This window comes from Parabacteroides timonensis, assembly GCF_900128505.1.
In the GTDB taxonomy this organism is placed as follows: Bacteria; Bacteroidota; Bacteroidia; order Bacteroidales; family Tannerellaceae; genus Parabacteroides; species Parabacteroides timonensis.
On the sequence record NZ_LT669941.1, the window covers coordinates 3,151,244 to 3,381,929 of the forward strand.

Below are 230,686 nucleotides of genomic sequence, written 5' to 3' on the forward strand. Positions count from 1 at the left end.
CCCAATGGGCTACGGTCTTAGCCGACCTGCAAAGTCGTTATCCGAAATATAACTCCATCACCATCCAGAACGGTTCTGCCACCGTATCTGCCGCTCAATACGGCAATACCCGGGGAAGCGACCGTTATACTTTCGATCCGACAAACGGAGAAATCACGGATGTGCAACTATACAAAGACCTTCCTAAGTCCGGAAAGATCAGAGGATGGATCTATTCCGTACACGTTGGTTCATGGGGCGGCATGACGACTCGTATACTGTCTTGCCTCATCTCCTTCCTCGGAGCGGTATTCGCCCTGACCGGTTATTATTTCTGGATCAAGAAGAAGCTCCGGAGGAAAAAGTAACCTGTTGCAGGACGATTATTCGCGAATCAATCCTACATTTGTATATTAATACATTGATTTGATGAAAGTTTATCCGCTGATTGTCCTGTGTTGTTTATTACCCATGCATCTGTTTGCCCAATTATTGACAGGCAAGATAACAGATGTGTCGGGAGAAGCGATCCCCAATGCCACTTTATACATTCGTGAAGTAGCATTGGGGATTACTGCCGATGACAACGGTGAATTCCAGGCTTCCCTGAAGAAAGGTTCCTACACCTGCGACTTCAGTTCTTTAGGATATGAGCGAAAGACTCTTCCTCTGACAATCGACAAAGCTGAAACACACCTCTCCGTAGCCATGGAAAAGAAAGTCTACGCCCTGAAAGAGGTCATTATCTCCGCCAACCGCGAAGACCCGGCCTATGCCATCATGCGGAAAGCAATCGGCATGGCTCCTTTTTATCTCCACCAAATAGAGAAATACGAATCGTCCATCTATGTAAAAGGAAGTGTAAAGGTTGAAAAGATTCCCCGGCTCATGACTTTCGGATCAAACGGCAAAAAGTTGAAGAACCTCACCAACAAGCTCTTCTTAATAGAGTCGCAGAACGAAGTCAGCTTCACTTCCCCCAACCGGTATGAACAGAAAGTGCTTGCCTTCTCTTCCACCCTTCCCGCCGATATCGATGCCGGACAGGTTATGTCTGTCATGACTGCCAACATATACGATCCGAACGCTTTCGGCAGGATCTCCCCTTTAGCCCCGGGAGCCTTCTCATACTACAAATTCGCATTGGAAGGTATCAGCATGGAAGGAGAACACATGATTAACAAAATACGTGTACAACCTAAAAAGAATAACCCTAAGCTGGTCAGCGGTTGGTTATATATCATCGAAAACAGTTGGAACGTACAGAGTGCCGATTTAAGTGCTACCGAACTGGGGGTTACCATCCGTTTCACTGCCACCTACAACGAAGTGAAACCTTCCGCCTTTCTCCCCACCGCCTACGACATCGATATGAAAGTAGATGCCATGGGAGTAAAAGCTACCGGCAAATATTATTCCTCCGTCCAATACAAAACCGTCGAACTCAGCGGAGCAGCCCAAGCCGCCAGTCCCAAATTACAGAAACAACTGAATACTTTAGCCACCAAAGAAGAACTCAGTAACCGGGAAGCCTACAAAATGGCGAAGCTGATGAAAGAGACGACCGAACCGGAAGAAACAAAGAAAGAACGGGAGTCGCTCGAAATCAATCCGGGCAATGCGAACATCAAAGTGACAGTCGACACCCTGGCGGGAACCCGCGATTCCACCTATTGGGAAACGATCCGCAAGCAACCGCTGAAGAAAGATGAAATCGTAAGCTATCAGGTCAGAGACAGCCTGAAAACAAAAATGGAAACCCTACGGAGCAAGGACTCTTTACAGAACCGCACTCCCGCCTATTGGATCGGCAAACTGATCACCGGCGAAAGTTTCCCATTGAACAAGAAGGTACAGTTCGGATATAGCGGATTGCTCAGGGCATGCCCGCAATATGACTTTGTAGATGGTTTCTGGTTGGGACAGCAATTCACATTGCGCACCAGCTTTACGGAAAGCCGCTCATTAACCGTCTCCCCCTCCCTCTATTACACCACAACGGGAAAGAGCGTAAACTGGCAGATCGACGGAAGTTACCAGTATGCTCCCATGCGTCGGGGCAACGTATCCCTCTCCGGAGGACAAACTACAGCCGATTACAACGGGGAAAGCGGAACACTCCTGGCGATCAATTCCATTGCATCCCTATTCTTCGGTGAGAATCCGGTGAAGTTCTACAAAAAGAAATTCGTCGCCCTTTCCAATACTGTCGAGTTGGCTAACGGCCTGCCATTGACCACCGGTATCAGTTATGAAAAACGCAACGCATTACACAACCGTCAATCCTATAACTTCTTCGGGAATACCCCTTCCTCCAATTTACCCAACGGCCAATTAATGCCTATGCCGGATAATTCAGCGATGAAAGTAAAGATCCGGCTGGCTTATACGCCTCAATACCACTATTGGAAACACCGAGGGAAGAAGATGTATATCTATTCCGACTATCCGACTTTCTCCATACAATATGAAGCCGGAATATCCACAGGCTCCAAAGAGTCCGCCTCCTTCAACAAACTGGAAGGCAATATCAGCCAGACAATAAAGATAAGTGAGTTCGACAGGATCGGTTATACTGTTAACGGTGGAAAGTTCCTTTCCAACAAACGGGTCTATTTCCCGGACTTCAAACATTTCGACACCAACGAACTGTTCATTACCGGAAGCTCACTGGATAACAGTTTCTGTTTGTTCGATAATTATATTTACTCTACCGACAAGCAATGGTTACAGGCTCATTTGAACTACACGTCCGATTATTTGCTGTTCAAGCGATTACCTTTCCTGCAAAAGTATATGTTCAATGAAGCACTCCATGCCCGTACGCTTTGGATACCCGGTAAAAGTTATTCCGAGTTCGGGTATTCTGTCGGATTCAGCAATATTGCACGGATCGGTGTCTTTGTCGGCCTGGAGAAAGGAAAGTACGATGCCGTCGGCTTCACGATCAGCCTGCCGGTACTAAAATCGATGGGCATAAAATAAAGTCCTATGCCTTTAACCGGTATTCCGAAGGAGCAATATTATACTTCCGTTTAAACGCCGTACAGAAATGTCCCTGGTAGTCATACCCGACCAGGCTGGCTACCTCGGCTATCGTCTTATTGGTATCCAACAGATAATGAACCGCCATATTCATGCGGTAATCGAACAAATAATTAAATACAGTCGTCCGGAACGCCTGCTTGAAACCGGCTTTCAACGTACACTCGTTCGTCCCGACACGCAAAGCCAGATCACGCAACGACGGAGGGTTCAGATACTCGGTGCAGATAATATCCCGCGCCTGGTAAATCTTATCCCGGTCAGATACAGATACCGGTTTCTCTCTCGTCTCTTCCTTCCCTTCCGTCTCCCGTATAAAGAGCGACAGGCATTCAACCACCTTTGCCTCCAGGTACATCGGCGAAGCATTTCCCATCATCCGCGACAACTCGATATCGTTCAATGCCGTATCCAGCGTTATAGGGATCGGGATATTCTCGGGAGCCATAAAGAAAGTCTCCCCGCTGTCGAGCCGCAGGTATGCCTTCTCGAAATATTCAGGATAACGCTCCGACAGATGGCGGAAGAAATCGGGCGACACCAATACATTCGTCATACCGAAAGTCTCCCCTTTGCTGAATTGATTATGCTCTTCTTTGATACCCGAACTGACCATGATATTCGTATGTCCTTCCGCCCAGACTCGCCTGTCTCGCGTATCCGACATAAAGCATTCGACCTGCCCCTGATGGACAAAAGAAAGCCCCATAAAAGAACAATCCGTATTCCGGGAGCGCAGGCAACAATCTTCCTTACAGTATATCTGGTACTTCGCGACATTGAAATCCCTGCATTTAAACTCGGAGATCGTATAGGTAAGTAACTCGTTCCCCATATTCCAGCTACTCTCTTCCAGCCTGCCGGAGCCATTGGTGGAGAAGTAACTTATATCCGGCATTTCCAGGGCGATCGTGTCTCTTCCGCGAGATGAAAGTTCGATGTGTATCATTTTTTCCGTCAGATTAAAATGCAATTCCTTCTTGCGTAAATAATTCGATAGCAAATATCCCACCTTTGTATCAGATAATCAATCCCTAAAAGTAGGTATATTATGAATAAAATAAAACCCGGGATAAAGGACAACGTTGCAGAAACCTTATTCATCCCCTTACTTTCACGCGCCTATGAAAGCCGCCGGAAAGATGCGATATTAAAAGATCCGATGGCTTGCGAACTGGTTGAGAAAATAGACTACGACTTCGCCAAATTCGGAAAGATTTCAATGAGTACAGCCGGTACTGCCATCCGCTTGCGCCGTTACGACCGGTTGGTTAGCTGGTTTATCGACCGGACGGTAGATGAAGCCCCGATAGTGGTGCAGATTGGCTGCGGACTCGACAGCCGTTTCCAACGCGTCCCTAACCGCGACCAGGCAACCTTCTACGAACTCGACCTCCCCGAAGTGATCGAACTGCGTGAGAAGCTATTCCCCGCCTCGACAAATGATATCAACATCAAAGGCTCCATGCTCGAAGCAGACTGGATGGATGCATTGAAGCAAAAGCATCCCCATAGCCGCTTCCTCTTCCTAGCCGAAGGCGTGATGATGTATTTCACCGAAGAGCAGGTCAGGTCGGTTATCCAAAACCTGGCTGGACGTTTCCCCGGTTGCGAGATCTATTTCGACTTCGTCAGCAAATGGGCGGCACGCAACTCCGATAAACACGAGTCAGTGAAACGTACGAAAGCCCGTTTCCATTTCGGGCTGAACGATCCGCACACTGTCGAACAATGGGTACCGAAACTGAAACTGATCGAGCAATTTTATTTCGTTAGCGAAGAGAAAAAACGCTGGGGGCTGCCCGGACTGATTATGTGGCTGATCCCCGCCCTGCACAAATCGTTCGGGATCGTAGGCTATAAAGCCGAATAAAGAACAAACAATATGAAAGAGCAAAAGAAAAAAGGGTTATCGCGCCTGTTTGAGATCGCGGGCGAAAAGAAAGGACTATTGATCCTGGCTGGTTTCCTGTCGGCGTTAAGTGCCTGCTGTATGCTGGTTCCTTATCTGTCGGTTTACCAGGTACTGGATGAGTTATTGAAAAATGCCGGTAACGTAACGGCTTCGGATAGCGGATATATGATCCGCTGGGCATGGATCGCCTTTATCGGACTGGCAGCCGCCCTGCTATTACTCTACGGCGGACTGATGGCTTCGCATGTGGCAGCGTTCCGCATCCTCTATGGCTTGCGTGTCAGGCTATCGGAACATATCGGACGGCTGCCGCTGGGTTATCTGAACAGCACATCGACCGGAGCGATTAAGAAAGCACTGGAGCAGAATGTGGAAAAGATCGAGAACTTCGTGGCGCATACCATCCCCGACCTGGTGAATGCGGCAACGACCGTTATCATTATGTTTGTCATTTTCTTCAGCCTGAACGGTTGGATGGCGGCAGTCTGCCTGCTGGCGATCGTGATCGGTATATCCGTCCAGTTCTCCATGATGTTCGGCAAGAAAGCGCAGGAGTTCTTCAAAATGTATTTCGATACATCGGAGCAGATGAGTGCCTCAGCCGTCCAGTATGTCAGGGGGATGCCTGTTGTGAAGATATTCGGGCAGACGGTGGAGTCGTTCCGCCAGTTCAGTAAATCGATCTACCGGTTTAAAGAATATGCACTGAATGTCTGCGATGCTTATCAACCGGGGATGGTGACATTCATCGTACTATTGAACTCGATCGTTACCTTTATTATTCCCGTCGGCTTGTTACTATTGGACGGCCAGCCGGGAAATATCGCACTGGCAGCCGTCTATCTCTTCTTTATTGTATTAGGGCCGGGCGTTGCCTCCCCTTTTTATAGACTGACATTCCTGGCTTCGAACACGCGGGAGATAGACGAAGGTGTCAGCCGTATCGACGCTATCTTTGCCGAGAAGCCCGTACCGGAACCCGCCAACCCTCAACAACCAAAGGGACATGACATCTGTTTCGAAAACGTCAGCTTCTCCTACGAAAACACACGGGAGAAGACCCGCACCGAAGCACTGAAACATATCAACTTCACCGCCCGTGCCGGTGAGATAACCGCCCTGGTCGGCCCTTCCGGCTCCGGCAAATCCACCATAGCCAACCTGATCCCCCGTTTCTGGGACGTTACCGAAGGGAGAATCAGTATCGGTGGCGCAGATATCCGGAATATTACTTCCGAACAGTTGATGGATCAGGTCTCTTTCGTTTTCCAGGATACCTTCCTCTTCTTCGATACCTTGTACGAGAATATCCGTGTCGGTAAACCCGATGCCACCGAGGAACAGGTGATCGCTGCCGCCCGTGCCGCCCAGTGCGACGATTTCATCCGCCGGCTGCCGCAAGGGTATCAGACACTGATCGGTGAAGGCGGTGTTTATCTCTCCGGGGGAGAAGCGCAGCGGGTAGCCGTGGCGCGTGCCATCCTGAAAAACTCCCCAATCCTGGTACTGGATGAAGCGACCGCATTCGCCGATCCGGAAAATGAATACAAGATGCAGCTCGCCATCCAGGAACTGATCAGGGAAAAGACAGTCATCATCATCGCTCACCGCCTGTCGTCGATCATTTCGGCGAACCAGATCATTGTTTTAAAAGAGGGAGAGATTGCCCAGCAAGGCATCCACAGCGAACTTTCGGTAAACGACGGACTCTATAAACAGATGTGGGATGCCTATACCGACGCTTTTCAATGGACATTAAAGAAATAAGGAGACAACAAGAATGAATGCACTTCAAAATATAACGATCGGCCATACCGAACGTCTCAGGAAACCGGTCGGATTCACTATCCTCGCCAACCTGGTCAATATCGTTCCTTTCATGCTTTCGATAGAGGCAGTGAACATCATCTTTAAAGCCTTCGACGGCAGTGGCAGCGGACTCGACACAACTCGCCTGTGGGTTATCTTCGGCATCCTCGTAGCTTATATGCTGGTGATGGCCGTTGCCGAACGCCAGTCGTACCGGCACAATTTCCGCGGTGCTTACGAAATGAGTGCCGACGGCCGGATACGGCTGGCAGAACATCTGCGCCGCTTGCCCTTAGGCTCCCTCTTCCGGCACGATCCGGGCGACCTTGCCAGCATGATGATCAGTGACTTTACATTGGCGGAGACCGGTATCTCCCACCATCTTCCCCAATTGATGGGTGCGTTGGTAATGCCCATACTCGCTTTCTTCGGGCTGTTGTGGATCGACTGGCGGATGTCGGTAGCCATGTTCATCGCCCTTCCGTTGGCGATCCTGGTTCTGACGGGAAGTACCCGGATACAATATAGCCTGAGCCGGAAACAGATCGAAGCCAAAGTGAATGCGGGCAGCCGCCTGGAAGAATACCTGCAAGGTATCCGCGTCATAAAAGCGTATAATCTGCTGGGCGGTAAATTCGAACGTCTGCAAAAAGCGTTTGCCGACCTGCGCCGGGCAAGCCTGCGCCTAGAAGCCCTGATGGGGCCGTTCATCCTGCTGTCTATCACCCTGGTGCGTGCCGGACTGACCCTGATGATCCTTTGCGGTGCCTATCTGTTGGTAGGCGGGCAACTCGACCTACTTACTTTCGTCATGTTCCTGATCGTCGGTTCCCGCGTCTTCGACCCGCTAACCTCAGCATTGACCAACTTCGCAGAGTTCCGCTATTTCTCCATCGCCGGAGGCCGTATCCTCAACCTGATGCGCGAACCGGAAATGACAGGAAAAAAGGAAAGCCCGGAACATGGGGATATCACTTTCGAAAAGGTATCGTTCGGTTACGGTGAGAAAGAGATATTGCATGATGTATCGCTCACGTTGAAACAAGGTTCGCTGACCGCACTGGTCGGTCCATCGGGAAGTGGTAAAAGCACGCTGATGAAGTTATGCGCCCGTTTCTACGATCCGCAGAAAGGGAAAGTCCTGTTGAACGGACAGGATATGAAAGAGTTGGAACCCGAGTCGCTGATGAAGCATATATCGATGGTCTTCCAGGATGTCTATCTGTTCCAGGACACGATCAAGAACAATATCCGTTTCGGTAAAAGCAATGCAACCGATGCCGAGATAGAAGCCGCTGCCCGCAAAGCCTGCTGCCACGATTTCATCATGCGTCTGCCGGGTGGTTACGACACGATGGTTGGCGAAGGTGGTTGTACATTGTCTGGTGGCGAAAAGCAACGCCTCTCCATCGCCCGCGCCATGCTGAAAGAGGCTCCGGTCGTCCTGTTGGATGAAGCCACCGCCTCCCTCGATCCCGAAAACGAAGTGGAAGTACAAAAAGCCATCAACACCCTGATCGAAGGCCGCACAGTCATCGTCATCGCCCACCGCCTAAAGACAATCCGCAACGCCGACAAGATCATTGTGCTGGAAGACGGCCATATCGCCGAACAAGGGACACACGACGAACTGCTTCGCAATCAGGGATTATATCATAAACTATGGTCGATACAGGAAAAGACAATTGGATGGAAATTATAACTGTCTTATAATTGGGGATTTATTCAACATAGTCCATAGTGAACTACGTTAATAATGGCTACAAATGTAGCAAAACCTTACAAACAGACATAACGTTATATACTATTTTTCATGGCTTGTTGCAAAATAGCATCAAGTCATGACTCTTTTCGGTCTAAATACAAAACTTCATTTGGTACCACCAAGGGATTTCTTCAATTCTCTTTCTAAGGGAGATATTGGTGATTTACGACTAAAAACAGGGGTATCCGTAGAAATAAAAGCTTTGATTTTTATAGGTATGACATAGTTCACTATGAACTAATTAAATCTGTATTAATCATGGCAACAACTGATCCCAAGATGCGTAGCATCACTGGCAATTTGGTAGCAAACATGCTGACAGAACGTGAAGATGACTTCACATTCAATGTCACATACGTCGCCAACCGCACAATCGATGATTTGTGCAACATCGCTGCAAAAGGCAAAAGTAAGTTCTCCGCTTCCGAATTAAGAAGCGCTTACAACGATCTGATGGAAGTTGCGAAGGAAGAATTATACTCTGCTTCTACCGTAGAGTTCGGCTTCGCAAATAACTCCCTGGGAGTGGATGGTCCCTTCATCGGTCCCAAGGCGAAATTCGATCCGGAAAAGAACAATGTGACCCTTCGCTGTTCTCCCCGTGTCGAATTCAGGAAAGACCTTAAAGCCATCAGCGTGATCGTCGGTGAAGTGACAGAAGGTCTCCCTACCATCACCAAAGTAACCGACGTATTCACAGGCGAAGTAAACACAAAACTCACTCCGGGCAATACACTCAATGGCGAAGGCAAACGTGTAAAGATCGTCGGAGCCGAAGGCAGTCCCGTCGGTTTCTTCTTCATCAAAGCAGCAGACGACACCGAAACAGCCGTCCCAATGACTTCCGTTTCACGCAACGATCCTTCTTTCTTCTCTTTTATCATTCCGGCATTGGCTGACGGTACCTATTATCTGGAAGTCGCCACCCAATACGGAGGTAATCGCACGGTACTATTAAAAGAGGTTCGCCGCAATCGTTTCCCTTACCTGCTGACGGTAGGCGCCGGAAGCGATGATGATGACGATCGCCCCGTAATTGAATAAACTTTCTTGCGCAGTCATTGCGCATTACCGTGCGCGATAGCTGCGCAAGGGTATGCGCAACCGATGCGCACCCTCGTGCGCAAGGCCTGCGCATATACATATTCAATAAATAAAACATAAAACAACATGAAAACAAAAATTACTTTGATCACAAGCAGGTTACTATACCTGCTTGCTTTTTTAACCATTTCCCATATGACGATAGCACAAGTAGACGTATGGGATGGACACACCGTTACAGAACCTGCCGGATGGGCAACAGGAAATGCTACTGTCAATATCAGTTCGGCAGCAGAACTGGCTTGGGTGGCCCAAATGGTCAACAACAGCGAACAAACCGGAGCTACACCCAGCGATAAATGGTTTAAAGGCTGTACACTGACTCTTACGACCGATATTGATTTGGCAGGACACGAATGGACTCCGATCGGAATTGGTTTTGTGAGTGGTTATACTAGTTATATGGAAAAAAACTTTTTTGGTTCCTTCGATGGACAAAACCACATTGTATCGAATTTGAAAATAACGGGCGAATATCGATTTGCCGGTTTATTTGGCATTATAGGAGATCCGGGGTTTCCTTCCGGAAAAGAAACTGTCAAAGATTTACATGTCCGGAACGCCGATCTACAGATAACAAAACCCGAGGTATCAGATGAATATTATGAGTGGGGCGCCGGAACACTGGCAGGTTTGCAGTGTGGAACAATAGAAAGATGCAGTGCCACCGGAAAAATTGTAGGAGGAGATGATGGCTATTTCGGAGGATTAGTCGGAATGAATTTGGGGGGGTATAGTACCTGTTCCATTATTTCAAACAGTTATGCATCTGTAGATGTGACAGGGGGAAATGGGAGTATTATTCCTCGTACTTATCCCTGCTACATAGGAGGATTTGTAGGAAATAACGGAACTACCTCAGGCGGTAATCCTATCATTTATAACTGTTATTCAACCGGTAATGTAAAAGGGGGAGATTATGCCTATATCGGAGGATTTATCGGACGTTGCGGTGGTTCAGACGATATTGAAGCAAACGATGTACATTCCTGCTATTCACTAGGGACTGTGGAAGGTGGTTCTAATTCCCACATAGGAGGATTTGCCGGTAATGCCGTTCCACGCTCTCCGTTGCTTAATTGTTATTGGAATGAAGATGCCCATGCGAATGGAACCGGTAACGATGCCGAAAGAACAAGTGAAAATCTTTTAGCTCTCCCTCTCTCTTCCATGAAAAGCGGATTCCTAACCCAGATCATGAATGAAGGAGCTTTCAACTATTCGGGAAAAGCTGCTTCAAAAGTGACAAGATATGCCTGGGAACTGGTTCCCGGCAACAATTATCCGACATTGACTTCAACCCCGCTTGCCGCCGCACCGGGTACATCAGAAAGCGATCCCTTCCTAATAGCCAATTCAAGTGAATTGGAGTTTTTCGCAACCTGGGTAAATGCCGGAAACGATTTTGCCGGCAAATTTGTCAAACTGACTGCCGACATCGACCTGGAAAGTAAACAATGGGTACCGATCGGAACCGAGTATGGAATATTTTTCAAGGGAACATTCGATGGGAATGGCTATCAGGTTCAAAACCTGTATTTTAATAAAACAGTCGGAGACAGAGAACAGATTCACGCCGGTTTATTTGATTACGTAAGAGACGGAGTTATCCGGAATCTGGGAGTCGTAATTTCAGAAAAGGGATTAACAGGAAAAATCACCAATGCAGACTACGCCCCAGCAGATTGCTATTTAGGAGGTATTGCCGCTTCCTGTCTCAATTCCACCATAGAAAACTGTTACACTACAGGAGGATGTATATATGCAGCTGGAACAGAAAACGTAACTGCCAATGCCGGAGGTTTGATCGGGAATGCAGATGGCGTTACCATCAGTAATTGTTATTCGACAGTGGATATATATAGTGGAGAAGAAGATGGAGGAAATCGTATCGGTGCAGGCGGAATAGTTGGAGATACTCAAGACGGAACTTCTTCCACAACCATTAGTAACTGTTTTTCATCCGGCATAATCAGTGCTAAAAATCCTATTTATTCAGGAGGTACCGGAGGTATTGTCGGACTTATCTATCAGGAGTCAAATGCAACTTCAATATCTAACTGTCTTTCATTGAATTATAAGCTGGTAACAAAGGATGGTACTGTAACCACTCAGACCGGAAGAATATTAGGCGAAATATATTCAAGCGGTACAGCTCCCGTTCTTTCCAGCAATCATGCTTATGATAATATCATTTGGGAAGATATCACAAGCAGTGCATCAATCCCCATCACCGGAACTGATGCAACGGATAAGAATGGTGCTGGTTGGGATTGGAGGAACAGTGATCCGATACCTAATGGCATTCTGGATAATACAAGCGATTGGGAAAACGGTACATTACCCATAATGCCCAAACTAAAAACAACCGACGGCAACCTGATGGCTAACCAGCCGGATGTGTCGATCCCTTATCCGCTGGAGTTTACAACACCCGCAAATGGTTCTGTATATGAAAAGTACCATAAGACGTATGCGGGCAAAGCCACACGGGTAGAACTGACTATCACCCCGAAACCTAACTTTATATTAAATGGTCTGACTTATCAACCGGAAGGAGAAGAAGCCGTTCCTATAATAGAAAGTGCCGGACACTATTACTTTACGATGCCAGGAAAAAAGGTTACAATCGCTGCCGTCTTTATTGCTAAATCTCCCATTACGATAGCGAATGGAACAAATGGCGCCATCAGTATAGAAGGAGATAAAACAGAGGCAATAGAGAATGAGAAAGTCATCTTCACAGTTACACCGGACAACGGTTACAAACTTGATGGAGAACCGACCGTTACGAAAACCGGAAGTGGAAATGTAACGGTCAACAGCGAAGGCAACAACAAGTATTCTTTTGACATGCCAGCCGAAGCGGTTACAATTGCTGCCACATTCAGCAAAAACAACCCCGATCCGCAGCCACCTGTCGATCCCGATCCTGTACCGCCGGTTTACTACACAGTCACTTTGCCACTCGTAGAAGGTGCCATCACCGATCCTGTTGCCGGAGAATACGATGTGGAAGCATGGAGTAACTTCCGTTTCTATCTCACGCTAGATAAGGAATACGATCAATCGGAACCCGTCATAACTACCGACCGCGGTGAGACCATCACGCCGCGCAGTAGCGACGGAGCTTATATCGTCAAATATGTCCGCAACGATATGGAGATATTTATCGACGGCATCGTAAAGAACCCCGATCCGGTAGCTAACGAAACAATAGCTACAGATGTCATCAAGGTATGGGCAGCTAAAGGTTACCTGCATATCAGCAGCCCGACAGCACAAACAGTACAGGTCTACAACCTGACAGGCTCACTGGTTAAACAGGCAGACATCCCGGCAGGCGATACCCGATGGACATTACCGGCAGGTATCTATATCGTACAGGTCGGTTCCGCACGATACAAAGTAATCTTATAAGAAAACCGATATGACGAAAACAGAATTGGTACAAAGAATTGCCGAAGATACCGGACAAAAAGCGACACAGGTAAAAAGAACTGTCGAAGCATTACTCCGTATCGTTTCCGATACGCTGAACGAAGGCTCTGAAATTCGTTTTCATAACTTCGGGGCATTACACCCCTGGATACAGATTGAACGTATGGCACGCAACCCCAAGACAGGTGTTGCAGTCAAGATCCCTCGTCGCGTATCAGTGAAATTCCGGCCTGGAACAAAACTGTTGAAGGTTCTGAACAAATAGGATACCGACAATCACGGCCCCGGTCAGAAACCGAACCCGCCGTGATCGTCTTCCTCTTTTTCCTGTTCTTTACCCGTTAAATAGATGAAATCGTTCCCGCTCTGAATAATATCGGAGGCGGGAACTTTTTCTTTTAGCTTCTCCACCTCTTTTACATCCTTCACACAGACCCAGGCACGATAGCTTTTCGAGGGCTTATCGGCTATAAACCAGACACCCGTATAGGAAATGCCTTCCAGATAATGCATCAGCGAAGTACTGACACCGGATATGCCTATCGGTCCGCGCAGGAATTTCAGTTTGCCGGAATAAGGGGATATCTCTTTCAACAGCGCCGGTATCGCCGGGTTATCTTTCCCGTCCATCGGAAGATACTGCCGGATCAACTCATCCACCTTACTCTTTGCTGCAGCCGAGCCGGAAGGGAACACCACCGATACGTATTTATCGCCAGCCACAGCCTGCAACTGGTAAGGCGACAGGCAATCGATGCAACCCAGCGTATCCGCCCGCTGACAGCGGAACACATGGAGCGAATAGATACCGAAAGCATCCTCAGGTGTCGGCATCTCATAGATCTCGATCGTATATTCCTGCCCCTCGTAAACGACATCGCGGGCTGTCAGCTTACTGACACCGTATTCGAGGAACTGCTCCGCTCCTCCATTCATAAAACCGTAGAGTCCCGAGCCTGTAAACACCCGTTCCCTTTTCACTTCAACCTCCTGTGCAACCAAAAAGGCGGGGATCAACAATAGGAAACCTGCCCATCGTATAAAATGTTTCATGCCTGCAACGTTGTTTCTATCAGTTCGATTTTATCCTTATCGGCCACGCCGAGTTGAAACTCCTGCGCCATATCCATAAAGGTACGTGCTCCCGCTTTCTCTTCTTCCTGCAACCCCTCTTCGATACGTTTGGCAATCACTATATCGTAACTGATACGGTCGACTGCCACCGCGTCGCTTCCCGCCAGGATGGTATTATAATGGCAGATAAATTGCGGATTGGCAGCCGGTCCGCCGTCGAAGCAACCGATCATTCCATCGACAATATTCAACACCACCTTATCCCGCAACGGAGGGAAAGCACAAACCGAAGCACAGGTATCATGCCACATCGGACCGTGAAGCCGGGCGGTATTCGTAATCGAACCGAAAGCCAGGTTCTTCATGCAGCAGGTGATCGTCGTTCCGGCATTCTTCAATACAGGGACGTTGATAATCTTCGTCACCATCTCCGTACATATCTTCGTGAAATAAGAGTTCTTTCCGCCATTGATCATAAAAGGCATGGTGTAAGCGTCATATTCTCCTTCGATGTCGACGGAAAAGTACTGCTCCTTATCGATCCGTTCTTCGCCGTAGAACTTACCTTCGGCATTGATGTAACTGCCGTTCTCATCGGGGTATTCCGTACCGATGATCTTTATATCCGGATAGTTCTCAGCGGTAAAGCCCGACTCCTTCAAATCCGCTTCACGCCGGTCCCAGATAACGATATTCTTTCGGGGGATGCCGGCTTCTTCCAGCTGGTTGATAATGGATTGCGTCAAAGCATGCGAGGTAGATAACAGCTTTCCGGCAATCGGATTTACTTTCAGCCCGATCACATCGTCGGGACCGACAAACTGCAGCCACGCCTCTTTCAGGTTACTTTTCCCTGTCAGATTCAACATACTGTTCCGAAGCATTTCATAGGCGATCCCTTCCGAAGGCTGTCCGTCGACAATACAGCCGGGATGGGTTGTACAGGCTACTTTACCGGGATATTTACCCGGCATGGAATGTTCGTTCCGGGGGATGGCCAGGGTATCCTTTATATTGGTTGCCGGCTTCTCTTTATCTGCGTGTACCGCTGGAGCAGCCTTTACGATAGGAGAAAAAGCAACGCTTGCCCCACCGAGGGCCAGCGAACGGAAAAAGTTTCTTCTTTTCATGGTATTACTGATTAAGTCTTCAGGCTGCTAAGATATTAAAATCCTGTGGGGCTTCCGCCTTTTTTTCCGGTTATTTCCTGTACTTTTGCGACACAATTCGAGAACTCAATAAATATGCTGGAAAAAGGATTACAACACACAAGCAGTACCGTAGTCAGTGCTGCTAACTCAGCCCGTACCATGGGATCGGGCGACCTGGATGTATTCGCCACACCGTCGATGGTGGCTTTAATGGAAAACGCAGCCATGCTGGCTGTTGCCTCCGGACTGCCGGAAGGCTCGACAACCGTAGGTGCACAGATGAACACGTCACATATCAAACCGTCCCCGCTGGGAGAAACAATTTCCGCCACGGCAACCTTACAGGAAGCGGATGGCCGCAAACTCACTTTCAGCGTTGTGGCACAAGACTCAAAGGGGACGATCGGCGAAGGGACGCATATCCGTTTCATCGTAGACAAAGAGAAGTTCCTATCGAAGATCTACCCTACCAACAAATAGGTATTTCACGGGCACAGAATGCCCATTTATGGTGATTTCACGTTCTCCGATCTCTTTCTATATTTGTTCCGTCTTAAAAATGAACAAACAATGAAAATAGAAAAGATTACAGGACGTGAAATCCTCGACTCAAGAGGTAACCCTACCGTAGAAGTAGATGTATTATTGGAATCAGGTGTAACAGGCAGAGCTTCTGTCCCCTCCGGCGCATCGACCGGCGAACACGAAGCACTGGAACTGCGCGACGGTGACAAGAAGCGCTATTGCGGTAAAGGTGTACTGAAAGCTGTTGAAAACGTAAACAAGATAATCGCTCCGGCCCTGAAAGGCATGTCAGCATTGGATCAGGTAGGTATCGACCAGGCCATGCTCGAACTGGACGGAACGAAGACCAAATCAAACCTCGGTGCAAACGCCATCCTCGGTGTTTCCCTTGCAGTTGCCAAGGCTGCTGCCAACTATCTGGATATTCCTTTATATAGATATATCGGCGGAACAAACACATACGTGATGCCGGTTCCGATGATGAACATCATCAACGGCGGTTCACACAGTGACGCTCCGATCGCTTTCCAGGAATTTATGATCCGTCCGGTAGGTGCTTCTTCTTTCAAGGAAGGTCTGCGTATGGGTGCCGAAGTGTTCCACGCATTGAAGAAAGTATTGCACGACCGTGGCCTGAGCACTGCCGTAGGCGACGAAGGTGGTTTCGCTCCAGCTCTGGAAGGAACGGAAGATGCTTTGAACTCAATCCTTGCCGCTATCAAGGCTGCCGGATACGAACCGGGCAAAGACATCATGATCGGTATGGACTGTGCTTCTTCCGAATTCTACAAAGACGGTATCTACGACTATACGAAGTTCGAAGGTGACAAAGGTGTAAAACGTACTTCCGACGAACAAGTAGACTACCTGGAAAAACTGATCAACGAATACCCGATCGACTCTATCGAAGACGGTATGAACGAAAACGACTGGGAAGGCTGGAAGAAGCTGACCGACCGTATCGGTAACCGTTGCCAGCTGGTGGGTGACGACTTGTTCGTTACAAACGTCGACTTCCTGTCGAAAGGTATTCAGGAAGGTTGCGCCAACTCGATCCTGATCAAAGTAAACCAGATCGGTTCATTGACTGAAACACTGAATGCTATCGAGATGGCTCACCGTCACGGCTACACGACCGTCACTTCTCACCGCTCCGGCGAAACAGAAGATGCAACGATCGCCGACATCGCCGTTGCTACCAACAGCGGACAGATCAAGACCGGTTCACTGAGCCGTTCAGACCGTATGGCTAAATACAACCAGTTGCTCCGTATCGAAGAAGAGTTGGGTAACAAAGCAGTATACGGTTACAAACGCTTAAAATAATCTCATTTTAAATAAATCATAATCGCTAATTTGCAAGCTAAAAGCTAATTTTTAGATAAAAGCTTCCCCGTGAGGAGAGGCTTTTACCTTTTTATAGGTAACGGAAGCCTTCAATTTACCCTCTTATGGCGATTGCACATATTCCAGAGAATAATGACCTTTGACAACAGTAAAACAGAACATCTCATTTATCCATTATGACAATAATAAATAAGACATTCAACGGTCAACTCTCCTTCTGCAAGTGTTGTAACACCTATAGCCTGGAGTTCGGTAACTTCTTCTTTTGCTTTACGGAAGCAGGCTTCCAGGGCTTCCGCAAGTACATAAACAGCATCGACGGTGACCTGTCGGAACAACGTAACCAACATTTCGCCTCCAACCGCAAAATATGTATCAAAGTACAATCCGAAAGCATTTACTTTTGCCTCAACAAAATGGAATTGGAAGAACTGAAAGAACTTCTCTCCGCCAAAAGAAACGGAAAGAAGTCCCCTTATCTGGCACAGAACTATTCGTTGAATTGAAATCTTCATTCAAACAAAAGCATAGTACCCATCAATAGGTATTTAATATAGATTTCATATCATACCTATCTGACAATACAATAAAATGCCCTATATTTGCAAAAGGTGATGGAGAAGTATAGGAAATATTTGCGAATTGCACTCCCGGCATTATTCATTGCATATCTGGGATGTTTGATAGCCTTTACCCACGTTCATATCGTGAATGGGGTCACGATCGTCCATTCGCACCCTTACCACAAGACAGACGACGGACGTCCGGACCATGAACATGGTTATGCGGAGTTCCAGTTACTTCATCAACTATCGACTATTCAGATTAGCGGTGCTGCATTTGTATCTTTATTGCTTGCCGCTTTCCTCACCGTATTATTCAAATTATCCTGCAATCCGGTCTACCCGGATTATCTGGTTCCTATACAAGGAGAACCGTCTCTTCGCGCCCCTCCTGTAGTCTGATAAATATGCACCCATGCTATTTGCCAACTTTTTTCATCACGTTGGCAAAGTTGTGCCACGCCTATGGCAAAGTTATGCCATGCCTGTGACAGAGTTGTGCCATGCCTGTGGCAGAACTATGCCATGCTTGTGGCAAATTCTTCAATTGGGAAGAAGAATCCCGGAAAGTACCGGGCATTCAATTATTGTATTACCTATTTATCAGATTAAATTAATATGAATAAGATTATAACACTTATACTATGCCTTTGCTGTACCCTTACGGTTGCATGGGCCACAGAAGAAGAGAAAATGAACGCATCGGATGCAAACGTATTCGGGCATGTATTGGATAAAGAAACCGGTGAGCATCTGCCATTTATCACCGTTATACTAAAGGGAACAACCATCGGAACGACAACCGACAACTCCGGCCATTATTTCCTGAAGAACCTGCCGGAAGGTAAGTTCACCCTCGAATTTAAATATCTCGGTTACAAGACTGTCACCCGGGAAGTGAAACTGGAGAAAGGGAAAACACAGGAAGTCAATGTAGAGATGGAAGAAGATCGCATCGCTCTGGACGGTGTAGTCGTTTCGGCCAACCGGAGTGAAACATCGCGCCGCCTGGCTCCTACACTGGTAAATGTGATCGACTCGAAAGTCTTTAATACGACCAGTGCGGTAAACCTGGCGCAAGGACTGAACTTCCAGCCGGGTGTACGTGTGGAAACGAATTGCCAGAATTGCGGTTTCCAGCAGGTACGTATCAATGGGTTGGACGGACCTTATACGCAGATACTGATCGACTCGCGTCCCATATTCAGTGCACTATCGGGTGTTTACGGGCTGGAACAGATTCCGGCAAATATGATCGACCGTGTGGAAGTGATGCGTGGCGGTGGTTCGGCATTGTTCGGTTCTTCTGCCATTGCCGGGACGATCAATATCATTACCAAGGAGCCGCTGCGCAACTCGGGCGAACTGACACATACCCTGTCTTCTATCGGAGGAAGTTCTTCCTTTGACAATAATACGACGCTGAATGCTTCATTGGTAACGGAAAACGGGAAGGCCGGTATGTATATCTTCGGACAGAACCGCCACCGTTCCGGCTACGATTATGATAATGACGGCTACACCGAACTACCCAAGCTGAAAAATCAGACGGTAGGTTTCCGCTCCTATCTGAAAACAAGTACGTACAGCAAGCTGACGTTCGAATATCATCACATGAACGAATACCGTCGTGGCGGTAACCTGTTGGACCGTCCGCCTCATGAAGCGGATATAGCCGAACAGTTGGAGCACTCCATTGACGGTGGAGGATTGAAGTTCGATCTTTTCTCATCCGATTACAAGCATAAATTCAGCGTCTTCACCTCGGCTCAGAACACCGACCGTGACAGCTATTACGGCACCGGACAAGACCCGAATGCATACGGTAAGACAACCGACCTGACCTTTATGACCGGGACACAATATTCGTACAGCTTCGACCAGTTCCTCTTTATGCCATCAGACCTGACCGCCGGACTGGAATACAACTACGACCATTTGAAAGACGAAATGATCGGTTATAACCGCTACACCAACCAAAAGGTCCATATCGAAAGCCTTTTCCTGCAGAACGAATGGAAAAATAAACGGTGGAGCTTCCTGGTCGGAGCGCGTATGGACAAGCACAACATGATAGACAATGTAGTATTCAGTCCCCGTGCCAACGTTCGTTTCAACCCGACGGAGGATATCAATATACGTGCCAGCTATTCCAGTGGCTTCCGTGCTCCGCAGGCTTTCGACGAAGACATGCACATCTCTGCCGTCGGAGGTGAGATAGCGATGATACGACGGGCGAAAGACCTAAAGGAAGAGAAATCGCAAAGCCTCAGTACATCGGTCGACTTTTATCATCGTTTTAAGAACGGTATCCAGGTCAACTTCCTGGTAGAAGGTTTTTATACAAGTCTGAACGATGTATTCGTATTGGAAGAAATCGGAAAAGACGAACAGGGCAATATCATCAAAGAACGCCGCAACGGTTCGGGAGCAAAAGTGATGGGACTGACCCTGGAAGGGAAAAGCGTCCTTTCTTCCTGGTTATCGTTACAGGCAGGAGCCACCTTACAGCGTAGCCGTTATAACGAACCGGAGAAATGGAGTGAAAACGAGAACGTGCCGACCGAAAAGAAGATGTTCCGTACACCCAATACATACGGTTACTTTACCGCGACACTCACTCCGTTGAAACATTTCACAGCGTCCTTGTCCGGAACTTACACCGGCAGCATGTTGGTGCAGCATCTGGCGGGTTATATCCCTATGGATAAAGCAGTCAATACACCGGACTTCTTCGACATGAACATCAAACTGGCGTATGATTTCCATATCTACAAAGATATCACTTTGGAAGTAAATGCCGGCGTACAGAATATCTTCGAAGCCTACCAGTCCGACTTCGACCAGGGTCCGAACCGTGACTCTGCCTACATCTACGGACCGGCAACGCCGAGAAGCTATTTCGCCGGTATCAAGATATCTTACTAAGATACTTTTTACGACAAAGGGTCTTTGCCTTACCACGCAAAGACCCTTTGCACGTTCAGACAACGACCTCTTGCGTGGTAAGAAAAACCCCGCTATCCAAACAGGATAACGGGGAAAATAAACAACTTTAGGGAAAACTTTAAACAACCATATCGATCAGGCAGACGTTAGCCGCTGCTTTTTCCTTGTGCAGAAACGTTCGCATTGCATACAGATATCATACCCAAGCAAAGCTCCAAGAATAAAATCCTCCTCCGGCGTAAGTAAGTTCAACGGACGGGTCACCAATAAACGAATAGCTTCTATGCATTCAGGCCTTCCAAAATAAATATTGACACTTCTCTCTCCTGCATCCTGCTTTACATAACAAATCTGTTGACTTTCCAAGCGGTCCGTAACGACTTGCTCATACGATTTATTGATCGTACATAAAACCATACTCCGTATCCCTTTCTTATATTCATAGATATGATTAAGAAAGACTTTCACTTCTCCGGGTATCCTGTTCCTGGTTGTTACCATCTTGCCTGCTGATATTATCTTAAAAACTACAATTCGAAAATGCTTATTCCAGACCTTCCTGTTTTAACGTTTCGATCCACTGGTCGATACGCGGGTTGGTCTGATCGTCTTCATTCAATTCATCCAAAGGAAGTCCGACGAATTTACCGTCAACAACAGCTGTCGAGTCATCATACGAATAACCATCTGTCGGTACTGATCCGATAAACGTACATCCTGTACCTTGAAGATCCGTATAGATTGTTCCGATCGCGTCACAGAACGTGTCGCTGAAAGAGGAAGAGTCGCCGCAACCGAAAATAGCAACGAGCTTACCGGATAAATCCAGCTTCTTTACTTTGGCAAGAAAATCGTACCAGTCATCCTGCAAATCGCCTGCTCCCCAGGTAGAGCTACCCAGAATCAATGCTTCATAATTACCCAGATCCGAAGGAGAAGCCTTCGCCACATCATACAGGTTAGAAGCATCCACACCTAACTTGGCTGCTATACGTTTTGCAATATCCTCTGTCGTTCCGGTTGACGAACCGTAAAAAATACCTATTGTCTTCATCTGTTTTATTATTTAATTGATGAAGACAAAGGTCAGATATCCCGGTTACAAAGGCAATACCTATAAATATGTATTTTGCAGGCTGAAAATACCTACTGACTAATCGGCAACACGTCCTACCGACTTAATATTCTTGATTTTGGAGAGTGTCACGCACATCTTCTGAATGTCTTCCACATCATGCACTTTCATCTTGATCCGGCCTTCGAACACACCGTCTTTCGCTTCGATCAACAAGCGCATAATGTTCACATTGAAATCATCGGCAATCGTCTTAGTGATCGTATTCAACACTCCGATCGAGTCGATACCTTTCACTTCCAGCGTAGCTTCGAAAGAGGCATTCTTATGACTGCTCCACTCGGTATTCAGGATACGTTCGCCGAAACTACTCTTCAAACGCATGGCAATCGGGCAGGAACGTTTATGAACCACCACATTTCCATCGTCGTTGATGAAGCCTAACGCATCATCGCCCGGAATCGGTTTACAGCATTCGGCAATCACATAATTGCGTTCGAATGCTTCTTCACGAAGGATATAAGGTTTCGATTTATCGTATTTTGTCTTAGGTTTCTCTTCCGGCTTCTCCTCTTCCGTCTTTTTAGAGCCGACACCTAACGCTTGTTTTACGTATTTAAACAAGAGGTTATCCGTCTTTTCTTTCAGCAACTTCTTGATATTCTCAGGAAGTACCACATCTCCTTTTTCCACGGCATAATAGAACTCTTCACGCTTGGAGAAACCGAAATACATACATAGCTTATCCAGATTGGACGTACTTGCTTCCATCTCCGAACGTTTGAATGCAGAGATCACTTTCTCTTCTCCCAGCTTAGCCGCATCTTTGCGGGCACGTTTCAATACGGCATCGATCTTGGCTCTCGCCTTTGCCGTCGTGACAAAGTTAAGCCACTCCGCCTGCGGTTCCTGCGAACGGGAAGTCAGGATCTCAACCTGGTCACCACTTGCCAACGGATGACTGAGAGGAACCAGGCGATGATTAACCTTCGCTCCGATACATTTATTTCCGATATTGGTATGCAGGGCATAAGCAAAGTCAAGCGCTGTGGCTCCCTGCGGAAGTGTCTTGATATCTCCTTTCGGAGTAAATACAAATATTTCGGAAGTGAACAGATTCAGTTTGATCGTATCCAGGAAGTCGAGTGCATTCGGATCCGGACTTTCCAGGATTTCCGTAATAGTCTGAAGCCATTTATCCAGCTCCGTATCTTCTTCTACGCTATGTTCCTTATATTTCCAGTGAGCAGCAAACCCTTTCTCGGCAATATCGTCCATACGACGGCTACGGATTTGTATTTCCACCCATTGCCCATCGGGTCCCATGACGGTAAGATGCAATGCCTGATAACCGTTTGCTTTCGGACGGCTCACCCAGTCACGGATACGGTCCGGACGGATACGGTAGATATCCGTAATAGCAGAATAGATATCCCAGCACATATTCTTTTCATCCACCCCCGGCAGCGGATCGAAGATGATACGGACAGCATACAGGTCATAGATATCTTCAAAAGTAATCCCTTTGCTTTCCATCTTGTTCCAGATGGAATAAGCGGACTTTACGCGGGCTTTCATTTCATAATGCAGCCCCATTTCTTTCAGCTTCTCATCGACAGGAACGGCGAAATGTTCGAAAAGCTTATTACGGCTTTCTTCCGTCGCCTGCAACTTCTTCTCGATGAAATCATATTCCTGCGGATGTTCATATTTGAAGCTCAAGTCTTCCAGCTCCGTCTTAATGGTGAAAAGGCCCAGACGATGTGCCAAAGGAGCGTAGAGGTAAAGCGTTTCTCCCGCAATCTTGAACTGTTTGGCGGGAAGCATCGAACCCAGGGTTCGCATATTATGCAGACGGTCGGCAATCTTGATCAGGATCACCCGGATATCATCACTCATGGTGAGCAATAGCTTACGGAAGTTCTCCGCCTGCGCCGAGGCTTGTTCCCCGAATATTCCTCCGGATATCTTGGTAAGACCGTCCACGATCTGTGCAATCTTCGGACCGAACATATCACTAATATCCTGTACGGTGTATTCAGTATCTTCCACTACATCATGGAGGAGAGCGGAACAGATAGAGGTTGAACCCAATCCCATTTCACGGCAAACAATACGCGCCACAGCAATAGGGTGCATAATATAGGGTTCGCCGGAACGACGTTTTACCCCTGCATGTGCCTGGTTAGCAAAGTTGAACGCCTTAGTGATACGCTCGACTTTTCGTCTATGATTTGAATTCAGGTAGTCCTGCAGCAGTTCATTAAACCCATCCTGGATCATCTTCTCATCTGCCGACATGGCCGGTAACATGTCACCGGCTTCCTTTGTGTCTTTTGTGTCTATCGTATCACTCATGGTTACAACCTCTTCTTTTTATATAACGTCTGTAACCACAAATATACAAATATTCGTCAAAAATCAACAAGGAAGCCAGGAAAATAGCGAGTTTATCCCACAGGAATCTTTAAGACCTGTCCGGGACGGATATTTGCATTCGGTAATCCATTGGCCTTCTGGATCAATGTGGCCGACACTCCGGGATACTTTTTGGATATAGTATACAGAGAATCACCCGACTTAACACGGTAAGAAACAAAGCCATTGCTTTGCTTTTCAACGATTTCTGAAGAAGAAGTCGTCTTAGTTGTCGTCTTTGCTTTTGAAGCAGAAGCAAATGCCACACCTCCATTGTCCACATATAACGTTAAACGCCGTCCATTGGCCAGCCTGTTAGATTTCAAGCCGTTCCAGGAACGTACTTCTTTCGGAGTTACTCCGTAACGATCGGATATCGTATAAATATTCTCGCCGGAAGCTACACGATGTGTGATCTTCTCACGATTTGAAGTACTTCCTTTGTCTGTTTCGGATGTATTATAAGCCAGGCAACCGGCTAACAGGTCTTCTGCCCGATGGGTATATATCGTGTCCTCCTTGTCTATAAAAGCATAGGTCTGATTGACCGGAAGCTTCAAAACGGATGGTTCTGCATTTCCGGGAATAATATCACGCTTGTATTGCGGGTTCAGGGCACGGATCTGCTCTATCTCCATCTGCAACACATCAGCCACCTGTTCCAAATGCAAGGCTTTCGTTACTACCACTGTATCCGTTGCCAACGGCATACTGGTCTGCATCGGACAAATATTGTGATCGCAATAGTAATTCATAATATAATTGGCCGCGATAAAGAGCGGCACATACGAACGGGTTTCTTTGGGCAGATAAGGGAAGATATCCCAGAAATCCGTTTTACCTCCCGAGCGGCGTATTGCTTTATTTACATTTCCCGGTCCGCAGTTGTAAGAAGCCAATACCAGGTTCCAGTCGCCATAAATGGCATACATATCTTTAAAGTAACGGCAGGCGGCATGAGTGGCCTTCACCGGATCACGACGTTCGTCTACCAGACTGTTGATCTCCAAACCGTAGATCTTTCCGGTCGGAAGCATGAACTGCCACAGACCGCAAGCTCCCACACGGGATAGGGCCACAGGGTTAAGGGCACTTTCCACAATAGCCAGATACTTCAGTTCGATAGGCAGGTCGTGTTCATCAAGAACCTGTTCGATGATGGGAAAATAAAAATCCGCCATCCCCAGCATATATCGTACAAGGTTACGGCGGCGGTCAGCATATAAATCGATACAATCGCGTACTACCTTATTATAAGGTAAAGAAATAACGCGTGGCAATCTTTCCAGACGTTCCCGATAGACAGAGTCAGGGAAGTATACATTAGCATCATCGTCATGGCAATATTCATCTCTCTTGGAGAAATATTGGACGTGCCACGAGCGAAGAAGGCTGTCTACATCAGCATCCAGACTTTCCGGGATCAGACCGACATCTACAGATAACGAGTCGGCAGAAAGGTTCGAATACTGAGGTTCTTCGTTGTCGGTTATTGCTTCCTGTGCACGGGCAACAGTAAAAAGACAACAGAGACAGAGTAATGTTAGTAAATATTTCATGTGTTATTAGAATTTTATACTGCAATTCAGGCCATACGACCGGTCACTGAAACTGGTTTTCGGTGTTACCGCAGGCTCTATCCGCATGCTCAGGTCCGGAGAAATATCGAAGTCGAACAACTGTGCATCCACATACGCATCGATCATACAGAGTGCATATACTCCAGCCGTAATGATAAGACTCAAATCCCTGTAACGACGGAAATAGTCCTTACGACTCTTTATATTATCCTGCAACCTCGTATTTGTTATGAAGTCTGCCGGATCACGCCCATTCTTCTTGGCAATATCCACCCAGGATTTACTCCAGGCTGTCGGATCATTCGGATGATCCCTCACATCGTTCATCAAATCCAGATAAGCTGTCGAATAATCCTTATAGTTACGGTTATTCCACGTAACAGCATAGATACATCCCATAAAACCACCATATACGATCGGCAACTTCCAGTATGCCCTGTTATATATCTGCCCCAACCCCGGCACGAACGAATAAAGAACAGCCCTTGTCGGATTCGGCTTAAACGGTTTCATGTTTATTTCCTTAAACTTGGGTTGCGGCACAGAATCGGCAGCATGAAGCACAGCCTGCACTGTCGAATCGGGTGGTGCCACCACTACCGTATCAGCATCAAGTATTACTGCTTGTCCCTGTGCTTTCGCATACATGGAAATACCGGCAAGAACTACCAGCAAGCATAGTATCCTGCTTATTTTTAATTTCATCCTCACGAATCTAGCGTCAACTTATTTCAACTTATCCAACAGGCCGATCAGCCTTTCCAGTTCTTCTTCCGAGGTAAAAGGAATCGTGATGCGTCCTTTTCCCTTGTCGTTGCATGCCAGTTGTACCTTCGTATTAAAGAAACGGGACAAATGATCCTTCAGCAGATTAAATTCCTGAGGAAGCATCGGTTTACGTCCGGCTGTATTCTCTTTCTTTTCCGGCGCAACCGCTTCCGCCCCGTTTCGTACGATCTCTTCTACATTACGTACGGAGAGGCCTTCTGCCAGTATCTGTTCATACAAGGCCAGCTGTACTTCTGGATCTTCCACCGGCAGCAAGGCACGTGCATGTCCCATATCTATTTTCTTATCTTTCAGCCCCATCTGTATCTCTGCCGGGAGTTTCAACAGGCGGAGATAATTGGCGATGGTAGCTCGCTTCTTCCCTACCCGTTCGCTAAGTTTCTCCTGGGTAAGGCCGTAGCTGTCTATCAGTTTCTGATAAGCCAATGCAATTTCTATCGAGTTAAGGTCTTCGCGCTGGATATTTTCAATCAGCGCCATTTCGACTACATTCTCGTCGGCTGCCGTCTTAATATAGGCAGGAATCTGCTCCAGGCCGGCCATCAACGATGCCCGGTAACGGCGTTCACCGGAAATAATCATGTACTTCTCCGTACCGATCTCCTTCAAGGTTATCGGCTGGATAACACCCAGTGAACGGATAGAAGTAGCCAGTTCTTCCAGTGCTTCTTCCTCAAATATAGAACGGGGTTGATCAGGATTGGGCTGGATCTTACTCAGTGCTATTTCACTGATAGAAGACGAACCTCCGGTTTTAAGGTCGTCCATCGTGATTAAAGCATCTAATCCACGGCCAAGTGCCGATCTTTTCATTACTGCCATAATTTGTCCTTATTTATTTTTGTCTATCAGCTCTTGCGCAAGCTGCATGTGATTAAGCGCTCCCTTCGACTCGGCATCGTAAAGTATTACGGGTTTACCATAACTAGAGGCTTCACTCAGTTTCACATTACGCTGAATAACGGTTGTGAAAACAAGATCGCGGAACGGTCGTTTCACCTCTTCGTAAATCTGGTTGGCCAGACGAAGACGCGAATCGTACATCGTCAACAGGAATCCTTCAATTTCCAAAGCCGGGTTCAGCTTCGATTTAATAATCTTTATCGTATTCAACAGTTTACTGATACCTTCCAGTGCAAAATACTCGCATTGAACGGGGATCATTACCGAATCGGCTGCAGTCAGTGCATTCACTGTGATCAGCCCTAAAGAGGGAGAACAGTCAATCAGGATAAAATCGTACATATCCTTAAGGGGGACGAGTATCTGTTTCAGGATCTGCTCCCGGTTCTCCATGTTCAGCATTTCAATTTCCGCTCCTACCAGGTCGATGTGAGACGGGATAATATCCAGTCCTTCCACCTCGGTTGGGATAATGGCTCCTTTCGGGTCGTCTCCATTCACCAGACATTCGTAGATGGACAGTTCGACACTCCGAATATCCACACCCAGTCCGGAAGAGGCATTTGCCTGCGGATCTGCATCAACAACCAGCACTTTCTTCTCAAGGGCAGCGAGGGATGCAGCCAGATTTATCGTGGTCGTTGTTTTACCAACCCCACCTTTCTGATTTGCTAAAGCGATAATCTTTCCCATACTTTGTCTTTTAATTCAGAGGCAAAACTAAACATTAAAAATCTAACGATATTAGGTTTTTGCAAAACAATGCTCGTTTTGTTGAAAAGTCGCCCTAACTGTTGATAACTTGCAAATATAAACAGAATATTTAATAACTTGTTTCAAATGAGGCGTATGTGACCGTTTTTTTGGAAATGATAACGTAGTTTTAAAAAAACGAAACCTCTCCGGTCGTAACCGGAGAGGTTTGTTTTTTATCTGCTTTCCTCCTTCGCAGGAGTACTTAACAGATGAACTTTATTTTATTACTTAATATTTCGTCATTCACCTGTTCACCAATCGCAGGTTACTTAATGGTTCCCCCGAAGGAGAACCATCACATGAAAGACAATTTTTGATTATAAATTTCCTTTATAAATAAGTCATTTCTTATTTAACGATTGCTTTAACAGCAGCTTCGCCTTCAACAGCTACAACAACTACACCAGCAGGAGCAGCGATTTCAGCCTTATCAGAAGCGATTACTGTATTAGCAACTGTCTGACCAAGAACGTTACTGATAGTAACTTTCTTACCCTGAGCACCAGAGATGATAACACCACCGTCTGTTGCGATTACAGAGATTGTAGATAACGAAGGTTCTTTTTCGTTAGCAACCGGATTCAGTTTAACGTTTTCGTTCATATTGAATACGTCACCATTTGTATAACCGTTTGTAACAACAACTGTACCGTTAACCCATCTCAGGTAACCTTCCTGGCTTCTTGCAAGATCTTTTTCTTTTTCAATGCTAGGATTGTATTCTTTCCACTGAGTCTGGATCTTAAATGTACCAGCTTCGTTATCTACATAACGGAATGCGAACTTAGCCACATTGAATGCCGGAGAGCTCATATCTAACACCAAAGTGTCAGTATTATTATGACGCGGAATATACAGTTTATCACCAGTATGGTAACCATCAACGAATGACAATTTAGCCAAGTTTTCGTCTGCTTCAATCTTATTGATATAAGGATTGTTATGCAGATGAGTCTTACCATATATGTTAGCTGTATCAATCAAGTTAACCAAGAAGCGACCATACACTGTATCAATAGCTCCAATAGTCTGTGGGTGGCCCGGTACGTTACAACCTTCTTTGTGATAACCGAAACTAGGTTCAACAACCAACAGATACTGATAGCAAGTATTAGCATCGTCACCTGTACCACGGTTGATATAAGCAGTATCAGCAAAGATAGCCGGATTCATTTTGAACTGATAATCGTTATCTATATTCAGGAAGCTCAATGTATCTTTTTCAACAACAGATTTAGCATCCAGTTTTTCATACAATTTCTGAGCGTCGTTTTCCTGACGATAAATGCTGATAGTATCACCCCACTCAACTTTGATCTTACGGTATTCAGGATCTTCTGTTTTTTCAACGACCATTAAAGCGTTGTCGTCACCGGCGTAAGCAAGCATGTTAGCCCATGTACCTTTGCTTGTACTGTTTGCTTGATATACTTTATTTGCACCAACTTCAGCTACTGCATCAATATTAGGAGATGCAGTATAAGCATTTGCAGCCAGAGTTACATAGTTATAAGTACCATTAGGTTTCATTTTCAGAGCGAAACGTTGAGCGGGACGAGTAATAGCAGGACTTGCATTTTCGTTATCTAAGTTTTTATCATCACAGATATAGAATTTCAAATTTGCTTCATCATTCAATTTTACAAATTCTCTGTTTTCTCTATTCTGGAATGCATACGGAAGAACAACTAAAGTATCTTTCTTTGTAGTCAATTCTTTCTTTGTTTCATTCCAAACATTCATTGTACTTACGACAAGAACAGAATCTATTTCTGTAATATTCTTAGCGTCGTTTACACCATCAGCTTTTTTCACCAAATGCAAATTCCACTTAGTTGCAACTTCTTTATCTACAGTAGCTCCAATCTGATGAGTTCCATGATTTTCTGCCCAATAAGCATTAATATCACCATCAGCACTCAAACGAGATTGCCCTAAGTAATAAGTAGTATTACGCAATACGTTATCAGCCTCTACCATGTAGCCATCAGTCTTAGTATGGTTTTCTACAAAAGATATTGTAATCAGATCATTTGCAAACTTAGGAGCGTTAGCATCTGCATCTCCTGTAATAGACGCTTTATAAACACCAACCTTATCTGTAGCACGCAATTGAGTCAAAGTCAATTCCACATTTGTATTTTCACGGTTTTTCAGAGTCACAGTCTTACCACCATCAGCAGTAGTCAATGCCCACTGAGCTTCCGGAGCTTCTGCTATTACACTTGATTTAGCAACATAATCTGCAAAATTCGCATAAGTACCATCTGCCTTTTCGATGTTTCTTACAGATAAAATTCCACCAACTTTATACTTATTATCAGTATCTGTCGTATTCTCCTTGCCATTAGCGACATAGCTGATCTTTATAAATTGGCCTTTCAACAGTGTCTTAAGATCCACAGTATTTTCACCTGCTAATTTAACATATGCCCAAGAATCAGTAACAGTAGCAACCTTGGCTGCACTCAAAACATTAGAATTCTTCAAAGAAGAAACATAAAGACGATTGGCACCTGCCGTAGCATCAGCATCATCAGATACTTTTACAACAACACCTTCTTCACCATTATCAGCTTTTGAAACATGGAAGAAAGAAAGATACTCAGGCTTAACAACATCTGTAGCACTAACTAAAGTAAATTCACCTTCAGCATTTACATCAGTTGCAATTGTTCCTTTTTTCAATGCTACAAACTTATCACCATTCTTCAATTGATAATACTTAGTTGCATCATTTGTGGTACCACCAACCTCTACTGCTTTCAATACACCTTTAAATGCATCTGCTCCAGTAATAGCAACCGTGCTACCTGCAGCCTTTGCTATTGTCAATTCAAAACCATCACCTAATATTTGGTTGATATCATCACCAGCAACACCAACATTGTATTCAGCTTCTACAGAAGCGAAAAGAGCTGCCTTTTTAACATCAGCATCTAAAGTAAAGGTACTAGCATCTGTAGTTACGACATACTTAGTTGTAGCACCATCAGTTACAGCCAAAACAAAATAAGGAGTTGCAGTAGTTGCTGCAGTTGCATCAACGACAGGTACAACAGCAAAAATTTGTTTATCTGCTAAAGTTAAAGCTTGTCCTTCTTTATTTAAGATGCGACCATCAGTCTGAAGCGTCCAATAATAAACATCAGGAGTTCCACTTACATACGCTCCTGCCTCTGATTTTGCATCACCTGTTCCCTTTAGATATGCATTAGCACCTGTTCCAATAGCACCAGAACCATCATTGGTAAAAACAACTAAACGAGCATTATTTGTAAAAGCAGATAATTGACCAGCCACGGCGCTTGCAGGAAGATCATCAACCTCCTTTGCATTAGAAGCAGCTGCTGCTTTTGTTTCAATTGCAGCGGGAGCTGCAAACATGGCTGTACTTGCGATTGTGCTCATGGAGAATGAGCCTGTCATCAAAGCAACAGCCATCAAAGTAGAAAACTTTTTGTTCATAATTCTAAAATTTAATATTAATACTAAAGTGTAATAAGTTCTTATTCAATACGATCGCTACATTTATATACTTCTTTATCCTATGACTAGCGAAAACGATCGTTTTTTCTCGTCAACAAAAGTAAGCATTTGTTTCATTTCCGCAATTCTTTTAGGACGTTTTTTTTCAATGTTATGTGCTTTCTTATCAATTGAATAGCATAGTTTGTATGAAAACGCATATTTGGAGGACGAACACAAAACCAGTGACGAGAAAAAACGATCGTTTTTTCTCGTCACTCCTACGCTTTCTGCAACCCATATTACATAAGTCAGCCTTCAAACAAAACAGTTCCCATATATTATATGTACACGCGTACATTATTATACCATCTCATATACACCTCGAATTTCAGATTCTCATACTCTGACCTCAACCCTCCATAACTACGATTTATCTCCCCTAAACAACTAAGTTCTTTCATTAGGATAACTAATCCGGAAGTACCTAATGATTTATCCCTTTCCTCCCTACTTTTATAAAAGAAAGGCCTTAATTGCAAATATGTAAGGCAAGCCTTACTTTTTTGCAAGGTATACCTTACATATTTGTACTCTATGCCTTTCTTATTTAATATTACTGACCTTTCCCCTTAATTATGCTATACTTCGGCCTTAGAGATGCTGATGAAAAGCCTTACTGTACGCAAGCATCACCAGAGGGCCATACAACAAGAGCAGAACACCCACACCGAACGTTAGAATAAATTAAAAGCATCCGCCATCAAAAGATTATCGTTACATTTGTAGAAGTAATTATAAAAATAAGTACGCGATGAACGATAGACCGCTTATCCTGATTACAAACGATGACGGCGTAAACGCCAAAGGAATTAAAGAGTTAATAGAATGCCTGCTCGACCTGGGAGAAGTGATTGTTATGGCTCCCGATGGTCCCCGTTCGGGAATGAGTAGCGCTATCACGGCAGAGAATCCTCTCCGCTATTCATTGGTGAAGAAAGAAAAAGGACTGACAGTATATAAATGTACCGGCACTCCGGTTGATTGCGTGAAACTGGCCATCAACGAAGTACTCGACCGTAAGCCCGACCTATTGGTTTCGGGTATCAACCACGGAGGAAATATGGCGATCAGCGTCCTTTATTCGGGAACAATGGGAGCAGCAGCCGAAGGTTGCGTATTCGGTGTCCCTTCCCTGGGAGTATCCCTACTCGATCATCATGAGGATGCCGACTTTACGGAATGTTGCCGGCTGGGACGTATGGTGGCCCGTCGTGTATTGAAAGAAGGACTGCCCGCAGGTACTTACCTGAACCTGAACGTACCAAAGACTGATGCAGTAAAGGGGATGAAAATCTGTCGCCAGGCTGCCGGGAAATGGGTAAAAGAATTTAAACGTTCGGAAAACGGAAGCGGGAAACCTGTGTTCTGGCTGACCGGCTCTTTCGAGAATGCCAAACCGATCCACCCGGACAACGATACACTGGCACTCGACAGCGGATATGCCTCCCTGGTCCCCTGCAAACTTGACGTGACGGATTACGATTGGATGAACAAATATAACGATTGGGGATTATGAAATATTTTCTGATCGCAGGCGAAGCCTCCGGCGATTTACATGCGTCGAACCTGATGGCTGCATTGAAAGAGAAAGACCCGGAAGCAGATTTCCGCTTCTTCGGGGGAGACCTGATGCAGGCCGTAGGCGGCACTTTAGTAAAGCATTACAGGGAAATGGCCTTTATGGGCTTTATCCCGGTGTTGCTCAACCTGCGTACAATCCTGAATAATATGAAGACTTGCGAGAAAGATATCAGCAGATATCAGCCGGACGTAGTCATACTGATCGATTATCCGGGATTTAATCTGAAAATAGCCAAATTCGTAAAGACAGTATTACACCTGCCTGTCTACTATTATATATCACCGAAAATATGGGCGTGGAAGCAGTACCGCATCAAGGACTTCCGCCGTTACGTAGACCGTATGTTCTGCATCCTGCCCTTCGAAACGGAATTCTTCCACAAGCTAAACTACTCGGTGGACTATGTAGGAAATCCTTCGGTAGACTCAGTTGCACAATATAAAGAGAAGCAAGCTGCCGGGCCCGATACATTCATAATAGACGAAGGGCTACCTGACAAACCAATCCTCGCCCTCCTTGCCGGAAGCCGCCGGCAGGAGATCAAAGACAATCTCCCGACCATGCTCGAAGTAGCCGCTTCCTATCAGGATTATCAACCGGTTATCGCCGGAGCTCCCGGACTGGAACCGGAATACTACAAACAATATATCGGTAACCATCAGGCGCGGATCGTCTTCGGCAAGACCTACGACCTGCTGCAACACAGCCACGCCGCACTGGTCACTTCCGGAACGGCCACGCTTGAAACATCTCTGTTCCGTGTACCGCAGGTAGTCTGCTACTACGTGGTAGCCGGACGGTTGGCAAGTTTTATCTTCCGCAATTTCTTCCACACCAAATATATCTCACTGGTCAACCTGATTGCCGGCCGCGAGGTGGTACAAGAGCTGTTCGGTGCCCGCTTCTCTACCCGCCAGATCCATGAAGAGCTGGATAGAATACTGAACGATCCGGCTTATCGCAATCAGATGCTTGAAGGCTACGACGAAGTGATCCACCTGCTCGGAAAACCGGGGGCTTCCCGTCGCACGGCCGAACTTATCTACCAGTCACTGAGAGATTAACATCTTTTATCATACGTCTTTGCAGCATTTCGTAAATATCTCCCATCTAGCTTAATATAGAATGGGAAATAACAATGTGATATGAAAGCTATGAAGACGTTGAAGACTTTTTTATTGGTATTAGGTACTGTTTTGGTATCTTCTACATTATACTCTTGCCTGGATGATGACGGCTATTCTCTCGATAAATATAGTGTCGGTGTAGCAACAGTCAAACCGCTTGGCAACAACTTATATTATCTCCAGTGGGACGATTCTACTTCATTTTGGCCGGCAGCCGGTGTTACCACTCCGAACTTCGATGTAAGTAAAGAAAGAAGAGCATTCATCAACTTTACATTACTCGGACCGGGTAAAGATATGAACATCGAACAGGATTATGTGATCCGCCTGAACAGGATAGATACAGTTCTGACCAAATCGATCGCACCAGACCTGGGAGATAAAAACGATGAATATTACGGTAAAGATCCGGTAACGATGAAGTCTGTATGGATTGAAGACGGATATATAAACTTCCAGTTTGCCACTTACTTTGAGTACGGAAGCAAACATTTTATGAATCTCGTAAAAATGGAAAACTCCGATACATACGAACTGGAATTCCGCCATAATGCAAACGGTAGCCTGTCAGGCGCCGAAGGCTGGGGATTAGCTTCATTCAGACTGAACAGTCTGCCGGAAACAGGAGGTGAGACAGTGACGATGAAAATCAAGTACAAATCGTATGATGGAGATAAGACGATTGAACTTAAATACAAATCCGGTTCGACAACGGGGAGAGCTCCGGTGATGGGAACTGAGGATTTTCAAACGACAAATTAAACCTTCCCACATAACTTTTATTTTTATCATTTAGTTCAGGGAGAAAGACATCGTGATGATGTCTTTCTTTTTTTTGTATAAATTCGTAGCCGGAGATGCAACGTTTGCAACTTGCCCTCCGTTTATATAAACAAATGAACGAAACTACAGAACAACTGATAGAAGGTTGCCGGAGCGGAAAGCGAAGCGCGCAACTGGCCCTGTACAAACTATTCGCACAGCGATTGTACATTGCCTGCCTGCGTATCGTCGGCAACACCTCAGAAGCGGAAGAAGCCATGCAGGACGCGTTCCTGAAAATCTTCACTCGCATCGATCAGTATAAAGACAATCTGTGTTTCGAAGCCTGGATGCACCGGATAGCAGTTCATACGGCCATCGACTACGTACGCCGCCAGACTCCGGAATGGGACGAGTTGTCTGACAACTATGCCGATCCCGAATCCGATGGACCAAGCGAGGAAGATATACAGTATTCGGTAAAGCAGATAAAGGAAGCGACTGCCAAGCTGCCGGCCGGTTACCGTGTGATCCTCTCTCTTTACCTCTTCGAGGGGTATGATATGGAAGAGATTGCCTCTATCCTGAATATTCAGCCGCCAAGCGTACGCAGTCAGTATCTGCGGGCAAAGCGCAAATTGTTGGACATTATATCAGTCAATTGACATGGACAAGTTAAAGAATTTCATAGACACCAATAGAGAAGCTTTTGAAGATGACCTTCTGCCGGAAGGTCACTTCGATCGCTTCGAAAAGAAACTGGCTCCTGCGCGTAAGAACCGTTTCAAACTTTACAGCTTGTGCGCTTTTGCCGCTGCAGCTTCTATTGCCCTGTTGTTTTTGTTCCGGATGCCGGGCGGTACGCCTGCTCCCATCCATCAGAAGGCAGCCATTCAGAAAACCTGCAAGGCACAAGAGGAGATCAACGAGCTACGTGTCTATTACAATATGCAGATAGATGATATCCTGGCACAAATGGAGACATTGTATAAAAAAGAACAAGCTCCGGGCGCAGCCGGCCTGTTACAGGAAAGCAGGAAGATACTCAAAGACAATTATATGTTTGAAAAGACAATCCTTCCTACACTGCCCTGTTCAAACGATGCACTGTTTGCCATGAACCAGCATTACAGCACAAGTATCGAGACACTTAACTTCATGCTGGAACAGATGGAGCGGGTGACAACAGAGAATGAAAATGACAACAAATAAATAAGATACATCATGAATACAAGACAAACAAAAAGCCGTTCGCTATTACTTCTGGCGATGTTGCTTATCGTAAGTACCGTTTGCGGCTGGGCCGGAAAACCGGAGAGGATCAAGAAGAAAGAGATCAGTCAATCATTCAGTATCAGCTTGAGCGACCTGCTGCTTGCCGATAACCGCTACGGCAACATCACCGTAACGCACTGGAATAAGAATGAAGCACTTATCCGCGTCGAAATAGAGGCGAAAGCGGAGACCGAAGAGGCTGCACAAGCTACTCTGGATCGTGTCCAGATCGAGTTGAAAAAGAGCGGAAATACTATTTCTGCCATTACATCGCTCAAAGAACAGCGGTCGAGCAATAACAACAACGAACGTTTCACAATCAATTATTACATCAGTATTCCTTCCAAGCTGGCAATCAATCTGTCACAGAAATACGGAAATATCAACCTGCCGGATAAGAATGAAGGCAAAAGCACCATACAGGTGAAATATGGCAACCTGAATGCAGGTAGCTTCACAGAACTTCTTAACCTGGAAGTGAAATATGGAAATGTGGATATTAATAATGTAACGAAGGCTAATCTGGATTTTGGTTATTGCGGTAAGGTATCAGTCGGTAATGCCGATCTACTGAATGCGGATAACAAGTATTCCAATATGGAAATCAGGAATTGCTCACAACTCAACCTGGAAAACAAATATGGGAATGTGAAGATAGAGAGTCTCGACAGGGGAAATCTGGAGATCAAATACAGTGAAGCGACGATTGGTTCTGTTAAGGAGTCACTGGATGTCAGCGAACTGGCTTACAGCTCACTAAACATAAAAGAGCTTTCTGCTAATTTCAAAAGCCTGACAGTAGATGCCCGCTACGGTAACCTGAATGTGAATATCCCCTCGAAAGCATCTTTCAAAGTGGCTGCCGAAAGTATGAAATATGGCAACCACAATGTCAGCGGTTTCAATGTCACCAATAAATCGACAGAAGATAAAGTAAACCATTATTACGAAATCAATGGCGGAAACAAAGGACGCATTTATTTCGATGGGAATAATTATAGTAATATAAGTGTAAAGGCGTTATAATAGCCTGTAGGGGCGGTTCGCGAACCGCCCCTACCAACGACACTACATTCCATCAATACCGTAACGCCAAGACCTTGTCCAGAGCCGAATAAAATATCAACGACCCGGCAATAGCCACCATCGTCAGGATAAACGGCAGCTTCTCTTTTAAACCAGTCAACAGATGGTTAACGTTTCCTTCGGGTTGCTGACCGACAAGCATCAATAATCCGGCAAATGCCACGAGATACACAATAATTATACCAATTATCATAAAAGGCGACATCCCGGAATGCCACTTTACCTTCTTTACTTCCGGCACTTTCAGAGGCTCTTCCTGCATAATCAGATCCATGATCTTCAGGCTCAGATCCGGAGATGGTTCGACCATTCCTTCTTTCAGGATTTTCCTGGTCAAACGGTTTATATCTTTATCCGACTTGTTCATAACACATATGCTGTTTCATTCTTCATCATCAACTGCAAGGTTTCGTAGAAGTGTTTACGTCCCCGAAACAATTTTATTTTAATATTGGAAGGAGTCATTTCTGTGATCTGACCGATGTCAGCAATAGAACACTCCTCCAGGTAAAAGAGAGTAAGCACCAGGCTTTCGTCAGCCGGTAACTTTTTTAGTACGCGGGCAATTATTTCTTTCCGGTCTTCCCGTTCCAGGATAGCAGTCGCACTATCCACTTCACTGGTTGTCAGATCGGTTGCAACGGCATCATCGTAACTCTCAAAAAGAGATTGCTTTCTTTGTGCCGTTATTGCAGTATTGTAAACTATTTTATAGAACCAGGTAGAGAACTTACTGCCAAACTGGAAAGACGGAAGCGCACGATACATCTTCACAAAAGCATCCTGCACGACTTCTTCTGCCTCCTCACGATTCTCCAGTATACGGAAAGCAATATTGAATGCCATCTGCTGGTACTTCGCGACGAGGCAGGAGAAACTTTTGGTATCCCCTGCCAGAATGCTTTTTATCCACTTTTGTTCGTCCATCAATCCGGTTTTATTGTTCTTTTTCCTTTTCCATCATCTTCAAAACGATGAAGAAATAAATGAGATAGGCAAGACCTCCACCCAAAACAGTAAAGATAACAACTGAAAAACCTTGCCAGTCACTCGGCATCGTATCATCCAAACAAATACCAGCCATAGCGCCCAATGCTAGTCCAACCATCAGTAAACCATTGCGTAGAGCATTGTATTTATTTACCTTCCGCTCAGGCTCTTCCAGTACGATACCCTTTTCGATCATAGCCATACGCTCTTCATGCTTTGTCCGGGTTGTTCTGATGACAAGTATCATAAGCAACAGTACAGGCAGACCAACCGCACAAATAATCGCAACCAAAGGAATTAACCATTCTTCCATAATTTCAATATTTAAAATGTTTCTAATTGTTTCGTTTACAGATAAGACTAACACTCCGGAGGAAAGGTTACAAGATAAAGAAACTTTTTTGGAAAAAAATACCCGGAGTCGGGCATATTGCCGATTCCGGGTATTAATAAGTTAGTTATCCGTAAATTACGAAATTAGTCTAATACTTTGATCTTGATGTTACGATACCAAACGTCGTCGCCATGATCCTGCAAACCGATGAAACCTTCTTTGTTAGGTCCACCACAGTTCAACAGCAGTTCGTAAGCCAACGGCCATTTGTCTTTGCTGAACTTACTTGCATCCAGCATTTCTTTCCACTGCTGAGTCCACAAGTGATATTCAACAACCGGTTCGTCGTTCTGATAATGAACAACTGTACCTTTGTAACACATGATCTTTGATTTGTTCCATTCGCCGAACGGTTTAGAGTTCTGCGGTTTAGCAGGAATCATATCATACAGGGAAGCAGACATACGGTTACCATCTTTTCCTAACTTAGCATCCGGATGGTTTGCATTGTCCAGGATCTGATATTCAGGAGAAGAGATATAAGAAGGCTGGCCTTCTACTTCCTGGATCAGGATAAATACACCTGAGTTGGCGCCTTTAGCCACTTTCCATTCCCATTCCAATTCGAAGTTTTTGAACTTATGAGCAAAAACCAAGTCACCACCGTCTTTTGCACCGGCTTCACCGGCACCGGAACCTTTAATATGGATTGCGCCGTCGTTTACTTCCCAGGCATTAGGAACATCTTCGCGATCATATCCTCTCCAGCCATTCAATGTCTTACCATCAAACATAGTAATCCAACCGTCGGCATCTTTCGGGAATGTAGATAAATCTACAGTCGGTAAATCTAATAATGTGTATTCAGGCACGGCTGCTTCTGTTTTTGTTTCGGCTGTTGCATCGGCAGCAGCGTCTTCTGTTTTCTTTCCACCGCCACAAGATGTGAAATAACACATCATCAGCGCGGCACTTGCAAATAATACTGACTTCTTCATTTTTATGTAAGTTTAAAACTGTTATCTAGGCATATCAGGCAATTTCCAACCATTACGATAATTGTGCTTGATCAGTTCGTTTGCAAACTGTTTAGCATTGATAGGATCAGTCCAGATCTTGTTGAATTTCGGGTCACCATCAACAATCTTAAAGTCGTCCTTAATCAAAATCTTGATCATTTCATCATCTTTGATGTTTGTGAACTGCATATTAGGACCATCCCACAGCAACTCTTTGTTCAAGTTCTGCAAACGAACAGCCAATACACCCATCACAACCATTTCGTTGAACGGACCTGCTTCTGAGAAATCAGATTTAGTCTTCACACGGCTGGAAGCACTTTCTTTACAAGCACGAACCCAATCCATTTCATGACCACCGCTCATTGCATTCGGAACACGACGGCAAACTTTAGGAGCAGCAGGAACACGTCCTGACAACAACCAAGGTTGCTGACCGTAGCAACCGCAAATCAACGTATCTTTTGTACCGTGGAAAATACACAGACCTCCACCAGGGCCCATCAATTGTTTTCCTTCAGGGAAGCCAGCAGGACGATCCGGCATCATACCACCATCATACCAGTGAATTTCAACTTCCGGTAAAGCCAGTTTAGGCATATTATCGCGAGCCGGGAATGTCAACTTAACATGCTGCGCATTAGGAGCACAATCCTGCAATAACAGCGTGGAAGATCCCTGAACCTTTGTAGGATAACCCAGTTTCAAGGCTTTAAACGGCTGATGCATAATATGGCAAGCCATATCACCTAATGCTCCTGTACCATAAGCCCACCATCCGCGCCAGTTCCATGGGTGATAGATTTTATTGTAAGCACGAACCTGTGCTGGGCCAGAGAACAAATCCCAATTCAATGTAGAAGGAATTTTATCCACTTTTTCAGGAGCATTCAGTCCCTGTGGCCAGATAGGACGGTCGGTAGCACATTCCACCTTTGTCACTTCGCCGATCTCACCATTCCAGATCCATTCGCAAACCAAATCGGTACCTTCATCTGAAGAACCCTGGTTACCCATCTGTGTTGCTACATTATATTCTTTAGCCAGATTAGTAAGCAGACGAGATTCATAAACAGAGTGAGTCAACGGTTTCTGGCAATATACGTGTTTACCCAACGTAATTGCATCGGCAGTAACGATAGCATGCGTATGGTCGGCTGTTGCACAGATAACAGCATCGATCGACTTACCCATTTCATCATACATCTTACGGAAATCCCAATATTTCTTGGCATTCGGATGACGATCGAAAACCGGTTTAGCATACTTCCAATCCACGTCACACAGAGCTACGATATTCTCTGTTTTTTCAACATTCTTCAAATTAGCATTACCCATACCGCCGATACCAACGCCAGCAATATTCAATTTATCTGTTGGAGCGATATGTCCATGACTTTTTCCAAGAACGGAACCGGGGACAATGGTCAAAGCAGCAGCTGCTGCTGCGCCTCTTTGAAGAAATGATCTTCTAGTGATGTTTGACATAGTAATAATTTTTTATAGATTAGCACTTAATAATAATATTTCGATTAAAATGTCACGTCTTAAAAACACAAACTGTCGCAAATATAACCAATGCGAAAAGAACAACAAGCCTGTACATCCGGCTTTCTTTTTTAAAATAGTTTTTTTTAACAGAGCTTATAGACAATGTCTATTTTTTCATAAATATTATCTATAAAGTTAGGGGGTGGAAGAGTCGCCCTTTCTGTTATATTTGTCTAACAGAAAACATATTTACCTTATATCTGTTATATAAATGAAGACGTAAACATGAAAAAGGAACCAATACTCATTCGAATTTACCATTTTTACCTGGAAGGATTTCGATCAATGAAACTGGGTAAGACACTATGGCTGATTATTTTGGTCAAACTATTCATCATGTTTTTTATATTAAAACTGTTTTTCTTTCCTAATTACCTCGGAAAATTTGACAGCGATTCCGAGAAAGAGGAACACGTATCAGGTGAATTGATCCAACGGGCAATAACTCCTTAATTAATATAGTTATGATCGCAAGCATTGACACTTCTTTGATTGACTGGTCGAGGGCTCAGTTTGCTCTCACGGCCATGTATCACTGGCTTTTTGTACCCCTTACTTTAGGGCTTGGCGTAATCCAGGCAATACTGGAAACCATTTATTACAAAACAGGTGACGAATTCTGGAAAAAAACAGCTCAGTTCTGGATGAAGCTGTTCGGTATTAACTTCGCGATCGGTGTTGCCACCGGTCTTATCCTTGAATTTGAGTTTGGGACAAACTGGTCGAATTACAGCTGGTTTGTCGGTGATATTTTCGGAGCGCCACTGGCTATCGAAGGTATCCTTGCTTTCTTTATGGAAGCTACGTTTATCGCAGTCATGTTCTTCGGCTGGGATAAAGTGAGCAAACGCTTCCACCTCGCTTCCACCTGGCTGACCATTATCGGCGCCACTTTGTCTGCCCTCTGGATCCTGATTGCCAATGCATGGATGCAACATCCGGTAGGCATGGAGTTCAACCCCGACACGGTTCGTAACGAGATGTTCGACTTTTGGGCGGTTGCCTTATCGCCGGTTGCCATCAATAAATTCTTCCACACGGTTTTATCCGGCTGGATCGTAGGCGCTTTGTTTGTGATAGGAATCAGCAGCTGGTATCTGTTGAAAAAGCGGGAAACCCGTTTCGCATTGGAAAGTATCAAAATCGGAGCTATATTCGGTCTGGTCGCTTCCTTATTGATCCTCTGGACCGGTGACGGTTCGGCTTACCAGGTAGCTCAGAAGCAGCCGATGAAGCTTGCCGCCATGGAAGGCCTTTATGAAGGAGGAAACGGCGTCGGCTTGGTCGGTATCGGGATGTTGAACCCGGAAAAGAACAGCTATAATGATAATGTAGAACCATTCATCTTCAATATACAGATCCCGAAGATGCTGTCGTTGCTGGCAGAACGCAAAATGGACGGCTACGTACCGGGCATCACCAACCTGATCGACGGAGGTTATCCTACTGCCGACGGCACTCCGGCTCTTTCAGCAGCCGAGAAGATTGCCAAAGGCCAACTGGCTATCCAGTCACTGGCCAATTACCGTAAAGCGATCAAAGAGAAAGACGAGGTTGCCGCCAAACAATACCGCGCAACGCTCGATGAAAACTTCCCCTATTTCGGTTACGGATATATCAAAGATCCGGGCGAACTGGTCCCTCATGTAGGAATGACCTTCTACTCGTTCCGTATCATGGTTATTCTGGGCGGATACTTTATCCTTCTCTTTATCGTCGCCCTTATCTGGAGCAAAAAAGATAAGTTCAAAGACACCCGCTGGCTTCAATGGGTTTGCCTCTGGTCGATACCACTCGGATATATAGCCGGACAAGCCGGATGGGTGGTTGCCGAAGTGGGACGCCAACCCTGGGCGATACAGGACATATTGCCGACCAGCGCCTCTATCTCGAAACTGGCTACCTCGTCGGTTCAGACAACATTCTTCCTCTTCCTGATCCTCTTTACGATCTTACTGATCGCAGAAGTCGGGATCATGGTGAAAGCGATCAAGAAAGGCCCTGCCGTATCTACTAACAATGATAACTAAAAATATACACCATGGATAGTACATATATATTATTACAGCATTACTGGTGGTTCCTCGTTTCCCTGCTGGGAGCACTGTTAGTATTCCTGCTTTTCGTTCAGGGAGGACAGTCGTTGCTTTTCTCGATTGGAAAAACGGAACTGGAACAAAAGATGTTACTTAACTCGACCGGACGTAAATGGGAGTTCACCTTTACGACACTGGTTACTTTCGGTGGTGCGTTTTTTGCCTCTTTCCCCTTGTTTTATTCTACCAGTTTCGGCGGTGCCTATTGGGTATGGATGCTGATCCTGCTTTGTTTCGTTATTCAGGCCGTATCGTATGAATACCAAGCAAAGAAAGGGAATTTACTGGGAAAGAAAACATATCAGATATTCCTGATCATCAATGGTGTAGTCGGGCCCATCCTGCTGGGTACTGCTGTCGGGACTTTCTTCAACGGAGCAGAATTTTCCGTTAATAAAGGACAGATGACCGATATCGCCATGCCGGTTATTTCCACTTGGAACAACTCACTGCATGGATTGGAAGCAGCCTTTGTATTCTGGAATGTTTGCCTCGGACTGGCTGTATTCTTCCTGGCACGCGTACAGGCTTTACTTTATTTCATCAACAATATTGATAATAAAGATATAGTGACTCGTTGCCGGAAACGCCTGATCCCGGAAACTGCTTTATTCCTTGTATTCTTCCTGATATTCCTTGTACGTTTATTGCTGGCAGATGGCTTCGCGGTAGATCCTCAAACACAGGAAGTTTTTATGCAGCCTTATAAATATTTCATTAACCTGGTTCAGATGCCGGCTGTACTGGTGGTTCTGCTGGCAGGTGTTGTACTTGTTTTGTTCGGTATTATCAAAACAATTCTGTCGACAACCTGGCGGAAAGGGATCTGGTTTGCGGGAACAGGAACAGTCCTTACCGTATTGGCGTTGCTACTTTGTGCCGGATGGAACAACACGGCTTATTATCCGTCCATCACCGACCTGCAAAGTTCGCTGACAATCCAGAACAGTTCGTCAAGCCCGTTCACGCTGAAAGTGATGAGTTATGTATCAATCCTGGTACCTTTCGTTCTGGCTTACATCTTCTATGCATGGCGTTCGCTCGACCTTCACAAGATCGACGCACAAGAAATGGAAGACAAAGATGCACATACTTATTAATGTACGGGCGGTTCGCGAACCGCCCCTGCAAGATACATACCCTATAAAACAAAGGAAACGGCGAAGCTCACGCTTGGCCGTTTCTACATTTAACCGTTTTAAACAAAAAGAAAAAGTTAGTTAAGGCTTAGAATAAAATATCTTAAGTCTTTTCGCTTACAATATTTTGCTTCCATTAGGACAGCAAACAAATATATGTAATCCAACTCATCCTACGAACAATCAAGCTGCATTTTTTGCTATTTTTCACAGAACACAGATGCTTTTGTATTATCTTTGCAAACAAATATCCAAGGTATTCCTCTATGGCTGATTTTAACTTAAACATTTTAGGATGCGGTTCAGCGTTACCGACCACGCGGCATCTGGCAACTTCACAGGTGGTAGATCTAAGGGATAAATTATATATGATAGACTGTGGCGAAGGCACTCAGGTGCAGATGCGTAATATGCGTATCAAATTCAGCCGCCTGAACCATATATTTATCTCCCATCTGCATGGCGACCACTGTTTCGGTCTGCCCGGCCTGCTCTCTACGCTCGGTATGCTGGGACGTACCGGCGACCTGGTTATCCATGCCCCGAAGGAGATCGAAAACTATATGCGTCCTGTGCTCGATACCTTTTGCAAAGGAATGCCTTATGAAGTCCGCTTCAATCATATAGACACTTACAGCCATTCGCTGATCATGGAAGACCGTTCCCTCTCGGTCTACTCCATTCCGCTGAAACACCGGATACCGACTTGTGGATTTCTGTTTGCCGAAAAACCGAAAGAAGCACATATCATCCGCGAGATGATTGACTTTTACCAAGTGCCCGTCAAATGGATGAAAGACATCAAGCAAGGGAAAGATTATATCACTCCGGAAGGCGAAATCATTCCCAACTCACGGTTGACACGTCCTTCGGTAGCTCCTAAACGATATGCCTATTGCTCAGATACAGCCTATTCACCTTCCATTATCCCGATTATCGAAGGAGTAGACCTTCTTTACCACGAAGCGACATTCATGGAAAGCGACAAGGCCCGTGCCAAAGAAACATTCCATTCCACCGCCCGCCAGGCAGCGAAGATTGCTCTCAAGGCCGGTGTTAAGCGGTTAGTTATCGGACATTATTCCGCGCGTTACGAAGATCTTGCCGCACTTCATAAGGAAGCCCGGGAGATATATCCCGACACTATTCTGGGAAACGAAGGTATGGTCCTTTCCATCTAATGAAGCGGCTTTTCTCAAATAATAACGACTAAATATCACCCATATTCAAAATTATTCATACATTTGTAGGAATTTAGGGTTTCGAATATGAGAATATTATTTTCCATCATTCTATTGATCAGCGTTTACGTTGGTAACTCGCTCACTGTGAATGCACAGCAGGCGGCCGACTCGACACGCGTAGCCAAACAGCAAGCGAAACCCGATTCCGTTGAAATCAGTGCCTACGACAACAAGATCGTTGTAAAGAATGCTCCCATCGGAAGCAAACTCGAAATCTACAGTGTTGTCGGCATCCGCGTAAAAGAATTCGAAATGAAACAACCTGACGGCGAATATACTGTAAATATTGCCAAAGGTTACTATATCATCCGCATCGGCGACACCGTTCGCAAAGTGGCTATCCGCTAAGACTTCCTTTCATTTTACAGGACTTCCCCACAATAATATTCCCACTATAATGGGTATTTTTTCCCACTGCAATGGGTATTTTTCCCCATGTATACGGGGCTTTTTCCCCACACCTGTCAAAATAGTGGGGAATTAACAGTAAACTTTCGATCAGGACAAGAAAAAAGGACTCGCCATCAAGACGAGTCCTCTCTTTTGATAATTATATATATGTATAGGTTAAAAAGCGTAATCCAGACTTAAACCGAATACTTTATTGGTACGGCTATATACGTTAGTTCCGGGAAGACCCGTGCCACTGTAATCGTTCGATTTTTTTGTATAATCATGGTAGGTTGTCCACATATAACCCACGTTCAAAGCCATCTTCTCGCTCAACATCACTTTGGCTCCGAAGCCCAATGAGTAAGAGTCGCAAGAGAAGCTGGTATCGCTCTGAAATTCGTCAGCCAAACCGTAATCTGTAATCTGAGCGCCACCACTAATAGTCAATCGCTTGATCACATCCCATTCGATACCCAGCAGGTATTCGTTCGTGCCCCGCTCCAGCGCTTTCTGCTTTCCGCCAGCCATTCCGGCTTTCTTGTCGTCGAAGAAGTGATACTCAACAGAGGCTTTCAACATGGGTAAAAACTGATAAGAGGCAGCCACAGAAAGCATGGAAGGAATATCATTCGGCGTATTTACACCATGCTTGTAAGCACCAACCAAATCTTCCGCACTTTCGGGATAATCCAACTTCTTTGTATCGTTTTCAATGTTCAAGTTGGTTTTGAACTCATACTTGGCACCGAAATTAAACTTGCCGTATTTCACATCAACACCCAAAACCGGCGTCAATCCCCAACCAGTCTGATCGCAATTCAAGGCCAGTGCCATCAATTCGTCACCACCCAAATTCTGCTTCAGTTTTGCATTCAGATAACCGTCATAATTTCCTGAAAAATAATTCATTCGTCCACCGGCAAAGGCAGAAAGCCAATCCGTGATTTTGTATCCCAAACCAAGTTGTAGAGAATAAATAAATTGTTTACCGTCCATTGCACTATTAATAGTATACATGTCCGGAGTGACGATAGGACTTTTACCGCCTGTCTTCATATAGTTCGTCAAACTTTCCTTGAATATACCAGCCATAGCAGCCGATTCGAACATGGGCAAACCATCGTTAAACGAGGCCTTACCTCCTCCTCCCGTGATGGCGAAGAATCCGGAAATAGTCCAGTCACCTTTTTTATAAGCCGCAAAAACACTCGGAATGACGGGAGCAGCAGCCTTTCCTTTGTAATACTTTTTATAGGGAACATCACTTACTGTCGGAACCTTATTTACCGGATCAAAGCCATTATATGTGCCAAAAGAGGCATCGATATCTCTAGTCTGGAAAGCACTCTGTATACTCACGCCTACACGAAAACCATCTGTCGGCAAGAAAGAAAGGCCCGCCGGGTTAGACAAAGCACCATCTATATCAATTGCAGCACCTCGCGAAAGTGATCTTAAAAAGGCTGCATGCTGATTAGTATTTGTCAAATATCCACCAGCGAAAGAAAGCAGAGGCATCATCATCAATGCCGCACCTAATAATACTTTTTTCATATTTTACTTTTCTTTATTACAAAAACGGCAGCAAAGATAAATACTTTTCTTCAACATTGCACACTTTTAAAGAAAATGTGCCGCACAATTACATCATTTCTGTGCAACAACTCCAATTATCCCCCTCAATTTTCAATTCTCAATTCTCCATTTTCAATTAAAAAAGTATCTTTGCAGCGTAAAGGAATGCTTTCTTTACCGTGTGCTTGCTAAACCACGTATTAAAAACAAGAAAAATATGAAACATCAAGAAGCCGCTTTGGTATGCTTCTCCGGTGGACAAGACTCCACGACCTGCCTTTTCTGGGCGAAGAAGCATTTTACACGTGTAGAAGCCGTATGTTTTACTTACGGTCAGAAACACTCTCTAGAAATTGATATTGCACGTAAGATTGTTGCAGACGCCAATGTCCCGTTCCAGTTACTAGACGTTTCCCTGATCAGCCAACTGGCTCCCAACTCGCTGACAGACACTTCTATCACGATGGATGAAGACAAACCCGCCGACAGTTATCCGAACACATTCGTCCCCGGCAGAAACATGGTATTCCTCACCTTCGCCGCCATTATGGCACGAAGCAAAGGTATCTTTCACCTCGTTACGGGTGTTTCGGAAGCTGACTTCAGTGGATACCCGGATTGCCGTGACACCTTTGTCCGATCGTTGAATGTGACGCTCAATCTTGCCATGGACGAACAGTTCGTGATCCACACACCGCTGATGGACCGCGATAAGAGCGAAGTATGGCAACTCTCCGACGAACTGGGGGTATTCGACCTGGTTCGCACACAGACACTGACCTGCTACAACGGAGTCCCTGCCGATGGTTGCGGCCATTGCCCCGCTTGCAAGTTGCGCAAAGAAGGACTGGAGAAATACCTTAAAAAGAAGAAGAAATAAAATTATGGATACAAGAAAAGAAGAAAACGAACTGCACCTGCTGGGCGGTTCTACCGAATATAAACAGGATTATGCCCCTGAAGTGCTCGAAGCATTCACCAACAAACATCCCGGCAACGATTACTGGGTACGTTTCAACTGCCCTGAATTTACGAGCCTTTGCCCGATCACTGGACAGCCGGACTTTGCCACGATACACATCGACTATATCCCCGATGTAAAGATGGTTGAAAGCAAAAGTTTGAAATTATACCTGTTCAGCTTCCGCAGCCACGGCGCTTTCCATGAAGACTGTGTAAACATTATCATGAAAGACCTGATCCAATTAATGGACCCGAAGTATATCGAAGTGACAGGAATCTTCACCCCGCGGGGCGGCATCAGCATTTATCCGTACTGCAACTACGGACGACCGGGAACAAAATACGAAGCTTTGGCCGAAAAACGCCTTTTCTGTCATAATCAATAAGTCAGTTTTTTAGACAAACTGATTACAACGTGGCAAATAATTACGTAGCTTTGCAATTACTTAATTGTAAACCTAAAATTATTTAGACCATGAGGAAGAAAGACATTACTATCAAGACTGTACTGGCCGCAATGGCTTGTACAGCTTGTGTTAATCTAAGTGCACAACAGAAAGAGTATCCGCAACCCGAAAAGATGACTCCGGGCATGTCGGAATACTGGATTCCCCAACCCAAGATCGTAACGCCGGGAGATATCAAGACTAATTCGGCTCCATCGGATGCAATCGTCCTGTTCGACGGCAAAGACCTCTCTGCCTGGGAAAACACGAAAGGCGAACCGGCACAATGGACTGTTCACGACGGTGTATTTACTGTAAACAAGAAAACAGGCGATATCCAGACCAAGCAAAAATTCAACAATTACCAGTTACATATCGAATGGTGCGTCCCTGAAAATATCACCGGAAAAAGCCAGGCACGCGGTAACAGCGGTATCTTTATGCAAGGAATGTATGAAGTACAGGTGCTCGACTGCTATAACAATGAAACATACGTGAACGGACAGACCGGAAGTATCTACAAACAGACACCGCCGTTGGCAAACGCCATGCGTAAGCCGGGAGAATGGAATGTATACGATATTATCTACACTGCTCCGATATTCAAGGAAGACGGTACTTATCGCGTACCTCCGCGTATCACTGTTATCCAGAACGGCATCGTTTTGCAGAACAACACGACGATCCTCGGAACAACCGAATATATCGGCTTCCCGAAAGTGATTCCTCACGGAGCCGGCCCGATCATCCTGCAGAGTCACGGTGATCCCAGCGAACCGATCAGCTTCCGGAATATCTGGTTGAGAGAATTATAAGAGTCAAGAAGTAAAGTGTTTACATACGATGAAAACGAATAGTTTATTTAACATATGGTTGTTATTCTTTTGTGCAATCATCTTTTCTGGCTGCAATGATCATTTATTGAACGGTAAAGACAGCGAAGAGGAAGAAGACAATGAAGAAGTATGGTATGACAGTATACCAGATGGAAACCGCTTTTCAAGAGGAAACACTTTACGATTCTATTATATAGATGGAAAGGGAAATGACCTCATTAACCCCACCGACTTGAAAACTTATCCTGTCTCATGGAGTGAAGAGTTGGACAATCCGCTCGAACGTACTTACGACAATCTCCGCGATACCGAAAGCAACATCATTCGGTACAACGGCAATCACAACTGGATATATTACGATTCGGAAGAAAAGCTTCACTACTGTACGGTAGGCGCATACGGAGATTCAAGATACAGTACCTATACGTTCCCTATCTATGTGAACGGTGATACCGATAAAATGGAAATCACCTATAAATACACAGACCAAGACGTTATCGGAGGAAAATACTGGGGGAAGATTGTCTCCTGGAAATATAACGGCACACATATCTATTCGGACGACGATGAACACGATAAAAAAATATTCATCCAAAAATCCGAAGGAAAAACAACCGTTTCTTTCAAACGATAAATGATCAGATACAGTTCTTAATTAAGGAACGCAGACGACGCAGAATACGCAGATAAACGCAGATATTTTTTATTTAAAGAAATCTGCGAGTTTTTGCGTATTCTGCGTCGTCTGCGTTCCTTACTATGATATGATCCTATTTCAATGCCCCCTTGTTTCGTTTATCGGCAAAATCCCCGCTTTCGTCTATGAACCAACCTTCTATTTCTATTCTAATTGTATAGGATTTTAATGCAAAGTAGTTTTGCTTCATAAAATAAAGGTAAAAAGATTGTTTAGGTCGCAAAACGAAAGCATTATGAAACAAGTATCTCTAATCATCCTCTCCTGCCTGCTTCTTCTGCCTGCCGGAATGAAAGCAGAAGACGACATGCCGAAGCAGTGGAAGCTTCGCGACTGTATTGATTATGCATTGGAGCATAACATCACCATCCGTCGTAATCGTATCAATGTCGAAAGCACGCAGGAAGACGTAAAGACAGCGAAAGCGGATTTTCTCCCCTCTTTGAGCGGAAACATCAGCCAGCGCGTCGTAAACCGTCCGAACAGTGCCAGCGGAACCATCATCAGTGGTGATAACATCACGACCAGTGAAAGCAAAACCTCGTACAACGGTAGCTACGGTATCGATGCCAACTGGACTGTCTACAACGGAAGCAAGCGCGTGAACACTGTCAAACAACAACAGTTGAACACCCGCATGGCCGAACTTACCGTCGACCAGAGTGAAAACTCCATCGAGGAAAGTATCACCCAGCTATACGTACAAATACTGTATTCTGCCGAAGCAGTAAAAGTGAACGAATCGACCCTGGAAGTAAGTCGGAAAGAGTTCGAACGTGGACAGGCATTATTCGACGCCGGAAGTATCGCGTCGAGCGACCTTGCCCAACTGGAAGCACAGGTGAGCAACGACAACTATCAGCTGGTGACTTCACAGACCACCCTGCAGAACTACAAACTGCAACTGAAGCAACTCCTCGAATTGGACGGTGATTTCGAAATGAACCTTTACCTGCCACAACTGGACGACAGCAGCGTACTGATCCCGCTTCCCACCAAAGACGATGTTTATCAGACCGCTCTTAACCTGCGTCCCGAAATAGAGTCCGGAAAGCTGAATATAGAAGCCTCGGATATGAATATCAAGATTGCACGTGCCGGATACACCCCGACCCTCAGCCTCAGCGCAGGAATCGGAACAACCAATGCCAACGGTAGTGATTTCAGTTTCAGCGAGCAAGTAAAACAAAACTGGAATAACTCACTTGGATTGACTTTAAGCATCCCTATTTTCGACAAGCGACAGACCAAAAGTGCGATCAATAAGGCTAAATTACAACGGCAGACGAGCCAACTGGACCTGATGGATGAACAGAAAACGCTTTACAAGACGATCGAAAGTCTTTGGCTCAGTGCCAACAGCGCACAACAGCAATATGTAGCGGCCACCCAAAAGCTGAAAAGCACACAGGCCAGCTACACCCTCGTCAGCGAACAGTTCAACCTGGGCATGAAGAACACTGTTGAGCTACTCACCGAAAAGAACAACCTGCTGAGTGCACAACAGGAAACGCTCCAGGCCAAATACACAGCCATACTCAATGCCGGATTGCTGCGCTTCTACCAGGGAGAAGAGATCAATCTGCTCTAAGTAAATATCCAGGAACGAATAAAAAAAGATAAAGATATGAACAAGAAACTTATTATCGGTATAATAGCCGTGGTGGTCGTAGCCGGAGGCATCTGGTTCTTCACTGGCAAATCGACGAAAGGCGGCATCAGGCTCGAAACATCCAAAGTGGGCCGCAGCTCCATCTCAAACACAGTGACGGCAACCGGAACAGTTGAGCCGGTTACAGAAGTCGAAGTCGGTACACAGGTGTCCGGTATCATCGACAAACTGTACGCTGACTACAACGACGTAGTGAAAGCCGGACAACTGATCGCAGAAATGGATAAAGTCAACCTGAAGGCAGAACTCGCTTCCGCCCAGGCACAGTTGGCCAGCAGCAAGAGCGAATATGAATACCAACAGAAAAATTATGCACGTAGCAAAGTTCTTTTCGACAAGAAACTGATTAGTGATTCTGATTACGAAACAGCCACTTACAACTACGAGAAATCGAAAGCTGCCTACGAGCAAAGCCAGGCTTCTATGGTGAAAGTGAATCGTAACCTCGAATACGCGACCATCACCAGCCCGATCGACGGGGTTGTCATCAACCGTGCAGTAGAAGAAGGACAGACGGTGGCTGCCGGCTTCGAAACCCCGACGCTGTTCACCATCGCAGCCGACCTGACGAAGATGCAGGTGATTGCCGACGTGGATGAAGCCGATATAGGCAATGTAGAAAACGGACAGCGCGTCAGCTTTACCGTCGACGCTTACCCGAACGACGTATTCGAAGGAACAGTATGGCAGATCCGCCTGGGCGACAGCAGCAGTAGCAGCAGTTCGTCGACTTCCACTTCAACTGTCGTGACTTACGAAGTGGTTATCACCGCCGATAATCCCGACCTGAAACTGAAACCGCGCCTGACGGCCAATATCACCATCTACACGCTCGAACGTGAAAATGTGCTGACAATCCCGACTAAATCGTTGCGTTTCGTTCCCGAAGAAGAACTCTTAATGGGCACCGGCCTGACCGCCGACAACAGTGCACAGGAAGCACCAACCGGCAAACGTATCGTCTGGGCTAAAGAAGGGCAACAACTCCATCCGAAAGTGATCACCGTAGGTTCAACCAGCGGTAATATGATCGAAGTAACCGAAGGATTGACCGAAGGTGAAGAGATAGCTGTAGATCTGACTTCCGATGCTCCTGCTCAGGCAGCAGCTACAGCAGAGAAGAGCCCGTTCATGCCAGGCCCTCCGGGAAGCAAGAAGAAGTAATTGAAAATGGAGAATTGAAAATTGAAAATTACCAGACAGTAATGAAAGAGATCATCAAACTAGATAATATCAAGCGCGATTTCCAGGTCGGCGACGAAACCGTCCATGCTTTGCGAGGCGTCAGCTTCACAATTTATGAAGGCGAGTTCGTCACCATCATGGGAACCTCCGGCTCGGGGAAAAGTACGCTGCTGAATACGTTGGGATGTCTCGACACACCGACCAAAGGCGAATACTACCTCGATGGCGTTTCAGTCCGTACGATGGGAAAGAACGCCCGCGCTACACTACGAAACCGCAAGATCGGCTTTGTATTCCAGAGCTACAACCTGTTGCCCAAAACAACTGCTGTTGAAAATGTGGAACTTCCGCTGATGTATAATCCCTCATACAGTGCCTCCGCCCGCCACCAGAAAGCCGTCGAAGCCCTGATGGCAGTCGGACTGGGTGACCGTCTGATGCACAAGAGTAATCAGATGTCCGGCGGACAGATGCAACGTGTAGCCATCGCCCGTGCCCTGGTGAACGATCCGGCCGTGATCCTGGCCGACGAAGCAACCGGAAACCTCGATACACGCACGTCATTCGAGATACTGGTACTTTTCCAGAAGCTGCACGCCGAGGGACGTACCATCATCTTCGTAACGCATAACCCGGAGATCGCCCAATACAGCAGCCGCAACATCCAGTTGAGAGACGGCCATGTCACGGCAGATACGGTCAACACGAATATCCTGAATGCGGCAGAGGCCCTGGCCAAACTGCCTAAAAACGACGATTAACAATGAACGGAACAAACCTCATAAAAATAGCCCTCCGTGCCCTTGCAAACAACAAGTTGCGCGGCTTCCTGACCATGCTCGGCATCATCATCGGCGTAGCTTCCGTGATCACGATGCTGGCCATCGGGCAAGGCTCCAAGCGGAGCATACAAGCCCAGATCAGCGAGATGGGTTCCAACATGATCATGATACATCCGGGAGCCGACATGCGCGGCGGTGTACGCCAGGATGCATCGGCCATGGAAACGCTGAAGCTGGAGGATTACCAGAACATTGTCGATGAAACCCGTTACATATCGGCGGTTTCCCCATCGGTCAACAGCAGCGGACAAGCCATTTACGGAGCCAATAATGCTCCCACAACGGTTTACGGTATCAGCCCGGATTACCTGGAAATACGACGTTACAAAGTAGGCGACGGAGAAATGTTCACCGAACAGGACATCCAGACAGCTGCCAAGGTATGCGTGGTCGGCAAAACCGTAGTCGACAATCTTTTCACCAATGGCGAAAGCCCCGTAGGCAAAGTCATTCGTTTTCAAAAATTACCTTTCCGCATCGTAGGTGTATTGGAAAGTAAAGGATACAACAGCATGGGAATGGACCAGGACGACCTAATCTTAGCTCCATACACAACTATTCAGAAAAAAGTCCTGGCCATCACCCATCTGCAAGGCATCACCTGTTCGGCCCTCAAAGAGGAATACACCGACCAGGCCATCGATGAGATTACCGAAATACTGCGCCGCAACCATAAGTTGAAGGAAAGTGACGATGATGATTTTACCATCCGTAGTCAGCAGGAGTTGAGCACGATGTTGACAAGTACTACGGACATGATGACCGTGTTGTTGGCGGCTGTGGCCGGTATTTCGCTACTCGTTGGTGGTATTGGAATTATGAACATCATGTATGTCAGCGTCACGGAACGTACCCGTGAGATCGGCCTCCGCATGAGTATCGGTGCCAAAGGAATCGACATCCTGGCACAGTTCCTCATCGAGTCTATCCTGATCAGCGTAACAGGCGGACTGATAGGCGTGGTATTGGGCGTTGGGGCGGCCCTGGTCGTCAATGCGGCAGCTCACTTCCCTATCTATATACAACCGTGGAGCGTGATGCTGTCGTTTGCTGTCTGTACCGTCACCGGAGTATTCTTCGGATGGTACCCGGCTAAAAAAGCAGCCCAGCTCGACCCGATCGAAGCAATACGCTACGAATAATATATCAGCTGTCAATTATTTAATATCTTTGTGATTATGAAAGCAGAAGGAACAATACAGACACATCCCACTCCCCCTTTTCGGGGGATGGGTAGCCTCATACACATCGTTGCCTGGGGTATCCTGATCGGCCTGCCTTTTTTCTTTACGGGCAGAGAAACACAAGAAATAACCGTAGAAAGTTATATACGGTCCGTTATTGTTCCGCTCTCTTTCATGTTGGTATTTTATGTGAACTACTTCTTCCTGGTGAAGCACTTCCTGTTCTCCAAACACGGCTGGAAGTTCTTTCTCAGCAACGTAATCCTGATCGCGACAGCCATGGTCCTGGTGCACCTCCTGATGCACCTGTTGCCACCACCGGAATTTCACCGGCCGCGTCCGGCCAGGGAATTACAGGAAGTGATCGGTTTCTTCTTCGTCAACGCACTGCTTTACGGGCTGGTAGCCGGCCTGAGCGTAGCTATCAAGATGACGAACGGCTGGTATGCAGTCGAGTCGGCACGCCGCGAACTGGAGAAGAGTCGTGCCGAAGCTGAACTACAGAACCTGAAAAGCCAGCTTAACCCGCATTTTCTGTTCAACACGCTCAACAATATCTACAGTCTGATCGCTTTCAGTCCCGAACGGGCACAGGAAGCCGTGCACGACCTGAGCCGCCTGCTCCGTTACGTACTCTACGAAAGCAGCCAACCGCTCGTCCTATTGGAAAAGGAGCTCGACTTCATCCGCAATTATGTGGAACTGATGCGTATCCGCCTGCCGGAAAATGTGGAACTGAAAACAGAAATATCCACCGTCCGCCCGGATGCCGAAATAGCCCCGCTCCTATTCATTTCGCTGATCGAAAATGCCTTTAAGCATGGCGTAAGCAATAACAAACCGTCGTACATCCATCTGGATATCCACCAGACCGGCGACCTTGTTGTCTGCTGCCTGCGTAATAGCTATTTCCCCAAAGATGCAGAACAGGATAAAAGCGGTTCGGGCATAGGCATCAGCAACCTGCGAAAACGGTTGGCCCTGCTCTATCCCAACCGGCATATCTTCTCGTGCGGGATAGACGGCGACAGCTATTACAGCATGTTGGAACTGCAACTCGGAAGAGAACCTAAAAATGAAAGCGAATGAAACTGACTTGTGCTATCATCGACGACGAACCTCTGGCAATCAGTCTGCTGGAAAGTTATGTAAACAAGACCCCTTTCCTCTGCCTGGCGGGAAAATACAACAGTGCCGTCAACGCCCTCCCGATCCTAAGCAAGGAGCCGGTCGACCTGCTTCTCCTCGACATCCAGATGCCAGAGTTGAACGGCATGGAGTTTTCGCGCATCCTGGAAGCAGATACGCGGATCATCTTCACCACCGCTTTCAGTCAATACGCACTCGACAGCTATAAAGTAAACGCACTCGACTACCTATTGAAGCCGATCAGCTATCCCGATTTCCTGAAGTCGGCAAACAAGGCACTCCAATGGTACGAATTACTGCGAAATAGCACGGCGGAACCGTCGGTCGCCCCACCCGCACAAGAGAAGAACGAAATCGAAAGTATCTTCGTCAAAACGGAATACAAACTGATGCAGATTGAATTGCGTAAAATCCAGTATATCGAAGGATTGAAAGATTACGTCAAGATATTTGTAGAAGGTGAACCGCATCCCATCCTCTCCCTCGTAAGCATGAAAACAATGGAAGACATGTTGCCTGCGAACCGCTTTATCCGCGTGCATCGCTCCTTCATCGTACAGCCGGAAAAGATCAAAGTGATCGAACGCAACCGCATTGTATTCGGTAAAGAATACATCCCGATCTCCGACAACTACAAGCAGAAATTCATGGAATTCCTCGCACAGAGGTCGCTACTGCCTTAAGAATTGAAAAGTTGTAACAGCAACTTTTCCAACGCCTTCGTCATTTCCCCCATACTACAGGAATAGTTGTTGGAGAAAACGGCAACAGCATACGTCTTGCCATCCTTGGTAATATATCCGGCATAACTTCTCACACCAGTGATACCGCCACTTTTCAAGCGGGCCTTTCCTTGTAATTTAGTTCCTTTCAGCAGGTTCCGCACCGAACCTTCCACACCGGCTTCCGGCAACGATGCGATAAAAGCCTCCGACGCATCTGATTTCGTGGCCATATACACCAGCATATCGGCAATAAAGCCGGCTGAAACCTTATCAGCCGGAGCCAGTCCGCTGCCATCGTTCATCCGCAACGGGAAAACATCCAGCCCTTTCTTCCGCCAATGACCGGCAACTACCTGCACACCTCGTCCGAAGGAAGAGATCACCTCGTTTCGTCGTGGTTGATATTGTAACCCGACCGTTTTAAGCAGCGCATCGGCAAACAGATTATGACTGACATGGTTGGTGACACTCGCAATCTCCTTCAAGGCCGGCGAATAAGTAGTAACGATCGTTTTCCTTTCACTCTCCTTCCATCTTCCGGCTTCCGACTCGATGCGGAAACAGGTCGGTTCACCTGCCACCTCGATGCCTTCCCGCTCAAGTCCGGCAGTCAGGTAGCGCGCCAGGAAAAGGGCCGGATCGGGAATATCTCCTTTCAGTATATAATTTTCACGGTTGGAAGGGAGAACGCCATACAAATAACGTTCGTCAGACAGCGGCGCACCGATAATATAGGCACTGTCTGAAGCCACCGGAGCTGCTTTCAGGTAATTGACAAAATGAACGGTCGGCAAAGCCGGATCAGTTCCCCTCACCACCGGACGAGTACCGGGAGCACCGGTTTTCAGTGCTAACTTATACATATTGTCGAATACAGAAAGGCCATAGCTTCCCGGTGCATAATAATTACCCATATCCTCACGCAGCCATTTAATAGACGAACCTTCGGTATCGAAAATGCTCTCGTCGGACACTACAGCCCCGTTTATCTTCTGTATGCCGACCTTTCTTAATGCTGCTATCCATTCAGGCATAAAGGTATTCTGCGCAGGTCGATACGTACTTCTGTCGGGTGCAAAATGCGACGAACCCAGCGACGGATCGCCACCTCCTTTTATATAGAGGTTTCCGTTGAGTACACCATCTTTTATCGTCCCGTCATACTCCAGGGAAGTTTCATAGCAAAAATCCTCCCCCAGTATCTCCAGGGCCGTTGCGGTTGCAACCGTCTTCAATACCGAGGCAGGCGACATCAGCCGGTCTGTATCATAACTATACAAGGTCTTCCCATCCTGCAGGTCTTTCACCACGATCGAAAAGGTAGCTCCTTTCATATAAGGTGCATTCAATAATTGCTTTACCGGCTGGGGAGTTTGTGCCTGGGACTGCCAGGAGCAGCATAGTATCAGGGCGGCACATAATATTTTCTTTATCATCTTGTTGTCCTATTCTACTTTATTCTATCTTTGTTGCAGGCAAAGATAAAAATTAAAATATGAACTCATTGTTTGAAAGACCATTTACATTCGACCGGGTAACCCGTATTGTTTTCAGCATCGTTATCATCGGAGCCTTGCTCTATCTGATCGCAGTCTTGCGAAATGCGTTGCTTCCTTTCCTGATCGCGTGGTTGCTAGCCTATCTGATGCAGCCTTTCGTCAAGTTTTTTCAGTACAAGCTCAAACTGAAAAGTCGTATTCTGGCTATCGTTGCGGTTATTCTTTCCGCTTCGCTGATCATCGGTCTGGCGGCTTCGCTGGTTGTTCCATCCGTGGCCCAGGAGGCAGACAAGACACTCAGCCTGATGCGCACGCATAACCCGGGTGAAGGGCATGTCCCGCTCATTCCCGAATCATGGATTGAATATCTGGAAAACAACGTCGATATCAACCAACTGATGGAACTCCTCAGCCGCGAAAACATACAGAATGCAATCAAACAGTTGGCTCCCAAAGTCTGGAACATCCTGTCGAACACGTTCTCCATCCTGTTCAGCATAACGATCGTCTTTGTGATACTTTTATACTTTATATTTATCCTACTCGATTACGAGAAGATAGCGAACGGCTGGATCAACCTGATCCCCGCCCGCCAGCGAACCTTCGTAAAAGGGCTGGCCGATGATGTGGAGCAGAGCATGAACCGCTATTTCCGAGGGCAGTCACTGATCGCCTTATGCGTAGGTGTCTTACTGGCTATCGGCTTCAAGATCGTAGGTTTCCCGCTGGCCGTCACATTGGGACTATTTATCGGCGTTCTCAACCTGATCCCGTACCTGCAAGCCATCGGCTTGATACCAATGGTAATCCTCAGTCTACTCAAATCAGCGGAAACGGGACAAAACTTCTGGCTCATTTTCGGATCGGGTTTGTTGATACTCGGAATCGTACAGTGCATTCAAGATTTATATCTCACCCCCCGCATCATGGGAAAAGCGATGGGACTAAATCCGGCCATCATCCTTCTTTCTCTCTCCATCTGGGGAACTTTACTGGGATTTATCGGATTGATCATCGCACTGCCGCTCACAACCCTCTGTCTGTCTTATTATAAGCGTTTTATCTTAATGGAAGAGGACACTACCCCACCTCCTCCTACCGATAATCAACCTTCAGAAGAAAAATAAATGCACTTTTTTTCAAAAAAAGTTAGCCCTACTATTGCAAATTCAAAAATAAACCCTACCTTTGCACCCGCAATACAGAAGTAAAGCATACCGCGATACAGAGTATTCAAATGATGATTCGCTAGCTCAGCAGGTAGAGCACATCCCTTTTAAGGATGGGGTCCTGGGTTCGAACCCCAGGCGGATCACCCAAAAACAGCTTCAGATTTATTCTGAGGCTGTTTTTCTTTTTATAAGTTACAAAAGTTATTCACCACAAGTTATATCCACCTGTTCATATTCCACCCACAAAATTGCTAATATATATAGTACCAGCAAATTAACCTGTTGATAACTTTGTTGAAAAGTCAAACTATTTACATGCGCCTTATGTATTCTATATTTCAACCTTCACTTCCATCTCGTCCTTCAAACAGACTCTGTTTAACAACGGGAATACCTATTAAATTTCGATAAACTATTTTTATGGACAAATGTTCCTTCCGGGAGAAAAAATAATTTCTCTCGGAAGAAATCCAAATTACATTCGGAAGAATTTGAAATTACTTTTTCTCATTCTCTTCCCGCCATTTCTCACGCATCTTCATCCGCTTGATCTGCAGAAAACGCAACAGGAGGATAACGAATACAGATACTCCCATCACAGAGAAATACTGTACCCAATCTGGATCAGGCTGCTTTCCGGGCCAACCCCATACACTCATCACAATCAGGTAGACCAGCAAGACGCCGGTTGTAATATTAATCTTCTTCATAAGGATATTTCTTTTTTATTATTTTCAACAGGCAAAGATACAAGATAGTTTTTGCTTTCATTGGGTCAGAACACACTTGTGTTGGGCGCGATAACCACCCGCATCAATAAGCAGGATATATAAGCCGGGCCGTAAAGGTAATGATTGAACAGAGGAACCATACGGCACCGGGCAAGAATAAACGAGACGTCCGGCAACATCGATCACCTCCAGCTTTCCCGCAGATGGCAGATCGTTCAAATGAAGCGTATTACCCTTCAAAACACTCCCTCCGGTCTTCTTATTTACCTGAGCCAGCTGAGTTTTAACATCTATCGGCTCCAATAATTCGGAATATAAAGGAAAACCGGATTTCAGTAATATCGCATTTGTCGCAGACGATTCACCCGCAATAATCAGTTCTGTAGCGGAGGTCGCTTTAACGAAGAAAGCCGCAAGAGGAGGAAGTGCATAATCACTCCCTATTGCATAAGGTTCATAATTCTTTCCATCATATACATAAATGTTTCCATCGAGAGAAGAGTTGAATTCTAGCAGAGAGAGTTTCAATGGAGTAAGTAGCGGATTGCCGCAAAGATACCAACCGCTATTATCGTTGTTTACATCTGCGGATGAGACTATATTAATAGGAATAGAAGCAATCTTCCCGAAATCGACAGGAAGTTTTTTAGCCTCGATAGAAAAAGTCAATGCGTTATTAGAGGCAGTTACATCCAATGCGACCAGATAGCCTTTCCCTTTTTCAAAAATAAGAGGATTACCCGAAGAAGCAGAAAGAGAGAAGACTTCCCAATTTCCGGTTGGCTTTTGAGTGGAGGCTCGTTTGTCGCCATTATAAGTTTGTACATATAAATAGTTGCCACTACCGACAAAGTGCTCATCCTTTAATTGAAAACGGTTATCAATATCTTTCTGGTAAATATCAAAGGGAAAAGAGAGGAAATACCATTTCCCTTTTTCAGGGAACGTATACTGAAGGGTTATATTCTCTTTCACGGATAGTTCGCCTTGTACTGCCAGTGAAAAGTCAGAGGCTGTAAGTGGAATATCAGTAGCTGTCTGTCGATCACCTGCGCTATGCAAGAAGAGAGTATCTACAATGAAATGGCCGTTTTTTGTAATCCTTAGACTACCACCATCACCTAGGGATGCTGTTTGGCATTTTACAGCAGAGTTAATTGTTGTCATCCCGGAAATCAATGCACTCCGATGGCGTAAAGGCGGAAGATGCGACCAACAAGTTTTGTCATTCCAGTCTCCTTGACCGGAGAAATAAGAATATTGGGGAATCGTATCCCTAGCAAAAACACTGTCAATAAGGAAATAGCCATTCTTAGTTTTAACAGCAGGTGCAGATGCAGAGAAATCCAGACGATAAGGATTACTCCCAAATCGAACGGACAATGCCGGTGTTTCTCCATTAGGATATACAGTCCCTTCCCTTTTCCCATTTTTATTGTCAAGTTCCACTAATAGTTTTTCACCGGAAACAATATCCTTAACAGTAAACGTAATAAAAGCAGATACTCTCTGGAAGCTTTCTAATGAATAAGGCTCAAAAGAGACACTTCCTTTCAAGGGGATCTTTAACTTATTATTTACCACAGCGGTTCCACTACCAACCGTATAATTCCAGTTATCGATATCCGATCCCGAAAACGTTTGCATACGAAACGTATCCAAAACCAGCGTATTCCCGCTTCCTTTCACAAAATCGGACCATGTAGACGGATTAGACACTTGTGCCCGGACAGGCACTAAAATTGCAAGAATTGCAGTTCCGGCAAAGATGTGCCGAAACATACGTAAATGTTTCTCTTTCATAGCTAAACTATTTTGATCGTTATTCTGTTCGCAAATATAAAGAAATAATTGAAATGATTATCTTTGTCGCATGAAAGAATTTATTATATCAGAAGCGCTCACAGAAAAAGCGGTACTCGTTGGTTTGATTACCCCTGAGCAAAACGAACAGAAAGTAAAAGAATATCTGGACGAATTGGCATTTCTTGCCGATACGGCCGGAGCCGAAGCCGTGAAGCAGTTTTATCAAAGACTGGATTATGCAAACCCCGTCACTTTCGTCGGTACCGGAAAGCTACAGGAAATAAAAGAGTACGTCATCGAAAACGAAATCGGATTGGTTATCTTCGATGATGAGCTTACTCCCAAGCAGCTTCGTAACATAGAAAAAGAACTTCAGGTGAAGATCCTCGATCGTACCAGCCTGATCCTCGATATATTCGCCCATCGTGCCCAGACCGCCAATGCAAAGACACAGGTGGAACTGGCTCAGTATAAATATATGTTACCCCGCCTGACCCGTTTGTGGACTCACCTCGAACGTCAGCGTGGTGGTGTCGGCATGCGCGGACCGGGTGAAACCCAGCTCGAAACCGACAAACGTATCATCCTGGATAAAATATCCAAGTTGAAGCGCGACCTGGTAGAGATCGACAAACAGAAAAGTGTTCAACGGAAGAACCGCGGCAAGATGGTCCGCGTGGCATTGGTCGGATATACCAACGTAGGCAAATCTACATTGATGAATCAACTGAGTAAGAGCGATGTATTTGCTGAGAACAAATTGTTCGCAACACTCGATACAACCGTCAGAAAGGTGATTGTAGAAAACCTTCCGTTTCTGTTGTCAGACACGGTCGGATTCATCCGTAAACTACCAACCGAACTAGTCGAGTCATTCAAATCGACCCTCGACGAAGTGCGTGAGGCCGACTTGCTCATACATGTAGTAGATATCTCCCATCCGACTTTCGAAGAACAGATCGAAGTGGTAAACAAGACCCTGGCCGAAATCGACAAGACGGAGAAGCCGATGATCATGGTATTCAACAAAGTAGACGCTTTCAATTTTGTACCGAAAGAAGAAGACGACCTCACCCCTCGGACACGTGAAAACATCGACCTGGACGAGTTAAAACGTACCTGGATGAACAAGCTACAGGACAACTGTATCTTTATCTCCGCAAAGGAACGCACCAATATAGATGCTTTAAAAGCATTGTTATACGAACGGGTTAAACAAATACATATCACCCGTTTTCCTTACAACGACTTCCTCTTCCAGCAATACGACGAAGAAGAGTAAAGGCATAAAACGAATAGAATCACAAACCAGTTGACCAATGGATAAAATAAGAAACCTGCGGCCGGAAGAGATTGCGATCCTGCAATCTCAGAATTGCCATGCAGAAAGCTGGGATCAGGTGTTTGTCCCGCCCACTTTTGATACGAAATACCTTTCCAACGTACGCTTTTCGGGAAGTGTTATATTGGGCCTCTTCGAAAAGGAATTTATATTGCCCGGTGGAGTCAGGAAGCATAGTGGGATTAGGAATGCAAGTTTGCATAACTGCTTTTTAGGCGACAATATCCTGATCGAAAATATACATAATTATATTGCCAACTACCGTATCAACGACGATTGCTTTATCGAAAACGTAAATGTAATGGTCGTAGACGGAGCAACTTCTTTTGGTAACAATGTTGCCGTATCGGTTCTGAACGAAACCGGAGGTCGGGAAGTCCCGATCCACGACAGCCTTTCCGCTTCAATGGCTTATGTTATTGCCCTCTACCGCCATCGACCGGAACTGATCCGACACTTACAGGAGCTGATAGCCGATTATGCCGAAAGCATTACATCCGATTATGGTACGATCGGCAAACAAGTCAGGATTATCAATACGGGAACCATCCGCAATGTACGGATCGGAGATCATACGACGATTGAAAACTGTACCCGCCTGGAAAACGGTTCGATCAACAGTAACAAACAAGCCCCGGTATATATCGGCGACAGCGTGATCGCCCAGGATTTCATCCTCTCGTCAGGAGCAGTAATTGCCGACGCAGCCAAGATCATCCGCTGCTTTATCGGGCAAGCCTGCCATGTGACTCATAACTTCTCGGCTCACGACTCATTATTATTCAGTAACTGTGCTTTCGAAAATGGGGAAGCTTGCGCCATCTTTGCCGGTCCATTCACCGTCTCCATGCACAAAAGCAGCCTATTGATAGCAGGGATGTATTCGTTCCTGAATGCCGGAAGCGGTTCGAACCAGAGCAATCATATGTACAAATTGGGACCTATCCACCAAGGGATTGTAGAAAGGGGATCGAAGACGACCAGCGACTCGTACATCCTTTGGCCGGCACGTATCGGTGCATTCTCCCTGGTCATGGGCCGTCATCACCATCATAGCGACACATCAGACATGCCTTTCTCTTACCTGATAGAAAAAGATGATGAGACTTATCTCGTTCCGGGTGTCAACCTAAGAAGCGTAGGTACGATCCGCGATGCCCAGAAATGGCCGAAGCGCGATAAACGAACCGATCCGGAACGCCTGGATATGATCAACTACAATCTATTGAGTCCCTATACGATCCATAAAATGATAAAGGCGGTCGGTATCCTGAAAAACCTGCAACAACTGGTAGGGGAAACATCCGAAATATATTATTTCCAAAATACCCGCATTAAAGGTTCGTCTCTACGAAATGCCCTGAATTTATATGGAATGGCAATCAACAAGTTCCTGGGCAACTCCTTGATTAAAAAACTGGAGGGCACACAATTCCGTTCTATCGAAGAGGTGCGCCGGCAGTTACAACCGACATCGGAGAAAGGTGCTGGTGAATGGATCGACTTGTCAGGACTAATCCTTCCCAAAGAGGAACTGGATAACCTGATCGGCGAGATTGAAACGGGGCAGACTCATTCATTATCCACGATAGAAGCTTTTTTCCATTCGATGCACAGTCATTATTACGATATGGAATGGACGTGGGCTTACAAGAAAATTGAAGCGTATTACAACATCGACCTAAAAACGATCACCGCTGCTGAAATCATCCGGTTGGTGGAGTTGTGGAAATCATCCGTAATCAGCTTGGACGAGTTATTATATAAAGATGCACAAAAAGAATTCTCCCTCACCTCGATGACCGGTTTCGGCGTAGACGGCACCCGGAAAGAGAAAGAAGAAGACTTCGAAATCGTACGCGGCGCATTCGAACAGAATCCATTCGTTACAGCAGTCAAAGAACACATCAGCACGAAACGGGCATTGGGCGATGAACTGATCGGTAGAATAAACCGTATCGCAGATTTTGAAAAATAACACTGGACAGCATTATTCCCGGTGACGACTCCGGGGATGATGCTCCAATATTTCTTTACGCAGGAATTCCCGGTCGATATGTGTATATATCTCCGTCGTTGTGATATTTTCATGTCCCAGCATATCCTGTATAGCACGAAGATTGGCTCCTCCTTCCAATAAATGAGTCGCAAAAGAATGGCGGAAAGTATGAGGACTCACATTTTTTTGTATACCTGCCATCTCCGCCTGCTGTTTGATCACATGGAACACCATGATACGTGAAAGTCCCGTTCCACGACGGCTCAGGAACAAAATGTCCTCATATCCCTTTTTAACAGCAACTAGATTACGATCCAATAAATAATTCTTTATTTCACGAATAGCCGTATCCGAAATCGGAACGAGGCGCTGCTTGCTTCCCTTCCCTTCCACTTTAATAAAGCCTTCATCAAAATACACATCCGAATAACGCAGGGAAGTAAGCTCGGAAACACGTAGCCCGCAACTATACAACACCTCCAGCATAGCCCGGTTACGCTGGCCTTCCGGCAAAGAAAGGTCGATAGAATCGAGTATATCATTTATCTCATTGACGGTCAGAACTTCCGGCAATTTTAATCCGATCTTGGGAGACTCCAACAATTCAGTCGGATCAACTGTTATATACTCGTCCAGTAACATGAAGCGGTAGAACGATTTAATACCCGAAATGATACGAGCCTGCGAACGGGGATGAATTCCAATATCACGTAACTGGGCAACAAACTGCTGTAAATCCTGATAGGTAATGTCGGTATACCCTTTTCCTTCCGATTCGATGAAGCGGGTAAGTTTATCAAGGTCGGTCAGGTAAGCCTCTATCGAATTGGCAGATAATGACTTCTCCAACCGGAGCCAGGTCTTATATTTGCTGATTATATCTTTTCCTTGCTGCATTGTAGACAGGTAATTATGTATGTGTCAAATAAAATCACTACCTTTGCCGGATATTTTCAGCCCGTACAAGGTGGTACAAAGGTAATAAAGTTACAGCAAAATGAAGAAGATTCAGATTATTAACGGTCCTAATCTTAACCTGTTGGGCAAACGAGAGCCGACAGTGTATGGTAGTGCTTCCTTCGAGAGTTACCTGGACGAACTACGCGCCCGATATCCTCAATGTGAAATAGCCTACTATCAAAGTAATGTGGAAGGCGAAATGATAAACAAAATCCACGAAGTGGGTTTCGAATACGATGGTATTATAATGAATGCGGGAGCATATACACATACATCCATCGCATTGCATGACGCCATAAAAGCAGTAAATACTCCGGTAGTAGAAGTACACATTTCAAATGTACATGCACGCGAATCGTTCCGCCATGTTTCGATGATCTCTGCGGCCTGCAAAGGAGTGATCCTTGGATTCGGCCTGGATTCATATCGGCTGGCACTTGAAGCACTTATTCAGTTGACAGTTGACAAGTAACAGTTGACAGTTAACGGAGAACTAAGACGAAACACAAAGAAAAGGTTATTAGAGCCTGACGCCCGACGAGAAGCAGTTCAGATAGTTTTTAACAATCGACTGCCACTTGCCAACTGTCAACTCTTAAAGAAATAATAGGTTATAATATTTATAAGGTTATATGTTAAAGCATACTAAGATTGTTGCTACGATTTCTGATCAGCGTTGTGATGTGGAATTTATCCGCTCACTGTACAATGCAGGAATGAATGTTGTGCGCCTGAATACGGCCCACATGATGGAAGAAGGTTTGAACCGTGTTGTTACAAATGTCCGTTCCGTATCCGACCGCATCGGGATCCTGATGGATACGAAAGGCCCTGAGGTACGCACTACTATCTCACAGGAGCCAATATCTTTCACAACCGGCGACCATGTAAAGATCGTAGGCGACCCGAACGGTGAAACCTCACGTGATTGCATCTATGTATCATACAAGAATTTTGTCGGAGACCTGGAAGTTGGAAGTGATGTTCTGATCGACGATGGCGACCTGGAATTAAAAGTGATCGAGAAACATGAAGACTATCTGGTCTGTGAAGTAGAAAACGATGCCGTATTGGGTAGTCGCAAAAGCGTAAACGTACCGGGTGTACGCATCAACTTGCCTTCACTGACAGAGAAAGACCGTAAAAATATCGTTTGGGCTATCGAAAACGATCTCGATTTCATCGCCCATTCTTTTGTAAGAAATAAACAGGACGTACTGGATATCCAACATATCCTCGACGAACATAAAAGCCCGATCAAAATCATTGCCAAGATCGAAAACCAAGAAGGTGTAGACAACATCGACGAGATCCTGGAAGTGGCTTATGGTATCATGATTGCCCGCGGCGACCTGGGTATCGAAGTCCCTGCAGAAAAGATTCCGGGAATCCAACGCGTACTGATCCGCAAGTGCGTAGAAGTGAAGAAACCGGTAATCGTGGCGACCCAGATGCTTCATTCCATGATAAAGAACCCGCGTCCTACCCGTGCGGAGGTAACCGATATTGCCAATGCAATCTACTACCGTACGGACGCATTAATGTTGAGTGGCGAAACGGCTTACGGTAAATATCCGCTCGAGGCCGTCCAGACAATGACAAAGGTTGCCCGCGAAGCCGAAAAAACAAAACTTGCAGCAAACGACATCCGCGTACCTATCGAAGGTAATGACCTGGACGTGACTTCATACCTGGCAAAACAGGCCGTAAAGTCGTCCAACAAATTGCATGTGAAAGCGATTATCACCGACAGTTATACCGGACGTACTGCCCGTTATCTGGCTGCTTTCCGTGGCACATCTACGGTATTCGCCATCTGCTATAACCAACGTGTAACACGCATGCTTTCCCTGTCGTATGGTGTATGGGCTGTATACCAGCCGTGGGATGACAGCCGTCGTAACTACTTTTACAGTGCACTGAACGAACTGATCAAAAGCGGACGTATCACACGCAACGACATGGTTGCCTATCTGAGCGGAAGTTTCGGTGAAGGTGGAGGAACAACGTTCCTCGAAATCAACAATGTTGGCAAAGTGTTGGATTCAGGAAACAATTATTCTCTCCCGACCTTTAAAGAATAATTAAAATAAAACCGAAAGTTCGCTTTTGCCTTTGTGTAAGAGCGAACTTTTGTATATTTGACGTACAAACATTCTTTATTTAAATGACATTAGACGAATACATTCTCTCTCACAGTGACGAAGAAGGAGACTTGCTATCCACATTGAACCGGGATGCCAACGTAAACCTACTGCGTCCGCGTATGCTGTCCGGGCATTTGCAGGGACGTATACTGAAAATGTTTTGTCGCATGCTACGCCCAAGGTGTGTACTGGAAATCGGAACTTATACCGGTTATGCCACACTCTGTCTGGCTGAAGGGACTGATGAAGATGCACTTATCCACACCCTTGAGATAAATGATGAGATGGAAGATTTTATCATGAAGTATCTTTCCCGCTCCTCTTATAAAGAGAAAATAAAACTGCACTTCGGAGATGCGATGGAGATCATCCCTCAACTCGACGAAGTATTTGACCTCGTGTTTATCGATGCAGACAAACGATTATACTCAGAATACTTCGATCTGGTATTTCCGAAGGTCCGCCCCGGCGGCTTGATCCTGGCCGATAATACGCTTTGGGATGGTAAAGTATTGGAAAAACCCCACCCGGCAGATAAACAAACCATCGGTATTCTTAGTTTTAATGATAAAATAAAAGCAGACCCACGGGTGGAGAAAGTGATCCTTCCACTTCGCGACGGCCTGACAATGATTTGGAAAAAATAAAATTATAACGATATGGAAAGTACAAGACTGAATAAGATTGGTCGTCTGATCCAGAAAGAATTAGGCGATATTTTCCAGAAACAGACCCAGGGAATGCCGGGTATACTGATTTCTGTAAGTGCAGTGCGCGTTAGCCCCGACCTGGGTGTAGCCAAAACATACTTAAGTATCTTCCCTTCCGAAAAAGGTGAAGAATTGCTGGAGTCCATCCGTGCCAATACCAAAGCAATCCGTTTCGACTTAGGTAAGCGCATCGGCAAACAGGTACGTATTATTCCGGAACTGAGCTTCTTTATCGACGACTCACTGGATTATATCGAGAAGATTGATAAATTACTTCAAAAATAAGAGAACAGAACTTTGAATCTTCCGTTTTATATAGCCCGGCGGTACCTCTTTTCGAAGAAATCCCACAATGCGATCAATATCATATCCATGATATGTGTTTGCGGAGTGGTGGTTGCTACCATTGCATTGGTTTGTGCACTGTCGGTCTATAACGGATTCAATGATCTGGTGGCAGGTATGTTCAGTAGTTTCGATCCGGAACTAAAGATCACTCCCCGGACTGGAAAAGTATTCGATCCAACAACATCCGAAATACAGAAAGTAAGAGAGTTGAAGGATATCGCCTTTTTCAGTGAGACATTGCAGGACAATGCCCTGATTCGTTATCACGACCGCCAGGATGTAGCTATCATAAAAGGAGTGGACGATGCATACCAGCATCTAACCTTAATAGATAGCGTACTGATAGACGGTAAATTCACATTGAAAGATGAGGTGGCAGATTATGCGGTATTAGGAGTTGGCCTGGCGTCGAAACTCGGAGCAAGACCTGGATTTGCTGCACCGTTGGAACTGTATGCTCCTAAACGGAATGAGAAGGTTAACACATCAAATCCTGCATCTTCCTTTAACACCGGATACCCTTATATCAATGGGGTATTCATGATCAATCAACAAGTCTACGACGAAGGATATATGATCGTCCCTCTCTCTCTTGCCCGCGAACTGTTTCATTATGATAAAGAAGTCAGTGCCATAGAACTGAAATTAGTTGAAAAAGCAGATGTATCTTCCGTAAAAAAACAGATTAAAACCATTTTAGGAGATGACTTTATTGTTCAGGACCGCTTCGAACAGCAGGAAGCATCTTTCAAGATGATGCAGATTGAGAAATGGATGACTTTTCTGATCCTTTGTTTTATTCTGGCAATCGCCTTATTCAATGTGGTAGGTTCGCTATCGATGCTGATGATCGAAAAGCAGGACGATGTCCGCACACTTCGCAATATGGGGGCAAGCGACAGTCTTATCCGACGCATATTTCTTTTTGAAGGCTGGATGATCTCCGGATTCGGAGCATTAATAGGGATTGTGATAGGTTTGGTTCTTTGTCTTCTACAGCAATCGTTCGGTCTGATTAAACTGGGACAAACCGCAGGTGCCTTTATTATTGATGCTTACCCGGTACGTGTAATATTCACCGATATCCTGGTAGCGTTTATAACGGTAGCGGCCATTGGATTCATGGCCGCTTGGTATCCCGTACATTATCTGGGGAAGAAATGGTTTAATTAAATTCCGCCCCGTATTTTATCTGTGCATCGGCAACAAACTGTTTGATGCGTTGTTCATCGTCCTTCTTGCAAATAAGGAGAACATTTCCCGATTCAGCAACAATACAATCATCCAATCCTTGTACGACAGTCAGCCTTTTAGGATTTCCTACCGCAATGACATTTCCCGAGCTTTCATACAATAATGCATTGCTATTCTTTAACACAGCATTATTATTCTCGTCTTTCGGAGCCAGATCGAATAATGAGCCCCATGTTCCCAGGTCGGCCCAACCGAAATCGGCACACAGCATATATACATTATCTGCTTTCTCCATAATACCGTAATCGATAGAGATCTTCAGGCAATAAGGGAAGTTTTCACGTATAAACTCATGTTCATGTTCTGTATTGAATTTATCTTTACCCAAGTCAAAACGCAAGGCGATATCCGGCAGGTATTTACTGAACGCATCCAAAATAGTATCCACATTCCAGAGAAACAATCCGGAGTTCCAGAAAAATTCACCACTCTCATAAAAGACCTTTGCCAGTTCCAGGTTCGGTTTTTCCGTAAAAGTCTTTACTTTGGTAAATTCTCCCAACATAGAGTCACTGCTTTGAATATAACCGTAACCGGTTTCCGGACGGCTGGGTTTGATGCCTAACGTCACCAATGCCTTATTCTCTTTCACAAAATCCAATCCACGCTGAACGTCTTTCAGGAATACATCTTCTTTCAGTATCAGATGATCGGAAGGAGCAACAACAATATTGGCATTCGGATTACAAGCTTTGATATGATAAGCTGCGTATGCGATACAAGGGGCTGTATTCCTACGTGCAGGCTCCAGGAGGATCTGGTTTTCTTTTAATTCCGGTAATTGTTCTTTAATCAGATCAGCGTAAGCCTCATTCGTTACAATAAAAATATTCTCTGTTGGAATGATTTTGGAAAAGCGATCAAAAGTCATCTGCAGCAAAGAGCGTCCGGTTCCGAAAAAGTCCAGAAATTGTTTTGGATAACTCTCTCTGCTAAAAGGCCAGAAGCGACTACCAATCCCCCCTCCCATGATAACGCAATAATTATCTTTCATGATACACAGGTTGTTTTATATTATACTCTTACAAAGTTAACGAAATAATCCGGTATTTAGTCTCCCGATATAGTATTATTAGCCTTTCGTAATATATTATTTGAAAAAAAAGCGCCGAAAGCTTGCGCAAATAAAAAATATGCGTACCTTTGCAACGCATTAGAAAAATAAATGCCCAGATGGCGGAATTGGTAGACGCGCTGGTCTCAAACACCAGTGGATTCACTTCCATGCCGGTTCGATCCCGGCTCTGGGTACACTAATCAAAATTAAGCACCTGATTATCAGCAGATAGTCAGGGCTTTTTCTTTTAGTGCGGAACGTATTGCGGAACGTTTGAAAGATATTACCAACCAATTTCTTTTGGAATATCTAAACCCAAATATTTGTAGGTAGCAAGTACCCTTTCTTTACGAAATTTAGGTTCACTAGAATAGCTATTCTCTTTTTCATCATTAATTATGGATTCTAAATATTCATCCAAAACTTTTTTTGCTACTCCTGGGTTTCCACTTAGATATGCAAGTTCAGCATCCCTTATCCGGTCATTATTCGGAATTTTATTCTTAATTTCCTTGATGTCGTTTGTCATACCCCAAATTTTGAAAAATAGTATTATTTGAAGTAGAGCAAACGCTATTATCAGTAATACACCGAAAAAACTTATTCCATCATCCATACTGTGTTTATTATAGTTTATCTATTAACTGCTTTATAATCCCCCAATCTTCAAGTATAATCTTTGAATAGTTGAGGTTAGCTATAGAATTATTTTTATCTGCTTCTGCCCTCAATTTATCCGCCTCATCCCTAAGCTTGCCGGATTCTGCCTTTGTTAGTTCAGCTTGTGCAATTTTCCCTATTGCTTCTGCCATAATCTTTTGAGTTTCCGTCATATCGACGATTTTTTTTTCTTCTTCTTTATCATCCGTAATCAACTTTTTATAAAGATCAATAAAATAAAGTTCTAAATTGATGATTGTGCTATTTGCAATACAATCACCTTGAATAACCCCGGTGTTTGAAACGTTTTTATCACCTACTATTTTTAGATAGGACATGGTATTTGTTTTTAGTTAACGAAAAGATTCTGTTAACTAAATAAATGTCATATCCTACTTTTTGTTTTGAAGCATAGTTACAAATTCCTTCAATATAGCCTTATCATTTTTGAGTTCCTTTACTTCTGCTTCCAATTCTTTTATCCGTTTTTTCAGAATCATAACTTCTTGATCCGTTCCCATAGCAACATCACCACCCGTTATGCCTGTATTGGAAATATTGCCATCACCAACAACATGAATGCTGCCAGTTCTTAACATCTCACCTTTACCAGTAAGAAGCCAATTATAATTCACATCAGGATAAGCATCCGTAATATCTTTAGCAACTTCTTTACTTACCCCATTGCGTAAACGAAGAATATAATAAATCCGATTTGGACTATCATAACCAATAGACTTAGCAAATGCAGATGCACTAAGCTTTAAATAATCCAATAATTCGTTTAAATAATGTTTTTGCGCATCTTTCATGTTCTATGTTGTTCTATATTTGTAGCACATTATTATTTAATTATAAAAGTAAACTATCATGAAAGGATTTATAAAAGACTATTGCAATTGGCTTATCAGCAACCGTTTTCGTATGATTTTTATCATATCCCTTTGGATAATCTCTTTCTTAACAGGTTGTTTTATAAAGATTTTATAAAAATTTCCCTGCTAAAAAAGATAATGCCATCAACAAAAAAGTAAGAATCCAGTATCTGATTTCCTTATTTGCCATACGCTTCCTATCCTCTATTCCCTTTTCATCTAAGCTATTTCTAAGATTCTGAAGAGATTCTACATTATTTGCTTCTTTAGAAAAGTCAGTGATATTAAAATCTGGTATTACCGGCTTATTCTCTATTTTGATATTAGACTTCTCTTTACCATCCATACATGTTAATTACAGTTAATTAATAGATCATTAAAGAACATTATGTTTGCTTATGTTCTTTTTTGTTCTATCTTCGTGCCATGCTTTTAGATAAAAACTAAAAGTAAACGCAAAGTAAACGTACAAATGTAAGAAAAAAAATCCCCAAAAAGGGGGAGTAACTATAAAATATTATGGCAACATCAATAACATCTACAGTCAATAAAAAAGTTGTAATCAATGGAATACAACAAATAATAGCTTTCAACTGGCATCAAGTTGGTGAAAAGTATAATGAAAAATCTTACACTAAAAAAACAAAATATGGTACTTACAGACAATCCGAATATATGCGGGATTGTGTATTCCAAATAAACAAAAAAGAATATAACCTTCAAACGCTTTTTGTCGAACTGGCTGGTGGTGGATATGCAAGATACTTTATTGTTGATGGAATCAAATTCAATGATTCGCATATAAAAGTAATAGAATACTTACTAAACAATAATAATCAACATGAAAGCGAAATTAATCATAGCCATGTGGCTGATTTCATTGATGTTTATGGCTACGGATAATCCTATGCAAGAAATATCTTCTTGGTTGCTAAAGAAGTGTGATGTTGAAGCTATCAAGAGAGTTATAAGAACATCCCGATCTCTGGGAAATTTTTAGCGACAACATAAAAAACAGTAGAGATAAAAAACAAAAATAATACGATACATGCAATCACTCCTATCCATAATAAAAAAGTTGGCGGCTTGGTGGAAGCACAAAAATCAACCGACACTATATTTTCATTCTTTTGTGAATATACGTGAGTACCTTGGCGAAAAAGCCGATATGTTTCCTTCCGAATCCTTTTTGCCCGAAGAGTTTCATAAAATAATGCAACGGTTAGAAGAAGGACACCCAGTATTCCTAACAAAATCGATAGAACATATGCCAAACGTATATGAAGAGCCGCCTCAGCGTTATCGGGTAGTGCTATCAAAACACCAAGAAACCCACAAGCCGAAATTAATATATTACCGAACCAGCTTGATAGAGATCGGTAATATTCTGTATCTCGAGTCTCTAAATCTTTGATCCAAGCTTTCAATTCATTGGTGAAATTCATAGAGAAATAATTATAGAACAATATTGATACAAATATAAATAAATAAAAATGAAAGCAAAACTAATTATAGCCATGTGGCTAATCTCATTGATATTTTTGGCTTCTGACAATCTTCTGCAAGTCATAATATCCCTGTGTTGCTTTGCTTTTTTTTCTTGGTTGCTAAAGAGACATGAAGTTGAGGCGATAAAAGAGGTAAAGAAATTAGAAAACAGAATAGATAAATTAATAAACAGGTAAAAGCTATGAATGTAGAAAAAGATGTTCTGGACATCTGGAAAGAACGGATTAAGAACGAAGCAAAGCATGGTGATAAGAAAAAAGCATGTGACGTTGCCGGAACGACACCACCCACATACTTGTCTGCCATGAAACGTGAAAAATTTATTGATCTAAAAGATGGTGAATTAAAAACTCTTCAAAGACTTATTGAAAGGCTAGATGCCCGGAAAGAACGATTTGAAAAAATCCAATCACAGTATGCAGGCTAATTGTATTGTTGAAATGGATGTGCTTACATCTACCGAAAAGAAAGTGTATTGCCTCAATGGTGTTGGTAAGCAGACAAAGGAAATAGCTGATATCTTAAAATCCAGTTATGAAACTGCAAAAAGCCACATGAAAAATATCAAGGCAAAACTTGGATTGCAGAAGGACAAGGAAGTTACTGCACATTTTTGGTGTAGCCTGATTGGAAAAGATTTAGATGAGGTGAAACGGCAAATAATGGCAACCTGCCTATTGATTGTTTTCCTTCTGTCTATTCCATTCGATCAACACCAGACGAGAGAAACCCGGAACTTCAACAATAGAGCAAGAAGAACAATTGTTGCCAGAAGAAACGAATACACAGCTTAATAATTCACACTATGGGTACAAGTCAAACAGAAATAAACTACAAGCTAAACGAAAATGATTTTCGTGAAGCGATAAAGAAAGAACTATCCGGTTTAGCATTGCAGTTATTCCTAAATCGTTTTGATAATGTATTGATTGGAGTTAGTGATATAGCCAACATGCATAGTGTAAATCCCCGAACTGTATTAAACTACATCAAAGATGGCTTGATAATGCCGGAAGTAAAACTTGGTGAAAACGATCATCCAAAATTCAGGTTAAGTTATGCACTTATGCTTGATTTCAAGGAATTGCAAAAAAAGCTGAGGGCAAAGAATCGGGGCTGGTAAAAATAAGGCAAATAAAGCCGTTTTCACGTGCTGTTCTGCCTGGATAATAGGAAGTAAGGAAACATGGAGAAAGTGCCGTAAATCGAAAATTCGAAAAAAATAAGGAATATGGAAACTGGATATCAAGGAAGCATTTACGAAAACATAGTTTTCAGCACGAAAGAGATAAACAGAAACTTCAAAATCAAGGTAATGGGGGTAAACAATGGAAAGCCTGTAGAACGGCTGGTTGGTGTTTCCGGCTTGATTGATGAGGTAGGTAATTATGAACTTGTGAATTCACTTTTAACAAGGGCATTCAAGAGTGGTACAGATAAAATTGTGTGCAAGTTGAGGCGCGGACTTAAAATCATCTTCTTCCGGCACTGAAAAGAATATTCATTATAAATATAACAAATATGAGAACTTGGTTTGAATCGAAAGTAACGCATGAAAAGACGTTAGAAAACGGAATGCAGAAAAAGGTAACAGAATCTTATTTACTGGATGCATTATCATGGACAGAAACAGAAGCACGTACCATTGAAGAATTGAAGCCGTACATATCAGGTGAATTTACCATTACCGATATAAAACGCTACAAGATTTCAGAATTATTCTTTTCGGAAGATGGTGATCGGTATTTTAAAGCAAAAATTCAATTCATCACTTTGGATGAAAAGAATGGAACGGAAAAGAAAATAAGTACATACATGCTTGCACAGGCAAATAATATAGATCAGGCACAGGAAGTAATCAAAAAAGGTATGAAAGGAACACAAGCCGATTATGTGATTGCCGAAGTAAAGGAAACAAAGATCATGGATATATTTCCATACAATTCTACCAGTGATGAAAAATCTGATAATTGAACGGATCAAAGCTTTACAAGCCGAAAAGCAGGAATTGAAAAAAGTTCCTTCCGATCCAAACGAACTGGAACTAAGCAAAGATATTTTCGATCTATTCAGAAAGGAACTTGATTCTTTGATAGATGAAGGAAATATTATTGTTATCGGACATACGATCAATAAGCTTAGAATTTTATCAATATCGTAAACAATTCCAAGGTTTAAATAATAAGTTATGATAGTTAACTCAACTGAAATACAATTTTTAACAGGCTGTTCCAGAAGGGAAGCGGAGTTTATTATAATTGATACCCTTGAAATAACAGAAAAACAGGGTTTCAGAGTAAAGCCAAGTACCTGTATTGAATCGGATGACATAAAGAAAAAGCTCCTATCCGTAAATGAATGTATGGATGGTAAGAATCCCGTTCAAAATGCAATAGACTTAATTAAAGAACATGGTTTATCTGATTCTATGAAGCGCGGAATTTTAAATGATATAAAATGTTGGCACAGTAGAGACTTAGTTTCACCATATAAGATTTTAAAAAGAATATTACCTGAAAGTGAAATCAGCAATCTTAAAAATATCCTATTGAAAAGATGTTACACATACATGGTTTCTGGCGGTCAATTTCCAAAAAGTTTTAAAAGCTTAAGCTTTAAGGCAATTAAAAATGAATTTGAAGCCTCTTTAAAATCTCAAAATATAATTGCGTAAGGATTATGGATAATATTGAATTGATAAAAGATAAGCTATTGAAGCTTAAAAATCTTGCAGAAAGGGGATGCCAGGGTGAAGCCATTGCAGCACAAAGGGCATTGGCAAACATGCTAAATAAGTATGGTTTAACCTTGGATGATATTTGTGATGATAAACTTGATTGGTACTGGATCAAGATAGGAAAAAGCAAAGATGTAAAAGACATCTTGTTTCAGTGTTATTTTCAAGTAGTTGATAAATGCAATGGCAAATATAAAGAAGTCAAGCAATATAGTGAAATTGGCTTTGAATTAACTTCCGCACAATATGCTGATCTGATGTCTCTTTTTGACTTTCATTCCAAGCAGTTCAAAAAGGAGCGTAGGAAACTCCTGAAAAACTTATGTCGAGCTTACATATCCAAACATGAAATCTGGAATAAAACAGACGAACCGGATGATGAAGAAAAGCCAAAGAAAGAAAAGCCTGTTGATTTAGATGAACTTCTTTCTATCCTACTGCTGGTGAATAGCTTTGAAGATGTTACCTATCATAAACAACTAACTGAATAAGTAATGAACATAACAGAAAAAGATTGGAATGAACTGAAAAGTATGATTTTAGAAATTCGGGGAAGTCTTTCAATACTGGTCGATGAGGCAGGTAAAGAACTACTAACCCCGAATGAAATCTGCAAGATGTTAAAGATAAGCCGGAACACTTTTCAAAACTATATTAATAGGAATGTTTTCAAGCATTCAAAAGTGGAAGGTAGAGTATATGTGAAGCGTTCCGAGATAGAACGTTTGATTGATGAAGGTATAATATAATGATAGACTTAATCACTTTGGTAAAGCCGGATTTGTCGGATAGAGAAATTGCAACCATCATTGAAAGGAATAGCTTACAAACAAATTCTAAGGATGGTGTAGTGTATTATGATAACATGAGCACTAAGAATCTTACCCAGCAAAAGGGCGTTTTTATCCGAATTGAAACAAGTCAAAAACTAAAGGTGGAATGTAGCCTTCATAAATATTTCAATGAAATATCAAGCTATGAACGGAACAATTACAATCTGTTTTCCATGTCGGACGCAAAGAAATCTATAGATCATCTTCTTATCGAAAAAGATATGAGCATTAGAAACATGAGGGTATATAATTACGAAATAGGGCTAAATCTGAACGTTTCCAAAGATTGCCGGGCTTACCTTGATAAGATGAAAAGTATCGGCACTATAGGAAATGAAAAGCGGCTATATGTAAATCCTAGGTATAAAGATGAACGTGTGAAAACAACGGTATTTCACAACCATACACGAAAATATTTTAAAGCTTATGATAAGGTATTTGAATCTATGGATAAGAAACGAAAGGTGATCCCAGAAGGGAACATATTAAGAATAGAAACTGTAAACAGGCGGCTGGATAAATGCTATCTGGTTGATTTTTTCGATCCATACAATTTAATGAAAATGATTGATGCTTTCTTTCGTGATTGGCGAACCATCCAGTTTGAAAAAGACATCATCACTCCTAAAGGCACAGGACGGGCAAAACAGCATCTTTGTTTAGACATAATGAATAAAGGCAAAGAAGCCGTATTAATACAGGCAAAAGAACGGCACACAAACGGTTCTTTGTCTGATTGGGAATACAGAAACATCCGGGTATTCATCGCCAACGAATGGGATATAATAAAGAAGTCTATCACATTCATTCCGAGCGATGAAGAAAAGGAATTCAGGCAGTTGATAAAGGTAAATCACACTATTTTAAAGAATGATGAATTTATCAGTTGAGTAAAAACGAGTAAAACACTATACATCAAAATGTTAGAGAAATACTTATATATAGTTTGGTATAGATTGGTAAACAAAACGGTTTACTTGGTAACTTATTAAGTTCCGTAAAAGGTTATGGTTACTTGTCTTATACTTCCCGGAAAGGAAGTCCGGCAGGACTTAAAAAGGGAAGTCAAGAAATAGAGTAGAAATTATTAATACAAAAACAAATGAAAATTTATTCAAGTAATCATTGTGCTTGGCATACCTGCCAAAAGTGTGGATATAAGTTTTGTGTAAGATGTGAAGTTTTCAGATGTCCCAAATGTGGTGAAACAGTAAAATGATAATATAATGATACGGATCAACATAAAACCTTTATCAGTAAATGAAGCCTGGCAAGGCAAACGGTACAAAACTGATAAATACAGAACGTACCAAAATACATTGCTCTGGCTTCTTCCAAAAATAAAAGTTCCTGAACCGCCCTACGAAATTTATTTCAGGTTCGGTTTTAGCAATTCACTATCCGATTGGGATAATCCGGTAAAACTTACCCAAGATATATTAAGTAAGAAATACGGATTCAATGATAAGCTGATAAGAAGGGCTATAGTAGAAACAGAAATAGTAAAGAAAGGTCAAGAATATATTGAATTTGAAATAATAACAGTAAAAATGATATGAACAAAATAACAATATCAGAAAACGCACAGCAATTTATTGCAGAACGTACAGATGTAGCAGGTGGCTACTACGAATATATTGGTGTTATACCTCAAAAACAGGCTTTAGAGGCAGCAGAGTTAGTAAAGCAGGAAACTAAAGAAAAGTGTTGTACTGCTTTTCGTAACTTCATGTTAAAAGCAACCCTTGCAAGTGTATCAGGCGAACAGATTGATTTTGAAAAAGAATTTGAAGATACAATGTCACAAATCTAAAAATATCAGAATATGAAAAGAAGTGGAACAATATTTAAAACCGTATCCGGCAAAACTGGTATAGTATGGCATGGTCAAGAACCTGTGAACATAAACGGAATGATGAAACACTGCATGTATTTAGTTGATGAGAATTACAATGAAACAGGTTCGCATGTGTTTGTTGACATCAGTCAGTGTAAAAAAATAGGAAATGTAAATTAAAAATGAATGATATGAATATTAAAGAAGTAGCAAAAGAATACGCGGACAAACTGTATGAACCTGAAGATAGAGGTCTTCTGTATGAAGAAACACAGAATGATTTTATAGCAGGTTCAAATTGGCAAAGACAAAAATCAATAGTTGTTTATCGTGACCTATGCCCCTTGTATAAAATCTCGTCCAGATATGAATGCGGAAACGTTTCACATCGCAAAGAATGGAACACTAAAAAATGTGACATGAATTGCCTGTATATGAAGAATTTATTAGAAAAAATCTAATCAAAATAAATCCATTATATGAAAAGAAAAAATGGTAAAATAGTTGAAGCTACAGACAAAGAGTTGCTAGAATTGTATAAAGGGGCTGTGCGTCGTGCTTATAGGTCATTTACAGAGTTTGAACTTGCCTTTATGATGGATGGGGGAACAATTATAGAAACAAAAAAAGATAACTAGAAAGATGAAACAAATAACTGCATTCATGTATTTAGCTGCCGCAATTACGGTTATGGCTTTCTTGTTTTTAATGACCTTTTACAATCCTACGGATATGCAGGTCAAAGTAAATCAGGTCGATAAGATCGAAAAGACATCGGGAGATCAAAACGGTTTCAATACTGAGATATACTATCTAGTATATTCAGATAAAGGAACTTTCCGTATCAGTATCAGTGGGCTATTGGCTCACCCTGAATTTGCCGGAAAAATAAAAAAGGATTCAACCTACACGATCAGGGTGTGTGGAATTGAACTTTCATATTTAGGAATATACAGAAACGTAATAGAAGTAAAATGATAGAATTAAAGCAAATCACAAGAACGTTTGGTGATGGAAGAGCAGGATATGAAGTAACCATCGACAGGAAATATACTGTAAAAGAATTTATCAACGAGGTAATTTCTAACAAAAATGAATGGGGATACATTGGCATCAAAAGAGATCGTGCATTCACTATTTTAGGTGATCCTAGTTGTGAATATAAACTGGGTGAATTATTATCAAATCTTCCAGAAGATTATCTTGATAAAGAAATATCCTTTGTTTATGCAAGTGGCGGGTGGAGTAGAATGGATTATTTAATAACGACAATATAAATTTACCAATATGATATACTACTTTACTCCTTTTGATTGCAATAAGAACATTGGCAGATCACATAACCGACATTGTGAGATAGTGCCAAATGCAGAAGATTGGATTTGTATCACTGATTCAGATGTGCTTTTTCTTCTGCCGGACACCAAAAAGCAGATAGAAGATATTATTTGTAAACATGGGAAAGATTATCAAGTGTTTGGATGTCTAACCAACAGGATAGCATCACCTCATCAATTATGGAATAACTTCACTGATGAGACAGATATTATGTACCATAAGCTTCAAGCAAAAATTGCTTATATTCTTAAATATGATGAGGTGAAAGAAACAACTATCAATGTTGCCGGATTCTTGATGATCTTCCAAAAGAAAACATGGGAAAAACACCAATTTTCAGATAATAGCATCCGATTTGATTCGGAATTCACCGACAAAGTAAAAGCCGATGGTGGAAAATTAGCTATCATGCAAGGGGTGTATGTGTTCCATGATTATCGTTTAGGGCATGAAAACCCGATGTATTATATTGACCACTTAAAGTAATAGAAATGAAAAAGAAAGCAGTGGACTATAAGAAATATAAGAAGCAAAAAATAGACACCTATGTTTCAGTTGAAGATGTTTCCCGGTTGAGGTTGATATGTGAAAAGTACGGCTTCAATAGTATTTATCAGCTTCTTCAATATTTGGTTCATTGCTTCCTTCGTGTGGCTGATCCGATTAATGATCCGATTGATGAACCCATGCCAACAGAGATAGAAGAAATGTTTACCGACAATGCAGAATGGGAGAAGCGTAAACACTCCAAAGGCAGTCATAACGGAATGAATATAAGGCAAAAACCAGATCAAAGAAAAATAAAAACACCGGATGATATATAAAGCCATTGTAAGCATTTTAAAGCTGAGACAGTATAGAGGCAAGAAATTAAATAAAAGTGCCGCAAATCGAAAATTTAACAAAAATAAGAAATGAAGAAAATTATATCAAAATTAGATATGCCGATTTTGGAATTAAACAATCAAGGAATAAACAATGGCTAAAGATGCAAATTATATTAAGCTGATTAATACAGCACGTTGGAAACGGGTGAGGCTTAAGAAGCTACAAGCCCAACCATTATGTGAATGTTGTCAAGATAAGGACAAAATCACACCAGCGACAGAAGTCCATCACGTTACACCAGTTGAAACCGTTACCACTATTGAACAAATGGAAACATTGATGTTTGAGTATAGCAATTTAATGTCAGTATGCCATGAATGCCATAAAAATATCCATGCCGAAATGTTTTCCCATTCAAAGGAGAATGTAAAAAGGGCAAACGAGCGTAGAACAAAACGGTTTACTGATAGATATTTATAAGGTATGAGGCAGTTCATAATGAACTGCCTTTTTTATGCAAAAGCCTAAATGTTAAAATCTAATCAAAGAAATGTTACAACGGAAGCCGGGGTGTCATTTTTTTGATGCCCCCCTCTCAGGACGGAAACCCACCCCATCCACCTTCTTCATGCGTGAAAAAAAATATTTCTGGGGGGGGATGATTTTTACCCGCAAAAAACACGAATAATCGCATATAGTAAATGACTGCCGAATATGGAAGATAAAAAAATAGTAAAAAAATCAACTTTAATATCACGGATAAAAAAAATACTCAAAGATAGAGGTGATTATTTCCCTGGGTTGGATTTCATGATTGAAATCACAGCAGGGAACTTGTATGCCTATTATCTCATAATGAAAGATGTTGAAAATCTTACTTCAACTGAAATCACAGAAAAGACAAGGGAAGGACATGATAAAAAAAGAACTAATCCAGCTATTAGAGAACTAAGAGATCAGTCCGAAATGGCTCGAAGATGTTTAAGGGAATTGAGATTAACAATTGCAACGGTTGAAGGTGTAAGCGATGATGAGGTAACAGATATTATCAACGAAGTAAACGCTGTGACATGAATATAGACAAACAAGAATTGCGAGAATTAAAAATCAAAGTATCAAATGAATTAAGAGGGATTGATGTTCTATCTTTCAGACTAAAGAATACGGATGAACGTTTGAATATTTATGCATTTTCAGTTATCTGTAACCCGGAAGCGCATAACCTATATGAGCAATTGGCGTTAAAAAGATTCTTTGATTTTCTTCACAAGTATGAGTTTAGACCTACACCTGTTAAAAAATTTATCACACTTTATGAAAAACTGAAATTTCCGGGGAAGAAAGGATTAAGCAGATATAAACTTACGCCTGTACAAGTATTCCAATTCTCAAATATTTATGGCTTTTATAAAAAAACAGGGAAACGATTAACAAGGGATGCCCTATTACTTGTACCGCGCAAATTTTCAAAAACGACATCAGCTGCATCCATATCAATAGAAGATTTACTGTTTGGAGATAATAACGCGCAGGCTTATGTAGCTGCAAACAGTTATGACCAAGCAAAAATATGCTTTGACGTTATACGCAGTGTCTTAAAAGCACACGATAAAAAGCTGAAACACTTCAAGATAAACCGAGAAACAGTAACAAATTTGCGTCCGGGAAGAACGTCATTTGCCCGGTGTTTGGCTTCCGATCCGGATACACTGGACGGCTTAAATGCCAGTACCGTTATTGTGGATGAATATTCACAAGCAGACAGTGCAGCCTTAAAGAATGTACTAACTTCTTCAATGGGTGTACGTGAAAATCCACTTACTGTCATTATCACAACGGCATCCGAAAAATTGAATAGTCCGTTTGTTGAGTTACTAAATTCATATAAAGGAATTTTGACAGGAATACTTGAAAACGATTCTGTTTTTGCACACATATTTGAACCAGATGTGGATGATGCAGAAGATGATCCTGCAACATGGAGAAAGGTACAGCCACATTTGGGAATAACAGTCGAGTTAGACTATTATGAAGAAGAATATAAGAAAGCACTACTAACAAGTGATGGAATGCTGACTTTCAGAACAAAGCTGCTAAACATATTCACACAAAACACAGCTAAGGTTTGGTTCACCCAAGATGAAATATCAGCACTAGCTAAAAATATCAATATAGATAATTTGGATAAACGGTATGAATGCATGGTTGCAGTGGATTTATCCGTTTTCGATGATTTTTCGACTGTCACCTATAATATCTACAATTCTGATACAAGAACATTCCATTCTCATAATGATTTCTACCTGCCAGAAGCAACACTTGAAGTGCATCCAAACAAAGAATTATACAAAAAATGGCAAAGGGATAGATACCTGAATGTTTTGCCAGGCAATGTGATAGACTATAGGCATATCACCAATGACATTCTGAAAAGAAATGAAAAGCTTTTGATTTTGGGGATTGGTTATGACCCCTACAAATCTATTGAATTCGTCAATATTCTTTCTGCTGCTGGGGCAAAGAACGTGATCCAGCCAGTCAAGCAAACTTATGGAACATTCACTTCACCTGTAGAATCTTTCGAACTGGCTGCAAAAACCGGAAAAATATCATTCAACCAAAATCCTATCGTTTGGTACTGCTTTGGAAATGCAATGATGGATGAGGATAGGCTGGGGAACAAGAAACCAATCAAACGAAGTGCTAATGAAAAGATTGATCCTACAATAACAAATTTAATGACTTTTCACCTATTTAATAATTATGTAAGATGAACTGGAAATTTTGGAAAAGAGATAAAGAAGAACCCAAACAAAGAGGTTATTTTGATTTGGTAAATGCACCTGATGCAAATGTTACAACATGGGAATTTGAACAACTTGTTTCCGGTGCAAGTCCTACTTTGGCAATGAAAATAGCCACAGTTTACCGATGTGTAGATATACTTTCAAGTACTATTGCATCCTTGCCATTGGAACTTAAAGTAAAAAGGAACGGTGTTTTTGAAGTTAAAGATACTGGGACACTTGCGTATCTACTAACCTGCCAATCAAATGAAAGGCAAACTTCATACGAACTTATTCAAAATGCCATTATCCAAATGGTGATGGATGGCAATGCTTATATTTTACCCAAGTATAAGTTTGGTGAAATAGATAGTTTAGTTTTACTATCACCCCACACTACGACATACGACAAAGAGCAAAACTTATATACCGTCAATGACTTCACCAATGCTGTATTTGATGTGTTTGATGCAGACGAAATAATTCATTTACGTAACATAACTCTGGATGGTGGTTATATCGGGGTAAGTACAATCACCTATGCAGCCAAATGTTTGAATATATCAGCCAATGCCGATGAAAGGACATCAGATTCTTTCAAACCTGGCAATACAATGAAGGGGTTTATTTCCGGTGATGGTGATGCTGGGGTTCGTGGCTTTGGCGAAATACAAGACAGTCAATTAAAAGCTATAACGGATCGGGTTGAAGCTGAAATAAACAGTGGAAAGAATATCTTCCATATTCCCGGACAATCAAAATTCAACCAAATATCTATTTCACCAACGGATTTACAATTGCTGGATACAAGAAAGTTTGGAGTGTTAGAAATCTGTAGATTTTTTGGTGTGCATCCAGACAAAGTCTTTGCTGGACAAAGCCAGAATTACAAAGCATCAGAAATGAGTAATGTTTCTTTCCTTAGTGATACCCTGATGCCTAAACTAAGGAAAATTGAAACTTCATTTACTGCAAAGCTAGTGGGAAAAAATCTTTTTTCTAAGATGAAGATTGAATTCGACATTGAACCAATCTATCAAACCGATCTTGCAACTATGGGAAATTACATCGAAAAAACAGTTCAAAACGGTGTTTACACCCCTAACTATTGGAGAGCAAAAAAGAACCAGCAACCGAAAGAAGGTGGGGATCAGCTTTTCATTTCCTGCAACGTTGCCCCGGTAAATTCAATGAAAATAAAAGGGGAAAAAGAAAATTTACCCCCAAAAACAGATGATAATACTAATAAATAAAAAGTCTTGTATGGAAATCAGAAGTTTTTATGAAGAAAGGGCTATGCCTGTAATAGTTGATGAACGAACAATAGAAGGATATTCAACTGTATTTAATAAAGAAAGCCGCATAATGTTTGATCCGCAAAGAAAACGATTTTTTATAGAGATCATAAGGAGTTCGGCTGTTAGTGAATCTGATTTTAAAAATTGGGATATAAAAGCACTTATGGAACATGACAAAGCACGTTTGCTTGCCAGAAGTTTTAACGGTTCAGGAACATTACAATTGTCGATAGATGATTATGGTGTAAAATACCGTTTTGAAGCACCTGAAACGACAGAAGGTAACAACGCATTAGTACAGGTAAAAAGACGTGATATTTTCGGTTCTTCATTTGCTTATACCGCCAATGAAAAAGACAATGTAATATATACAAAACGTTCTGACGGTTTGCTAATTCGTGAAGTGCAGAAGTTTGATCGAATGTTTGATGTTTCATTAGTGACTGATCCGGCATATTTCGGAACTGATGTAAATGTTCGTAGTCTGGATTCTTATTTTGAAGAATTGCCGGATGAATCCTATAAAAAAGATGTGGAGAGTTTAAGAAGTCTTATCAATTAATAATCAAGATTATGTATTCAAGAAAAGAAAAAAAACAGTGGCGGTCACGTATCGCTGAAATTAATCTTCGTTTTGAAGAAATGGCTACTGCTATAGAAACGGAGAAAAGAGCATTAACCCCGGAAGAAGTAGAAGAAAGGAATGCACTTGTGCAAGAAAAAGAAATCCTTCAACTTCGTTTGGAACGTTCTGAACACAATCCGGTATCACAGCAAGAAGTTTCCCAAGAACGCGCTTTTGCACAAACTATTGCTGCAATGCATGGTAAATGTGAAATGCCGGAAGAATGCCGTTCCCTTGTTAATGGTACGGACATGGATATTCCCATCAACCGGGATATTCAAGATACGGCATCGGCTGCAAACGTCATTCCATTAACCATAGGCGATATTATCCAGCCACTTGAAAAGGGTTTAATCCTTAGCAAAGTAGGGATGAAGATGCAGTACGGTATGGTAGGTGCATGGCAATTCCCTATTGTTGCAGGTGTAGAAGCGACAATTGAAGATGAAAACGTAGAGGTAAACGACACGAAAATAGACATCGGCAAAATCAGTCCTTCTCCTAAGCGTGTAACAATTTCCATTCCTGTATCCAACCGTGCCATAGACCAAAGCAACGGGGCTTTATTGGAAATTGTAAGAACACAATTACCAATGTCGGTATCCCGTGTATTGAACAAATGGATGTTTAGTCCTACCAGAATCACATCCAAAGCTTCTGATGGCTGTTTTGTGAATCCGAAAACGAAAATCAATGCCACAGGAAATGCATGGAAAGATGCTATTACATTGAAAGGAAAAGTAATGGCTACTGGTGTAATTTTCGATGGCACTCCGGCTTATGTGTGCTCTGCAACAAAATACGCAGAACTGGAATCTACACCGCGTGATACCGGATCAGGTTTGATGGTAATCGAAAACGGAAAAATTAATGGTTTCCCCGTATTTATGACAGAATACATCGGTGAAGGAATCCTTGGTTTTGGAGTATTCAGTTATGAATTGGTTGGTCAATTCGGCAAAATGCGTATGACATACGATCCGTACACAGGTGCAAAGAAAAACCTTGTGTACTTCGTTTTCAATTCGGATTATGATATGCTTACCCTCAGATCGGAAGCATTTGGAACGCTAAAGGATAAACCAACCACATAATTTACAGAAAGATATGGCTAAATATACCAAAGTAGAAGATTTGCAAAAACAGCTTGAAATTGACTATATGGAAGCTAAGGATGAAAAGTTTCTAGGGTTATTACTCGATGCAAGTGAAAGCAGAATAGAAAAGGAAATTAATCAACCCCTTTCTGAATTTGTCGATGATAAAGGCGTACTTGATTCTGCTTTGGTATCTGCTATATTGATCTTTGCTGCCACACTTCATGCTAACCGTGAAGCCGTAGCATACGCTAATGTGCAACCAGTGCCATATACATTACATTTTCTACTTCAACCTTTTAGAAAATACACATGAGGGCAGGACTATTAACAGAAACCATTCACATTCTGGAATTGAAAAAAACGATTTCTGAAAGTGGTGCAGAAAAAAGGGAATATGTGGAAACGCATAAAATTAAAGCCAACCGCAAAAAACTCTCTGCATTAGTTGGTGATGGTGTGAATGCTAATGAAGAATTTATTTCTAATACATTAGTTTTCCAAGTTCGAAAATATTCCTTCCTAAATGAAAATATCCGTATTAAATATGGGAATCACATGTATAAAGTTATACTGATTGATCCACAAAGTGATAACAGCTATTTAATAACATGTTCCAAAGTAAATGAGTAAGTTTTTTGAAATAAAGCAAATAGATCGTGATGCAGTCAAGTATCTGGTTCGAAATCTTGAAAATTTCGAAAAAGATAATGCTGTTAAATCAGGCTTACGTGATGCCGGAAATGTTTTTAAGGCTGGTGGTAAAAGTCGGTTAAAAAGTAGAATGAAAAGTGGAAGCCAGGGTATTACAGGGAATCTACTGAGAAGTATTACCGTCCGACCTAAGAAAAGTAAGCCAGGTGTGCTTATTGGATTCAGACAAGGGAAAGGCGGTGGATCACATGCACATTTAGTGGATCGTGGTACAAGTATTAGAAATAGAAAGAAAGCTGGGGGCTTTATTAAAGGCACAAAATCATCAAATACCAGTACCGGAAAAATGTTAGGTAATGCCTTTTGGACTGATACAGAATCACAGGATTATCCACAAGCAATGAATAAACTTTACATGGGTATTGAAAAAGCTGTCAACCGGATAAACAACAGACAATGAGTGCAGAAAGTAAATTTAAGATAACAACGAAAATAAGGATTGCTTTACTGGCTAAATCTGAAATATCAGATATGGTTGGTGAACGGGTTTTTCCGGTTGTAGCACCTAAAGATACAAAAGGGGATTTTATCATATACCAACGGGATGAGTATTCAAAGGATTATACCAAGATGGGGATTTCTGGACAATCATGCCGTGTGTATGTAACTGCCATTTCTGACGATTACGATAGGTCACAAGAATTAGCATACCAGATTAATGAAAGCCTTGAAGGGGTTCATCCTGATCTAAACATGGAAGTAAAGCTTGTGGATTCCACGGAAGATTTTGAAGACAATAAATATATACAAGTCTTATTATTCGATATTAAATAACTAAAAAAAGAAGATTATGCCGCCAATCAAACATGATTCAAATGCTGATATATTCAGAGGTCAGCTATTTATTTTCGTAGGGGAAAACCCTATTGCTTTCGGTACGAGTGCCACAATGAACACTACCACCGAAGAAGTTGATGTTACAAACAAAATGATGTCTGGGGGATGGAAAGGTTCATTGCCTGGACAAAAAAGTTTCGCCATCACAAGTGATTCCTTACTTACCCGGAAAGAAGGTCAATTCAGTTATGATACGTTACTGGACAAGCAGATCAACGATGAAACATTGGAATTCTTTATGGGTGAAGCAAAGATTACAGAGCAAACCAACGTAGGTGGAAAGTTCGAACTGGACAAAACAAAGAAGTATTACACCGGACAGGTTATGATAACTTCCCTTGATCTGACATCGGAAGTAAACGGGATTGCCAATTGTAGTGCTTCCTTCACAGGGATTGGAGCACTAATACCGGGTCCCCTACCTCCAACCACCTAAACAATCATTTTAGACTTTAAGAAAGAACCTATTCCATTACGGGGTAGGTTCTTTTTTTACCCCCAAAAAACTCAAATAATAGCATTAAATAAAAGGTTTAATGTATGAGATTAACAATAAGGGCTATCATTAAATGGGAACAATTGAACCAAAAACCATTTTCATCCCTGAACTATAGTGATGAAAATGATATTGTATCCCTTTTTTATGTGTGTAGGTTGCCAGATGAGGCAGGTGTTTCTTTATCCGAATTCAAGAAGGATTTAACAGAAGCTTCACTTGAAGAAATGATTAAAAAAATTGAGAAACAAATGCTTATTGATTCTCAATTTCAACCTATTTCAAAAAAGGGAATCGAAGAATCCCAAAATTCCGATCCCGTTTATATCAAAGATTTAGTTCCTATACTGGTGATGAATGGACTTGATGTTCATTTTGCACTTGATGAAATGGGATTATTTGATATACCAATATACCTAAAAGCATACGATCAGAAGATAAGGCATAACCTTGAATCATCCAGGTTGTGGACTTTTATACAAGTGTTGCCACATCTTTCCAAAAACATAAAGTCCCCACAAGATTTATATCCTTTTAGTTGGGAAATCGAAGAACAAAAAGAAAAAACTAAAGAAGATACGGAAAAAGGCATGTCCGTTTTTGAAGCATTTATGAATTCCGGTAAACAAACACTATAAACATGGCAAAAAAATTATCATTCAGCATAGCAGTCAATCTTCTTACTGAAAATTTCAAAAAGGGGACAAATACGGTAAAGAACTCTTTACGATCCATCCAGATGCAAATAATCACTTTTGCGGCAGCACTTGGTGTTGGTGGTCTAGGATTGTCAGGGTTAGTAACCAGATTCAAAGATGTTGCAAGAGAAACAAGCCGGGTGCTTACTGCATTGAAAAATGTATCAAACGGAACAAAGGGATTTGCTGATAATCTCCGTTTTGTTAATGCTCTAGCTAAAAAGTACGGAATGGAAGTTAATACCTTAACCGGAAACTTTGCCAGCTTTACCGCATCGGCTACCCAAGCCAATATGCCAATGGATCAGCAACGGAAAATATTTGAATCCCTATCAAGGGCATCCGCTGCTTTTTCCCTTTCAGCACCACAGACAGATGGGGTATTCCTTGCTTTGTCGCAAATGATGAGTAAAGGAAAAATTAGCATGGAAGAACTTCGTAAACAAATGGGTGAAAAGTTACCTATTGCGGTTCAGGCTATGGCTAAAGCCCTCGGAGTATCCATATCACAAATGGAAAAACTCATAGGGAAAGGTAAAGTTATGAGTGCCGATGTACTTCCAAAGTTTGCCGAAGCTTTGAATGAAATGATCCCGAATGTGGATACTGACAATTTGGAATCTTCAATAAACAGGTTAAGTAATACTTTCGGTGACATTGTTAATGCATCCGGGTTCCAAAATAAATATAAAGCACTTATTGACTGGCTTAATTCCACCTTACAGGCGGCAACCACAAACATCCAGAATATAGTAGTTGGAATAATGGCAGCTATTGCCTTTGTTATTACTAATGCTTCATCAAAAACACTAAAAGGTTGGTGGTCTATGGCATCTGAAATGACTACCGGACAACAAAAATTAAGTGCAGATTTGACAAAAGCAGAAACTTCACGTATAGCTGCATTAAATGCTTTAGAGGCATCTAGGTTAAAGCATAGTGTGGCTATTGGTAAAAGCCGTGAAAAACTGGCACAAGATGTGGCACTGAAAGAAGTATTGTATGCAAAAACAGTAGTAGCAGAGGAAAAAGCCCGGCTTGCTTTACTGAACGCAAATACAGGGAAAAGGGTAGGAATAGTGACCAAAGGATTTAATACTCTGAAAATAGGGGCTGCAAAACTGATGGTATTACTGAAAGCATTATGGAATAGCTTTGCTCCCGCCATTATAATTTCAGGATTAGTTGCAATTGGCGGGTATTTTAGGAATTTATATGCAGAAGCAAAAAGGGTTAAAAATATATTTTCCGACTATAGGAAGGAATTCGATAAAATCAAGCCAGGAAATGAAACCATACAGCTAGAAAAACTCAGGGATGTTGCCACAGATATCAATAAATCATTAACTGAAAGGCAATCGGCTTTAGATGCCGTTAATAAGATTCTTAACACCAACTTCACCATAGATTCTAAATCCTTAAAAATCAATGGTGATATCAATACCCAGATTGAAAGAAGGATTTCCTTACTAAAAGCCCAAGCAAAAGCAGAATATCTAACAACCAAGTTAGTAGATATGGAAGCAAAACGGGACGAACTGGAAGCAAAACGAGATAAACTTAAAAAAGAAGATATAAGCCCAAATGTGAAAGGTAAAGCTGCCATTAGGTTCCTTATAGGAAATGATATTGCCGGATCAATCGGAATGGACACATCCAAAAAAATGCAAACCGAAATAGATCAGATTAATAAAGTTATATGGGATGCAAACAAGGAACTTGAACAAGCCATTATTGATGGTGGACTGAATAACGAGATTAACACATCCACACTAACTATTACAGGTGACGAACCAGATGATAAAGCCCTTCGTGCAGCCGAAAAACGTCTGGAAGCATTGAGAAAACTTGATGAAGAAGATCGGAAACGCCAAATAGATAAGCAGAAGTTTGATTTGGATTTACAACAAAAAACTATTGATCTGCTGGATGATAGTTTTGAAAAGCGAACAAAACAAACCTTGCTGAACCTTGAAAAAGAAAAACTAGAAATAGAAGAATATCAAAATGATCTTCTAAAACAACAATCCGAATACACCAAAAATTTGTTTGTAAGTGTCCACGGCACTGATAAAGGCTTTGGTGCATATTTCAATCAGCTACAAAGTAATAATTTCAAAGACACAAACGGTGCGGACATCCTACCGGAAGGATTACGCCCGGAAGATATTGAAAAACAAGTTAGCGAATTGTTAAGTGCAGCACAAGCAGCACAAAAAAAAGGGCTGCTCGATATCAACAAGGATTTATCCCTTATGCTTCGTGAACAGGAAGTAATGTTTGCGTCCGATTTGGAACGGAAACTTGCAGAACTTGATACCTACTATAACGAACAACTTATAAAAGCCGGGAATAATGCCGAATTAATTGCACAGATAGAAGCTAATCGGAAAAGGGAAAAACTGGAAGCCACCACCGATGACCGAATTCAAAAACTAGATTTCAGTGAGCAATTAGAAAATGAGCGTACTGCCGGGCTTGAATCCATCGGTATGACAGAACTTGTAGAAGAAAAGAAACTTGAAACAACACGAAAGTACCTACAGTTACGAATTGAAGCCCTACAAGAATTGGCTAATGCCGGTAATGAAGATGCCAAAAACCAAATTAAACTATATCAGGAATCACTTAAAAAATTGGATACTGCAAAACCTGCCAAAAGCCTTAAAGCATTAGCGGATAAATCCATATTTGACCGGATAAAGAAAGGATTTGAAAAAGCTGGTGATTCAGCAGAAGATGCAGAAGAAAAAACAACCAGCCTGTTAAGTTCCATATCTCAAAAAGCCGGACTAGTGGCAAATATTACATCTGATCTACAATCAATGTTCGGTGGAATGGATGAGGGACTTGATGAGGCGTTAAGTGCCGTTGGAAACATTGCACAAGGTTTTGCTACTGGTGGCATCGTTGGTGGTGCTATGGCTGTGATCGGTGAAGGGATGAAGCTTTTCAGCAAAGCATCGGAAGCAGCCGCCCGACACCAAAAAGCATTGAAAGAAATCGAAGATGCCCGGCTTGCATCACAACGTGCCTATAATCTTCTTCTTCTGGAACAAAACCTTTTGCTAAAAGAGGCTGTAAGCATATTTGGAGAAAAGCAAATCACACGTGCAGCCAATGCCATAAACAATTACCGGGATAGCATAGAGCAACTACAAAAGGATTTGCAGGGTAGTTTTAAGCCGGATAAAGCCTATGAGCAATACCTTGAAAAAGGGGCTTCATCCGGTGGTTTTATGGGGACATATTTCGGCATACAATTAAATGACTACCAAAAACAAGTTGATAACTACAATAAAGGGATTGCTGAATTAGGAAAACAACAGATAGTTACCGGGCATAAGAAAACCGGATTATTTGGATGGGGAAAAGGTAAAGATTTGTATAGTAATATCCTTGACATTCCAGAATACAAGAATTTAATCAAGGATGGAAAACTGGATATTGATATGGCAAATGTCATACTTGATACCCGGAAAATGAGTGATGAAACAAGGAACTATATTCAAAACCTTATTGATCTACAGGAACATGCCGAAGCAGCCCAAGAAGAACTAAGAAACTATTTACAAAACACATTCGGTTCGTTAGGTGATGATATGATGACATCCTTAGAAAATGCTATCAAAGATAGGGGTGTTAATGCATGGGAAGAATTTGGAAAAACCGGGGCAAAGGTGATAGAAGAATTAGGGAAGCAAATAGCCTATGAACTATTTTTCGCCGATAGGTTTAAAGATTTGCAAGATCAACTTGAAACCGTTTATGGCAGCAATAAAAGTAAAAAGGATATTGCACGTGAAGCAATGGATTTGGTTGGAAATTTCTATCAAAACATCGGTTCACAAATGGAATTGGCGCAAGGTTTCATGGAGAATTGGCAAAAAGAAGCTGAAAAATACGGAATGAATCTTTGGCAATCTGACAATGAGAAACACACACAAAGTTCATCCAAAGGTTATTCCGTATCAATGGATCAAGATACTGGTGGCGCAATTCTTGGACGTATTACAGGCGTATACGAATCTATTCTTGCTATAAAATCAATGATGAGCGGAATAAATTTTGATTATACAAAATACCTGACACAATCAATCATTATTGGTGATGAATTAAAAAAGCATACCGCAATATTCTATGAAATGCAACAAATGCAGATGAAGTCGTACCGTATTAGCGAAGAAATTAATGAAGGTATAACGTCCTTACAGGAGATTAAAGGTGATATTTCAGCAATAAGTAAAAACACAAAAGGTTTAGCCCCCAAATAGATTTTACCCCCAAAAGACAATGATAATGCTAATAAATAAAAAGGCAGTAGTATGAACAACACTGGAATAGCATTTATTAACGGCAAAGATATATACACAACTTATGGTGCATCACTTATTGGTTCATCGTTTGAAAACTTGATCTGCCGTCCTGATCGCAAGGAAGGGGCTGAGAATAATATGATAAGCCATCCAGGAGTACAAGTATTTAGTGATAATCCACAGCCGGAAGCTATGGAAATAGAACTTACATTTTTAATCGAAGGTAATTCATTGGCTGATTATCTTCAAAAATATGATGCACTACAAGATGAGATTGACAACAACGAAGGAGATGGTAATTTTTCACTTCGTGTCATTCCTTTGAAGAAAAACTTTAAACTAAGAAGAAAAAGCTACATGCCATTAAATACGATCATCCCCAAAACGGGAAAACTAATAGTAACAGTTAGAGAATTAAATCCAAAAGACAGGGGATAATGATTAAGCTAGGATTAACAGATTACACACCGGAAGATAAGCTTATCCAGATCAGAGACAAGGATAAGAATATTAAAGCACTTTATTCCATTGGAAAAGATGATGTCAATAAACATCTTCTGATGGATGAACATTATATTCAAATCTCTTTTGAATTGAATAAATACGCTGCTTTTAAAAGGTCTGATTATATTGAGTTTAAAGGAGAGAAATACACACTAAGGGAAGATTATACGCCTATTCAAGAAAACAAAAGAAAGTATAAATATACCCTACTGTTTGAAGCGAAAGAAATGTTCTTTCAGGATATCGAATTTTACTATCTCAATCAGAATTTGAAAGAAGCTACTTGGAGTATAACCACAAATCCAGCAACGATTTTTCAATTAGCTGTAGACAACATTAACCGTTATTTTAGGACAAATAGATATAATGTCGGAACAATTGAACCTACAGAAACCAAACTTCTACAATTTGATAAAACAAAAGTGTTTGATGGGCTAACCCAGACAGCAAAGGAACATAATGCTGAATGGTATCTAACAGGTTACACACTTCACCTTGTAAAAAAGGTTTCATTTGGTTCAGAAATTCCTTTCGAAACAGATGTTTCCATCACTAAAATGAGTCGTGAAAAGGGAGAAGGGGAAAAACCATTTACCCGAATATTGGCTCTTGGTTCTACAAAAAATCTTCCTGCAAATTACAGGGAGACATCCCCAGGTGAAGCAGTTGATGCAATCTATCAAAAAAGATTACGGATACCAGCAGAATATGGTGATGTGATAGATGCATATCCTGAAATGTTGCCGGAAGAAGTTACAGAAGGGACAAAAATATTTGATGATATTTTCCCAAAACGTATAGGTGAAATATCTGATGTGCATACTGTGGAATATACGGATACAAATGAAGACACAGGTGAAGTAACACAGTGGAAAGCATACAGATACAAAGATGAAAGTTTGAAATTCAAAGAAGAATACCTTCTTCCTGATGTTGAGTTGAGGATTATATTTCAATCTGGATATTTGAATGGGCTTGATTTTGCTGTAAAATTTAATCCTGACAATATTCCAGAAGATGATCCGAATGCACAAGTATTTGAAATATACCGAACTGATGAATATGGTTCACTTCTGCCTAATGAATTAATGTATCCTGAAAATGGGAATAAATACATTTTATATGGATTCAATATTGATCTTGTGGGTAATCAGTATGTGCCAGAAGCAGAAATTGAACTATATGAAAAAGCAATAGAGTATCAAAAAGGATTATTAAAAGACAAATCTGTGTTTGAATGTCCAACTATAATTAAGCATTTCCATGATAATGAAATGGATTTAGAAATTGGACAAAGAGTAAGGCTTGTACATGAACAATTTGAAGGTGGAAAACGATCTTCACGTGTACAGGGATTTGAAAAAAATCTACTAAATCCTTATGAAGCAATTTATACCATAGGTGATAATGCTGTTTATTCCCGACTTTCAGAAATAGAGAATAATATTAAAGAGTTGCAAGTGTCAGGTATTACCACCACGGGCGGGAGTGGCTCTATTTATCTCATAAAGCAGTTTGATGATACACCGCCAACGGATTTTAACGCATATTCTGCAAAAGCAACAAATGCAAGGTTACTAAGCCGTTTACATGATGACCGGGCACAAGGTTCAATCACATTTGATAAAAATATTGGTTCCACATTATTTGCAGAAGGTTACGAATGGGGAAATGGATGGAATGTCAATAATGAGGGTGTAGGATGGTTTAATGAATTAAAAGTTCGGGATAACGTTTATATCGGCAAAATGTCCGGTTCTCCTTCATCTGCTTCTGGCATGATGGGTTACGGTACTATACTGGATATGCAAAAAGCGTCTGGGGAATTTGATTATCTCCTTGCCCGTAAAGAGTTCCGTGTTAACACAATGGTCGTAAATGAGACGCTGGGACTGAATGGCAATCGTTTTATTTCCGATTTCAATAAGATTGAATCTGTTCAAGAACTTTCGGATCGTTACCGTTGTAAGATTGATAAAATCGAAGGAATGATGTACATGAATATACGAGGTGACGATCTTATTCGTTGTCAGCAGTTCTCAGGTCTATCATCCCATTATTATTATGGAGAGGTATTAGGAGTTACAGAAGATTATTTCGATCTTAGAAAGCCTCTTTTAGATGGCTATTCCGTACCGATGGCTGGTGATACGGTATTTCGTGCTGGTCACGATACCGATCCAAACCGACAGGGTGTAATCTATTTAGCAACATCGGATACAAACGCGCCTTATATAGACGTATTAGATGGTCTGACTTCTCCTGATATGACTGATAAAACAAAGGTTCGTATTGGTAACGTATCCGGGATAACATCAAAGTATAGAGGTAATTTAGGACAGTTGGGTTATCATCATGGTATTTACATCAAGGGCGGTATCTTCGAAGAATGTGATATCTACCTGGAAGATGGAACAACAATTTACCAATCATTCCAGATTATAAACGGGAAGTTAGAAAGTGAAATATCATCTATCAGGGACGCGATCAACGATAACGGAAACAATATCCTATCCAATCCGACTTGGACAGCAGGACTGGATAAATGGGACTATACTCAGGATATCAATTTATTCTCTGCAACAAATGGGTGGCTGTGGTTTAATGCGGCTTTCTTTTCTGATAAAAAGAGTTCAGTTGAGGTGATCCGGGATAGTGCATCCCGCGTTCTGCGTATGTATAAAAGCGGTATCACACAGGTTAATGGAAACCTGCAAAGCCAGGAATCTGGTACATACGTGATGCGTATCCGATACAAGGCTATAACAGCCGGAACATTGACCTATGGATTCTCCGGGAAAGAACTTTATAAGTCAACCCTAGTAACAGCCACAACAGACTATCAGGAAGAAACAATAACAGCAGAATGGGATGGTACTGGGGATTTCTCCTGCACTTACTCCGGTGACATATACATAAAAAGCCTTACGGTTATTTCAGATAGGATTGCAGCAATCAGAAATGAATTTGAAACCAAGTTTGAACAAACGGATCAATCCATTGATCTGTTAGCAAAACGTGTAACAACGAACGAAAATAGTATCATCACAGCAGAATCAAAATTCTCAGTAACAGCGGGCTGGATATCCGGGCTTGTTAGTCGGGTTACTACTGTTGAAGGACGAACTGAGATATTAGAAGAAGCAGGTTTTATCACTACCCCAGAAGGTAATACTTTATGGGCTAACAAAACACAATTTGATAGTCTTGCACGTGTCGTGGATCAGCAGTCTGCCAAGTTTAGTGTAAATGCCAGTTGGATATCCGGGCTTGTTTCTCGTGTATCAATAAATGAAAATGGAATAAGAAGCCTGAATGAAGCTGGCTTTATTACTGAAAGTAGTGGAAACAGGTTGTGGGTTGCTTCGACAGATTACACGGGGACATCCATTGTCAATATGATTAACCAAACAGCAGAAGGTACAAAGATATTGGCTAATAAAGTCGATTTCCAGGCTTATAATCTGAATATGATCCGTAATTCAGGACAGATGACAAAAACAACCTACTGGTCTACAGAAGGTGATTTTTCGTATTTGTCTATTCAGGATAATGGAATCATGGTTATCAATGCGGGAACTGGGGCTTTAATAAATAATAGCCTAGCTGGTACAAGATTATTCTCAGGCAGGAAATATACTCTTAGAATCAGTTTGTACACACATATTAGTCAGGATATAACTATCTCTATCGGCACAGAAATATCAACGAGATTGTCTTTTGTAGAGGGAAATTCTACCAAAACATTTACATTCCAGGGAAAGGATATTGATGCAAAGGATTTGCGCATATCTTCTCAAACCACCAGTATGATTGTTGTATCGCAAGTGAAATTGGAAGAAGGTGAGTATGCAACAGATTGGACACCACACCCTTCGGATTCTATTTACTCCATTGATTCGGATTTGGTTGCAGCATTGAACGGGACTACAATTTCAGGTGGTTTACAGCTTACTACTCGCATAAAACTCGGACTGTTGTCGGGCGGTGTGTGGACTGAACAAGGGGGAATATCTGCTAATACGGATAATATCATGTTGTGGGCGGGTGGTACTTACAGCCAGGCAAAAGCGGGAAATGCTAAGACTATTCTATATCATGACGGGTCTGGCAAATGGACTGGGAAACTTGAAAGTAATTCGGATGGGGATAGAATAATAATAGATCCATCTGATAGGAGTTTGAAAATGGTATCTTCTTCAGTAGAGGTTGCTAAACTATTTTGGCGTGAGGATGGTGCTGTAAAAATGCCCTTTTTAACTATGGCTCAATATGTCAATGGTCAGGAAACTTATAGAGCTGGTTTAAGCCCAGTAGGATTGGGCATTTCTTACGAAGGAACTGAATTTGTATCCTTCATGCCAGGTAAAATACAATTCAAATTAGGCAGGGCTATTTTCAATTATGAGCCACAAGGTACAGTTTATCAAGGTACGTTATGGTATGATTCCTCTGGATATGTACGAATAAAATTATAGTAAATAACAATTAAAACAACACAATCATGAAAGTTAATTTTAATGTCGCGTTTAAGAATTTCGATGGAAAAGACGTAACTGAAACGTATCAGGAAGTGGTACGTGAAGAAGTGAACGGTGTAGTAAAAGATGTAGTAAAAGAAAGGGTTAAAACTCAGATGATCTACCGCATGGTAGCCTCTATACTCTTTGTTGGCAAAGAATGTAAAGATGTGGATGAAAAAATGGTTTCATTCAATTTGTCTCAACGTATTTACAATGCAAAGGGAGCGATAGAGATAACAACGGAGGAAGCCGCCTTAATTAAAAAATTGGTTGCGGATTCTCTTATTGCCGGGGCTTATGCTCAGGTTGTATATTTATTGGAAAATGGTACATCAAAAAAATAACATTATGGAAATCGTATCGAATAAAATCAACCAGATAGCAACATCCCGAATATGTGAAAGTATTACCAATACTTATACATATTCCCAAGATGTAGGAGACCCCATAGTAAACATCCGGATCGAAACGTCAAAGAATGGGAATAAAGTTGCTGGCACTGATTACATGGGGACTTCCAATCGGTTACTACTTGACATGAACGATTACAAAGCGTTGGACTTGGGAGAAAGGAAAGCTGTAGTATCGGCAATATTGGATGATGTAGAAACTATTTTATCAGGTAAAAATGAAAATAGTGTATAACAACATATTACCAATTAAGGGGTTTACTGCAATTAATCTTTTCGGAGTAGTTTTTGTCCGGAAAGAGTACAAGCCTCTTATCCGACGAATACAGAATCATGAAGCCATTCATACGGTTCAGATGAAAGAAATGCTTTATGTCTTTTTTTATCTCTGGTATCTAGTGGAATGGTTCGTTAAACTTTTTCGTTATGGTCGGAAATCATACGAAAATATCTCATTTGAAAGAGAGGCTTATACATATCAGTATGACTGCTCTTATTTAGAAAAACGGAAAAAATATCATTGGATTAAACGACTATGACACAGGAAGAATTTGATAGTTTAGTTCAGCGGGTAACGAATGCGTTGCAAGGAAGTTCGAATATGGCTACCGATCTCAGGGTTGTAAAATCCCCGATTGGCGTTAATCTTCTTCCGGGAATACTCAGTGGAGAACTTGTAACCTTAGAAGCTGCATCTTTAATGGGGACGGACGGTAAAACCCCTTTATTTGAAGTGGGGGCTATTTCTTCCGGGTTGGAAACCGATGCCTCTATTACGCTGTCGGGAACAGACCCATCCGGTAATCCTATTTATAAAATAGCTCTTGTCCTGCCTAAAGGGGATTCAGGTAAAAACCCGATTCTTGAATTTGAAGGAATTTCAACAGGAGAACCGGATACAGATGCAACGGCAAGTTTTAAGGAGAACGGAACTACAGAAGATGGACAACCAAAGTATAAACTATCTCTGACTATACCACGAGGAAGTAAAGGGGATAAAGGAAATGACGGAAAAACCCCGGTAATGGAAGCCGGAAGTGTATCTAAAGGACTGGAACCGTCTGTGTCTATTATTCCTAACGGTGATGATCCATTAGGTAATCCAAAGTATAAAATAGACTTGGTTCTACCGCAAGGTGATGCTGGTAAAAATCCGATTCTTGAATTTAGTGAGATAGTGACAGGTGCGGCAGGTTCTGAGGCTTCTGCTGTCTTTACTCCGGTCGGACAAACCCCAGAAGGAAATCCGAAATACTTATTAAAATTGACTATTCCTAGAGGGGATACGGGATTGCCTGGTAAGGGTTCCGGGAATGTCTCTGTAAATGGTTCTGATTTAATAAGAGGAAAACAGTATCTTTTTGTTCCTTCTTCTGGTGGAAGTACAGAAGGTTCTTTTGTTGAGTATATTCCTTTTAACGATGCTGAGTTGAGGGAAGAGATAGAACGAAATCTACAGTTGGCAAAAACATATACAAACGAACAAATTGCAGGTATTGTCCAATTTGATATTCAGGTTGTTTTTGTGTTACCGGAGACGGGGAAGAAAGGAGTAATTTACCTTGTTCCTAAAGAAGGTTCTACGATAGACACACATAACGAATATATTTGGATTGAAAGCATAAATGATTATGAGTTGATCGGAACTACCGAAGTGGATTTGTCAAACTACTACACCAAAACACAATCGCTGCAAATGTTTGCGACAAAGGAAGAAGCGTTGAGCAAGGCTATACTGGATATATCGGTACTGTTCGATGCAGAAGGTGGTTTGATAGGTACGTTTGATTCGGCTTTTGCCACTAATTTTAGAACTGCTGTTTCTCGCAATGTGTCCGCTGTATTACTAAATGGAGTGGTGTTGCCTTGTGAGTTTTCGTTATCAGGAAACACAGGAGGTATGTATATCTCTCAAAACAGTATGGTTCAGGCAGGAAGGATGAATGTAGAGTCAAGACGTTTTGAACTTGATCTATCTGGATTGACTGCTACCAGTTTAAATATGAAAGTCCTTTTAAGAAATGATTTTTCAGACAATCGTTATTTTTTAAGTGGTACAGGTGAATACTTAGCGATTAAAAAATACAACCCTGTTGTATTTGGGAACCCATTACTTTACAAGTCGTTAAGTAATACAGCCAACCCCGTAGAACTAGATAGCTTTTTAAATGGCGTTACCGTTGCTGACGTGGACGCTGCAATACAGGACTCTCAACCTTTTATATTCCTTCTTTTGGGTTCCGGTTATGGTGCTGGATACATGAGGGCTACTTCTGTCGAAAAATACACGGATGGCGGTACATATTACGTCTTTACTCTTGAAAAAATGTGGGGTGGTGTTTCACCTAACAGAGACGGTATAACTTCATACAGATTAAGACTAACGGCTAATGAAGGTGTATTTACAAATTTGATGTTAAGAGGTACACAGATAGGGGGACAGTATCAGGCGGTAACTGCTGACACTGTTTATTTTAGTGGTGGCTTATCAAATGTTTTTCTTTATGACTCTGATGCAAGTCCTATCAATATACCTATTACATGCCCGTGGTATTATCCTATGCAAAACGCAACAACTACGGTTATTATCAGGAATACGGGGAACAATGAAAAGACTTTTACACTATCGTTGGCTGATAGTGCAAAAGATGATAATTCCGGGTTGCTATTGACAGGTGAACTTCCTGCCATTCCGGGTAAAAATGAAATTGAATTAAATATTCTATGGGCTAATTATATGTATATTGTACGGGCTTCGGAACCTTACGATTATACAGCATATACGCAATAATATGGGAAACAGAAGACGATCAATGTTGTTTAAGAGCGAACAATTGCCTCATTTATGGTACTTGGCAAATGAAGTTCCTGCTGGTGCAGCTTATTTGGCTATATGGTATAGAAATAAACTATATGGTGTGGCATTATCTGGATATTGGGATTCTTCTAAAGAAGAACTAGAAGCTAGTAAAATAGGTTTTATTGTTGCTCGTTCTTCATACAAATTTATAATTGCAGATGAAGATTTTGTAAATAATTTGCCGTGGACTATGTCTGGCGGTTCCGGTTTAGTCGAGGGCGCAACTTCGGCTACATCTGCATCTGTGGTATTGAGTGATTACAAAGGTATTGAAAATACTTTTGCCATGTATGCAGAAAAAGGAGGCTATGCGACTGCTGCCGGTCATTGTATAAATACTCCTTTCCCTAATGGTTCTCCTGCTATGTTAATGTCAGGGGGGTATGCTAATCAAGCTAATCTTTTAAGAAATAATATTACGAATATAGCAAATAAATACGGTCTGTCAGGTTTTGATAGCACTGGCATTTATTGGATTTCAACACAGGCTAATGCTACACAGGCTTGGGGAGGTAAACTAGGAGCATCAAGTATAGCTATCTACGCTTACACAAAGACAGTAAATTATAAAATACGTAGAGCAATGATAATACCGGAAGATAACGGAGTTTTTAAGCCGATAGTATTATCGTACACAGGTGAATATACTTGGACTGTTCAAAACGGTTACAGGTCTAGTCCTTTGTCAGAAGGCAGATTAGAAACTATTGAAAGAATACATATAAAAAACAATGTTATATATCAGCGTGTAAGGGTATCAGCTTACCTAGAAGGAGAGAGCGACGCTTATACCAATATGTCTGTAGGTTTACTCAATGAGGACTGGGGAGCAGAAGGAAGATGGACTAAAAAGATTTATCCTTATGAGGGTTATTCTTTTGACAATCCTTATGTTGTAGAATTTGATATTCCTGCCTATGGGGAGAACTTTATTGACATAAAACTGTATGCGTTTGAAGCCGGGAAACAAGCATTTTATAAAGTTGAAATCATAGATGAACTTCCCAAAAACTTTGATGTTGTTATTGACCCGAATAATGCACCTAAATTTGATATAAGTGTAAACAGGTTTTATTTAATGTATTTCTACACAACGGGTTCTTATGTTAATGGAATTAAGATGTTAGCCAATAAACTTATGGCTGTTAGATTATATTATTATGTAATTGGAGGTGCAACAACTGCGGATATTTATTTTAGTAAGATAGGTGCTTCCAGTATATCTACTTCTAACTATGACAAAAAAATTCCAATGGAAATAATACCACCCGCTAAACCGTATTATTTTGATTATGTATTGAATGAGGGAGAAAATAAGATACTGGCATTATTGTCTTCTAAATCAAACAATAATTACTACTTCTATTTTAAATTGGAAGAACTTATTGTTGACAATGGTGTTAGAATAGATTACAAAGGTGACTGGTTATTAGATGTTTATGAATTTTATAAATCTCCTGCAATTGGTTCAGGAGCAACAACTGGAAATACAACTTTAACAGCTAACATAATAACATTAAAGGATAATGTTAAATTAAAAGTAACATATTATCCTAGCAGTAGAACAGGTAATTATCTGTATATCGGAAAATTAGATGTAAATGTAGGTACTGGAAGTTCTTCTTATTCTGCTAGATTAGCAGGAACAAATTATACACCTGATAATGCACCTTCATTAGAAATTGAAATACCAACAGCCGGAAGTCACTATATACAATTCATGTATAACAAGGCTTATAGTGCCGCAACAGGAGATGATGCAGGATATGTAAAAATTGAAATCATTGAATAATTATGGCAACACGAAGAAGAAAAGCATATTCGTAAATTGGTATTGTAGAAGTATTAAATATATAAATAATGGAGAACTACACAGATAAATTCCTTTTTGGGCTGATTGAGTTTTTTGCTTGGGCGAAATGGCTTTTCTTCCTGGCTTTAGTCTTAACGTTGGGTGATCTGAAATTTGGTATTGCAGCATCCCAATATCGAAAAGACCCTATCAAACGGTCAAGGGCAGTCCGACGTACAATGGATAAGATCACTAGTTATATCATTTGGGTTGTAATGGCTTATTCCTTTGGTCAAGCGTTTGGTAAACCTTTTGGAATCGACTTGTTACCTCTTATAATCCTGCTGGTTATATATGGGGTTGAATTGGAAAGTATATATGTTAATTACTTTGCGGCACGTGGTAAACACGTAAAAGTAAAGTTCTTAAATTTCTTTGGAAAGAAAACGGATATAATAGAAATAGAAAGTGATAAAAATGAGACAGATAAATAAAATCATAGTACATTGTACTGCATCACGTGAGGGGCAACCCCTAACAGTTGCAGATATTGATAAAATGCACCAGGCACACGGATGGAACGGTATCGGCTATCATTACGTAGTTTATGCCGATGGATCAGTTCATAAAGGGCGACCAGTGGAGAAAGCCGGGGCACACGTTTCAGGGCACAATGCGGACAGTATAGGCATTTGTTATGTCGGTGGACTGGATGGTTCAGGAAACCCCAAAGACACCCGCACCAAAGCGCAAAAGGCTGCTATCCGTGAATTAGTAAATGAATTGTGCCGGAAGTATCCGAACGTTATAGAAGTAAGGGGGCATCGGGATTATTCACCAGACTTGAATGGTAACGGTGTGATTGAACCTTTTGAATGGTTAAAAGCTTGCCCCTGCTTTGACGTACAGAGTGAATTTACTTCGTTCCTACCTAATGTAAATGTAAAACCATGAAAGGCTTTGTATTACTCTGGTGTATGTTTCTCCTGTTTGGGTGTGGAACAAAAAAGCAAAACTATAGATCGGAAACGGTTAGTGCGGCTGTCAGCAGTCAAAAAGACAGTACACATTTTACTGAATCTGTTCAACGAACAATTACGGAGTTATTGGAATATAAAGGAACAGGAATCATAACTATAACAGAGTTATCCAAGCCGGACAGTATCGGCAACCAATACATTGTAAAGACTACCCAGATGGATATCCATTCGGAACAAAAAAAATCGGTTATAACTGATGAAAATGGCGATAAACAGAAAATTGACACATCTGTAAAAGTGAAAGATGAGGGAACAAAGGTAGTTGTTACGGATGAGGTGCTAATTAATAGGAAATCTGTTTTACCCAATTGGAGTTCTGGATTGATCGTCGTTTTATTCGGTTGTCTAGGTTTGTGGATAGCAAAAAAACTTAAATAGAACTTTTTCTCATAGTATATAATTTAAGTAGTATGGTTAGCCGTTTTGCCTGTGAAGGTAGAACGGCTTTATTATATCAATCTATTAAAGTTGATTTTTTTGAAAAAAAGCACATATTTGTTTGCTAGTAACAAACTTATTTGTATATTTGTAATGTCATAATAAACGCGGGTGACGTCCGCATAAGTTCTTTACATTATGGAACAATTGTTCAAAGCTATCTTTGAGATAGCAAAGCAGAATCCTGACGGATTCACGGTTGACCTTACAACCTTAAAAAAGGTCACAAAGGGAATTTCAGTTGCTTATCTTGAAACACAAGACAGTTTCGGTGAAAATGGACTGAAAAGAGTTCTTAACCATGCTTTAGAGCACGAAAAGAAAGTCGGTGGATGGCTAAATGAGGAAAACAATTTGTTTTACTTTGACAGTATCCGGATTTTCACAAACCTAGAAGAAGCTAAGCAATTCGGGCGTGAAAATAAACAGATTGCAATTTTCGACCTATCGCATTTGAAACTCATCAAATTGTGAAACCGGGGAGAGGCGAAAGTCTCTCCCTCTCCCTTTTTTAATAAAAAAACCGATTGTCAAATCGTAAAATGATAGTAAGTATGAAAAATTTAGATTTGTTACCTCTGTCAGTCGAGAGTAAAAAAAGACTGGAAGAATTTGCAAAACAATATAAGCGTTATGCTCATATTGTTGTTGAAGTGGTTTCTTTTAGTGAAGACCGTTTGATTGTCCGTGCCGAACAAAAGGATATGGTCAACAACGTCTTTCTTTCAAAGAAGGAACTAACAGAACGCACCCGTGAAATGTTTAAGGGGGAGATACCCGAAAACTGGAAACTTACTGTATCTGCTGTGAACTTTGATCGCAAAGATATTGATAGTATGACCATAGACTGGGTTAAATCCCGTATGGAACGCTTGGGATTGCGTAATAAACATCTTAGTAACTATACAGGAATAGATAAATGTACATTATCATCTTTGCTTTCAGGAGATAAAGAATTAACAAAATGGCATAAAGTTGCACTTTACTATTTCTTTAAATATTACGAAGTTGCTAGATTCTGAAAAAAGTTTTTAAAACAGAAGGGTTTTCATTGGGTAGTAGTCTTTTTTTGAGACATTTAGACATATTCAAATACACTTTTCATTAGGTGGACGAATAGGGATGCTTTGTCATTCCAGCAAAGCATCCTTTTCTGATTGTTTCCCACTGAAATATGGATGATTCACCAAGCGTTTTGCATTATCTTCTGCCGAAACTTTGATATAAGATATAGTTTGTTCAATCTTAGAGTGTCCAAGAATATCCTGTATAAATTTCAAATCCACACCAGCCAGGTACATATTTGTAGCCCCTGAACGTCTAGCAGTATGGGAAGTAATAAATTCATATTTCAGTTTTACGGTTTCAATACGTTTCCCCCCCCTTGTTTTGGAAAGAATAACTTCTTCATTGATTCCTGCCAACTTACCAATGGCTTTGATCTGCTTATTGTGCTTTTGGTCAGATATAGATGCAGGTAAGATATTATTCCTTCGTTTTAATAATTCCCTAAGTTGGTAGTGCATTGGAACATATACTTTCTTATCCCTTTTCACAGTCCATATACGAATGATATTATCCTTGAAGTGCAAAGAATCCAATCGTGAATAATCGGAGTGCCTAAGTGCTGTAAAACAACCAAAAAGGAAACGATCCCTTTCTTCGTTCAACGATTTAATAGTAGTTTTTAGATTTTTATTCCGGTATTCATTCTTTTTCAATAACTCTTCTGTTATTTCCAAATTATAAATTTTCTGTATTTCTTCCAAGGTAAGATATATGGCATCGGTTTCTTCTGCCTCAACCTTGAATTCAGCATCTTTATATCCGGTAAATTCATGTATCTTACCTTGGGATGCAGTCATAAACTTAGATATATTTTTAAACATAGTACCTATATAGTTCTTAGTATAATGTACCTCATCACCACCTTTGATAAAGGTACTATTCAGAAGCCATTTATTGAATTTGTTGTAAAAGTTAATATCTATGTCAATAAATCTTAGCTTTGTCTTAAACAGTTTTTCAAACTCGATCAGCTTGTTTATTGTAGTTTGATAACTTTTTTTGGTGTTCTTGCTTTTGTTTGATTCTGCTCGGTATTTGATAGCAAAGGAAACAAGGTATTGTTCATCTTCATTTTCAATTACACCACCAGCTTCAATGTTACGGTTTCTAAGAACTTCATCAACCTTATCCTTCACCATCTTTTTTGTAGGAATAACCAGTCCAAAACTATTAATAGCTTCTTCGATCAGATCAGTCCAATCATCAAGTCTGGTATTAATATGAGAGGCTTCCGGGTACTCCCGTGATGTACGACATCTATACTTATTTTCATTCCAATATTTGGTGATTACGCTTTCACCAATAGAAATAATGTATCTTTGTCCCTTGTGCCGAACTATAGCACGGAGTGCAGATATATCTTTCTTTGCGTTATCTAAATAAAAACCTACTTTCATATTGCGGAACGTATTACGGAACAAATGAGTTACTTATATGTGCAAAAATAACGAATTAAAAAATTAACTGTTACCTTTGTAACGTTATTATTACTGATTTATAGAACAATGTGTAAATATAGACTACTTCGGCTCTGGGTACCGAAACGGAGAAGTTAGAAATAACCTCTCCGTTTTTTATTTTTATCCTATTTCATACTCCATAGAAATACCTTACTCGTCCCTCAAAGCCTTTATCGGATTTCCGGATGCAGCTCTGAAACTATGCCAGCTTACGGTAAGCAATGTGATACCCACTACAATAAATAACGACAAAATATAAGTCCAGATGCTGAAGTCAGCCCGGTAAACAATATTTTCCATCCATTTACTGATCATCCACCAGGTAACAGGAACGGCAATGACAAATGCTATTCCGATCCATATAATAAACTGGGTATTAAGCAGCTTCATGATCTGCCATGTAGTCGAACCATTTACTTTTCGGATTCCGATCTCCTTTGTACGCTGCTCAATAGCATACAATGCCATACCAAAAAGTCCAAAACAGGTTAGCAAGATACTGATAACAGAATACATCATTAACAGATCGAACAACTCAAAAAGTTTTTTATTATTACCCAACACTTTATTATACAGACTCTCATGTTCCAGATATTGTCCAGGATTAAGCTTATTCCATTCCCCATAGATTTGTTTGATAGCTGAAGTATTGTCGGGGGCGATACGGACATGAAGCTTAACTCCATCTTTGGTGTAACTGATGATCCCCTTATCAATAGGCGTTTCAAGACTATTGGATATATTCAGTTTAAAATAATCTTCAACCACTCCTGCAATCACATAATCGTCACCGAAAGGAGGACGATCTTTCAACCTGGGCTCATATTCTTTTACAAGACCGCCAATAGGAATCTCTCCATTCGGGAACAAGCTTTGGGCCCAGGTTTGGTTCAGATAGACCGGATGCGGATATCGTTTTATAGCCTCTTTCCAGGGTAACCCTTGTAACAGTTTATATCCCATAACCTCTATCATTTCTTCTCCTCCATCTTCAGAAGTATAAGATTCATAGCTTCCATCCGGTGCAAACTCACTGATAGGCCATTCATACGTCTCATTGCTCAATGTCGCAGCTTGTACGCCTGGAATAAGGGAAATATTTTCTTTTAACTGTAACAGGGAAGTTTTATTGTCACCCACCGAGAAAGTATAAATATCTTTATAGTTTTCAGCTTTACCATATAAAAGCGATATCTGTTGCCGTACGGAAAAGTTTCCGATTATCAGAATGAAAGAGATAGCGAACTGGGCAACGGCCAGCGAAGTGATAATGCGTCGTCTTACTTTTCCCCGGTAAAAGTTGTTATACATAGAAATCGACATTTCCGGTAAACGCCTGCTCATATACAAAGCCGGAATACATGCCAGAAGAAGAATGAAGCCGAACGTAACCGGCAACATCTGGTTGCTGTACAAGAAGTTAACCGACACCTGAATAGACATGATGCGATTCATTAATCCCAGTAGATCGAACTGTATCAATTGTGCAATCAGAAAACCGAGACCTACCGTCATAAATGTATCGGCAAACAATTGTATACTTAATTGTCCGCTTCCCGCTCCCATCAACTTTTGCACGTGCATGGAATATAATTGCTTAAAGACACGGGAAAAGCTTAGATTTATATAATTAAAGCAAGCGATAACCAATATCAGAATAGCTGAAAAAAGAGCGATAAACAGCAAAGTCGTATTAGGCTTCTTCAGAGACGATGGGATTGAAACTGTATCAAAACAAGCCTGCCTGATAGTAAGGAATTCATTCTTAAAATCTTTGCCATCGTTTCTTTGAAGAATCAGGTTCTCTGTTTTAGCCTGCAGATCAGACACAGAGACATTCTTTTTAAGCAGAAAGAAGTTTAACGCCGGAGAAGGATCATCAAAAAACAAAACATCAAATCCAAAGGCTGACTGGCTATTATCTTTTACAACTGCGGAAACTGTAAAAGTTAACAGGCCTTTTTCATCACCGAAATCACTTGGTCCGAATAAAATCTGAACGGATTCTCCTATCGGATCACTTTCGCCGAATAAACGTTTAGAAGAAGATTCTGTCAGAACTATCCGATCCGGACCAAGCAGGGCATCGTTAAAACTCCCTCTTACTATTTCCTGAGGAAAGAACGAAAGAAAAGTACTATCAGACTCTATTACCTTGATATCTTTGAAGAAGTTCTCCCCTACCTTACAATAACTAACCATAAAATAAGGATGAACGCGGCATCCCTTATCTAATTCCGGAACATGTTCAAGCAATTGAGAAGTAATATCCCGTGAAACCATATTAAAAGCAGTCATTCCTGCCCCCGAAATGGTCTGCTTAACCACTACCATCCTGTCCTTATTCGGATTATCCGATTCTATATTGTACTCATGAATAACGAAAGCAGCCAATAAATTGGTACAAGCAATACCGACCGCCAGACTAAGGACAGAGATAATGGTAAATGTTTTATTGCGCCACCAGCTTCGAAAGATGATTTTAAATGAAATACTCTTCATGATGTTCTATTTTTTTCCAAAGCTAATCTGTCTTCATTTACTCGCCTACAAAAATAATGATCCTTTGCAGCAACAGGGTGTAAATCGTCTAAATTTTAGACATTCCCGTAAATAGATCATCTACAAATAGCGCATTCAGACGAAACCTGATTCTTTTGTATTTATCGTTTTGATTTATATTGTACCTTTGTAATAAAGGATATGCTGAATCGCAGATTACACCGGATCATTGTTGGTGGGATAACAGGAATTGTGTTATCCTCGGTTATAGGTGCGTGGCTTTTGATCAGCCAGACTTCCCTTTTCTTTGCTTTTGTTTGTGTTTGCGTAATCATAGCGCTGGCTATTATGTTGGTGAGGAAAATGGAGAAAACCAATCGTCAGTTGGAGAGTTTTTTCAGTGCGATCAATAACAACGATTTCAACGCTCATTTCGCGGAAAAGAAGGATGACAAATTCCTGAACGGATTGTTTCGTGAAATGAACCGGATTATAATACAATTCGATAATAACCACACCGAACTGGAAGAGCGACGGTTTTATTACGAAAGTATTATCCGAGTACTGACACATGAGATCAGAAATTCTATTACACCCATAGCATCTTTATCAGCCGACCTAATCAAATATAGCGATGAATATGGAAAAGAAGGGATGGTCGACGGACTACAAACCATTAACCAACAGGTACAACAACTGAATACTTTTCTGAATGCATATCACCGGTTAACCCATCTACCTGATCCGGTTAAGACAAAAGTTGAGATACATGCTTTATTCGATAAGCTTTACCGGTTACTGAACTCGGAACAAGGTAGTGAGAACATCCGTTATATTTCACCGAAAAATGTGGAAATCCTACTTGATCCTAATTTAATCACCTTGGCATTGATCAATCTTATCCGCAACTCCCTGCAGGCTACCGCACATAATCCGGAACCACAGATCCAGGTAGAAGCGGGAAGAAACGCAACATCTTTATTCATACAAGTAACCGATAACGGGGAAGGCATTCCACCGAACCGGCAGGAAGATATATTTACCCCATTTTACTCAACAAAGAAGGAAGGAAGCGGAATCGGACTTCCACTATCCCGCCGTATTATGCAACTTCACGGTGGGGAACTTAACGTAAACTCAGTCCCAGGCGAGAAAACGGTATTCCGCATGACGTTTTCTGAGCATTTATAGATATAGTTGTATCTTTGTACATTCTAACGGAAAGATATATTTATGCAGAATACAGAACTGATCATACTGGGAACAGGCAATGCTACTGTTACCCGATGCTATAATACCTGCTTTGCTCTGAAACGGGACAATGAGATTTTATTGGTAGATGCCGGTGGAGGAAATGGTATTCTATCTCAGTTAGAAAAGGCAAATATTCCTCTCTCCGATATCCATGAGATATTTGTCACCCACGCTCATACTGATCATATCCTGGGAGTAATCTGGATGATCCGCATGATTGCCCAGCAAATGAACAAAGGAAAATACGATGGGATACTAAAGGTATACGGACATGACAAAGTAATGGAAGTCCTGACAACGATCTGCCAATTGACGTTGCCCAAAAAGATTCTCGCACATATCAATAAAGACATTCAATTATGCGAAGTTCATCATGCCGATACTTTTCCTTCTATCGGTATGAACTTTCAATGTTTCGATATAGGCTCTACTAAAGAGAAACAATACGGATTCCGTACTATATTACCCGATGGTAAAAGCTTTGTCTGCCTGGGAGATGAACCATACAACGAAGCAAACTGCTCCTTTGTAGAAGGAGCAGACTGGATGCTTTCCGAAGCTTTTTGCCTATACGAAGACAAAGATAGATTCAATCCTTACGAAAAGCACCACAGTACCGCATTAGATGCCGGCAAACTGGCTCAACAATTGAGAGTCAAAAATTTACTGCTATACCATACGGAGGATAAGACTATTTCCACACGCCGGGAGAAATACACAACCGAAACTAAGCTACATTTCTCCGGAAATGTTTTCGTGCCGGATGATTTAGAGATAATTACATTATAGGTTATTTATAGTCAGAGTATCTGCATAACTTCCTTCCAGCTTGATACCCTTTGGTAATTCGCATCCGGCACATACATATTATGTGGTTGGGTAAATAATATTCTTTTTCCTGTGAAAGACAAGAGATTTTTCGGATGATCGTCAATCATGATATCCCCTTTTATACTATCCTTACGACCACAAAAAATCATCTGTTGCCAGGTTATAAATGGATAATGCTCATTCAACCATTCCTGCTTCTCATGTAAACTTGCGGGAAATTCCGTTGCAGAAGAGACAATCAATACGTTATATTTATCATTCAAATACTTCAATCCCTCTATACTGTTTGCTATTACAGGAGCCGTTCGAAAAAAGCCGGAACTCCTCACATGTTTGTCAAATGAAGGAAAAGATTCTTCCTCTGTTTTTCCAGACATCGCTTCCCGATCCAACCGGACACCGGAATCCCTATATTCAAAAGCTATAAACTGAGAATAAACATCTGCCAGTACTCCATCCATGTCTACTAAAATCTGCGTCTTCATACTTTTAAGTTTTTTTATGATTACATATTCCTTTTTCTACCCTAATACAGTTCTTTATCGAAATAAGTCCGAATGCGGTCTTTTCGGGATACTTGCGTCCTTTCAGTTCCGTCTCAATAAATATCGCAAACTACCGCACATCTCGAAAAAATGTATCATTACACTTTGTTTTCACAGTGAAATATACATATATTTGCGGCAATATGCAACATTAATAAATACAGAATCATGCTAAAAGAGGAAAGACAGCAATACATATTAAACCGCATAAATCAAAATTACCGGATCTATATCACTGCATTAAGTGCTGAACTGGGAGTATCAGACGACACCTTGCGCCGCGACTTGACGGAGTTGGACGAACGCGGATTATTGACCAAAGTACATGGAGGGGCCATTGCTAAATCCGGTATACCGATAGAGTTTACAGATAGATTAAATACTAGAATTCCAGCCAAGCAGCAAATGGCAGCTAAAGTAATCCCGATGTTCCGGTCAGGAGATATCCTATTAATAGACGGAGGAACCTCTAATCTGGAAGTAGCCCGGAAAATACCTTTAAATATGGAGCTAACGGTTTATACCAATAGCTTCCCGATAGTTAATGCGCTTCTGAACCATCCCAAACTGGAACTGATATTCCTCGGAGGAAAAGTATTTCCTTCTTCCCAGGTCACAGTCGGCGTATCTGTATTTCAGGCCTTACAGACCATACGCCCTAACTGGTTAGTTTTAGGCATCAGCGACGTACATCCTCAACAGGGATTAACAGCTCCGGACAGGGAAGAGGCGATGATGAAGCGACTGATGATAGAGCGCGCCCAGAAAAGGATCATATTGGCTGACGGTTACAAACTAAATACAGCAGAAGCATATAGTGTTGCATCCCTGGGAGATATAGATTACTTGGTAACTGAAGACTGCAAAATCGATTATATCAAACAACATTGGCCCAAGGGAGATTATATCGTTTTATGAAAAGCTCTATTTATATTTCGATACACAAACCGACACCGACCTCATATATCGGTATGCTTTTGTGTATTTCGGCTTTGGCAGCAAAAGAAACACAATGACAGGGATATAGTTCTTTAATTTGATTCTTTTGGAAATAATCGACCGTTCCTCTTAATTGATCAGAAACTTCAAACAGATGGAAACCTCCGATCACCCCTACTATCCGGTCGTCCCCACATACCCGTTTGGCATATTCAATAATATTACATATTCCACTATGGGAACATCCCGTAATAATGAATAGACCATCTTCCTCTTTATAAACCAAAGCAGTATCATCCGCAACAAAGTCTTCACATTCCGTTTCGGCATCTTTCAATACGCCAAAAGACTTTCGCTGTTCAAAATCATTCAAAGAAGGTATTTCACCAAGAAAAATAAGATGTTCACTTAGCCGGACAGGTGTTTTCGACAAGGTCAATTCATATTTATCCTTCAAACTGGCCTCCGACAAAGGTGAACCAATCGATATATCTCCGGCTACCCGTTCTTTAAAAGTATCCGGATGTGCGACGATCCTGATCCTGCCAGAAGAATTCCGGTAGGGAAAATACTGAAGTCCCCTGGTATGATCATCATGACCATGGGAAAATGCAATGGTGGAAACCTGAGAAAGATCGATACCCAATGCGTCCGCATTACGGATATACGCATCCGAATAGCCGGCATCCAGCAGGATTTTCGTTTCACAGTCTTCTATATAATAGCAAACAGCAGGTTCTCCGAGGTAATATTGATCAATAAATGTGTTATTGTCTACTAAAACTGTCAGCTTCATCATCGCCCGATTATTCGTTACTAGTTTATTTTCAATCTTTCTATATTCAAATTACAAAATGTTTGTATCTGTCGGCTGCCTTTTCAATCTGCTCATTATCCGGCTTACGGCACTCTTCGAAGAAAGAAGTTTCAATGAAGATCTCCCCTCTCCTTACCGTCTTTTTCCAGTTTCCGACAATTCTTCCATTGTGCAAGATAACCGGATAAAATATACCAAAGTTATTAAAAGCCTTAGGATGATGCTCTTTATCCATTGCTGCCGTACGATCCTTATAGCTGATCAGATATTCATCATAAGGCGGTAAGAAATGTAACACGTCACTGCTTCTCATCCTTTTTTTCCACTGTTGATGAACAAAAAAGCTTTGAGAAGCGAATTTATCCTCAACCAATTCCGAACCGATCAATGCCACAGCCTGGCGGGCTTCAGTGAGCGACAACCCGGACCACCACACAAAATCATCCAGAGTAGCAGGCGAATGGCTCCTGAAATATTTCCTGGCTAATAAAGCCAGCGCTTCCTCCCGCGGTAACTCTTTTGCCATAGGCGCCCGTTCATCCAATAATGCATGTGTAAATTTGCCCTCTTTGTCATTACCACTGCAAATAACCCCTTCCTGCTCGGCCCTCGTTATCAGATAACCCACTGCGGCAGGATCGGGAATAATACCGGCCTTTACCATTTCATCTCCCAATTCCTGTTTAGTAAGATGATTATTTCCTTCCAGTATCTTACAAAAATGGTCATTAGCTTTTGTATACAGGCTTTCCGGTATGTCTATTCCATTACTTCTAGCAAATGAGTTACATGCAGTTATAATCCGTTGCGACGACAGTTTCAACATCCACCGGATATCCTCGGAAGTCACAAAATGCCATGTCGGACGCATCACATGAGTACGAAGGATATCCCCTTGCCGGATAGCCTCGTCTACCGTCCGACTCGTAGCAGATTTCAACCTGACACCAAGTGCCCATTTCGCTCTCGGATAATCCTGTGCCTGCATGCCTCCCATCCACGACACAAGATCCCTCGGGTCTTTGAACTCAGGCTTCAACAACTGCTGACTTCGCAAACGGATATCGGTAATCATATTCATCAAAGGTATTTCTTGAAACTATATTTATCACGTAAAGACTGTTGCTCTTCGAGACTTAATGAAGTGAAATAGGCTTTCCAGCCCGGGCAAAAATTAATATGCCAACGCCAGAATTTCCCTATCAGTGACTGGGGAGTCCGGTCATATTTAGCCCGCAAAGGGCATTTTACACATTGGTGTTTCATAAATTTGATTTTACGGATATCTACAAATGTAGTAAAAAACCTTATTTAGTCAGTTCTTTTCCATTTGTTTTACTAATTCTTTCTATTTTTGTACTCAGTATTCTTCGGGGCAGGGTGAGACTCCCTACCGGCGGTGACAGTCCGCGACTCCTCTGGATATATTACAGGGGACTGATCCGGTGAAATTCCGGAACCGACAGTTAAAGTCTGGATGAGAGAAGAAGACAGTATAACTTATATGACATTTTTACCAACATATTATATATATGTAGGAGAAATGTTGCATATACTCCCCTTTGCCCTGTTGCATACCTTACTTTATAAAAAACTAATAACAGGGTTTGAAAATGAAAACAATTAAAGACTTCGGAGTTGATTACAAGGAACGCGTAGAAAAAGCAATCAGTTATTTACAGGCAGGAAAAGGTATTTTACTTGTCGATGATGAGAACAGGGAAAATGAAGGTGATATTATTTACTCCGCAGAAAAGATGACGGTTAAAGATATGGCCCTGATGATTCGTGAATGCAGTGGGATCGTCTGCCTTTGCCTTACCCCCGAGAAATGCCGGTCACTCGGCCTGCCTCAGATGGTAGAAGAAAACTCCAGTAAAAACCAGACAGCCTTCACGATCTCGATAGAAGCCAAAGAAGGCGTCACCACCGGTGTTTCGGCAGTCGACAGAATACAGACAATAAAAACAGCAATCGCCCGGGAAGCAAAACCAGAAGACTTATCCCATCCGGGCCATGTATTCCCCCTACAAGCAAGAGAAAATGGAGTCCTGGAAAGAAGAGGACATACGGAAGGAAGTGTAGATCTCGTAAAACTTGCCGGCCTGGGAGATACAGCTGTTCTTTGTGAACTGACAAACGAAGACGGAACAATGGCTCGCCTTCCTGAAATTATCCGTTTCGCCACACAACATGACATGACTGTTGTCTCTGTTGACGATATATGCAAACACAGAGAGCAAAGTATCATTTTAACACAAACCAAAAGAATATACCCTATATGCAATAAAAAGATTGACATATTTTAAATACATCAAAACATTTTTTGATTTCAAAATGACATTTCATATCTTTGTTGCGTAAACAAAAGACGACAGCATCGAACATGAATATACGCAAAGAAGATAAACCGTCCATTCTGCTGATATATACAGGAGGAACCATTGGGATGATCAAAAATCCCGAAACAGGAACGCTGGAAGCTTTCAACTTCCAGCATCTCCTGGAACATGTTCCGGAATTACAAGATGTGAAGTGCTCCATTTCTTCTATCCAGTTTGACCCGCCTATGGACTCTTCTGCGATGGGTCCGGAGTCCTGGCAAAAAATTGTACGGATAATAGCTGAGAATTATTCTACATACGATGGCTTTGTCGTTCTACATGGCACAGACACCATGGCCTTCACAGCCTCCGCCCTCAGTTTTATGCTGGAGAACCTGAACAAACCAGTTATCCTTACCGGTTCCCAGGTTCCAATAGGCATGTTGCGAACCGACGGCAAGGAAAACCTGATCACAGCTATCGAGATAGCAGCTGCCAAAGAAAATGATATACCGGTTGTTCCCGAAGTCTGTATTTTCTTCGAAAACGACTTATTGCGAGGAAACCGTTCCAGCAAGATAAACGCAGACTATTTCAATGCTTTCCAATCCTATAATTATCCGGTACTGGCCCATGCCGGGATCTCCATTAATTACGATACGGCACAAATCTATCGTCCGGTTTCAAGAAAGCCGTTGAAGCCCCATTATAAACTCGATTGTCATATTGCCATCCTCAAACTCTTTCCGGGAATATCACCGCAAGTAGTAGAGAGCATTTTAAATATCCCTGATCTGAAAGGAGTGGTTATGGAAACCTTCGGCAGCGGTAACGCTCCCTCCGAAGAATGGTTCCTGAACATGCTGAAAGAAGCCGTAGACCGGGGACTCGTAATCGTAAACGTTACCCAATGCCATGCCGGAAGCGTAGAGATGCACCGGTACGAAACAGGATATAAACTTTTGGAAGCCGGTGTGGCAAGCGGGTTCGACAGTACGACAGAATGCGCCGTCACCAAACTTATGTTTCTCTTCGGACAAGGACTGACACCCGAAGAAGTAAAGGAACATATACATTGTTCGCTGATCGGTGAAGTAACCGTCCCGGAAAATTTCTATACAGGCAATTAATATAAACATTATAAAACAACGTATTAATATGAATACAGAATTTACAGGAAAAACCCGCACTGAGAGTGATCTGATCGGTGCTCGAGAAATACCGGCCGAAGCATTATACGGCGTACAAACACTCAGAGGGATCGAGAATTTCTCCATCAGCAAATTCCACCTCAACGAATATCCGTTATTTATTAACGGACTAGCGATCACTAAATTGGCAGCAGCCGAAGCTAACTACGCCCTGGAACTACTGACAGACGAACAATACCGCGCCATCACACAGGCTTGCCGCGAAATATTGGACGGACAGCACCACGAACAATTCCCGGTCGACATGATCCAGGGAGGTGCCGGCACGACCACCAACATGAACGCCAACGAAGTCATAGCCAACCGTGCCCTTGAAATCATGGGACATCAGCGGGGAGAATACACCTACTGCTCACCCAACGATCATGTGAACCGTTCGCAATCGACCAACGATGCCTATCCGACAGCCATCCACCTAGGTATGTATGCCACACATCTCCGGTTGCTCCCTTATCTGGAAGCACTGATCGCTTCTTTCCGCAAAAAAGGAGAAGAATTTGCCCACATCATCAAAATGGGACGTACTCAACTGGAAGACGCTGTTCCAATGACCCTAGGACAAACATTCAATGGCTTCGCCAGTATCCTACAGGATGAAATTACTCACTTGGATCATGCTGCAAATGATTTCCTGACTGTCAATATGGGAGCAACAGCTATCGGTACAGGCATTTGCGCAGAACCGGGATATGCAGAAAAATGTATCGAAGCCCTGCGTGAAATTACCGGATGGGATATCAAACTGTCTGCCGATCTGGTTGGTGCAACCTCCGACACTTCCTGCCTGGTTGGTTATGCCGCAGCCATGAAGCGGGTAGCTGTCAAAATAAATAAGATATGCAACGACCTTCGCCTATTGGCAAGCGGGCCGCGCTGTGGATTAGGCGAGTTCAATCTGCCAGCTATGCAACCTGGTTCTTCCATCATGCCGGGAAAAGTAAATCCGGTTATCCCGGAAGTAATGAACCAGATCGCCTATAAGGTGATCGGTAACGAGCTTTGTGTAACAATGGCCGGCGAAGCTGCCCAAATGGAGCTGAATGCAATGGAGCCGGTTATGGCACAATGCTGCTTCGAGTCTGCCGAATTACTTATGAATGGCTTTGAAACACTGCGTACCCTTTGTATAGAAGGAATAGTTGCCAACGCCGAACATTGTATCGAAGAAGTACATCACAGTATTGGAGTGGTGACCGCCTTAAACCCGGTTATCGGTTATAAAAATTCCACGAAAATAGCCAAAGAGGCGCTGGAGACAGGTAAAAGCGTATATCAACTGGTATTGGATCACGGCATCCTGACAAAGGAACAGCTGGATACGATCTTAAGTCCGGAAAATATGATCCATCCTGTGAAGCTGGACATTCATCCTGCCAAATAAACAATCGTTTCGATTTACTATAATCTAAAAAGAGGTGTATCAGGATATATCCAGGTACACCTCTTTTATTAATTTCCATCTTTCTTATTCTCCCGTCCTATAGTACATCCGGATCAAATTAGGTATTATTTGAAATTTATATCAGCCTTACGGGCTTGAGAATGCTGGAATTGCCGCTTAATTGCATACAATACGCCATCTTTGATAAATTTCGCACCGGTCTGTTTGAACCAGAAAGAGACTCCATTTTCCACACAGACGTCGTGCAAGGCCATCACCCAATCGAAATCACATGGACGGGCTTCAATGCCGGACTCGCCACCCACAACCACCTGCTCAACCCATCCGCCGATATGATAGGGACGTAGATCTATCGCTCCCAGTAAAGGTTCACAAATAATGACTTTATGCCTGATCGGAGCCGCTTTATAAATAGGCAGGCGGTAATCGGCACATTCCTGGTTCTCGATCGTGCAACAGATTGTGACGTTCGCATATCCTTCCCCCCAATCGCCTGGCATACAAGTAGAAAAACGATCGATCCGCTTGGTAATCATCATAAATTCAAGATCACTTCGTTCCCGCATCATCCTCCATGCTTCAGCGCGCCAACCGTCGGCATCCTCGACAAAGAAATCAGAGGAGAAACAGGTGTATACATATGTTCCCGAAGGAATCTTGTATTCGCCGTTACGCTTTTTTTGTATGGGCAAATCGAAACTTTTCGTTTGTGTCACCACCGAACTGTCTATGTTTCTTTTTGCATCACCCCGGTAAACATAGCAATGCTTACATCCCTGACTTAACTTATGGCAGCCGTGCCACAAGTTCCACATCTTCGATTTTTTTATTATAGCATTCGTCGGCATCCGAAAAAGTATTTATACGCAAAGGTAACACAAAAGGGCAGATACCGGCAAAAAGAAGCCGAACGATTACGCATCCGGCTAATTATCTGTTTTCAATGATTGCAAACTTTCGTTATGTCAACCGTAAAACCATCATTCAACGGCATGAATTTCCCTTTTTCCTTCAGGAACTCTATCAGGTCATCGACACTCATATATTCTGCCGAACAGGCATAAAAACGCTGAGTTTCACCGAACCGATCAATGATAGCCGCCCTTAAAGAGGCTTCCGAGTAACTGTTGCCTTCCATCATATGAAGGACTTCATGAGCATGTAACTGTTCCATAGTCTGATTATTTAATTATTTGGAACAAAGATACAGGATATATATATCTTAAAATGTAACATATGTGACAGTCGCGGATTCAGCCTTTATTTTTTAAACAATACGATACACAAATCGCTTATATAATCATAGAAACATATTTATAATTAAGATTATGAGAGAGATGAAGAAATGGGGAATAGCATTGCTGGCAATTACCGCAAGTGCAGGATTTAATCCATCGGACGCCTGTACAAGAGTGGTTTACGAGGGAAAGGACAATACAATACTGACAGGCCGCACAATGGACTGGAAAGAAGATACTCATAGCAACCTCTGGATATTTCCACGAGGCATGAAACGCAATGGAGAAATAGGTAAAAATCCACTTGAATGGACTTCAAAATACGGAAGCGTAGTAACTTCCGCCTATGATATTTGCAGCACAGACGGAATGAACGAAAAAGGATTGGTAGCTAACCTGCTCTGGCTGGCTGAGTCGGAATATCCACAGTGGGACGGTAAAAAACCGGGACTTTCCATTGCCGCTTGGGTGCAATACATGCTGGATAATTTTGCGACGGTAGATGATGCGGTCGCCTTTGTAGAAAAGGGAACGTTCGAAGTCGTTTCGGACATGATGCCCGACGGCACACGAATGGCAACTTTGCACCTGTCGATATCCGACACAGAGGGAGATAATGCAATCTTTGAATACATAAACGGGAAATTGAATATCCATCACAGCAAATCGTACCAGGTGATGACCAACTCACCGGTGTTCGACCAGCAACTGGCCCTCGACGATTATTGGAAGAATATCGGAGGAACGACTTTCCTACCGGGAACAAACCGGGCAGCGGATCGTTTTGTAAGGGCGTCGTTCTATATCAATGCCATACCGAAGGTAGACGACACACGCATGGCCGTAGCCAGTGTATTCAGCGTAATCCGTAACACATCTGTTCCATTGGGTATCACGACACCCGACCAACCGAATATATCATCCACGCGATGGAGAACTGTTTCCGATCAGAAAAACAAGGTCTATTACTTTGAGTCGACTACTTATCCGAATATCTTCTGGGTAGATTTCAAAGATGTGGATTTTTCAGCAAACGCACCAGTCAAAAAACTCGACCTGCTGCATGGTAAAACATATGCCGGTAACACGGCCGATCAGTTCGTGGCCACTCAGCCGTTCAAATTCTTAGGAGTTCATTAAGAGCTCCTTTTTTTATATACAGACTCTGGGGTTATGCTGAGCAAAGCTTTGTCCGCAAATCATTTTGATAGGCATCCATAAACTTCTCCAAATCGAAAAAAAGGTAAGAGAGTACTTTCAGGAAGGGGTTTTTCATCCGGATGGTTTCGGTCGATGTGAAATGAGTACCACCTGTACTTGTTTCCTCCAGTTCTCCTTTCCAATGTCCGGTAAATCCATTCGCCTTGATAATATCGAATTCATAAAGCGAAAAAGGTTCTTTGCGGGTAGTTTTGAAACGAATGACGGAGCCGTTTTTGGCGATCTCGTCCCAGACTTCTATTCCATCCTGGCTTTCAAGGATAATTATTTCTTCCAGGTCGCTACGGTAACCATAATCGACATTGTTGATAAGCACGTTATAGACTTTTTCGGGTGACGCATTATAAAAGCATTGCCGGGAGCCGACTCTTTCGCCCGGTAGCAAAAGACCGGTTATAAGTACTAATACAATAATCCCCACTACAACAATAAGAAAGTAAATCAACATAGCCATCTTTTTATATTTTATTCTTCGCATAAAGTAAAGCACACAAATTGTTTCTTTTTCAGGTTCACCGCTTCGATTTCAAGCGGTTTCAAACAAATCATAATCACCTGAATATCTGATCGTTTACAAAAGTAACCAATTTAAATCAATAAAGAAAAATTATATCCTTAAAACAGCCTTCCCATCCGATAGCAAACCAAGAACACGTTGCCGGTCATATAAATTTAAAAGGAAGCAGGAACGGTAAAATGAAAAAGAGGTGAGAGGGAATGTATATAAAAAATTAAAGCCTGTCTCACGACAAGCCCTAACCAACTTTGTTAACCTTAAATCTAATACTATTATGAAAAAACCACAGTACAAAGATACTGTTGCAAAGAGGTTTTGTCAAGCTTTTTCAGGCCAATATTTGTTAAGTTTGAAGGACTGTATCGCCAAAAAGTGTTAGTGAAGATAAAACTTTATACAATACAGGCAAAAACTGCTAATTTTAACAATTAAAGAGTGCTTTTTCCAGCCAAAAAGAACACCCTCCCGACTAAAGTACCAACTCCGAGAATAACTTTTCGAACGTAGCTTCCAGATCTTCCGAAAATCCCGGATGCGGACGTGAAGTTTGTATCGAAGAACTGCGTACGGCTGTCAGCCAACGGAACCGTTCGGGAATATCCATCGCGGCGATCGGACCGCCCTCTTTTGTCCCGGAACAGATATGGTCGAATACTTTCAGACTGGCGTATAACGACTCCAGATCCAGCTCGGAAGAGAACAGGCAGATCTTCTCTTCGTCCACCTGATAGCGCGCTTTTATATACTTAGCCCGTTTAGAGAACAGGATAATGCCCACGTTGATAAACTCCTCACGTTCCACCCGGGGAACAAAGCGGATTACGGCGTATTCATATAAGTGCTTTCCTTGCATGTTGCGCTTCTTTTATAAATGTGTCTGAATGGGCGATCCTTTCGTTTAAAAACTCCATGTATATTTCCTTTATATCCTGCGGTGTGCCGGGACTGTCGTTCCATTGCAACCAGTCATCGGAAATCAGTTCGACGATCTCCTGTATTTTTTGCGGTGTCAACAGACATTTAAATTCAGCATCGACTTCTTCCAACAGGGAAGCTTCAGGCAATAACGCATGATCTTTGACCTGGACAAACGGGCTTAAGGCATGCTTGTGCCAGTTCGACCATGAATAATGGAAATAGAGCGAGGCACCATGATCGATCAGCCATAATTCCTTGTGCCACATCAGCATATTGGTATTACGCGTGGTACGATCTACGTTAGTCAGCAAGGCATCGAGCCAGACAATTTGCGAAGCAGTTTTCGCACCGGCTTTATTCACGACAGGATCGTAGGTCAGTGCACCCGACAGGAAATGGAGCCCGAGGTTCAGTCCGCGGCTGGCCTGCAAAAGGTCTTGTATCTCCTCATCCCCCTCGGTACGGCCGAAAGCCTCGTCGAGGTTCAAAAAGACCAGTTCGGGCACACGGAAACCCAATGCACGTGCTATTTCGCCACCGACCAATTCGGCGATCAGGGCTTTAGTTCCATGACCGGCTCCCCTGAACTTAACGACATATTTATATCCGTCGTCGGCCTCCGCCAGCGCAGGCAACGAGCCGCCTTCGCGTAAAGGCATGATATATCTGACTACATTCGCTGTTCGCAATTCCATATTCAAAATGCTTTTGACAAAGATAAAGATAGTTCCGGTTCATACAAAAAGAAATTGCATTCCCGTACCTAACGACAATTCATACTATTTTATAGATATTCCCCGGCAGCGTCCTGATCCGTCCGTTCATCTCCAACTCAAACAGAAGGGAAAACAGTTCCCGGACAGGCTGATTCAGAAGCAAAGCCAGACGGTCGATATGCATTTCGCCTTTCTCACGGAGAAGGGCCAGGATCGCTTCTGTCCGGTCGCTTGCTTCAAAAAACAATTCAGCCTGGACAGGGACAGGCGCCCCTTGCTTCTCCACATCCCAACAAAGAGCGCTCACCAGATCGGCAGCAGAGGTTATCAATCCCGCTTTATTCTGACGGATCAGGGCATTACAACCTTTGGAATGGAGATCGCTTACCCGACCCGGAAAGGCATAGACATCGCGGCCATAAGAAAAAGCGATATCAGCCGTAATCAGCGAACCACCTTTCTCGGCAGATTCGATCACGACCGTAGCGTCTGCCAGCCCGGCAACAATCCTGTTGCGTTTGACAAAGTTTGGCTTATCGGGTTCCGTACCACTGGGAAAGTCAGACAACAATCCGCCGCCCCGTTGTAACATCTCTACGGCAGTAGAACGGTGGGCCGGAGGATAAATACGGTCGAGTCCGTGGGCCAATACACCGACAGTCGGCAACCCGGTTCTGAGCGCACTGCGATGAGCACAAACATCGATGCCATAGGCAAGTCCGCTTACAATCAGAAGGTCAGGAAAGGATAACGACAGGGTTTGTACCAGTTCTTCCGTTACAGCCCTGCCATATTCCGTTGCGTGGCGCGTCCCGACAATACTAATGATACGGGCAGCATCGAGGTCGGCCGTTCCTTTATAATAAAAAAGTACAGGGGCATCGGAGCATTCCTTTAAACGTTTGGGATAAGTTTCATCTGCCAGATAATAGCAGGTGATCTGGTTCTTTTCAATAAAGGCTAACTCTCTTTCAGCCTGCAGAAGAACCTCCGGGCGTTTGATCTCGGCAGCCGTAAGGCTCCCGATGCCCGGTATCTTCTCCAGATTCTGCTTCTTTTCCGTAAAGACTGCCTCTGCATCGCCCAAGGCCTGCAGAAGCTGACGGGCCAGGATATCTCCCACCCCGTTTATCATAGTTAAGCCAATTTGGTAAATCTGTTTGTCGGTCATGATCTATATCATAGTTTATCTTGTATCCTTTTAAGCATTTCATCGAAGTATTCGCCCCGGGTCAGTTTCCCATCCTGTACAACAACAGATTCCACTTTCCCTTTCGTTGCCAGTGTGCCGTCGGAGGCCCGGTAAATATCCTGTTCAAAAACCAGTTTCACTCCTTTCTTATAGACATTCAGACAGGAAATATAACTGTCCCCACTCTTTAAGGAAGTCTTGAAGTCGATATCCACATGGGAAACAAACCCATCGACACCTTTATCGTGCATCGCACCGAAGTTTTCTCCCAGCGACTCAAGGAACTCATGACGGGTATGTTCCATATAATGCTGATAGTTGGCATTATTCACCACTCCTTGCAGGTCGCATTCATAGTCGCGTACCTTATCGGTCAGTTTAAAGATATACTCTTTCATTTATTTCAGTTCTTTGTTGTTATTATTTTCGGATACCATTTTATAGAGTCGGTCGGAAGGACGTACCTTCTCCGATACCTTGAAGGAGAAACGTTCGCCTTTGACTGTTTCCTCTACGGCTTGCAGATCTACACGTATTTCGTCGATCGTCTGCATCACGGCGCCTGTTGTCGGGCCGGTAATCAGAATCTCATCGCCTACCTTCAGCGTACCTGATTCCATTTCGAATTCTGCCACGCCGATGCCGCTGAAATATTTAATACCTTTTGCCACATATACCTTTTTCTTTGTCGAGCCGGAACCGTATTTGCTGCTCCATTCGCCCAGGCGTTGTCCGAGGTAATAGCCATCCCAGAAACCGCGGTTGAAGACACTCTTCAAACGTTCGTCCCAAGCGGCGATCTTCTCTTCATCGTACGTCCCGCTGCAATAAGCCTTGACGGCTTCCTTATAACATTCGGTGACGATGCGCACGTATTCGGGACCGCGGGCACGGCCTTCGATCTTGAATACACGAACGCCTGCATCCATCATCTTGTTCATGAAATGGATCGTCTTCAGGTCTTTGGGCGACATGATGTACTGGTTCTCGATATCCAGTTCGATATTGCTGTCCTTATCTTTCACTGTATAGCCACGACGGCAGATCTGCATGCAAGCCCCCCGGTTGGCAGAAGCATTCATTTCATGCAAACTCAGATAGCATTTGCCGGATACGGCCATGCACAGAGCACCGTGTGCAAACATTTCGATACGGATCAGTTCACCCCGCGGCCCAACGATCTGCTGTTCAACAATCTGCCGGTAGATTTCGGAAACCTGTGTAAGATTCAGTTCGCGGGCCAATACAACGACATCGGCAAACTGGGCGTAAAACTTCAGTGCCTCCACATTCGATATATTCAATTGGGTAGAAAGATGCACTTCCTGTCCGATCCGGTTCGCATAACTCATAGCAGCCACATCCGCAGCGATGATGGCAGAAACTTCAGCCGCCTTTGCAGCATCGATAATCTCACGCATCAATGCCAGGTCTTCCCCGTAAATAACGGTATTGACAGTCAGATAACTTTTGATACCATGTTCTTTACAAATGGAAACGATCTTACGCAAATCGTCGGTGGTGAAATTGTTGGAAGAGCGCGAACGCATATTCAGTCCTTCAATACCGAAATAGATGGAGTCGGCGCCTCCCTGGATAGCTGCCATCAACGACTCGTACGAGCCGACCGGAGCCATTATTTCAAATTCTTTTTCGTTCAAAGCTGTTTGGTTTTAAATTAGAAACCACAAAGATACGGCTTTCTTCGCATACTTCTAAGATAAAAGGGGTTAACTTTTAACTCGTTGCCGGATACATTTCTATCGGATCAACGCAGATGATAGATCGTAACCAACGGATTCGAATCTTCCGTTACCTCTTGCAACACCGGGTGTTTCTTCAAGTCCGGATATTTCTCTTTCAGATATTCAATCTCCACAGCCGTATTAAACTGTATCATCAGCTTTTTAGCCGGATAAGAAAAATAAGGCCAGACGGGAAGACCGCCATCCGTTTCATTACGGATACCAATACCGGTCAATGCCCTGTTGTATTTGAATAGTTCCATGCCGTCGATAGTTGATGTTTCACGGCTCAACGCACCGGTCGCCTTATCCAGACTGTATAAAAAGAATTTAGATTGGTCGGAGCTTTGGAAGCATTTAACAAAATAAGAGTGGGGCGTTTCGAAGATATTGAAGATGCCGTATGTACCGTCGACAGACGCATTTCCGGTTTTAGACGAACGCATCTCTTTTTCCTCCGAAGCAGAATAACCGTTGTCGATAAGGAAAGCCGGCGAGATAGTCTTCGCATTCACGTTCCAAACAGTATCCGTCCCTTCCGAATAGCAAAGCCAACCATCCATACTTCCATTATATATCCATGCTTTCAGGCTCGTTTCCTCCAACGGCATTAAATTCATATTCCCGATCGTCGGACAAAGCGCGATCGTATCATCCGTAGCCCAGTTAAAGATTCCCAGACTGAACATCCCCGGAACATTCAACGGGATATACATTCGTCCTAATTCAGCCATCGTGTTCGGGCCAACGGAAAGTTGATAAGAATAAGGACGCAGGTTGGTTACTTTCTTGATAAACTCTCCATAAAAAGAGTAGAAAGAGGTGGAAAAGTATTCGCTGACACAGAAAAGGCGGTTCTCTTCATCGATAGTAAGCGATATGATCTGTCCCGTCTCTCCCGGGCCGTTTCCGGTCTTTGCCACAGTACGAAGGTAATGCCCTTTGCGGTCGAACTGCAAAATACCGTCCTGCCGGGTGGAATAGATAAATATGTATTCATCGGAAACACACATATCCAATATATTGGCGATCAAAGACTCGTCGGTCAGTTCCAGGGGAACGTATTCGATCGATTCTATTTCGTCTACTATTTCCACCTGCCCGGAAGCAAAACTTTTTGCCGTCAGATCGATCTGAAGTAATTCGCCAGAAGACTGTTTCGATCCGCATCCGGTAAAAATAAGAGTGGCTATTATAAGCCCGAACAATACCTTTTTCATACGCTTTTTTCAGACAAAAGTAGGAGAATGCCTCTTTTCACGGTTTCACATCAGTTCACATCTACTTAAAAATCACGAATAAAGGCATCGCAAAGCTCCGGTGTCCCCTTTTCTCCCGTCACTTTCTGGTAGAGTCGGACACGGCGCATCGAAATAGCCTGATTCGTACAACAAAGCAACATGGCTATTACTGAAGGGGGAACATCCATTTTGATCAGGCAACACATGCGCCACTCCTGTTCACTCAACTTCGGTATCTTCCTTTTCAGCCGTTCACGAAATTCGGGATAGGCACTGTTCACTGCCTGCAATAACTCTTCCCAATCTTTGGGGACGGGTTTCCATTCTTCTTTTCTGTGGAAACGCTGATACACTTCGGATGATTGGAATTCAGCTTCAGACAATGCAACGATGGTCTTCCTCTTCCAGTAACGGAAATATCCCCAGATCCCGATACCGCAAAAGATCGACAGGGTGATCCAGATGTAAATATGTCCTTTTTGTGTCTTTTGGGCATTCGATAAACGGTTCTCCCACATTTTCTGTTCCGAAGTAAAAAGGAGCTGGGCTATCTGGTTCTGCTCCTTTTCCTGTCGCAGGGTGGATAAATAATGGTAATAGTTTTTGCGATAGAAGTCTGCCTGCAAACTATCTCCACGACTTTCGGCAATCCGGGACAGAGAAATATATAAATGTGGATGGGAAGAAGGCACATGACTCAAATTGTTCCCGGCTTCTTCCAATCGGCCAAGAGAAATCTGCAGATCAGCCAGAGCCAGATAGAGTTCTGCTTTCACCTCTTCGGAGACTCCTTGTCCGAGTTCTGCTTTCAATAATATTTCGGCCTCTTCACTATTTCCTCTCTGTTGTAAAATCTTTGCCTGCCCGATCCGGTAACCGCCCATCTGATAGTAATAAAAGGCACTGTCTGCTTCTCCCGACAGCCTATAAACGTCACCCATATCCCGGTAAATCGCCATTCGTAACGAGTCGCCGGTTATTTGTCCTGCGTAACACAAAGCTCTTTTCCCGCTTTGCAACGCCTCTTGTTTTAAAGATTGATTCCGGAAAATTCCTCCCATCCCCTGGTAAGCGAAAGAGAGAGCCACGCTATCTTCCTCCCTTTCAGCCAGACTGATTGCCTGCCGATATGTATCCAATGCCGGTAGGAATTGCAATCTGTCTCCATAGAAAGCAGCCTGCCGGAGAAGTTCCCGGGTAGTGACTACTTCTTTCCGTCCGCCGGAAGAGCAGGCTACAAGAAGATAAATGAAAAAGATTATTCCTGTTTTATACATTATCTATTGGTTCAAAATCTTTTTCGCTCAATACTGTTTGATTTTCAGATTAGAAGTAACAAAGATAAAACTTTCTTCTTATTCCCGGCATTCGGTATGATTACTTTTCATCCCTGCCTGTGTCCCCGCAATTTCCTCGGCAGGGAACTCCAGTTTCCCAGGCAGGGAACGCGCGTTTCTTCCGCAGGAAATTCCAGTTCCCTGCGGAGGGAACTGCAGTTTCCAAAGCGAGGAACTACGAGGAAACTGTAATCAATTGACAATAAAACGCTTAAAACAAAAAGAGGATATCCCTTAAAAAGATATCCTCTCATACTATCCTTACTAAAATTACTTCCCTGCCCGATCCAACACCTCCGGCACGATCATGCTATCATAACCTTTTGTTGCCAGATGGGACTTTACGACAGCGAGATAACTCTCCGGGACATTTTTTTGAGCCGGCTGAATTACAATATCCCTCACATGTTTTCCTATTTTTCCCAGAGCTTCATCAATCATTCCCAAACCTATGACCACCATATAATTCCTCTTATTCTTTTCAGAAGTATCATAGGATAACAAAGGTTTCCTTTCATTAAAGTAGGAAATCGAAAAAGCATAAGCCGTGTTGCCTTCTTCAGAGGATAACTCATAATAGAAAGGAGGTGAAGGGATGATTTCGCCATCCGTATTTTTATAATAGGTGAATAATTCCACTACTTCCCCTTTTGCATCTGCCAGATCCGCCTTACGCACGGCACCACGGACGGCACGGTTTCTCAGTTTTACGTATTCGTCAAAGAATATCTTCTTTCCGTTTACAGTATAATAAGCAACAATCATTGTTTGCTCTCTCAGGTCTTTTTTAAAGTTTTTAGGGTCACCGATGTAGAAAAGGATAGGAACGTTTTCTACGCCCACCTTTGCCTGTTGCTGCATGAAACCGTCTTTCACCACTTTCAGGATATTAGTCGTTGCTATCGGAGGAGCTCCCGCATCAATGTAAGAATAGAATGCTATCGGCTTATCTTTCGCAGAAGCAAATATATTCGTCAATTTCTCCGACAGATTATCGACAGTAGCATACTTATTATTCAGAAGTATCTGCCCCAATGAGTTAACAAACAGATCCTGCCTGTCTGTCTCTTCATTCAGGAAACGAGACATGTACTCCTGCGAAGGGTTCTGTATATTCTCCTTTTCATTTAGGTACTTATCCAGCTCTGTCCGAAAGAATTCCCTCACATCCTGCTGTTCGTTCAGAGGAGTTTCCTTATCTTTGCTTTGGATAAGCGTTTCCAACTGCCGGTTCACTTCCGGGCGGGCAAAAGCATTGAGGACGATAAGTCCCACAGGGACCAGGAGCAGTAGCTTCAACCGGGCCCAATTCTTTGATTTACCTTTTAACATCATAGTAATACGTTTTTTAATTTTACTGTGATTGAAGCTGTTGGCAAGAGTGTAGAGGCTGGAGCCGACAGCTTTTTTCACGAGCAATAGTTGATATTTAGTTGCATCGATGCCTTGATTGAGCACGCCTTTATCGGCCTGGTATTCGTGTATTTCCTTCAATTCCCTTTTCAGCAACCAGACAGCCGGATTAAACCAGTGAAGTAGCAGAATGATCTCCATAAAGATAAGGTCGATGGAATGACGATATTGAAGATGCATCTTCTCATGTGTCAGGATTTCATCCGAATACTTCATATAATCTTCTTCAGAAAGAATAATATATCTCCCCCAACTGAACGGGGAAACAGGAGATGGAAACAAGATCAGCGTGTAGTTCCCACATTTCGTTTTATGTCCCTGGCGGGTAATTTCCAGCATCTTACGGAAAGAGACCAGGGTTATTAACAGGCAGACGGTACAGCCCAGAAGATAAGAAAGACCGATCAATTGTCCCCAGTCTATTGTATAAGCCGGTTCCTCAGCGGAAATAACCCGTTCTTCACCATAGCCTTCAGGGAAAGATGTTTCGACCAGCGGAGCATTTCCGGCGATGATCTTTTCCAATTCGATAATCGGTTGCTGGATAAACAGAGGCTTTGATGTTTCGAGCTTTACAAAAGGCATTAACATACAGACCACTATTCCACCCAACAACACCCACCTGTTGAAACGGAAAAAGGTGTCATTACTGAGCAAAGCCTTGAACCCAAGGTAAAATAAGGTCAGGCAGATGGTAGATTTCAATATGTACAGAAGTAAAGCTCCCATAGTAAACGTTTTTACTTGTTCTTGATCTGTTGTATCAATTCCTGCAGTTCATCGAGTGTCAAAGCTTCTTCCTCTATCAATGTAGAGACCACACGAGTGTAAGAGTTGTCGAAATATTTATCGACCACCTGCTTCAGTGTCTTTTTCCTGTATTCGTCTTCCGAGACCAAAGCATAATACTGGTGGGTATTTCCAAAGGCCTTGTAACCGATATATCCTTTCTCCTCCAAAGTACGGACAATAGTCGAAAGGGTATTGTAATGCGGCTTGGGCTCTTCCTGTAAGTCGAGCAATTCGCGGACAAACAAAGGTCCTTTCGCCCAAAAGTAACCTAATATTTCTTCTTCTTTTGCAGTTAATCGTATCATAATCTGTCGTTTTAATAAAGGAATGTCCAAATATAACTATATTTTCCAGTAATACAACTATAATACATAGTTAATCTACTATAATTCGTAGTAGTATTATCATTAGAGGCCAGGACACCCTAAATTAATCCCCAATGGGATGCCACTGTAATTGCTTCAATACAATTCTCGACCTCCAATTTTTGGAATATATTCCTTTTATGAAACTTGATAGTATTCACATTCAACGACAACTCTTTGGCTATAGCCGTATTTGTATGCCCTTTGGAAGACAGTTGCAAAATAAGTTTCTCTTTAACTGTAAGAAGCGGCAAAATATTTTTGTACCAGAATCGCTCATTTTCCTGATATATGAATTGCTCCCCAGTATTGAAATTTTTAATGATAGTTTTATTTTTGGTTTTCGAATATAACGGTGTCACAACACATACTGCCAACCAAAGATCTCCATCCTCATTAATTATAAGCGGTATCAATCTTTGATTTACCCTGGTTACTTTTTTGTTTATATGCACCAGGTCGAAATCATACTCAATAGAATACATATACCGCTTTTCGATCGGAAGTTTATAGTAAAAGTCAAAACCGGCCTTATTGATTTCCAATAAACGTCGCAAATCATTTTCAGGAATGACCCTGGTATAAAATGAGTACCCCCACTCAAGCACCTGCTCCACAGAGTAACCACATAAAAATAACTTATCAGGAGACACATAGATAAATGCTTGTTTCAGGTAATCAATCACATACAAAGAGTGATTCAAGGTACATGCCATACGATGAACAATATCCATACTGTTCTTCATCTTTTCATCCAAATCACCATCAATCTTTGGCCTCTTAACAGGATCAAAAAACTTCTCTACACTAAATTCTTTCATGTCTTGTTTTTTATTGCCTGCTAAAAATACGAACATTATAATCAATTTTACGACATCTTCTCACAAAAAAATGACTCACAAATAATTTCTCTACTCAAAAGTGTAGCTATTTATTATTCCTGTCATTATATATTTGCGCATAACTTAATCAAAAATCAGGGAATATATAAAAGGAATAGAATCATTATCTACTAATATTTTATCCACTGTCAGGAATCGGAAGTGACATATATGAAACTAAATATTAATAACGTAATACTATAAGATATGAAATTTAATAAAATTAAAATGTGTCCTATACTCATATTATCAATAATTACTATAGGATGTAATGAGGGGGTAGAAACTATAAAAAACAAGCTTGTCTCTATCGACGTTAAGGCTTATGTAAATTCTAATGATGCAATTTCTATTAAGAATGAAATTGAAAGAATAGAATATATCCCGCTAGAATTAACCGATGACAATAGCTCAATGATCGGGCAAATAATGGATATAACCCTCACCGAAAATTATATATTTGTCTTATCTGACCCTACATGCGGAGTTCTTCAATTTGATATAAAAGGGAATTTCATCAGGCAAGTAGCAAAATATGGACAAGGTCCTGGAGAACTTCTTTTTCCTATAAGCATGTATACTGTAGAAGAAGACAGTAAACTATATATCACTGGAGCTTATCAGACAATAATATACAATTTTGATGGAAAATTCGAAGAAGCGTTCGACCGGGGAGGAAGAATGAGTTTTTACTCTTATCCTATTGGAGAAGGACGAGTCGTTGAAACTAGTTCTGATGGCATACCTTTTGAAGCAGAAGGACATTTTGGAATTGGCATATTTAGCAATATGGGTAAAGGAGATACGATAATTATGAAAAACAATTTTTCAAATGACAAAATATCTTCATCAAAAGAATCTGGTTTTAAGCTAACAAGATGTATACTTAGTGATTCGGGGGTATTGTTTTCAACAATGACAAACGATACTATTTATCGTTTGACTAAAGATACAATCATTCCAGCATTCTGCTGGCAGAGGAATCTAAGTGAAGAATCTTTAAAAAATTCATATTCACTCTTGAATTTTATACCGACAAATACAGAACTATTTCTTTACGACATAATAGAATTTCCTAAATCTATTTGCTTTAGATATGTATATAATGAGAAATCATACATAATGCTTTATGATAAGCAGAGTGGTAAAATATCATCAACACCCACTCCTTATAAAATGAATGAGATTTCAGATGTTGATTTTTGGATGACGATGTGGGGAATAAATAATGATATAGACAATGGTTTACCTATTGCTCCGTTACATTGGTATAATAATAAGAAAATATCTATACAATGCACTCCTGCTTCAACCATTGATTATCTGCGAGATAAAGGAATGCTTAAAGCAGCTCCCAATATTCTAAAAAAGATAAATGGAGATGATAATCCCATTGTCATATTGTATCACTTAAAATACTAACTATGATTAATTGGATACAATTACCTTGATTGCCGACAATTCCATCATCATTCTTCGCGGAAAAAGCAGTACTTTTGCAGTCTATAATAAGAAGGTATGAAGATAGGCTCAATAGATTTAGGTGAACATCCCGTATTCCTGGCACCGATGGAAGATGTGACGGACATCTCTTTCCGTTTGATGTGTAAACGTTTCGGTGCAGACATGGTATATACGGAATTTGTATCGAGCGATGCACTGATCCGCAGCGTGAACAAGACACAGGAGAAACTGACCGTTGCCGAAGACGAACGGCCGGTTGCTATACAGATATATGGTAAAGAAGTGGAAGCGATGGTGGAAGCAGCAAAGATATGCGAAGCCGCCCGCCCCGACATTCTCGATATCAACTTCGGCTGCCCGGTAAAGAAAGTGGCAGGCAAAGGTGCCGGAGCAGGTATGTTGCGGAATACTCCACTGATGCTGGAAATAACTCGCGAAGTGGTAAAGGCCGTCAACATCCCCGTAACAGTAAAAACCCGCCTGGGATGGGATGCCGATAATAAAATCATTGTCGACCTGGCCGAACAATTACAGGATTGCGGGATTGCCGCCCTCTCTATCCACGGACGCACCCGCGCACAGATGTACACCGGTGAAGCCGACTGGACACTAATCGGCGAGGTAAAAAACAATCCGCGCATGCATATCCCTATCATCGGGAATGGCGACGTGACTTCTGCCGAGGCCTGCAAACAGCGTTTCGACCAATACGGAGTGGATGGCGTCATGATCGGACGCGGTAGTATCGGCCGCCCCTGGATATTCCGCGAAGTAAAACATTACCTGACGAACGGAACGGCATTGCCCGACGAGAAATTCATCTGGTACCTGGATATCCTGAAGCAGCAGGTCATGCAAAGTGTGGAACGTCTCGACGAACGTCGTGGTATTTTACATATCCGACGTCATCTGGCAGCCACTCCTCTTTTCAAAGGAATTGCCGACTTTAAGCCGACACGCGTTGCCATGCTTCGCGCTGAAACAGTAGCCGAACTATTCAATATTATGGATTCCATTCCGGAAAAGTTTGGGATTATAGAATAAATCGGTCAAAAAATACAACTTTTGAATCATAAAGTGACAAATTTACAATAATTTGATACAATAGTATATTGCATATAATATATTTCCTCTTATATTTGCATCGAGTTTTTTTCATAGTATTTTAGATCTAAGGTTAACAAGTCTTTGCAAAGGAGGAATCGTGAGATTGCTTCGTTGGGAAGCAAAGAGACCGCATCCGTTGTAAATACGGGTTGCGGTTTTCTTTTTTATTATTTTCTAAAAAAAGTTCTTCAGATATGCAACCGAAACCGGATTACGTTCGTCTTATAAAGAAAGAACTAAAAATAAAGACAGATGAAAACAAAAGTACTTCTTCTTATCGCCTGCCTGCTGACCACACTGGCGGGATCTGCCATCACTGAAAAAACAGTAGATGGAAACGGAAATGTAATTACAAAAACGGTTTCGATCGACGATTATAACGAGATATCCACAGTAGGTGTCATGGAATTTGTCTACGAACAATCGGATGCTGCTCCTTATCTGGAAGTCATGATCGATGAAAATCTCTATGAGTTACTGGAGATAAAGGTTGATGGCAAAGAACTAAAAGTCAGCCCCAAAAGAATAAATGAAAACAGCCGCAACGGTAATACTTACAACCTGAATCCGACGACATTCAAGGTGGTAACCAATTCGCGTGAAATAAAGGAACTGAACGTTGTTTCCTCCGGTGATTTCATTATTTCCAGTCCGCTCAATATAAGCAAACTGGAAATCAATATGGCAGGTAGCGGAAACATTCTCCTGAAAAAGAAAGTGACAGGAAACAAACTGGAAATCAACCTGGCCAGTTCAGGCAGCATCGTCGCATCCGACATCAGTCTGAATGGAGTTGAATGCAGCCTGGCAGGTAGTGGTTTCATCCAGATAGGAGGAAAGACCGAACAGGCAGAATACAATCTTGCCGCAAGCGGAAACATTAAAGCCTACGATTGCCAGTCAAGCAAAGTAGAGTGTAATATTGCCGGCAGTGGTAATATCCAGACTTATGCTAAAAACCGACTGGAAGCCAATATCGTAGGCAGCGGAAACGTATATTACAAAGGTGATCCGACCACCAGCAAAAGTATCATCGGGTCAGGCAAACTGAAAAAAGCGAACTAAAAGATAAACAAACAAACTTAAAAGTATAAACATTATGAAAGCAATAGCATTAGCATTCATCGGATTAATGACTTTCGGCACCATAGCTTGTCATGCGAAGAAAGTAAAAGGAAACGGAAATATCATCACCAAAGAAATCCAGGTATCCGATTATAACGAGATCAAAGTAGGCCAGGGCATAGAAAGTGGCAACATGTCTTTCACAAAGAAAAACAAATCGCCCCGTTTCAACTACACCCAGCAATCGGGAAGTGCAAGTTTAAATATCACAATAGATGAAAACCTGCTTCCGTTGCTGAATATCCAGTCTAACGGAAACGTTCTGACTATTGGTACAGGAATGGGAACTCAAATCAATCCGACCCGGTTGGAAATCAACAGCCACTCCAAAGAACTGAGAAAACTGGGTATTTCCGGAGGTATGGATTTCTTCCTGCAAAGCAAACTGACCGGAGATAACCTGGAAATAAATGCATCCGGGGCAAGCGACGTATACCTGGAAAACTCTGTCCGCATATCCAACCTGTGTAAGATAAGCCTGAGCGGAGCAAGCGACGTCAAGGCCAGTAACCTTGAATGCGATAAGATAGAATGCCGTTCTTCCGGATCGAGCGATATCAAAATGTCCGGAAAAGCCAACGACGGCGAATATCATTGCAGTGGCAGCAGCGATATAAAATCGTACGATTTCGTTGTGAAACGCCTGAAGTGTTCCGCCAGCGGCAGTTCCGATATACTGACGAACGTGACCGAAAAACTGAATGCTTCGGCATCCGGCAGCAGCGATATCAAATACAAAGGCAATCCTGAAGTGAAAAAGAGCTCAAGCGGCTCAAGCGATATCGATCATGTGAACTAATACAATATAGGGAGAGTTATTGTAAACCCGGAATTACTTTTCATAAAGGCATTTGATGAAAAGTGATCTCCGGGTTCTTTTTGTTGGTAAAAAGGTGTCTTACATTTTATTTCTGGATAAAAGTTCACCGGAAGTAGGAATTATAAATTAAATTACCCCTATTTTTGTAACCGACCTCATTCAGGTCGCGTCTATATTAAGGAAAGGCAATACTAAACAATTAAATTATGAGAACAAAAGGATTATTATCTATTATCATGTTATTGGGATTGTTATTCACAGTCCAGGCAGCCGATCATGTAAAAGGGAACGGTACTCTTACCACTAAGAAAATAAAGATCGACGATTACAATGCGATCAAAATTGATGGCGTTATCGACTTTAATTACGAACAATCGAATGCAGAGCCTTACATCGAGGTAACAGTCGACGAGAACCTGCATGAATTTGTAAACATAGATATAAAAGAGCGGGAACTTTCCGTTGGCTTCAAGGGAGCCAAAGTAGACCATTATACCAAATTCATTATTAAGACCAACTCGAAATGGCTGAAAGAGGTAAAAGCGGCAGGAAATGCCAACTTTATGATCAACAGCTCACTTACTGGGGATGAACTGAAGATCAAGGCAAACTCAAACTGTCTGGTTCAGTTGAAGGAACTGGTTAAAATGGGAAAACTCGAATTGAATGTATCCGGAAGCGCCAATATGGTAGTCAACAACCTGCAAGCCGACAAATTGGAATGCAGCATCAACGGCTCCGGTACTATCAACCTGAAAAAAGGAACAGCCAAAGAAGGCGAATACAGCATCACCAGCAGTGGCGAGATCATGGCCTTTGGTGTAGATGTACCCGAACTGAGCTGTAAAATGACCGGTAACGGAACAATGGAAGTTCACCCTACCAACAATCTGAAAGCAAATATTGTCGGTAAAGGAAATATCCGTTACAAAGGCCCGACTGCCGTCCAGCAGAAAGTGATTGGAAAAGGTAGCGTAGAAGAAGTCAAATAATATAACAATATGAAAACAACACTCTATTTATCTTTACTGTCCGTCATCCTGTTATTCACTTCGGGATGTATCTTCATCCCATCTATCAAAGGCAACGGAAACGTAATTACCCAGACAATCGATATCACCGATTACGATGCGATTGAAGTACAAGGCACTTCAATCATATTCAATTATTCACAGCAGGAGTCTGCTCCCGCTCTGACGGTAACGGTCGATCAAAATATTTACGATTTGTTTGAGTTCGGGACAAAAGACAATAAACTGGTTATCCGTCCCAAAGACCGTAGCCAAAAGTCGATCAGAGTCCGTTCGACAGAGTTCACCATCACCACCAACTCTTCTTCATTGAAAAAAGCAGATATGGCCGGAATCGAAGTGTTTAATCTGAACGGCAAATTCGCATCAAACGAGAAAGTGAAATTCAGTACGGCAGGCAATACAAAAATAGAGTTAAGAGATACAGTGACAGTCGACCAAATGGAGATAAGTGTTGCCGGTAAAAGTACGCTAAACGCCGATGCCCTGTATGCAAGAGTGTTTAAAGGAGAGATAGCCGGAAAAGGCACATTCAACCTGAAGGGCGCAGGCGAAAAGGCCGAATTCGAGATTGCCGGCATGGGCAAAGTGCATGCTTTTGATTATGAACTTTCGACTTTATCATGCGAGATCGCTGGTAAAGGAACGATCGAAACATATACCAAAGATAAGATCAGTGCCGAGATCGCCGGTATGGGCACGGTTAAATATAAAGGAAATCCTTCCATCAGAGAGGATAGGGCAGGGTTAGGTTCCGTAAAGAAAGTGGATTGACCTACAACCACCCTTCTTTCCGGTACCATTCGATACTTTCCTCCAATCCTTTACGTAAAGGATACTCAGGTGTAAAACCAAGTTCATCCTGAAGCGGCGTAACATCACAAATCCAGTTGCGTTGCTTCAGGATGATATATTTATCGGTGTTGAGTGTCATACTCTTGTTCAGCAACTTACCGATCCACTCGGAACAATGGCAAGCCACATTGACCAGTCCCAACGGAATACGGGCATGGAACACCCGTTTCTTTCCGAGTATATCTTGTATCATCCGTGCAAACGATTCGTCGGTATATACATCCCCATCGGCCACAAAGTAATGGCGGTTACGAACAGCGTCATTCTCCAAAGCAAGGAAAGCCACAGTTGCCAGGTCTTTTACATATATAAAGGTGATACGCTGGGGAATAAAGCCTACGGCAAAATCAAAACCGGACTTTACACTTTTGATCTCCATAAAATAATCTTTCTCACCGGGACCATACACACCGGTCGGACGCAGGATCACATAAGGGAAATGCGACTGGCTGCGCACATAGTTCTCCGCCACCAATTTACTCTTCCCATAAGCCGTATCGGGTTGCTGCGGATCATCCAGACGGATCGGACGGAAAGTCGTTTCATCTCCCTGTCCGTAACTGCTCAGGCTGCTCATCAAGAGAAACTTTTTCGGCTTACACCCGGCAGCGGCCAGAGCCTCTATAAAATGATGCGTATTTTCAGCGTTAATATGGAAGAAGTTCTTCTTATCCAACGTCTTGGTCAGGCCGGCATTATGGATCACATAATCCCAGGCACCCTGTTCACGGACAAAGTCCGTCAGTTGGGCTGTCAACGCCTCCTGATTATTATATTTCAGGTCGATAAAACGGATCCGTTCATCCTGCAGGTGTTCGCGACTGCTTGTTGCACGTACACCTGCCCAGGTTTCATATCCTCTGCGCAACGCTTCCTTCACCAGAAAACCGCCGATGAAACCGCTTGCTCCTGTAATCAATATCTTCATATATCAGTCTTTATTCTTCATATAATAAGTATAGTAGTACCACAACAAGCCGATCCAGTTGAGTACGACAATAAGCAATATCCAGACAATCTTCTGTCCCCGGCTGATAAAAGGGTTCTGTGAAACCGCCTTACAGCCAAACAGAATGACCGCGATGCCAACGATAACGCCGATTTCCGGCAATGAGATTAAACAAAGTGGGTGTGACATGGAAAAAGAGAATTAATGTTCGTGTGTTTTCAATACCCGGTGCGGCAGGTTACCATGTCCGATCAGTTCAATCGGGCAGGCATATTTCTCACCCAACCACTCTTCGGTGACATCTACGCCGGAATGATAATGCGATGTTTCGTTTACGCAAGCTATATTCTTTACCATTGCCAGAACGGTACCGATATCGTGCGAAACAAGAATGATCGCACTCTCCTTGTTGATCTCCTCCAACAGTTTGTAGAAACGCGACTCAAACCGTTTGTCGACATACGAATTAGGTTCGTCCAGGATTAATAGCTGGGGACGGGAAACGATGGAACGCCCCAACAGGACGCGTTGCAGCTGTCCGCCGGACAATTCACCGATCGACCGGGTGTAAAGCTCTTCGAGCCCCATTTGCCGGATCACCTCGTCGATACGTAGTTTCTGGGCTTCCGTGTACGAACGGAAACGGGGCTTTTCGGCGGCTAGTCCGGATGCGACCACCTCCCATACCGAGATCGGAAATTTTCGGTCGATATTATTCAACTGGGGAAGATAACCGATACGCAGGGAAGATACAGGCACGCCATCCTGATAAAAACGGATAGAACCGGATACCGGCTGAAGCAATCCGAGGATCACCTTCAATAGTGTTGTCTTTCCACCGCCGTTCGGTCCGATAATCCCGAGAAAGTCGTCCTTCCATACGGTCAGGGAGACATCCTTCAGGACGACCTTGCTGCCGTAAGCGGCTGTTATTTTATCTATTTCAATGAGTTTGTCCATCTGCCAATGCTTTTGCAATATGAATCATTTCTTTCGACCAGTCATAAGCCAACGGATTAATCACGGTCAGTTTACATCCGGTCTCCTTGGCTATCAGTTCCGCATTCTTCTGATCGAATTCCTGCTGGATAAAGACTACACGGGCGTTGTTCTCGCGGGCTGTCTCCACCAACATCTTCAGTTGGGCGGGCGAAGGCTCTTTGCCATCCATTTCGATACACAACTGTATCAGGTTGAATTCGTTGGCAAAATAGGTCAGAGCCGGATGATAGATGATAAAAGTACGGTCGGTCAGCGGATCGAGCAGTTGCTTGATCTCTGTTTCCGTTTTGTCTATTTCATCCACTAATTCATTATAATTCTTCCAGAAGTATTCCGTGTTATCGGGATCTAATGCGATAAAAGCATTCAGCGTGTTCCAGGCTACGACTTTAGCACCGGCAATGGAACTCCAGATATGCGGGTCCACTCCACCATGATGATGGTGGTGATGGGCGTCCTCCCCGGCATGGGCATCGTGGTCGTGAGCGGCATGATCATGCGCATGGGTGTCTTCTTCCGTATCGGCCAGCAACTTCATTCCTTCGGAAGTATCGAATATTTCCAGCTTCGGATTATTCTCACGTATCTTATCCATCCAGGCCTGTTCGAAACCGATAGGGCCGATACGCAGGTAAGCGATACTTTTCCCTACCTGTATCATTTGCTGGGGAGTGGGATCGTATGTTTCCGGACTTTGCCCGGCAGGAACCACACAGTTTATCTTGAATTTATCCCCGGCAATTTTCTCGGCAAAATAGCGTTGGGGTTCGATCGTTACGGTTACTATATTTCCTTCCGTCTGCTTATTTACACAGGCTGTCAACAGGAGAATAGAGAGAAAAGTGATTATTATACTCGTTCGTTTCATACTGATTATCACTGCAATTATATATCGGGATCGTTTATTTATCTCAAGTTCACAAAGGTAGCAAATTTTTTAACACAGCTACCGGAGTGTAAAAAGATAAACAATCAGAGAAGGAGGATGGTTTATGGAGGTATTTGTGGAATTCCCCGGAAGGATAGGGAATATTTCCCCATTTCTTCCATTGGATTTGTTTTTCATCTTGCGGACAAAACAAAACATCGGATGGATAAGCAACAAGTTTACAATATATTACTTCTTTACGCATTCTCATAGTTGTATTTTGGCACGGATATTGCGTAATATAGGGCAATAGGTAAATTTAGGTTTTAGGTTTTTAAGGTAAAAAAGAAAGTATGAAAAAGATTATTTTAATGGCAATGATTGCCATAAGCGCCGTATGTACATCACAAATCCAGGCTCAGAACGCATCGGGCAACAATGCACAAACAGAGAATACAGATAAGTTTTATGAAATCGACATCACAGAAATTCCCCAGATCTTACAGGAGGGAGTGAACAAAGCATATCAGGATTGCCTGATCAAGTCGGTTTATGTTTCAAACAACAGTACATTCATAAAATACAAGGTAGTATTGATGACCCGTGAACAAAAAGAAATGAAAGTTTATTTCGACGATAAAGGAAATGTCGTGAAGGAACACAGTTATTTCGAAGGTTCCAATAAGTAATAACAAGGCCTTCTCTGCTTTTATTTTTTAATCGCATAGAAGGCCTTTACTCTCACTTTAACGTTCAGCGACTTGGTAAATAAGGCTTAGAATAGGTGGTGGCAGCAACCGAACACCCGAAAAGTGACACTAAAACTGTCACCTCTCCGTTCTTTTATACAAAAAGAATTGCATACATGGTTCTTTTTACTTAAATTTGAAAGAAATCAAACAAAAAACTACCATGCTGAACACACTAGATTATTCCCAGGTCCCAAGCGATTTCGTCCATTGTTTTAAGAAAGATTGCAGGTTAGCCGACCATTGCCTGCGTTATCAGGTAACTCCTTTTATTCCCCGCGAACGCTGGTCCGTTTCGGTGATAAACCCGTCCATTGCCGGAACCGGCGACGATTGCCGCGCTTATCTGAGCGATACCCCTTTGATATATGCTTACGGAATGGATCATTTGTTTGACAACCTGCCCTACGCCAAAGCCCGGGAGGCGCGATATGCCATGCGCGAACATTACGGGAAAAACCATTTCTACCGCTTAAAAAGAAAAGAACGTTGCTTCGACCCGAAAGAGCAGCAATATGTAAGTGACCTGTTCCGCCGTTTCCATATAGAGAGCGAACCGGTGTTCGATACTTACCGGGAAGGCTTCCGCTGGGTCAGGTAGGTTTGTTCATCGTGAAGACACTTTAGTTTCACCTGCAGGAAACAAAGGTTTCACTTGCAGGAAACAAAAGTTTTGTCCATAGGAAACTTTAGTTTTGTCCACAGGAAACTTTAGTTTCACCCAGACGAAACAAGCTGAAACTCACAACTATGTTTGATAATCAGATACAACAGATAATATGAAAGTAACGAAGCAAAACACCTACCGGAAGAAGCCGGCACAACGAGCCTTGGGGCTTGACGAGCTGGTCATGCTACTGAAGGAGGAGAAGACACGGGAAACCGTGGAGCATTTCAGAGAACGGTTGCAACGGGCTTATCCCAATAAGAGCTACGCCTACACGCGTAAATTACCCCAAATCTTGTTTGCCGGGACGTTCCGGTGCGGCGAGATGAAAGAATACAACGGATGGGTACTACTGGAGATCAACCACTTAAGCGGAAAAGACGAAGCATCGGTTTTGCGAAAAAAGGTAGCCGGGTATCCGCAAACCCTCTTTGCAATGGTAGGCTCGAGCGGGCGGAGCGTGAAGTTCGTGGTGCCTTACACCCGTCCCGACGGTTCATTACCCCGTTTGCACAGCGAGGCGGAGTTGTTTCATGCACATGCATACCGGCACGCACTCAAAACCTACGAGCCGCGCCTCTCGTATCCGATCGAATTGAAACACCCCGTGTTGGAACAATGCTGCCGCCTGAGCTACGACCCGGAAGTGTACTACAACCCCGAAGCTCTCGTCATCCACCTGGAACAGCCTTCGGAGATGCCGGCCGAAAGTTTGTATCAGGAGAAATTCGAGAAACGGATGCCGGCACAGCATCTTGTAAAATCGTACTACGACCACCACCGCTACCTCTCCGTACAATACGAACTGGCCCTGGGGCAAGCCATTGAGAAGTATGGCGACCTGGACGAAAACTTCGACTTTAAGCCGGTACTGGTCTGCCTCGGTCAGCTTTGCTTCGGTGCCGGGATCGGCGAAGAAGAATGTGTGAAATGGACGCTCCTGTACTTCGGCAATATCATACCGGAGGTAGAGATACGCGAAACGATAGGCCATACTTACCTGAAAGAGAATGGCTTCGGCAACCAGGTATTGTGCAAGCCTGAACAATTGCAGGCGCTGAAAACAGAAGAGTTTATGAACAGGCGCTATGATTTCCGGTTCAACACGATGGCCGGCGGGACGGAATACCGGGAGAGGAATTCGTTTTGCTTCGATTATCGACCGATGACCGAACGGGTGATGAACAGCATCGCCCTGAATGCGCAAAAAGAGGGCCTGCAACTCTGGGACAGGGATGTTCGCCGCTATGTCAATTCCGATCGTATTCCCGATTATGCACCAATAGAAGATTATCTGGCCCGTTTGCCCGAATGGGACGGGAAAGACCGGATACGGCCGCTAGCCGCCCGGATCTCGTGCAACAACCTGCGGTGGGAACAGTTGTTTTACACCTGGTTTCTGTCGATGGTGGCTCATTGGCAGGGACGCGATCGGCAGCATGGCAACAGTGTGTCTCCTTTGCTGGTGGGCGAACAGGGGTGCGGCAAATCCACCTTTTGCTTCAATCTGCTCCCACCGCAACTCAATAAGTATTACACCGACAGCATCGACTTCAGCCGCAAGCGGGATGCCGAGTTATACCTGACACGTTTCGGGCTGATCAATATCGACGAATTCGACCAGGTGACCTCGAAGCATCAGGGTTTCCTGAAACATTTGTTGCAAAAGCCGGTGGTCAACCTGCGCAAGCCGTATGCCAGCCAGGTGGAGGCAATCAGGCGTTATGCCTCGTTTATTGCCACGAGCAACCATACGGATCTGCTGAGCGACCCGTCAGGCAGCCGTCGTTTTATTTGCATCGAGGTAAAAGGGATAATAGACAACACCCAGCCTATTGCTCACGAGCAGCTTTACAGTCAAGCGATTGCAGCTTTGAATAAAGGCGAACGCTATTGGTTTACCCACGAAGAGGAGTTGGTACAGATGCAGGAGAACGAAGAATTTCAGCAACGTCCGTTGTGTGAAGACTTGTTTTACCGTTTCTACCGTCCTGCGGAAAACCGGGAGGAAGGAGTCAAAATGTCGGCCGGCGAGATTTATCTGTCGGTACAGGAAAAAAGCAGACAGAAGTTACCGGGCGGACAGATCTCTCATTTCGGACGTTTTCTGAAAAAATCGGGACTGACCAGTTACAACACAAACCGGGGCAGGTTGTATTTAGTGGTAGAAAGACAGATTTAGTGATAGCAGTGGCCTCCCCTCTTGCAAACAAAGAGTTGCTACCACCACATATAAAACATTAATAACCAGAATATTTTATATGTGGTGGTAGCAGTTGTAGAAAATGTTGTAATTTCAATATATCTCTAGAGGAATAGTTACCGCTTCGAAATAAAAGAGGAGCTCTGTTATTGGACGAATGCCCTTCAAGGCGCAAAAGGCCGTATTCGACAAACTGCTCGAAGTGGCGGATGTGGCTAATCTGAGCAAGGACGAGCGTGTCTTGTATGACGAAGTCCTGAAACGTTACCGCGACTATAAGATTTGATTTATTAACATGAAAGCCGAAAGCAGGTAAAACAGCCCCCCGCTAAAGAAATGCCCCGTTAAAACTATTATATGTGCCGTTAATTCTTTACATTTGCCACAAAATTAGCAGATATGACAGAGAGCAAGGATGAACACATATTGAACGTCATTAACTATCCGGAGGATTTACGAGAGTTGCCCCAGGAAAAGTTGGGGGAAGTATGTGCAGAGTTGCGTCAATACATAATAGATATACTTTCAGAAAATCCCGGACACCTGGGAGCAAGCCTGGGAACGGTGGAACTGACCGTCGCCCTTCATTACGTATTCAACACCCCATACGACCGGATTGTCTGGGACGTAGGCCATCAGGCATACGGACATAAAATTCTGACAGGACGCAGGGACGCATTCCATACACTTCGTAAATTTAAAGGCATCAGCGGTTTCCCCAACCCGGAAGAAAGCCCCTATGACGCATTTATTGCGGGCCATGCCTCCAACTCGATCTCGGCAGCCATGGGTATGTCGGTCGCCTCAGCACTGAAAGAAGAAAAGAACCGCCACGTAATCGCCGTTATAGGTGACGGAGCCATGACGGGAGGACTCGCTTTCGAAGGGCTGAACAATGCCTCGGCTAACCCCAACAACCTGTTGATCATCCTCAACGACAACGATATGGCTATCGACAACTGTGTGGGAGGATTAAGCCAGTACCTGGTAGATATCACAACCAGCCAGGCATACAACAAAATGCGTTACGACGTGTATCGCGGCCTGAAAAAGATGAAGCTGATAAACAACGACCGCCGGGGAAATATCATCCGCTTCAATAACAGCCTGAAGGCATTACTCACACAGCAACACAACCTGTTTGAGGGTTTCAGTATCCGTTACTTCGGTCCGGTGGACGGACATGACGTAAACTATATGATCAAGTTGCTGAACGATATAAAAGACCTGCAAGGTCCCAAGTTATTACATATCAAAACAAAGAAAGGCAAAGGTTTCAAACCTGCGGAAGAGTCGGCCACCGAATGGCATGCTCCCGGCAAGTTTAACAAGGAAACCGGTGAACGCATCATTATACACAATCTGGACGAACCGCAACTGTATCAGGATGTATTCGGACATACGTTGGTAGAACTGGCCGAACAGGACGAACGGATCGTGGGAATTACCCCCGCTATGCCGACAGGCAGCTCGATGATCCATATGATGAAAGCATTCCCCAAACGGGCATTCGACGTCGGGATTGCGGAAGGACATTCAGTGACTTTCTCCGCCGGACTGGCCAAAGAAGGAATGATTCCTTTCTGTAATGTATACTCGTCGTTTATGCAACGTGCATACGACAATCTGATCCATGATGTGGCACTGCAAAAGCTGCATATGGTGATCTGCCTCGACCGTGCCGGCCTGGTAGGTGAAGACGGAGCCACACATCACGGAATGTTCGACCTCGCTTACCTCCGCCCGATCCCGAACCTGACTATCGCCTCCCCTCTCAATGAACTGGATCTGAGAAACCTGATGTACACCGGATATAAAGAAGCTCCGGGAACATTTGTGATCCGTTATCCACGGGGCAAAGGTGAAATGAGGGACTGGCGTAATAAAATGCAGGTACTGCCCATTGGCAAAGGGAAAAAATTGAACGAAGGAGACGACATAGCTGTTCTGACCTTAGGTCCGATCGGAAACGAAGTAATAAAAGCCATCAGTGAAATGAAGGGTGAAGGCATATCGGTTGCCCACTACGACATGATTTATCTGAAACCGATCGACGAAGAGTTATTACATGAAGTAGGCAAAAAGTTCAAACGCATCATCACCGTAGAAAACGGAGTGGTGAAAGGCGGCTTGGGCAGTGCCGTACTTGAATTCATGGCAGATAACGGATATACTCCGCGGGTAAAACGCATCGGTATACCCGACTCATTCATTGAACACGGATCAATTCCCGAATTATACAAGCTATGCGGCCTGAATGCCGATAGCATCGCGGAAGAGATCAGAAAGATGGTGAACGATTAATTAGTAACAACATGAAAATTATTATTGCCGGGGCAGGCGAAGTGGGTACGCATCTCGCAAAGATGTTATCGCAGGAACAACAGGATATCATCCTGATGGACCCGAGTGAGGAGCGATTGAATTTCACTAACTCCAACATGGAGATCCTCCCGATGGTAGGGAACCCTACTTCAATCCGTGATCTGGAAGAAGCAGGAATAAAAAAGACAGACTTGTTCGTCAGCGTTACACCTGAAGAAACAACAAATATCGCTGCCAGCATCCTAGCCTCCAAGCTCGGAGCACGCAAAACACTGGCCCGTATCAATAATTACGAATATCTTTTACCCAAAAATAAAGAACTGTTCGAAAAACTGGGTATCCATTCGATGATCTATCCGGAGATGCTTGCAGCTAAGGAAATTGTGAATGCCGTACGCCGTCCGTGGACACGCCAGTATTGGGAACTGTTCGGGGGGGCTCTGATCCTGATCGGAGTAAAGGTTCGTGAAAACTCACGGCTGGTAAACAGACAACTGGCCGAGTTGCTGAACGAACAGAAACTATACCATATCGTTGCCATCAAACGGCAATACGAAACGATTATCCCACGGGGTACCGACTATGTCTTACCGGGAGATATCGTATTCTTTACCACTACGAAAGAGCATATCAAAGACGTACAGATACATGCCGGTAAAAAAGATCCGGAAGTGAAGAAGATATTTATCATGGGAGGAAGCCGTATCGCTATCCGTACCAGCCAGTATCTGCCGAACAATATCCGTGTCAAAATCCTGGAAACCAACAAAGAGAAGAGTCACCGCATAGCGGAAGTAGTACCTAGTAACGTCTTGATCATTAACGGCGACGGACGCGACACCGAACTGCTTATGCAGGAAGGTATCAAAGATGCACAGGCTTTTGTCGCCCTGACAGATAACTCGAGTACGAACATACTTGCCTGTCTGGCTGCAAAACGTTTCGGTGTATTCAAAACGGTCGCCAAGATTGAAAATATCGACTATATTCCACTGGCGGAAAATATGGATATCGGTTCGGTTATCAACAAGAAACTGATAGCAGCCAGTCATATCTACCAGTTCCTATTGGATGCCGACGTGTCGAACGTGAAGTTCCTGACATTCGCCAATGCCGATGTGGCAGAGTTGGTAGCGCGTCCCGACTCGAAAATCACACGTAAACAGGTAAAAGACCTGCGTCTGCCGAAAGACCTGACGCTGGGAGGGCTGATACGGGACGGAGAGCCGATGATGATCAAAGGTGATACCCAAATACAAGCTTACGACCACGTAGTTGTTTTCTGCCTGGAAACAGCCATGCGTAAACTGGAAGATTATTTTAATTAGTATGCTACTGAATGTACGTTTCATAATAAAAATGCTGGGGATGATGTGCATCCTCGAGACGCTGTTCATGCTGATGGCGGCAGTCGTTGCATTCCTCTACAAAGGAAACGACCTGTATCCTTTATTGCTTTCCTGTGGAATCCTGTTCGGGACAGGTGTTACACTCTATGCAATCGGTTTCCGGGCCAACGAATATTCTGCCGGACGACGGGAAGGGATGCTTACCGTAACATTCACCTGGATACTTTTCTCCCTATTAGGTATGCTCCCTTTCTATCTGGGAGGTTATATCGACAATGTGACGGATGCATTTTTTGAAACAATGTCGGGGTTTACCACCACCGGATCTACCATACTGACTGATATAGAAGCGTTACCGAAAGGCATCCTGTTCTGGAGAAGTCTTACACAATGGCAGGGTGGTATCGGTATGATTGTATTTACAGTGGCCCTGATGCCCATTTTAGGCGGGGGAGCCACTCAACTGTTCAATGCGGAAACACCGGGAATTACACACGAGCGGTTCCGTCCGCGTGTTACCCAGGTAGCCAAACGGCTCTGGGGTGTTTATTTATTCCTTACTCTCCTATTGATCGGCCTGTTATGGATAGGTCCCATGGATTTATACGATGCTGTGAACCATGCCTTGACAGCGATCTCTACCGGGGGATATTCAACCAAAAACACCAGTATCGCTTACTGGGATTCGGCTTATATAGAGTATGTCATCTCTATATTCATGTTTATCGGAGCAACCAATATGACATTGATCTACTTCTGCTTCAACGGAAATGTGAAGAAACTGTTCCACGATGAAGAGTTCCGCTGGTTTTTCTGGTTTGTAGCAATCATGATCGCTGTTTCTACGGCCTGGGTAATGTACCAGGGGGTTGCTACTGACTTCTTATCGGCGTTCAGGAAAGCCTCGTTCCAGGTAGTCACTCTAGTCTCTACCTGCGGATTTGTAACCGACAACTACATTCCCTGGGGGCCGTTCTTCTGGATGATAGCCTTGATCCTGATGTTTATATGCGGTTGTGCCGGTTCTACCTGCGGGGGATTAAAAATAGGACGGTTCGCCATCCTTTCTAAAAATCTCTTCAATGAGTTCAAGAAACAAACCCATCCCCATGCCATTATTCCGGTGCGGATGGATACACATATCGTATCCGGCGAAGTGGTACACCGTGTACTGGCTTTTGCCGTTGCCTACATGCTTCTTATTGTAGTAAGTTGCATCGTTCTGATGCTTGACGGACTGGGGTTTGAGGAGTCGATCGGAGCTGCCGTTTCGGCCATAAGCAACGTAGGACCGGGACTAGGAAAGCTGGGGCCGGTCGATAACTTCTCCGAAGTTCCTGTCGTTTCCAAGTGGTTCCTTTCATTCCTGATGATGACAGGCCGTCTGGAAATATTTACCGTATTGACTTTACTCGTTCCCGGATTCTGGAAACAATAAAATAACAGATCATGAAAGCACCTGCAATATTCCTCTTTATCATCGGTTACCTGTGCAGCACGCTGATAGCCACCTCACAAATAACCTCCCAGCGGGAGACGACCGATCTGTTGCCCGAAGGTACTTTCACAAACGGAATAGAAGGCCCAGCCACCGACAAAGCCGGAAACCTCTATGCCGTGAATTACGCCAAAGAAGGGACGATCGGCATTGTGTATCCGGACGGATCGCACGAATGCTTCGTGACACTGCCGGAAGGTTCCACAGGCAACGGTATCCGATTCAATAAAGAAGGGAATATGTTGGTAGCCGATTATACCGGTCACAATATCCTGAAAGTAGATATGAAAACCAAAGAAATCAGCGTATATGCCCATGAACCGAAGATGAACCAACCCAACGACATCGCCTTGGCCCCCAACGGAAATCTGTATGCCAGCGATCCGGACTGGCCCAACAAAAAAGGACAGCTCTGGTTGATCACACCCGATGGGAAAGTAAGTCTTTTAGAAGGAAATATGGGAACGACCAACGGTATCGACGTAAGCCCCGACGGGAAGAAGCTATATGTCAATGAGTCTGCCCAGCTGAAGGTATGGGTCTATGATATCAAACCGGACGGGACGCTCAGAAATAAAAAGCTTTTCCACACCTTTGAAGGCTTCGGGATGGACGGTATCCGCTGTGATGTGAAAGGGAACTTATACCTCTGCCGTTATGATAAAGGGACCGTTGCCATCATCAACCCGAAAGGTAAATTGATCCGTGAGATACAACTAAAAGGGCAAAAACCTTCGAACATAACCTTCGGAGGCTCGGATAATCGACGCTGCTACATCACTCTCCAGGACCGCGGTTGCTTCGAAACCTTCATTGCTGAATACCCCGGAAGAGAATAATTATTCACGTTATTGAAGATTTCTTTAGGTCTGATATACGCTTTTGCTTAATTTTGCGTTATAATAGGTACGAATTACTAAGATGTAACGCAAAATGATAGAATATATTAAGGGGGATATTGTAGAGCTGACTCCTACACAAATGATAATTGAGTGTTCCGGGATTGGCTATCAACTTAACATATCTCTGACTACATACAGCGCATTCAACGGGAAACCTTCCGGGAAAATTTACGTATATGAGGTTATACGTGAAGATGCCCACCTATTATTCGGATTTGCCCTGAAAGCAGAACGTGAGTTGTTCCTGCTGTTGACTTCCGTATCCGGAGTCGGCCCAAATACAGCCCGCATGATCTTATCGTCACTTCCCCCTTCCGAACTGATACAGGTGATCGCCACTAAAAATGAAACGGCTCTCACCTCGGTGAAAGGTATCGGACAAAAAACAGCCCAACGCATCCTGGTCGACCTGAAAAACAAGGTTAAAGTCGGAGATATGGTCGTTGGTGAAACAGCAGCTCCGGTGCCTGGTCATGGTGCAGTCGCAGAAGAAGCGGTTGCCGCCCTGGTTATGTTGGGATTCCAAAAGGCAGCTTCACAAAAGGCTGTAAGCTCGATACTGAAAAGTTCGCCTATGCTGGCAGTGGAACAAGTGATTAAAAGCGCACTCAGAATGCTTTGATAGTTGACAGTTGAGAAGTGGCAGTTGACAGTTTAAAATGAAAAAGAAAGCTCTAAAATATCTTATCTGGGTAACAGTACTACTATTCGGGGCCGGCATGATCTCGCTGAATGCCGATTACCTGACATATACGGCTACATTACCGGATATTCAGTTATTGGAAGGACAGGACATGCCCGACGGAAAAGATACCGTTCCGGCAACCCGTTATCCGGTATCCAAAACCGTACCGCAGGACTATGAAGACTTGACAAAGAAATCCCCGATGGACTTACGGGATCCTGAGAACGTAAAGACAGCCGTCGAATATGATATTAAGACCGGAACTTATGTGGTTCGTACCCGGTTGGGAGACAAGGACCTGACCACCCCTATCAGCCTGACTCCCGAAGAATATCAGGATTATAGTATGCAACAATCGCTCCGCTCTTACTACCGTCAGAAAAACGAGGAGGAGTTTCAGAAAGAAGCTGATAAAAAATTCAACCTGGCCGATATGCAGTTCGGTATCGGTGCAGCGGAAAGAATATTCGGCCCGGGTGGTGTACGCGTAAGAACACAGGGGTCTGCGGAAATTACAATGGGTCTGAAAAGTAACAGTACCAAGGACCCTTCACTTCCCGAGCGTGCCCGTAGCCGTACATTCTTCAACTTCGACGAGAGTGTACAGCTCAATGTACAAGCCAGCGTCGGTTCGAAAGTAAACTTCGATATGAACTACAATACAGAGACTTCATTCGACTTCGACTCTAAAAAGCTCAAACTGGCTTACACCGGAGAAGAAGATGAGATCATCAAGTCGCTGGAAGCCGGTAACGTATCGATGACGACCAACAACTCCCTGATAAACGGGGGGGCCGCCCTGTTCGGTATGAAGGCAGACCTTCAGTTCGGAAAGCTGAGGGTAAACGCATTATTTGCACAGCAGGAATCGGAGTCAAAAACCGTAAACTCGAAAGGTGGCGTACAAACCAAGCCGTTCGAACTGACCATCGACAAGTATGATGAGAACAGGCACTTCTTTCTATCACACTATTTCCGCAACAGATACGATGAAGCTGTCAAGGCATTACCTACCATCAATTCAAAGATAACGATCAAACGCATCCAGGTATGGGTTACCAACAAAAGAGGTAACTACGACCAAGCACGTAACATTGTTGCTTTTACAGATATAGGTGAGAACGACAGAAATTACATGGTGAATCCCATTGCTTTCCCGATAAACGGAAACCCTGAGTTCCCGGCTAACGACGCGAACAGCTTATATAACGAAATGATCACCACCTATGCCGGAGCACGCGACTACACGGCCGTCAATCAGACTCTTTCCGCTTTCGTCGGTGGATCGGAGTACGAAAAGGTCGATAATGCGCGCTTACTGGATGCTTCCGAATATACATACGATAGCCAGTTGGGATATATTTCACTTAAAACAAGCATGCAGCCTGGTGAAGTACTAGCTGTAGCCTACGAATATCAATATGACAACAATGGCACACCTAAGACAGTAAAAGTCGGTGAGTTCTCAGACAATAATCCTGAAAATCCGAGTGGATGTATCTACACCAAGCTGTTAAAAGGTACAGAGATGTCACCTGCCATGAAGTATTGGGATCTGATGATGAAAAACATCTATTCACTGGGAGCTTATTCCGTACAGAAAGAAAAGTTTCGTCTGGATGTGATGTATCAGAGCGATACGACAGGTACTTACCTGAACTATCTGCCGGAATCGACAGACCAAAAAAAGATATGGATCCGGATTATGGGTGCCGACCGTTTGAATTCGCAGAACGAACCCCATGCCGATGGCTTCTTCGACTTCGTAGAAGGCTACACGATCCAGGCAGATATGGGTAGAGTGATCTTCCCGAGCGTCGAACCGTTCGGTTCCAGCCTGAAGAAAAAGATGATAGAGCAGAATATATCTGCGGCTATCGCCGACAAATATGTATTCCAGGAATTGTACGACTCTACGCAAACAGTTGCCCGGCAGATAGCCGAAAAGAACAAATTCAAGATGACGGGAGAATACAAAGCCTCTTCCGCCGCCGAAATACAACTGGGAGCCAGCAATGTAGCGCGCGGATCAGTACGCGTAACTGCCGCCGGAGCCACACTGACCGAAAATGTAGACTATACAGTCGATTATACATCAGGAACAGTTACAATCCTGAATGAAAGTATCATCTCTGCAGGAACACCTGTCAGCGTATCGCTGGAAAACCAAACAGCTTACAGCATGCAACGTAAAACGATGATGGGGCTGGACCTGAATTACCAGTTCACACCTAATTTCTCGTTGGGGGCTACCATCATGCACATGTCGGAAATGCCTCTGACTACAAAAACGGTCATCGGTGAAGAATCTATCAAGAATACACTATGGGGATTAAATACAGCCTATAAAGGGGAAAGCCAGTGGCTGACCAATATGTTCGACAAGCTACCGCTGCTTACGCTGACCAAACCCAGCCAGATCTCATTCAACGCCGAGTTTGCCCATTTGATTGCCGGACATTACGAAAGCAAAGAAAACGGAGGCTATTCTTATATAGATGATTTCGAGTCGACACAAAGCGGCTTCGACCTGTTGAGCCCTTATCCCTGGAAACTGGCCAGTACACCGTATGACGATAATAAAGCAAGCGCTTTGTTCCCCGAAGCTTCACTGGTAAACGATATAGAATATGGTAAAAACCGTGCTTTATTGGCCTGGTATTATGTGGATGGTTTGTTCACCCGCAGAAGCTCCAGCCAGAGACCATCGTACCTCAACAAAGACAGTCTGTCGAACCATTACGTTCGTGAAATCCAGGTATCCGAACTATTCCCCGACAAAGACCAGGGATATAATGAAACCAGTACGATCAATGCATTGAACCTTGCTTTCTATCCAAATGAACGTGGCCCGTATAACCTGGATGCCGATTTAGTAAATTCTGACGGTACACTACAAAATCCGGAAAAACGCTGGGGTGGTATAATGCGCAAAATCGATCAGAGCGACTTTGAAACTGCCAATATCGAATACATCGAATTCTGGATGCTCGACCCGTTCCTTGAAGATGAGAATGGGACCAATAACGGTGGAGATTTATACTTCAACCTTGGCGAAATATCCGAAGACGTACTGAAAGACGAAAGAAAGTTCTTCGAGAACGGCTTACCCATCGATGGAGACAAAAGCAAAGTAGATTCCACAATATGGGGACTTGTTCCTAAACAACAAAGTACTGTATACGCTTTCGACAATACTGCCGGAGCACGCACCAAGCAGGATGTCGGGCTGAACGGTCTGTCTGCTGATGAGGAGCTAGAGTTTCCAACTTATGCGGAATTCATAGAAAAACTGAAGACAAAACTGAACCCTGATATCATCTCAAAGATGGAGAGAGACGAATTCTCTCCCCTCAGAAACCCTGGTACTGATAAATACCATTATTTTCGTGGTTCAAATCTCGACGCCAACCAAGTCGGCATTCTCGACCGTTACAAACGCTACAACGGAACAGAAGGAAACTCCGCCGAAACCGGCACTAGTGGAGAAAGATATGACACCTCCGCTTCAAAGAATCCGGATGTAGAAGATCTGAACCAGGATAATACCATGAACGAGAATGAGAAATACTTCGAATACAAAATTCCCATTCGTCGTGATGAACTGGCAGTAGGCTCGAACTATATTGTAGGCACAAAAGAAACTTATCCAGTCTTGCCGGATGGTACCAATGCCAATAATAGTAAGGAGGAAAAGGTTACCTGGTATCAGTTCAAAATACCTATCAAGAAATACAATCGTCGTGTCGGAAGTATCAACGACTTCAAGACCATCCGTTTCATGCGTCTATACATGACGAATTTCAAACAGCCGACCATCCTTCGTTTCGCTACGTTCGAACTGGTTCGCGGCGACTGGCGTTCTTACGAACAAGATTTGTCCGATCCAAAAGTACCGGTTAAGTCTAATGCCACACTGGAAGTATCTTCGGTGAACATCGAAGAGAACAGTTCGCGTGAACCCGTCAACTACGTAACACCTCCAGGAGTGAGCCGTGAACTTATGACCGGGCAGCCTCAGCTAGCACGTCAGAACGAACAGGCTTTGTCGATGAAAGTGACTGAACTGTCACCGTTTGATGCACGTGCGGTATATAAAAATACCTCTTACGACCTGCGCCAATATAAACAGATGCAGATGTTCATCCACGGAGAAAAGATAAGCGACGAAGATTCTTATATCCCAAGTAATGGCGACCTGTCCGTATTCATTCGTTTGGGATCCGACTATAAGAACAATTACTACGAATACGAAGTACCTCTGACATTGACCGATTATACAGGTAAAGGGAGGAGGTTCACTGCTGAAGAAGTTTGGAATCCTACGACAAACACGATGAACATCACTTTCGAAGTATTGACAAACCTTAAGCTACAACGCAACAAGGATAAACGCGCCGGAGTCAATGGAGTCAATTACCAGACCGTTTATTCGATGCCTGACCCGAACAACATGCTCAATACGATCAGTATCGTCGGTAACCCGAGTCTAGCGGAAGTGAAGACCATCATGATCGGTGTTCGTAACAAATCGAATACAGTGAAGAGTGCCGAAGTTTGGGTGAACGAATTACGCCTGAGCGACTTCAACGAGTCAGGCGGATGGGCTGCCAATGCCAACCTCAATGTGGCCGTATCCGACCTGGGGACAGTCAACGTGGGTGGACGCATCGAAACGGCCGGCTTCGGGGCACTCGACCAGTCATTATCCGAACGTCGTATCGACGACTTCTCACAATATAACATAGCAACCAATATCGAATGGGGTAAATTCTTCCCGGAAAAAGCTAAAGTCAGCATCCCGATGTACTATGCCTACTCGAAAGAAATGACCAAGCCCCAGTATAACCCGCTCGATCAGGATATCAAATTAAACGATGCCCTCGATGCTGTAGAGACAAAAGCCGAAAAAGACTCTATCAAGAACTTCTCGGTAGATAAAACCGTAATCAAAAGTATCTCGTTCAACAACGTGAAAGCGGATATCCGCAGTAAAAACCCGATGCCTTACGACCCGGCCAACTTCTCGATCGGCTATTCTTACAGCCAGACTAAAACGCAGAATCCGGAAACCGAATACGAAACGACGAAGGATTACCGTGGAAACTTATCGTATAGTTACACACCGTACGTAAAACCGTTCCGTCCGTTCCAGAAGATAAAGAAGAACAACGGATACACCCGTTATGCCAAACAGTTCAGCCTGAACTATGTTCCGTCGAACATCAGTTTCCAGACGGCCATGATGCGTAACTATTACGAATTGCAGTTGCGCGACCTGGAAGACACAGGCAGTAAGCCGGAAGCGTCCTTCAGTTCAAACTTCTACTGGGATCGTGCTTTCAGTTTGCGCTGGGACTTCACCAACAATCTGAATATGACATTCACTTCCGGTACGAATGCCCGTATCGAAGAACCGTATGTACAGGTAAACAAAGAACTGAATCCTGATGGATATCAGGTATGGAAAGATTCTGTAAAGCAAAGTATCGCCGATCTGGGTACACCGTTGAAGTACGACCAGACATTCAATGTTACCTGGAACCTGCCTTTGCAGTATATCCCTGTACTCGATTGGGTAAACAGCTCGTTGACCTACAACGCGCAATACAACTGGGACCGCGGGGCTGTTGTCGAATCCGACTATGAGATCGGTAACACGATTAAAAACAACCGGCAGTTCGATTTACAGAACAGCTTGAACATGCTTTCACTCTATAACAAGAACAAATACCTGAAAAAGGTGAACCAGAAATTCTCTGCCACCCGTACGGCTACCAAAAAGAAAGAACAGAAAGAGATCAAACTGGAAAAAGACATACAGCTGAATATGGATAGCGGAACCGTCGTTCAACACGGCATGTTCACCAAAAAGGTACGTATCACTGCACGCGGAGCCGATGGGAAGGTGTATTCAATCAAGTACAAACCGATCAACTACGCACAGGTAATGATCCTCAATCAGGATACTGCCCACCTGAAGCTAACCATTAAACCCGGTCCTAAAGCAACCGAAGACTTCTTGTATAAGGCAGCCGAGCATGCTTCACGCTTCCTGATGATGGTACGTCGTATCAACATTCAATACCAGACAACCGATGGTATGATGGTTCCCGGATTCCGTCCGATGATCGGTGACATTTTCGGTCAGGGACGTTCGCCGTTCGGCCTGACACCTGGTCTGGGTTTTGCCTTTGGTGCCGTAAACCGTCAGTTCCTGGAAGATGCCAACGAACGAGAATGGCTGGTCTATAACCCGACCAACATAACACCTGCCGTAATGAGCAGTGCAAAGAACCTGAACATACGGGCAAACCTCGAACCTATCACCGGTTTGAAGATCGACCTGAATGCCAACCGGGTAGATACACGCAGTACCGATATACAATATATGTATCCGGGCATGCCTGAACAAACCGGCGGTAACTTCCTTATGACAACCATCGGTCTTAGAGGTTTCTTTAAAGGTAGTGGTAATATCGACAACGGATATGCTTCGGAAACATTCAACAAGTTTATCGAAAACCGTGAGATCATAGCCAACCGTCTTGAAAGCCAGTATAGTGGAACGAACTATCCTTCGGGCGGCTTCCTGGCAGAAAACGGACAGGCAGGACAACCTTATACACCAGGCGGTGTCAACAAAAACTCAGCCGACGTACTAATTCCGGCTTTCCTGTCAGCCTATACCGGAAAAGATCCGAACAAAATTTCGTCGTCTCCTTTCCCTGCCCTGCGCAGCCTGTTACCGAACTGGCGTATCACATACGACGGATTGGTTCGTATTCCGGCCGTGAAGAAATACTTCAAGACCGTAATGTTGAGTCATCAATACGTTTGTACCTATAATGTCGGAGCCTACAATTCCTATTCTACCTGGGTAGACGCAGGATTGGGTGGCAACATGGGCTTTACACAAGGTTCGGATAACCTGGCTATACCGTCTTCCCCATACGAAATATCCAGTGTCAGCCTCAACGAAAGCTTCAACCCGCTATTGGGTGTCGATGCTACCATGCTGAACAATATCACGATCCGTATGGACTATGCAACGAGCCGCAACCTGAACCTGAACATATCCTCCTACCAGATCGTAGAAGCACTTTCAAACAAGTATACGATCGGTTTAGGATATAAGTTCGCCGAGTTCAACAAGATATTGAAGATGAAGAAAACACGCGACTTCAGCAATGACCTGACCGTGCGCCTGGACTTCTCTTACAATAAAATGCAGTCTCTGATACGTAAGATAGAAGACAGCTTTACACAAGCTACCAGCGGTAACATAGCTAAGACGATCCAGTTCTCAGCCGATTACGGATTGAGCCGTGCCCTGACAGTGCGTGCTTTCTACGATTTGCAGATCAACGAGCCGCTGATCTCTAACGCAGCCTATCCGACAAGCAACTCCAACTATGGCGTAGCCCTCCGCTTCTCGCTGGCGCAGTAAGCCAATCCGTTCGGGTGAGGGAGTGCCTCACCCTGATGAGGCGAACTACCGCATCGGGATGCGGCTGTCAACCGCACCCCGATGAGGCAATCAACCGCACCCGGGTGCGGCACTGCCCCGCCAGCACAGGGTGGCATGCCCCATCGGGACAGGGGAGCGTGCACTAACAGGATAGGATACCTTGTCACCTTACCGGCTAAGGAGAGTAGATCACAGCATGTGATAATCCTTCAGTTCCCCGCGCAAGGCGAGCGCCTTGTTGTCTGTTACACCGTTCAGAAGTTTCCAGAAGCGATCGCTATGGTTCATCTCTACCGTATGGCAAAGTTCGTGAAGGAGGACGTAATCGATCAGATGCCAGGGGAGCAACATCAGGGATAAGGAGAGATTGATTGTTTTGCGCGTACTACAACTTCCCCACCGGGTCTTACTATTCATGATCCGTACGCCTGTACAGGTAAATTTATATCGGGCAGCGAGTGCCATCAAGCGGTCGGGAAGTAATCGTTTAGCCTCGTGGCGAAGCGCTTTCTCCAATAAATCCTTCAAAATCTCCTGAACTTTATCGGACTCGAAACGGGTTGCCGCCGGACAAGCAATACGAAGTATCCCTTCCTTCAAGGTCATATAATAGTTGTTACGGTCTGTACGGAATATTTCTACGCGGAAAGTAGTTGCCTGCAACTGCGTCGTCTCGTCCAGCAACGGGCGTGCCGGATGCTTTTTCAAAGCCGAAAGAAGCTTCTGCCTGTTCTCTTCGATAAAAGACAGCATCCGTCCTTCATCCCCGCCTTCCGGCATAGTGGCGGTGATCATTCCCTTTGATATTTTCAGCGTATAACGGGTTGCTCGCGGGGTAGTACGGAGAAGGATGGTTCCCAGATCGTTGTAGTATATCTTCTTTTCCATATTTACCACAAAAGTAATACTTTAAAGGGAAATAATATTACGGTAGAAATGCTTATCTTTGCGCCCGGTATTAGATATTTAATAAGTATAAACTATATAAATAAGGCAATCATGAGCAAGAAAGCACTTTTATTGATCTGCGATGGCTGGGGAATCGGCGACCGTGGTAAAGATGATGTAATCTACAACACTCCCACTCCGTACTGGGATTATCTGTTGAAAACATACCCTAACTCTCAGTTGCAGGCTTCCGGCGAAAACGTAGGTTTACCCGACGGACAGATGGGTAACTCGGAAGTAGGTCACCTGAACATCGGTGCAGGCCGTATCGTTTACCAGGACCTGGTGAAGATCAATATCGCCTGTCGTCAGAATACAATCCTCGACAATCCGGAAATCAAACGTGCTTATAGCTACGCCAAAGAAAACGGCAAACAGATCCATTTCATGGGACTGGTTTCCGACGGTGGTGTACACAGCTCACTGGAACACCTGTTCAAACTGACTGATATCGCGAAAGAATACGGAGTGGACAAAGCATACGTTCATTGCTTCATGGACGGTCGCGACACTGACCCGAAAAGCGGTAAAGGTTTCATCGAACAACTGGAAAACCATCTGAAAACAACAGGCGGTAAGATCGCTTCCATCATCGGCCGTTACTATGCAATGGACCGTGACAAACGTTGGGAACGCGTGAAAGAAGCGTACGACCTGATCGTGAACGGAACTGGTAAACCTGCCGAAGACATGGTAAAAGCCATGGAAGAATCATACGCAGAAGGCGTAACGGACGAATTCATCAAACCGATCGTACACGTAGAAAACGATAAGCCGGTAGCTACTATCGAAGAAGGCGACGTCGTTATCTTCTTCAACTACCGTAACGACCGTGCCAAAGAACTGACTGTCGTTCTGACTCAGCAGGATATGCCGGAAGCAGGAATGAAGACTATTCCTAACTTGCAGTATTTCTGTATGACTCCGTACGATGCGAGCTTCAAGGGTGTCCATATCCTGTTCGACAAAGACAATGTAGAAAATACACTGGGCGAATTCCTGGCATCCGTTGGCAAAACACAGTTGCACATTGCCGAAACAGAGAAATATGCTCACGTTACTTTCTTCTTCAACGGCGGACGCGAAACTCCGTTCGATGGTGAAGACCGTATCCTGGTTCCGTCTCCGAAAGTAGCTACTTACGACCTGAAACCGGAAATGAGCGCATTCGAAGTGAAAGACAAACTGGTAGAAGCTATCAATACAAAGAAATATGACTACATCGTTTGTAACTACGCAAACGGCGACATGGTAGGCCACACCGGTATCTATTCAGCCATCGAGAAAGCAGTCGTAACCATCGACGCTTGTCTGAACGACACCGTTGAAGCAGCCAAGGCTAACGACTACGAAGTGATCATCATCGCCGACCACGGTAATGCCGACCACGCTCTGAACGAAGACGGTACACCGAACACGGCTCACTCGCTGAACCCTGTTCCTTTCGTTTACGTAACAGAAAACAAAGAGGCCAAAGTAGAAGACGGTATCCTGGCAGACGTTGCTCCCTCTATCCTTCACATCATGGGATTGAAGCAGCCGAAAGAAATGACTGGCAAATCTTTGATTAAATAACAACTTTTATTAGTTGACAGTTGACAAGTGACAGTTGACAGTTATTACTCCACATAAAGGGGAATAATTGTTAACTGTCATTTCTTATCTGTTAACTATCACTTCTCAACTCTCAACTGAAATGATCCAAATAGAAGACACCCTGGTAAGCCTCGACCTGATTGAAGCCAAGTTTCTCTGCGACCTCAGCCAATGCAAAGGTATTTGCTGCGTAGAAGGCGACTCAGGAGCCCCATTAGACAAAAAAGAAATAGCAGAACTGGAGAAAGTACTCCCGGTTATCTGGGACGACCTGGCCCCGGAAGCGCAGGAAATCATAAAGAAGCAAGGTGTTGCCTTCATCGACTGTGAAGGTGATATCGTCACGTCCATCGTCAACGGTAAAGACTGTGTCTTCACCTGTTATGACAATGACGGTACCTGCAAATGTGCCATCGAAAAGGCCTATCGCGAAGGAAAAGTATCTTTCTACAAACCGGTATCCTGCCACCTTTATCCGGTACGCGTCACACAATACAGGGATTTCCGTGCTGTCAACTACGATCGCTGGAAGATTTGTAAAGCCGCTGAGATACTGGGCCAAAAGGAAAAACTACCTCTATACAAATTCCTCAAAGAACCTCTCACCCGCAAATTCGGGCAGAAATGGTACGAGTCGCTTGTAGAAGTAGCCGAAGAGTGGATCAAACAAAAGGAACAGGAAGAAGAATAGTATTATTCTATCTTCCTTATCAAATCAGCCGTCTGTCCCTCTTCCTTCAGGTAAGTTTCGATATGACGTTTCTTCTTATCTTCGAGGATTTCATTGATGGCAATAAGTATGCCGGTCTCCTCTACATCCCCGAACTCATGGTTGATAGCCGTTCCGAATACACGCATCTTAGGTGAAAGACTCATATAGGCGTTTACAAGGGGCGGCACATTGATACCGAACTTACGCACTTCCTGGTTCAGTACCTTATAATTTTCCTTGAAGTTATCGTAATGGAACAAATCCTTCATTTTCTCTATATCCGTATCGGTTTGCAGCGGGTAGACAGGCGTCACCAGCTTGTCTGCATCCGGGAAATGCATACCGAGGAAGTAAAGGATCATATTACGTGCCTCTGTATTATATGTATTATACATCGTTACCTTCCCGAAATAATACTGCAGGCTCGGATCAACAACCGACAAGGCTCCCAATCCATCCCACAGATTATCCAGTACAAATAAACCCTTTGCCCCGGCACGTGTAGATTGATATTCTAATGTTACGAAAGAACGGCCCAGTTCGACCGTATAAGGAAGGAATTCTTTATTAAACTTGTCGGAGAAGTTAAACAAGTGAGAAGTGGCTAACATCGGCTTACCGTTCTCATCAAATTTCACATCCGATCCACACAAGAAACGATAACCGCCCAGGATTTGTTCATCTTCCGGACTCCACACGATCAACTGACGATAGGCGTCCTCCATCGTATCGAATTCATCTATATCCACCGGAAAACCTGTACCTCCGCCATAATAACGGAAAGCGATTTCCCGCAGACGTCCGATCTCCTGCATTACACTAGGAGAGTCGTGGGCTGTTACAATATATATTTCATTGTTTGATTTATTCGTGCTGCGGAGCTTCTTCTCTTTTGTCAGTTCCGCCTTAAGTACTGCACGGTCAATCGGTTTAATAATGTCTTGCATATAAATTGAGTCTATGTTTTCTTGAGATTATAAGCCTGTGTCCTTACCCATTCGGCCCACTCGCCCGGTTTCTTACTACCGTCGAACGTCTGCCACGGGATAGGTTTCCCGAAATGGATACGGAATGTTTTATGCTTGCACCGGAACATCTCATCCGGCAGATAAAGCATTTCATAGTTCATCTTAATCCCCAGCGCTTTACGCAGATTAGCCAGCCGGTAGAAGAAATTGGAATTCCTTCCCTCGAAATAGACCGGAACGATATCCCGTTTATGTTCGACCGCCTTCTGAATAAACGATTTCTTCCATTCAGGATCTTGTATCTTCCCGTCTATCTTACGGGAACAAAGACCTGCCGGGAAAGTCACGATCTGATTATCCGAAGTATAAGCCTCATCGATCAGCCGGGCATTCTTCTTACCCTGCGCACCGTGTTTATTGATAGGGACAAAAATGGACCTTAGATTTGACAAGTAGAGCAACAGATCGTTCACCAGATAACGTATCTTCCCGCCGTAATGCTTCCCGATCACAGCCGACAAACAGATGCCGTCCAACCCTCCCAGCGGATGATTGGATGCAAAAATATAGCGTCCTTCAGCAGGAATATTTTCTTCGTTCACCAGTTCCAGGATCAGGTCGAAGTAACCGATCAACTCCTGCATAAAATCAACCCCATCCTTATCATGATAACGGGTGAGGATATCATTCAATTCATTCTGGTGAATGGTACGAATCAGATAATTGACTACAAAACCGGGAATTTTACCGGCCACCGAGGGGGCCTTTTGCTGTAATACCTGTTTTACATCAATTTGCGTAATACCTTCTTGTGCCATACTACATAACTCTTGTCACTTGTCAGGAGACAAAGATATAGCTAATAATTAAATCTGAATGCATTCGGCAAAAGTTTTTAAGAAGTTTCAATTTCTTATGTTACCGTTCGTTAGCACTCAAATAAAATAAATCGGCAGTTGCATCCGTTATACATATATATTATACTACTCCGTATGCCTAAATATGAAGCTGAAACTATTCCCGGCGAATTCATATTTTTTGCATAAGTTGAAACAAAATAATCAATAATTATGTTTTTATACACAAGAACTAAACTCTAAGTATTCCTCTTGAAAGGGGAATGGTGGTATAAGGCTCTGTTTTCAAGACTAATAGATCGTTTAGTGGCCAATAGGCTAAACTATTTTTAAGAAAACCAGCCTATGTTTTTTACCTTTTTTGTGTGAATATTAAACTAAAATGAGCGTTATTTGTTCTGTTAAAAAGAGAAAGTATTTGGAATGAGGAAATCTACTATTTGGTTACTCGCTGTTGTAATGGCATTTGCATTTGCCGGTTTGCTTTTCCTTCAGGTTAAGTACGTGAGCATCATACTCAAAAAAAGTAGCGAGCAATTCAATGAAACAGTAAAAAGAAGCCTGCACCAAGTATCAAAAAACCTGGAGCTAGACGAAACACGCAGATATCTGGAAGAAGATATTAAGCGTGATGAGAATAATTACCTGCAAAACAGTCAGGATCCGCAAGAGGTTGCCCAGGCAATCACCCAACAGAAGCTGCAGATACAGGATGCAAATGGAAACATATTGCATATAGAACAATTACGCAGTTTCAGCCAGAAATTCGAACCCCTGTCGTCGCTCGACAAGAAACAATCGGGTAACAACATTGTCAGTACATCACAGGATTTGCAGAAAACATTGAAGCGCCGTATGCAGTATCAGAACGCTTTGATGCAGGAAGTTGTGTATAGTATGGTAACTACTGCAAACCTTAAGCCTATTCAGGAGCGGGTAGATTTTAAGAAACTGAATAATTACTTAAAATCAGAATTTATTAACAACGGTTTGAACCTGCCGTTCATATTTTTTGTTATTAACAAAGATGGCAAAAAAGTGTATCAAAGTGGAGAAATAAAAAAGGAACCTATTGCGTCTGATATAATTACGTATGTATTGTTCCCGAACGATCCTCCCTCAAAACAGAATTATATGAAGGTATATTTCCCGACAAAGGGTGATTACATTTCAAGTTCTGTAACATTTATTGTACCATCCGTACTCTTTTCGCTGATACTTTTGGTAACATTTATCTTTACCATATATATAGTATTCCGCCAGAAGAGACTGTCAGAAATGAAGAACGACTTTATCAACAATATGACGCACGAGTTGAAAACACCGGTATCAACAATCTCTCTTGCGGCACAGATGTTGAAAGATTCGGATATAACCAAGAGCCCCGATGTGTTTAAACACATCTCAGGAGTTATCAATGATGAAACGAAACGACTAGGCTTCCTGGTAGAAAAAGTGCTTCAGATGTCGCTGTTCGAACGACAGAAAGCGGCACTTAAGCTGAAAGAAGTAGATGCAAACGACTTGGTGATCAGCGTAGCTAACACCTTCGTCCTGAAAGTAGAAAAGTATGATGGATCACTCGACATTGACTTACAGGCAACAGACTCGTCCATCTATGTAGATGAAATGCACATCACCAATGTATTGTTTAATCTGATGGACAACGCGGTGAAATACCGCCGTCCGGAAGTACCGCTCACATTGATGGTAAGAACCTGGAACGACAACAACGGGAAACTGTTGATTGCTGTTGAAGACAACGGGATCGGGATCAAGAAAGAATATCTTAAGAAAGTATTCGACCGCTTCTTCCGGGTACCCACTGGAAATGTACACGACGTAAAAGGTTTCGGTTTGGGACTTGCTTACGTCCGTAAAATTATCGAGGACCATAAAGGTACGATCCGTGCCGAGATCGGTCCCGGAAACGTAGGAACAAAATTTATTATTACTTTACCTCTTATAAAAAGTTAGTTATGGAAGAAAAACTGAAAATCTTCTTTTGTGAAGACGACGAAAACCTGGGTATGCTATTAAGAGAATACTTACAGGCAAAAGGTTATGTAACTGATCTCTTCTCTGACGGAGAAGCTGGTTACAAAGGTTTCACCAAAGGCAAATATGATCTTTGCGTATTAGACGTAATGATGCCGAAAAAAGACGGTTTTACCCTGGCACAGGAAATCCGTTCAATAAATCCTGATATTCCAATCATTTTCCTTACTGCAAAGACAATGAAGGAAGATATCCTGGAAGGATTCAAGATCGGAGCCGACGATTATCTGACAAAACCGTTCAGCATGGAAGAGCTGTTGCTTCGTATCGAAGCTATCCTGCGCCGTGTGAAAGGTAAAAAGATGAAAGACATTCCTTTCTACAAGCTGGGTAATTTCTTGTTCGATACACAGAAACAGACACTGGCAATCGGCGACAAGGTAACAAAGCTGACTACAAAAGAATGCGAATTACTGAGCCTGCTGTGTGCACACGCTAATGAAATTCTGGAACGTAACTATGCACTGAAAACTATCTGGGTAGACGATAACTACTTCAATGCCCGTAGCATGGACGTGTATATCACTAAACTTCGTAAACTGTTGAAAGATGATCCAGGTATCGAAATCATCAACATCCACGGTAAGGGTTACAAACTGATCACTCCTTCTGGAGAAGAACAGGCCCGCGAAGAAGGTATCCAGGTACTTTAAGGAACATATCCCGGAGGCTTAAACGGCTCCGGGATTTTTTCTCTTCCAGAAAAGGAATGCAACCAGTGTCACTACCGTTATGCTGCAACCTATTATCTGTGAAACCGTAACATTCATACCTAATCCTTCAGGAGCGACAAAAATATAGGTGGAACAAACGGCTGTCATAAACAGGGCAGGGATCAGGGTTACGATATACGGCTTCTTCGAACGGGCAAGAAAGACCGTCAACGCCCAAAGGGTAAAGACTGCCAACGTCTGATTTGTCCAGGCAAAATAACGCCAGATCATATCGAAACCATCCTTATCTTTTAAACTGTAAAGTAATATCCCGATCGCTACGATAAACAGAGGGACACAGATCATCAGACGACTAGCCATGCTTTTCTGCTCCTTATGGAGAAAATCTGCTATGATCAAACGGGCCGAACGGAATGCAGTATCCCCCGAAGTAATCGGAGCAGCAATAACGCCTAATACGGCTAATACACCGCCAACCGTCCCCAGCCACTCTTTAGTGATACTGTCTACAATCACGGCTGCATTACTTTCACCCATACCATTATTATGATAAAAATAAGTAGCAGCGGCAGCCCAGATCAAAGCCACGATACCTTCTGTAATCATCGCTCCGAAGAAGACAGGACGTCCGTATTTTTCATTCTTGATACAACGAGCCATCAACGGACTTTGAGTAGCATGGAAACCGGAAATGGCTCCACAGGCAATACTCACAAACATAATCGGAAAGATAGGAAGATTTTCCGGATGCGTATTCGCCAGGCCGTCGGTCAGCTCCGGAAGTGGCGGATGGTTCACGAACAACATCACAAGAATACCTACTGCCATAAAAAGCAAGGCGGCAGCAAACAAAGGATATATCTTACCTATGATCTTATCGACCGGCAACAAAGTGGCCAGGATATAATAGATAAATACCACAAATATCCAGAAAGTGGCATCGAGGTATTCCGGAGTCAACTTTGCCAGCAACCCGGCTGGACCGGCAACAAAGACAGCTCCGACAAGGACCATCAGAATAACGGTAAACCCACGCATGAATTGCTTGAAATTGTTCCCGAGATAACGTCCGATAATTTCAGGCAGACTCTCGCCATGATGGCGCAGGGAAAGCATTCCGGCCAGATAATCGTGAACAGCCCCGGCAAAGATCGTGCCCAATACGATCCACAGGAAAGAAGCCACACCAAACTTGGCTCCCATTATAGCGCCGAATATCGGACCGAGACCGGCAATGTTCAGAAACTGGATCATAAAGACTTTCCAGGAAGACATTGGAATATAATCTACTCCATCCTGATGAGTGAAAGCTGGAGTTTTACGGGAAGGATCGACCCCGAAGATACGTTCTATAAAAGAGCCGTAAATGAAATAGCCTGCAATAAGAACTGCAAGACAACAGATAAAGGTTATCATCGTTTAAAGTTATTAGAATTCGGTCTAGTTCTAAAAGAATGAGTCTAAAAGAAAGCTTGCAATACCAAGCATTTTCATATATCAGATAGTGACAGGTTATAACTTATCCCCTCTTGAGAGGAGATAAGTTATTTTCAAAACTATATTATATTAGCTATTCAGCAGGCGTTTTACCGCTTCTGAAATAGCACGTCCTTCTGCTTTACCCGCAAGCGCTTTGGAAGCCGTTCCCATTACCTTACCCATATCCTGAGGACCGGTAGCACCTACCTGGGCGATAATAGCTTTCAATGCTATTTCAAGTTCTTCGGCAGTCATCTGCTTCGGGAGATAAGTTTCCAGCACTTTTACCTGCGCAAGTTCACCCTCTGCCAGGTCTGCACGACCTTGCTGGGTGTAAATGTCAGCAGAGTCCTTTCCTTGTTTCACCAGCTTCTGGATAATTTTGGTGGCATCGGTATCCGTCAAAGTATCGTTAGCTCCCGGAGCAGTCTTTGCTTCGAGGAAGAATTTCTTCACATTTCTCAATGTTTCGAGGGCAACTTTATCTTTTGCCTTCATTGCGTTTTTAATGTCTTCGCTGACTTTTTCAAACAAATCCATATCTTATTTCTTATTTAAAATTATCGGAAACTTATCACCTTCTTGCCTCCTGTATCCGGTTTCTTTCCTTCGGAACGAGAAGCTGAAGTATTGACTGCTGTCGATGATACCGGAATTTCTTCACCACCAACCTTCGAACGGGCACGAGCTATTACTTTCGGATCACGGTTATAAGTAGGATTATCCTCGATCAAGGCAATCAAAGCATCATCGTCCAATTCATCCTGTGTCAATACAACAGCTTTGGCACGGGCTGCAACACGGCGCATACGCTGGCCGGAAGCTCCGTAATATTTGTCGATCAGATCTTTTTCGGCACGTTCCTTGTTCAAGCGTTCCTCTTCCAGACGAAGTTCCTCCTCAGTCATACGTCCCTGTTCGATCTGACGTTTTTCAGCGATCTGAGGAATGTCTTCCATACCGAAACCGGTTGCCAGGATCGTCATCTTCACTTTCGAACCGAGAGTGCTGTCGATAGCCGTACCCCAGATCACTTCGATATCGCGTCCGAAGCGTGACATGAAATCGTGAACATCGTTCATTTCCTCCATACGCAGTTCGGCTTCCTCACCGAACGAAACGTTGAATAATATCTTTTTGGCATTGAACACATCGTTATTGTTCAACAGCGGAGAGTTCAGTGCATCTTCAATTGCCTGGCGTACACGCCCTTCACCTTCACCGAAACCGTTACTCATCAAGGCAACACCACCATCTTTCATCGTGGTATTGACATCGGCAAAGTCGAGGTTGATTATACCCGGAAGGGTGATGATCTCAGCAATGCTCTTAGCAGCAATGGTAAGGGTATCATCGGCTTTTCCAAAAGCATTCGTCATAGTCAGGTCGGAATAGATCTCACGCAAACGTTCGTTGTTGATAACCAGCAACGCATCCACGTTCTTGCTAATATCTTCAACACCGTTCAGTGCCTGAATGATTTTGCGTTCGCCTTCGAATACGAATGGAATAGTAACGATACCGACAGTCAGGATACCCATATCCTTGGCAAAGCGGGCAATTACCGGAGCTGCTCCTGTACCTGTACCACCACCCATTCCGGCAGTGATAAAGACCATTTTAGTGCCGTCGCTAAGCATCTTGCGGATATCTTCCATACTTTCTTCGGCAGCCATCATGGCACGTTCGGGTTTGTTGCCGGCTCCCAATCCCTGGGTGATATTACGCCCCAGCGGTACTTTTACGGGAACGTCGGAACGGTTCAACGCCTGGTTATCGGTGTTACACAAAACGAATGTAACATCATGTATACCTTCCTTGTACATGTGGGTAACAGCGTTACCTCCACCGCCTCCTACACCAATTACTTTGATGATTTTAGGAGTATCTGTCGGATAATTGAAATTTAATATTGTATCGTCCATTGTCTTCCGGTTTTATTACATTCGCTGATTACTTTGTATCGTCTTCGTCATCAAACAATCCTTTGCCAAACGTGTCTATACTTTTGGTTATGCGTCCGAACAGGCCTGGGCCTTTCTTCTTCTCTGGTTTCTTCTTCGGGGGTTCAGGGGCAACTTTCACTTCTTCCTTCACCTCTACCTCCGGTTCCTCCACCTTCACCTCCACTTTTGGTGGGATGTAAAGGGCGCAATTCTCAGTTCCTTTAGCCAACAAGCCGACAGCGACAGCATATTCGGGATTGTTGGCTATCATTTCCCCACTCTCAACGATACCTTTACGGACAGCCGAGTAGCGTACATCCATGTTCAACCGTTCGCGGATAACTTCCGGAAGGTTCTTCAGGGCGGCACCTCCGCCTGTTATTATGATACCTGCTCCCAAACCGTTCATCAGTCCGGTAGCTTCAAGACGGGCATATACGTTTTCCAGAATTTCTTTCATACGGGCTTCGACCACATTATTGAGGTCGGCCAATTTGATCTCGCGAAGTCCCATACCGTCGGCAGAACTAACCTGGATGCTCAGGTCGTTGTCTTTTTCCATCTGTGCACTACCGTAGGTCAGTTTCACCCGTTCGGCTTCCGCTTCCACCAAGTGCAGGCTGGTAATGTCGCGGGTAATCAGATGACCTCCGAAAGGAATGACCGAAAGGTTGACCAACTGTCCGGCTTTATAAACCGTCAGTGTGGTTACTCCGGCACCGAAACCGATCAAGGCGCATCCTAAGTCCTTCTCGTTGTCAGTCAGCACCACATCGGCCAAAGCCAAAGGAGAAACAACGATATCGGCGATTTCTATCTTAGCACGGTCGGCAATACTGTTGAGCACATAACGTTTCAACGAAGGCCGTCCTACAATCAGCTTGTAACGGGCTTCGATCCGGGTACAAGGAATACCCACCGGATTGGGTTCGGGTTTGTCATCTAAAAAATAGGTAGGCGAAACCGCTGCCAGCACATCCAGCATATCCGGGTGATAATTACGGCATTCTTCGTAGAGACCATCAATAATATCTTCGGTCACTACGCCATCGGTCCCCAGAATACGTGGAACCGTATGGTCGATAGAGCGCAGCGACTGTCCACCGATGCCAACATATACTTTCCCGACCTTCGCGCCGTTCAGTTTATTTTCGAGCTTCAGTATAAGACGCTTTATCTTATTCGCCGTTTCTTCCACATTATATACACATCCTCTTCGTATACAGGTAGCGGAGTTTTCAACTTCGTAGGCAATAATCGAGAGTGCCCCGGTCGGGCCCTTCGTTCCTACCATACCGACCATGTGAGAAGAGCCAAGGTCGATGGCTGCTATAAAGTCTGTGTATGCCATATCATCTATCTTTTAGTACAAACAATCTGATCTTTGTATTTTAAATTAATTATACTGTATTTCTCCCATCCGACTTTCGGAACGACCTCGTCGTAGAAGAGCCGCAAGTTATCCAGCTTTTCTTCGAAGTTGTCGAAAGAACCCAGTACGATCCGGTGGTTACCCACCCGGGGAATCAGTTCTACTTCGTTGTCAGGATGAACATAAATCTGTTCTATCTGACTATTCCAAAACTCATTCTCCTGCAAAAATAATGCAAATTTGTATAAGTCGGTTACCGCCAGCTCTTTTTCGACGTATCCACTTACTAAAGGAACGTCAGTTACATACCGATGACTGACCGGCATCGTGCTTCCGAGGTTATCCACATAGAAGTTTCCCCTTGAACTGATCACACGTAAAATAGGTATTTTCTGCTCCACTTCGAGCTTGACTATTCCCGACGGCGTTTTATATGCTTCGATACGGGCAATCATCTCGTTCTTTTTCAGTTCATTCTCTATCTTATCCGTATTGATTGCGTCCATAGGCTTTTTGATCGGGTTAAGATCCGCCTTTTTGAGGATCGCCACCAGGTCGCTTTCACTCACGAAATGTTTATCGAGGCTGTCTTTCACCACGACCTGAAGGTCATGACATTCCTTATCCTGCCTCATATCCCGGAAGAAGAAGGTGACAAACACGATGTAACAAGACAACAGTGTAGCTACTATTATGGATACTATACGAATCACAATTTCTTATCCAATATTTGTTTAACCGGCTCGATCAACCGGTCGATATCGCCGGCGCCAACCATCAATACTACTTCAAACGTATCCGCTTCCTTTTCCACCAGGCCGAGCAATTCTCCTTTACGGATCAGCTTTTTGGCCGGAGTGGTCACAGCATCAAATATAATCTCGGAAGTCACTCCCGGTATCGGTTCCTCGCGTGCCGGATAAATATCCAGCAGGATCAATTCATCCAACAGCGACAGGCTGGTTGCAAAATCAGGCGCAAAGTCACGTGTACGGGTGTACAGGTGAGGTTGAAAAATACCTGTCACCTTACGTCCGGCATACAGTTCCTTAACTGATTGGATACTGGCTTTCAGTTCGGCCGGATGATGGGCATAATCGTCTATCAACACGATATTTTCCTTTTTCAGATGAAAGTCGAAACGACGTTTCGGGCCTGCAAACGAAGCCATGCCTTTCTTTATTTCTTCGGGTGTCACTCCGTTCAGCCATGCCAGAGCAATAGCAGCAACACCATTCTCGATATTTACTTTAACGGGTACTCCCAGTTGGACGTCTGCTATCCGGATATCGGGCCCCACAAAATCAAAGAAGATCTCACCGTTTCCGATACGGATCTTTTCTGCATGGAAATCAGCTTTTTCAGTTGACAGTTGATCGTTATATTCTTCGGCTCCGGCGTAGGTATATAACTTCACTCCTTCTTTCAGGCGAGGCGTTACAGCAATACCTTTCCGCATGATCAGGCAACCATCGGGACGGATCAGCGAAGTGAAATGCTCGAAACTTTCACGATACGCTTCAGCTGTGCCATAGATATCCAGATGATCAGGATCAGCAGCAGTGATAACAGCCATATAAGGAGTGAGCCAGTGGAAAGAGCGATCGAACTCGTCGGCCTCGATCACGGTCAAATCACTTTTATCCGAGAGCATCAGGTTGCTGTCGTAATTCTTCAGGATGCCGCCCAGGAACGCATTACAATCCACATGCGATTGTTTCAACAGATGGGCAACCATCGAAGAGGTAGTTGTCTTTCCGTGCGTTCCGGCAACACAAAGGCCCCGTGAACAGTTGGTAATCTCACCCAGGACACGGGCTCGCTTCATCACCTCAAATCCTTTCTGACGAAAATACGTCAACTCAGCATGTGACTCAGGAACAGCCGGCGTATAAACAACTAATGTCTGAGCCGGATCTTTAAAAGCATCCGGAATCAGGGATACATTATCTTCATAATGAATAACGGCACCTTCACGGTTAAGCTGCGCAGTCAGGTCAGACGGAGTTTTATCATATCCTCCCACCTGTTTCCCTTTCGACAGGAAATAGCGGATCAAGGCACTCATTCCTATACCACCCGCTCCGACAAAATAGACAGCCGTTATCGTATTTATATTCATATTATTGCTTTTTCTCTACTATCTTAACTATTTCATCTACTATCTGATCTGCACTGTGATGATGGGCCAGCTTTTCGATATTACGGCTCATCCCGGCCAGTCGTTCGTCGTCATGAACAACCTCAAGCGCCTTGGCGACCAACTGTTGTTCAGCCTCTCTATCTGCAACCATTATCGCAGCGTCTTTGTTTACCAACGCCAGTGCATTCTTGGTCTGATGGTCCTCAGCTACATTCGGAGAAGGAACCAGAATAACCGGTTTCTTCAACAGGCAAAGTTCGGAAATAGAACTGGCTCCCGCACGAGAGATGACAAGATCAGCCGCCGCATAGGCATAATCCATGCGCGTAATAAAGTCGGAACACCAGATAGGCATTCCGCGATAAGCCTTCAGGTGCTTGGTTGCTTCGCCATAATAATAGCGTCCGGTCTGCCAGATTACCTGCACATCGGAGGCGAACAGTTTATCCAGATCACCTTGAATACTACGGTTAATCGTCCGGGCTCCCAAGCTACCGCCGACTACCAGAATCGTCTTCTTTTCGGGAGAAAGGCCAAAGAATGCCAATGCTTCTTCCTTTCTATTAGTCGCCTCTTCCAGGTCTTGACGCACCGGATTACCGGTTATCACGATCCTGTCTGCCGGGAAAAACTTTTCCATACCGTCATAAGCGACACAGATCTTCGATGCCTTTTTCGCCAACAACTTGTTGGTAACTCCTGCATACGAATTCTGCTCCTGTATCAAGGTCGGAATACCTTGTGAAGCAGCCATCCATAAAGTCGGACCGCTGGCATAACCTCCAACGCCCACGGCGATATCGGGACGAAAATCACAAATAGTCTTCTTCGCCAACCGGAGACTCTTACGCAAGCGATTGAGCACTTTTATATTATTAAATAGGTGAGCACGGTCGAAACCACTCACCGGTAAACCTACTATCTGATAGCCGGCGGCCGGAACTTTTTCCATTTCCATCCGGTCTTCCGCACCTACAAATAAGATTTCCGCATCAGGAAAACGTTTCCTGACGGTATTGGCTATAGAAATGGCCGGGAAAATGTGTCCCCCAGTTCCGCCACCACTTATTATTATCCGGTACTGTTTCATTTTTTATTTTGTTTCTGTTGCAAACTGTTCTTCCGTTTCGGGTTGCGTATCGGGTACCCAGTTTGATATTTCTTCTTCTGTAATAGCCGGAACTGCACCTGCACCTTCGGCTTCATCTTCCGGATCTTCATCTTCCTCATTACCCATATTTGCTCCGAATCGGCTCACACTCAGGATAATTCCGAAATAGATACAGGAAATCACCGTCGAGGTTCCTCCACGACTGACCAATGGCATCGGCTGACCGGTTACCGGGATCAGGTTCACAGCCACCGCCATATTGGCCAGTGCCTGTACGACGACCAGCAATCCACACCCCAATACAAGGTATTTCGGGAAAGCCTTATCACATTTCCGGGCAATCATCCCGACGCGCACCAACAACATGATATACAACATCAGGACAAACACACCACCCACAACTCCCAGTTCTTCAATAATGATCGCATAGATAAAGTCGGAATAGGCCTGCGGAAGGAAATCCCTCTGCTGGCCATGACCCGGCAATTGTCCAAACAGTCCCCCGCGTGCAATAGCGATCTTCGCATGGGAAACCTGATAATTATCATCGGTTATTTTATAAACTCCATTCGCATCCACATCCGCCTCATGAGGCTCAAAGAAACGCTCCAAACGTCCCTGCCAGGTACTAAAACGGTCAGGTAGATACTGAGTCACCCCGGTGGGGGTGAAACGCAATAAGACAATAAACACAACCAGTCCCAAAATCAGGATACCGGCCAGTTTTCCGAGCTTCTTCAGTGGCAACTGCCCGATAAACATCATCAGGAAGCAAACACCAAACAACATAAAAGCGGTCGAGAAGTTCTCAGGAAGGATCAGAACACATGTCGTACCCACCCCGATCAATATATACTTGAATATCTGGTCGTCCGTAAATTTACTCCGTTTACTGAGCAGAAAGGCGATAAACACCACCGAGGCTAGCTTGGCAAACTCCGAAGGCTGGAACTGTATACCGAATATCTCCAGCCAACGATGTGCATCATTCGCATTGATCCCCACAAATGGCGTGGCAATCAGCATCAATACCGAAACTGGCAATAGGAGTATAAACACCGGAAAGAACCGGCACGGGACATTGTGCAACAGCAAAACAAGCACAAACCCGCCCAGCAGGAAAGTGGCATGACGAACGATCGGTGCCCAATGATTCGCGTTCTTGTAGGCGATCGTACTCGTAGCACTAAACACCTCAACAACCGAAATCAGGCACAGGAACATAAAGATGATCCATATCACCCGGTCGCCCTTAAATAATTTACTTGCCAGATCCATTCTAATTCATTTTATCTAATTCTACAAATCCACCTGCTCTTGCGCAACGACTGCGCATTACCGTGCGCGTTGGCTGCGCAAACGAATGCACAGTGGATGCGCACAGTCGTGCGCACTCATCGTTATAAATTACGTACGCACTGTTTGAACTGGTCGCCGCGGTCTTCGTAACTCTTGAAAAGGTCGAAGCTGGCGCAGCAGGGCGATAACAAAACGGTGTCTCCCTTTTCTGCCAGTTTATAAGCCTTGCTTACCGCTTCTTCCATCGAGCGGGCATCTTCAATCTGCGCCACCTTTCCGTCGAAGAAAGTATGCAGTTTGTCATTGTCGACACCCAGGAAAATCAAGGCACGTACTTTTTGTTTTACAAGTTCTTCAATCTCGGAATAGTCGTTACCCTTGTCCGTTCCGCCCAGTATCAGTACCAGTTTGGTCGTCATACTTTGCAATGCATACCAGCAAGAGTTTACATTCGTAGCTTTCGAGTCGTTGATATAGTCTACTCCGCGTACACGGGCCACTTTCTCCAGGCGGTGTTCCACCCCAGTAAAGTCACTCAGTGAAGCCCGTATATTTTCATCGTGGATATCGACCACCTTGGATGCGATGCCCGATGCCAGCGAATTGTACAGGTTATGTGTACCCGTTAATGCTAATAAGTCCTGATCCATTGTAAATGTTCCGTTTGAGGTTTCAATTACTATTTGCTTATTATCCGTATATCCCTTCACGCCGTCTTCATGCGTTTCGGCGAATGGGTAAAGAGTTGCCGCAGGATGGCGTTTAGCGATCTCGCGGGCTATGATCGGGTCGTCGTTCCAGAAGATGAACGCATCTTCCGACGTTTGGTTCTGGATTATGCGGAACTTGGCGTTCACATAATTCTGCATCTCGTAGTTATAACGGTCCAGATGATCGGGTGTTATATTCAACAAGATAGCTATATCCGCTTTGAAGTCGTACATGTTGTCCAACTGAAAACTGCTCAGTTCGATCACGTAGACCGCGTGCGGGTCTTCGGCAACCTGCAATGCCAGGCTGTTTCCTACGTTTCCTGCCAGGCCGACATCCACTCCGGCTTCTTTCAGGATATGGTATGTAAGCATGGTAGTCGTTGTCTTACCATTACTTCCGGTGATACAGATCATTTTCGAGTCGGTGTATCGTCCGGCAAATTCTATTTCGGAGATGATATGCGTCCCCTGCGCTTTCAGTTTCTGGATCATCGGAGCCTTGTCGGGTATTCCGGGGCTTTTGATGATCTCGTCGGCATTCAGAATGTCGGCTTCGGTATGCTGTCCTTCTTCCCAACGGATTCCGTGGGCGTCGAGCATATCCTTATACTTGGGTTTGATAGACGAAAAGTCGGAAACGAACACGTCAAATCCTTTTGCCTTCGCCAACACGGCTGCACCTGCACCGCTTTCTCCTCCCCCTAATACAACAATTCTTTCCACGTTTATATATATTTATTATCTCATCTTCAATGTGACGATCGTTATAACCGCCAAAATAATACCGATCAACCAAAAACGTACCACTATCTTCGATTCAGGCACCACGTTGAACGGTTTTTGCAGCAACGCTTGTATTCCTGCATTCCCCGCTTTCTGGAAATGATGGTGCAATGGCGTCATCTTAAATATACGACGACCTTCGCCATACTTCTTTTTTGTATATTTGAAGTAGGCAACCTGCGCCATAACCGAAATACTTTCAGCGAGAAAAATACCACAAAGAATTGGTATTAGCAACTCTTTACGTATAATTATAGCAAATACCGCGATTATACCACCCAGTGTCAGACTTCCCGTATCACCCATAAATACCTGCGCAGGGTATGAGTTATACCAAAGGAAACCGACTGTCGCCCCGATAAAGGCGGCGGCAAACACCACCAACTCTTCCGCTCCGGGGATAAACATGATATTCAGGAAGGAAGCGAACTCGAAGTGGGCGGACATATACGCCAAAATACCTAACGCAACGCCTATGATTGCAGAGGTTCCGGCAGCCAGACCGTCTAGTCCGTCCGTCAGGTTTGCCCCGTTCGATACGGCTGTCACCACAAATATGGTCATTAAAACAAAGACCAGCCATGCCGCTTCTTCTTTATAATCGCCTGCCCAGCTAACCAGTTGGGCATAATCGAAATTGTTATTCTTCATGAAAGGGATGGTCGTTTTGGTTGACTTCGTTTCTACCGTATGATAGTGGACTTCTTCGATCACATTATCATGGCGCACCTCCATATTCTCCTTAATCACGACATCCGGGCTCATAAACAACACCAAACCTACAATCAGCCCCAGGCCGACCTGTCCGATGATCTTGAATTTACCGTGCATCCCTTCTTTATTCTTACGGAACACCTTAATATAGTCATCGGCAAAACCAAGAGCGCCCAGCCAAACGGTGGTGACCATCATCAGGATCACATAAATATTATTCAGCTTGGCACAAAGTAAAGTCGGGATCAGGATAGCAATGATGATAATGACACCTCCCATTGTCGGTGTACCTTTCTTACTCATCTGTCCTTCCAGTCCGAGGTTACGTACCGTCTCACCGATCTGCAACATCTGCAAACGGTCAATAATACGGCGACCGATAGCTGTCGAGATAAACAAGGAAAGGATCAGTGCCAATCCGGAACGGAATGATACGTATTTAAACATCCCCGCTCCAGGTAAATCCAATTGATCCAGATAATTAAAAAGATAATAAAGCATGTCGTTTTATTGTTGTTGTGTTGCAAATATTTCCCGTAACTTCTCACGGTCGTCAAAATGATGTTTTACGCCTTTCACATCCTGGTAATCTTCATGGCCTTTACCAGCCACAAGGATCACATCGCCTTTCTTAGCCAGCATAGTGGCCGTTTTGATAGCCTGTGTACGGTCGGTAATACAAAGCGTACGTTCCATATCCGAATGACTCAGCCCGGCTACCATATCCTGAATGATCTCGTCCGGTTCTTCAAAACGGGGATTATCGGAAGTCAGGATTACCTGGTCACTCAGTTTCGCCGCCTCTTTCGCCATCAACGGGCGTTTCCCCTTATCGCGGTTTCCGCCGGCACCGACAACGGTAATGATTCGGCCTCTTCCATCGAGCACTTCTTCAATGCCGTTCAGGACATTTGTCAAAGCATCCGGCGTATGGGCATAATCGACAATCGCCGTATAACCGAGCGGAGATTGTATCGTTTCAAAACGGCCGGACACCGAATGCAGCGTGCTCAATACGATCAGCGTCTCTTCCGGATCTTTCCCCAGTGAAACAGCCGCACCGTAAACAGCCAGCAGGTTGTAAGCATTGAAACGTCCCACAAAATGAACAACTACTTCACGACCGTTAATGATCATTTCTGTTCCTTCAAAATGCGACTCCAGGATCTTTCCTTTGAAATCGGCCAAGGTACGGAGTGAATAAGTCAGCTTCTTTGCCGCTGTATTCTGGAGCATGACCAGACCAGATTTATCATCGGCATTGGTCAGTGCAAAAGCATCTGCAGGTAGGTCGTCAAAGAATTTTTTCTTTGCTTTCAGATAGTTCTCTACCGTTTTATGATAATCCAGATGGTCGCGTGTCAGGTTGGTAAAGATACCACCGTCGAACGACAAGCCACTGATACGTTTCTGATCGATTGAATGGGAACTGACTTCCATAAAGGCATATTCGCATCCGGCTTCCACCATCCGGGCCATCAGACTGTGGAGGGTGATCGGATCGGGCGTTGTATGTTCTGTCGGGATCGCTTCACCGTCGATATAATTGCATACGGTGGAGATCAAGCCTACCTTATGTCCCATCTTACGGAACATTTCATACAATAAGGTAGCGATGGTGGTCTTGCCGTTCGTCCCGGTAACGCCCACCAGCGTCAGCTTGTCCGAAGGATTGTCATACCAGGTCGAAACAACCTTACCCAATGCGTCCGCCGAATCTTTCACCCGGATGAAACAAATGTTTCTCCCGGATGAAACTTTAGTTTCTTCCGAAAGGGATGGAATTTCCTCGCAGATGACCGCTACAGCCCCTTTTGCTATGGCACCGTCGATATAGGCATGTCCATCGACCGCCGTACCTCTTACCGCTACGAACAAAAAGCCATCTTCCACCTTGCGGGAATCAGACTGGATGCCTGTAATCTTTACATGATCCGCTCCGACTGTTTCCTGTACATCCAACGTATGAATCAATTTCTTCAGTTCCATATTATTTTAATGTTAATCTTATGGTTTGTCCTTTGGCAATCCGTGTACCTGCTCCCATCGACTGGGCCGAAACCCGTCCCATGCCATCCAGAGCTACACGCAAACCGGCACTCTCGAGTAAATAAACCGCATCTTTGGCTCCCATACCGATCACACTCGGCACTAATCCTTCACGGATCGTCAAATCACGCAGATGGAGTTCTTCGTCTCCTTCTTCACGTTTGGTGACTACCCATTTTGTTTCCAGACTGTCTGTATTCGCATCGATATCCAGTTTTCCCAGTACATTTTCAAGCGCTTCCAAGTTACCGTTCTTCGCCGCCGGCATTAAAACGGCTAATGAGTCGCGCTCCATATCCCGCACATCAAACGACATATGGCTGGCATATACTTTTTCTGCAATTGCCTTCACTACACCTCCCGACATCGTACCACCTGACGGATAACCGATACGCGGACGGCGAATCACTACGATACAGGAATATTTAGGTTCGTCGGCCGGAAAATATCCGCAGAAAGCCACTTGGTGTCCGCTTGTACGATACACACCGCCTGTTGCAATCTGTGCCGTACCCGTTTTACCGGCTATACGAATGATATCCGAATGAACGGCTTTACCTGTACCCTGCTCAACAACACCCAACAACATTTCCTTAATGATATCAAGCGTCTTATCCGAACAGATGGATGACTTCAACACCTCTGTCGAGAAGCTTTGCACTGTTTTTCCATTGTGCATGATCTCTTTCGTAAACATCGGACGAACCATCTTTCCACCATTCGCGATAGCATTGAAGAAGGTCAGCGTATAGATCGGCGGGATCTGTGTTTCATATCCGAAGGACATCCAGGGTAACGTAGTCTTCGACCAATATAAGGTCGTGTCATTCGGCATACGTATCTTGGCACGTCCGGCTCCCGGTATCTCCAGGTTCAACGGGATAGTCAATCCCAGTTTATAAAGTCCTTCCACATATTTGGTCGGATTCTTTTCGTACCCTTTCAAAATGATCTTGGCAACCCCGATATTGGATGAATACCAGATAGCCTGTTCTGCCGAGATACGCCCGTATCCTCCCTTATTCATATTATGGTCGGTCATACGGGCACCCTTATACATATATACACCCTTACCTACGTCTACGGTATCACTAGGTTGACAGACACCATCTTCCAGAGCAACCATCATAGAGGCTACCTTGAAGGTCGAACCCGGTTCTATCTCATCGGCAACTGCATGGTTCTTGGTCTCGGCATAAGCCCCTTCACGGATACGTCCCATATTGGTAATGGCTTTTATCTCGCCTGTCGATACTTCCATAACAACGGCAGTACCTGACTCAGCATCGATCTTCTTCAACATATCTACCAAAGACTTCTCTGTGATATCCTGGATATTGATATCGATCGTCGTGCGGATATCCATTCCGTCCACAGGTTCAACCTCTACTACGTTGGTCCAGCCTCCCCCCACACGGCGGACAGAACTTAATCCGGCTTCACCGCGAAGCAGCGAGTCGTATTGCAACTCCAATCCGTTCTTCCCCTTCGTTACACCACCTGCTTCTATCTCACCGTAAATATCTCCGATCGTACGGGAAGCAAGCGTTCCGAAAGGTTTCTGGCGTTGTACCATTTCTTTCGTATAAAACCCGCTCTTATACCGGCTCAAACGCAGGAACGGGTATTTCCGCATTTCCTTCAGGTCTGTATAAGAAGCACGGCCTTCGTACAACGGATACTGGCGACTTTTACTTTTCAGTCCACGTAAAAGGTGTGCCTTATATCCGGCCGGAGTACGGTTCTTAAATTTACGGGACAAATAAACCGAAAGTGAATCTACCCCATTTACCTTCGAACTCAGGAACGTATCGACGGAAAAACCATCGGCACGAAAGTCGATATAGGTATAATAGCGAGGCACACTGGTAGCCATCAGCTTTCCATCGGAAGAGTAGATATTTCCACGTCCGGGTAATATCAGTCGGTTCGGGCGTTTCTGGCTTTCAGCCACTTTCTCCCATTTTTCCTTTTCCACGAAAGCTGTATCAAACGTTCGCAGGAGTATGCCTACTGCGATAAGCCCCAACAATAACACAACGAGAAAGTAACAGAATAATATCCGGTTACTTTTCGGTGCAGTTTCATTTGGTTCAATTTCTTCAGCCATACTTATTTATGTAATTCATACGGCGGAGTTTTGGCTCCTTCCAGTTCAATACCTTGTTCTTCAATCAATAATTCTACTTGCGACTGACGGCTATTGCCTGTCAGTTCCGATGAGATAGACAATGCTTCAAAACGCACGTCACGCAAGCGTTGTTGCAGACGGTCTATCTCACGCAGTTTTTGCATACAGGTGTAACGGTTTCCGATGAAAAAGAATATCATTATCACAACAAGCACGATCATCCGTGTGTGTTTAACGATAAAATCCTCATTCAGGATACCACCGCCCAGCACATACAAAAGAGAAAGACGTTTCTCTTTTTTCTTCGACTTTTTACGTTGTTGTTTTTCCTCCATAACCCCTATGTTAATTGGCAGTCGACCAGCAACTGCACCTCGCTACTTCTTCTCTGCTATTCTCAATTTGGCACTTCTCGAACGGGGGTTTCTTTCGATCTCCTCGTCAGAAGGCACAATCACTTTATTGTTTACCATGCGAAATGGCGTCTGTACATTTCCGAAAAAGTCTTGCTCGCTTTTTCCTTCAAAGTTCCCTGTTTTCAGGAAGTTTTTCACCAACCTGTCTTCCAGCGAATGGTAAGTGATTACAACCAAACGTCCGCCGGGCTTTAAAACCTGCAGGGTTTGTTGCAGCATTTCTTTCAGGGCACGCATTTCGTCATTCACTTCGATGCGAAGTGCCTGGAATGCCTGTGCCAGAAACTTTTTCTCTTTGTCTTTTCCTGTGAAAGGCTTAACCAGCTCCAGGAAGTCACCGATCGTTTCTATTTTCTTATTTTCACGTGTCCGGACGATCAACGATGCCAGTCTGCGGGCCACTTTCAGTTCGCCGTACAGGTAAAAGACATCTGCCAGCGCCTCTTCCGTATAGGTATTGACGATATCGGCTGCGGTCTGACCGGCACGGGTGTTCATGCGCATATCCAATGCCCCGTCGAAACGGAAAGAGAAACCGCGGTCTTTATCATCGAAATGATGGGAAGAAACCCCTAGATCCGCCAACAGTCCGTCGACTTCACCGTCCACACCATGATAGCGCATAAAATTATACAAATAACGGAAATTACTGCGGACAAACACAAAACGGGGATCGTCGGGGATATTATGTTCGGCATCGGCATCCTGGTCAAATCCGTAAAGTTCACTGTCGCTATCCATCCGTTTCAGGATTTCACGCGAATGTCCTCCTCCTCCAAAAGTCACATCCACGTAGATGCCCCCTTCTTGAATATTCAGACCTTTCACGCTTTCATCAAGCATCACCGGCACATGATAACTCTGCTTTTTCTCTTCCATTTTATGTCTTACACGTTAAACTTTCCCTTAAACAAAAGCACCTTACTTCGCTGTAAACAGGCACGTTACTTTATTAGAGGGTAAAATTAAGCATTTATCAAATTACCTTCCAAGAAATATAAGAGAAAAGTACAAAAAAGTTATCAACAGGTAGAGAATCTTACTTTTAATATTATTTCATCGGCAAGAAGTTTAGGAAATCTTGCCGATGAAAAATTAGATTAAGGAAGTTTTATGGATATAACTTCACCTTCTTTAGTAGTTTTGTGCAATAGAGTTTTACCTCCTGATTTAACAGCGACCAATAGCTTTCCGTTTTCACGGATCACTTCAATGTCGAAAGTGGAATCGAATGCCTTTATTTTACGCAAGCTCATTTTATCCCACTCAGCTGGTAAACGCGGAGTAAACGTGAAAGACTTCAAACCGGTAGGGCGAAGACCGAACATTCCTTCTGTGATGATACGGCAATATAATCCGCTCTCGGCAGAAAGATGGCGCTGGCTTCCTTCCGGCCATGCTTCGATAGCATAAGGGACATGATCACCCAATAGACGTTGGTTGGAATAGAACTTCAAGTATTCAGTTGCTTTTTCCGTTGCACCACAGGCATATACACCACGCAGAGCATACAGGGTGGAACGATCCCAGAAGGTCTCACTGCCGGCTTGGGTCAATAAGCCGTTCTTTGTCCATAAACGGGGAGAAAACAGAGCGTTAATTGTTCCGTCTGTACGATCGTTGATACCGACTGTCAGCGGGATACAAATCCAGGAACGAAGGATATCGTTTCCTTCATAATATTGATAGGTATCGAAACCTTCAACTTTTGCACCGAAATAGTCTTCTATATTTTTACGAAGGTCCTTCGCTTGTCTCTCGTAGTCGGCCAGTTCAGAAAAAGGTTTCTGCAGGTCTTTGCCCAGATAGGAAGCGGAACGTAAAGCATCATAATATAATGAAGAGGTACAGAGATTGGCTTTCCCTGCCGGGAAACGTCCTTCCAGCTCGTCGGAGTCGGAGGCTACAACACCTTTGTCGTTCAGGTTTCGACGACAGTATTCCAAGCACCATTCGATAAGCGGCCATAACTCTTCAGCTTCACCTTTGTCTCCTCTTGCCAAAGCATAACGGGCTGCTCCGTAAGCGACCATTGCGGCATCACCACGGTCACCGGCTCCTCCCCAAACGTCCAGTCCTTCTGCAATGATGGAACTGGGTATCTTTTCGTATTCAGGGTTCATGAAACGGGCAAAATGTTTGAATGAGTTAAGGGCGGAACCATTTCCGACTTCGTATCCCAGATAAGGGAAGAAAGGATTGATATATTCTGCCTGGTCGTTAGCCCAGATTGCGGCATAATATGACTCACCACCAGGACCATGCATTAATCCTCCTTTCGTGTCATAGATACTTTCTGCTCCACGTATCTTGGCAAAGGCAAACATCGTATTTACAACGGGATCGGGTGTTTCCAGTATCAGGTTATTCCAAAAGCCTGCGATCAGGTCTTTCCGGGCCTGCAGTTCTTTTTCGATATCTATCTTTAGTTCTGTCTCGCCCTGCTTATAACCGCTGATTGAGGCATAAAAGACAAGTTCTTCTTTCGGTTGCAGTTGCTTACTTGTCGATCCTATAATCTCGGAAACCAGTTTATAACTACCATCCACTCCAATAGCCGGATCGGTGTCTATAACTGAACGGGAAACAGGTATTTCCACATTCACAGCTGATTTTCCCGTATTTCGGAGAATATATTTCTCACATACGGCAGGATTAGACACAGAAGGGAAAACAACACGGGTCATGGTTATTTGTGCCTTACGCGGCAAAGCTACCGTACTTTCTACCGTCATTGTTCCATCCAGTGTGATTTTACCTACCTTCTCACCGGAAAGCGATTGCCCGTTAACCGATACCATATCCGAAGCATTCCAAGCAAAGCGGCGCATCAAACTGGCATGTGTATTATTCGGTATCATCCGGAGCATCGGCCAGATCATACTCTTATTCAACTCAAAAGAACCGTCGGCATTCACCCCGTAACGCAAAACAGTTGACACTTTCAAACCGCTCATTTCGATATGATCGTAATGAGGAATGTGCCCCTTCACCTCCCATGAGATACTCCCGTTGGGGTTGATGGACCAGCGGTTCTGAGCATTGATCGGAACAACACATAAACCAATCAATAATAATAGACTAAAGAATAACTTATTCATTGTTTACTTACAATTAAATGATGATACATATTTCATTCATAGGATATATTCCCTAATTTCTCAATTTTACCACTTTCCACTTTTGAAGAAAAAAGTTCTTTCAATGCTTCAGCCGTCAGGTGAAAAGAAGGACTAAAGTCCGGAGAATCCATATATTGCAATATACTATTATAGAACTGACGAGCTTCCGGTTTATCCCATACAACTTTCACATCAGACATACAAACTAGTAATTTACCTTTTTCCACTTCAAACTCAAATAAAAGTCCCAGCTTATGATTTCGTTCGATATTATCGATAACCTGCACAATCGGACGGTATTCATTCGGCAAACGATCCAATATCATTGGATAGCTTTGCTTTATAATGGGAAACCACTGCCAGTTTGTATGAAAGTCTGTCGGAAAGCCAGCGAATACGGCATGTTCCGGATCTGTCAAAATACCGAGTGTTCCCGGAGAGACCGGACGATGGATATTCTCACAAATAGATTTAAACATCCGGTAATTCCAATAATCAGTTTGGAAAAGACCGCCCACAGTCTGCTCCTGATGCTTTTCTTTGGACGGGAACAAAAGAACTTTACCACCAGCCTTTAAAGTATTAAACATATCGGAATCCAAATCAGTAGCCACAAGAATATCCTTTGGCGGCATCGTTTGATTATCGGTCGGATAAATCCATAATGGATAACTATTCTTATAAGGAGTTCCGTCGATGGATAGAGACAAGTTTACTTTTTCCGCCTTATGAACAGCAGAGACAGACGGTTTTATGGTTCCCACTTTAACCAATTCACCCTGTTTAACCTGCAAAGGAATCACACCTTCATCCAGTACCTGTTTTTTACTATCCGTCAGTGTCCATGACAGCTGTTTTCGATCAAGGTCACCGGACGAATAGTTTGCTATCTCAATATCACCTGTTACTATTTCTTTGTTCGTCCAGCAAAACTTTTCCGTACAGAATAAAGGAACGACTTCACAGCAAAAGCCTCGCCATTCTTCCGGGGTTATAAGCCCCTTACTATCCATAAACGCATCCAGAATACCCACATAAGCTGAGCCCTGGCCCGGATAATCCTGTAGATCCAGCAACTGGAAACCTCCCCAATGAGGTGTCCGTAAATTCATCTCAATATCTGCCCGATACAATAAGGCAGACCATTTACCGGAAGCTTGCATAAAGTCCTGAGCCTGATTTCCCATCCCGGCTTCCTCCAAACGTTTTTTAAAGACTTCAAAATTACGAGGTTTCAACACTCCCGTATATTTACTGATCTCGTCGAAGTTCGGATAAACCTGGAACTGTCCCGTTTCATGTCCGATAACAGGAACATCACAAAGTTCTTCTGCCGAGGAGAAGTTCATCACCGAATTAGGATAAGTATGATTCAGGTAACCACCATCTTCTGCATCTGCAAAAGAGAAAGAGGCCCGTGCATGCGTATTAAATGTACCTTCCTTTTCACGTCCTACCCGGCAAGTGGTAAAATACTGTTCGTCGGCCTGTTTTCCTTCCATCCCCAGATAGTTATTGGACCCGGAAGCATACAAATGTCTCTCATCTGCTTGTTTAAATGTTTGTACCAGCATGGCCAAAGCCTCTTTTCCTGTCATTTCATTACCTAAAGCAAACATAACAAAAGAGGCGTGATTACTATATGCCTTATGTAAATTCAATCCCTCTTTCTTCAGGTAATCACACAACACGGTATCTTCTATATCGACATTCCCCCAAACAGGCAATTCCGGTTGTAGATAAATACCCTCTATATCCGCCGCTTCAAAACAAGCCTCCGGCGGACACCAGGAATGGAAACGATAATGATTGATACCATACTCTTTCGCTATTTGAAAATAACGCCGCCAGGAATCGACATCCATCGCTGTATGAGCTGTCAGGGGGAATACACAGGCATCATGTTTACCACGTAGGAAAGTCACTTTATCATTGATCATAAACTGCTTACCTTTTACTGAGAAATTACGCAGACCGAAAGATACCTGTCGAACATCCGTATAGCCATCCGCTTTAAATGCAACAGACAAGCGGTATAAAGCTGGAGAAAATTCACTCCAACATAGTGCATTATCCCCCAAAGGTAATTCATATATCTGCTCAGGGACAGAACAATCTATGCCGATCGTTGCCACCGGAGTTTTATGCTTTTTATCGGTATTCCACGCCTCGGCATAAAAAGACAATTCACCCTGCTGTGTCTTGATATCCCTATTACGAAGTGTAACCTTTACTGTTACCGACTTTTTCGTAGCATCAGGATAAACCTGTATATTTTCTATTCCACATAAAGGGGCACTTTCCAGATAGAACTCACCGATAATTCCGTTCCAGTTTGTCTGTGTTGAACTCGAATAGGCATGGGAAGAATGAAAAACCTTATCCGGAACAGCCTTCAAACCATTATCAACCTGAATAGCAATCGTATGAATGCCAGGAGTGAGAAACTCTGACAGTTCATATTGTTGGGCTGTCGAAATATTATCATTCGTACCCACTTCTTTTCCATCTATCCAGATTGTAGTCGGCTTAGTCCGCTCCATAAAAAGACGAACAGATGAACCCCTCCAGTTTTCCGGTATTTCAACAACTTTTGTATATAAAGCTTTTCCTTCGAATATAAATTCACGGGAAAGAGCATTTGTCTGAGTCATATCCGGGTTATATTTACCCTTCTTTCCTATGTCTGTTGTTCCCGGTAAAAACAAAGAGTCCATACCGGAGTTTGACAATTGCGCTATGTTAAATCCGATATCAGCGGTGTCAAGTAACATCCCCCATTGTCCTTCCAACGAGATACGGTTACGCATATCAGGAGGCAACATCCTGGTACAGGAGGCACACATGCCGGCAATCAGCAAACAAGCGATCAGTTTTATTGAGTTTTTCATGATAGCCAGTTTTTTATTTGTATTGAACTTCTGCAGTCACAGTTTCACCCGGTCGACAAATGAGATCGATAAAACTAAAATTATTACCTAAAGCATCAGTAACATATTCAGCTGTTTTTTCATTTATCTTTTTCACTTTTCCCGGAAACATCGCTCTCCAAACAAATTCCTTATCGAGTTTATTCACTAAAGAACTCTTTTCCCCCGAGTGGTGCAAGATAGATATTTTCCCGGAGAATACGGGTATATTTTCAACTGAAAGCCAACCCGTTGATGAAGTAAAACGAGGAAGCGTCGATATCCTGTTAGCCACAGCATCAGCATTAACACCGGCAATTCCACATACAATACCCTCGATTACTCCACTTGCCACTTCGGGATAATCGCGCCGTTTATTCGAATATAATTCATTCAGATAATGATAAGCAATATCTTTTTTACCGTATTTATAGAATATCATCGGATAATATGACATACTTTCAACATTTGTTTCTTTTTCAGCCATCATTTCCAATAAACGATCAACCCTTCCGGAATTATTTATAATTTCAAACCAAAGAGGGAAAACATTATTGCCTCCTTCTTGCAGGATTTCATCTTCCAGCTTATAGGCATAATAATTCTGTGTTTGTTCATTCCACCAAACAGAGTTGTAAAGCCGGGCATATTCCGACGCTTTGTTTTCATACAAACGACAAGAATCTTCATTACCTCTGACTTTCCATATCTGAGCATACGACTTCAACCCTTTGTAAACAGAAGCAATCAAATCTCCGGTAACAGTCAACCCACGTACAGACTCTTCATAAGAAGGCAAGCCGCGAAATGTTTTAAACTTTGGATCGACAAGCGTATCATCCTCGTGCATAACTCCAGGACGCTGCATAATTTTATCCGCCTGCAACTGCCAGTGATTTATATACTCGTTTGCAGTCAGACGAAAGAATGTTTCAAAACGAGGGTCATTGATGTATGTTTCATCACCAGTCCACAGATATAACCGGTAACAGGCATTCAGCACATCAAAATTAGCATTCAGATTATACCAGAAATCTTTATCAGAAACATAGTCGGCCGGTGCTGGTAAATTATCCTTATTAATCTCCCAATACGAACAATAATCTTTGGAAACAGATATATTTTCCACAAACCGGGTCAACATATTCAGATTTTGCCTACTATGTCCGTTTAACTCCTCTCCTATACATTGATGGGACACATCCCTCATACAAAAAGCTTCTCTGTCAGGAAGAGCCGCCTCATACCAGGGACCAACCGGATCACTATCATCACCCACATATTTATTGGAGTTACCGACGGCCCAATTGAATATTTTTACAAGCATCGTATCATTCGATGATACGCAGAATGTATTACGGGCAGTATCCTCGATATCGGGATACATTCCTTGAGATTGACTATACACACAGCTAGTCAATAATGCACATAAATAAACCAATTTCATAAATCAATACGTTTTCGGAAATGTCAATACTTTAGGAAAAAGAAGGTGTTAAAAGAGATTTTACCAACCACGCTTTTAACACCTTCATCTATTATTCAGGACAAGTTGTTATTTCCAACCTTCATTCTGTGTGATACGACCAGGATTCAAGTCAATCTCAGCTTGTGGGATCGGCCACCAGAAATCTCTTGCGGTATAAGCATCTCTCTCAGCAGGAATCAAAACGGTATGTTTAGGTGTGCCACTTGAGAAGTCGCGATATTCAATACCTTCGACTGGTTTGTTCATCACATCCAACAGGATATTCCAACGACGGATATCAGCAAAACGAAGACCTTCCTGTGCAAGTTCCACCCGTCTTTCGTTACGAATCAAATCCCGGAGACTGCCGTTATAACGTTCGGCAACCACCTTGTCGATATCGTTCGTATTGCCGGCACGGTCGCGGATCACTTTAATCAGAGATTTGGCCTCTTCCGTACTTCCTCCGGTTTCCACCAGCGCCTCTGCTCTCAACAAATAAGCTTCTGCATAACGGAAAATTATAAACGAGTTGTAAGTAGTCCATGTCTCTTCTTCATGACAATATTTCTTCCATGTCAGGCCGGTAGGTGTCTTGTTCCATTCACCTCCGCCACCTTCTGCCAACACATCACCTACACTGACTTCCTTGTCTTGCAAAGCCCCGTAATCCTTGTTAGGATCAAAATAGGTCTTACCCCCTTTTTCAACCACGTTGTTCGGAATCGTATTAAAATATTTGCCACGCATTTCCATACCCGGAGCGTAAATGGTCTGGTAAAAACGGGGATCTTTATTCAGATACGGCATAGTTTCGTTCCTATCACCCACATATTCAAAAGCATCAGCCAAAGCTTTCACCGGAGTCGTTACACAATAACCGCCGATAGACTGGTTATACCAGTTTCCCCAACCATTTGTAGCATCCAAGGAATAGCGTCTTACCAGAATTACTTCTTCCAGGTCCTCGCAACCGGTAACAAACAGTTTGTCAAAATCGGCCAGCTGTGGAGCGGAAGCAATCAATTGGTCCGTTTCATCCAGTGTAATCTGGAAATAGGATTTATCATTCAGATAACCGGCAGCATAAGCAGCAGCACGAGCACGGAGCAAACGGGCCGCTGATTTCCCGATTTTCGATTTATTGCTGGGTTTATCCGGTAATCCGGCAATTGCCTTGTTCAGGTCATCCAATATAAAATCAAATACTTCCTTCGGGTCCTGTACTTGCTTAACGTTTTGACTCTCCGCTACTGTAGCCGGATTTTCCGTATAAAACATGATATGCCCGAAGATGGAAACCAAATCCAAATAGAAATAAGCACGTAATGTACAGGCTTCACCCAAAACCTGATTTCGGTTAGCATCGCTTTCTCCACCGGGCCACTGATATTTATCGATATTATTGATCACATTGTTCGCACGCTGCACGGAAATATATCCTTTATCCCATTTGTCGGCAGGAAAAGAAGAAGCCGTACTTCCGAGACCTCGTCCCAAATCATATCCTCTGTTCCAGCTATGTGTAACCAGGCCATTATCCGTTACGCCATCCAGCCATAAATCATAGCTCTCGACATTCAACCTTTCATACAAAGCGGTCAACGCCTTTTCATAATCTTCTGCTGATTTAAAATAACCGTCTGCCGTAATAATACCTTCCGGCTCAAGATCTATATTACTGTTACAACCGCCTACCATACAAAGGGTAAAAGCCAAAGCCCCATACAGCAACGATTTCTTATATATTTTCATAATGCTCTATTTATTAGTTTAGATTAAAAGATAATATTTACACCGAAGTTGACAATTTTCAACGGGGGAAAATCACTGATTCTATCACTCTTTCCTTCCGGATCCAACCCTTGATACAAGCTACTAAATGTCAGCAGGTTTGAACCTGAAACATACAATCTCAGCTTAGTAATTCTCAGTTTATCCGTGATACCTTTCGAGAAGGTATAACCCAACTGGACATTCTTTAGACGAAGATAATTTGTCTTTTTCAGGAAGAATGAGTTGTAAGTAGAAGCATTGCGGTTGTTAGCTGCTTCCAGACGAGGCATTTCGGCATTTCCATTCTGATTATCTTCTGTCCATCTGTCACGGAAATGTACACCGGTGAAGGCTTCATAGCTCGGTCCTTCAATCCATTCCCCATACATCATTCGGTTTGCACCGCTTGATCCCTGGAACAACAAGCTCAAATCGAAACCTTTATATTCACCGCTGATATTCCATCCGTATGTGAACTTAGGAATATTAGAGGCAAAAATCTGGCGGTCGTCCGGATCGATCGTGCCGTCGTTATTTGTATCGACCAACTTCACATCACCGGCATGAAGATCAGACATACCACGCGGGTCTGATTTATACTTGGCACGATATTCTTCCAATTCCTGTTCGTTTGCGATCAAACCGTCTGCCTGGTAGATATAGAAAGCGTTCAAAGGCGAACCGATTGTCTGGATATTATAACCGCTGATATTCTTATCGTCACCACCGCGATCGATCCATTCATTCTTGTTATAAGCCAGGTTGAAAGAGGTGTTGAAAGTAAACTCTCCAAATGTTTTACGGAAACCGACCATCGCTTCCACACCTGAATTACGAACCACTCCAGCGTTTTGTTCCGGAGCATCCAAACCAATAAAATGAGGGATACCCAAAGCCAATAAGATATCTTTCGTATCTTTTGAATACCAGTCTAACTCACCATAAATCGAATTATCCAGAAAACCGAAATCCAAACCGATATTGGTCTGTTCCACTGTTTCCCAAGTCACATCCGGATTTGCCATCTTCTTTTGGTAAACCGCAGAAACAAGGCTACCATTCATGACAACATTCGAAGTGCTGTATTGAGGCAGATACATAAAGGCATCGATACGTTCGTTTCCGGTCTGACCCCAGGAAGCCCTCAACTTCAAATTATCCACAAATCCCAAATTCTTCATAAACCCTTCTTCCGAAATACGCCATGCTGCAGAGAAAGACGGGAAAACGCCCCACTTATTACCTTTAGCAAAACGGGAAGAACCATCAGTACGGATATTCGCTTCAAACAAATATTTATCCTTAAAACCGTAGTTTACACGTCCGAAGAATGAATTGATACCCCATTTTGTCGGAGATCCTTCCGCAAACTGGCTACCGGCCGAACCTAAAGAAACATCCGGTAAAGCATCAGAGATCAAATCTTTACGCTGGGCCATCGAGTAATAATTGCGGTAAGAGATTTGTTCCATACCGTAGAGCAATGCCAGATCATGATCATCACCGAAACGCTTTTTATAATTAGCCAGGAAACGAAGTGTCATCTGGTAACTGTTGTTACGTGAATCTTTTACACTATTCGGATTATTGCGCTGTGTAATCAGCTCACCGGCTTCGTTATAGTATTTATGATTCTTATAATGAATTTTTCTTCTGTCCCAGGAACCATTCAATGAAGCCATACCTGTAAATACCAAATCCTTTATAGGTTCGAAATCTGCTTTTACCTGTCCATAAACCAGATCCATATTATAGCGGTCTTCCCCTACGACATCCATGTCCATAAGAGAGATAGCATTTCTGTTCTGTTTATCCAAGCGATATTCACCATTTTCATATCTGACCGGAGATGTTGGCTGCATACTCCATACATCCGACTGCACGCTCCCCAATGCTTCGGGCCACAGGCGGTCGACATGACGGTATGTCACATCACTGCTAACTTTCAGCGTCTTGCCAATGTTCAAATCCGTATTTACACGATAGCTATAACGCTGATATTCCGTATTCTTGACCAAACCCGGCTGATCCAGATAGTCAAACGAGACCAAATAGCGTCCAACTTCGCTACCACCAGTCAGGTTTAATGTATGCTGTGTGATATAAGTAGGCTTATATACTTCATTCGCCCAATTGATATAAGAATTATTATATGGATCATCCCCTCTTTCCGTTGACAGAATATTATCTTCCGAATACTTGACCGAACCGCCGGAGTTGACCAACGCTTCATTAACCATCGTCATATATTCGCGGGCGGAAACCTGTTCAGCCCTTACCGCTCTGTCCTGGAAACCGATAGAACCGTCATACGATAATTTCACTTTACCTTCCTTACCCCGTTTGGTTGTCACCAAAATTACACCGTGGGCAGCACGTGAACCATAGATAGAAGCAGACGCAGCATCTTTCAAAACAGAAATATTCTCGATCTCGGCCGAAGGAATCTGACTTAAGGACATTTCAATTCCATCCACCAACACCAACGGTTTTGCATTACCGGTCGTACCGACACCACGCAGATAGATTTCAGGATCGTCACTACCCGGAGCACCGCCACGGTCGACTACCGTGATACCGGGACTCAAACCCTGTAAAGCCTTTGTGGCATTCACCACAGTCATCTTATTGATTTCTTCGCCCTCCAGCTTTGTCACAGCACCTGTCGTCGTTACCTTACGCTGAATACCATACCCAACAACGACTACTTCATTCAAAGCTTGTGTATCTTCCGAAAGTTTTACAGTGAGGAAAGATTTATCTTTTACAGTTATTTCACGAGTTACGTAACCTATATAGGATACTTGCAAAACAGCCCCCGGATTTACATCTATAGAAAACTTACCGTCCAGGTCAGATATAATACCATTCGTGGTTCCTTTCTCAATAACATTAGCTCCAATAATCGGGTCGCCATTGGCATCGGTAACGATACCTGTTACCTGATTGGATTGTTGTACAGATTTAAAAGCATCTTTTTTATTTAAAACGATTTGTCGGTCGCTGATGGTATAAGAGATTCCTGCATCTTTAAACAGATGATCCAGAACATCGGTAATCTTTCCGTTCTTTGTAGAAACATTCACTTTGTGTTCTACATCAACAATCTTCTTATTATACAGAAAACGAAATTCGGTTTGTTCCTCGATTCTGTTTAGTACATCCTCTATCGTTGTATTGCTCATACGTAATGTCAATGACGCTGATTGAGAATAGAGAGTAGAACTAAAAGCCTGTGTTATACTCACAATCAGAAACAACAGGTAAAATCTCATAACATGAAGAATTTTTATGGCAATGCTATGCCTTTCGATTTTTTTATCCGAAATGGAATTCATACATTTGTTTGTTTAGTTAGAAAATAAGGTTGACTTAAAAAAACTTTTTTTACAGCTAAACTTTGGAAAGGGAAGGTCTCGCACACCTTTCCTTTTTTATTTTTAGCTGACATTGATCCAGACTTACAACTCACTTCATAGGCATCAGAATTTAATAATTAACAATATATTTCATCTCAATACATAACTAAGACGTTTCAGCTGTTTTTTACCACATCTGAAAAAGCACTTTTCTTGAAATAATTTTGAGAATTATTTCTTCACTCTATAAACTTCTATTTTTTGCTTGCTATAAGCGCTGTTAGTATTAACAGTTCTTTTGGAGTGTTTAAACGTTATAGGCGCACTCATTTCCAACAATCGCAGTATTTCATCCAACGATTCATATTCAAATGTAGCACGGTATGGAGCATTAGCAAGGCTTGAGTCTTTTAATTCCAGGTCGACATTAAAAGTTAGCCCCAAACGTTTAAAGACATACGCTAACGGATCATCACGGAAGATCATCAGACCATCTTTCCAGGCACACCATTTATAAGGGTCTGTCCGGGTTATAAGGCATTGCTTGGTCAGGTTATTAAAAGAGGCACGTTCTCCGGGCACCATCGCAACAGGGGAAGAATTACCGAATGCTACATCGATCCGGCCATCTGCCATTGTTACAGAGGTCATGGAGTCGGTGTTGTAGGCTTCAATATTAAAAGCAGTACCGGTAGCTCGAAGTGTTATCTGTTCTGTCTTCACAATAAACGGATTCCCTTTATCCGAATGAACTTCAAAATATCCTTCTCCGCTAAGGAATACATTCCGTTCACCTTTCCGGAATGTCAAAGGGTATTTCAATGAACTTCCCCCATTCAACCATACATTGGTTCCATCGGGTAGACAAACTTCAGAGAATGTTCCATGTGGGGACTTCACTTCCTGGTATTCGATAGTATCGTACAAATCGTTATCTCTATTCAGGAACAGATAAGCACTAATTATCAACAGAGGAATAACAAGAATGGCCGCTATACGCTGCCAGTAAACCAGTGCAGTATGGGTAATATTCCTCTTTGTGGTTGCGATATTTGTAAAAATATTTTTCTCGGCTGCATATACGTCAATCTCAGATGGGTTAAAAGGCGGATTCATCACCTGCCAGATATTACGCATTTCCTGGAAATGTCGATCGTTCTCAGGAGATTGCTTTACCCAGTCTTCTAATAAACGACACTCTTCCGCTGTCGCTTTACCGGATAGATAAGCGGTGATTATATATTGTATTTGATCTTTATCTGTCATTTTTCTTCTTTTATAGTATTAAGACGTACGGGAAGAATTCTTCCACATGCTTATAACGTTTTTTAGGGAATACCGATCAATAGTAAGAGCATGAAAAAATCTTTCAGTTGTTTTCGCAAAATCTCAAGGGCTTTGCTAACACGCACTTCCACAGTCCTTTCCGACACATTTAGTTTCACAGCAATCTCTCTGTATTTCAACCCTTCAAAGCGATTCATTACAAATGCTTCCCGGTATTGTTCAGGAACTTGTTCGAAGGCATGGTGAAGATGATCATACAAATCGGAATACAACACATAATTCTCCGTATCATAACAATCAAGTACGGAATTTTCATAATCCGACTCATATTGACGGACTATCTCGAGATGACGAAATTCATCAAAACAACTGTTACGTACGGATTTCAGCAAATAAGACTTCAGGGATGTTTCTATTTGTATGCTCTTTCTGTCGTTCCACAGTTTCAGAAAGATCGATTGCACGATATCTTCACAAGCACTCTTGTCCTTTATGAAGTTACCGCAAAACAACACCAAGTCTGTATAATAGGTTCGAAACAATAATGAGAAAGCCTCCTGACTATCTTGTTTCAAAGCAGACAGAACAAAGTATTCTTGTTGTATATCAGGTTTTCTCATATTCATTTGAGCATAAACAATCACATCCCAAGCAGCTAAAGTAGCTACATTTTTTCATATAACAAAGCCCCCACGATACAAGATCGCAGAGGCTGTTTTTTTCTGTATTCCTTCCTCACGGAAGTAATTACAGTAAGAACTTTATTTTATTACTTAATATTAATAACCACTTTTTCGCCTGTCGCAGGGTAGTTGATAGGGAAAGCAGAGGCGCTGTATTCAACGCCTCCACCCCACCGCGTGGAAATTTTAGAATTTATATTTGATTATAAATTTCTTATTTTACGATTGCTTTAACAGCAGCTTCACCTTCAACAGCTACAACAACTACACCAGCAGGAGCAGCGATTTCAGCCTTATCAGAAGCGATTACTGTGTTAGCAACTGTCTGACCAAGAACGTTACTGATAGTAACTTTCTTACCCTGAGCACCAGAGATGATAACACCACCGTCTGTAGCGATTACGCTGATTGAAGAAGTTGTGATATCTTCATTGGCAACAGGATCACGTTGTACTTTTTCGCTGATTACGAATTCGTCACCTCTATCGAAACCAGAAACAACTACTACAGTTCCATTAATCCATTTCAAGTAACCTTCGTTTGAAATTAGATTAGCGGCATAATCTTCATAATAATCTGCTATTTCCTCAGCTGTATCAAAGTTTCCATTTCCAAGATAAGACTTGTACTGAGTTTGGATCTTGAATGTCTTAGCATCGCTGTCTGTATAACGGAATGCAAACTTAGCAACATTGAAATCAGGAGTATCCATACCTAATTTGATCGTATCACCATCTGCTTTCGGGATATACAATGTATCATTTGTATGGAAACCTGAAACGAATGACAATTTAGCAGCATTTTCACCTGCTTCAACTTCGTTGATATACGGGTTGTTGTGGATATTACTAATACCATAAACATTAGCTGTGTCAATCAAGTTAACCAAGAAGTCTCCGTATACAGTATCAATCTGATTAGAGATTTCAGGATCATGAGCTGGGTTGTTACAGTTTTCTTTGTGGAATCCATAAGAATGTCTTACAGCCAACAAATACTGATAGCAAGTATTAGCCTCTTCACCTTCACCACGATTGATATAAGCTGTATCTGCAAAGATTGCAGGATTTACATCGAACTGATTGATGTTATCAATATTCAGGAAGCTCAATGTATCATTTTCAACTACTGACTTAACATCAGCTTTTTCATACAATACCTGTGCTGAATTTTCTTTACGAGCCAAGCTGATAGTATCACCCCATGCTCTGTCGATCAAATGATATTCAGGAGCATCAGCCTTTTCTACTACCATCAAAGAGTTTTCGTCTTCTGCATAGATAGCCATTTGTTTCAAAGAACCTTTGTTTTCACTGTTGGCTACTTTTACTTTAACAGCACTCAATGCATCAGCATCAGCAGAGCTCAAATCATTGCCTTCTACGTCATTTATAATTCCAACGAAGTTGTAAGCTGAACCATCAGCCTTCAATTTCAATGCAAAACGTTCAGCACTATTAACATCGTCATTATCTGTTAAGTTTTCGTTGCAATAGTAATATTTGTAACCTGTTGCAGGATTATAGCTAACAAATTCACGGTTGCTTACTTTCTGGAATGCATACGGAAGGATAGCTAAACGACTATCTTTTGAACCATCTGGTGTTACACCATCAGCTTTCAGTTTCAACATCGGAGTTGTGATAAACAATGTATCGACAACAGCCTGTGTTTTACCGCTTACTTTTACATTTCTTGTAGCAAAACGCAAGTTCCACTTATCCGCATTATCCTTTTCAGCAGTCATACCAATCTGGTGGCTGTTCTTATGATTTTCTACGAAATAAGCGTGGTTGTTACCATCGATTGCATGATATTGTCCCAGTAAGAAGTTGTTGTTTCTTACATCGTTTTCGCTTAATTGTTTGTACCCGTCGAACATTGTGACTTTATCAGCAGCTTCCATTTTAACGATATCAGAAGCTATAATAACCTGAGAAACATGAGGATCCATTACTGTCATTGTACATGTACCGTTTTCGTTATCGCGGAACTGAACACCTACAATCACTTCTCCACTTTCACGGTTTTGCAAGTTTACAGTCTGATTAGCGGCATCGTAACTTACAACAGCCCACTGAGCTTCAGGAGCATAAGCATATACTTCGCTTGCAGGGATATAATCAGCTACAGCTTTTGTTACAGCAGAAGGCATATTAACTGTTATTTCTGCACGTTTTGTAGCTAAAACGGCACCCACTTTATATCTTTCTGCAGTCGAAGTTTCAGCTTTCTTTCCAGCGAAAGAGATTCTCCAGAATTCTCCAACCAATTCTTTTACAGGAATGATATTATCTGCTTCTAGAGTGATATACGGCCATGATTCAGTTGCATCTTTATCTACGCTTGTTGTCAAACAAACTTCCTCGTTTAAAGTCTGAATAAATAACTTACCAAAAGGCGTAGCATCTGTAGTGTTCTGATAAACAGAAACATTAGTAATCTTCTTCAGATTTTCACCTGTGAAATAAGAGTATTCAAAATAAGAATAATAATTTGCTTTATTAGCACCAGTTAATTCATCTTCATCAACTGTTACAAATTTAGCACCTCTTTTATTTGCACCAACATTACCAGCTCCCCAAGTTTCAGTTTTGTCAAGAACGATATATTCTTCATTTTCATTCATCAACCGGAATCTTGTACCAGTACCAACAGCTTTCAGCTTACCGGCAAAAACTTCAGTACCTGCGATCACTGTATCGTCATCCTTACCATTCTTAATAGTCATATTAAAGCCACCAAGCAAAAGAGCATTCAACTCATTTGCTGTTTTTAAGGCAGATGCAGATTGATAAAGACCAAAAATCGTTTCACCACTTAAACCTGAAATAGCAGCTACAGCGGCAGAATTAAAACCATTCTTATAATTACTTTCAGCAGTATACACAAACTTCTTCCCATCCACTTTGCTTGTAAATGTATAAGAAATGGCATTCTGATAAGAAGTTACTGATACTTTCCACAAATAGGCATTATAATCTTCAGTGCTTGTTGTAGAAATAGCTTCAAACTTAACAGTACCGGCTGTTTTATCATATTTAAGAGCCAAAGAAGCATCATCTTCTGTTTCATCGCCAGCACCCAAGAAGTAATAATCACTACCTACTGATTCGATTAAAGAACCACCATCAGTTAAAGCACTAGGAGCTGTGAAAGAAGCAAATGTGAGTGCATCGTGAGTGGCTGAAGCTACTGCTATTTTATCTTCTGCACTAATAACAGACAAATAAAAATCTTTTGCAGCAGTATCACTGTAAGTCTTAGCTAATTTTGCCTGCTTTGCTACAGCATCATAATAAAAAGCATAAGCATCATCTTTCTTATCCTTCAGATCCAAATACCAACCAATACCCGCACCTAAATATTTACCATCAACATTCTTCAAATAGAAAGCGCCATCAACACCGTCCACAGAAGCAGCTTCCAGCGTCCATTCACTACCAAATTCATCCAATGCGGCATCACCATCGGCATCAATAGTCATATCTGCAGACAACAGACCTGTAACTTCACCAGTACTAGCATCTACAGAAGCACCAATAACATAAGAATTTCCAACCTTAGGACCATCTGTTGGCACAGTCAACTTTGCATCCACGGTTGTCCAAGCTCCGGCCAGCAGGAGACTGGCCACAAGTGTAGAAAACTTTTTGTTCATAATTTAAAAATTTAATATTAATACTAAAGTGTAATAAGTTCAAATCACAAATCGGAGCGACTCCCATTTCCAATGCATGGCGAGTTTTATCGTTCCTTTTTTCTAGTCATTGTTTTTCGGGTCGAGGCTTTTCGTTTGTGAAAGGAGCTGTTTTGTACTAAGTTTGCTATTCGATTGATAAGAAAGCATATAGACTGATGAAAAAATTATCAAAAAGAGTGGTTGGTATTAAACTATTTCATACTTTTGTAGACTAGAAAAAAGGAACGATAAAACTCGTCACGTCCTTTTTTCGAAAATCAGCCTCTCTCTCAACCCATTACAACCCATATTCAACCTGTTTTTCACCTATATATATAATGTACGTACGTACATCTTTATATATAACTACATTCCTTTTCTTTCAAGCCTTTGCATCGACTCCCGAAACATGTTGCATAACTAAGAAAAAAGGTCCTAATATCTAATTCTTTTTCTCAGGACATTTATTACCTTTGGTACGGACTTTTTATTTTGAAAAGTATACCTTACTAAAAAGTAAGGCAAGCCTTACATATTTGTAAAGCAAGCCTTACATTTATGAAAGGCATACCTTACATTTTCAAGATTAAGGAGGAAAATCCTTAATTGTTATGATGTTGCACCTTAAATATCAGGAAGAATATGAGTATTGAATACGACTTATTTGCCAATCCTCCGAGACCGGGGGAAACGAAGCCAACCCTGCATGCCAGGGCTATCAACATCCAGACCGTCGATACTAACGAACTGGCGCGTATGATCGAGGGGATGAGTACCTTCACGTCTGCCGATATCAAAGGAGCAATCAAGGCTATCAGCGAACGATTGTTCTACTGCCTCAGCAACAGCCAAAGCGTACATCTGGACGGGATCGGAACATTTTCTGTCACGCTGAAATGCAGGCCGGTAGAGAATAAAAAGGACATACGGGCAGCTTCCATTGCGTTTAAGAACGTGGAGTTTCGCGCTGCCCCGGAACTGAAAAAGCGTTTCCGGGGAGCCAGGATAGAACGACGGGAAGGGACAACCGAAAGAAAAGCATACAATGAAGATATACGGCAAAAACGTATCCTCTGGTATATCAAAAACTACGGTACAATCAATCAGACCGTTGCCGCCGATCTGAACCAGTGCACACGCCAGAAAGCCAAAAAGGATCTGGAACAGCTGATCGAAGACAATCAGATACAAAAGAGCTGGTGCGGGCGACGTGCCTTCTACATCAGACGGTCGAACGATAAGAAACCACCCGAAACACCGTCTAACGAAGCAATAGAGTAATATGGAATTATATACCTATATCCATATTCCCAAAGCCCCCTTCCGCTTCTCATGTACGGAGCAGATGCTGCTGCTCGGCTCCTGTTTTGCGGAAAATATCGGGACAAGGCTGGCCGGGAATAAATTTAATGTAGATATAAATCCGTTCGGTACGCTATATAATCCCGCATCGATCGCGGCGGCACTGCGTATGTTACTACATCCTCAGCGGTTTACTGCCGACGATTTGTTCAGGCATGAAGGCGTATACCATAGCTTCGCGCATCACAGCCGTTTCTCTTCGACTTCGGAAACGGAGTGTCTGCGAAATATAAACGGCAGGTTGGAGGGCTCCGCAAACGGGTTCCGCAAGACGGCCTACCTGGTAGTAACGCTGGGAACAGCTTACGTGTATCGGTTGAAGAACTCGGGGGAAGTAGTTGCCAACTGTCATAAACTTCCGGAGAAGATGTTCGACCGCTCGATGTTGACAGTCGCGGAGATTGTTTCGGAATGGAAGGAGCTGCTGCTTTCATTATGGGAACAAAATCCGGAGTTGAAGATACTGTTTACCGTCAGCCCCATACGCCACTGGAAAGACGGGGCACATGGTAATCAACTCAGTAAGGCGACCTTACTTCTGGCCGTAGACGAGCTTCAGGCAGCATACCCTGAACGGATCGCTTACTTCCCGGCTTACGAGATCATGATGGATGAACTACGCGACTACCGCTTCTATGCGACCGATATGTTGCATCCGTCGGAGCTTGCCATTGATTATATTTGGCAACGTTTTACAGAAAATTTCTTATCGGATGAAACTAAAGGGATCCTTAAAGAATGGGCAGAGATACAAAAGGCTATTAATCATCGCCCGTTTCAGCCCGAAAGTGATGCCTATAAACGGTTTATCTCGCAAACTTTGTTAAAGATGGAACGAATTAACGAGAAATTTCCTTCCTTTGATCTTACAAAAGAGATGGAAATAATAAAGTCTAAACTAATGTAAAGAATGGAATACTCAATAAAAGAAATCGTCGGAATTATTGGCGCCAAAGCAAACAACCTGCAAGATAGCACCATCAGCATATTGCTGACCGACAGTCGCCGGCTCTCTTTTCCGGAACAAAGTCTCTTCTTTGCCCTTAAGACAAAGACTAACGATGGACACAGATATATAAAAGAACTCTACAAACTGCGCGTACGCAACTTTGTTGTAAGCGATATGCTTCCTGAGTTCGAAGCGCTTCAGGATGCCAACTTCCTGGTGGTGAAGGATACGCTGAAAGCGCTTCAAAAACTGGCCATCTATCATCGCAAACGGTTTAATATACCTGTAATCGGTATTACCGGAAGCAACGGGAAAACGATTGTAAAGGAGTTCCTTTACCAATTGTTGCATAAGGAGTTCAACATCGTACGTTCTCCCCGCAGCTACAACTCACAACTGGGTGTGCCGCTATCCGTCTGGCAGATGAGCGAAAAGAATACATTGGGTATTTTCGAGGCAGGTATTTCTCAACCGGACGAGATGGAAAATCTTCGCCCGATCATTGCTCCGACTATCGGTATCATTACTAATATAGGTGAAGCACACCAGGAAAACTTTATCTCCACAACACAGAAATGTCTGGAGAAACTCACATTGTTCAACGACTGTGAAGCGATCATCTACGACGGAGATGATGTATTTATCTCCAACTGTATAGAGTCTGCTTGCCTCTCCCATAAAGCAATTGCCTGGAGCCGTACGGACTCGGATGCCCCGCTTTATATCGAATCGATCGAAAAGAAAGAGAATGAAACGGTGATTCGTTGTACGTTGCTGGGATTGACCCAAAAGTATGTAATCCCTTTCACCGACGATGCATCCATCGAGAATGTGATCCACTGCATGGCAGTAATACTTTTCCTGAAGCCAACCAGTGTAAACGATACGAAAAAGTTCTCTCAGTTGGAGCCTGTTGCCATGCGTCTCGACGTAAAGCAGGGTATCAACAACTGTATGTTGATAAACGACACATACAATTCGGATATCAACTCGCTGGATATCGCCCTCGACTTCCAGCAGAGCCGTCACGTGGACAAGAATCTGAAATGCACGCTAATCCTCTCCGATATCCTGCAATCCGGCACATTACCGAAGTCCCTCTATAAGAAGGTAGCCGACCTGGTTCGCCGTAAAAAGATAGACCGCATTATCGGTATCGGCCGCGACCTGAAAGAGTATGGCGCAGCATTCGATATGGAAAAGGAATTCTACAATACAACAGACGAGTTCCTTAAATCGCCGACTTTCAAACAGTTTAAAGATGAACTGATCCTGCTTAAAGGTTCACGCCATTTCCACTTCGAACGTATCTCGGAACTGTTGGAGAAGAAGGTACATGAAACAATTCTGGAAGTAAACCTCGATGCAGTGGTGCATAACTTCAACTATTACCGTTCGAAGTTGAAACCGGAAACAAAGATGGTCTGTATGGTGAAAGCCTTCGGATACGGAGCCGGTTCATACGAGCTTGCCAAGACATTGCAGGAACATCGTTGCGATTACCTGGCCGTTGCCGTTGCCGACGAAGGCGCGGAACTCCGCAAAGAGGGTATCTCTATTCCGATCATTGTAATGAACCCGGAATTCAGCAGTTTCAACGTCCTGTTCGAAAACAACCTGGAGCCGGAGATATATAGCTTCCGTCTATTGGATGCCATGATAAAGGAAACGGAACGCAGAGGTATCACCTCCTACCCGATCCATATCAAGATCGATACGGGAATGCACCGCCTGGGCTTCCAGCCAAGTGATGTCCCGGCCATCTGTGAACGGTTGAAAGAGCAAAGCGGCGTTACGGCACGCTCCATCTTCTCCCATCTGGTTGGCAGCGACTCTTCCATCTTCGATGATTTTACAAAGAAACAACTGGATACATTCAGTGCAGCAGCAGCCGAACTGGAAAGTATTCTGGAATACAAAGTGATCAAACATATTCTGAACTCTGCAGGGATCGAACGCTTCACGAACTACCAGATGGATATGGTTCGTTTAGGCATCGGACTATATGGAGTAAGCGCTTCCGGCATAAAAGGATTGCGCAACGTCAGTACCCTGCGTACTACCATCCTTCAAATACAACACGTCCCGGCAGGCGACTCGATCGGTTACAGCCGGAAAACATACGTCGACCGCGACTCACGCATCGCCATCATCCCGATCGGTTATGCCGATGGCCTCGACCGCCACTTCAGTAACCGGGGAGGTGAAGTTTCCATCGCCGGAAAACGTTGCCCGATAGTCGGCAATATTTGTATGGATGCCTGCATGATCGACGTCACCGACACCAATGCCCAGGAGGGCGATCCGGTCATCGTCTTTGGCGAAGAACTGCCGGTAAGCGAGCTGTCCGACAAACTCAAAACAATACCTTATGAGATACTGACATCGGTTTCTCCAAGGGTGAAGAGAGTATATTACAGGGAATAATTGCTCGTCTTGCACATTTTATGTACTTTTGTGCCGTAAATAAATTAAATAAAGGTATGAGTCATAATTTATTGAAAGGAAAGAGAGGCATTATCTTCGGTGCGCTGAATGAAATGTCGATCGCCTGGAAGGTGGCAGAAAGAGCAGTAGAGGAAGGTGCAATCATTACGTTAAGTAATACACCGGTTGCCGTTCGTATGGGCGAAGTAGATGCCCTGGCAAAGAAACTGAATGCAGAAGTACTGCCGGCGGACGCTACAAGCGTTGAAGACCTGGAAATGGTATTCTCAAAATCAGTAGAAATACTGGGAGGTAAAATAGATTTCGTATTACATTCTATCGGTATGAGTCCAAATGTACGTAAGAAACGTACCTACGATGATCTGGATTACGGAATGCTTGAAAAGACGTTGGATATCTCTGCTGTTTCTTTTCATAAGATGCTGCAGGTTGCTAAAAAACAGGATGCTATTGCACAAGGGGGATCTGTTCTGGCTCTCTCGTATGTAGCTGCACAACGTACATTCTTCGGTTACAACGATATGGCGGATGCCAAGAGCTTGCTGGAATCGATTGCACGCAGCTTCGGATATATCTATGGACGCGAAAAAGGGGTTCGTATCAATACAATCTCTCAGTCGCCAACAATGACTACAGCCGGTAGCGGTGTGAAAGGAATGGAACACCTGTTGGATTTCTCCAACAAAATGAGTCCGCTGGGTAACGCTACTGCCGACGAATGTGCAGACTATTGCGTCATGATGTTCTCCGACCTCACTCGTAAGGTAACGATGCAGAATCTTTACCACGACGGCGGCTTCTCAAGTATGGGTATGAGCCTTCGTGCCATGAACCAGTACAGCAAAGGATTAGAAGAGTTTACCGACGAAAACGGTAATATCATTTACGGCTAAAAGTCGTAAAAGTTGACAGATGACAGTTAGCAGATATGCGGCTTTCAGCCGATTGATTTCTTTATCTTAACTGTCATTTGTCAACTATCAACTGAAAAAGCTATGCTAATAAAGATCTACCCGGAAAATCCCAATCCAAGGGAAATAGACAAAGTTATCGAAGTTCTCCGCGACGGAGGTCTGGTAATTTATCCGACCGACACAGTTTATGCAATCGGTTGTGATGCATTAAATGTCCGTGCTGTCGAAAAGATCTGTCAAATGAAAGGTATCAATCCTCAAAAGAGCAACCTGGCCATCATTTGTTACGACCTTTCAAATTTAAGTGAATATGCCAAGGTTAATAATGCAGCATTCAAATTGATGAAAAAGAACCTGCCGGGGCCTTTCACCTTCATTCTGCCGACAAGCAGCGAATTGCCTAAGATATATAAGAACAGAAAAGAAGTCGGTATCCGTGTGCCTGATAATAACATTATCCGTACACTGGTAAAAGAACTGGGAAACCCGATCCTGACCATGTCGGTACACGATGACGACGATATGATCGAATACACTACCGACCCGGAACTTATACACGAAAAGTATGAAGACCTGGTAGACCTTGTAATCGACGGAGGCTATGGAGGCTTCGAAGCATCGACGGTCGTAGATTGTACGACAGATGATTTTGAAATCATACGTCAGGGAAAAGGTATACTGGAATAAACAGCCGGAAAGTAGATGAAACAAAATAGCAGATAACAATAGTACATAAACAGAAAGGCTTCCTGCAATCAAAGCGGGAAGCCTTTCTTATATTCTCACAATTACAGAACCTCTTTAAAATTAGAAGTTTCCTACATTTGCTTTATCCCACCAAACACGAGTACCACCGATATCGCCAGTAAACTTCGAGCTTGAATTTTCCTGATTAAGCACTTGGATACCTTTCTGCAACTCATCGTTGTTCGTATTGATTTCCACTTCCGAATAGATCAGGCGACGGATCTGTTCGTCTGTATCGATCGTACCATCACTACTGTTTACGCGGTTCGGGAATAGCTTAGGATAACCCGTACGACGATATTCAGCCCATGCTTCCGTTGACAACGGGAAGTTAGCAATCCATTTCTGGGTAATGATACGTTGTAGCTTTTGTTCGTTGCTAGCGCCTTCATCCCATTTCACAGGAACGGTATTCATAGCCTTGATACTATTCTGAGCATCCACCGGATCAACGAAATCAGCCGGAAGAGTCGTTCCGTTAATATAAGCATCGATTTCTTCGTCGGAAATAGATTTCACATCACTGTAAGGACTCTTGTACTTCAATTCGTTCTTAATAGAAAGACGGATACCTTCTTCATACAAATCCTTAGCATTACCACCCATATTCCAGCCACGCAAAGCGCCTTCCGCACGCAGGAAGTAAGATTCGGCAGCCTTCATTACCGGCATCGGAGTTGAATAAGTACATACTATATTGGAGAAATTACCCCACTGGTTCGGTTTATTCGGCAGATTACAGCCACCACGGATACCCAGATACTTAGAGTCTTTAGCTACAACTACATTGTCTCCTACTTTGATATCATTTGTATTCTTCGTAATGTAAAGAGCGATACGCGGGTCGTTATAACCCTCCAGAATTGTCACCAGGTTTGCATTCATACCACAGTCACCCCATTCGAACATACGGGTCAATTCGTTGCTCAAACCCTGGTCGATCAGGATATCCTTATCGGCGGAAGTTAATACACCTCCGGAAACAGCTTCTTCGGCTTTCTGTTTAGCCAGGCCCGGATTGGCTTTTACGATACGCATTGCCAAACGTAATTTGAATTGATTGGCTACTTTCACCCACAACTCACGATTTCCCTGGCACCAGTAATCGAACTGCTGCATATTGGCTACATCAGACGTTCCATTCTTAAAACCGGTTATAGCTTCATCCAGTAATGCAAACATCGCATTATAAATGCTTTCCTGCGAGTCATAATAAAAAGAAACATCGTTTCCATCCAATACAGACTGATAAGCGACCGGCCCGTAAGTATCTGTCATTGTAGACAATGCATACACCTGAACCACACGCATGATCGCTGCATAATCAACAAGACCTTTCTCGTCGCAAGTCTTGATCAAACGACGTGTATTATTGAATATATGCAGGTTGAAGTTTTCATACATACCACCGCAAAAGCCACGGTTCAGTTTATAGTCGACGTTACCGTTACCGCCAAAGTTATGCGGAGTCATGAAATAACCACTGAACAAGTCTGTGCTCAGGTTAGTCCAGAACTGGAACATATTCTGCTGAGGAGCATAGACGTAAGTGATCGGCTCTACAAACTGAGACTCAAACGGCAAATTGTCCGGGTCTACTTCATATTTATTCGTATTCAGTTCTTCAAAATTATCGGTACAGCCTGTCATCATAGAACCAGCGGCCAATGTAAGAGCTGAAGCGACAGTATATGTCAAAAATTTATTTATCTTCATAGGAACTAAGATTTAGAAATTAAGTTTTAAATTAAGACCAAAACTACGGGATGTAGGCAATGAGAACATATCGAATCCCTGCCATCCATTATTTGTAGAAGCAGAAACTTCCGGATCCATCGGAGCATCTTTATAGAAGAAGAACAAGTTGCGTCCGATCAGGGAAGCATTCAGGTTCTTACCTGCACCAAACAAATTGCGGAATGTATAACCGAACGACAATTCACGTAAACGAACATTGGTTGCATCATAAATATACAAACCATTTGCATACTGTGAGTTGAAGTTTGTTGCACCGGTAGTAGAATAGAACTTCTGCGGATCAAAAGTCACACCTTCAAAAACGACCTGTCCTGCATCACGAGCAGCAGCCGAACGTTCTGAAACACCCCAACCGTCTAATGTAGCTTCCGTCATCGACATTACCTTACCACCGACTTTAGCATCGATCAGGAATGACAATGTGAAATCTTTATAGTGGAATGTATTTGTCCAACCCATGTTTACCTTTGCATTCATATCGCCTGCATATTCCAGATCGGCAATACCGTCGCCGCCTAACTGGGGAGCGCCATTTTCAACAACCGGTTTACCGCTATCGTCTCTCTTAACCTGACGAACGTATAGGTCACCGTAATGTCCGCCTTCTTTCAGGATCACTTTAGCACCACCATAGTTAGCCAATGACAAACCGTCAGGCAATTCGTCGATCAACTCCTTAATCTTATTCGTATTATAAGCGAAGTTGAAACTGGTTGTCCAGCTGAAATTATCTGTAAACTGGTTATACCAACCTAAAACGGCTTCAAAACCGGAGTTCTGAACATCACCAGCATTTACATAACGCTGTCTCAAACCTGTTTCCCACGGAGCATCGATAGCAAAGAACTGGTTCTTTGTGTTCGTTTTATAATAAGTCAAGTTCACATTCAAACGGTTACGGAAGAATGTACCGTCGAAACCAACTTCCAAAGAGTTTGTTTTTTCAGGTTTCAATGTCTTGAACGGAGCCTTTTCCGGAGGAGTGATAGAACCCTGGTCTTTCAATGTATAACGCAGATTAGTCATAAATACCGGAACGTCGTTACCCACAATGGAATAAGAAGCACGGAGCTTGAACATATCCACATTCTTACCGAAATCGACAAACTTGTCTAACAAAGCACTTGCACCGACAGACGGATAGAAGAATGAAACACCATCGGTAAATGCCAAAGCAGAAGACCAGTCATTACGAGCCGTTACATCCAGGAACAGACCTTCCTTGTAACCAAACTGAGCCGTAGCAAAAACAGAGTTCAAACGCTTTTCTGATAAAGTTTCTGAAGTTCTGGTCTTATAATAGTTAGCCGGTGAGAAAATATTCGGATAATAAGTGTTACCTGTCGGTTTACCATCGACTACAGAGAACTTAGAACCATCACCGATGATTTCAATACTGGATGAATTAGTCTTTGTGAAACTGCTACCAGCCGTTACCGACAATGAATAATCTTCATCCCATATTTTATTATAACTTACCAATACGTCACCATACATCTGTTCACTGAACACACGGTTATCTTTTATCTGTCCCATTGAATTACGACCACCGGTACTGGAAGCGTATTCATTCTGGATAAATTTATCTTCACCGCGTTCATAACGTAAACGTCCTGTAACGGAAAGACCGGCGATAATATCATATTTCACACTACCACCAAATTCATAACGGTTACGATCAGAAATAGGAGTTTGTCTGTTCAGCATCCAATACGGGTTAGAGAACTGTTCCTGACCCAGGTTTGTCCAGTTCTGAACGTTTGTATTCAATGACGGATCATACACTTCAAAGTTATTCTTGTAACCATTCCAATCTTCACCTCTCGGGAACAGATAAGCACCGGTGATCGGGTTACCCAGGAAACCGGCCATAGCCTGATTCTCGATATGCTGGTTATTGTAACGAGCACTTACATCGACTTTCACTTTCTTCCACAAGTTAAAACCGACTTTAGCCAACAGGTTATGACTCATATAATCGTTCTTCGGCATAATACCGTTGGAAGCTACGTTTGCATAAGAGAAATAAGACGAGATATTGTCGTTACCACCAGCTAGGGAAATAGAGTTATTGGTAGTGAAACCCGGTCTGTAAAATTCTTTTGCATAATTCGGAGCTTTAGAAGACAACTTGTTACCCCAGCTAAAAGTACCTTCATCACTCACACCGTATGAGTTCTGGAACTTAGGCAGAGACATAGCCGTTTCAACTGTCGTATTGCTCGATACATTGATAGACACCTTACCTGCCTGAGCCGATTTGGTTGTAATCATAATAGCACCATTGGCAGCAACAGCACCATACAATGCAGCAGCAGAAGCACCTTTCAGCAAAGTGATCTGAGCAATATCGTCCGGGTTGATCGTCGACATGGCATCACCACCATCACGCTGGCTACCATATACCATATCTACCTGAGAGGTCGATACATTCATCATCAAAGGCACACCATCCACAACTACCAATGGCTGGTTGCTACCACTAATAGATTTATTACCACGGAACAAAATCTTTGAAGCACCACCTGCACCAGTCGAGTTCGGAGTGATCTGCAAACCGGCGCTCTTACCTTGCAAAGAGTTGATCATGTTTACATTCTTGATTTCATTCAAGTCCTTTCCTCCTACTGTTTGGGCAGCATAAGTCAAAGTCTTGGACTCACGTTTGATACCCAATGCAGTTACAACGACTTCGCCCAGCTGTTCAGAGTCGGATACCATGTTTACATTAATAGTTGAACGGCCATTGACCGGTTCTTCTATTGTTTTCATACTCAAATAAGAAAAAACCAAAACAGCATTACTGCTAACTTCCAACGAATATTTACCATCCATATCCGTTACAGTACCCACAGTTGTCCCTTTTTGCAGAACATTCACCCCGGCGAGAGGCTCATTGAGTTCTTTGTCCATTACAACGCCGCTTACTTTACTTTGCGCCCATAGCACATTTGTACATATTCCTATACAGAATAGTATCAACATTACAAAGCTTTTCCTCATAAAGTTAGATTGTTTAGATGAGTTAATAATAAAAAATTTCATAATACTTCTTCTTAAGTTTAGCAAACACTTTAACGTTTAATTAGATCTAAGCAAGGAAAAGAACTGAGTTCTATCAGAACTATGCTGTTTCAAGTTAAATTTACGTTAAGTAACATTTCTGTGTGTCGGAAAACATACCATATTTATGTTAATATAAATAAATTTAAATACCTTACTAGTTAAAACAGCATGTAATTCTGGGATAAATTCATAGCTTTGTAAACAAATGGATAAAATATGGTTTAAGTTCTGATAGAACTACGTAATTAATTATTATTTGAAGCCTTTATTCTCCGATTCTCCCCCAAAATGTCTATCTTTGTAAAAAGACATTTATCATAAAACTATGAACTGGACCCAATTACTGTCAGGCAAACGTTTTGGAATGGAAGAGTATCATGAACGCAAACATGAGCGTACGGATTTCCAACGGGATTACGACCGGTTAATCTTCTCCTCCCCCTTTCGCAGATTACAGAATAAGACACAGGTATTCCCTCTTCCAGGTAGTATCTTTGTTCATAACCGTTTGACGCATAGCCTGGAAGTATCTTGTGTAGGTCGTTCACTAGGAAATAATGTAGCGAAGGGATTAATGCAGAAATACCCTGACGGAAGTATCAATTTCCCGGAATTAGGTTCTATCGTTTCTGCCGCCTGCCTGGCCCATGATATGGGAAATCCTCCATTCGGACATTCCGGAGAACGGGCTATCTCCGCTTACTTTTCTGAAGGAAACGGCAGTTATCTGGAAGATGAAATACGTTCGACGGGCGGCCGCTGGGAAGATTTCCTGCATTTTGAAGGGAATGCCAATGCCATGCGCCTGCTTACACACCAGTTTATCGGCAGACGCAAAGGAGGCTTTGCGCTTACTTACAGCACCTTGGCCTCCATTATTAAATATCCGTACGCATCGGTTTATTCCGGAAAGAAAGGGAAATTCGGATTTTTCCAGTCGGAAGAAGAGGCCTATTTGCGCATAGCGGTAGAACTGGGGATAAATAAAAACCCGGAAGATGCCAACAAATATGTCCGTTATCCCCTGGTCTATCTGGTGGAAGCGGCCGACGACATCTGTTATCAGATCATGGATATAGAGGATGCCTGCAAACTACATATCCTGACAACGGAAGAGGCTATCCGCCTTTTACTTAACTTCTTCGAAGGGGAACGGCTGGACCGTATCATTAAAGTCATGAAAATGGTAGACGATACAAACGAACAGATCGCTTACCTTCGTTCCTGTATTATCGGTTTATTGGTAGACGAATGTTCACGCGTCTTTCTGGAAAATGAAGAAGGAATACTGGCCGGTACATATAATACACCCCTGATCGAGCAGATCAGTACGAAAGCCAAAGAGGCTTATGAAACCTGTTCAAAGACAGCATACAAAAAGATCTATCGCGCCAAAGAGGTACTCGATATCGAACTGGCCGGTTACCATATCTTCAGCCACCTCATCGACAGCTTGACGGAGGCCGTTATGAACCAGAGCCATGCTTACAGTAAACTCTTGTTACAACGTATCCCGGAACAATACGACACCAATGCTCCCACCACGTATGGCAAGGTGCAATGCGTACTCGACTATATATCAGGAATGACAGATGTATATGCCCTCGATTTATATCGTAAGATCACCGGAATGAGTCTTCCGGCCGTATAATTAATATTCTTCGCGGTATTTACCTTCTTCCTTGTCTTCAAGGATGCTAAGGTAACTTTTGTAACGCGACTCGCTGATGTAGTTTTCTTCGAGTGCTTTAAGTACCGCGCAGCCCGGTTCATGTCGGTGCGAACAGTCGCTGAACTTACAATCGGCCGAGAATTTGAATATTTCAGGGAAGTAATGGGATATTTCGGCAGTTTCCATCTCGATTGTTCCGAACCCTTTGATCCCCGGGGTATCAATCAGGTAGCCCCCTTCCGGTAACGGGATCATTTCAGAAAAGGTTGTAGTATGCATCCCTTTGTTATGATACTCAGAGATATCGCCTGTCCGCAAGTTTACCCCCGGAACAAGCTTATTGATGATTGTCGATTTACCCACTCCCGAATGCCCCGACAGAAGTGTGATTTTATCTTTCATCTCGGCCTTCAATTCTTCCAACCCTTCACCAGTCTTTGCACAGAGCATAGAACAAGGATAACCGATCGTTGTATACAGGTTTATCATAGCATCGAGATATTCTTTCTCTTCTCCTTTATAACGGTCGATCTTATTGAAGACCATTTTAACCGGCACACGGTAAGCCTCGGCAGTAGCCAGAAAACGGTCGATAAAAACAGTGGTAGTAATCGGATAATTGACAGTAACGATCAGCATGGCCTGATCGAGATTAGCCGCAATGATATGCGACTGCTTCGACAAATTAGAAGCACGACGGATGATATAGTTCTTCCGGTCTTCTATATGGGTAATAAACGCAGTGCCTTCATTATTGATATCGATATCAACACGGTCGCCCACCGAGACGGGATTCGTGCTGCGGATCTCTTTCAGACGGAAATTGCCTTTAACCTTACTTTCCACATCACGACCATCGTCGGTACGCACGGTATACCAGCTACCTGTATTCTTTATTACCAATCCTTTCATGCCTTCTTATTGTCTTATATAAAAAAGAAGGGCGAAAATTGTTTCGCCCCTACAAGTTATACTGTCATTATTTCTTTTTCTTTAGCAGCGTAGAGGTCATCTACCTTTTTGATAAATTTATCATGTATCTTCTGAACTTCCGCTTCAGCGTCTTTTGCCACATCTTCAGGAGTACCGTCTGCTTTCACACTTTTCTTGATTGCCTCGATAGCATCACGACGAGCGTTACGGATACTGATCTTGGCTGTTTCAGCCTCCTGCTTGGATTGTTTTGCCAAAGAGCGACGACGTTCTTCCGTCAACGGAGGAATACCCAAACGGATAATTTCACCATTGTTCTCCGGAGTGATACCTACTTCCGAGTTCATGATCGCCTTTTCTATCTCTTTGATAAGCGGCTTTTCCCACGGAGTAATGATAATCGTCTTTGCATCCGGTGTATTCACCGAAGCTACGTTAGTTAGAGGAACAAGACTTCCGTAATAAGGCACCTTCACATTGTCAAGGATTTTCGGATTTGCCTTTCCGGCACGGATATGAGCCAACTGATCGTCGAGATACTCGATCGCGAACGTCATTTTCTCTTCTGCGGCCTGTACATACTGCTTTATTTCTGCCATAACTGATTGATATTTTGTTTTCTGTTTTTTCGATAAACAAAAGTAGTAAAGTTTTTGAACCTGACAAACAAATTGTTTTTTTAGCAAAAGAATTCAATCATATATCACAGATAAAAAAAGGAAACCGGTCATCTTCGAGTTACGATACGCAACTGAAAATGACCGGCCCCTTATTCATTATTATTATTGACTGCCGGAGTTTCCGGAATTTCCTGCCGGGGAAACTCCGGTTTCCTGCGGAAGAAACTGTAATTCCCTGCGGTGGAAACTGGAGTTTCCTGGGCAGGGAACTGGAGTTTCCAAAACGGGGAACTACGAGGAAACTGTAATAAGCTATTGAACAGCCGCTTAACCCTTTTCGGTAATTCCCTAATGTTTCAGCTTCGGACAAAGGAAAGCCAGATACAAAACACCGATGCTCAAAACGATGATCGCACCCAGCTGTGAAGCCATAGCATCCGACAGGAAACCCATAAAGAGTGGGAAAATCGTTCCACCGAACAACCCCATGATCATCAGCCCGGATATTTCATTCTTGCGTTGCGGCATAGATTGAATAGCCTGTGAGAAGATGACGGAGAACACATTCGAATTACCGAAACCGATCAATCCTATACATATATATATAATCTCTTTACTTTGGAAGATGGAAAGACCGGCCATAGCCGCCAGCATCATAAGAACGCTAATACCGAAAAAGATCTTTGCCGACATCCGCGTCAGGATAAAAGCACCGAGGAAACATCCGATGGTACGCAGGATAAAGTAAAGGCTGGTAGCGAACGAAGCTTCATGAAGTCCCATCCCCAAACGTTCCATCAAGATCTTGGGAGCCGTCGTATTTGTTCCCACATCGATACCGACATGACACATGATACCGATAAAGCACAACAGGATAAAAGGCTTACCCAATAGGGCAAAACATTCACCGAAAGTAGAAGGTTTACCTTCCGGCTTCTCTTCTTCTATCTGCGTAGCCCCAAGCAAAAGAATGGCAATGACTGCTACCACCATATAGATTGGGAAAAGTACTCTCCAGCCCAGTCCGAAGGAAGGAATAGCCGCCGTGGCTCCCCACATAGCGATATATGGAGCCAGGAAAGAAGCGATCGCCTTTACAAACTGTCCGAAGGTAAGACTGCTGGCCAGCTTATCGCCGCTGATCACATTCGATAGCAGGGGATTCAGCGATGTCTGCATCAATGCATTACCTATACCCAGCAGCGAGAAAGAAAGCAGCATCAGCGTATAACCGTCACCGAAGATAGGAAGAAGCAGTGAGAAGAAAGTCACCACCAAACTGAGCAATACGGTTTTCTTCCGTCCGATACGGTTCATCAGCATACCGGTCGGCACGGAGAAGATCAGGAACCAGAAGAACACCAGTGAAGGGAAGATATTCGCTTCCGAGTCCGTAAGGTTCAGGTCGGCCTTCACATAGTTGGAAGCGATACCTACGAGGTCTACAAATCCCATGGCAAAGAATGCCAGCATGATAGGGATCAGTTTAATATATAAGCCTTTTTCTTTCATGATCGATCTTTATTAGGATATTCCGGCCATGCACCTTCGCGGGTACAAACAAAAGCGGCTGTTTCTACCGCTGCCTGATGGGCTTCGTGCAGGGATTTACCGGTTAATATGGAATAGATAAACGCTCCGGAGAAGGAATCGCCGGCACCAACCGTATCGGCCACGACCACCTTAGGAGTGGGAATGGTAGACGTCTCATCTGCCGTATAGATCGAACTGAAGGAGCTTCCGGCCGTCAGGATCATATAACGCAAGTTATATTTAGCGATCAGCTTCCGACAAACCTCTTCGTCCGTGCCCTCCAGGTCGCACATGGTACGTATCAGTTCCAACTCGTCGTCATTAATCTTAAATACATTTGCCTTATGAAGCAATGTTTCGATCAGCTCTTTCGAGTAATAAGACTGGCGGATGTTGATATCGAAGAAACGAAGAGCATCTTCGCGGGCATACGACAATAAAGAAAGGATCGTTTCGCGGGAAACGGCAGCTCGCAGGGCAAGCGTACCGAAACAAACGGCATCGGCTTTCTTCACCAGGTCGATGGCTTCCTGGGTAAGAGGAATAAAGTCCCAGGCCACTCCCTCGATGATCGTATAAGTAGGAATACCCTCTTTCAGTTCCACCATTACGCTACCGGTGGGGTGTTCCACTGTTCCCAGACTCGTTGAGATATGACTCTTTTCCAACTCCTGGATAATCTCCGTTCCGGAGACATCATTTCCTACGGCGCTGATCGCATAACCTTCCGCTCCCATCTGGGTAGCGTGATAAACAAAGTTGATCGGAGCTCCACCGGCTCTCTTTCCCGTGGGTAGGACATCCCAAAGCAATTCGCCGATACCCACAACTATTGGTTTGTTCTTTTTCATCATTTGTATGTTTTTTTATTTCCAGATTGAACGTATTTCAGTTATTTTTCCTTTCACGATATCCACATTACCGTTCTCGGTAAATACTTCTATCGTATTAAAAGGTTCCGAAGGATAGAACACATCGGTTATAACGATGCGCCCTTCTGCCGTAAAGAACTCAACGGAGGCCACATCTATCAGCAATGTCCATTCTATCTCCGGCGTATTCACAATGTAAGGGACGGAGTGAACCGAAGCAAACTTATCGGAGAAAACCTCTCCGGTTGCATTGGTACGGTCTACATAAAACAACTTGTCCACATTCTCGTAACCGATTGTAATATACTCGCCCTTGTTGTTTTTCAAACGAACACCGTAACGGGAGGCAAAGCCCAGCTGGGTATTATTCTCCTGATTGAATGTCAGTTTCAACTCGATAGGAGCTTTACCGAACTCAAATTTATCCGACAGAAGTTCGGACTTGCTGACCTTTATATTATCCAGGGTAACAGACTCGCCGTATAATGCATCCAGTTCCTTTACAGGATCGGAAGTCAGTAAATAGATCGATCCGTCTTTCACCAGTCCCAACTCACGCGGGAACGTAGCGGCTCCGCTCCATTTCACACATGGTTTGGCACCGGCATATTCCCAATTATTCATCCAGCCGATCAATATCTGGCGATCACCGGGAGCGTCAGACCAGGTTACACCTGCATAATTGTCTTTGCCATGATCCATCCAGAATGTCTTTTTCTGGTCGCTGCTAAAGGTCTTGCCGTCAAAATCACCGACAAAGTACTGAGTGGCAGAACCGCCGGCTGGGCCGCCCGGATTAATATTCACCAGCAAAACCCATTTGGATTCGTCCGAACCTTTTACTTTCAGCGGAAGCAGATCGGGGCATTCCCAAACACCGTCATGGCAACCCTGCCCCTTACCGAACTCACTCAGGAAAGACCAGTCCTTACAATTCTTAGATCCATAGAAACTGATCGTTTGTCCCGAAGCCACAGACATAACCCATTGTCCGCTCGCTTCATGCCAGAAGACTTTCGGATCGCGGAAATCACGTATTCCTGGATTCTTTAATACCGGATTCTTATCGTATTTTATCCATGTACGGCCTTTATCGACACTGTAAGCCACTCCCTGCGATTCGATCTCGATCTGTTTTGCCTGTTCTATATCCGGGTTATGATACGTAAAGAAGGCTACTAAAGGAGGATTTTCAGCCGTTCCGAAACCGGATGTATTCTTCCAGTCGACCACGGCACTTCCTGAGAATATATATCCCAGGCTATCCGGAGCCAGCGCGACAGGCATGTGTTCCCAATGTACCAGGTCTTTGCTGATAGCATGCCCCCAGTGCATGGGTCCCCAAACGGAAGCTTCAGGATAATGCTGATAAAACAGGTGATATTCTCCTTCATAATACACCATACCATTAGGGTCGTTCATCCAATGTTCTGCAGGAGAGAAATGGAATTGTGGACGATACTTTTCCTGAAACGCGGATACTGTATCCTCCGTTTCAGTTTTCGGTTTACTATTTTTACACGATGCCATAGACAGTATAATTACCAGTGGGATCGCAAGATATAAAACATATTTCATCAGCATTATCCTTTTATATACAATTAATAATATCCATTTACTTCCAAATAGACCGGAGTGTATAAACTTCCAGATCCTTTACTTCAATATTATTTCCCCAGAAGTGGAAACCTTCTTTATTCTTCATATCCGGACGACGCTCCATCGAATAGGAGTAAGCACCGTTATCTATAAAGACTTCAACAGAGGTCTTATCCAAGATGATATCGGCAGTAATTTCCATGCTGGTCATATCTTCCGGTGAATAGAACACACCGTTTATACGGTTGAAGTTCATATCATAATCCAATAGAGGTTGTCCGAAGAGATTCAGACCTGCACTCGTGGCATGAGACAGCTTGATAGTGGTACGGATACGTAATATTCCTGCGTCATTATATTGTTGAAGCAACTCATTGGCCTTATCGGCTGTCAGTGAGTTCCACTGGCCTGCTTTCGTCTGCAACTGATCAAACTCTTTGACCGGTACACTGAAAAGACGGATACCGTCTTTGGTTGTACGCAAAGACAGTTCTGTCGGAAGCAACATCATGCCGTTGATAGGCATTCCCGGATGAGAGATACGTCCCCAACCCAGTTGGATACGGCGTCCGTCGGATTCAGGAATATTGGTGAAAGTTTGGGCGGCATAGATAGAACCGGTCGAATAGTAGTATTTACCAGCTTCAGGTGTAAACTTCTTACCATCAAAAGCACCGATCATATAGGTACCGGAAGCTCCGTACATCACCCATTTGGTATTATTCTTATTTCCATCGACAGGTAGTTCGAACAATTCGGGACATTCCCAGAAGCCGGTGATATGGCTTTCGAACGTCCAGTCTTTCAGGTTATCCGAGTTATAGATAGAATGTCCGTCGCGTTCATTCAACACCATCACCCATTTATTGGATGGTTTATGCCAGAACACTTTCGGATCACGGGTATCTTTACTGTTCCATTTCTCTTTGGAATCGATCACCGGGTTTCCTGTATATTTCGTCCAGGTACGTCCTTTGTCGAGACTATAAGCAATACATTGTACCTGCTTTTCCGGATTGTCGGCCGTATAGATAGCTACCATCGCCGGAGTACCTTTCTTTCCGAAGCCGGAGGTATTGTCATAGTCGATCACAGCCGAACCGGAGAACATTGTACCATGTTCGTCAGGGAATAAAGCATCCGGTAGTTCTTCCCAATGGATCAGGTCTTTACTTACAGCATGTCCCCAATGCATATTCTCCCATTCACGTTCGTACGGATTGTGCTGGTAAAACAGATGGTATTCGCCCTCATAATATAGTAATCCGTTGGGGTCGTTATTCCAGCCTCTACGTTGGGTATAATGTATCTGGGGACGGTTTGTCTCCTTATACAGACTATCCTGTCCGGCAATTTCGTCAGCCTGATAGATCTTGTTTATTCCGGCTTTATTCCCGTCGTAGGATATTTTTATCTCTTTATTTTTCAAAGCCGACATATCACAGAATACCCAGTAATCCGGGTTCTCCGGAGCCAGGCGGATCTTAAATGCCCGTTCCTGCTTGCCTCCTACATCAAAAGTCATTACTGCCCGGTCTGTCTGATGCGAAACAGGAAGATTAAGATACCTCTTCGTAATCTTCATTGTCAGGTCTTGTGCTTCCATTGTAGAAATACAGGTCAGTAAAGCACTTGCGAGAATCAACACATTTTTAGTTTTTACTTTCATGGTAAATGAGGATTTAAAATAAAACAATAATACGATTTACATTATTAGCTCCAAACAGGACACAACTTACAAACGTACGTGTCCTGTTCATAGAATGACTAATTTTACCAGCCATAATTTTGCTTGTATAGCTTCTTGCTAAAATTAATCTGATTTTTCGGAATCGGGAAATATTCATCTTTATTCTTTGTAAATTTGGCTTCACCCATATAAGTGCGACGAGTTCTTTCCACTTCAAAATACTTATTGACAGTCTCTGCTGCTATTCCCCAACGAACCAGGTCGAAGAATGTAGAACCTTCCTGCGACATTTCCAGACGGCGTTCCCAGCGTAAAGCCTTACGAGCGAAATCCTGAGACCATTCCGGACAGTTCACGCCCGGCTGATAAGTTGCAATCTTGAATTTTCCGGTAGGATCGCCTTGTACGTCAACCAACTTAGCTGTACTGTTAGCCGCTCTTTCACGAAGAGCATTGATAAGAGGAAGAGCTTCTGCCTGACGCCCCAGTTCGATCAGAGCCTCAGCTTGCCACAACATCACATCGTCGTAACGGATAATATCACGGTTCTTTGAGCTCGACATAAACGGAGAAGCAAAGGCGAAACACGGACAATCCGGCAACACTGTTTCCTTCATAGACATAAAGCTACCGTATGTATCAGGATCACGTGTCCAGCTGGTTTCGAAAATAAACTCTGGGTTATATTTATAAGGAGCTCCCGGGATTGCAACTGTATGATTCAAACGTGGGTCGATATTTGTGGCAAGCAAATCGTCGGCTGTCTGTAAATCATGATTATTATAAGTATCGAACAATGGCAATCCATTTTCATCTGTCTGGAAAGCATTCACCATGTTCTGTGAAGGACTATGAAAACCACAGCATCCGTATTCAGGATTCATCGGATAATTCAGCATAGCACCCCAATCCAGGCGGCCACGCAACGTACCATCGTTCACTGAAAACTGAATTGCGAATATCGACTCCGGTCCATTTTCTGTTTCGCAAAGAAAGTTATTAGCAAAATCAGGAGCCAACGAATACTTACCAGACAATCCCTGGCAAAGAGTAACAACTTCCTGCAGCTTTGTTTTGTCTATATTTACGACATTGTGCTTTTCATCCTGTTCATAAGCAGCATACAAAAGAGCCTTAGCCAGATAAGCCTGCGCCATTCCTTTATTTGCCCGTGCCAGATCATCATTTTTATCAGGCAGGTTTTCCATTGCATAACGGAACTCGGCAATAATCATGTCCCATAGTTCCTTATCCGTGTATTCGACATTCGATATCGTAATATAATCGTCTGTTTTATCATTTTCATCAATCCACGGCATCTGTTTGAACAGAATCTTCAGGTCAAAATAATAGTTTGCACGCAGGAAGCGCATTTCAGCTTCACGGATTTTCTTTTTAGGATAAGCCTCTTCTTTAATTGCATAAATACGTCCCAGAGCATCATTTGCACGAGCAATCGCAATATATTCCGAATACCACTTCTTATCCAGATAACCATTATCGTCGCGCAGATAGACAAAAGTTTCAAACATGTGGAAATCGCCCATATCACCTGTTCCGGCACCACCTTTATAAGCATCACCGCTACGCAAATCTCCATAAGGCCAGTAAGCATTCAAGCCATCTGAATAGTTGTCGTTTCCCAGTGAAGAATAAGCCGAAATCACCATCTTTTCTATATTATCTACCGTATTCAAATTGTCAGAATCGGCTACACCTTGCGGAGATTCATCCAGAAAAGAATCACAAGACATCATCGGGAGTAATAAAGCTGCTCCGAAAGCTATATATTTTAAAGTTTTCATAATTGTATAATCTGATTTATTAGAATGAAACATTGATACCAAAAGTAAAAGCTCTCGGAACAGGGTAAGCGAAGTTCGGAGTTTCCGGATCTGCACCAGTAAAGGCATTGTCACCCCAGCCTTTTTTTATTGTCAGCAGGTTCTGACCGGAAAGATAGATACGTGCGCTTTCCATGTGGGCTGCTTTCAGTATGCGATCCGGCAAACGGTAACCAATTTCAATATTTGCTAATTTCAGGAAAGAGGTATTTTCTACAAAATAAGTAGAAAAACGTCCTTCATCGTTTACATTGTTGGCAGAAGCCGCAGGGATGGTTGAGTTTGTATTATCCGGACTCCATGCATCTACCAAACGTCTTCCATAATTCTGTCCACCGAACAGTCCAAAGAAATCCGTAAATGTTTTCTGACCGTTATTAGCATGAGAACCAACCTGCCCATTCCAGAACATCGAGAAATCGAAATTCTTCCAACCGGCATTTATATTCAATCCATATAAGAATTTAGGATCTTCTACGCCTAACCAGGTACGATCTTCGTCATTGATCTTACCGTCATCATTCAAATCTTTATAGCGGATACGACCGACACCTTTACCCGGTTGTTCCACATGCTCGTTTACCTCCTGTTCATTCTGGAAAATACCGTCAGCTACATAACCGAACAAGGATTTCCAAGGACGTCCGAGAATAGTTTGGTCGTTACCATTACCCGGATAAGAATTGATTACATCTTCCGGCAATTTTGTAATCTTATTACGATAGCTGGCAATATTACCAGTGATATTCAAATCTACTTCACCTACTTTTTGATTATAAGTCAGCATAAATTCAAATCCGCTATTTTCCATACTGGCACCATTTACCCATCGGTCGCCACCGAAACCGATTGTTGCGATATAAGGAGGTTTAACCAGAATATCATCTGTTTTCTTGTAGAAATAATCGATTGATCCGGTAAACATCTGGTTAAACAGGCCGAAGTCGATACCGGCATTGTTTTGTGTAGTCGCCTCCCATTTCAGATCCGGGTTAACGCGCTGTGTACGGATGAACCCGGAAGACAACTGGCCTTGTCCTGCCCCTGTGATATCATAAGCAGTACCCTGGTCACGTTCCCAGGTAGGATCAGTATAGTAACGAGCCTGATACAAACCGTAAGAAGCATAGTTGTCAATTTCTTGATTACCTGTTTTACCCCAACCGTAACGAAGCTTCAAATCTGACACAATATTTTTAGCACCTTCAAAGAATCCTTCTTCGCTAATACGCCATCCCAAAGAGAATGCGGGGAATGTACCCCAACGATTATTAGAACCGAAGCGTGAAGAACCGTCGCGACGTACTGTAACAGAAGCCAGATACTTGCTATCATAGCTGTAATTCACTTTTCCGAAGAAAGAAGAAAGGGCATAAGAAGTCGCTCCTCCTCCGTTACGCAGGTTACCTTCACCAACTGACAAATACATATAATCTTCATTTTCCAACAAGAAACCGTCACGACCGGCCGACATATCTTCCAGTCTGTATTTCATCATTTCCTGACCGACCAGAATATCAAAATTACTCTTTCCTAGATCAAACTTATATTGTAAAGTATTACTCAATACCCAGTTTCCACCATAATTAGAATAGGTATTCAAACGAGCCGTCTTATCTGACATAAAACCAGACTGATACGTTTTTTGCATATCACGCTTCCACCAACCAGTATAATCGATACCGAATTTAGAACGGAACGTCAATCCCTTCAATATATCGACACTCAGGTTCACATCCCCGAACAGGCGGAATACATCCTCGTGGTTCTGCTTGTTATCTTCAATCAGGCGAACCGGGTTCTGACGGTCACTCATATTACTGGCCGGGCCACCCCAACCACCATCTAAAGAATGAACCGGTACGATAGACTGGATATTCTTGGCATTTTCCTGCAACCCTTTACCATCTAATGTCGAACTGCGAGTCTTAGACAACGATAAATTCTCCCCTATAACTACCCGGTCGTTAAACAATTTATAGTCGCTGTTAATACGTGCTGTGATACGATCAAAATATGTACCTTTCACCGTACCGTCATTCCCATAATAATCGGCAGAAAACAGGGCACGGCCTTTATCGTTACCGGAAGTAACAGTCACATTGTAATTCTGAGTAAAACCGGTACGGCTGATTTCCTTCACCCAATCTGTATCTGCGGCACGCATCACCTCTTCTCCGGCAACATCAAGAAATTCCGGAAGGATCATTCTGTTCAAAGATGGTACTCCACCGTTCCAGGTAACATCATACATATATGTATATGGATTCTTTTTTTCATTAATCGCTCCGTTACTTAAGGTTGTTGTATTTAAGGATGAACCATCATTTACTTTTGCGCGGAAGTTCACAAGTCCATACTCTTCCGTATTCAACAGATCGACCGAGCGTTGCCATTGCTGAGCAGTCAAAGAGGCTCTGAATTCCACATGAGTTCCACCTGATTTTCCTTTTTTAGTAGTTACGATGATTACACCGTTAGCAGCACGTGATCCGTAAATAGTTGCGGCAGAAGCATCTTTCAATACCTGGATAGATTCGATATCCGATGTTGCTATTTCATTCATCGAGCGGGTACTTGGAATTCCGTCGATAATATAAAGCGGCTTGCTGTTACCCAATGTAGAGACACCACGTATCTTAACGTCTACATCGCCATTAGGCTGACCGGTATTTGTTACATGAAGTCCCGGAACACGTCCCTGCAATGACTGAACAGCATTACTGGTGTTTATATTCTTTATATCATCCATCTTTACAACGGAAACCGCACCAGTCAGGTCGGCTTTCTTCTGTGAAGAGTAACCTGTTACTACCACGTCACCCAATGTCTGCACATCTTCTTTCAGGACGACATTTAGTTTTTTGTTCCCGTTTGCTGGTATCTCCTGTGTAATAAATCCTATATAACTGATTTGGATAGTAGCCCCTTTGGTTACCGAAAGAGAGAAATTACCGTCCATATCGGTAATGATACCATTTGTAGTTCCTTTTTCAATAACAGAAGCTCCAACAACAGGGTAATTATCAGTTCCTGAAATGACAGTTCCATTAATAGAAACCTGTTGGGCTAACAAAGTATGCGTCATAAATAACATCGTTATCCATACGCACCATTTACGTAGTTTTAATGCTTTCATTAATCTTTAAATTATTAGTTTAACAATGATTTGGTGAAAGCAAAAGTATTCCCTCTTCCGACAACAGGTGATAAAATATTCCGTTAAATGCATCAAAATCGTCACATTTGCAACGATTTACGGATACAAAGTGACAATTTTGATAGGAAGGATACATTTGTTATATCAACGATGAAGCCATTCTCTTATTGGTACTCGGTAGGTGTTATGTCATACACCTGCTTAAAGCATTTGGAGAAGTAAGCCGGTGAAGAGAAACCAGTCTGATAAGCGATTTCGCTTACTGTATATTGTTTTTGCTTTAATAAAGCTGCCGCTTTACTCAGGCGATAATTACGGAGGAATTCGACTGGGGTCGTTCCGGTCAGTTCTTTTATTTTCCGGTGAAGATGTCCACGGGACAAGCCTAACGTATCACTCAGTTTCTCTACATTATATTCAGTATCTGCATAGACTTCTTCTATACATTTGATAAAGTTATTCAGAAATACATCATCCATGTTCTTTACCTTTTCCGGCTCGGTCAATAACAGGTTTCCTTTTTGAAGTTTCTCAAGTAACTGTTCTCGCAGGCGTTTACGCTCTTCCAGGATACGGATAATCTTTAGCTTGACGAAAT

At 43.2% G+C, this 230,686-nt stretch carries 205 protein-coding genes, 2 tRNA genes and 1 riboswitch (2 of these 208 cut by a window edge); of the genes, 121 read left to right on the forward strand and 86 right to left on the reverse strand.

Annotation, left to right across the window (positions count from 1 at the left end):
• Together BQ7394_RS20220 and BQ7394_RS20225 are read left to right on the forward strand one after the other, a co-directional pair.
• Window positions 1-347, forward strand: partial view of a PepSY-associated TM helix domain-containing protein gene (locus tag BQ7394_RS20220; protein WP_075559053.1) — the final stretch only. 856 nt of this gene lie to the left of the window's left edge; the window shows 347 of its 1,203 coding nt (coding positions 857-1,203); the start codon falls outside the window, past its left edge; it ends in the stop codon at window positions 345-347.
• A 61-nt stretch (window positions 348-408) separates the two neighbouring features.
• Window positions 409-2,964, forward strand: coding sequence for a DUF5686 family protein (locus BQ7394_RS20225; RefSeq protein ID WP_075559054.1), 2,556 nt, complete (start codon window positions 409-411; stop codon window positions 2,962-2,964).
• Between the two features lie 4 nt (window positions 2,965-2,968).
• On the opposite strand, the gene BQ7394_RS20230 is transcribed toward BQ7394_RS20225, so the two are convergent.
• On the reverse strand, window positions 2,969-3,973 hold the full coding sequence (locus BQ7394_RS20230) for a helix-turn-helix transcriptional regulator (RefSeq protein WP_075559055.1): 1,005 nt from the start codon (window positions 3,971-3,973) through the stop codon (window positions 2,969-2,971).
• A 102-nt stretch (window positions 3,974-4,075) separates the two neighbouring features.
• On the opposite strand from BQ7394_RS20230, the gene BQ7394_RS20235 reads away from it, so the two are divergent.
• The 6 genes from BQ7394_RS20235 to BQ7394_RS20260 all read left to right on the forward strand — a co-directional run bounded on the left by BQ7394_RS20235 (window position 4,076) and on the right by BQ7394_RS20260 (window position 13,323).
• Complete coding sequence (locus BQ7394_RS20235) at window positions 4,076-4,897, forward strand: class I SAM-dependent methyltransferase (RefSeq protein ID WP_075559056.1); 822 nt, start codon at window positions 4,076-4,078, stop codon at window positions 4,895-4,897.
• Between the two features lie 12 nt (window positions 4,898-4,909).
• Window positions 4,910-6,706 carry an ABC transporter ATP-binding protein gene (locus BQ7394_RS20240; protein ID WP_075559057.1) on the forward strand — a complete coding sequence of 599 codons (1,797 nt, stop codon included), beginning with the start codon at window positions 4,910-4,912 and terminating at the stop codon, window positions 6,704-6,706.
• Between the two features lie 13 nt (window positions 6,707-6,719).
• Window positions 6,720-8,450, forward strand: a complete 1,731-nt coding sequence (locus BQ7394_RS20245) for an ABC transporter ATP-binding protein (protein WP_075559058.1) — start codon at window positions 6,720-6,722, stop codon at window positions 8,448-8,450.
• Window positions 8,451-8,771: 321 nt separating this feature from the next.
• Window positions 8,772-9,557 carry a DUF4469 domain-containing protein gene (locus tag BQ7394_RS20250; RefSeq protein WP_075559059.1) on the forward strand — a complete coding sequence of 262 codons (786 nt, stop codon included), beginning with the start codon at window positions 8,772-8,774 and terminating at the stop codon, window positions 9,555-9,557.
• Between the two features lie 126 nt (window positions 9,558-9,683).
• Entirely contained in the window at window positions 9,684-13,037 is a 3,354-nt protein-coding gene (locus BQ7394_RS25740; protein WP_075559060.1) for a GLUG motif-containing protein, read from the forward strand.
• Between the two features lie 10 nt (window positions 13,038-13,047).
• On the forward strand, window positions 13,048-13,323 hold the full coding sequence (locus BQ7394_RS20260; RefSeq protein WP_075559061.1) for an HU family DNA-binding protein: 276 nt from the start codon (window positions 13,048-13,050) through the stop codon (window positions 13,321-13,323).
• 23 nt (window positions 13,324-13,346) lie between these two features.
• Here BQ7394_RS20260 and BQ7394_RS20265 read toward each other — a convergent pair whose 3' ends face one another.
• On the reverse strand, window positions 13,347-14,111 hold the full coding sequence (locus BQ7394_RS20265; RefSeq protein ID WP_075559062.1) for a DUF6599 family protein: 765 nt from the start codon (window positions 14,109-14,111) through the stop codon (window positions 13,347-13,349).
• Window positions 14,108-15,262, reverse strand: coding sequence for a DUF362 domain-containing protein (locus tag BQ7394_RS20270; RefSeq protein ID WP_075559063.1), 1,155 nt, complete (start codon window positions 15,260-15,262; stop codon window positions 14,108-14,110). The genes BQ7394_RS20265 and BQ7394_RS20270 overlap by 4 nt, the downstream gene beginning before the upstream one ends.
• 114 nt (window positions 15,263-15,376) lie before the next feature.
• Here BQ7394_RS20270 and BQ7394_RS20275 point away from each other — a divergent pair, with 114 nt between their 5' ends.
• The 5 genes from BQ7394_RS20275 (at window position 15,377) to BQ7394_RS20295 (ending at window position 20,646) form a co-directional block, all read left to right on the forward strand.
• Window positions 15,377-15,763 (forward strand): thioesterase family protein, encoded by a 387-nt coding sequence (locus tag BQ7394_RS20275; protein ID WP_075559064.1) that lies wholly within the window; start codon window positions 15,377-15,379, stop codon window positions 15,761-15,763.
• A 90-nt stretch (window positions 15,764-15,853) separates the two neighbouring features.
• Window positions 15,854-17,134: a phosphopyruvate hydratase gene (eno, locus tag BQ7394_RS20280; protein ID WP_075560139.1), complete on the forward strand. Its 1,281-nt coding sequence runs from the start codon at window positions 15,854-15,856 to the stop codon at window positions 17,132-17,134.
• Between the two features lie 197 nt (window positions 17,135-17,331).
• Window positions 17,332-17,661, forward strand: a complete 330-nt coding sequence (locus BQ7394_RS20285) for a DUF6686 family protein (protein ID WP_082212058.1) — start codon at window positions 17,332-17,334, stop codon at window positions 17,659-17,661.
• Between the two features lie 108 nt (window positions 17,662-17,769).
• Window positions 17,770-18,120 (forward strand): hypothetical protein, encoded by a 351-nt coding sequence (locus BQ7394_RS20290; protein WP_075559066.1) that lies wholly within the window; start codon window positions 17,770-17,772, stop codon window positions 18,118-18,120.
• 216 nt (window positions 18,121-18,336) lie between these two features.
• Complete coding sequence (locus BQ7394_RS20295; protein WP_075559067.1) at window positions 18,337-20,646, forward strand: TonB-dependent receptor; 2,310 nt, start codon at window positions 18,337-18,339, stop codon at window positions 20,644-20,646.
• Window positions 20,647-20,802: 156 nt separating this feature from the next.
• On the opposite strand, the gene BQ7394_RS20300 is transcribed toward BQ7394_RS20295, so the two are convergent.
• The 8 genes from BQ7394_RS20300 to BQ7394_RS20335 all read right to left on the reverse strand — a co-directional run bounded on the left by BQ7394_RS20300 (window position 20,803) and on the right by BQ7394_RS20335 (window position 31,656).
• Window positions 20,803-21,168 (reverse strand): DUF2023 family protein, encoded by a 366-nt coding sequence (locus BQ7394_RS20300; protein ID WP_075559068.1) that lies wholly within the window; start codon window positions 21,166-21,168, stop codon window positions 20,803-20,805.
• Between the two features lie 43 nt (window positions 21,169-21,211).
• Window positions 21,212-21,721 carry a flavodoxin FldA gene (gene fldA / locus BQ7394_RS20305; RefSeq protein ID WP_075559069.1) on the reverse strand — a complete coding sequence of 170 codons (510 nt, stop codon included), beginning with the start codon at window positions 21,719-21,721 and terminating at the stop codon, window positions 21,212-21,214.
• Window positions 21,722-21,820: 99 nt separating this feature from the next.
• A complete protein-coding gene (locus tag BQ7394_RS20310) occupies window positions 21,821-24,100 on the reverse strand; it encodes a RelA/SpoT family protein (protein WP_075559070.1) in 2,280 nt (759 codons plus the stop codon).
• A 92-nt stretch (window positions 24,101-24,192) separates the two neighbouring features.
• A complete protein-coding gene (locus BQ7394_RS20315; protein WP_075559071.1) occupies window positions 24,193-25,719 on the reverse strand; it encodes a lytic transglycosylase domain-containing protein in 1,527 nt (508 codons plus the stop codon).
• 6 nt (window positions 25,720-25,725) lie between these two features.
• Window positions 25,726-26,388 carry a DUF5683 domain-containing protein gene (locus tag BQ7394_RS20320; RefSeq protein WP_308587636.1) on the reverse strand — a complete coding sequence of 221 codons (663 nt, stop codon included), beginning with the start codon at window positions 26,386-26,388 and terminating at the stop codon, window positions 25,726-25,728.
• A gap of 78 nt (window positions 26,389-26,466) precedes the next feature.
• On the reverse strand, window positions 26,467-27,351 hold the full coding sequence (locus BQ7394_RS20325) for a ParB/RepB/Spo0J family partition protein (RefSeq protein WP_075559073.1): 885 nt from the start codon (window positions 27,349-27,351) through the stop codon (window positions 26,467-26,469).
• A gap of 9 nt (window positions 27,352-27,360) precedes the next feature.
• Window positions 27,361-28,125, reverse strand: a complete 765-nt coding sequence (locus tag BQ7394_RS20330) for a ParA family protein (protein ID WP_075559074.1) — start codon at window positions 28,123-28,125, stop codon at window positions 27,361-27,363.
• Between the two features lie 411 nt (window positions 28,126-28,536).
• On the reverse strand, window positions 28,537-31,656 hold the full coding sequence (locus tag BQ7394_RS20335; RefSeq protein ID WP_139317733.1) for a DUF6383 domain-containing protein: 3,120 nt from the start codon (window positions 31,654-31,656) through the stop codon (window positions 28,537-28,539).
• Window positions 31,657-32,470: 814 nt separating this feature from the next.
• On the opposite strand from BQ7394_RS20335, the gene surE reads away from it, so the two are divergent.
• From surE to BQ7394_RS20365, 6 genes are all read left to right on the forward strand, one after another.
• Window positions 32,471-33,235, forward strand: a complete 765-nt coding sequence (gene surE / locus BQ7394_RS20340) for a 5'/3'-nucleotidase SurE (RefSeq protein WP_075559076.1) — start codon at window positions 32,471-32,473, stop codon at window positions 33,233-33,235.
• Entirely contained in the window at window positions 33,232-34,365 is a 1,134-nt protein-coding gene (gene lpxB / locus BQ7394_RS20345) for a lipid-A-disaccharide synthase (RefSeq protein WP_075559077.1), read from the forward strand. Before surE ends, lpxB begins: the two co-directional genes overlap by 4 nt.
• An 81-nt stretch (window positions 34,366-34,446) precedes the next feature.
• On the forward strand, window positions 34,447-35,190 hold the full coding sequence (locus BQ7394_RS20350) for a NigD1/NigD2 family lipoprotein (protein ID WP_082212063.1): 744 nt from the start codon (window positions 34,447-34,449) through the stop codon (window positions 35,188-35,190).
• A gap of 134 nt (window positions 35,191-35,324) precedes the next feature.
• On the forward strand, window positions 35,325-35,855 hold the full coding sequence (locus BQ7394_RS20355) for an RNA polymerase sigma factor (protein WP_075559078.1): 531 nt from the start codon (window positions 35,325-35,327) through the stop codon (window positions 35,853-35,855).
• A 1-nt stretch (window position 35,856) separates the two neighbouring features.
• Entirely contained in the window at window positions 35,857-36,402 is a 546-nt protein-coding gene (locus BQ7394_RS20360) for a hypothetical protein (protein ID WP_075559079.1), read from the forward strand.
• Between the two features lie 12 nt (window positions 36,403-36,414).
• On the forward strand, window positions 36,415-37,491 hold the full coding sequence (locus BQ7394_RS20365; RefSeq protein ID WP_075559080.1) for a DUF4097 family beta strand repeat-containing protein: 1,077 nt from the start codon (window positions 36,415-36,417) through the stop codon (window positions 37,489-37,491).
• Window positions 37,492-37,543: 52 nt separating this feature from the next.
• Here the strand turns inward: BQ7394_RS20365 and BQ7394_RS20370 are convergent, their stop codons facing one another.
• From BQ7394_RS20370 to BQ7394_RS20390, 5 genes are all read right to left on the reverse strand, one after another.
• Window positions 37,544-37,918 (reverse strand): hypothetical protein, encoded by a 375-nt coding sequence (locus tag BQ7394_RS20370; protein WP_075559081.1) that lies wholly within the window; start codon window positions 37,916-37,918, stop codon window positions 37,544-37,546.
• A complete protein-coding gene (locus BQ7394_RS20375) occupies window positions 37,915-38,478 on the reverse strand; it encodes an RNA polymerase sigma factor (RefSeq protein WP_075559082.1) in 564 nt (187 codons plus the stop codon). Before BQ7394_RS20375 ends, BQ7394_RS20370 begins: the two co-directional genes overlap by 4 nt.
• Before the next feature lie 10 nt (window positions 38,479-38,488).
• Window positions 38,489-38,854 (reverse strand): DUF6249 domain-containing protein, encoded by a 366-nt coding sequence (locus tag BQ7394_RS20380; protein WP_075559083.1) that lies wholly within the window; start codon window positions 38,852-38,854, stop codon window positions 38,489-38,491.
• 164 nt (window positions 38,855-39,018) lie between these two features.
• A complete protein-coding gene (locus BQ7394_RS20385; protein ID WP_075559084.1) occupies window positions 39,019-39,873 on the reverse strand; it encodes a 3-keto-disaccharide hydrolase in 855 nt (284 codons plus the stop codon).
• A gap of 21 nt (window positions 39,874-39,894) precedes the next feature.
• Window positions 39,895-41,382, reverse strand: coding sequence for a Gfo/Idh/MocA family protein (locus BQ7394_RS20390; RefSeq protein ID WP_075559085.1), 1,488 nt, complete (start codon window positions 41,380-41,382; stop codon window positions 39,895-39,897).
• Window positions 41,383-41,670: 288 nt separating this feature from the next.
• On the opposite strand from BQ7394_RS20390, the gene BQ7394_RS20395 reads away from it, so the two are divergent.
• The 5 genes from BQ7394_RS20395 to BQ7394_RS20415 all read left to right on the forward strand — a co-directional run bounded on the left by BQ7394_RS20395 (window position 41,671) and on the right by BQ7394_RS20415 (window position 46,272).
• Window positions 41,671-41,898: a DUF4492 domain-containing protein gene (locus BQ7394_RS20395; RefSeq protein ID WP_075559086.1), complete on the forward strand. Its 228-nt coding sequence runs from the start codon at window positions 41,671-41,673 to the stop codon at window positions 41,896-41,898.
• An 11-nt stretch (window positions 41,899-41,909) separates the two neighbouring features.
• Window positions 41,910-43,475 carry a cytochrome ubiquinol oxidase subunit I gene (locus BQ7394_RS20400; RefSeq protein ID WP_075559087.1) on the forward strand — a complete coding sequence of 522 codons (1,566 nt, stop codon included), beginning with the start codon at window positions 41,910-41,912 and terminating at the stop codon, window positions 43,473-43,475.
• 11 nt (window positions 43,476-43,486) lie between these two features.
• Complete coding sequence (locus BQ7394_RS20405; protein WP_075559088.1) at window positions 43,487-44,641, forward strand: cytochrome d ubiquinol oxidase subunit II; 1,155 nt, start codon at window positions 43,487-43,489, stop codon at window positions 44,639-44,641.
• Between the two features lie 305 nt (window positions 44,642-44,946).
• Window positions 44,947-45,861 (forward strand): ribonuclease Z, encoded by a 915-nt coding sequence (locus tag BQ7394_RS20410; RefSeq protein WP_075559089.1) that lies wholly within the window; start codon window positions 44,947-44,949, stop codon window positions 45,859-45,861.
• 87 nt (window positions 45,862-45,948) lie between these two features.
• Window positions 45,949-46,272: a hypothetical protein gene (locus tag BQ7394_RS20415; RefSeq protein ID WP_075559090.1), complete on the forward strand. Its 324-nt coding sequence runs from the start codon at window positions 45,949-45,951 to the stop codon at window positions 46,270-46,272.
• Window positions 46,273-46,491: 219 nt separating this feature from the next.
• Here BQ7394_RS20415 and BQ7394_RS20420 read toward each other — a convergent pair whose 3' ends face one another.
• Window positions 46,492-47,871 carry an OmpP1/FadL family transporter gene (locus BQ7394_RS20420; RefSeq protein ID WP_075559091.1) on the reverse strand — a complete coding sequence of 460 codons (1,380 nt, stop codon included), beginning with the start codon at window positions 47,869-47,871 and terminating at the stop codon, window positions 46,492-46,494.
• Window positions 47,872-48,109: 238 nt separating this feature from the next.
• On the opposite strand from BQ7394_RS20420, the gene queC reads away from it, so the two are divergent.
• The 10 genes from queC (at window position 48,110) to BQ7394_RS20470 (ending at window position 57,549) form a co-directional block, all read left to right on the forward strand.
• Entirely contained in the window at window positions 48,110-48,772 is a 663-nt protein-coding gene (queC, locus tag BQ7394_RS20425) for a 7-cyano-7-deazaguanine synthase QueC (protein ID WP_075559092.1), read from the forward strand.
• 4 nt (window positions 48,773-48,776) lie between these two features.
• Complete coding sequence (queF, locus tag BQ7394_RS20430) at window positions 48,777-49,241, forward strand: preQ(1) synthase (RefSeq protein WP_075559093.1); 465 nt, start codon at window positions 48,777-48,779, stop codon at window positions 49,239-49,241.
• An 89-nt stretch (window positions 49,242-49,330) separates the two neighbouring features.
• The gene (locus BQ7394_RS20435; RefSeq protein WP_075559094.1) at window positions 49,331-50,116 is read left to right on the forward strand and encodes a 3-keto-disaccharide hydrolase; all 786 of its coding nucleotides are present in this window, start codon (window positions 49,331-49,333) and stop codon (window positions 50,114-50,116) included.
• 28 nt (window positions 50,117-50,144) lie between these two features.
• Complete coding sequence (locus tag BQ7394_RS20440) at window positions 50,145-50,771, forward strand: hypothetical protein (RefSeq protein ID WP_087880614.1); 627 nt, start codon at window positions 50,145-50,147, stop codon at window positions 50,769-50,771.
• Window positions 50,772-51,069: 298 nt separating this feature from the next.
• Window positions 51,070-52,425: a TolC family protein gene (locus BQ7394_RS20445; protein ID WP_075559095.1), complete on the forward strand. Its 1,356-nt coding sequence runs from the start codon at window positions 51,070-51,072 to the stop codon at window positions 52,423-52,425.
• A 36-nt stretch (window positions 52,426-52,461) separates the two neighbouring features.
• Complete coding sequence (locus tag BQ7394_RS20450; RefSeq protein ID WP_075559096.1) at window positions 52,462-53,670, forward strand: efflux RND transporter periplasmic adaptor subunit; 1,209 nt, start codon at window positions 52,462-52,464, stop codon at window positions 53,668-53,670.
• Between the two features lie 41 nt (window positions 53,671-53,711).
• Window positions 53,712-54,452: an ABC transporter ATP-binding protein gene (locus BQ7394_RS20455; protein WP_075560142.1), complete on the forward strand. Its 741-nt coding sequence runs from the start codon at window positions 53,712-53,714 to the stop codon at window positions 54,450-54,452.
• Window positions 54,453-54,454: 2 nt separating this feature from the next.
• On the forward strand, window positions 54,455-55,675 hold the full coding sequence (locus BQ7394_RS20460) for an ABC transporter permease (protein WP_075559097.1): 1,221 nt from the start codon (window positions 54,455-54,457) through the stop codon (window positions 55,673-55,675).
• Window positions 55,676-55,711: 36 nt separating this feature from the next.
• Window positions 55,712-56,806 (forward strand): sensor histidine kinase, encoded by a 1,095-nt coding sequence (locus BQ7394_RS20465; RefSeq protein ID WP_075560143.1) that lies wholly within the window; start codon window positions 55,712-55,714, stop codon window positions 56,804-56,806.
• Window positions 56,803-57,549, forward strand: coding sequence for a LytR/AlgR family response regulator transcription factor (locus BQ7394_RS20470; protein WP_075559098.1), 747 nt, complete (start codon window positions 56,803-56,805; stop codon window positions 57,547-57,549). The genes BQ7394_RS20465 and BQ7394_RS20470 overlap by 4 nt, the downstream gene beginning before the upstream one ends.
• On the opposite strand, the gene dacB is transcribed toward BQ7394_RS20470, so the two are convergent.
• A complete protein-coding gene (gene dacB, locus BQ7394_RS20475) occupies window positions 57,546-59,027 on the reverse strand; it encodes a D-alanyl-D-alanine carboxypeptidase/D-alanyl-D-alanine endopeptidase (protein WP_075559099.1) in 1,482 nt (493 codons plus the stop codon). The genes BQ7394_RS20470 and dacB overlap by 4 nt on opposite strands.
• Window positions 59,028-59,086: 59 nt before the next feature.
• On the opposite strand from dacB, the gene BQ7394_RS20480 reads away from it, so the two are divergent.
• Together BQ7394_RS20480 and BQ7394_RS20485 are read left to right on the forward strand one after the other, a co-directional pair.
• Entirely contained in the window at window positions 59,087-60,217 is a 1,131-nt protein-coding gene (locus BQ7394_RS20480) for an AI-2E family transporter (protein WP_075559100.1), read from the forward strand.
• A 114-nt stretch (window positions 60,218-60,331) separates the two neighbouring features.
• Window positions 60,332-60,409: transfer RNA gene (locus BQ7394_RS20485), tRNA-Lys, on the forward strand.
• A 350-nt stretch (window positions 60,410-60,759) separates the two neighbouring features.
• Here BQ7394_RS20485 and BQ7394_RS20490 read toward each other — a convergent pair.
• On the reverse strand, window positions 60,760-60,972 hold the full coding sequence (locus BQ7394_RS20490) for a hypothetical protein (RefSeq protein ID WP_075559101.1): 213 nt from the start codon (window positions 60,970-60,972) through the stop codon (window positions 60,760-60,762).
• A 57-nt stretch (window positions 60,973-61,029) separates the two neighbouring features.
• Window positions 61,030-62,796, reverse strand: coding sequence for a T9SS type A sorting domain-containing protein (locus tag BQ7394_RS20495; RefSeq protein WP_075559102.1), 1,767 nt, complete (start codon window positions 62,794-62,796; stop codon window positions 61,030-61,032).
• A gap of 70 nt (window positions 62,797-62,866) precedes the next feature.
• On the opposite strand from BQ7394_RS20495, the gene hflX reads away from it, so the two are divergent.
• Window positions 62,867-64,081, forward strand: coding sequence for a GTPase HflX (gene hflX, locus BQ7394_RS20500; protein WP_075559103.1), 1,215 nt, complete (start codon window positions 62,867-62,869; stop codon window positions 64,079-64,081).
• A 37-nt stretch (window positions 64,082-64,118) separates the two neighbouring features.
• Window positions 64,119-66,119 carry a DUF4954 family protein gene (locus BQ7394_RS20505; protein ID WP_075559104.1) on the forward strand — a complete coding sequence of 667 codons (2,001 nt, stop codon included), beginning with the start codon at window positions 64,119-64,121 and terminating at the stop codon, window positions 66,117-66,119.
• A 12-nt stretch (window positions 66,120-66,131) separates the two neighbouring features.
• Here the strand turns inward: BQ7394_RS20505 and xerD are convergent, their stop codons facing one another.
• Complete coding sequence (xerD, locus tag BQ7394_RS20510) at window positions 66,132-67,037, reverse strand: site-specific tyrosine recombinase XerD (RefSeq protein ID WP_075559105.1); 906 nt, start codon at window positions 67,035-67,037, stop codon at window positions 66,132-66,134.
• Window positions 67,038-67,137: 100 nt separating this feature from the next.
• Between xerD and aroQ the strand changes: the two genes are divergently transcribed.
• From aroQ to BQ7394_RS20535, 5 genes are all read left to right on the forward strand, one after another.
• Entirely contained in the window at window positions 67,138-67,572 is a 435-nt protein-coding gene (gene aroQ, locus BQ7394_RS20515) for a type II 3-dehydroquinate dehydratase (RefSeq protein ID WP_075559106.1), read from the forward strand.
• 160 nt (window positions 67,573-67,732) lie between these two features.
• Window positions 67,733-69,184 (forward strand): pyruvate kinase, encoded by a 1,452-nt coding sequence (gene pyk / locus BQ7394_RS20520; RefSeq protein ID WP_075559107.1) that lies wholly within the window; start codon window positions 67,733-67,735, stop codon window positions 69,182-69,184.
• A gap of 83 nt (window positions 69,185-69,267) precedes the next feature.
• Complete coding sequence (locus tag BQ7394_RS20525; RefSeq protein ID WP_075559108.1) at window positions 69,268-69,894, forward strand: O-methyltransferase; 627 nt, start codon at window positions 69,268-69,270, stop codon at window positions 69,892-69,894.
• A 12-nt stretch (window positions 69,895-69,906) separates the two neighbouring features.
• Complete coding sequence (gene rbfA / locus BQ7394_RS20530) at window positions 69,907-70,242, forward strand: 30S ribosome-binding factor RbfA (RefSeq protein ID WP_075559109.1); 336 nt, start codon at window positions 69,907-69,909, stop codon at window positions 70,240-70,242.
• Between the two features lie 12 nt (window positions 70,243-70,254).
• Window positions 70,255-71,478 carry an FtsX-like permease family protein gene (locus BQ7394_RS20535; RefSeq protein ID WP_075559110.1) on the forward strand — a complete coding sequence of 408 codons (1,224 nt, stop codon included), beginning with the start codon at window positions 70,255-70,257 and terminating at the stop codon, window positions 71,476-71,478.
• Here BQ7394_RS20535 and BQ7394_RS20540 read toward each other — a convergent pair.
• Window positions 71,471-72,553 carry a mannose-1-phosphate guanylyltransferase gene (locus BQ7394_RS20540; protein WP_075559111.1) on the reverse strand — a complete coding sequence of 361 codons (1,083 nt, stop codon included), beginning with the start codon at window positions 72,551-72,553 and terminating at the stop codon, window positions 71,471-71,473. The two genes, BQ7394_RS20535 and BQ7394_RS20540, sit on opposite strands and share 8 nt — an antisense overlap.
• A 173-nt stretch (window positions 72,554-72,726) precedes the next feature.
• Here BQ7394_RS20540 and BQ7394_RS20545 point away from each other — a divergent pair.
• Window positions 72,727-72,810, forward strand: a tRNA-Leu gene (locus BQ7394_RS20545).
• An 89-nt stretch (window positions 72,811-72,899) separates the two neighbouring features.
• On the opposite strand, the gene BQ7394_RS26025 is transcribed toward BQ7394_RS20545, so the two are convergent.
• The 4 genes from BQ7394_RS26025 to BQ7394_RS20565 all read right to left on the reverse strand — a co-directional run bounded on the left by BQ7394_RS26025 (window position 72,900) and on the right by BQ7394_RS20565 (window position 74,497).
• Window positions 72,900-73,232 (reverse strand): hypothetical protein, encoded by a 333-nt coding sequence (locus BQ7394_RS26025; protein WP_075559112.1) that lies wholly within the window; start codon window positions 73,230-73,232, stop codon window positions 72,900-72,902.
• Between the two features lie 10 nt (window positions 73,233-73,242).
• On the reverse strand, window positions 73,243-73,614 hold the full coding sequence (locus BQ7394_RS20555; RefSeq protein WP_075559113.1) for a hypothetical protein: 372 nt from the start codon (window positions 73,612-73,614) through the stop codon (window positions 73,243-73,245).
• A 54-nt stretch (window positions 73,615-73,668) separates the two neighbouring features.
• Window positions 73,669-74,088, reverse strand: coding sequence for a hypothetical protein (locus tag BQ7394_RS20560; RefSeq protein WP_075559114.1), 420 nt, complete (start codon window positions 74,086-74,088; stop codon window positions 73,669-73,671).
• 172 nt (window positions 74,089-74,260) lie between these two features.
• Window positions 74,261-74,497, reverse strand: a complete 237-nt coding sequence (locus tag BQ7394_RS20565; protein ID WP_075559115.1) for a hypothetical protein — start codon at window positions 74,495-74,497, stop codon at window positions 74,261-74,263.
• 173 nt (window positions 74,498-74,670) lie between these two features.
• On the opposite strand from BQ7394_RS20565, the gene BQ7394_RS20570 reads away from it, so the two are divergent.
• Complete coding sequence (locus tag BQ7394_RS20570) at window positions 74,671-75,054, forward strand: hypothetical protein (RefSeq protein ID WP_075559116.1); 384 nt, start codon at window positions 74,671-74,673, stop codon at window positions 75,052-75,054.
• Window positions 75,055-75,116: 62 nt separating this feature from the next.
• Here BQ7394_RS20570 and BQ7394_RS25750 read toward each other — a convergent pair whose 3' ends face one another.
• Window positions 75,117-75,596 (reverse strand): hypothetical protein, encoded by a 480-nt coding sequence (locus BQ7394_RS25750; protein WP_139317734.1) that lies wholly within the window; start codon window positions 75,594-75,596, stop codon window positions 75,117-75,119.
• 245 nt (window positions 75,597-75,841) lie between these two features.
• Between BQ7394_RS25750 and BQ7394_RS20585 the strand changes: the two genes are divergently transcribed.
• From BQ7394_RS20585 to BQ7394_RS20795, 43 genes are all read left to right on the forward strand, one after another.
• Complete coding sequence (locus tag BQ7394_RS20585) at window positions 75,842-76,087, forward strand: hypothetical protein (protein ID WP_075559119.1); 246 nt, start codon at window positions 75,842-75,844, stop codon at window positions 76,085-76,087.
• Window positions 76,077-76,454 carry a helix-turn-helix transcriptional regulator gene (locus BQ7394_RS20590; RefSeq protein ID WP_075559120.1) on the forward strand — a complete coding sequence of 126 codons (378 nt, stop codon included), beginning with the start codon at window positions 76,077-76,079 and terminating at the stop codon, window positions 76,452-76,454. The genes BQ7394_RS20585 and BQ7394_RS20590 overlap by 11 nt, the downstream gene beginning before the upstream one ends.
• 11 nt (window positions 76,455-76,465) lie before the next feature.
• Window positions 76,466-76,783, forward strand: coding sequence for a MerR family transcriptional regulator (locus BQ7394_RS20595; RefSeq protein WP_075559121.1), 318 nt, complete (start codon window positions 76,466-76,468; stop codon window positions 76,781-76,783).
• 108 nt (window positions 76,784-76,891) lie between these two features.
• Window positions 76,892-77,152 (forward strand): hypothetical protein, encoded by a 261-nt coding sequence (locus BQ7394_RS20600; RefSeq protein ID WP_075559122.1) that lies wholly within the window; start codon window positions 76,892-76,894, stop codon window positions 77,150-77,152.
• Window positions 77,153-77,181: 29 nt separating this feature from the next.
• On the forward strand, window positions 77,182-77,634 hold the full coding sequence (locus BQ7394_RS20605) for a DUF4494 domain-containing protein (protein WP_075559123.1): 453 nt from the start codon (window positions 77,182-77,184) through the stop codon (window positions 77,632-77,634).
• A complete protein-coding gene (locus BQ7394_RS20610) occupies window positions 77,615-77,821 on the forward strand; it encodes a hypothetical protein (RefSeq protein ID WP_075559124.1) in 207 nt (68 codons plus the stop codon). The genes BQ7394_RS20605 and BQ7394_RS20610 overlap by 20 nt, the downstream gene beginning before the upstream one ends.
• Before the next feature lie 27 nt (window positions 77,822-77,848).
• On the forward strand, window positions 77,849-78,334 hold the full coding sequence (locus tag BQ7394_RS20615) for a hypothetical protein (RefSeq protein ID WP_075559125.1): 486 nt from the start codon (window positions 77,849-77,851) through the stop codon (window positions 78,332-78,334).
• Between the two features lie 5 nt (window positions 78,335-78,339).
• Window positions 78,340-78,888: a hypothetical protein gene (locus BQ7394_RS20620; RefSeq protein WP_075559126.1), complete on the forward strand. Its 549-nt coding sequence runs from the start codon at window positions 78,340-78,342 to the stop codon at window positions 78,886-78,888.
• Between the two features lie 3 nt (window positions 78,889-78,891).
• Window positions 78,892-79,146: a helix-turn-helix domain-containing protein gene (locus BQ7394_RS20625; RefSeq protein WP_075559127.1), complete on the forward strand. Its 255-nt coding sequence runs from the start codon at window positions 78,892-78,894 to the stop codon at window positions 79,144-79,146.
• A gap of 17 nt (window positions 79,147-79,163) precedes the next feature.
• Window positions 79,164-80,120, forward strand: coding sequence for a hypothetical protein (locus BQ7394_RS20630; RefSeq protein WP_139317735.1), 957 nt, complete (start codon window positions 79,164-79,166; stop codon window positions 80,118-80,120).
• Between the two features lie 336 nt (window positions 80,121-80,456).
• Window positions 80,457-80,789 (forward strand): hypothetical protein, encoded by a 333-nt coding sequence (locus BQ7394_RS20635; RefSeq protein WP_075559129.1) that lies wholly within the window; start codon window positions 80,457-80,459, stop codon window positions 80,787-80,789.
• Entirely contained in the window at window positions 80,786-81,043 is a 258-nt protein-coding gene (locus BQ7394_RS20640; RefSeq protein ID WP_075559130.1) for a hypothetical protein, read from the forward strand. The genes BQ7394_RS20635 and BQ7394_RS20640 overlap by 4 nt, the downstream gene beginning before the upstream one ends.
• Before the next feature lie 12 nt (window positions 81,044-81,055).
• Entirely contained in the window at window positions 81,056-81,247 is a 192-nt protein-coding gene (locus BQ7394_RS20645; protein WP_075559131.1) for a hypothetical protein, read from the forward strand.
• An 11-nt stretch (window positions 81,248-81,258) separates the two neighbouring features.
• On the forward strand, window positions 81,259-81,528 hold the full coding sequence (locus BQ7394_RS20650; RefSeq protein ID WP_139317736.1) for a hypothetical protein: 270 nt from the start codon (window positions 81,259-81,261) through the stop codon (window positions 81,526-81,528).
• 18 nt (window positions 81,529-81,546) lie between these two features.
• Window positions 81,547-81,705: a hypothetical protein gene (locus tag BQ7394_RS25840; RefSeq protein WP_154674748.1), complete on the forward strand. Its 159-nt coding sequence runs from the start codon at window positions 81,547-81,549 to the stop codon at window positions 81,703-81,705.
• Between the two features lie 4 nt (window positions 81,706-81,709).
• Window positions 81,710-82,045, forward strand: a complete 336-nt coding sequence (locus BQ7394_RS20655; RefSeq protein WP_139317737.1) for a hypothetical protein — start codon at window positions 81,710-81,712, stop codon at window positions 82,043-82,045.
• Window positions 82,042-82,344 (forward strand): hypothetical protein, encoded by a 303-nt coding sequence (locus BQ7394_RS20660; RefSeq protein WP_075559134.1) that lies wholly within the window; start codon window positions 82,042-82,044, stop codon window positions 82,342-82,344. The genes BQ7394_RS20655 and BQ7394_RS20660 overlap by 4 nt, the downstream gene beginning before the upstream one ends.
• Window positions 82,345-82,354: 10 nt before the next feature.
• On the forward strand, window positions 82,355-82,891 hold the full coding sequence (locus BQ7394_RS20665; RefSeq protein WP_075559135.1) for a hypothetical protein: 537 nt from the start codon (window positions 82,355-82,357) through the stop codon (window positions 82,889-82,891).
• A 5-nt stretch (window positions 82,892-82,896) separates the two neighbouring features.
• Window positions 82,897-83,229: a hypothetical protein gene (locus BQ7394_RS20670; RefSeq protein WP_075559136.1), complete on the forward strand. Its 333-nt coding sequence runs from the start codon at window positions 82,897-82,899 to the stop codon at window positions 83,227-83,229.
• Between the two features lie 154 nt (window positions 83,230-83,383).
• Window positions 83,384-83,713, forward strand: a complete 330-nt coding sequence (locus tag BQ7394_RS20675) for an HNH endonuclease signature motif containing protein (protein WP_075559137.1) — start codon at window positions 83,384-83,386, stop codon at window positions 83,711-83,713.
• 234 nt (window positions 83,714-83,947) lie between these two features.
• The gene (locus tag BQ7394_RS20680) at window positions 83,948-84,307 is read left to right on the forward strand and encodes a hypothetical protein (protein WP_075559138.1); all 360 of its coding nucleotides are present in this window, start codon (window positions 83,948-83,950) and stop codon (window positions 84,305-84,307) included.
• Complete coding sequence (locus BQ7394_RS20685; protein ID WP_075559139.1) at window positions 84,304-86,007, forward strand: terminase large subunit; 1,704 nt, start codon at window positions 84,304-84,306, stop codon at window positions 86,005-86,007. Before BQ7394_RS20680 ends, BQ7394_RS20685 begins: the two co-directional genes overlap by 4 nt.
• Window positions 86,004-87,272 (forward strand): phage portal protein, encoded by a 1,269-nt coding sequence (locus tag BQ7394_RS20690; protein WP_075559140.1) that lies wholly within the window; start codon window positions 86,004-86,006, stop codon window positions 87,270-87,272. Before BQ7394_RS20685 ends, BQ7394_RS20690 begins: the two co-directional genes overlap by 4 nt.
• A 10-nt stretch (window positions 87,273-87,282) precedes the next feature.
• Complete coding sequence (locus BQ7394_RS20695) at window positions 87,283-87,879, forward strand: HK97 family phage prohead protease (RefSeq protein ID WP_075559141.1); 597 nt, start codon at window positions 87,283-87,285, stop codon at window positions 87,877-87,879.
• A gap of 11 nt (window positions 87,880-87,890) precedes the next feature.
• Entirely contained in the window at window positions 87,891-89,036 is a 1,146-nt protein-coding gene (locus BQ7394_RS20700; RefSeq protein WP_075559142.1) for a phage major capsid protein, read from the forward strand.
• Window positions 89,037-89,049: 13 nt separating this feature from the next.
• Window positions 89,050-89,355, forward strand: a complete 306-nt coding sequence (locus BQ7394_RS20705) for a head-tail connector protein (RefSeq protein ID WP_075559143.1) — start codon at window positions 89,050-89,052, stop codon at window positions 89,353-89,355.
• Window positions 89,352-89,672 carry a phage head completion protein gene (locus BQ7394_RS20710; RefSeq protein ID WP_075559144.1) on the forward strand — a complete coding sequence of 107 codons (321 nt, stop codon included), beginning with the start codon at window positions 89,352-89,354 and terminating at the stop codon, window positions 89,670-89,672. Before BQ7394_RS20705 ends, BQ7394_RS20710 begins: the two co-directional genes overlap by 4 nt.
• A complete protein-coding gene (locus tag BQ7394_RS20715) occupies window positions 89,665-90,153 on the forward strand; it encodes a hypothetical protein (RefSeq protein WP_075559145.1) in 489 nt (162 codons plus the stop codon). Before BQ7394_RS20710 ends, BQ7394_RS20715 begins: the two co-directional genes overlap by 8 nt.
• Window positions 90,150-90,527 (forward strand): tail completion protein gp17, encoded by a 378-nt coding sequence (gene gp17, locus BQ7394_RS20720; protein ID WP_075559146.1) that lies wholly within the window; start codon window positions 90,150-90,152, stop codon window positions 90,525-90,527. The genes BQ7394_RS20715 and gp17 overlap by 4 nt, the downstream gene beginning before the upstream one ends.
• Before the next feature lie 16 nt (window positions 90,528-90,543).
• Window positions 90,544-91,026: a phage tail tube protein gene (locus BQ7394_RS20725; protein WP_075559147.1), complete on the forward strand. Its 483-nt coding sequence runs from the start codon at window positions 90,544-90,546 to the stop codon at window positions 91,024-91,026.
• Window positions 91,027-91,130: 104 nt separating this feature from the next.
• The gene (locus tag BQ7394_RS20730; protein WP_075559148.1) at window positions 91,131-91,724 is read left to right on the forward strand and encodes a hypothetical protein; all 594 of its coding nucleotides are present in this window, start codon (window positions 91,131-91,133) and stop codon (window positions 91,722-91,724) included.
• Window positions 91,725-91,726: 2 nt separating this feature from the next.
• Window positions 91,727-96,058 (forward strand): tape measure protein, encoded by a 4,332-nt coding sequence (locus BQ7394_RS20735; protein ID WP_075559149.1) that lies wholly within the window; start codon window positions 91,727-91,729, stop codon window positions 96,056-96,058.
• A 51-nt stretch (window positions 96,059-96,109) separates the two neighbouring features.
• Window positions 96,110-96,538, forward strand: a complete 429-nt coding sequence (locus BQ7394_RS20740) for a hypothetical protein (protein WP_075559150.1) — start codon at window positions 96,110-96,112, stop codon at window positions 96,536-96,538.
• Window positions 96,538-101,082 carry a hypothetical protein gene (locus BQ7394_RS20745; RefSeq protein WP_075559151.1) on the forward strand — a complete coding sequence of 1,515 codons (4,545 nt, stop codon included), beginning with the start codon at window positions 96,538-96,540 and terminating at the stop codon, window positions 101,080-101,082. The genes BQ7394_RS20740 and BQ7394_RS20745 overlap by 1 nt, the downstream gene beginning before the upstream one ends.
• 26 nt (window positions 101,083-101,108) lie before the next feature.
• Entirely contained in the window at window positions 101,109-101,471 is a 363-nt protein-coding gene (locus tag BQ7394_RS20750; RefSeq protein ID WP_075559152.1) for a hypothetical protein, read from the forward strand.
• 4 nt (window positions 101,472-101,475) lie between these two features.
• On the forward strand, window positions 101,476-101,772 hold the full coding sequence (locus BQ7394_RS20755; RefSeq protein ID WP_075559153.1) for a hypothetical protein: 297 nt from the start codon (window positions 101,476-101,478) through the stop codon (window positions 101,770-101,772).
• A 300-nt stretch (window positions 101,773-102,072) separates the two neighbouring features.
• A complete protein-coding gene (locus BQ7394_RS20765) occupies window positions 102,073-104,328 on the forward strand; it encodes a hypothetical protein (protein ID WP_075559155.1) in 2,256 nt (751 codons plus the stop codon).
• Window position 104,329: 1 nt separating this feature from the next.
• Window positions 104,330-106,189 carry a hypothetical protein gene (locus BQ7394_RS20770; RefSeq protein WP_139317738.1) on the forward strand — a complete coding sequence of 620 codons (1,860 nt, stop codon included), beginning with the start codon at window positions 104,330-104,332 and terminating at the stop codon, window positions 106,187-106,189.
• A gap of 68 nt (window positions 106,190-106,257) precedes the next feature.
• On the forward strand, window positions 106,258-106,683 hold the full coding sequence (locus BQ7394_RS20775) for a phage holin family protein (RefSeq protein WP_075559157.1): 426 nt from the start codon (window positions 106,258-106,260) through the stop codon (window positions 106,681-106,683).
• Window positions 106,667-107,143: an N-acetylmuramoyl-L-alanine amidase gene (locus tag BQ7394_RS20780; RefSeq protein ID WP_075559158.1), complete on the forward strand. Its 477-nt coding sequence runs from the start codon at window positions 106,667-106,669 to the stop codon at window positions 107,141-107,143. Before BQ7394_RS20775 ends, BQ7394_RS20780 begins: the two co-directional genes overlap by 17 nt.
• Window positions 107,140-107,607: a hypothetical protein gene (locus tag BQ7394_RS20785; RefSeq protein WP_075559159.1), complete on the forward strand. Its 468-nt coding sequence runs from the start codon at window positions 107,140-107,142 to the stop codon at window positions 107,605-107,607. Before BQ7394_RS20780 ends, BQ7394_RS20785 begins: the two co-directional genes overlap by 4 nt.
• A 198-nt stretch (window positions 107,608-107,805) precedes the next feature.
• Entirely contained in the window at window positions 107,806-108,141 is a 336-nt protein-coding gene (locus BQ7394_RS20790; protein WP_075559160.1) for a hypothetical protein, read from the forward strand.
• An 80-nt stretch (window positions 108,142-108,221) separates the two neighbouring features.
• Complete coding sequence (locus tag BQ7394_RS20795; RefSeq protein ID WP_075559161.1) at window positions 108,222-108,689, forward strand: hypothetical protein; 468 nt, start codon at window positions 108,222-108,224, stop codon at window positions 108,687-108,689.
• 108 nt (window positions 108,690-108,797) lie between these two features.
• On the opposite strand, the gene BQ7394_RS20800 is transcribed toward BQ7394_RS20795, so the two are convergent.
• Window positions 108,798-110,132, reverse strand: a complete 1,335-nt coding sequence (locus tag BQ7394_RS20800; RefSeq protein WP_075559162.1) for a site-specific integrase — start codon at window positions 110,130-110,132, stop codon at window positions 108,798-108,800.
• A 213-nt stretch (window positions 110,133-110,345) separates the two neighbouring features.
• Window positions 110,346-112,697, reverse strand: a complete 2,352-nt coding sequence (locus BQ7394_RS20805) for an ABC transporter permease (protein WP_075559163.1) — start codon at window positions 112,695-112,697, stop codon at window positions 110,346-110,348.
• Between the two features lie 201 nt (window positions 112,698-112,898).
• On the opposite strand from BQ7394_RS20805, the gene BQ7394_RS20810 reads away from it, so the two are divergent.
• Window positions 112,899-113,888: a sensor histidine kinase gene (locus BQ7394_RS20810; RefSeq protein ID WP_075559164.1), complete on the forward strand. Its 990-nt coding sequence runs from the start codon at window positions 112,899-112,901 to the stop codon at window positions 113,886-113,888.
• 42 nt (window positions 113,889-113,930) lie between these two features.
• Complete coding sequence (locus BQ7394_RS20815; RefSeq protein WP_075559165.1) at window positions 113,931-114,740, forward strand: MBL fold metallo-hydrolase; 810 nt, start codon at window positions 113,931-113,933, stop codon at window positions 114,738-114,740.
• Between the two features lie 11 nt (window positions 114,741-114,751).
• On the opposite strand, the gene BQ7394_RS20820 is transcribed toward BQ7394_RS20815, so the two are convergent.
• A complete protein-coding gene (locus BQ7394_RS20820; protein WP_075559166.1) occupies window positions 114,752-115,267 on the reverse strand; it encodes a 5' nucleotidase, NT5C type in 516 nt (171 codons plus the stop codon).
• A 228-nt stretch (window positions 115,268-115,495) separates the two neighbouring features.
• On the opposite strand from BQ7394_RS20820, the gene BQ7394_RS20825 reads away from it, so the two are divergent.
• Window positions 115,496-116,245: a DeoR/GlpR family DNA-binding transcription regulator gene (locus BQ7394_RS20825; protein WP_075559167.1), complete on the forward strand. Its 750-nt coding sequence runs from the start codon at window positions 115,496-115,498 to the stop codon at window positions 116,243-116,245.
• A gap of 10 nt (window positions 116,246-116,255) precedes the next feature.
• On the opposite strand, the gene BQ7394_RS20830 is transcribed toward BQ7394_RS20825, so the two are convergent.
• From BQ7394_RS20830 to BQ7394_RS20840, 3 genes are read right to left on the reverse strand one after another with little or no spacing between them, the layout of a single operon-like run.
• Entirely contained in the window at window positions 116,256-117,065 is an 810-nt protein-coding gene (locus BQ7394_RS20830; RefSeq protein ID WP_235848787.1) for an MBL fold metallo-hydrolase, read from the reverse strand.
• A 43-nt stretch (window positions 117,066-117,108) separates the two neighbouring features.
• On the reverse strand, window positions 117,109-118,158 hold the full coding sequence (locus BQ7394_RS20835; RefSeq protein WP_075560145.1) for a winged helix DNA-binding domain-containing protein: 1,050 nt from the start codon (window positions 118,156-118,158) through the stop codon (window positions 117,109-117,111).
• Window positions 118,159-118,163: 5 nt separating this feature from the next.
• Window positions 118,164-118,349 carry a hypothetical protein gene (locus BQ7394_RS20840; protein ID WP_075559168.1) on the reverse strand — a complete coding sequence of 62 codons (186 nt, stop codon included), beginning with the start codon at window positions 118,347-118,349 and terminating at the stop codon, window positions 118,164-118,166.
• A gap of 96 nt (window positions 118,350-118,445) precedes the next feature.
• Window positions 118,446-118,576, forward strand: a riboswitch (FMN riboswitch).
• Between the two features lie 120 nt (window positions 118,577-118,696).
• On the opposite strand from BQ7394_RS20840, the gene ribB reads away from it, so the two are divergent.
• From ribB to BQ7394_RS20855, 3 genes are all read left to right on the forward strand, one after another.
• Window positions 118,697-119,392, forward strand: a complete 696-nt coding sequence (gene ribB, locus BQ7394_RS20845; protein WP_075559169.1) for a 3,4-dihydroxy-2-butanone-4-phosphate synthase — start codon at window positions 118,697-118,699, stop codon at window positions 119,390-119,392.
• Window positions 119,393-119,469: 77 nt separating this feature from the next.
• Window positions 119,470-120,537 (forward strand): asparaginase, encoded by a 1,068-nt coding sequence (locus tag BQ7394_RS20850; protein WP_075559170.1) that lies wholly within the window; start codon window positions 119,470-119,472, stop codon window positions 120,535-120,537.
• A 28-nt stretch (window positions 120,538-120,565) separates the two neighbouring features.
• On the forward strand, window positions 120,566-121,999 hold the full coding sequence (locus BQ7394_RS20855; RefSeq protein WP_075559171.1) for an aspartate ammonia-lyase: 1,434 nt from the start codon (window positions 120,566-120,568) through the stop codon (window positions 121,997-121,999).
• A gap of 125 nt (window positions 122,000-122,124) precedes the next feature.
• Here the strand turns inward: BQ7394_RS20855 and BQ7394_RS20860 are convergent, their stop codons facing one another.
• Window positions 122,125-122,868 (reverse strand): DUF5131 family protein, encoded by a 744-nt coding sequence (locus BQ7394_RS20860; protein ID WP_075559172.1) that lies wholly within the window; start codon window positions 122,866-122,868, stop codon window positions 122,125-122,127.
• A 92-nt stretch (window positions 122,869-122,960) separates the two neighbouring features.
• Window positions 122,961-123,194, reverse strand: a complete 234-nt coding sequence (locus BQ7394_RS20865) for a YecH family metal-binding protein (protein WP_075559173.1) — start codon at window positions 123,192-123,194, stop codon at window positions 122,961-122,963.
• A gap of 163 nt (window positions 123,195-123,357) precedes the next feature.
• Here BQ7394_RS20865 and BQ7394_RS20870 point away from each other — a divergent pair, with 163 nt between their 5' ends.
• On the forward strand, window positions 123,358-124,398 hold the full coding sequence (locus BQ7394_RS20870; RefSeq protein ID WP_075560146.1) for a linear amide C-N hydrolase: 1,041 nt from the start codon (window positions 123,358-123,360) through the stop codon (window positions 124,396-124,398).
• A 31-nt stretch (window positions 124,399-124,429) separates the two neighbouring features.
• Here the strand turns inward: BQ7394_RS20870 and BQ7394_RS20875 are convergent, their stop codons facing one another.
• The 11 genes from BQ7394_RS20875 to BQ7394_RS20930 all read right to left on the reverse strand — a co-directional run bounded on the left by BQ7394_RS20875 (window position 124,430) and on the right by BQ7394_RS20930 (window position 135,536).
• Complete coding sequence (locus tag BQ7394_RS20875; RefSeq protein WP_082212241.1) at window positions 124,430-124,933, reverse strand: SRPBCC family protein; 504 nt, start codon at window positions 124,931-124,933, stop codon at window positions 124,430-124,432.
• A 532-nt stretch (window positions 124,934-125,465) separates the two neighbouring features.
• Window positions 125,466-125,849, reverse strand: a complete 384-nt coding sequence (locus BQ7394_RS20885) for a DUF3037 domain-containing protein (RefSeq protein WP_075559175.1) — start codon at window positions 125,847-125,849, stop codon at window positions 125,466-125,468.
• Window positions 125,827-126,609 (reverse strand): HipA family kinase, encoded by a 783-nt coding sequence (locus BQ7394_RS20890; protein WP_075559176.1) that lies wholly within the window; start codon window positions 126,607-126,609, stop codon window positions 125,827-125,829. Before BQ7394_RS20890 ends, BQ7394_RS20885 begins: the two co-directional genes overlap by 23 nt.
• 79 nt (window positions 126,610-126,688) lie before the next feature.
• Window positions 126,689-127,801, reverse strand: coding sequence for a DNA-processing protein DprA (dprA, locus tag BQ7394_RS20895; protein ID WP_075559177.1), 1,113 nt, complete (start codon window positions 127,799-127,801; stop codon window positions 126,689-126,691).
• Window positions 127,802-127,809: 8 nt separating this feature from the next.
• Complete coding sequence (locus BQ7394_RS20900; protein WP_075559178.1) at window positions 127,810-128,220, reverse strand: acyl-CoA thioesterase; 411 nt, start codon at window positions 128,218-128,220, stop codon at window positions 127,810-127,812.
• Window positions 128,221-129,483 carry a peptidase U32 family protein gene (locus BQ7394_RS20905; protein ID WP_075559179.1) on the reverse strand — a complete coding sequence of 421 codons (1,263 nt, stop codon included), beginning with the start codon at window positions 129,481-129,483 and terminating at the stop codon, window positions 128,221-128,223.
• 107 nt (window positions 129,484-129,590) lie between these two features.
• On the reverse strand, window positions 129,591-130,787 hold the full coding sequence (locus BQ7394_RS20910; protein ID WP_075559180.1) for a 6-bladed beta-propeller: 1,197 nt from the start codon (window positions 130,785-130,787) through the stop codon (window positions 129,591-129,593).
• Window positions 130,788-130,852: 65 nt separating this feature from the next.
• Window positions 130,853-132,085, reverse strand: coding sequence for a hypothetical protein (locus tag BQ7394_RS20915; RefSeq protein WP_235848789.1), 1,233 nt, complete (start codon window positions 132,083-132,085; stop codon window positions 130,853-130,855).
• A gap of 330 nt (window positions 132,086-132,415) precedes the next feature.
• Complete coding sequence (locus tag BQ7394_RS20920; protein ID WP_075559182.1) at window positions 132,416-134,287, reverse strand: M56 family metallopeptidase; 1,872 nt, start codon at window positions 134,285-134,287, stop codon at window positions 132,416-132,418.
• 11 nt (window positions 134,288-134,298) lie between these two features.
• Complete coding sequence (locus BQ7394_RS20925; RefSeq protein WP_075559183.1) at window positions 134,299-134,655, reverse strand: BlaI/MecI/CopY family transcriptional regulator; 357 nt, start codon at window positions 134,653-134,655, stop codon at window positions 134,299-134,301.
• A 119-nt stretch (window positions 134,656-134,774) separates the two neighbouring features.
• Window positions 134,775-135,536 (reverse strand): helix-turn-helix domain-containing protein, encoded by a 762-nt coding sequence (locus BQ7394_RS20930; RefSeq protein ID WP_235848790.1) that lies wholly within the window; start codon window positions 135,534-135,536, stop codon window positions 134,775-134,777.
• A gap of 267 nt (window positions 135,537-135,803) precedes the next feature.
• Between BQ7394_RS20930 and BQ7394_RS20935 the strand changes: the two genes are divergently transcribed.
• The 6 genes from BQ7394_RS20935 to BQ7394_RS20960 all read left to right on the forward strand — a co-directional run bounded on the left by BQ7394_RS20935 (window position 135,804) and on the right by BQ7394_RS20960 (window position 141,917).
• A complete protein-coding gene (locus BQ7394_RS20935; RefSeq protein ID WP_075559185.1) occupies window positions 135,804-137,018 on the forward strand; it encodes a 6-bladed beta-propeller in 1,215 nt (404 codons plus the stop codon).
• A 96-nt stretch (window positions 137,019-137,114) separates the two neighbouring features.
• Window positions 137,115-138,104: a tRNA dihydrouridine synthase DusB gene (gene dusB / locus BQ7394_RS20940; RefSeq protein ID WP_075559186.1), complete on the forward strand. Its 990-nt coding sequence runs from the start codon at window positions 137,115-137,117 to the stop codon at window positions 138,102-138,104.
• A 315-nt stretch (window positions 138,105-138,419) separates the two neighbouring features.
• Window positions 138,420-139,232 (forward strand): head GIN domain-containing protein, encoded by an 813-nt coding sequence (locus tag BQ7394_RS20945; RefSeq protein ID WP_075559187.1) that lies wholly within the window; start codon window positions 138,420-138,422, stop codon window positions 139,230-139,232.
• 34 nt (window positions 139,233-139,266) lie between these two features.
• Entirely contained in the window at window positions 139,267-140,091 is an 825-nt protein-coding gene (locus BQ7394_RS20950; RefSeq protein WP_075559188.1) for a head GIN domain-containing protein, read from the forward strand.
• Between the two features lie 227 nt (window positions 140,092-140,318).
• Window positions 140,319-141,104: a head GIN domain-containing protein gene (locus BQ7394_RS20955; protein ID WP_075559189.1), complete on the forward strand. Its 786-nt coding sequence runs from the start codon at window positions 140,319-140,321 to the stop codon at window positions 141,102-141,104.
• Window positions 141,105-141,113: 9 nt separating this feature from the next.
• Window positions 141,114-141,917: a GIN domain-containing protein gene (locus tag BQ7394_RS20960; protein WP_075559190.1), complete on the forward strand. Its 804-nt coding sequence runs from the start codon at window positions 141,114-141,116 to the stop codon at window positions 141,915-141,917.
• A 1-nt stretch (window position 141,918) separates the two neighbouring features.
• Here the strand turns inward: BQ7394_RS20960 and BQ7394_RS20965 are convergent, their stop codons facing one another.
• Genes BQ7394_RS20965 through BQ7394_RS20980 form a run of 4 tightly spaced genes read right to left on the reverse strand, consistent with a single transcriptional unit; the run spans window position 141,919 to window position 144,817 of the window.
• Window positions 141,919-142,926: an NAD-dependent epimerase/dehydratase family protein gene (locus BQ7394_RS20965; protein WP_075559191.1), complete on the reverse strand. Its 1,008-nt coding sequence runs from the start codon at window positions 142,924-142,926 to the stop codon at window positions 141,919-141,921.
• 3 nt (window positions 142,927-142,929) lie between these two features.
• Window positions 142,930-143,136, reverse strand: a complete 207-nt coding sequence (locus tag BQ7394_RS20970; protein WP_075559192.1) for a hypothetical protein — start codon at window positions 143,134-143,136, stop codon at window positions 142,930-142,932.
• 12 nt (window positions 143,137-143,148) lie between these two features.
• Window positions 143,149-143,907, reverse strand: a complete 759-nt coding sequence (locus BQ7394_RS20975; RefSeq protein WP_075559193.1) for a metal ABC transporter ATP-binding protein — start codon at window positions 143,905-143,907, stop codon at window positions 143,149-143,151.
• Window positions 143,891-144,817, reverse strand: coding sequence for a metal ABC transporter solute-binding protein, Zn/Mn family (locus BQ7394_RS20980; RefSeq protein ID WP_075559194.1), 927 nt, complete (start codon window positions 144,815-144,817; stop codon window positions 143,891-143,893). Before BQ7394_RS20980 ends, BQ7394_RS20975 begins: the two co-directional genes overlap by 17 nt.
• Before the next feature lie 353 nt (window positions 144,818-145,170).
• Here BQ7394_RS20980 and BQ7394_RS20985 point away from each other — a divergent pair, with 353 nt between their 5' ends.
• The 10 genes from BQ7394_RS20985 to sov all read left to right on the forward strand — a co-directional run bounded on the left by BQ7394_RS20985 (window position 145,171) and on the right by sov (window position 162,645).
• Complete coding sequence (locus BQ7394_RS20985) at window positions 145,171-145,506, forward strand: hypothetical protein (RefSeq protein ID WP_075559195.1); 336 nt, start codon at window positions 145,171-145,173, stop codon at window positions 145,504-145,506.
• Between the two features lie 223 nt (window positions 145,507-145,729).
• Window positions 145,730-146,167: a DUF6078 family protein gene (locus tag BQ7394_RS20990; RefSeq protein WP_075559196.1), complete on the forward strand. Its 438-nt coding sequence runs from the start codon at window positions 145,730-145,732 to the stop codon at window positions 146,165-146,167.
• A 178-nt stretch (window positions 146,168-146,345) separates the two neighbouring features.
• A complete protein-coding gene (locus BQ7394_RS20995; RefSeq protein WP_075559197.1) occupies window positions 146,346-148,415 on the forward strand; it encodes a BT4734/BF3469 family protein in 2,070 nt (689 codons plus the stop codon).
• 178 nt (window positions 148,416-148,593) lie between these two features.
• On the forward strand, window positions 148,594-148,722 hold the full coding sequence (locus tag BQ7394_RS26340) for a hypothetical protein (RefSeq protein ID WP_317043297.1): 129 nt from the start codon (window positions 148,594-148,596) through the stop codon (window positions 148,720-148,722).
• 113 nt (window positions 148,723-148,835) lie between these two features.
• A complete protein-coding gene (dxs, locus tag BQ7394_RS21000; RefSeq protein WP_075559198.1) occupies window positions 148,836-150,740 on the forward strand; it encodes a 1-deoxy-D-xylulose-5-phosphate synthase in 1,905 nt (634 codons plus the stop codon).
• Window positions 150,741-150,751: 11 nt separating this feature from the next.
• Entirely contained in the window at window positions 150,752-152,089 is a 1,338-nt protein-coding gene (gene trkA, locus BQ7394_RS21005) for a Trk system potassium transporter TrkA (protein ID WP_075559199.1), read from the forward strand.
• Window position 152,090: 1 nt separating this feature from the next.
• On the forward strand, window positions 152,091-153,548 hold the full coding sequence (locus BQ7394_RS21010) for a TrkH family potassium uptake protein (RefSeq protein ID WP_075559200.1): 1,458 nt from the start codon (window positions 152,091-152,093) through the stop codon (window positions 153,546-153,548).
• 11 nt (window positions 153,549-153,559) lie between these two features.
• Window positions 153,560-154,447 (forward strand): SMP-30/gluconolactonase/LRE family protein, encoded by an 888-nt coding sequence (locus BQ7394_RS21015; protein WP_075559201.1) that lies wholly within the window; start codon window positions 153,560-153,562, stop codon window positions 154,445-154,447.
• Between the two features lie 94 nt (window positions 154,448-154,541).
• Window positions 154,542-155,132: a Holliday junction branch migration protein RuvA gene (gene ruvA, locus BQ7394_RS21020; protein ID WP_075559202.1), complete on the forward strand. Its 591-nt coding sequence runs from the start codon at window positions 154,542-154,544 to the stop codon at window positions 155,130-155,132.
• A gap of 37 nt (window positions 155,133-155,169) precedes the next feature.
• The gene (sov, locus tag BQ7394_RS21025) at window positions 155,170-162,645 is read left to right on the forward strand and encodes a T9SS outer membrane translocon Sov/SprA (protein WP_075559203.1); all 7,476 of its coding nucleotides are present in this window, start codon (window positions 155,170-155,172) and stop codon (window positions 162,643-162,645) included.
• Window positions 162,646-162,855: 210 nt separating this feature from the next.
• Here sov and BQ7394_RS21030 read toward each other — a convergent pair whose 3' ends face one another.
• Window positions 162,856-163,554 (reverse strand): M48 family metallopeptidase, encoded by a 699-nt coding sequence (locus tag BQ7394_RS21030; protein ID WP_075559204.1) that lies wholly within the window; start codon window positions 163,552-163,554, stop codon window positions 162,856-162,858.
• Between the two features lie 111 nt (window positions 163,555-163,665).
• Here BQ7394_RS21030 and gpmI point away from each other — a divergent pair, with 111 nt between their 5' ends.
• Together gpmI and BQ7394_RS21040 are read left to right on the forward strand one after the other, a co-directional pair.
• Complete coding sequence (gpmI, locus tag BQ7394_RS21035; protein ID WP_075559205.1) at window positions 163,666-165,189, forward strand: 2,3-bisphosphoglycerate-independent phosphoglycerate mutase; 1,524 nt, start codon at window positions 163,666-163,668, stop codon at window positions 165,187-165,189.
• Window positions 165,190-165,310: 121 nt separating this feature from the next.
• Entirely contained in the window at window positions 165,311-165,901 is a 591-nt protein-coding gene (locus BQ7394_RS21040) for a DUF3109 family protein (protein ID WP_075559206.1), read from the forward strand.
• 2 nt (window positions 165,902-165,903) lie between these two features.
• On the opposite strand, the gene BQ7394_RS21045 is transcribed toward BQ7394_RS21040, so the two are convergent.
• Together BQ7394_RS21045 and BQ7394_RS21050 are read right to left on the reverse strand one after the other, a co-directional pair.
• The gene (locus BQ7394_RS21045; protein ID WP_075559207.1) at window positions 165,904-166,869 is read right to left on the reverse strand and encodes a glycine N(alpha)-acyltransferase GlsB; all 966 of its coding nucleotides are present in this window, start codon (window positions 166,867-166,869) and stop codon (window positions 165,904-165,906) included.
• Window positions 166,870-166,880: 11 nt separating this feature from the next.
• Window positions 166,881-167,708, reverse strand: a complete 828-nt coding sequence (locus tag BQ7394_RS21050) for a lyso-glycine lipid O-acyltransferase GlsA (RefSeq protein WP_075559208.1) — start codon at window positions 167,706-167,708, stop codon at window positions 166,881-166,883.
• Between the two features lie 462 nt (window positions 167,709-168,170).
• Between BQ7394_RS21050 and BQ7394_RS21055 the strand changes: the two genes are divergently transcribed.
• Both BQ7394_RS21055 and rprY read left to right on the forward strand, forming a co-directional pair.
• Window positions 168,171-169,724: a sensor histidine kinase gene (locus BQ7394_RS21055; RefSeq protein WP_075559209.1), complete on the forward strand. Its 1,554-nt coding sequence runs from the start codon at window positions 168,171-168,173 to the stop codon at window positions 169,722-169,724.
• A 2-nt stretch (window positions 169,725-169,726) separates the two neighbouring features.
• Window positions 169,727-170,458 (forward strand): response regulator transcription factor RprY, encoded by a 732-nt coding sequence (gene rprY / locus BQ7394_RS21060; RefSeq protein WP_005861388.1) that lies wholly within the window; start codon window positions 169,727-169,729, stop codon window positions 170,456-170,458.
• A gap of 18 nt (window positions 170,459-170,476) precedes the next feature.
• Here rprY and BQ7394_RS21065 read toward each other — a convergent pair whose 3' ends face one another.
• The 22 genes from BQ7394_RS21065 to BQ7394_RS21170 form a co-directional block, all read right to left on the reverse strand.
• Entirely contained in the window at window positions 170,477-171,895 is a 1,419-nt protein-coding gene (locus BQ7394_RS21065) for a carbon starvation CstA family protein (protein WP_075559210.1), read from the reverse strand.
• A 150-nt stretch (window positions 171,896-172,045) separates the two neighbouring features.
• Window positions 172,046-172,498, reverse strand: coding sequence for a GatB/YqeY domain-containing protein (locus BQ7394_RS21070; protein ID WP_075559211.1), 453 nt, complete (start codon window positions 172,496-172,498; stop codon window positions 172,046-172,048).
• A 20-nt stretch (window positions 172,499-172,518) separates the two neighbouring features.
• On the reverse strand, window positions 172,519-173,883 hold the full coding sequence (gene ftsZ, locus BQ7394_RS21075; RefSeq protein ID WP_075559212.1) for a cell division protein FtsZ: 1,365 nt from the start codon (window positions 173,881-173,883) through the stop codon (window positions 172,519-172,521).
• A gap of 28 nt (window positions 173,884-173,911) precedes the next feature.
• Window positions 173,912-175,255, reverse strand: coding sequence for a cell division protein FtsA (gene ftsA, locus BQ7394_RS21080; RefSeq protein ID WP_075559213.1), 1,344 nt, complete (start codon window positions 175,253-175,255; stop codon window positions 173,912-173,914).
• Window positions 175,256-175,260: 5 nt separating this feature from the next.
• Window positions 175,261-175,989, reverse strand: a complete 729-nt coding sequence (locus BQ7394_RS21085) for a cell division protein FtsQ/DivIB (RefSeq protein ID WP_075559214.1) — start codon at window positions 175,987-175,989, stop codon at window positions 175,261-175,263.
• Window positions 175,986-177,398, reverse strand: a complete 1,413-nt coding sequence (murC, locus tag BQ7394_RS21090) for a UDP-N-acetylmuramate--L-alanine ligase (RefSeq protein ID WP_075559215.1) — start codon at window positions 177,396-177,398, stop codon at window positions 175,986-175,988. The genes BQ7394_RS21085 and murC overlap by 4 nt, the downstream gene beginning before the upstream one ends.
• A 1-nt stretch (window position 177,399) precedes the next feature.
• Window positions 177,400-178,509 carry an undecaprenyldiphospho-muramoylpentapeptide beta-N-acetylglucosaminyltransferase gene (murG, locus tag BQ7394_RS21095; protein WP_075559216.1) on the reverse strand — a complete coding sequence of 370 codons (1,110 nt, stop codon included), beginning with the start codon at window positions 178,507-178,509 and terminating at the stop codon, window positions 177,400-177,402.
• Window positions 178,510-178,512: 3 nt separating this feature from the next.
• Window positions 178,513-179,808 carry an FtsW/RodA/SpoVE family cell cycle protein gene (locus tag BQ7394_RS21100; protein ID WP_075559217.1) on the reverse strand — a complete coding sequence of 432 codons (1,296 nt, stop codon included), beginning with the start codon at window positions 179,806-179,808 and terminating at the stop codon, window positions 178,513-178,515.
• Window positions 179,809-179,930: 122 nt separating this feature from the next.
• Window positions 179,931-181,265 carry a UDP-N-acetylmuramoyl-L-alanine--D-glutamate ligase gene (murD, locus tag BQ7394_RS21105; protein ID WP_075559218.1) on the reverse strand — a complete coding sequence of 445 codons (1,335 nt, stop codon included), beginning with the start codon at window positions 181,263-181,265 and terminating at the stop codon, window positions 179,931-179,933.
• Window positions 181,266-181,280: 15 nt separating this feature from the next.
• Window positions 181,281-182,540 carry a phospho-N-acetylmuramoyl-pentapeptide-transferase gene (gene mraY / locus BQ7394_RS21110; RefSeq protein ID WP_075559219.1) on the reverse strand — a complete coding sequence of 420 codons (1,260 nt, stop codon included), beginning with the start codon at window positions 182,538-182,540 and terminating at the stop codon, window positions 181,281-181,283.
• Window positions 182,541-182,546: 6 nt separating this feature from the next.
• The gene (locus BQ7394_RS21115; RefSeq protein WP_075559220.1) at window positions 182,547-184,028 is read right to left on the reverse strand and encodes a UDP-N-acetylmuramoyl-L-alanyl-D-glutamate--2,6-diaminopimelate ligase; all 1,482 of its coding nucleotides are present in this window, start codon (window positions 184,026-184,028) and stop codon (window positions 182,547-182,549) included.
• 1 nt (window position 184,029) lies between these two features.
• Window positions 184,030-186,198 carry a penicillin-binding protein gene (locus BQ7394_RS21120; protein ID WP_075559221.1) on the reverse strand — a complete coding sequence of 723 codons (2,169 nt, stop codon included), beginning with the start codon at window positions 186,196-186,198 and terminating at the stop codon, window positions 184,030-184,032.
• A 2-nt stretch (window positions 186,199-186,200) separates the two neighbouring features.
• A complete protein-coding gene (locus tag BQ7394_RS21125) occupies window positions 186,201-186,554 on the reverse strand; it encodes an FtsL-like putative cell division protein (RefSeq protein WP_028727182.1) in 354 nt (117 codons plus the stop codon).
• Between the two features lie 42 nt (window positions 186,555-186,596).
• Window positions 186,597-187,514, reverse strand: a complete 918-nt coding sequence (gene rsmH / locus BQ7394_RS21130) for a 16S rRNA (cytosine(1402)-N(4))-methyltransferase RsmH (protein WP_075559222.1) — start codon at window positions 187,512-187,514, stop codon at window positions 186,597-186,599.
• A gap of 221 nt (window positions 187,515-187,735) precedes the next feature.
• Window positions 187,736-189,736: a glucosidase family protein gene (locus tag BQ7394_RS21135; RefSeq protein ID WP_075559223.1), complete on the reverse strand. Its 2,001-nt coding sequence runs from the start codon at window positions 189,734-189,736 to the stop codon at window positions 187,736-187,738.
• A 32-nt stretch (window positions 189,737-189,768) separates the two neighbouring features.
• A complete protein-coding gene (locus BQ7394_RS21140; protein ID WP_075559224.1) occupies window positions 189,769-192,648 on the reverse strand; it encodes a glycoside hydrolase family 2 TIM barrel-domain containing protein in 2,880 nt (959 codons plus the stop codon).
• A 13-nt stretch (window positions 192,649-192,661) separates the two neighbouring features.
• Window positions 192,662-194,113: a trehalase family glycosidase gene (locus BQ7394_RS21145; RefSeq protein ID WP_075559225.1), complete on the reverse strand. Its 1,452-nt coding sequence runs from the start codon at window positions 194,111-194,113 to the stop codon at window positions 192,662-192,664.
• A gap of 108 nt (window positions 194,114-194,221) precedes the next feature.
• A complete protein-coding gene (locus tag BQ7394_RS21150; protein ID WP_075559226.1) occupies window positions 194,222-195,889 on the reverse strand; it encodes a RagB/SusD family nutrient uptake outer membrane protein in 1,668 nt (555 codons plus the stop codon).
• A 23-nt stretch (window positions 195,890-195,912) separates the two neighbouring features.
• A complete protein-coding gene (locus BQ7394_RS21155) occupies window positions 195,913-199,185 on the reverse strand; it encodes a TonB-dependent receptor (RefSeq protein ID WP_235848791.1) in 3,273 nt (1,090 codons plus the stop codon).
• Between the two features lie 315 nt (window positions 199,186-199,500).
• Window positions 199,501-200,535, reverse strand: a complete 1,035-nt coding sequence (locus BQ7394_RS21160) for a FecR family protein (protein ID WP_075559227.1) — start codon at window positions 200,533-200,535, stop codon at window positions 199,501-199,503.
• 62 nt (window positions 200,536-200,597) lie between these two features.
• Window positions 200,598-201,176, reverse strand: coding sequence for an RNA polymerase sigma-70 factor (locus BQ7394_RS21165; protein ID WP_075560149.1), 579 nt, complete (start codon window positions 201,174-201,176; stop codon window positions 200,598-200,600).
• Window positions 201,177-201,453: 277 nt separating this feature from the next.
• Window positions 201,454-204,900, reverse strand: a complete 3,447-nt coding sequence (locus tag BQ7394_RS21170) for a DUF6383 domain-containing protein (protein WP_075559228.1) — start codon at window positions 204,898-204,900, stop codon at window positions 201,454-201,456.
• A 663-nt stretch (window positions 204,901-205,563) separates the two neighbouring features.
• On the opposite strand from BQ7394_RS21170, the gene BQ7394_RS21175 reads away from it, so the two are divergent.
• The 5 genes from BQ7394_RS21175 (at window position 205,564) to BQ7394_RS21195 (ending at window position 211,281) form a co-directional block, all read left to right on the forward strand.
• Entirely contained in the window at window positions 205,564-206,202 is a 639-nt protein-coding gene (locus BQ7394_RS21175) for an HU family DNA-binding protein (protein WP_075559229.1), read from the forward strand.
• Window position 206,203: 1 nt separating this feature from the next.
• The gene (locus BQ7394_RS21180; RefSeq protein ID WP_075559230.1) at window positions 206,204-207,190 is read left to right on the forward strand and encodes a GSCFA domain-containing protein; all 987 of its coding nucleotides are present in this window, start codon (window positions 206,204-206,206) and stop codon (window positions 207,188-207,190) included.
• A gap of 3 nt (window positions 207,191-207,193) precedes the next feature.
• Complete coding sequence (locus tag BQ7394_RS21185) at window positions 207,194-209,659, forward strand: bifunctional UDP-N-acetylmuramoyl-tripeptide:D-alanyl-D-alanine ligase/alanine racemase (RefSeq protein ID WP_075559231.1); 2,466 nt, start codon at window positions 207,194-207,196, stop codon at window positions 209,657-209,659.
• Window positions 209,660-209,715: 56 nt separating this feature from the next.
• Complete coding sequence (locus BQ7394_RS21190; protein WP_075560150.1) at window positions 209,716-210,573, forward strand: enoyl-ACP reductase FabI; 858 nt, start codon at window positions 209,716-209,718, stop codon at window positions 210,571-210,573.
• Between the two features lie 102 nt (window positions 210,574-210,675).
• Complete coding sequence (locus BQ7394_RS21195; protein WP_075559232.1) at window positions 210,676-211,281, forward strand: L-threonylcarbamoyladenylate synthase; 606 nt, start codon at window positions 210,676-210,678, stop codon at window positions 211,279-211,281.
• Between the two features lie 120 nt (window positions 211,282-211,401).
• On the opposite strand, the gene BQ7394_RS21200 is transcribed toward BQ7394_RS21195, so the two are convergent.
• Window positions 211,402-213,057, reverse strand: a complete 1,656-nt coding sequence (locus tag BQ7394_RS21200) for a SusD/RagB family nutrient-binding outer membrane lipoprotein (RefSeq protein ID WP_075559233.1) — start codon at window positions 213,055-213,057, stop codon at window positions 211,402-211,404.
• Window positions 213,058-213,069: 12 nt separating this feature from the next.
• Window positions 213,070-216,102, reverse strand: coding sequence for a SusC/RagA family TonB-linked outer membrane protein (locus BQ7394_RS21205; protein WP_075559234.1), 3,033 nt, complete (start codon window positions 216,100-216,102; stop codon window positions 213,070-213,072).
• 388 nt (window positions 216,103-216,490) lie between these two features.
• Between BQ7394_RS21205 and dgt the strand changes: the two genes are divergently transcribed.
• Entirely contained in the window at window positions 216,491-217,816 is a 1,326-nt protein-coding gene (gene dgt, locus BQ7394_RS21210) for a dGTP triphosphohydrolase (RefSeq protein ID WP_075559235.1), read from the forward strand.
• Here the strand turns inward: dgt and rsgA are convergent, their stop codons facing one another.
• The 9 genes from rsgA to BQ7394_RS21260 all read right to left on the reverse strand — a co-directional run.
• Entirely contained in the window at window positions 217,817-218,749 is a 933-nt protein-coding gene (rsgA, locus tag BQ7394_RS21215) for a ribosome small subunit-dependent GTPase A (RefSeq protein ID WP_075559236.1), read from the reverse strand.
• Between the two features lie 56 nt (window positions 218,750-218,805).
• Window positions 218,806-219,369: a ribosome recycling factor gene (frr, locus tag BQ7394_RS21220; protein WP_075559237.1), complete on the reverse strand. Its 564-nt coding sequence runs from the start codon at window positions 219,367-219,369 to the stop codon at window positions 218,806-218,808.
• Between the two features lie 369 nt (window positions 219,370-219,738).
• Entirely contained in the window at window positions 219,739-220,902 is a 1,164-nt protein-coding gene (locus BQ7394_RS21230) for an MFS transporter (RefSeq protein WP_075559239.1), read from the reverse strand.
• On the reverse strand, window positions 220,899-221,774 hold the full coding sequence (locus tag BQ7394_RS21235; protein ID WP_075560151.1) for a carbohydrate kinase family protein: 876 nt from the start codon (window positions 221,772-221,774) through the stop codon (window positions 220,899-220,901). The genes BQ7394_RS21230 and BQ7394_RS21235 overlap by 4 nt, the downstream gene beginning before the upstream one ends.
• A 15-nt stretch (window positions 221,775-221,789) precedes the next feature.
• On the reverse strand, window positions 221,790-223,373 hold the full coding sequence (locus BQ7394_RS21240; RefSeq protein ID WP_075560152.1) for a glycoside hydrolase family 32 protein: 1,584 nt from the start codon (window positions 223,371-223,373) through the stop codon (window positions 221,790-221,792).
• A 37-nt stretch (window positions 223,374-223,410) separates the two neighbouring features.
• Window positions 223,411-225,000 carry a glycoside hydrolase family 32 protein gene (locus BQ7394_RS21245; RefSeq protein ID WP_235848844.1) on the reverse strand — a complete coding sequence of 530 codons (1,590 nt, stop codon included), beginning with the start codon at window positions 224,998-225,000 and terminating at the stop codon, window positions 223,411-223,413.
• 167 nt (window positions 225,001-225,167) lie between these two features.
• On the reverse strand, window positions 225,168-226,889 hold the full coding sequence (locus BQ7394_RS21250; RefSeq protein ID WP_075559241.1) for a RagB/SusD family nutrient uptake outer membrane protein: 1,722 nt from the start codon (window positions 226,887-226,889) through the stop codon (window positions 225,168-225,170).
• A 19-nt stretch (window positions 226,890-226,908) separates the two neighbouring features.
• Complete coding sequence (locus BQ7394_RS21255; protein WP_075559242.1) at window positions 226,909-230,067, reverse strand: SusC/RagA family TonB-linked outer membrane protein; 3,159 nt, start codon at window positions 230,065-230,067, stop codon at window positions 226,909-226,911.
• Between the two features lie 185 nt (window positions 230,068-230,252).
• Window positions 230,253-230,686, reverse strand: the 3' portion of a protein-coding gene (locus tag BQ7394_RS21260; RefSeq protein ID WP_075559243.1) for a substrate-binding domain-containing protein. 2,278 nt of this gene lie beyond the right edge of the window; the window shows 434 of its 2,712 coding nt (coding positions 2,279-2,712); the start codon falls outside the window, past its right edge — the gene reads right to left on this strand; the stop codon is at window positions 230,253-230,255.

Coding starts and splice junctions, on each gene's coding strand:
- BQ7394_RS20225 (WP_075559054.1), top strand. CDS start 409: ATGAAAGTTTATCCGCTGATTGTCCTGTGTTGTTTATTACCCATGCAT.
- BQ7394_RS20230 (WP_075559055.1), bottom strand. CDS start 3,973: ATGATACACATCGAACTTTCATCTCGCGGAAGAGACACGATCGCCCTG.
- BQ7394_RS20235 (WP_075559056.1), top strand. CDS start 4,076: ATGAATAAAATAAAACCCGGGATAAAGGACAACGTTGCAGAAACCTTA.
- BQ7394_RS20240 (WP_075559057.1), top strand. CDS start 4,910: ATGAAAGAGCAAAAGAAAAAAGGGTTATCGCGCCTGTTTGAGATCGCG.
- BQ7394_RS20245 (WP_075559058.1), top strand. CDS start 6,720: ATGAATGCACTTCAAAATATAACGATCGGCCATACCGAACGTCTCAGG.
- BQ7394_RS20250 (WP_075559059.1), top strand. CDS start 8,772: ATGGCAACAACTGATCCCAAGATGCGTAGCATCACTGGCAATTTGGTA.
- BQ7394_RS25740 (WP_075559060.1), top strand. CDS start 9,684: ATGAAAACAAAAATTACTTTGATCACAAGCAGGTTACTATACCTGCTT.
- BQ7394_RS20260 (WP_075559061.1), top strand. CDS start 13,048: ATGACGAAAACAGAATTGGTACAAAGAATTGCCGAAGATACCGGACAA.
- BQ7394_RS20265 (WP_075559062.1), bottom strand. CDS start 14,111: ATGAAACATTTTATACGATGGGCAGGTTTCCTATTGTTGATCCCCGCC.
- BQ7394_RS20270 (WP_075559063.1), bottom strand. CDS start 15,262: ATGAAAAGAAGAAACTTTTTCCGTTCGCTGGCCCTCGGTGGGGCAAGC.
- BQ7394_RS20275 (WP_075559064.1), top strand. CDS start 15,377: ATGCTGGAAAAAGGATTACAACACACAAGCAGTACCGTAGTCAGTGCT.
- eno (WP_075560139.1), top strand. CDS start 15,854: ATGAAAATAGAAAAGATTACAGGACGTGAAATCCTCGACTCAAGAGGT.
- BQ7394_RS20285 (WP_082212058.1), top strand. CDS start 17,332: ATGACAATAATAAATAAGACATTCAACGGTCAACTCTCCTTCTGCAAG.
- BQ7394_RS20290 (WP_075559066.1), top strand. CDS start 17,770: ATGGAGAAGTATAGGAAATATTTGCGAATTGCACTCCCGGCATTATTC.
- BQ7394_RS20295 (WP_075559067.1), top strand. CDS start 18,337: ATGAATAAGATTATAACACTTATACTATGCCTTTGCTGTACCCTTACG.
- BQ7394_RS20300 (WP_075559068.1), bottom strand. CDS start 21,168: ATGGTAACAACCAGGAACAGGATACCCGGAGAAGTGAAAGTCTTTCTT.
- fldA (WP_075559069.1), bottom strand. CDS start 21,721: ATGAAGACAATAGGTATTTTTTACGGTTCGTCAACCGGAACGACAGAG.
- BQ7394_RS20310 (WP_075559070.1), bottom strand. CDS start 24,100: ATGAGTGATACGATAGACACAAAAGACACAAAGGAAGCCGGTGACATG.
- BQ7394_RS20315 (WP_075559071.1), bottom strand. CDS start 25,719: ATGAAATATTTACTAACATTACTCTGTCTCTGTTGTCTTTTTACTGTT.
- BQ7394_RS20320 (WP_308587636.1), bottom strand. CDS start 26,388: ATGTATGCGAAAGCACAGGGACAAGCAGTAATACTTGATGCTGATACG.
- BQ7394_RS20325 (WP_075559073.1), bottom strand. CDS start 27,351: ATGGCAGTAATGAAAAGATCGGCACTTGGCCGTGGATTAGATGCTTTA.
- BQ7394_RS20330 (WP_075559074.1), bottom strand. CDS start 28,125: ATGGGAAAGATTATCGCTTTAGCAAATCAGAAAGGTGGGGTTGGTAAA.
- BQ7394_RS20335 (WP_139317733.1), bottom strand. CDS start 31,656: ATGAACAAAAAGTTTTCTACTTTGATGGCTGTTGCTTTGATGACAGGC.
- surE (WP_075559076.1), top strand. CDS start 32,471: ATGAACGATAGACCGCTTATCCTGATTACAAACGATGACGGCGTAAAC.
- lpxB (WP_075559077.1), top strand. CDS start 33,232: ATGAAATATTTTCTGATCGCAGGCGAAGCCTCCGGCGATTTACATGCG.
- BQ7394_RS20350 (WP_082212063.1), top strand. CDS start 34,447: ATGAAAGCTATGAAGACGTTGAAGACTTTTTTATTGGTATTAGGTACT.
- BQ7394_RS20355 (WP_075559078.1), top strand. CDS start 35,325: ATGAACGAAACTACAGAACAACTGATAGAAGGTTGCCGGAGCGGAAAG.
- BQ7394_RS20360 (WP_075559079.1), top strand. CDS start 35,857: ATGGACAAGTTAAAGAATTTCATAGACACCAATAGAGAAGCTTTTGAA.
- BQ7394_RS20365 (WP_075559080.1), top strand. CDS start 36,415: ATGAATACAAGACAAACAAAAAGCCGTTCGCTATTACTTCTGGCGATG.
- BQ7394_RS20370 (WP_075559081.1), bottom strand. CDS start 37,918: ATGAACAAGTCGGATAAAGATATAAACCGTTTGACCAGGAAAATCCTG.
- BQ7394_RS20375 (WP_075559082.1), bottom strand. CDS start 38,478: ATGGACGAACAAAAGTGGATAAAAAGCATTCTGGCAGGGGATACCAAA.
- BQ7394_RS20380 (WP_075559083.1), bottom strand. CDS start 38,854: ATGGAAGAATGGTTAATTCCTTTGGTTGCGATTATTTGTGCGGTTGGT.
- BQ7394_RS20385 (WP_075559084.1), bottom strand. CDS start 39,873: ATGAAGAAGTCAGTATTATTTGCAAGTGCCGCGCTGATGATGTGTTAT.
- BQ7394_RS20390 (WP_075559085.1), bottom strand. CDS start 41,382: ATGTCAAACATCACTAGAAGATCATTTCTTCAAAGAGGCGCAGCAGCA.
- BQ7394_RS20395 (WP_075559086.1), top strand. CDS start 41,671: ATGAAAAAGGAACCAATACTCATTCGAATTTACCATTTTTACCTGGAA.
- BQ7394_RS20400 (WP_075559087.1), top strand. CDS start 41,910: ATGATCGCAAGCATTGACACTTCTTTGATTGACTGGTCGAGGGCTCAG.
- BQ7394_RS20405 (WP_075559088.1), top strand. CDS start 43,487: ATGGATAGTACATATATATTATTACAGCATTACTGGTGGTTCCTCGTT.
- BQ7394_RS20410 (WP_075559089.1), top strand. CDS start 44,947: ATGGCTGATTTTAACTTAAACATTTTAGGATGCGGTTCAGCGTTACCG.
- BQ7394_RS20415 (WP_075559090.1), top strand. CDS start 45,949: ATGAGAATATTATTTTCCATCATTCTATTGATCAGCGTTTACGTTGGT.
- BQ7394_RS20420 (WP_075559091.1), bottom strand. CDS start 47,871: ATGAAAAAAGTATTATTAGGTGCGGCATTGATGATGATGCCTCTGCTT.
- queC (WP_075559092.1), top strand. CDS start 48,110: ATGAAACATCAAGAAGCCGCTTTGGTATGCTTCTCCGGTGGACAAGAC.
- queF (WP_075559093.1), top strand. CDS start 48,777: ATGGATACAAGAAAAGAAGAAAACGAACTGCACCTGCTGGGCGGTTCT.
- BQ7394_RS20435 (WP_075559094.1), top strand. CDS start 49,331: ATGAGGAAGAAAGACATTACTATCAAGACTGTACTGGCCGCAATGGCT.
- BQ7394_RS20440 (WP_087880614.1), top strand. CDS start 50,145: ATGAAAACGAATAGTTTATTTAACATATGGTTGTTATTCTTTTGTGCA.
- BQ7394_RS20445 (WP_075559095.1), top strand. CDS start 51,070: ATGAAACAAGTATCTCTAATCATCCTCTCCTGCCTGCTTCTTCTGCCT.
- BQ7394_RS20450 (WP_075559096.1), top strand. CDS start 52,462: ATGAACAAGAAACTTATTATCGGTATAATAGCCGTGGTGGTCGTAGCC.
- BQ7394_RS20455 (WP_075560142.1), top strand. CDS start 53,712: ATGAAAGAGATCATCAAACTAGATAATATCAAGCGCGATTTCCAGGTC.
- BQ7394_RS20460 (WP_075559097.1), top strand. CDS start 54,455: ATGAACGGAACAAACCTCATAAAAATAGCCCTCCGTGCCCTTGCAAAC.
- BQ7394_RS20465 (WP_075560143.1), top strand. CDS start 55,712: ATGAAAGCAGAAGGAACAATACAGACACATCCCACTCCCCCTTTTCGG.
- BQ7394_RS20470 (WP_075559098.1), top strand. CDS start 56,803: ATGAAACTGACTTGTGCTATCATCGACGACGAACCTCTGGCAATCAGT.
- dacB (WP_075559099.1), bottom strand. CDS start 59,027: ATGATAAAGAAAATATTATGTGCCGCCCTGATACTATGCTGCTCCTGG.
- BQ7394_RS20480 (WP_075559100.1), top strand. CDS start 59,087: ATGAACTCATTGTTTGAAAGACCATTTACATTCGACCGGGTAACCCGT.
- BQ7394_RS20490 (WP_075559101.1), bottom strand. CDS start 60,972: ATGAAGAAGATTAATATTACAACCGGCGTCTTGCTGGTCTACCTGATT.
- BQ7394_RS20495 (WP_075559102.1), bottom strand. CDS start 62,796: ATGAAAGAGAAACATTTACGTATGTTTCGGCACATCTTTGCCGGAACT.
- hflX (WP_075559103.1), top strand. CDS start 62,867: ATGAAAGAATTTATTATATCAGAAGCGCTCACAGAAAAAGCGGTACTC.
- BQ7394_RS20505 (WP_075559104.1), top strand. CDS start 64,119: ATGGATAAAATAAGAAACCTGCGGCCGGAAGAGATTGCGATCCTGCAA.
- xerD (WP_075559105.1), bottom strand. CDS start 67,037: ATGCAGCAAGGAAAAGATATAATCAGCAAATATAAGACCTGGCTCCGG.
- aroQ (WP_075559106.1), top strand. CDS start 67,138: ATGAAGAAGATTCAGATTATTAACGGTCCTAATCTTAACCTGTTGGGC.
- pyk (WP_075559107.1), top strand. CDS start 67,733: ATGTTAAAGCATACTAAGATTGTTGCTACGATTTCTGATCAGCGTTGT.
- BQ7394_RS20525 (WP_075559108.1), top strand. CDS start 69,268: ATGACATTAGACGAATACATTCTCTCTCACAGTGACGAAGAAGGAGAC.
- rbfA (WP_075559109.1), top strand. CDS start 69,907: ATGGAAAGTACAAGACTGAATAAGATTGGTCGTCTGATCCAGAAAGAA.
- BQ7394_RS20540 (WP_075559111.1), bottom strand. CDS start 72,553: ATGAAAGATAATTATTGCGTTATCATGGGAGGGGGGATTGGTAGTCGC.
- BQ7394_RS26025 (WP_075559112.1), bottom strand. CDS start 73,232: ATGGATGATGGAATAAGTTTTTTCGGTGTATTACTGATAATAGCGTTT.
- BQ7394_RS20555 (WP_075559113.1), bottom strand. CDS start 73,614: ATGTCCTATCTAAAAATAGTAGGTGATAAAAACGTTTCAAACACCGGG.
- BQ7394_RS20560 (WP_075559114.1), bottom strand. CDS start 74,088: ATGAAAGATGCGCAAAAACATTATTTAAACGAATTATTGGATTATTTA.
- BQ7394_RS20565 (WP_075559115.1), bottom strand. CDS start 74,497: ATGGATGGTAAAGAGAAGTCTAATATCAAAATAGAGAATAAGCCGGTA.
- BQ7394_RS20570 (WP_075559116.1), top strand. CDS start 74,671: ATGGCAACATCAATAACATCTACAGTCAATAAAAAAGTTGTAATCAAT.
- BQ7394_RS25750 (WP_139317734.1), bottom strand. CDS start 75,596: ATGAATTTCACCAATGAATTGAAAGCTTGGATCAAAGATTTAGAGACT.
- BQ7394_RS20585 (WP_075559119.1), top strand. CDS start 75,842: ATGAATGTAGAAAAAGATGTTCTGGACATCTGGAAAGAACGGATTAAG.
- BQ7394_RS20590 (WP_075559120.1), top strand. CDS start 76,077: ATGCAGGCTAATTGTATTGTTGAAATGGATGTGCTTACATCTACCGAA.
- BQ7394_RS20595 (WP_075559121.1), top strand. CDS start 76,466: ATGGGTACAAGTCAAACAGAAATAAACTACAAGCTAAACGAAAATGAT.
- BQ7394_RS20600 (WP_075559122.1), top strand. CDS start 76,892: ATGGAAACTGGATATCAAGGAAGCATTTACGAAAACATAGTTTTCAGC.
- BQ7394_RS20605 (WP_075559123.1), top strand. CDS start 77,182: ATGAGAACTTGGTTTGAATCGAAAGTAACGCATGAAAAGACGTTAGAA.
- BQ7394_RS20610 (WP_075559124.1), top strand. CDS start 77,615: ATGAAAAATCTGATAATTGAACGGATCAAAGCTTTACAAGCCGAAAAG.
- BQ7394_RS20615 (WP_075559125.1), top strand. CDS start 77,849: ATGATAGTTAACTCAACTGAAATACAATTTTTAACAGGCTGTTCCAGA.
- BQ7394_RS20620 (WP_075559126.1), top strand. CDS start 78,340: ATGGATAATATTGAATTGATAAAAGATAAGCTATTGAAGCTTAAAAAT.
- BQ7394_RS20625 (WP_075559127.1), top strand. CDS start 78,892: ATGAACATAACAGAAAAAGATTGGAATGAACTGAAAAGTATGATTTTA.
- BQ7394_RS20635 (WP_075559129.1), top strand. CDS start 80,457: ATGATACGGATCAACATAAAACCTTTATCAGTAAATGAAGCCTGGCAA.
- BQ7394_RS20640 (WP_075559130.1), top strand. CDS start 80,786: ATGAACAAAATAACAATATCAGAAAACGCACAGCAATTTATTGCAGAA.
- BQ7394_RS20645 (WP_075559131.1), top strand. CDS start 81,056: ATGAAAAGAAGTGGAACAATATTTAAAACCGTATCCGGCAAAACTGGT.
- BQ7394_RS20650 (WP_139317736.1), top strand. CDS start 81,259: ATGAATATTAAAGAAGTAGCAAAAGAATACGCGGACAAACTGTATGAA.
- BQ7394_RS25840 (WP_154674748.1), top strand. CDS start 81,547: ATGAAAAGAAAAAATGGTAAAATAGTTGAAGCTACAGACAAAGAGTTG.
- BQ7394_RS20655 (WP_139317737.1), top strand. CDS start 81,710: ATGAAACAAATAACTGCATTCATGTATTTAGCTGCCGCAATTACGGTT.
- BQ7394_RS20660 (WP_075559134.1), top strand. CDS start 82,042: ATGATAGAATTAAAGCAAATCACAAGAACGTTTGGTGATGGAAGAGCA.
- BQ7394_RS20665 (WP_075559135.1), top strand. CDS start 82,355: ATGATATACTACTTTACTCCTTTTGATTGCAATAAGAACATTGGCAGA.
- BQ7394_RS20670 (WP_075559136.1), top strand. CDS start 82,897: ATGAAAAAGAAAGCAGTGGACTATAAGAAATATAAGAAGCAAAAAATA.
- BQ7394_RS20675 (WP_075559137.1), top strand. CDS start 83,384: ATGGCTAAAGATGCAAATTATATTAAGCTGATTAATACAGCACGTTGG.
- BQ7394_RS20680 (WP_075559138.1), top strand. CDS start 83,948: ATGGAAGATAAAAAAATAGTAAAAAAATCAACTTTAATATCACGGATA.
- BQ7394_RS20685 (WP_075559139.1), top strand. CDS start 84,304: ATGAATATAGACAAACAAGAATTGCGAGAATTAAAAATCAAAGTATCA.
- BQ7394_RS20690 (WP_075559140.1), top strand. CDS start 86,004: ATGAACTGGAAATTTTGGAAAAGAGATAAAGAAGAACCCAAACAAAGA.
- BQ7394_RS20695 (WP_075559141.1), top strand. CDS start 87,283: ATGGAAATCAGAAGTTTTTATGAAGAAAGGGCTATGCCTGTAATAGTT.
- BQ7394_RS20700 (WP_075559142.1), top strand. CDS start 87,891: ATGTATTCAAGAAAAGAAAAAAAACAGTGGCGGTCACGTATCGCTGAA.
- BQ7394_RS20705 (WP_075559143.1), top strand. CDS start 89,050: ATGGCTAAATATACCAAAGTAGAAGATTTGCAAAAACAGCTTGAAATT.
- BQ7394_RS20710 (WP_075559144.1), top strand. CDS start 89,352: ATGAGGGCAGGACTATTAACAGAAACCATTCACATTCTGGAATTGAAA.
- BQ7394_RS20715 (WP_075559145.1), top strand. CDS start 89,665: ATGAGTAAGTTTTTTGAAATAAAGCAAATAGATCGTGATGCAGTCAAG.
- gp17 (WP_075559146.1), top strand. CDS start 90,150: ATGAGTGCAGAAAGTAAATTTAAGATAACAACGAAAATAAGGATTGCT.
- BQ7394_RS20725 (WP_075559147.1), top strand. CDS start 90,544: ATGCCGCCAATCAAACATGATTCAAATGCTGATATATTCAGAGGTCAG.
- BQ7394_RS20730 (WP_075559148.1), top strand. CDS start 91,131: ATGAGATTAACAATAAGGGCTATCATTAAATGGGAACAATTGAACCAA.
- BQ7394_RS20735 (WP_075559149.1), top strand. CDS start 91,727: ATGGCAAAAAAATTATCATTCAGCATAGCAGTCAATCTTCTTACTGAA.
- BQ7394_RS20740 (WP_075559150.1), top strand. CDS start 96,110: ATGAACAACACTGGAATAGCATTTATTAACGGCAAAGATATATACACA.
- BQ7394_RS20745 (WP_075559151.1), top strand. CDS start 96,538: ATGATTAAGCTAGGATTAACAGATTACACACCGGAAGATAAGCTTATC.
- BQ7394_RS20750 (WP_075559152.1), top strand. CDS start 101,109: ATGAAAGTTAATTTTAATGTCGCGTTTAAGAATTTCGATGGAAAAGAC.
- BQ7394_RS20755 (WP_075559153.1), top strand. CDS start 101,476: ATGGAAATCGTATCGAATAAAATCAACCAGATAGCAACATCCCGAATA.
- BQ7394_RS20765 (WP_075559155.1), top strand. CDS start 102,073: ATGACACAGGAAGAATTTGATAGTTTAGTTCAGCGGGTAACGAATGCG.
- BQ7394_RS20770 (WP_139317738.1), top strand. CDS start 104,330: ATGGGAAACAGAAGACGATCAATGTTGTTTAAGAGCGAACAATTGCCT.
- BQ7394_RS20775 (WP_075559157.1), top strand. CDS start 106,258: ATGGAGAACTACACAGATAAATTCCTTTTTGGGCTGATTGAGTTTTTT.
- BQ7394_RS20780 (WP_075559158.1), top strand. CDS start 106,667: ATGAGACAGATAAATAAAATCATAGTACATTGTACTGCATCACGTGAG.
- BQ7394_RS20785 (WP_075559159.1), top strand. CDS start 107,140: ATGAAAGGCTTTGTATTACTCTGGTGTATGTTTCTCCTGTTTGGGTGT.
- BQ7394_RS20790 (WP_075559160.1), top strand. CDS start 107,806: ATGGAACAATTGTTCAAAGCTATCTTTGAGATAGCAAAGCAGAATCCT.
- BQ7394_RS20795 (WP_075559161.1), top strand. CDS start 108,222: ATGAAAAATTTAGATTTGTTACCTCTGTCAGTCGAGAGTAAAAAAAGA.
- BQ7394_RS20800 (WP_075559162.1), bottom strand. CDS start 110,132: ATGAAAGTAGGTTTTTATTTAGATAACGCAAAGAAAGATATATCTGCA.
- BQ7394_RS20805 (WP_075559163.1), bottom strand. CDS start 112,697: ATGAAGAGTATTTCATTTAAAATCATCTTTCGAAGCTGGTGGCGCAAT.
- BQ7394_RS20810 (WP_075559164.1), top strand. CDS start 112,899: ATGCTGAATCGCAGATTACACCGGATCATTGTTGGTGGGATAACAGGA.
- BQ7394_RS20815 (WP_075559165.1), top strand. CDS start 113,931: ATGCAGAATACAGAACTGATCATACTGGGAACAGGCAATGCTACTGTT.
- BQ7394_RS20820 (WP_075559166.1), bottom strand. CDS start 115,267: ATGAAGACGCAGATTTTAGTAGACATGGATGGAGTACTGGCAGATGTT.
- BQ7394_RS20825 (WP_075559167.1), top strand. CDS start 115,496: ATGCTAAAAGAGGAAAGACAGCAATACATATTAAACCGCATAAATCAA.
- BQ7394_RS20830 (WP_235848787.1), bottom strand. CDS start 117,065: ATGATGAAGCTGACAGTTTTAGTAGACAATAACACATTTATTGATCAA.
- BQ7394_RS20835 (WP_075560145.1), bottom strand. CDS start 118,158: ATGATTACCGATATCCGTTTGCGAAGTCAGCAGTTGTTGAAGCCTGAG.
- BQ7394_RS20840 (WP_075559168.1), bottom strand. CDS start 118,349: ATGAAACACCAATGTGTAAAATGCCCTTTGCGGGCTAAATATGACCGG.
- ribB (WP_075559169.1), top strand. CDS start 118,697: ATGAAAACAATTAAAGACTTCGGAGTTGATTACAAGGAACGCGTAGAA.
- BQ7394_RS20850 (WP_075559170.1), top strand. CDS start 119,470: ATGAATATACGCAAAGAAGATAAACCGTCCATTCTGCTGATATATACA.
- BQ7394_RS20855 (WP_075559171.1), top strand. CDS start 120,566: ATGAATACAGAATTTACAGGAAAAACCCGCACTGAGAGTGATCTGATC.
- BQ7394_RS20860 (WP_075559172.1), bottom strand. CDS start 122,868: ATGCCGACGAATGCTATAATAAAAAAATCGAAGATGTGGAACTTGTGG.
- BQ7394_RS20865 (WP_075559173.1), bottom strand. CDS start 123,194: ATGGAACAGTTACATGCTCATGAAGTCCTTCATATGATGGAAGGCAAC.
- BQ7394_RS20870 (WP_075560146.1), top strand. CDS start 123,358: ATGAAGAAATGGGGAATAGCATTGCTGGCAATTACCGCAAGTGCAGGA.
- BQ7394_RS20875 (WP_082212241.1), bottom strand. CDS start 124,933: ATGGCTATGTTGATTTACTTTCTTATTGTTGTAGTGGGGATTATTGTA.
- BQ7394_RS20885 (WP_075559175.1), bottom strand. CDS start 125,849: ATGCAAGGAAAGCACTTATATGAATACGCCGTAATCCGCTTTGTTCCC.
- BQ7394_RS20890 (WP_075559176.1), bottom strand. CDS start 126,609: ATGGAATTGCGAACAGCGAATGTAGTCAGATATATCATGCCTTTACGC.
- dprA (WP_075559177.1), bottom strand. CDS start 127,801: ATGACCGACAAACAGATTTACCAAATTGGCTTAACTATGATAAACGGG.
- BQ7394_RS20900 (WP_075559178.1), bottom strand. CDS start 128,220: ATGAAAGAGTATATCTTTAAACTGACCGATAAGGTACGCGACTATGAA.
- BQ7394_RS20910 (WP_075559180.1), bottom strand. CDS start 130,787: ATGAAAAAGGTATTGTTCGGGCTTATAATAGCCACTCTTATTTTTACC.
- BQ7394_RS20915 (WP_235848789.1), bottom strand. CDS start 132,085: ATGTATAAAACAGGAATAATCTTTTTCATTTATCTTCTTGTAGCCTGC.
- BQ7394_RS20920 (WP_075559182.1), bottom strand. CDS start 134,287: ATGGGAGCTTTACTTCTGTACATATTGAAATCTACCATCTGCCTGACC.
- BQ7394_RS20925 (WP_075559183.1), bottom strand. CDS start 134,655: ATGATACGATTAACTGCAAAAGAAGAAGAAATATTAGGTTACTTTTGG.
- BQ7394_RS20930 (WP_235848790.1), bottom strand. CDS start 135,536: ATGAAAGAATTTAGTGTAGAGAAGTTTTTTGATCCTGTTAAGAGGCCA.
- BQ7394_RS20935 (WP_075559185.1), top strand. CDS start 135,804: ATGAAATTTAATAAAATTAAAATGTGTCCTATACTCATATTATCAATA.
- dusB (WP_075559186.1), top strand. CDS start 137,115: ATGAAGATAGGCTCAATAGATTTAGGTGAACATCCCGTATTCCTGGCA.
- BQ7394_RS20945 (WP_075559187.1), top strand. CDS start 138,420: ATGAAAACAAAAGTACTTCTTCTTATCGCCTGCCTGCTGACCACACTG.
- BQ7394_RS20950 (WP_075559188.1), top strand. CDS start 139,267: ATGAAAGCAATAGCATTAGCATTCATCGGATTAATGACTTTCGGCACC.
- BQ7394_RS20955 (WP_075559189.1), top strand. CDS start 140,319: ATGAGAACAAAAGGATTATTATCTATTATCATGTTATTGGGATTGTTA.
- BQ7394_RS20960 (WP_075559190.1), top strand. CDS start 141,114: ATGAAAACAACACTCTATTTATCTTTACTGTCCGTCATCCTGTTATTC.
- BQ7394_RS20965 (WP_075559191.1), bottom strand. CDS start 142,926: ATGAAGATATTGATTACAGGAGCAAGCGGTTTCATCGGCGGTTTTCTG.
- BQ7394_RS20970 (WP_075559192.1), bottom strand. CDS start 143,136: ATGTCACACCCACTTTGTTTAATCTCATTGCCGGAAATCGGCGTTATC.
- BQ7394_RS20975 (WP_075559193.1), bottom strand. CDS start 143,907: ATGGACAAACTCATTGAAATAGATAAAATAACAGCCGCTTACGGCAGC.
- BQ7394_RS20980 (WP_075559194.1), bottom strand. CDS start 144,817: ATGAAACGAACGAGTATAATAATCACTTTTCTCTCTATTCTCCTGTTG.
- BQ7394_RS20985 (WP_075559195.1), top strand. CDS start 145,171: ATGAAAAAGATTATTTTAATGGCAATGATTGCCATAAGCGCCGTATGT.
- BQ7394_RS20990 (WP_075559196.1), top strand. CDS start 145,730: ATGCTGAACACACTAGATTATTCCCAGGTCCCAAGCGATTTCGTCCAT.
- BQ7394_RS20995 (WP_075559197.1), top strand. CDS start 146,346: ATGAAAGTAACGAAGCAAAACACCTACCGGAAGAAGCCGGCACAACGA.
- BQ7394_RS26340 (WP_317043297.1), top strand. CDS start 148,594: ATGCCCTTCAAGGCGCAAAAGGCCGTATTCGACAAACTGCTCGAAGTG.
- dxs (WP_075559198.1), top strand. CDS start 148,836: ATGACAGAGAGCAAGGATGAACACATATTGAACGTCATTAACTATCCG.
- trkA (WP_075559199.1), top strand. CDS start 150,752: ATGAAAATTATTATTGCCGGGGCAGGCGAAGTGGGTACGCATCTCGCA.
- BQ7394_RS21010 (WP_075559200.1), top strand. CDS start 152,091: ATGCTACTGAATGTACGTTTCATAATAAAAATGCTGGGGATGATGTGC.
- BQ7394_RS21015 (WP_075559201.1), top strand. CDS start 153,560: ATGAAAGCACCTGCAATATTCCTCTTTATCATCGGTTACCTGTGCAGC.
- ruvA (WP_075559202.1), top strand. CDS start 154,542: ATGATAGAATATATTAAGGGGGATATTGTAGAGCTGACTCCTACACAA.
- sov (WP_075559203.1), top strand. CDS start 155,170: ATGAAAAAGAAAGCTCTAAAATATCTTATCTGGGTAACAGTACTACTA.
- BQ7394_RS21030 (WP_075559204.1), bottom strand. CDS start 163,554: ATGGAAAAGAAGATATACTACAACGATCTGGGAACCATCCTTCTCCGT.
- gpmI (WP_075559205.1), top strand. CDS start 163,666: ATGAGCAAGAAAGCACTTTTATTGATCTGCGATGGCTGGGGAATCGGC.
- BQ7394_RS21040 (WP_075559206.1), top strand. CDS start 165,311: ATGATCCAAATAGAAGACACCCTGGTAAGCCTCGACCTGATTGAAGCC.
- BQ7394_RS21045 (WP_075559207.1), bottom strand. CDS start 166,869: ATGCAAGACATTATTAAACCGATTGACCGTGCAGTACTTAAGGCGGAA.
- BQ7394_RS21050 (WP_075559208.1), bottom strand. CDS start 167,708: ATGGCACAAGAAGGTATTACGCAAATTGATGTAAAACAGGTATTACAG.
- BQ7394_RS21055 (WP_075559209.1), top strand. CDS start 168,171: ATGAGGAAATCTACTATTTGGTTACTCGCTGTTGTAATGGCATTTGCA.
- rprY (WP_005861388.1), top strand. CDS start 169,727: ATGGAAGAAAAACTGAAAATCTTCTTTTGTGAAGACGACGAAAACCTG.
- BQ7394_RS21065 (WP_075559210.1), bottom strand. CDS start 171,895: ATGATAACCTTTATCTGTTGTCTTGCAGTTCTTATTGCAGGCTATTTC.
- BQ7394_RS21070 (WP_075559211.1), bottom strand. CDS start 172,498: ATGGATTTGTTTGAAAAAGTCAGCGAAGACATTAAAAACGCAATGAAG.
- ftsZ (WP_075559212.1), bottom strand. CDS start 173,883: ATGGACGATACAATATTAAATTTCAATTATCCGACAGATACTCCTAAA.
- ftsA (WP_075559213.1), bottom strand. CDS start 175,255: ATGGCATACACAGACTTTATAGCAGCCATCGACCTTGGCTCTTCTCAC.
- murC (WP_075559215.1), bottom strand. CDS start 177,398: ATGAATATAAATACGATAACGGCTGTCTATTTTGTCGGAGCGGGTGGT.
- murG (WP_075559216.1), bottom strand. CDS start 178,509: ATGAAACAGTACCGGATAATAATAAGTGGTGGCGGAACTGGGGGACAC.
- BQ7394_RS21100 (WP_075559217.1), bottom strand. CDS start 179,808: ATGGATCTGGCAAGTAAATTATTTAAGGGCGACCGGGTGATATGGATC.
- mraY (WP_075559219.1), bottom strand. CDS start 182,540: ATGCTTTATTATCTTTTTAATTATCTGGATCAATTGGATTTACCTGGA.
- BQ7394_RS21115 (WP_075559220.1), bottom strand. CDS start 184,028: ATGGAACTGAAGAAATTGATTCATACGTTGGATGTACAGGAAACAGTC.
- BQ7394_RS21120 (WP_075559221.1), bottom strand. CDS start 186,198: ATGGCTGAAGAAATTGAACCAAATGAAACTGCACCGAAAAGTAACCGG.
- BQ7394_RS21125 (WP_028727182.1), bottom strand. CDS start 186,554: ATGGAGGAAAAACAACAACGTAAAAAGTCGAAGAAAAAAGAGAAACGT.
- rsmH (WP_075559222.1), bottom strand. CDS start 187,514: ATGGAAGAGAAAAAGCAGAGTTATCATGTGCCGGTGATGCTTGATGAA.
- BQ7394_RS21135 (WP_075559223.1), bottom strand. CDS start 189,736: ATGAATAAGTTATTCTTTAGTCTATTATTATTGATTGGTTTATGTGTT.
- BQ7394_RS21140 (WP_075559224.1), bottom strand. CDS start 192,648: ATGAAAAACTCAATAAAACTGATCGCTTGTTTGCTGATTGCCGGCATG.
- BQ7394_RS21145 (WP_075559225.1), bottom strand. CDS start 194,113: ATGAAATTGGTTTATTTATGTGCATTATTGACTAGCTGTGTGTATAGT.
- BQ7394_RS21150 (WP_075559226.1), bottom strand. CDS start 195,889: ATGAAAATATATAAGAAATCGTTGCTGTATGGGGCTTTGGCTTTTACC.
- BQ7394_RS21155 (WP_235848791.1), bottom strand. CDS start 199,185: ATGAGATTTTACCTGTTGTTTCTGATTGTGAGTATAACACAGGCTTTT.
- BQ7394_RS21160 (WP_075559227.1), bottom strand. CDS start 200,535: ATGACAGATAAAGATCAAATACAATATATAATCACCGCTTATCTATCC.
- BQ7394_RS21165 (WP_075560149.1), bottom strand. CDS start 201,176: ATGAGAAAACCTGATATACAACAAGAATACTTTGTTCTGTCTGCTTTG.
- BQ7394_RS21170 (WP_075559228.1), bottom strand. CDS start 204,900: ATGAACAAAAAGTTTTCTACACTTGTGGCCAGTCTCCTGCTGGCCGGA.
- BQ7394_RS21175 (WP_075559229.1), top strand. CDS start 205,564: ATGAGTATTGAATACGACTTATTTGCCAATCCTCCGAGACCGGGGGAA.
- BQ7394_RS21180 (WP_075559230.1), top strand. CDS start 206,204: ATGGAATTATATACCTATATCCATATTCCCAAAGCCCCCTTCCGCTTC.
- BQ7394_RS21185 (WP_075559231.1), top strand. CDS start 207,194: ATGGAATACTCAATAAAAGAAATCGTCGGAATTATTGGCGCCAAAGCA.
- BQ7394_RS21190 (WP_075560150.1), top strand. CDS start 209,716: ATGAGTCATAATTTATTGAAAGGAAAGAGAGGCATTATCTTCGGTGCG.
- BQ7394_RS21195 (WP_075559232.1), top strand. CDS start 210,676: ATGCTAATAAAGATCTACCCGGAAAATCCCAATCCAAGGGAAATAGAC.
- BQ7394_RS21200 (WP_075559233.1), bottom strand. CDS start 213,057: ATGAAGATAAATAAATTTTTGACATATACTGTCGCTTCAGCTCTTACA.
- BQ7394_RS21205 (WP_075559234.1), bottom strand. CDS start 216,102: ATGAGGAAAAGCTTTGTAATGTTGATACTATTCTGTATAGGAATATGT.
- dgt (WP_075559235.1), top strand. CDS start 216,491: ATGAACTGGACCCAATTACTGTCAGGCAAACGTTTTGGAATGGAAGAG.
- rsgA (WP_075559236.1), bottom strand. CDS start 218,749: ATGAAAGGATTGGTAATAAAGAATACAGGTAGCTGGTATACCGTGCGT.
- frr (WP_075559237.1), bottom strand. CDS start 219,369: ATGGCAGAAATAAAGCAGTATGTACAGGCCGCAGAAGAGAAAATGACG.
- BQ7394_RS21230 (WP_075559239.1), bottom strand. CDS start 220,902: ATGAAAGAAAAAGGCTTATATATTAAACTGATCCCTATCATGCTGGCA.
- BQ7394_RS21235 (WP_075560151.1), bottom strand. CDS start 221,774: ATGAAAAAGAACAAACCAATAGTTGTGGGTATCGGCGAATTGCTTTGG.
- BQ7394_RS21240 (WP_075560152.1), bottom strand. CDS start 223,373: ATGAAATATGTTTTATATCTTGCGATCCCACTGGTAATTATACTGTCT.
- BQ7394_RS21245 (WP_235848844.1), bottom strand. CDS start 225,000: ATGGAAGCACAAGACCTGACAATGAAGATTACGAAGAGGTATCTTAAT.
- BQ7394_RS21250 (WP_075559241.1), bottom strand. CDS start 226,889: ATGAAAACTTTAAAATATATAGCTTTCGGAGCAGCTTTATTACTCCCG.
- BQ7394_RS21255 (WP_075559242.1), bottom strand. CDS start 230,067: ATGAAAGCATTAAAACTACGTAAATGGTGCGTATGGATAACGATGTTA.